Below are 190,737 nucleotides of genomic sequence, written 5' to 3' on the forward strand. Positions count from 1 at the left end.
AGCCACGGCAGCGCCAGCGTGCGGGCGTAGAACAGCGCGCCGAAGAACGCGCCGAAGAACATGATCTCCGAGAAGATGAACCACACCATCCCCATACGGAACGACACGTCGACCTGCTTGTTGTAGTAGCCCGAGACCGACTCGAGCACGACGTCGGCGAACCACTTGAACAGGATCAGCGCCAGGCCCGCGATGCCGACGAAGAACGTCGTACGCCCCCAGCTCGCGTCGTTGAACCAGCTGGCCAGGCCCAGCATCGTCACGAACAGCGCGACCGAGGCGAACAGCGGCCACTTGCTGTCGTGCGGCACGAAGTAGACGTTGGGATCCTGGTGTTCGGTCTTCACGTGGGCCATGGCGGTATCCGGGTGGCGGCGCGGTGTCGGGGGCGGAACGGGGAACGCTAGGGCGCGGCGGCCAGGCGCGCGTCGCGCACCGGGGCGACGCCGGCGACCAGCCGCGAGGTCAGTACATCGTTCTTGAAGAAGGTATACGACAGCGTGACCGTGTTGACGTCGCGCGGCAGCGACGGGTCGATGATGAAGCGCACCGGCATGTCGCGGGTCTCGCCGGCCTGCAGCGTCTGCGCGGTGAAGCAGAAGCACTCGGTCTTCTGGAAGAAGCCCGAGGCCCGCGCCGGCGCCACCGACGGCGTCGCGCTGCCGACGACCGGCCGCGCGCTGTCGTTGTGCGCGTAGTACGTGGTCTCGTACTGCTCGCCCACGCGCACGCGCATGCGGGTCTGGTTGGGACGGAACGACCAGGGCAGGTGCGAGTTGACGCTGGCGTCGAACTCCACCGTCACCCAGCGTTCCTCCCCACCCCCGGCCGCCTGCACCGGCGCCGCCGCGGCGCTGTTCTCCAGCCGGATGCCGAAGACCTTCTCGCAGGCGATGCGGTAGAGCGGCACCAGCGAGAACGTGAACGCGAACGCGGCGACCGAAACCGCCACCAGCTTGCCGATGCCCAGCGGACGCCGCGCGCTCATGCCAGCAGCACCCCGCGCAGGATGAAGCCGGCATAGATGCACAGCGCCACCACCGCGATCGTCAGCGCCGTGCGCCGCGCGCGGCGGCGGCGGGCGGTCAGGTCGTCGTTGGCGTCGGGGATCGGCATCGCGGGCTGCGGCTCCGTCGGCGTCAGTGGCTGATGTCGTCGTGCGCGAGGTCGCCGGGCTTGAGCACCGGCGGCTTGGCGAACGTGTGGTGCGGCGCCGGCGAGGGCACGGTCCACTCCAGGCCCTTGGCGCCTTCCCACGAACGCGCGGCCGCGGGCGCGCCGCGCAGCTTGGAATGCAGCAGGATCGCGAACATCAGGAACGGCGTGGCGAACATGCCGAACGCGCCGATCGAGCTGATCAGGTTCCAGTCGGCGAACACCACGTTGTAGTCGGGGATGCGGCGCGGCATGCCGGCCAGGCCGAGGAAGTGCTGCGGGAAGAACAGCAGGTTGACGAACACGATCGTCCACCAGAAGTGCACCTTCGCCCAGAACTCGCTGTACATCCGGCCCGTCCACTTCGGCCACCAGTAGTAGGTGGCCGCAATGATCGAGAACAGCGCGCCGGTCACCAGCACGTAGTGGAAGTGCGCGACCACGAAGTAGGTGTCGTGGTACTGGAAGTCGGCCGGCACGATCGCCAGCATCAGGCCCGAGAAACCGCCGATCGTGAACAGCACGACGAACGCGACCGCCCACAGCATCGGCGCCTCGAACGTCAGCGAGCCGCGCCACATCGTCGAGACCCAGTTGAACACCTTCACGCCGGTCGGGATCGAGATCAGCATCGTCGCGAACATGAAGTAGATCTCGCCGCCCAGCGGCATGCCCACGGTGAACATGTGGTGGGCCCAGACGATGAAGCTCAGGAACGCGATCGCCGCCGTGGCGTAGACCATCGCCTGGTAGCCGAACAGCGGCTTGCGGCTGAAGGTCGGGATGATCTCGCTGACGATGCCGAACGCCGGCAGGATCATGATGTAGACCTCGGGATGCCCGAAGAACCAGAAGATGTGCTGGTACATCACCGGGTCGCCGCCGCCGGCGGCGTTGAAGAACGAGGTCATGAAGAACTTGTCGGTCAGCAGCATCGTGACCGCACCGGCGAGCACCGGCATCACCGCGATCAGCAGGAACGCGGTGATCAGCCAGGCCCAGCAGAAGATCGGCATCTTCAGCAGGTCCACGCCCGGCGCACGCATGTTGAGGATCGTGGCGATCACGTTGATCGCGCCCATGATCGAGCTGATGCCCATCATGTGGATCGCGAAGATCGTCAGCGACACGTTGTTGCCGCCCTGCAGCGACAGCGGCGGGTAGAGCGTCCAGCCGCCGGCCGGACCGCCGCCGGGCAGGAACAGCGTCATCAGCAGCAGCGTGAACGCGAACGGCAGGATCCAGAACGACCAGTTGTTCATGCGCGGCAGCGCCATGTCCGGCGCGCCGATCTGCAGCGGGATCATCCAGTTCGCCAGGCCCACGAACGCGGGCATGACGCCGCCGAAGATCATCACCAGCGCATGCATGGTGGTCATCTGGTTGAAGAACATCGGGCTGACGTGCTGCAGGCCCGGCGAAGCGAGCTCGGTGCGGATGATCACGCTCATGCCCGCGCCGATGATGAACATCACGAAGGAGAACAGCAGGTACAGCGTGCCGATGTCCTTGTGGTTGGTGGAGAAGAACCAGCGCTGGACGAAGCCCTGACGGTGGGCGTGATCGTCGTGGTGCGCGTCGGCAGTGGCGGTGTGCGTCGTCGACATGGCGTTCAACCTCGGGCGATCAGCCGGCCGCGGGCGCGGCGGGGGCGGAAGGGGTCTGCGCGGCGGCCGCATCGACGGCCTCCGCATCGGCCTCGGCCGGCGCCGCCTCGGGCGCAGGCGCGGCCTCGGGGGCCGGCGGCGCGTTGCGCGCCTTCTCGGCGGCCAGCCAGCTGTCGAACTCGGCGCGCGGCACCGCGCGCACGACGATCGGCATGAAGCCGTGGTCCTTGCCGCACAGCTCCGCGCATTGGCCGCGGTAGAGGCCGGGCTCGAGGATCTCGGTCCAGGCCTCGTTGACGATGCCCGGGATCGCGTCCTGCTTCCAGCCCAGCGCCGGCACCCACCAGGAGTGGATCACGTCGTCGGCGGTGACCACGAAGCGGATCTTGGTGTCGGTCGGCAGCACGAGCGGGTTGTCGACGTCGAGCAGGTAGTGGCCGTGGGCGTCGAGCTCGGCGCGCGTGGTGCCGCGGTTCTGCCGCAGCCGGTCGCTGTCGCGGTCCAGGCGGCTGGTCAGGGCCACGTCCTCGCCCATGTACTCGTACTTCCACATCCACTGGATGCCGGTGACCTTGACGGTCATCTCGGCGTCGCGGGTGTCGTACATGGCGATGAGCTTGCGCGTGGCCGGCACCGCCATGATCACCAGCAGCACGATCGGCACGACCGTCCAGATGATCTCGGCGGTGGTGTTGTGGGTGAACTGCGCGGCGACCGCGCCGCGCGACTTGCGGAAGCGGAACATCGCCACGGCCATCGCGCCGAACACCAGCACGCCGATGCCCACGCAGATCCACAGCGCGAGCATATGGGCGTCGTAGGCGTGCTGGGACGAGGCGGTGACGCCGCGGCCCATGTTCAGCTGCCACGGCTTGGGATCGGCGGACTGCGCCCACGCACCCGCGGACAGCGCCGTCGCGGCGATCCCGCACATCCACTGCTTGAAACGACCGGCTTGCTTCACATCGAACCCCAATGCCTGAGCTGGCGTTGTCTGGCGGGAACGCGTCCGTCCTCGCCCGGCCTGGGGACCGGAGCGCATGCGCAGGAGCGGCGGCGTACTGCGGATAACCAATGAATGGTAGCTGTCCGCAATCTGCGGGGGCAACCCGCGGTTTTCCGCGACGCGACGCGGTTTGCGTTCCTGCGTGCCCGCGACCGGACCATGCGGCATTGCAGCATCGGCCGGCCATGACGCCTTGTGACGCAGCCGGAGCGCCCGGTCGGCATCTCCAGCCGCGCCTGGACCGGCGGATCCGAGCCCGCCGACCGGCATGATGAATGGGCGATCCGACATCGCACCGGCAGCGGATGATCCGGGGACGCCCGAGCATGGGCGGCACGGCCGCGCCCGGCCTCCGCGCCCGCGAGCCCGGCGCCGGACGCGTGTGCCGGACCCCGAGCTATCCGCCGGACGACGGCGCGCCCTAGAATTCCGCTTTCGTCCCTGCCGGTGCGCCTCTTGAACGCCAGTCCGTCCCCCGCCGTCGCGGCGGCTTCCCTTCCGTCGCTGCGCGCGGCGATCACCGACGCCTGGACGCGCGACGAAACGCTGCACGTGCGCGAACTGCTCGCGCAGGCCCGCCAGCCCGACGCCGACCGGGCCGCGATCCAGGCCACCGCCGCCGACCTGGTGCGCCGGGTGCGCCTGCGCGCCCAGGACCGCGGCGCGATCGAGGCCTTCATGCAGCAGTACGACCTGGGCAGCGAGGAAGGCGTGCTGCTGATGTGCGTGGCCGAGGCCCTGCTGCGCATCCCCGACCAGGACACCGCGGACAAGCTGATCCGCGACAAGCTCGGCGAGGCGGACTGGCGCAAGCACATGGGCCAGTCGGACTCGGTGCTGGTCAACGCCTCGACCTGGGGCCTGATGCTGACCGGCCAGCTGGTCGACCTGGCCGACGAGACCAAGCGCAACGTCCACGGCGCGTTCAAGCGGCTGGTCGGGCGCGTCGGCGAGCCGGTGATCCGGCTTGCGGTGCGCCAGGCGATGCGGATCATGGGCCACCAGTTCGTGATGGGCCGCACGATCGGCGAGGCGCTGGCACGCTCGCGCAAGGGCGCCAACGCCGCCTACCGCTACTCGTTCGACATGCTCGGCGAGGCCGCGCTGACCCAGCGCGACGCCGACCGCTACCTCAAGGCCTACCAGGACGCGATCGACGCGATCGGCACCTCGGGCCGGTTCGACGACGAGATCGCCGCCCCGTCGATCTCGGTCAAGCTCTCGGCGCTGCACCCGCGCTACGAGCACGCCAAGCACGAGCGCGTGCTCGCCGAACTGGCGCCGCGGCTGCGCGAGCTGGCCCAGCGCGCGAAGGGCCACCGCATCGGCCTGACCGTCGACGCCGAGGAGAGCGACCGCCTGGAGCTGTCGCTCGACGTGATCGAGGTCGCGCTGCGCGACGCCTCGCTCGCCGGCTGGGAAGGCTTCGGCATCGTCGTGCAGGCCTACCAGAAGCGCGCGCCGTTCGTCATCGACTGGATCGCCGCGCTCGCCCGCGAGCTGGGTCGACGCATCCCGGTGCGCCTGGTCAAGGGCGCGTACTGGGACAGCGAGGTCAAGCGCGCGCAGGTCGAGGGCCACCCGGGCTACCCGGTGTTCACGCGCAAGCCCAACACCGACGTCAGCTACCAGGCCAACGCGCGTCGGCTGCTGTCGGCGACCGATGCGATCTACCCGATGTTCGCCACCCACAACGCGCAGACGATCGCCGCCGTGCACCGCCTGGCGGGCACGCTGCTGGGACCGCACACCGCGGGCACGCCGCACCGCTTCGAATTCCAGAAGCTGCACGGCATGGGCGACGACCTCTACGCCGAGGTGATCCCGGCCGACCGCCTCGACGTGCCGTGCCGGGTCTACGCGCCGGTCGGCTCGCACGAGGACCTGCTGCCGTACCTGGTGCGCCGCCTGCTCGAGAACGGCGCCAATTCCAGCTTCGTGAACCGGATCAGCGACGAGGACGTCGCGATTGACGATCTGATCCGCGATCCGGTCGAGGTCGTCGCCGGCTTCGAATCCATCCCCCATCCCCGCATTCCGCTGCCGGTCGACCTCTACCGCAGCCAGTCCTACGACAGGAGCAACTCCATGGGCGTCAACCTCGCCAACGACGCGCAGCTCGCCACGCTCGCCGAGCAGATCCGCAGCGCGCCGACGACGTGGACGGCGACGCCGCTCGTGCCGGGCGCCACCCCGTCGGGCGCCAGGACCGAGGTCACCAACCCCGCCGACCGCCGCGTGCACGTGGGCGAGTGGACCGCGGCCGACACCGCCACCGTCGAGCGCGCGCTCGCCAACGCGGTCGCCGCCCAGCCGGGCTGGGACGCCACGCCGGTCGCCTCGCGCGCGGCGATCCTCGAACACGCCGCCGACCTGCTCGAGCAGCGCATGCCGCAGTTCGTCGCGCTGTGCACGCGCGAGGCCGGCAAGACGATCCCCGACGGCGTCGCCGAGGTCCGCGAGGCCGTCGACTTCCTGCGCTACTACGCCGGCCAGGCACGCGCGGCGTTCGTGCCCGAGGCGCTGCCCGGCCCGACCGGCGAGTCGAACGCGCTGCAACTCTCCGGCCGCGGCGTGTTCGTGTGCATCAGCCCGTGGAACTTCCCGCTGGCGATCTTCGCCGGCCAGATCGCCGCCGCGCTGGCGGCCGGCAACAGCGTGATCGCCAAGCCCGCCGAGCAGACCGCGCTGGTCGGCTTCGAGGCGGTGAAGCTGCTGCACGAGGCCGGCATCCCGCAGGACGTGCTGCAGTACCTGCCCGGCGACGGCGCGACCGTCGGCGCGGCGCTGACGTCGGACCCGCGCGTGGCCGGCGTCGCCTTCACCGGCTCGACCGACACTGCGCGCGCGATCAACCGCGCGCTGGCCGCGCGCGATGCCGCGATCGGCGTGCTGATCGCCGAGACCGGCGGCCAGAACGCGCTGATCGCCGATTCCTCGGCGCTGCCCGAGCAGCTGGTCAAGGACGCGCTGGCCTCGGCGTTCACCTCGGCCGGCCAGCGCTGCTCGGCCGCGCGCGTGCTGTACGTGCAGGACGACATCGCCGACAAGGTGATCGGCATGATCGCCGGCGCGATGAAGGAGCTGACCGTCGGCGACCCGGCGCTGCTGTCGACCGACGTCGGCCCGGTCATCGATCCCGACGCGAAAAGCCTGCTCGACGAGCATGCCGCGCGGATGCAGGGCGCGGCCAAGCCGATCGCCGAGGCCCGGCTGGGGCCGGACACCGAGCACGGCACGTTCTTCGCGCCGCGGGCGTGGGAACTGCAGTCGCTGTCCCAGCTCACACGCGAGAACTTCGGTCCGGCGCTGCACGTGATCCGCTGGAAGGGCGACCAGCTCGACGCGGTCGTCGACGCGATCAACGCGACCGGCTTCGGCCTGACGCTGGGCATCCACTCGCGCATCGACGAGACCGTCGAGCGCATCGTCCAGCGCGCGAAGGTCGGCAATCTCTACGTCAACCGCAACCAGATCGGCGCGGTCGTCGGCGTGCAGCCGTTCGGCGGCCAGGGCCAGTCGGGCACCGGCCCCAAGGCCGGCGGCCCGCACTACCTGCCGCGCTTCGCGACCGAGAAGACCATCACCATCAACACCACCGCCGCCGGCGGCAACGCCTCCCTGCTGACGTTGGGTGAGTGAGCGCGTTGACGAAGCATCGCTTCGTGCGCGAACGAACGCCCGCCATGCTTTGGCGGGCCGGAACGAGTAGCCGCGGCTTGCGCGGCATGCCGCGCGCGGCTGCGAACGCCCGCTGTGCTTCAGCGGGCCGGAACGAGTGAGCGCGTTGACGAAGCATCGCTTCGTGCGCGAAACGAACGCCCGCCATGCTTTGGCGGGCCGGAACGAGTAGCCGCGGCTTGCGCGGCATGCCGCGCGCGGCTGCGAACGCCCGCTGTGCTTCAGCGGGCCGGAACGAGTGAGCGCGTTGACGAAGCATCGCTTCGTGCGCGAACGAACGCCCGCCATGCTTTGGCGGGCCGGATGAGTCGCCACCGCTTGCCGCTGTCCGGCCCGGCCTGACCACCCCCGCGCGGACCGCCTCAGCGCGCTGGGTGGGGCACGGGCCGTACGCAAAGCACCCCCATCCCAACCTTCCACCCGTAAAGGGCGCAATGCCCCGTAAACGGGGGAAGGAGCGAAGCAGCACAGCGTGCACGTCACCTCCCCCGCCCGCGGGGGAGGTCGGCGCGCCCAGCGCGCCGGGTGGGGGCACGGGCTTGCTACGGATTCCCGCACATCACCCCGGCAGCACCGTCTCCAGCCCCCGGGCCCGCAGCCGGTCGAGCACGCCGGCCACCATCGCCACGCTGCGCCCGTGGCGGGCGCCCTCGTGCAGCAGCACGATCGCGCCGGGCGCGAGATCCGCATCGATGCGCGCGACGACCTTCGCCGTGTCGCTCTCCACCGCATCGAAGCCACGCGCGCTCCAGGCCACGCGCGCCAGCCCGGCGTCGCGCAGCGGGGCATGCACGAACGGATTGGTGTGCCCGACCACGGAGCGGAACCACACCGGTGCGCGCCCGGCGATCGCGGTCAACGTGCGCTGGCAGTCGGCGATCTCGCGGCGCATCCGCGCCGGCCCCAGTGCCCAGAACCGCGCCTGCGGGTGGCCCTGGGTGTGGTTGCCGATCCCGTGGCCGCGGGCCAGGATCTCGCGCACCAGGTCGGGCCGGGCGGCCGCGCGCTCGCCCACCAGAAAGAACGTCGCCTTCGCCGCGTGCGCGTCGAGCAGGTCGAGCAGCGGCCGGGTGTCGTCGGAGGGGCCGTCGTCGATCGTCAGCCAGACCCCCGCCTCCCCCGGCAGCCGCACGAGCACCGGCCCGTACAGCCGCGAGCCGGGCGCCAGCACGCCCCATAGGCACAGCCCGTGGCTGGCGAGCAGCAGCGGCAGCCCGGCCTGCCAGCCCAGCCGCCACCACGCCCACGCGACCAGCGCCTGCGAGACCAGCAGCAGCGGCAGCCACAGGTGCGGGCGACGGGGCGGACGGTGCGGCGGCATGGCGCGCATCATGCCATCGCGCCCGCCGCGCATCGCAGCATCCTGCCCACGCGACCACCGGTCGCGGGCTTGCCTTCGCAGCCCCGCGCTACCATGTCGGTCTTCCCCGCCTGCTTCAGGATGTTCCGCCATGTCCCTCGATCCCGCCCTCCGCACCCGCATCGAGACCCTGCTGCAGGGCAATCGGGCCGTGCTGTTCATGAAGGGCTCGCCGATGGCGCCGCAGTGCGGCTTCTCGGCCAAGGCCGTGTCCGCGCTCGACGCGGTCGGCGTCGACTACGCCCACGTCAACGTGCTCGAGGACGGCGAGATCCGCGAGGGCATCAAGGCCTACGGCGAATGGCCGACGATCCCCCAGCTCTACGTCGACGGCGAACTGGTCGGCGGCAGCGACATCATCGAGCAGATGGCCGGCAGCGGCGAACTGCACGGGCTGTTCGGCGTCGAGGCGCCCGATCGCACCCCGCCGACGATCGCGATCACGCTGGCCGCGCGCGAGATGATCGCCAAGGCGCTGGCCGATGCCGGCGGCGACTACGCGCTGCAGATCGACATCGACCGCAACTTCCGCGCCCGCCTGCAGCTGGCGCCGCGCAACCCGTCGGCGATCGTCAGCGACGTGGCGGGCCTGCTGGTGCAGTTCGACCTGGCCAGCGCGCGCCGCGCCGAGGGTCTGACGATCGATTTCGCCGACGACATCCGCGGCCGCGGCCTGGTCATCGACAACCCGAACGCGCCCAGGACGGTCCAGGAGATCGGCCCGGCCGAGGCCGACGACCGGATCGCCGCCGGCAAGCTCACGCTGGTCGACGTGCGGCCGCCCGAGGAGCGCGCCACCGCCTCGGTGTCGCGCCCGTTCGAGGTCCTCGACGGCGAGGGCATCCAGCGCCTGCAGGCGCTGCCCAAGGACACCCCGCTGGCATTCCTGTGCCACCGCGGCGGCCGCAGCCTGCAGGCCGCCGAGCACTTCCGCAACCAGGGCTTCACCCACGTCTACAACGTCACCGGCGGCATCGACGCCTGGAGCGACAGCGTCGACGGCGGCGTGCCGAAGTACTGAGTGCCCTGCTGCGCCTGCGCGCGCGATTCACCTCCCCCGCCTGCGGGGGAGGTCGGCGCGCACAGCGCGCCGGGCGGGGGCACGGGCCCTTGGCGGAAAAGCGCCCCCATCCCAACCTTCCACCCGTGAAGGGCGCAATGCCCCGCCATGCGGGGGAAGGAGCCAAGCGCAGCCCCCTGCGACTCACCTCCCCCGCCATGCGGGGACGGCGCCAAGCGCAGGACCCCATGCGATTCCTCTCCCCCGCGTGAGCACTCCACGCGGCACGTCCCCACCCGCGCGGCCCTCAAGTCCGCCGCCGGAAGGCCGATAACGATCGCGATCAGTCGCAGTCCGCCACGGCCCCGGCACGTGACGAGGTCGACTGTCCTTCGACGACGTGGCCTCCATGCGGAAACCGTCCAATCCGTCCGATCCTCCCGTACGCCCGAAGGTGGCGCGCGGGCGCGAGGGCGCGATCGGGTCCGAGGCGCTGGTCGCGCTGTTCGCGCAGGCCCACGAGCCGCAGGCGCTGCTGGCCGCCTTCGCCGACGGCGTCGCCGGGCTGCACGACGAGCTCGGCGGGCTCGGCCAGTACCTGCAGTCGGCCTGCGCCAGCGGCGACTGGCCCGCCTACGGCCGCGCGATGCGGCAGCTGATCGACAAGTACGTGCGCTTCGTCGATCTCGACGCGCCTGCGCCGGCCGCCGATGATGCCTCGGCCCGCCTGCGCGACCTGCTGCGGCAGACGCTGGGCGTCGCGCTGGCGGCGCTGCTGCGCAATGAGCAGGCGCTGTCGGACGAGGCGCTCGCGCTGGCCAGGGCGTTCCGCGACCACGCGCCGGGCGATGCGCTCGAGGCGCTGGCGCAGCGGCTGTCCGAGCTGTGCCGCCGCGTGGGCGTGCATGCCGAGGCGGCCGAGGAGCAGGTCGCGCTGCTGATCGGGCTGTTCGAGCTGCTGCTGCAGAACGTCGGCGAACTGCTCGACGAGAAGAGCTGGCTGCACGGTCAGATCTCGCAGATCCGCGGCCTGCTCGCCGGCCCGCTCGACCGGCGCTCGATCGAGGAGGCGCGCACCGAGCTGCGCGAGGTGATCTACCGGCAGGGCGTGCTCAAGCAGGGCATCGACGCGTCCAAGGTCGCGATGAAGTCGATGATGACCACCTTCGTCGAGCGCCTGGACGGCATGGCGGTGCACACCGGCGAGTACCAGGACCGGCTGGCCGGCCATGCGCAGCGGATCCGCGAGGCGCGCAGCATCGCCGGGCTCAACGGCGTGCTCGACGCGGTGCTCGACGACACCGGGCGGATCCAGGCCCAGGCGCTGCGCGCGCGCGACGACCTGATTGCCGCGCGGCTGGAGGTCGAGGAGAGCGAGAAGCGGATCCACCTGCTGGAACAGAAGCTGCGCGACGCCGCCTGGCTGGCGCGCGAGGACGAGCTGACCAGCTGCCTCAACCGGCGCGGCTTCGACGAGGCCTTCGAGCGCGAGGCCGCGCGCGCGCGCGAGGACCGGCCGCTGTGCATGGCGCTGGTGGACCTCGACGACTTCCGCCGGCTCAACGCCACCCACGGCCACCTCGGCGGCGACGCGGCGCTGCGGCACTTCGTCGACGTCGCCCGCCTGACGCTGCGCGAGAGCGACATCGTCGGCCGCTTCGGCGGCGAGGAGTTCGTGATTCTGATGCCGGCGACGACGCTCGCGCACGCGCTCGCCGCGCTCGCCCGCCTGCGCACCGTGCTCGCGCACCGGCCGGTGCTGCACGACGAGACCCGCATCGTCATCACCTTCAGCGCCGGCGTCGCGCTGCGACGGCCGCGCGAGACGCTCGAATCGCTGCTCAAGCGCGCCGACCTGGCGATGTACAGCGCCAAGCGCGCGGGCAAGGACCGGAGCATGGCCGCGCAGGCCTGAGCCGCGCCCGCCGCGGCGCGCCGGAACGCTACACTCGCGCGGTCGCGTCGAAGGATGTCGCATGCTTCCGGGCTGGATCCTGCTGCTGGTGTCGCTGGGCTACGCCGCGCTGCTGTTCGCGGTGGCGTGGTACGGCGACCGGCGGCCGCTCTACCCGCAGCGGCCCTGGCTGCGGCCGGTGGTCTACAGCCTGGCGCTGGCGGTGTACTGCTCGTCGTGGACGTTCTACGGCGCGGTCGGCACGGCCGCGCGCCAGGGCATCGGCTACCTGCCGATCTACCTCGGCCCGCTGCTCCTGCTGCTGTTCGGCTGGCGCATCCTCGAGCGGCTGGCGCTGATCGCCCAGTCTCAGAACACCGTCTCGATCGCCGACTTCATCGCCTCGCGCTACGGCCGCTCGCAGCGGCTGGCGGCGATGGTGGCCGGCATCGCGCTGGTCGCGGCGGTGCCGTACCTGGCGCTTCAGTACAAGGCGGTGGCGATCAGCCTGGGCGTGCTCGGCGGCCCGGACGATCCGGTCACGCCGTTCGGCGACCCGGCGTTCTACGTCGCGGCGCTGATGGCGCTGTTCGCGATCCTGTTCGGCACCCGCAAGGTCGACGCCACCGAGCACCGGCCGGGCCTGATGCTGGCCGTCGCGCTCGAATCGCTGATCAAGCTGCTGGCGCTGGTCGCCGTGGGCCTGTTCGCGACGCTGTGGCTGGGCGCGCGCGACCTGCACATGGTCGAGGCCACGCGCGCGCTCGTCGACAACACGCCGCCCACCGGCTTCGTCGCGCAGAGCCTGCTCGCGTTCGCGGCGCTGATCTGCCTGCCGCGGCAGTTCCACGTCGCGGTCGTGGAGTGCGGCGACGTGCGCGACATCCGACGCGCGCGCTGGCTGTTCGGCGGCTACCTGGCGATCGTCTGCCTGATGGTGCTGCCGATCGCCAGCGCCGGCGTCGCGCTGTTCGGCCGCGACGGCCCGGTCGCGCCCGACAGCTTCGTGCTGGCGCTGCCGATGGCCGAGAACGCGGACGTGATCGCGCTGTTCGCCTACATCGGCGGGTTCTCGGCCGCGACCGGTATGGTCATCGTCTCGTCGGTCGCACTGGCGACGATGCTCAGCAACGACCTGGTGATGCCGCTGCTGCTGCGCCGCGGCTACGCCGAGCGCCACGGCGGCAACGTCGGCTCGACGGTGCTGTGGATCCGCCGGGTGGCGATCGTCGCACTCGCCGCGCTGGCCTACGGCTACTACCGGGTCAGCGGCTCGGACACCACGCTGGCTGCGTTCGGGCTGATGTCGTTCGCCGCGGTCGCGCAGTTCGCGCCGGCGCTGATCGGCGGGCTGTACTGGCGCGGCGCGAGCCGGCGCGGCGTCGAGGCCGGCCTGCTGCTGGGCTTCGCGATCTGGAGCTATACGCTCATGCTGCCGGCGCTGACCGAATCGGGCTGGATCGAGCCGCAGTGGCTCGACACCGGCCCGTTCGGCATCGCCTGGCTGCAGCCGCGCGCGCTGTTCGGGCTCGCCGGCTGGGACCCGCTGACCCACGGCACGTTCTGGTCGCTGCTGGGCAACGTCGGCGCGCTGCTGCTGGTGTCGGCGCGCTGGCGGCCCTCGCTCGACGAGCGCCTGCGCGCGGCGCCGTTCCTCGATCCCTACGCCGAACGGCGCGCGCTGGCGTCCGAGGACTGGAGCGGCAACATCAGCGTCGGCGACCTGCTGACGCTGATCGGTCGCATCGTCGGCGACCACACCGCCCGGCGCGCGTTCGACGAGTACGCCCAGGCCCAGGCGCGCCCGCTCGTGCTCAATGCTTCGGCCGACCGCACCTGGCTGCAGTTCACCGAGCGTCAGCTCGCCGCCGCGGTTGGCGCCTCGTCGGCGCGCCTGCTGATGACCAGCGCGCTCAAGGGCTCTGGCATGGAGGTCGACGAGGTCGTCGCGATGCTCGACGAGGCCGGCCAGGAACTGCGCTTCAACCGCGAGGTGCTGTCCTCGACGCTGGAGAACATCGACCATGGCGTGAGTGTCGTCGACCGCACGATGCGGCTGGTGGCCTGGAACCGCAGCTACCAGCGGCTGTTCGGCTACCCCGACAACATGCTCTACGTCGGTCGCCCGGTCGCCGACCTGATCCGCTACAACGCCGAGCGCGGCGAGCTGGGCCCGCGCGACGCGATCGACATCAAGACCGAGGTCGACAAGCGCATCGCCTACATGCGCGCCGGCTCGCCGCACGTGTCCGAGCGCGTGCTCGGCAACGGCCAGGTCATCGAGCTGCGCGGCCAGCCGCTGCCCGGCGGCGGCTACGCGACCAGCTACAGCGACGTCACCGACTACAAGCGCGCCGAGCGCGCGCTGCGCGAGATCAACGAGACGCTCGAGCAGCGCGTGGCCGAGCGCACCCGCGAGGCCGAGGCCGCGCAGGAATCGCGCTCGCGCTTCCTGACCGCGGTCAGCCACGACGTGCTGCAGCCGCTCAACGCCGCGCGGCTGTTCACCTCCGCGCTGCGCGAGACGCCCGACCCGGGCGAGCAGCGCCACCTGGCCGAGCGCATCGATACCTCGCTGCGCGCGGCCGAGGAACTGCTCGACGGCCTGCTCGACGTCTCCCGGCTCGACGCCGGTGCGCTCAAGCCGGAGATCGTCGACTTCGACGTCGCCGAACTGCTGCGCCAGCTCGCCGGCCAGTACGCGCCGATGGCCAAGGCGCGCGGCCTGGACATCCGCCTGTACGCGCCGCCCACGCCGGTGCGCAGCGACCGCCGCCTGCTGCGCCGCGTGCTGCAGAACTTCCCCGCGAACGCGCTGCGCTACACCCGCAGCGGACGCATCGTGCTGTCCGCGCGCCGGCGCGGCGACGACGTCGCACTGCAGGTCTGGGACACCGGGCCGGGCATCCCCGAGCACCACATGAGCCAGATCTACGACGAGTTCCACCGCTACGAGCACACCTTCGACTGGGACGGTCGCGGCCTGGGCCTGGGCCTGTCGATCTGCCAGCGCATCTCGCGACTGCTCGGACACACGCTCGACGCGCGCGCGGTGGTCGGCCGCGGCAGCATGTTCTCGATCACCGTGCCGCGCAGCGCGCCGGCGGCGGTCGTCGCCACGCCGGCGCCCGCGCCGCTGCACGACGAATCGCTGCGCGGCCTGCGCGTGCTGTGCGTGGACAACGACGACGACATCCTCGCCGGCATGCGCGCGCTGCTGCGACGCTGGGACGCGGTACCGCTGTGCGCCAAGACCATCGACGAGGCCATCGCGGCGATGGACGAACGACCCGACGTGCTGCTGGTCGACTTCCACCTGCACGACCGCCTCGACGGCCTGGACACCCTGGACGCGCTGCGCGGCATGGCGCCCGAGACGCCCGGCGCGCTGCTGACCGCCGACGGCAGCGACACGCTCAAGCAGACCGCACGCATCCGCGGCTACCGGGTACTCACCAAGCCGGTCAAGCCGGCCTCGATGCGCGCGTTCCTCGCCGCCCAGCGCAGCGCGATGACCGCGCGCCGCGCCCGCGCCGAGACGCAGCTCCACTGACCTGCGTGCGACGCCCGCCGGCCGCGCGCCCGGTGACGCCGCGGCGCGCGCGAGCGCGCTCCTACAGCAGGCGTCCGACGTTTCATGGCGCTTGCGCGAACCACTTGTAGGCGCGCGCTCGCGCGCGAAGCCGCGTTCCGGGCAGGCGACCGACGTGCCTTGCTGCGACGGCTTCGCCAGGAGCTTCCGGATCGTCCACGGCTGCATTCCCGGCAATTCGCCCTCGTGGCCGGACCACTCGTCCGCCTGCCGCGCGCAGTCCGTGCTGTGCCTGCCCGCGTCCGCCGCGCTGCTGTCAGCCTGCGCGTCCACCATGCAGCGACCGGCCGGCGCGTCGGTCGGGCCGCGGTGCATGACGGATCCATAACGCGGCCGGTTGCTAGGCTGCGGCTTTCGCAACGCAGACGGCCGCCGCATGAGCACACGCTACCTGATCCGCATTCCCGACGCCGACAAGGCCCGCACGTCGGGAGCCTACGCCCTGCGCTCGCAGGGCCCGGAGGGCATCGCCGCCGAACTGCAGGACGCCCTGCGCGGCGACAGCCTGTTCGCCCGCTGGCGCGCCGACCAGCCCGATCCGGACGACGTCGATCCCGCGCTGGGCATCACCGACCCGGCCGCGCAGGTCGTCGGCCAGCAGCGCGACCTGGACATCGACCTGACGGTCGACACCGTGATCTCGAGCACGGTGCTCAAGCATCGCCTGCGCCTGCTCGCCGGCAGCGCCTGGGAACTGCGCGACGTCCGCGCCGCCTGAGCGCGGCGACGGCGGCAACCGGTGCGGTCGCCTGCGTCGTCGTCTTCGCATCCGGCGGGTCGCGGTTCCAGCGCATTGCGAAGGCCGGTGTCTGCGCCCGACCTCGATGGCCGGCGGCGCCTCGCCTGCCTTGCAGCAGGGCCGCGGCGAAGCGCGGTCGACCGGGACGGCCCATGCCCCCACCCGGCGCGCGACGCGCGCCGACCTCCCCCGCAGCGCGGGGGAGGTGACTTCCCCCTCGCCCCGTTCCTCGACGTCGACCTCACCCGCGCGTCAAACCAATCCCGCATGCGCCGGGACCATGCTCCGCTGCGTCCGCCCTGGGTGCGCGGCGACACGTCCCTCTCGACCGGCAGCCTTGAACCCACCCGCGCGTCAAGCCGACCCGCATGCGCCGGGACACCTTCCGCTCCCTTCCCTCATGCGTCAGGACACCTTGCGCTTCCTTCCCGCGCGCGCCAGGACACCTTCCGCCCCCTCCCCGCGTGCGCCAGGACACCTTCCGCCCCTCCCCGCGTGCGCCGGGACACCTTCCGCTCCCTCCCCCGCGCGCGGGGGAAGGTTGGGTGGGGGCCGCGGTTAGCGGTGATCCGTCCGGCTCTGACCCGCCAGCGCATCGGCGCACAGTGCCTGACGGACCCGCAGGCATACACCCTCCGGATTGCCGAGCACGTCGTGGTTCCAGAACCGAAGCAGCCGGTAGCCCCGCATTCGCAGGAAGGCGTCGCGCATCGCATCGGACGCCGAGCCTGCGTGTTGCCCGCCGTCGACCTCGATCACCAGCCGGCGGGCCAGGCAGACGAAATCGACGACGTAAGGGCCGACCGGATGCTGGCGGCGAAAACGTGCGCCCTCCACCTGCCGCATGCGCAGATGGCGCCACAGGGCACGCTCGGCCCTGGTCATGTCGCGCCGGAGACGACGTGCCGCATCGCGTTTCGCACCTGGCCGCACCGTCGGCTCCGACAAGGACGGGAACACGGAGCCTGACGGCGGTCGAGACATCGGCACAGCAGGAAACGGCGCGATAGCGCGTCGGTGTATTCCGCGGCGGGCCCCCACCCGACGCGCGACGCGCGCCGACCTCCCCCGCATGCGGGGGAGGTGCCCGTCACGACCCTCGGACGTCGACATCTCACCAAGCGACCCGCGCAGCGGGCAGGCCGGCAGATCTTCCTCAGCCTGCAAGCCGCGACAGCGGCGGCAGGGCGTAGTGTGCGGCGATGCCGGCGAAGACCGTCATGCCGACCCAGTGGTTGTGCAGGAACGCGCGGAAGCACGGGCCGCGCTCGCGGCCGCGGGCGATCGCGAACTCCCAGGCGACCAGGCCGATCGCGACGGCCAGCCCCAGCCAGTAGTACGCGCCGAGGCCGGCCTGGCGGCCGGCGAGCGCGAGGGCGGCGAAGGTCGCGGCGTAAAGCAGGGCCTGCGCCAGCAGGTCGTGGCGGCCGAACAGGATCGCGGTGGACTTGGCGCCGGCCTGGAGATCGTCCTCGCGGTCGACCATGGCGTACCAGGTGTCGTACGCGGTCGCCCAGAAGATGTTGGCCACGAACAGCACCCAGCCCACCGGCGGCACCGTGCCCTGCACGGCCGCGAACGCCATCGGGATCGCCCAGCCGAACGAGATGCCCAAGTACACCTGCGGCAGGTGGGTGTAGCGCTTGAGATACGGATAGCTGGCCGCGAGCAGCACGCCGACGACGCTCATCAGCACGGTCAGCCGGTTCATCGTCAGCACCAGCGCGAACGCGACCAGCATCAGCCCGGCGAACAGCAGCAGCGCCTCGCGCCCGCGCACCGCGCCGCTGGCCAGCGGGCGGTCCTTGGTGCGTTCGACATGGGGATCGAGCCAGCGATCGGCATAGTCGTTGATCACGCAGCCGGCCGAACGGGTCAGCCAGACGCCGGCGCTGAACACCGCCAGCGTCCACCACGGCGGCAGCCCGCCCGCGGCGATCCACAGCGCCCACCAGGTCGGCCACAGCAGCAGCAGCCAGCCGATCGGGCGGTCGCCGCGGACCAGTTTCCAGTACTGCGCGAGGCGGTCGCGCCAGGGCGCGGCGGGCCGCGGAGAAGAGGGGACGTCGTGCGGAATCATGCGGCGCAAAGGTTAACAGGGCCGGCCGCCGATACCGCCGCACTGCAGCAAATCGCGCACACGCCCAGTTCACACCGGCGGCTTCGCGGCAGGGCTAGACTCTGCTCCCCGCCGCCCGGTTCCGGAGCGCGAAGTGATCGTTGCCTGCATGCCATCGATCCGAAGGCCGCCCGCCCCCGGCGCGCGCGTCGCGCGTCCGCCGGCCGCGGGATGCCGGCACCATGCCGGCGGGCGGGGCTGACGCGGTGTTCGACCTGCACTGCCACCTGCTGCCCGGCATCGACGATGGCGCCGTCGACCTCGACATGGCGCTGGAGATGGCCCGGATGGCGGTGGCCGACGGCATCGAGGTGACCGCCTGCACCCCGCACATCTATCCCGGCCTGTACGAGAACACCGGGCCGCAGATCCGCGCCGCGATCGCCGCGCTGCAGGCGCAGCTCGACGCGGCGGGCATCGCGCTGCGGCTGGTCGAGGGCGCGGACGTGCACCTGACGCCGACGCTGGTCGACGGCATCCGCAGCGGGCGCATCCCGACCCTCGCCGGCTCACGCTACCTGCTGTTCGAACCGCCGCACCACGTCGCGCCGCCGCGGCTGGAGGAGGTGCTGTTCGAACTGATGACCGCCGGCTACGTGCCGGTCATCACCCACCCCGAGCGGCTGAGCTGGGTGGAGCAGCACTACGACCTGTTCGTGCGGGTCGCCGGGCGCGGCCCGCTGATCCAGATCACCGCCGGCGCGTTGACCGGCCGCTACGGCCGCCGGGTCAAGTACTGGGCCGACCGTTTCGTCGGCGAGGGCCACGCGCACGTCATCGCGACCGACGCGCACCACCCGAGGCGACGCCCGCCGCTGCTGGCCGAGGCCCGCGAGGCCGCGGCCGCCCTGGTCGGCGCGGTCGAGGCCGATCACCTGGTGCGCACGCGGCCACAGGCGATCGTGCGCGGCGACCCGCCGACCGCCCTGCCACCGCTGCCCGCGCCCGCGCCGCCCAGGCCCGAGGGCTTCTGGCACCGCCTGCTGCGCTCCGCCTGACTGCCGAGACGACCTGCCATGACCCAGCCCGTCCGCCTCCTGCTCCTCGCCCTGCTCGCCTGCCTGCTCGCGGCCTGCGCTTCGGGCGGCAAGCGGGCGCAGCACCTGCCGGCCGACCTGCCGCCGCCCGACACCACGTCGACGTCGGGCGCCTACGAGGGCGCGTCCGACTACCGGATCGGCGCGCAGGACCTGCTGGAGGTCAGCGTGTTCGGCGTGCAGGAGCTCAACCGCCAGGCGCGGGTCAACTCCAACGGCCAGATCACGCTGCCGCTGATCGGCGCGGTGATGGCCGGCGGGCGCACCATTCCGGAGCTGGAGACCGAACTCGCCCAGCGCTATGCCGACGGCTACCTGCAGAACCCGCAGGTCAGCATCTTCGTCAAGGAATACACCAGCCAGCGCGTCACGCTCGAAGGCGCGGTCAAGAAACCCGGCATCTACCCGCTGACCGGGCGGACCACGCTGCTGCAGGCGGTCGCGATGGCCGAGGGGCTCGACGAAATGGCCGACCTGCAGGGCGTGGTGCTGTTCCGCCACGTCAACGGCGAGCGCATGGCCGCCGCGTTCGACATGAGCGCCGTGCGGCGGGGCGAGATGGCCGACCCGCAGATCTACGGCGACGACATCATCGTCGTCGAACGATCGGGCAGCAAATCGGCGATGCGCGAGTTCCTGCGCACGATCCCGGCCTGGGCGCTGTTCATCGCGCTCTGACCCTGCGCTGCGAGACGCCCGCCACGGACTGCGGCACAAGGAGCCCGCCCGCATGCAAGACGATCACCTGCCCGCCGTGACCGGCGACGATGGACACGGCGAGCGCCGACTGCCGGCGCACGGCAGCGGCCAGCTGACCCCCGCCGGCGCCCGCGGCCTGAGCGTCGAGCTGCTCGAGGGCAAGCGCGGCACCGGCAACGAGATCGACCTGCTCACCTACTGGCGCATCCTCGTCAAGCGCCGCTGGCTGGTGCTCGGGGTGCTGGGGGCGGTGGTCGCGGTCACGCTGCTGGCCACGCTGCTGATGCCGCCGGTCTACCGGGCCACCGCGACGCTGCAGATCGACCGGGAAACCGTGCAGATCATGCAGGTCGAAGGCATGACCAACGCCGAGGGCACGTCCACACCCGACTTCCTGACAACCCAGTACGAGCTGTTGCGCAGCCGCGCGCTGGCCGAGCGCGTCGCCGACGAACTGCGGATCGACCGTGCGACCGTCGAACGCCTGCGCGCGACGTCGTGGTGGCAGCGCGCGAGCGCCGCGCTGCGCCCGTCCGCGGGTAACGACGCGACCGACACCGCCGACGAGAACGTGGCCGATGCCGTCGACGAGGCCGCACAGGACGACGGGCGCGCCGACCTGGCGCAGGGCACGGCGCTGGTCCGCGACGGGCCCACCATCGAGCCGGTGCGCAACTCGCGGCTGGTGCGGGTGCATTTCGACTCGACGCTGCCGGGGTTCTCCGCACGCGTGGCCAACGCGATCGCCGACGGCTTCATCGAGTCCGGCGTCGAGCGCAGGTTCGGCGCGTCCTCGCACGCAAGCCGCTATCTCGAGGCGCAGCTGGCGCTGGCCAAGGGCCGGCTCGAGGAATCGGAACGCGCCCTGGTGGCGTTCGCCACGCGCGAGAACATCGTCGGCAGCGGCGAGGGCGGGCTCTCGCTGGAAGGCCAGAACCTGAGCACGCTCAACACCGCGCTCGCCGCCGCCCAGGACCAGCGCATCCAGGCGCAGGCGTTGTGGCAGCAGGTCGGCGGCGGCGGCTCGCTGCCGGCCGCGGCGGTGGGCGCGTCGATCATCAACACGCTGCAGCAGCAGCGCGCGCAGCTCAATGCGCAGTACCAGCAGCAGTTGCAGACGTTCAAGTCCGACTACCCGGCGATGCGTGCGCTCAAGGAGCAGATCGACGAGGTCGGGCGCCAGTTGCAGGAGGAGCGCGCGTCGGTGCGGGCCTCGATCAAGGCCGAGTACGACGCCGCCCGCGCGCGCGAGAACATGCTGCTCTCGCAGCTGGCGCAGCTGCGCACGCAGGCGCTGGACGTCGACAACCGCTCGATCGACTACAACATCCTGCGCCGCGAGGTCGACACCAACCGCCAGCTCTACGACGGCCTGCTGCAGCGCTACAAGCAGATCGGCGTGGCCGGCGGTGGCGGCGCCAACAATATCTCCATCGTCGATCGCGCGATCGTGCCCGCCAGCCGCTTCAAGCCCAGCCTGCCGCGTAACCTCGCGCTGGGCCTGGCGATCGGCCTGGTGCTCGGCGCGCTGCTGGCGTTCCTGCTCGAGTTCCTCGACGACACGCTCAAGAGCCCGGACGATGTCGAGCAGGACCTGCGCCTGGCGGTACTCGGCGTGATCCCGCGCCTGAAGAAGCAGACCGTCGCCAACGCGCAGGCCGACCCGCGCTCGGCGTTCTCCGAGGCCTACCGCTCGGTGCGCACCGCGCTGCAGTTCTCCACCGACCGCGGCGTCCCGCGCACGCTGCTGATCACCAGCGCCAGCGCCGCCGAAGGCAAGTCGACCACCGCGCTGACGCTGGCACGCAACTTCGCGCAGCTCGGCAAGCGCGTCTTGCTGATCGACGCGGACCTGCGCAACCCCTCGCTGCACAAGACGCTCGAGGTGCGCTCGGAGACCGGGCTGTCGAGCCTGCTGGCCGGCGCGGCGGCGATGGGCAAGGCGGTCGTGGACACCGACGACGAGCGACTGAAGGTGATCCTCGCCGGCCCGCTGCCGCCCAACCCCGCCGAACTGCTGTCGGGCAACCGGCTGCTGTCGCTGCTCACCGTCGCGGCCGAGCACTACGACCAAGTCATCATCGACGGCCCGCCGGTGCTGGGCATCGCCGACGCGCCGCTGCTGTCCAACGTCGTGGGCGGCACGCTGCTGGTGGTGCAGGCCGGCAGCACGCGCAGGAAGACCGCGCAGACCGCGCTCAAGCGGCTGCTGGTCGCGCGTGCGCGGGTCATCGGCGCGCTGCTCACGCACTACGACGCCAAGGTTGCCGGGCAGGACGACGACTACGCGTCCTACTACGCCTACGGGACGTCGCCCAGGCTGACCGGCAATCCCTAGGCCGGTGGCATGACCGCCGGAGAGGAAGCCCTCGACATCGCCTTCGGCCTGCTGCGCGTGCCGGCTCGGCGCGAGGCGCTGCGCACGCGTCCGCTGCCCGACGGCGTCACCGAGGTCATCGAGATCGCATCCGGCGACGACGACGCGCTGCGGGCCGCGGTCGCGCGGACCGGCCACGCGCCGGCCGAGCTGCTCGAGGCCACGCGCTTCTACGTCCAGCAGGTGCTGCTGGCCGACGGCGCAGACGCCTACCGCGTGCTCGGCGCGCGGCCGGGCGCCGAGCACGCGCGGCTGCGCCGGCACCATCGCCTGCTGCTGCGCTGGCTGCACCCCGATCGCGGCCAGGACTGGGGCGACGCGTTCGCCTGGCGCATCAACGACGCCTGGCGCGCATTGCGCACGCCCGCTGCACGCGCGCGTTACGAGGCGCAGCGCCCCGCTGCCGCGATGGCGCCCCCTGCGGGCGCCCGCCCGCCCGCAGCGACGGCGGCCGGTCCGGCGCGGCCCCCGCTGCCGGTGCCCGGGCCGGACCGGCGCAGCGTCGCCGCACCGTGGATCGTCGGCCTGCTCGCGGCGACCTGCCTGCTGCTCGCCTGGCTTGCGATGCGCGCCGACTGGACGCCGCCACACGAGGACGATCCCGTGGTCGCCGTCCGGCCGCCACGTGCCGCGTCGCCATCGCCATCGCCTGGGTCCTTGCCGAGGCCGACGTCGGCCCCCCCCGTTCCCGCCTCGTCGCGTCGACCCCCTGCCCCCGACAACGCGTCCTCGCCGGCCCCCGCGGCGGCGATGCCGGCCGACGCCGCCGACGCATCGCTGGTCGAGGATCCTCCGCCTGCCGCCGTGGCCGACGCCGTCGCGCCCCGCGCGACCCCCGCCGCGCTTTCGGCACCGGAGGCGCCCCCGCGACGCCCGGCGCCCGTCCCCCCGCCGGCCGCGCCGCCCGTGCCACCGTCCGCGTCCGCCGGGCCGATGCCTGCCCCTTCGCCCGGCCTCCAGGCGGAGGCGGAGGAGGATCCGTCGCGCCTGATGCGCGAGGCCGAACGCATGGTGGCGGCCCTGGTCGACCAGCTCACCGCACGGTCGCCGGCCGCGCCGGTGCCCGAGCCCGTCGCGGACGCCCGGGACGCGCTGCACGCGCGCGTGGCGCCGGCGCTGCGCCGGCGCATGACGTTGCAGGACGCCGAGTGGACCCTCGGCGCGCGGGCCGCCTCGATGCAGGCGCCCTATCGACTGGGTGGATGGCGCGGAACAGGGGAGACCGGATGGCTGCGCGTGACGCTGGTGCGGGACCAGGCCCGATGGCGGCTGGACACACTGCGGCTGGAACCGGCGGTGCAGGAGGCGGCCACCCGATGAGCCCCGCGCGCCGCTTCGTGTTCGCGGGCGTTCTGGCCCTGCTGGCCTGGGCCGGCTGGCAACTCGTCGCCCATCGCCACGCCGAGCGCGACGCCTCGGCCGCGCTCGCCGAGGCCAACGCCCGCCTGCGGGCCGGCGATGCCGACGGTGCCGCCCGGATCGCGCGCGGGGCCCTGACCCAGGCGCCGGGCCAGGGGCGCGCGTTCGGCATCCTCGCGCGCGCGCTCGACGACGAAACCGACGACCCGGCCAGCCGCCAGCGCTACGCCATCGCCGCGCGCCGTGCGCCGCGCGATGCCGGTGTGCGCGTCGCCCTCGCCGCCGACGCCCTCGAAGGCGGCGACCACGCCGCCGCGCTGGTGCAGCTCGATGCACTGCTGACGATCGCGCCGTCGCGCCGGCAGGACCTGTTCGGCGCGATCGCGCAGTTGTGCGACGACCCCGACTTCGCCGATGCGCTGGCCGCGCATCTCGCCCACCGCCCGCGCTGGCGCGCCGGCGCGTTGCGCGCCATCGCCGACACTGCCCGCCCCGAAGCCAAGGACCGCCTGTACGGCGCGCTGCGGGCCGCCGGCGATCTCGGCCCCGACGAGGCGGCCCGCTGGATCGAGGGCATGTTGCGCGAGGGCCGCTGGGGCGATGCCTACGCCCGCTGGTTCGCCGGGATCGATCCGGCGCCGTCCCGGCTCCCGGTGCCGTGGAACGGGGACTTCGCTGCGCCGATCGGCGGCGCCGGCTTCGACTGGCGGCTGCGGCCCACCGCCGGTGTCGCGACGCAGCGGGTCCGCACGTCGTCCGGTCATGCGCTGCGCCTGCGCTTCATCGGCCGCCCGGTGGCCCGCACCGGCCTCGAGCAACCGCTGCTGCTGGCGCCGGGGCCGCACGTGCTGCACTGGCGGGCCCGTACCGACGATCTGCGCAGCGACCAGGGCCTCGCCTGGGAACTGGCCTGCGCCCGCGGACGTGCGATCGCGCGCGGCGCGGCCGTCCGCCAGGCCGAGGCCTGGACCGAACGTGCCCTGGCCTTCGAGGTCCCGGAGCGCGACTGCGACGGCCAGTGGCTGCGGCTGGTCAATCCCGCGCCGCGCGGCGTCGCGCAGATCGTGCGCGGCGAACTCCTGGTCTCGGACGTGAGAATCTCGGCGGGCGGCGAACAAAATCCCCATTCACCTTGAGCGCGGCACCTTGGCGCATCGAAACGACTTAATAAGGCCCTTTCAAAATCAATGACTTGGACGATCGAACGGCTAACACGAGACGCCTTCCGAGCGGCCGCGCATTTTCCAATCGCGCCCGGGGCTTTTTTCTGAATGGGTTATGGGCGTCAAATCCAGCTGAATGACCGGGAAAAACCTGTCAATACCGCTTGCGGCGCCTCCGCGGCAGGACTAGGCTGCGATCATGCGTCGTCGGGCGCCCGCCATTCCCGGCACATTCCGGCACACTTTCTGGATGGAAAAACTGCCATGAACATTCGCTTCGCGCTGATCGCGGCCCTGGCCATCACCGCCACGCCCGCCGCATTCGCACAGGATGGAAGTGCCACGCTGCGCGTCGATCGCGGCAGCGCGATGACCAGCACCGGCGGCGAATTCGCCGCGGCGCCGTCCGGCAGCCAGGTCGGACCCGGCACGCGCGTGATGCTCGCCGAGAACAGCCGCGCGACGCTGGTCTACCCCGATGGCTGCACCCAGCCGCTGAGTGCGGCCGGCGTCTACAGCGTGCCGGCGACCTGCGTCGCCGCGGCGGGCACCAGTGGCGCTACCGGCACGATGGCGGGCGGCGAGGCCGCCGCGACCGTCGGCATCGTCGCCGGCACGATGGCGCTGGTCGGCGTCGGCCTGCACAACATGGATGAGGAACCCGCACCGCCGATCAGCCGCTGAGTCCGGCCGCCGGCAGGGGATCGAACGGGACGGGAAGGCATTTCCCGTCCCGTTTTTCGTGGCGCGACGAATGGGAGACGGCGTGCGCAGGGCATTGGGGGACAAGAGCGAATCGTGGGCCGTGGCCGCCGCCTCGGCACTGCTGCTGGCGCTGCTGCTGGTCGGCGGCAGCACCCAGGAGGCCACCGGCACCGGCGACCTCGTCGTCCGCCTGCTGTCGCTCCCGATACTCGCGTGGGGCGCCTACCGCCTGTTGCACGCCCCGCTGGGCACGCTGCGCGCCACGTGGCTCGCGTTCGCAGGCACGCTGCTGCTGATTCCGCTGTTGCAACTCGCCCCGCTCGCCGGAGGCGGCGAAGGCCGCGCCGCACTCGCCGACGATCTCGCACGGTTCGGATTGCCGCCGCCGCGAACCTGGTCGCTGCTGCCCTCGGCCACGCGCGATGCCGCGTTCTCGCTGTTGCCGCCGCTGGCGGTCTTCGCGCTGGCCTCGACGCTGTCGCACGCGGGCCTTCGCCGGCTCGCAGCCGCGATCGTCGCGCTCGCGATGGCCAGCCTGTTGCTGGGCATCGCGCAGCTCGGCGCGCCGCAGGAAAGCTTGCTCAATCCCTATCCGCAATGGCGGCCGGCGCTGGGGGGATTCTTCGCCAACCCGAACCACCAGGCCGCGCTGCTGGTCGTCGCGGCGACGTTCGCCGGCGCCCACCTGGCGGGCCTGGCCGACGCGGCCGAGGACCGGGTGCGCCCGCAGCGCATGCTGCGCATCCTGGCGGCGGGCACGGCGCTGGCGCTGGCGCTCGTCGCGCTGCCGCTCACCGGCTCGCGCGCGGGCGTGGTACTCGCGATCGTGGCGGTCCCCGCGGCGGCCCTCGCCCGAAGACCGTCCGCGACCGGGCGCGGACGTGCGGGCCTGGCCGTCGGCCTGGGCGCCATGGTCTTCGGCGCGCTCGCCGCGCTGCGCTGGATGCGCACCGATGCGGTGGACGACCTGCGCGGTCCGCTGCGCGCGGCGTCGGAGACGATCGCCGCGCGCTTCGCGCCCACGGGCAGCGGCATCGGCAGCTACGTGCCGGTGTTCGAGCAAGAGGCGCCGCCGCAACTGCTGATGGGCAGCTACGTCAACCATGCCCACAACGAGTACCTGCAATGGTGGATGGAAGGCGGCGTGCCGGCGCTGCTCGCGATGGCGCTCGGCGCGGTCGTCCTCGACGCCACGCTCGTGCGGCTGCTGCGCCTGCCCGGGCGCGATCGCGCGCTGGGCCTCGCGGCCTGGATCGCGCTCGCCGCGATGCTCGCGCATTCGCTCGTCGACTACCCGCTGCGCACCCCCGCGCTGCTTGCGATCGCCGCGGCGTTGGCCGGCATCGCGTGCGCCGAAGCGACCCGCGCGCGCAAGCCCGCCTCCACGCATGTGCGGCATGGCAGCGGCCGGGTCCCCGGCCGTCACGATTCGACGGCGGCCCCGTCCCGCTGACGGGACCCGACAGGAACGGACACGGATGAGCAATGCGGTACAGACGGACGACGTACGCATCGCGGTGGTGGGCCTGGGCTACGTCGGGTTGCCGCTCGCAGTGGAATTCGGCAAGCGGTTCGCGACGATGGGGTTCGACATCGACCCGGCGCGCATCGCCGAGCTGCGCGCCAGCCGCGACAGCACCCGCGAGGTCGAGGCCGAGCAGCTGATCGAGGCCGACCGCCTGATCTTCACCAGCGACCTGGAAGACATCCGCAGCTGCAACGTCTACATCGTCACCGTGCCCACGCCGATCGACGCGGCCCGGCGCCCCGACCTCTCGCCGCTGGAGGGCGCGAGCGCGGCGCTGGGTGGGGTGCTCGCGCGCGGGGACACGGTGATCTACGAGAGCACCGTCTACCCGGGCTGCACCGAGGAGGTCTGCGTCCCGATCCTCGAACGCGCCTCGGGGCTGCGGTTCAACGTCGACTTCGCGGTCGGCTACAGCCCCGAACGCATCAACCCCGGCGACAAGGCGCACCGCCTGACCAGCATCCTGAAGATCACCTCGGGGTCGACGCCGGCGGCCGCCGCGTTCGTCGACGCGCTCTACCGCAGCATCATCCCGGCCGGCACCCACCGCGCGAGCAGCCTCAAGGTCGCCGAGGCGGCCAAGGTCATCGAGAACACGCAGCGCGACCTCAACATCGCGCTCGTCAACGACCTGTCCATGCTGTTCAACAAGCTCGGCATCGACACGCTCGAGGTGCTGGAGGCAGCCGGCACGAAGTGGAACTTCCTGCCGTTCCGTCCCGGCCTCGTCGGCGGCCACTGCATCAGCGTCGATCCCTACTACCTGACCCACAAGGCGCAGGAGGTGGGCCACCATCCCGACGTCATCCTCGCCGGGCGGCGCACCAACGACGGCATGGGCCCCTACATCGCCGGCGAGGTGATCCGGCTGATGGTCCGCAAGGGCATCAATCCGGTCGGCGCGTGCGTACTGGTGCTGGGACTGGCCTTCAAGGAGAACTGCCCGGACCTGCGCAACACCCGCGTGATCGACATCGTGCGCGCACTGCAGGCCTACCACGCGCGGGTCGACGTGGCCGATCCCTGGGTCGACGCCGCCAGGGCGCGCCACGAGTACGGCATCGCCATCGTCTCGCCCGGCCACGACGCCTACGACGCGGTGATCGTCGCGGTCGGCCACGAGGAATTCCGCGCACTCGGCGCCGATGGCGTGCGCGCCTACGGCAAGCAGGCCGCGGTGGTCTACGACGTGAAGTCGATCCTGCCGCGTGGCGCGGCCGACGGACGGCTCTAGCGATGGGCACGCTGCCGGGCACCACGGACGTCCCGCCCGCCTACCGGCAGTGCCGGGCGGCGCTGCGCGCGCGCCCGCACCGGTGGCTGGTCACCGGCGCGGCCGGCTTCATCGGATCCAATCTGCTCCAGGCCCTGCTCGAGCTCGACCAGCACGTCGTCGGCCTGGACAACTTCGCCACCGGCTACCGGCACAACCTCGAGGACGTGCGCGCGCATGTCGCGCCCGCCCAGTGGGCGCGCTTCGCCTTCGTCGAGGCCGACATCCGCGACCCCGACGCCTGCCGCCGCGCCTGCGACGGCATCGACCACGTCCTGCACCAGGCGGCGCTCGGCAGCGTGCCGCGCAGCATCGCCGACCCCCTCGCCACGAACGCCGCCAACATCACCGGCTTCCTCGACATGCTCGTCGCCGCGCGCGACGCCGGCGTGCGCAGCTTCACGTACGCCGCCAGCAGCAGCACTTACGGCGACCACCCGGCGCTGCCGAAGGTGGAGGCCACCATCGGCCGGCCGTTGAGTCCGTACGCGGTGACCAAGTACGTCAACGAACTCTACGCCGAGGTCTTCGCGCGCACGTACGGCTTCGCCAGCATCGGGCTGCGCTATTTCAACGTCTTCGGCCCGCGCCAGAATCCCAACGGCGCGTACGCGGCGGTGATCCCCACCTGGGCACGCGCCCTGATCGCCGGGGACGCGGTCCGGATCAACGGCGATGGCGAGAACAGCCGGGACTTCTGCTTCGTCGCCAACGCGGTCCAGGCCAACCTGCTCGCGGCCACCGCCACCGATGCGTCGGCGCTGAACCAGGTGTACAACGTCGCCGTCGGCGAGCGGACCACGCTCAACACGCTCTACCGCCTGCTGCGCGAGACCCTCGCCGCCCACGGTGTCGCCGGCGACAGGCCGCCCGAGTACCGCGAGGTCCGCCCCGGCGACGTCCGCCACAGCCTCGCCGACATCGGCAAGGCGCAGCGCCTGCTCGGCTACGTGCCCACGCACCGGCTCGCCGACGGCATCGCCGTGGCGGCGCCATGGTATGCGGGGCTGGCATGACATGATCGACAAGACGGTGATACGTCTGATCGCGGTAGTGGAAGCTCAGGAGTTCCGATGAACGCTGCAGACGAATCCTCCTTCATCCATCCGCTCGCGGATGTCCAGACATCGGACATCGGCGTCGGCACACGCGTCTGGCAGTTCGTCGTGATGCTGCCTTCCGCCCGGATCGGGGCGAACTGCAACATCTGCGCGCATTGCTTCGTCGAGAACGATGTGATCGTCGGTGACCGAGCGACCATCAAGAGTGGCGTGCAGCTGTGGGATGGGCTGCGGATCGGCGACGATGTCTTCGTCGGCCCGAACGTCACATTCACCAACGACATGCGGCCTCGGAGTAAACAGCGGCCGGCCGAATACCTGACCACGCAGATCGACGCGGGCGCTTCGATCGGCGGCGGCGCCACGATTCTCCCGGGGCTGCGGATCGGCCGGGGTGCCATGGTCGGTGCCGGGGCAGTCGTGACCCGATCGGTGCCGCCGAACGCCATCGTCGTCGGCAATCCCGCAAGGATCATCGGCTACGTGGACGCCAGCGGCGGCGCTCGCGCAAACGCCGCCCCGCCCGCCATCGCACAACCGGTCGATTCTGCTTTACAGGGCGCAAGGCTCCACGTGTTGCCCCGCGTCAGCGATATCCGCGGCAGCCTGTCCGTAGGCGAGTTCCAGCGCTCCGTGCCCTTCGAGGTCAAGCGCTACTTCCTGGTGTTCGACGTCCCGAGCGTCGAGACCAGGGGCGAGCACGCGCACCGGGAGTGCCACCAGTTCCTGGTCTGCGTTCGCGGCAGCGTGACCGTCGTTGCCGACGACGGTGCCCGACGCACCGAATTCGTGCTCGACCGACCCGAGCACGGGTTGCATCTCGAACCGATGATCTGGGGCATCCAATACAAGTATTCGTCCGATGCTGTCCTGCTGGTGTTCGCGTCCCATTATTACGATGCGGCGGACTACATCCGGAACTATGACGAGTTCCTCGCATTGACGGGCCAGAACGCATGATCCCGTTTCTCGACCTCCACGCGCCGCACGTCGAGCTTCGCGACGAGATCGACACCGCGATCGCTCGCGTGGTCTCGTCGGGCTGGTACATCCTCGGCCCGGAGGTCGAGGCGTTCGAAACCGAATACGCGGCCTACTGCGGCACCCCGCATTGCGTCGGTGTCGGCAACGGGCTCGATGCCTTGCATCTGACGCTTCGCGCCATGGACGTCGGCGTCGGCGACGAAGTCATCGTGCCGTCCAATACCTACATCGCCACCTGGCTGGCCGTCAGCCAGTGCGGTGCCCTACCGGTGCCGGTGGAACCGGACACGACCACCCACAACATCGATCCGGCACGGATCGAGGCAGCCATCACACCGCGTACCAAGGTGATCCTGCCCGTGCATCTGTACGGTCATCCGGCCGATCTGGACCCGATCCTCGCGATCGCCCGCCGGCGCGGCCTGCGCGTCCTGGAGGATGGCGCGCAGGCACATGGCGCCCGCTACCGTGGACAACGCCTCGGCGGCCACGGGGATGCCGTGGCCTGGAGTTTCTATCCCGGCAAGAATCTGGGCGCACTGGGCGACGGTGGAGCGGTCACGACCCGGGACGCCACATTGGCCGAGCGGCTCCGCATGCTGCGCAACTATGGGTCTCGGGAGAAGTACGTCAACGAGGTGCAGGGCTACAACAGCCGCCTCGACCCGATCCAGGCGGCGGTACTCCGGGTCAAGCTGGCGCACCTGGATTCGTGGAACGCCCGGCGCCGCGCCATCGCGGCGCGCTACCTGAGCGACCTGGCCGACACCCCGCTCATCCTGCCCCAGGTCCCCGACTGGGCCGAGCCGGCCTGGCACCTGTTCGTCGTCCGCCACGCGCGGCGCGACGAACTGCAGCGGGCACTGACAGTCGCGGGCGTCGGCTCGCTGATCCACTATCCGATTCCTCCTTTCAGACAGGCTGCCTATCGTCAGACCCGGCTGGCCTTCGACGCCTGCCCGATTGCCGACACGCTGGCCGGCGAGGTCCTCAGCCTGCCGATGGGACCGCACTTGAGTGCGGAGCAGGTGACCCAGGTCGCCGCGACCGTGCGGCAGTTCGCCTGAGCCTGCGATGTCGGACGCCAGCTCCTATCGCCAGATCCTGCGCTCTTCCTCGGTGATCGGAGGCGCCTCGGTCGTCAATATCGGCATCGGCCTGCTGCGCATGAAGGCCGTCGCATTGCTCTTGGGACCGAGCGGCGTGGGCCTGATCGGCCTGTTCACCAACCTGGTGGCGCTGGTCTCGACCGTGGCCGGGCTCGGCATCGGCAATGTCGGCACGCGACAGATCGCGGAAGCTGCGGGACGGAGCGACCCCCAGCGCATCGCCACGGCTCGTCGCGCCCTGTTCTGGGGAACGCTGATGTTGGCCGGGGGCGGCGCGCTGGTCATCTGGTCGCTGCGGGGCGTGTTCGCGGCGTACGTGCTGAACGACGCTACGCTCGCGCCGCAGATCGGCTGGCTGTCGCTGGCGGTCGCGCTCACCGTGGCGGCCGCCTCGCAGAATGCGTTGCTCAATGGACTGCGGCGCATTGGCGACATTGCCCGCGTACAGATCGCCAGCGCGGTTCTGTCGACCGTCCTCGGCCTGCTCGCCCTCTGGTGTTGGGGCGCGCCCGGCATCGTGGCGTTCGTGGTCGCCGCACCCCTGGCCACGTTCGTTTTGGGCCACGTGTTCGTCGCTCGACTGCCCAAGGTGCAGGCCCCGGCCAGCGACGTGCGCGAGCTATCGAACCAGTGGCGCGTACTGGTCCGACTGGGCACGGCTTTCATGGTGGCGGGCCTGGCGGCCGTCGCCGCGCAACTGGTGGTCCGCACTCTCGTCCAGCGCGATCTGGGCGCGGACGCCCTCGGCCATTTCCAGGCCGCCTGGGCCATCTCGATGACCTACATCGGCTTCGTCTTGCGCGCGATGGGGACGGACTTCTACCCGCGATTGACCGCGATCATTCAGGACCGCGACGCCGTCAACCGCCTGGTCAACCAGCAGACGGAAGTCGCACTCCTGCTCGCGACACCGGTGCTGCTTGCGATGCTGGCGCTGGCGCCCTGGGTCATCCGCCTGCTCTACACCGCGGAGTTCGCGGAGGCCGCCCTCGTACTGCGCTGGCAGGTGCTGGGCGACTTCCTCAAGATCGCGAGCTGGCCGCTGGGATTCATCCTGCTGGCATCGGGGGCCGGGCGCACCTACATGCTGACCGAATGGACAGCCATGGGCGTATTCGTCCTGCTCACCTGGATCGGGCTGCCCCTGCTCGGACTGGCAGCGAGCGGCATGGCCTTCGTTGGCCTGTACGTGGTCTACCTTCCGCTCGTGTACTGGCTGGCGGTGCGGCGGACGGCGTTCACCTATTCCCCGCGCATCGTCAAAGTCATGATCTCCTGCCTGGCTTGCGCAATCGTGTTAATGACCATCTCGACCCATTCCGAAATAGCCACAAGGGTGATAGGTCTGTGCATTGCCTCGATATTTGCGGCATTCAACTTTCGACAACTCCTGGCCGTCGTAAGCAACGGATCAGAAGCCGGAAAGTTACGAATTGCGAGGCGCGCGATGGATAGACTGCTGACCCGCAAAGAATGATCTCACCTCGGAAAAATGGAGCCACGGCGTGAAAGTGCTACTCCTCCATGAAATGAGCGGAGTCCACACAGAACTCAAAAAAGGGCTGCTAGACATAGGAATTGAAGCGCGGATTGCAACGCTCGGTGACGGATCGAAACGTTACGACACCGATATTTTTCTTGGGAATCCCGGCAACGGCATCCCCGCTGCGCTCAGCAGGATGCTGGCCCAGATCAGTGTCGCGAACAAGCTTCGTTCGTTCGACATCATCCAGACCATATCCCCAAATCCCTTCTTCAAACCACTCAGCAAAGCGCTTGCGAATCACGTATTCAATGATCCGGAAAAGTGCATCTACGTCGCTGCGGGATCTGACGCAATCTATCGCAAGCATGTGCGGACGCTCGCGTACCACCCCCCTCACGACTGGCATGAGGATGACCACAAATATAACGGACTGCGCGACCTGATAAGCGAATTCAAGGAAGTCGTCCCACTTTGCTGGGAGTACAAATACTCGCTCCAGCAAGCAGGGCTTACGCCACCAGAAGTCGTCCCCTTCCCGATTGAGATATCGAGACATCGCGTCCACCCCATCAAAAAGCGAGGTCGCCTTAAGATCTTCCACCCCCTGAATAGGATCAATCGCACCAACGACTTCAAGGGGACCAGCCTGATCTTGAAGGCATTCGATATCCTCAACACAAAATACGGCCGCTACGCCGAATTCATCACCTCAGGCGGAATGAATCATCGCGATTATGACTCCTTTACTAATGGCATGGACATCATTGTGGACCAAGCCTACAGCTACAGCTATGGCATGAGCGCCGCCTATGCTCTAGCGAAAGGAAAGATCGTCCTGTCCGGAATGGAAAGCGAGGCCAGAGCGAATGGCATCTACTGCGACTGCCCGGTGATCAATATCCGACCAAACGTGCAAGACATCGCGGATAAAATCGCCTCCGTAATAGAGTCTAGATCGAAGCTCGGCATATTGAGTGACGCATCACGTGATTTTGCAGAGCGCTTTCACGACCACAAGGAAGTGGCGAGACAATACGCCGAAATCTATCACCGCCCCAAGCAGTAACTGCATCCATCCTTAGGTATCGTCGTGTCCAGAAATCGCCGAGTAATGCACATAATCAGATCGCTGGACTTTGGCGGAGTCGAGTCCCGCATGATCTTGCTAGCTCAGCATGCGGAAGAATCTGATTTCGAACACACTTTTTGTGCGATCCATTCCGGCGGCGCAGCGTTCGCGAAAATGAAAAACTCCGGAGCGAACGTGACGGTACTCGGAGAACCCGCCTCCATACCGTCCATTCGCGCCCTGTCCAGCCTGACCCGCCATATTAGAAAATATTCCCCCGACATTGTGCATACGCATGGGGCCGAAGCGAACTTCCACGGACTTATAGCATCGAGGTTCGCGAAAGTACCTGTAACCCTCGGAGAGGAAATCGGCATCCCCCGGCATTCCCCCGCCGCACGCATAGCTTTCAGGATCGTATACGGGACAGCAGATGGGGTAGTCGCGATATCCAACTCTGTCAAGAACGCGATCGTCACCCTCCAGGAGGCAAACCGCGAAGATATCCACGTGGTGCTCAATCCAGCAAGAATGCTCGATACGGTTACTCGCCGCTCATCCCTGAAAAATGCCAACCAAAGCTTTCGCCTCGGCTTCGCGGGCCGGCTGGAAGAGGTCAAGAACGCATCTTCTCTGCTCGACGCAATAGCAATTGTCAGAGACTCCGGGGTGCAAGCCACGCTTGACATCGTCGGAAACGGCTCACAACGCGCACTGTTGGAGAAACAGGCCCTCGCACTTGGCCTCTCGAAATCTGTAGCATTCCACGGATTCATGGAGGACCCATTTTCCACCCTCGGATCATGCGACCTGTACATTCAACCGTCTCTCAGCGAGGGCTTTGGCATTGCGCTCGTAGAAGCGATGTCTGCGGGACTTGCCACACTCGCGACCCCTGTCGGTGGAGCTACTGAAATAATTGAGCATGGGATTAACGGCTTGCTGCTTGAAGATGTTGACGGACAAAGCATCGCCAATGGGGTGATAGCAGCTGCGGCTCTAGGCAGAGATGAGCTCGCTCGAATAGGCCAAACCGCACGAGCAAGCGTACTCTCAAGGTTTTCGCCGACCAACTATATTCATTCACTTGACCGATTGTACGACAGCACTCTCACCGAGAGACGCAATCGGACGGGGACAGCCGCATGAAAGTACTCTTCATAACGTGGGACGGGCCCCAAGTGAATTACCTGGAAGGGCTATTCCTCCCCATATTCGATGAGCTGTCAAGACTCGGCTTCGAGTTTCACATTCTGCATTTTACATGGGCCAGTGAAACCCATCTATCCAAAGTAAGAAGGGCTTGCGAGGAATCCGGCGCGTCTTATCAGTCGATACGGGCCTGGAGAACGTCGGCTATGGGATCTTTTCTATCGCTGGCAATCGGTGCGCTCGCCATCCGCCGGATCGTCTCGCGCCGATCGATAGACGTGATCATGCCGCGAAGCATCTTCCCAGCGCTTTCGCTTCTCCTTTCGCGCATGCACAAAAGTCACAGGATAGTATTCGATGCCGACGGGTTTGCTGCGGACGAAAAGGTCGAGTTCGGAAGAATCCAGAGACTCTCGGCATACTACCGCGTGATGCGATACGTCGAATTTCGCGCCATCCAGGTATCCAAAGCGGTTCTAGTTCGAACCGAAAAAGCCGCAAACGTTCTGGACGCACGAGGAGGAGCCGGCATCTCTCGAAGCATGTTTAATGTAGTCAGCAACGGGCGCGATCCATTATTGTTCAGTCCAATGGACCACGAAGCGCGCATGCATATGCGGCGCCGCCTTGGAGTGGATGCGAACTGCCCCGTGGTTGCCTACGCAGGATCGATGGGCCCCCAATACCTTCCCGAGCGAATAGCTGGGTTCTTCCGCGAAGTCTTGAAACTGAGGCCTGGCGCCAAGTTGCTTGTGCTCTCCAGCTCACCTGAGCCCGTCCGCATCCACGCCAAGGCTCTCGGGATAGCCGATACATCAATTATCTACGCTTCGTGCGAGCAAGATCTTGTCCCTCACTATCTAGCATGCGCCGACCTAGGCTTGGCTTTCCGCGCGACCAGCTGGTCCACACAAGGCATCTCCCCAATAAAGCTGGGAGAGTATCTTCTCTGTGGATTGCCGGTAATTGCGACGTCGGGCATCGGACGCACAGAAGTGATCGATCGGGACACGGGCCTTCTGGTTGAGGGCGAGATTCCATCCTTGCAGGAGGCCGCCCAATGGTTTCTCGACGAGGTTCTTCTGGATCGGGATGGATATAGAGCTCGCTGTCGCTCGCTAGGCGTGACGTACTTTTCCATCCGATCCTCGGTCAGATCTTATCTGCAGGCGCTGAGAAGCCTATGAATTTACCAATGGCTGATACCAGCATGCGGGGCCCGAATGGTGCTTAGATGCGTCACGGCCAACTTCATCGGCCATATGCCCTCACGCGGACGCAGTGAAGAAGCACGATCATGCGCATGCTGATGCTGCCCCGCTACGGCCGCCTCGGCGCTAGCAGTCGCCTGCGCAGCTACCAGTACCTGCCGGCGTTGCGCGCTGCCGGCTTCGAGGTCGACGTCTCGCCGCTGCTGGGCGACGACTACGTCGCCGGGCTCTATGCCGGTCGCGCGCCGCCGGGTGCCGTGCTGCGCGGATATCGCGATCGCCTGCGTGCGGTGCGCACGCGCGCCCGCTACGACCTGGTCTGGGTCGAGAAAGAAGCCTGGCCCTGGCTGCCGGACATCGTCGAGCGGACGCTGTCGGACGGCCGGCGCCGACTCGTCGTGGATTTCGACGATGCAGTGTTCCATCGCTACGACCGGCATCGCAATCCGCTCGTCCGCGCAGCGCTGGGACACAAGCTCGACCGATTGATGGCACGCGCAGATCTGGTCACCGCCGGCAATGCCTATCTGGCCGAGCGGGCCCGGGCCGCAGGTAGCCGGCAGGTGGCCTGGCTGCCGACGGTGATCGATCTCGACCGCTACCCGCCACCGGCGCCCAGACGCACGCGCGGCCCCGTGGTGATCGGCTGGATGGGGTCGCCATCCACCGCCGGCTATCTGCACACGGTGGCGGACGCGTTCTCGCCGCTGCGGGCCGCAGGCCGCATCCGCTGCGTGGCCGTGGGCGCCCGGCCGGACCAGGTGCAAGGCACGCCATTCGAGGCCGTGCCCTGGAGCGAAGCGAGCGAAGTGGCCGCGCTCCACGGCTTCGACATCGGGATCATGCCGCTGGCGCAGACGGCGTGGGAGCTCGGCAAATGCGGCTACAAGCTGATCCAGTACATGGCCTGCGGCCTGCCGGTCGTGGCGTCGCCAGTCGGCGCGAACGCGCAACTGGTACGCGACGGCGAGAACGGCCTGCTCGCGACGGGCCTCGACGATTGGGCCACCGCGCTACGCACGCTGGTCGATGACCCAGCGCTGCGCACGCGCATGGGCGCGAGCGGACGGCGCGACGTGGAAGCGCACTATTGCCTGCAGGTGCGGGCGCCGCGCCTGATCGCGCTGTTGCAGGCCCTGGTGTCTGGAGCGGACCTCCCATGATCGTGCCGACCGGCCCGGCCAGCACCCCCCGCATGCGCGTGCAGGCAGGAGGGCCGTTCGCCCGGTCGCAACGCCCAGGGGCGCTGCTGCCATGACGGGCTTCTGGCTGATGTTCCTGCTGCCGGTCTGGGCGCTGCTGGCGCCGCCGCTTCCCGACGAGGAACGCTGGGTGCCGTGGGCGGCGATCGGCGTGTTGTTCGCGCTGATGATTGGCCTGCGATACGAGGTCGGCGGCGACTGGGGCTCGTACCTGCAGCATTTCCACATGGCCGACGCGCTGCCATTCACACAGGCCGTCCGGCTCGGCGATCCCGGACATTTCCTCGTCAACTGGGTGGTCGGGCGCCTGGGCGGCGACATCTACTGGGTCAACCTGCTCTACGGCAGCCTGATGATGTGGGGCACGGTGGTGTTCTGCCGACGCCAGCCGTGGCCGTGGCTGGCACTGCTGGTCGCGGTGCCGTACATGCTGATCGTCGTGGGCATGGGCTACAGCCGGCAGGCGGTGGCGCTGGGCTTCGCGTTGCTGGGGCTGTCGGCGCTCGGCGACCAGCGCGTCCGCACGTTCGTCGTCTGCATCGCCATGGGCGCGCTGTTCCACAAGTCGGCGGTGCTGCTGCTGCCGGTCGCGGCGCTCGCGGCGAGCCGCAACCGCACATTGACGGTCGGGCTGGTCGGCCTGACCGGCGCGTTGCTGTATTACCTGCTGCTGGCCGACAGCACCGAGACGCTGTGGGAGAACTACGTCGAGGCGCAATACCACTCCGAGGGCGGCTTGATCCGCGTGGCGATGAACGTGGTGCCCGCGGTGCTGTTCCTGGTGTTCCGCGACCGCCTCGCCGGCGATGCCGAGCGCCGATTGTGGGTCTGCATCTCGCTGTTCGCGATCGCGTGCCTGCCGCTGGTGCCGTTGGCCTCGACCGCGGTCGACCGCGTCGCGCTGTATCTGATCCCGCTGCAGTTGTTCGTGTTCGCCCGGCTGCCGCTGCTGGCCGGCGGCGACGTGCGCGTGCGCACGCTGCTCGTCGCCGGCACGGTGGCCTACTACGCGGTCGTGCAGTACGTGTGGCTCCACTTCGCCACGCACGCGGAGTACTGGGTGCCCTATCGCTTCCTGCCGTTCGAATGACCGGGACGCCCGCCCGCACCGGCCGCTCGATCGTGCTGTTCGCGAACACGGACTGGTACCTCTACAACTTCCGGCGTTCGCTGGCGCTGGCGTTGCTGGAACGCGGCGACGATCCGTTGCTGCTGTCGCCGCCCGGGCCCTACGGCGAGCGGCTGCGCGCACTGGGGCTGCGCTGGGAGCCGGTGCCGATGCAACGTCGCAGCCTCGATCCGTTGCGCGAGGCGCGTCTGCTGCTCTGGCTCGCGCGGCGGCTGCGCCGCGAACGGCCGGCGCTCGTGCACGGTTTCACGATCAAGTGCGCGGTCTACGGCGCGCTGGCCGCGCGCTGGGCAGGCATCCCGGCGCGGGTCGGCGCCGTGGCGGGCTTGGGCTACGTGTTCACCAGCCGCTCGCCGCGTGCACGCCTTCTCCGTCCGCTGGTACGCGGGCTGATGCGCGCGGCACTCGGCGGGCGCGACGCGCGGCTGGTGCTGCAGAACCGCGACGACGTGGCGCTTTTCGCGCGCGCGCGGCTCGTCGACAGCGCGCACGTGCGGCTGATTCCCGGCTCTGGCGTCGACTGCGCGCGTTTCGATGCACGCCGTCGCGATCGCGCCACGGGACGGCCCCTGCGCGTGCTGCTGGCCACCCGGCTGTTGTGGGACAAGGGCCTGGCCGAGTACGTCGCCGCCGCGCGCCGGTTGCGTGGCGAGGGCCGGGACATCGCGTTCCTGCTCGCCGGCGACCCCGACCCGGGCAATCCGGCGGCCGTGCCCGTCGCGACGGTCGAGGCCTGGGTCGCCGACGGCACGCTGCAGTGGCTGGGCCACGTCGACGACATGGCCGCGCTGCTGGCCGACGTCGACGTGGCGGTGCTGCCCAGCTATCGCGAGGGCCTGCCCAAGAGCCTGATCGAGGCGGCCGCCTGCGCGCTGCCGCTGGTGACGACCGACGTGCCCGGATGCCGCGACGTCGTCGACGATGGCGTCGACGGCCTGCGGGTGCCCGCGCGCGACGCCGCCGCGCTGGCCGGGGCGATCGCGCGCCTGCACGACGACCCGGCACTCGCGCATCGGCTGGGCGCTGCGGCCCGCGTCCGTGCGCTCGCTCAGTTCGACGAGCGCATCGTCATCGCCCGCACGCTCGACGTGTACCGGGAATTGCTGCCGCCATGACGCCGATCGTGTTCGTCGCGGCCTGTTGCGCGTTGCTGACGCTGGTCCTGCTGCCCACGCGCACGCGACGCCTCGCCGCGACGGTCGCGCTGATCGTGTCGGCCACCGGCGTCGCGGCGTCGCTGGTGCTGCCGACGCCCCGGCTGGTGGCGCTGGCGGGACGGCCGCACGTGACCACGCTCGAGCAGCTCGCACGCAGGACGCCCTGGGAACTGCCGACGATCGTGCACTTCGTCGCGTTCGCCTGGCTTGCGTGGCTGCTCGCGGTGTTCTGTGCGCGCTGGCCGCGCCGGCACGTCGTCGCCGTGCTGGTCGCCATGGCGATCGCCGCCGAACTGCTGCAGGGACTGAGCCCCGGCCGCACCCCGCGGCTCACCGACGTGGGCGTGAACCTGATGGGCGCGGCAACCGGGTTGTCGATCGCATTGGCTGCGCAATGGGTGCGACGTGCGCTTGGACAGCAAGATGAAGACGTCGCAACGTGAGGTGACATAGGGTTGATGCGCCGGACGCACGCGGTGCGTCGGGGGCCAGGGATGCACGGCGATGATCGAGGTGCTGATCCATCTGGATTGGGCGAGCGCAGGATTGGCGCTGGTCGTGACGTGGGTCACGTTATGGTGCTGCGCGCCGCTGGCGCGCCGGATGAACCTCGTGGACCACCCGCACGGCCGCAAGGACCACGCATCGCCCACGCCGGTCACCGGCGGCATCGCGATGGGACTGGGCGTCATCGTCGCCGGGCTCGTCTTCGTGCCGGAGGTCGGCGACGGCTTCCCGGGATTCCTCGGTGCAACCGCCATCCTGCTGGCGATCGGCATCCTCGACGACCTCTACGACGTCCGCTGGTACTGGCGGATCCTGGCGCAGACGCTCGCCGCGCTGGTCATGATCTACGCGGGCGACGTGCGCGTGGAGCAGCTCGGGCCGGTGATCGGCCTGTCGTCGATGTCGCTGGGCGCGTTGTCGGTGCCGTTCACGGTGTTCGCCACGCTGGGCCTGATCAACGCGATCAACATGGTCGACGGCGTCGACGGCCTGGCCGGCAGTCTGGTCTGGTGTGCGCTGCTGATGCTCGCCGGCGCCGCGCTCTATGCCGGCAACGACCTCATCGCCGACCGCATGATGATCCTGATGGGCGCGGTCGCGGCATTCCTGGTGTTCAACCTGCGACTGCCCTGGCGGCAGCGCGCGTCGCTGTTCATGGGCAACGCCGGCAGCGCGTTCCTCGGCCTGGTGATCGCCTGGTTCTCGTTCCGCCTGACCCAGAACCCCGGGCATCCGGTCAACCCGGTGCTCGCATTGTGGCTGGTACCGATCCCGGTGATGGACACGCTGGTGGTGGTGACGCGCCGGCTGCTCGCCCGCCGCTCTCCGTTCCATGCCGACCGCAACCACATCCACCACCTGATGCTCGAGGCCGGCTTCGGCCATACGCAGCTCGTCGTGGTGCTGGTGGCGGCGAGCTTGCTGTGCGGCACGGCCGCGGGCCTGGCGATGCGGGCCGACGTCCCGCACCCGGTGTTGCTGCTCGCGTTCCTGGCAATGTGCCTCGGCTGGTACTGGCTCAGCGCCCGGCGCGAGCGCGTCCTGCCGCCGCTGCGCCACGTCGCGCGCCTGACGCGGTTCGGCAGACGCCCCCCGCCGACGCCGCGTGCGCCGGAGACGCTGGAGCACTAGCGAAAAGCGGCCCCCATCCCGACCTTCCACCCATGAAGGGCGCAATGCCCCGCGATGCGGGGGAAGGAGCCCAGAAGCGGAGCCGCGCGCGATTTCACCTCCCCCGCCTGCGGGGGAGGTCGATGCCGCAGGCATCGGGTGGGGGCACGGGCTTGACGCAAGAAAGCACCCCCATCCCAACCTTCCCCCGCATGCGGGGGAAGGAGCCGAAAAGCAGGACCTCCAGGAGATTCACCTCCCCCGCGTGCGGGGGAGGTCGATGCCGCAGGCATCGGGTGGGGGCACGGACTTGGCCCAGAAAGCACCCCCATCCCAACCTTCCACCCATGAAGGGCACAATGCCCGCAATGCGGTGGAAGGGGCAAAACCCCGCGATCAGGCCTTGTCGGCCTTGTACTCGTAGTAGCCGTAGCTGTAGTAGCCGGTGGCGCGCTTTTCGACGGCGTTGAAGATCACGCCCTTGACCTGCACGCCGTTCTGCTCGAAGCGCTTCTTCGTCAGCAGAATCTCCTTGGGCTGGTTCACGCCGAAACGCGTCACCAGCAGGCTCGACCCGGCGTGGCGGGCGATGACCGCCGCGTCGGTGACGGCCAGGATCGGCGGGGTGTCGACGATCACCAAGTCGTACTGCGCCGACAGCGTCTCCAGCAACTGGCCGAAGCGCGGGTGCATCAGCAATTCCGACGGGTTCGGCGGGATATCGCCACGCACCATGTAGTGCATGTTCTCCACGCCGTCCGCCGGGCGGATCGCCGCGGCGACGTCGAGCTTGCCGCCGAGCACGTCGGACAGGCCCTGGGCATGCGGAACGCCGAGCACCTTGTGCAGCGTGCCCTTGCGCATGTCGGCGTCGATCACCAGCACGCGCTGGCCGGCCTGGGCGATCACCGCGGCCAGGTTCGCCGAGACGAAGGTCTTGCCGACCGCCGGACGCGGGCCCGAGATCGCCAGGATGTTGTTCTTGGCCTCGAGCATCGCGAAGTGCAGGCTGGTACGCAGGCTGCGGATGGCCTCGATCGCCAGGTCCGCCGGCGCGTTGACCGCGAGCAGGTGCTGGCGCTTGTCGAAGCCCGGGTCGCGGCGCACACGGCCCTTGCGGTTTCGCAGCCGGTCCATGATCAGCAGGTCGCGCGCCTGGCTCAGCGGGATCGCCGCGTACACCGGCAGGCCCAGCTCCTCGATCTGCGCAGGATCCTCGATGCCAGGATTGAGCAGCTTCTGCAGGAACACCAGCGCCACCGACAGGAAGCCGCCGAGCAGCGTGCCGATCAGCACGATCAGCGACTTGCGCGGCTTCACCGGCCGCTGCGTGTCGACGACGGCCGGATCGACGATGCGCACGTTGCCGACGGTGCCGGCGCGCGCGACGTCGAGCTGCTGCGCCTGGTTGAGCAGGCCGGTGTAGAGCTCGTTGCTGACCTGCAGGTCGCGCGTCAGCGTCAGCAGTTCCTGCTGCGTGTCGGGCAACTGGCCGACCTGCTTCTGGAAGCCCGCCTTGCGCGCCTCAAGCTCGCCGATCTGCTTGAGCAGTGCACGGTAGGCGGGATGCTCGCGCGTGAAGCTGCGATCCATCTCGGCCTGCTGCAGGCGCAACTGCTGGATGCTCGTCTCGACCGCGACTTCCTGCTGCAGCAGCCCTTGCGTCTGCATCGTGATGTCGACCGAGTTCGCCCGGGTCTGGTATTCGTTCATCGCCTTCTGCGCTGCCTCCACCTGGAGGCGCACGGTCGGCAGCTGCTCGCGGACGAACTCCAACTGCGCACCGGCCTCGGCGGAATTGCGCTCGACGTTCTGGCGCACATACGCGGCGGCGACCGCCTGGAGGAATGCCTCGGCGAACTGCGGATCGGGATGCTCGAACGCCAACTGCAGGATGCCGGACTCGCGGCCCTGCTCGGACGCATTGACGTCCTGCTGGTAGCCCGCGACCACATCGAGCCGCCGCAACTTCGTCACCTCGAAGCGCGTGCCCGGGTTGGCGCGCAGCGCGGCGACCTGCAGCCTGACGCCGCCGCCCTCGGCGTCCGCGCCGACCGTGCCCTCGACCAGAAGTTCGTCATCCGGCCCGAGCAGGCTGAAACGCGAGGCGTCATCGCCCACGCGCAGCGTCAGCGGCTGACCCTCCAGTACGGACGGCACCTCGAGACCGACGATCTCGACGTGCTCGCCGCCCCAGCCGTAGCGCGACAGGCCGAACCACGGCGACGCCACCTGGTCGGGCGTCTCGGGCGAAAAGCGACGCGCCAGGAAGCCGCCAATCAACGGGAAGCGCGCCGGTTCGACGATCACGTCGGCACGCGTGGTGTCGACGGCACCGCCGATCACTGTCCGGGACGTGATCAACGCGACCTCGGTCGTGGCCGCCGTCGAGGTGACGCCCCCGCCCAGTGAGGAGAGGTCGGGCAGGCCGGGAATCGTCGGCGCCTTGGATTCCACCTGCACCATCGAGCGCGCCTGGTAGATCGGCGTCGCCAGCAACGCATAGGCCACGCTGGCCACGAAGAACACCGCGGTGATGCCGATGATCCACCACTTGCGATCGATCAGCGTGCCGAGGAGTTCGCGCAGGTCGATCTCGTCCTCGTCCTTGGGGGACGCTCCTGTTTCCTTGCTCATGCAGTGGCTCTGGCTTCTGTAATGGGAGGCGCGATGCGCGGAGTATCGGGATATGCGGTCAACGACCGTCTAACGGAGGTAGCGTTGCCAGGCGGCGACCGAGTCGTCGACCAGGCCCAGCACATGCTCGAACGCAGGACGCTGCTGGCGGTACGGATCGGGAATCTCGCGGTCGCCGATCCACTTGCCCAGCAGCATCACCTTGCCGCTGGCCTGCGGCACCTCGCGGGCGATGCGCGCCTGGTGAGCCCGCTCCATCACCAGCACCAGGTCGGCGTCGGCGAGCAGCGCGGGCGTCAACTGGCGGGCACGGTGGAGGTCGGTCTCCAGGCCACGCTCGTGCAGCAGGGTCGCGGCGGTCTGGTCGATCGGATGGTCGACCAGCGCCTGCAGGCCGGCCGACGAGACGGCGATCCCGGACGACCCCAGTGCCGATCTCAGGACGATCTCCGCGGTGGGACTGCGGCAGATGTTGCCGATGCAGACGAACAGGACCTTCCGAAACACCTGGACGCACTCCACTCCCGGACGCCGCCGGGGCGGACACAAGCGCGTAGTCTAGCAAAGCGAAAACCGCGCGCAGGGCCTTCACTAGGTTCAGCTTTGTGCAACGTCCCTGACCCGATTGGGCGCGCCACCGGAATTCCTTGACAGTAGCCGCGGTCCGCAATAGCCTCGCGGTCAGCCTGGACGCACCCCGTCCTCCAACAAGCTCGGAGCCCCCTCATGAACAAGACCCTTCGCCTGATCGGCACCATCGCCCTGGCCGGCATGTCCGGCATCGCCTTTGCCGCACCGCAGGCGCAGGGCTCCAACGACGACGCGGCTGCAGCCCCCGTCGAGAGCGGCATCCCCGGCGGTACCGGCGGTGCGGTCGGCACCGGCCTGACCACCGGACAGACCGTCGGCATCGTGGCTGGCGTGGTCGCGCTTGCCGCGGTCGCCATGGACAACAATGGCGACAGCGAAGGCGAGTTCACCGGCGGTGACGGTGGTGGCGATGGCGGCGGCGGCACCGGCGGTACCGGTGGCACCGGCGGCACGGGCGGCACCGGCACCGGCGGCTGATCGAGCTTCCGCACCTCGCGGTCAACCGATAGATCGACCCCGCCGGCTCGCGCCGGCGGGGTTTTTTATGCACGGCAACCCTTGGCCGCGCATCGAGTCCAGGAGAGTTCCGCCCATGCGCGTATCGCTGCGCCCGCTCATCGCCCTCGTCGCCGTTTCCGCCCTGTCGGGCTGCATCTGGAGTCCCGGCCAGCACCTGCGCCCCGGCGGCACCAACGACGAAGGCATCCGCACGGTCGGCAACGACCAGCTGGACCTGATCCCGATCACGCCGAAGCTGATCGCGATGGAACGGGCCACGCAACAGACGACCGGCGGGCTGCCGACCGCGCTCGTGGAATACCAGCCGCCCGCCTACACCATCGGCATCGGCGACGTGCTGTACATCACCGTCTGGGACCATCCGGAGCTCACCGTTCCCGCAGGCGCGCAACAGCAGCTCAATGCGGCCGGCCGTCATGTCCAGACGGATGGCACCCTGTTCTACCCCTATATCGGCAAGGTCCAGGCCGCGGGCCGGACGCCTGGTGAGTTGCGTGCGGACCTCGCCACCCGGCTTGCGCGCTACATCGAATCGCCGCAGGTCGATGTTTCGGTCATGACATATGCGAGCCAGCGCGCCTGGGTCACCGGTGCGACCGCCAACTCCACAGCCGTCCCGCTGACGATGGCACCGATGACGCTCAACGACGCGATCAGCCAGGCCGGTATCAACCCGACGGTCGCCGACCTGTCGGGCGTGCGCCTGACCCGCGACGGCATCAGCTACACCATCGACCTGGATCGCCAGGCGGGTGATGCGATCTACCTCAAGCCCGACGACCACCTGTACATCCCGTTCCTCGATGCGAAGGAAGTCTTCGTCGTCGGCGAGGTCACCTCGCCCGGCGCGCAGAGCTTCCGCACCGGCAACATCAGCCTCAGCCAGGCACTGGGCCGCGCCCGCGGCCTGCTCCAGACCACGTCCAACGGCAACGCGGTCTACGTGATCCGCGGTGCGCGCGGGCTCGAGGTCGATGCCCCGCCGTCCGTCGTCTATCAGCTTGAGGCCAAGTCCCCGGCGGCGTTCGCGGTGGCCAGCCAGTTCCAGCTCCAGCCCGGCGACGTGGTCTTCGTCGGCGCCGCCGGCATCACCCGCTGGAACCGCTTCATCGCCCAGCTGATTCCGTTCTCCGGGCTGATCCGCAACGCCGCTGGCACCAGCAACGACCTGGAGTGATTTCGTCGCGATGATGGCCCGTTCCTACGCCCCGTCCGCCGTGCGGGCGATGGCGACGCTTTGTCTCGCCCTGCTGCTCCCGGTCCTGGCCGGTTGCAGCGGCCTGAGCCGCGGCAGCCTCGATGCCGCCCGCCTCGCGGTGTTCGGCTCCAAGCTCGACATCACCGCGGAACAGGTGGCCGCCAATCCCTACGCCCAGATGCTGGTGCAGGGTGACGATTTCGAGGCCCTGATGGTGCTGGGCAACGACGACGCCGGCCGCAGCGCCTGGTACAGCCCCGACCGCCGGATCATCTTCCTGCAGGGCGGCCTGCTGAGCGGAACCGCCGGCCTGCCCCAGGACGCGAGCGACATCCGCCTGGTCGGCGACAACCCGTTCGCGCGGCTGGCGAGCCTCGAAGGCACGGTCGCCACGCTCCGACGCTACGACTGGATGCCCGGCTACCGCCACGGCGCGATGGTGCAAGGCGAACTGCGTCGAACCGGACCAGAGCAGGTGGAGATCCTCGGCACGACGCATACGCTTGTGCGGTTCGACGAGAGCCTGCGCGGCGCGGGCGTCGAGGCGACCAACACCTACTGGGCGGAGCCGCAGACCGGCTTCATCCGCAGGAGCCGGCAACTGGTGGCGCCCGGCCACAGCGTGGACCTCGTGCAGCTCAAGCCGTACCGGCCGGGAGGCGCCCGATGAAGCGCATGTCGCTGCTCCTGGCCCTGCTCGCCGCGACGACCGCCGCGCAGGCGCAGTCCGGGACGCTGCAGGTCCGCGTCGATGGCGCGGTGCAGCGCCCCTCCGTGTTCCAGGTGCCGACCGGCACCCGGCTGGCCGAGGTCCTGCTGGCGGCAATGCCGACCGAGGCTGCCTATCCGACCGGGGCCGCGCTGCTGCGCCCGTCCGCGCTCGAGGCGCAGACGCGCCTCAAGGCCGGCGTGCTGCACGACCTGCAAGCCCTGCAGTCGGCTGTCGACGTGCAGCCGGCCACGGCCGCCGCTGCGGCGCGCTTGGAAGCCGAGCTTGCGGCGATGCCCGTCACCGGCCGCGTCCGCAACGAACTCGCCGCGCGCGTGGTCGAGGTGCGCCCCGAGACCAACCTCGTGCTGCAACCCGGGGACCATGTCCTCTATCCGACGCGGCCCACCCAGGTGCGGGTGACCGGCGCGGTCGCTGCGCCCTGCACCTTGCCGCACGCGCCGCTGCGCGATGCCGTCGAGTACCTGCACGACTGCCCGGCCGCGGCTGCCGACGGCGACCTGCTGTTCGCGGTGCAGCCCGACGGCACGGTCCAGACGCTCGGCATCGCCGCCTGGAACCGCAGCCCGCACCAGGCGCTCGCCCCGGGGGCGACGCTCTACGTGCCGCTGCCCGAACGCGACCTGCGCCGGGCCGGCACGCCGGACCTCAACCGCGAACTCGCCGACTTCCTGGCGACCCAGCCGATCGCCCCTCTGCCCGCCCACGCGCCGGACACTTCGAACACGGACCCCGCACCATGACCGCCCGCCATCGCCGCCGCCCCGTCCACCTGGCGCCGGGGCTGCTGGCCCTGGCGATCGCCGGCAGCCTGCACGCGCAGGAATCGGCGCATGACCTCGTCACCCAGGGCGACTGGGGCGGCGCCGGCCTGCTGCAGACCCCGACCGCGCGCATGGAGGCCGAAGGCCAGCTCAGCCTGACCGGTAGTTACACCGCGCCATACGCGCGCTACAACCTGTCGATGCAGCCGTTCCCGTGGTTCGAGGGCACGTTCCGCTACATGAACGTCAACAATCGCCGCTATGGGCGTCCCAGCCTGAGCGGCGACCAGCACTTCAAGGACAAGTCGATCGACATCAAGGTGCGACTCTGGGAAGAGAGTCGCCATTGGCCGGAAATCGCCTTCGGCATGCGCGACGTCGGCGGCACCGGCCTGTTCTCGAGCGAGTACCTCGTGGCGAACAAGCGGTTCGGCAGTATCGATGCCAGCCTCGGATTCGCGACCGGCTACATCGGCAACCGCGGCGACATCGCCAATCCGCTGCGCCTGATCGACGACCGTTTCGAGACGCGGCCGATCCCCGATCCCGACATCACGCGCGCCGGCCAGGCCGGTCGTGACGTGTTCCGTGGCCCGATCGGCGTATTCGGTGGCATCACCTGGCAGACGCCGCTCGACCAGCTGCTGCTCAAGGTCGAGCTCGACGGCAACGACTACGAGCGCGAGCCCCAGGGCAACAATCAGCGCCAGGACTCGCCAATCAATGTCGGCTTGGTCTATCGCCCCAGCCCGAACCTGCAGCTGACCGCCGGCCTGGAGCGCGGCAACACCGCGGTGATCGGCCTGACGTTGACGACCAATCTCGCAACGGCGCGCAGCAATGCCCCGATCCTGGACCGGCCCGTCGTGCCGCTGCGGCGCCATGCCGATCCTGACGCCAGCGTCGGCGCGGCCACCGGGGCGCCGGTTCCGGCGTCGGACGATGGGGCCGGCACAGATCCCGACTGGGCCAGCATCGCCGCCGACCTCGGCCAGGAAGCAGGCATCCGCGTGTCGCGCATCACGCGCCGCGATCACGAGGTCATCGTCCACGGCAGCCACAACCGCTATTTCTACCCGGCGCAAGGCATCGGTCGCGGCGCCCGCGTGCTCGACAACGCGCTGGGCGACGATGTCGCGTGGTTCACGTTCGCGCACGAACGCGCCGGCACGCCGATCGCCGAGACCAGCGTGGAGCGGCAGGCCTTCGCCGACTACGTGGACAGGCGGATCGACCTGCCCGCGTTCGCGCGCAAGGTGGAGCTGGCGCCTCCGGCGCAGCAACGCCGCGAAGAGGTCTACGAGGCGCCGTTCCGACGCCTGCGCGGCAGCATCGCACCCGGCTACAAGCAGGTGCTGGGCGGACCCGACGGTTTCATCCTCTACCAGCTGTCGGCCGACTTCAGCGGTGCCTACTGGTTCGGGCGCAGCACCTGGCTGTCGGGCATGGTCAGCGTCGACATCGCCAACAACTTCGACAAGTTCCGCTACGACGCGCCCACGCGGCTGCCGCGCGTGCGCACCTGGCAGCGCCAGTACATGACCACGTCCGACGTGACCGTGCCCAACCTGCAGCTCACGACCGTGCACCAGCTCGGTCGCGACTGGTATGGCATGGCCTACGCCGGCTACCTGGAGGCGATGTACGGCGGCGTGGGCGGCGAGCTGCTGTACCGGCCGTTCGGCGAGCAGTGGGCGCTGGGCATGGACGTCAACCAAGTGCGGCAGCGCGACTTCGACCAGCACGCCGGCTTCCGCGACTACGAGATCACGACCGGCCACATCACCGGCTACTACACCTTCGGCCGCAAGCACCGGCTCCAGGCCAACGTCAGCGTGGGCAAGTACCTGGCCGGCGACATCGGCACCACGGTCAACCTGACCCGCCGGTTCGACAATGGCGTGACCATGGGCGCCTACGCGACCAAGACCAACATCTCCTCTCGCACGTTCGGCGAGGGCAGCTTCGACAAGGGCATCTATTTCTCGATCCCGATGGACTTCCTGCTGCCCCGTCCGAGCCGCGCCCGCGCCGAGATCATGTGGCAACCGCTGTTCCGTGACGGCGGCGCCAAGCTGTTCCGGACCTATGGCCTGTACCCGATGACCGGCGAGCGCAGCGGGGACCTGCTGTTGGACAACCTGGAATGGGTGGACCGGTAGCCATCGCGCGACATACCCGATGAATGACGCATTCAAGAACATGACTTGGCGCGCTGCGCGCACTTCGGCTCGATCTTGTGTGAATGCCGGCGGTCGGCCGTTCATCGAAACAGGCGCCATATGGCAGTTTCGGTCACTTGTTGACGCACTGCAGCAACTTTTCGTTGCCACCCTGCGCCGCGTGTGAGAAATTTCTCACCATTCGTGAATAGGCGTGAGGTTCGCGACAGCGGGCCGAACAGACAAAGCGGCGTCAGACCGCGACCATTGGTTTGTTGAGTACTGGACACAGGGTGAAGTCGGGGGCGTCCCACGGGAGGGGCCCGGGTCGGCTCTGTGCTCGATGAAGGAGTCGAGCATGTTTTTCGCACCCAGCCGGCCGCAGGCCGAAGGGGACTGGCGCATTGCCAGCAAGTTGACGGCCCTGCTGTCCTGGGGGCTGCGTGCCCTGGACGTGGTGGTGCTGCTGGTCGCCGGCCTCGTCGCCTACTGGCTGCGCTTCGACACCTTCGCGATGCCGCTCGACTACGTGCGCAACCTGGCACGTGTGCTCATCTTTGCGGTCCTGGTGCTCAACGGTTCCACCCTCTATCACAGCTGGCGCGGGAAGGGCCTGGTCCGCGAGGGCAGCCAGTTGCTGGCGCTGTGGACGCTCGTCTTCGCCGCCAGCATCCTCTACACGGTCGCGTTCAAGCTCAGCGAGGACTTTTCGCGGCTGTGGTGGGCGACCTGGTTCGGTCTCACCGTCGCCGGCACCAGCCTCCTGCGCGTCGGCGTGCGCAGCTTGGCCGACCAGCTGCGCGCGCGCGGTGTCGACCGGCGCACCGCGGTGATCGTCGGCGGTGGCCGCGACGCCAGACGCCTGGCCGAGCAGCTCGTGGCCCAGCCGTGGCTCGGCCTGCAGGTGCGCGGCTGGTTCGCGCCGGCGACCTCGCGCCAGCGGCTCGACGGCCTGCCCCTGCTCGGCAGCGTGGACGCGCTGGAGCAGTACGTGCGGCGGCTGCGCATCGACCAGGTGTGGATCGCGCTGCCGATGAGCGCCGAGGCCGAGATCCAGGACGTGCTGCACCGCCTGCGGCACTCCACCGCCGACATCAAGCTGGTGCCCGACCTGTTCGGCATGCAGATGCTGAACCACTCGGTGGAGCAGGTGGCCGGCGTACCGATCATCAACCTGCGCAGCAGCCCGCTGCGTGGGGACGCCTACGTGCTCAAGGCGGTCGAGGACCACGTGCTGGCATTCCTGATCCTGCTGCTGATCTCGCCGCTGATGCTGGGCATCGCCCTGGGCGTGAAACTGTCGTCGCCTGGCCCGGTGTTCTTCCGCCAGCGGCGCCACGGCCTCAACGGCCGCGAGATCAAGGTGCTGAAGTTCCGCAGCATGCGCGTCCACGCGGAGACGGCAGGCAAGGTCACCCAGGCCAGGAAGGGCGATCCGCGCGTGACCGCGTTCGGCGCCTTCCTGCGCCGTACCAGCCTCGACGAACTGCCGCAGTTCATCAACGTGCTCAAGGGCGACATGTCGATCGTCGGGCCGCGCCCGCACGCGATCGCCCACAACCACGAGTTCATGGACCAAGTGGACGACTACATGCAGCGCCACCGGGTCAAGCCCGGCATCACCGGCTGGGCGCAGGTCAACGGCCTGCGCGGCGAGACCGACACGCTTGATAAAATGGCCCGCCGCGTCGAGCACGACCTGTACTACCTGCAGAACTGGTCGCTGGCCTTCGACCTGCGGATCATCGTCATGACGGTCTTCAAGGGCTTCATCGGCCGCAACGCCTACTGACGGCAACGCGTCCTCGGTCTTCCCATCGCGCCCTTCCCCGCCCGCCGGAGAAGTCGCCACTCCCCCTTCCCCCGCCTGCGGGGGAAGTCGGCCCAAAGGGCCGGATGGGGGCGCCTTTTGCTGTTCGCTTCCTTAGCTCTCCGCTCCACCCTTCCAACCCACATCCCACAACCAGCCCACCGCCCATGAAAATCGCCATCGCCGGCACCGGCTACGTCGGTCTGTCCAACGCCCTCCTCCTCGCCCAGCACCACACCGTGGTCGCCCTGGACATCGACGCTGCCAAGATCGAGATGCTCAACCGCCGCGAATCGCCGCTGGACGATGCCGAGATCCGCGAGTACCTCGCCAAGCCGGAGCTGGATTTCACCGCGACGACCGATCCCCTGCAGGCCTACGCGGGTGCAGACTACGTCGTCATCGCGACCCCGACTGACTACGACACGACGTCGAACTACTTCAACACCCGTTCGGTCGAAAGCGTCATCGCGCAGGTGCGGGAGATCAACCCCGACGCGGTGATGGTGGTCAAATCCACCGTGCCGGTGGGCTTCACCGCCAAGGTCCGAGCACAGTTCGGCACCGACAATGTGCTGTTCTCGCCGGAGTTCCTGCGCGAAGGCCGGGCGCTGTACGACAACCTGCATCCCAGCCGGATCATCGTCGGCGAGCGCTCCGAACGCGCCGCCGTCTTCGCGGGCCTGTTGCAGGAAGGTGCGATCAAGCAGGACGTCCCGGTGCTGTTCACCGATGCGACCGAGGCCGAGGCGATCAAGCTGTTCGCCAACACCTACCTCGCGATGCGGGTGGCGTACTTCAACGAGCTGGACACCTACGCCTGCACCCATGGCCTGGATACCCGGCAGATCATCGAAGGCGTGAGCCTCGATCCGCGCATCGGCAGCCACTACAACAATCCTTCGTTCGGCTACGGCGGCTATTGCCTGCCCAAGGATACCAAGCAGTTGCTCGCCAACTACCGCGATGTCCCGCAGAACATGATCCACGCCATCGTGGAAGCGAATCGGACCCGGAAGGATTTCATTGCCGAGGACATCCTTCGCCGGAATCCGCGCGTTGTAGGCATGTTCCGACTCGTCATGAAGGCGGGGTCGGATAATTTCCGGGCTTCCGCAATACAGGGAGTCATGAAGCGAATCAAGGCCAAGGGTGTCGAGGTGATCGTGTATGAGCCGGCGCTTCAGCAGGATGATTTCTTCGGATCCAGGGTCGTCCGTGATATCGCCAAGTTCAAGGAGGCGGCAGATCTCATCGTGGCCAATCGGCTGACGGAGCAGTTACGTGACGTCGAAGCCAAGGTTTATAGCCGGGATCTGTTCGCGGCCGATTGACGCAGTGGAAATGCGAGCCAGTGTTGCCGCCCACCCATTAAGACTCAAAATATCGCGATCGATGTCGTATTCGGTGCTCCATGCAAGGTAAGGAATTAAAGCGAAAGAGTGTCCGCGGTGGCGTCGTCACAATGGCGGCGCAAGGTGGAAGCATCGCTGTACAGATTGCTTCTACCGTGGTGCTCTCGCGCCTTCTTCCTGCCGAAGATTTCGGCATTATCGCGATGATCGTCGCGGTCACTGCATTTGCGGGCCTGTTCCGTGACATGGGCTTGTCAACGGCGTCCATCCAGAAGGTGAATCTCACCTTCGCGCAGACCAATGCGCTGTTCTGGATCAATGTGGCAACCGGCGCATTCCTGACGCTTCTGGTAGCAGCATGTGCCCCGTTTGTAGCCAAGTTCTACGGGCGCGCTGAACTGCTGCCGGTCACAGTGCTCCTGAGCAGCACCTTCCTGCTTGCCAGTCTCGGCGCCCAGCATGCTGCTTTAATGCAGCGTGAGCTTCGATTCAAGCCAAAAGCATTCTCCGATATCTCCGGCGCCATCGTTTCGCTGTTCACATCAATTACATTGGCAGCTAATGGATATGGCTACTGGTCGCTCGCATGGGGCACAGTCGCGGGCGTATCCACGACGACGCTGCTTTATTTTTCCCTCTCCAGCTTCAGGCCTGGATTGCCCCGTCGCGCCGAGGGCGTCAAAGAACTCATAGGGTTCGGCGTCAATGTCACAGCGTTTGAATTCGTCAACTATTTCCATCGGAACCTGGATAATGTCCTCATCGGACGAGTCTGGGGCGCTGGAGCGCTGGGGTTGTACAGTCGCGCATATCAGTTGATGATGCTCCCGATCATCAGCATCCGCACGCCGATCAATGCCGTCGCTCTTCCTGTCTTGAGCCGGCTTCAGGCTGAGCCTGATCAGTTCCGTCGATATTACCGACAGATCACGGCAGTGCTCGGGATGCTATCGATCCCGCTGATGGCATTCCTCACGGTCAATGCTGAAGGCGTCATTCGCGTGGCGTTGGGCGATGGCTGGTCGGAGATGGTTCCGATCTTCGTGCTCCTGGGTTTGACCGGACTTATTCAGCCGGCCGCCAGCCTGCGGGGACTCGTCCTACTTAGTCTGGGAAAAACCAAGCGCTATCTGATATGGGGCGTACTGAACGCCGTTGCGGTGAGCGTGGGCTTCGCAATCGGTGTTCTTTGGGGAAGCGTTGGGGTTGCGGCTTCTTATGCGATCACTAACTATCTTATTCTCTATCCGTCGCTCATCTTTGCTTTCAACGAAACACCAGTACGCCCATCGGATTTCTTTGCAGCTTTGATGAGGCCGTCTCTTTCCGCGGCGATTGCTAGCGGTGTCAACATATCTGCTATTCCGTTCGTTTCGCCCTTCGGCGACTTTTTCTCGCTTGTTCTCGCATTTCTTGTCTTCTCGCTGGCATTTCTGGTCGTTTTTTGCCTGATTCCTGGCGGCGTCCGTGAGCTCAAGGCTTATGGGCGCCTCGCGCGGGAAATCAGGAGGAAATAAAGAGAATGGAAAATTAAGATGAGTGCTCTTTCTAAGATTAAACGACGTTTGAAGTCGTGTCTGTCATTGCTGGATCGATTCCTCTTGCGTATCGCCGCCTCAAGTCGATTTTCCGCGGGACTGTACTATCTCGTCGCAGGATATTTCGGGCGTGAGCATGTCGCCACGCTTGCCGGAAGAATTGCTTACAACCGTTCCCTGCGTGACCCGCAGGAGAGCTCAGCGTTGTTGCGTCGTAACGTGCATCGCCTCGAGAAGGGCTTGCTCATGCGGCCCAGGCGAGTCCCGTTTGCACTCAACTACATCGACGAAACGGTTTCGGCTTACGCGAGGGCTGCCGAAGGAGGCGTCCAGGGCCGCGAGTTGTGCTGGGCGCGTGACGTCCTCAATGAGTACATGGCGGTGACCCCTGCCCATCCGGCTGTGGATCCGCTCCGTGCCACCGTGCGTGATGCCGGCGCCAAAGTGGCGTCGGTGGATGCATGTGAGCAGATGATTCCCTATGTGCGCAGGATGGAGGATGCGCCCTCGATCACTTATGAGGATCTGCTGGGGCTCGCAAAGTTCCGCCGTTCGGTACGCTGGTTTCTTCCCAAGGCCGTCCCTCGCGAGATGGTGGAGAAAGCGGTGCTCGTTGCTGGCTACTCGCCGACGGCCTGCAATCGACAGCCATATGAGTTTCGGATCATTGATGACCCGGAGCTTGTGAAAGAAGCGATCAAGCTCCCGATGGGAACAGCCGGATTCGCGCATCAGGTTCCTGCGCTCGCTATCGTTGTTGGCAAGCAGCGCAATTACTTCAAGGAGCGGGATCGCCATTTGATCTATACGGATGGATCGCTTGCGATCATGTCTTTCGTGTACGGGCTCGAAGTACAGGGGCTTGGTTCCTGCTGCATCAACTGGCCGGATATCGAGGATAGAGAGGAGAAGATGGCGAGCTTCCTGGGTCTCGCGCCAGACGAGCGGCCCATCATGTTGGTCGCATTTGGCTTCCCTGACCCGGAAGGCATGGTGGCATACTCGGGTAAGAAGCCCGTTTCAGTGATTTGCAAATACAACTTCGAGGCAAAATGAAGCCGCTCACTATCGAGATCAATGGAACCGGAACCCATAACAGGGGAGCCGAGTTGATGGCAATCGCGATCGCCGACCGCATGCGGGCGACATTTCCGGGTGTGCGGCTCGTGGTGCCGTCGCAGTACGGCAGCCAAGCCGATCGCAAAAAACATGGATTTCTGACCACCTGGGAGTTCATGGGCAGGTTGGGGCCGATCAAGAGCGCCTGGGCAGCGATCGCCTGGCGCGGCCGCCCGGACGTGATCAGCCCCGCCGAGGTCGATATCGTGCTAGATGCGTCTGGTTTTGCATTCTCGGATCAATGGGGGGCAAGCCGCCCGAGAAAGCTTGTGCGTACGATGGTCAGGCCTTATCGGAGCAGGCAGCAGCTTGTGCTTTTGCCACAGGCGCTGGGTCCGTTCGAGCAGCCCGACGTTGCAGACTGGAGCAGGAGGATGTTCTCCCGGGCAAGCCTGGTCTGCGCCCGCGACAGCCAATCGTTTTCATGCGTCAAAGGGCTAGGAGTGAATCGGGCACTGAAGCAGTACCCGGACTTCACGGTCACTGTCTCTCCCCGCCTGCCCGCTGATGTCGTTCTACCGGAGCGGTTCTGCGCAATCGTTCCGAATATCCGCATGCTGGACAAGACTGGAACGGGCGATGCCTACCTCGCTTTCCTTCGCCACGCTGTCGATGCGATGCGGAAACAGGGGCTCAACCCGGCCTTCGTGCTCCATGATGCGGAAGAGGACCGTGCCGTGCTTGGGCTGATGGGCCCTAAGTACACTGATCTGCCAGTACTCACGCACGCTGACCCGCGCGTGCTCAAGGGCATGCTCGGTAAGGCCGACTTCGTGATTGGGTCCAGGTTCCATGCGCTTGTCAGTTCCTTGTCGCAAGGCGTCCCCTGTATCGGTGCAGGATGGTCGCACAAGTATCCGGAGCTCTTCCGCGACTTCGCGTGCCCGGACCTTCTGATCCCCGATTTGTCGAACCTTGATGCACTGGATGGCTTGATTGACAATCTGCAGAACGAAGTTTTTCGCGCCTCCGTTTCCACGGAGATATCCAGTGCCGCGTCCGTTCTCAAAGCGAAGACGGAGGAGATGTGGCGCGAAGTGGAGGAGAAGGTGAGGTCCGCCGGTCGCCCGTGAGCGGTGTTGGCTTTTGATGGTCCAATAAGGGGGCGAGCGGGGTTATCACCATGTCTGATTCATTTGATGTAAGCGTAATTATTCCGACCTACAATGAGGGCGAGAAAGTCGCGCAGTGCGTCGCTGCATTGCAGGCGCAGGAGTTCTCCGGCTCGTTCGAAGTGATTGTCGTCGATAATGGGTCGACGAAGAACCTTCCTGAGGTCCCTTCTGGTGACGCACGCTTCAGGATGATCCGTGAGCCGACGCCAGGGTCTTATGCCGCGCGCAATTCGGGGCTTCGTATCGCGCGCGGCCAAATCATTGCTTTTACGGATTCGGACTGCCTGCCGGACCCGCGGTGGCTTGAGGCCGCGGTCGCCCACCTGAGCCGCGAGGCGGATGCTGCGCTTCTCGCGGGAAGGATCGATGTTTTCTTCGCCGATCCCGAGAGCCCGACGCCGGTGGAACTTTTTGAACGGCGCTTCGCGTTCAAGCAGAAGGAAAGCGTGCGGCAGGGCTGGGCAGTCACTGCCAACCTGATCGTAAGGCGCGCAGTTTTCGACGGGGTGGGTGAATTCGATACGCGTACGTTCTCCGGGGGAGACTCGGAGTTCACGAAGCGCGCGGTGGCCGCTGGCTTTGCCCTTCGCTACGCGGATGAGGCGATCGTGCGTCATCCCGCGCGTAGCTCTCTGTCAGAGCTCAGCCAGATGCGCCGCCGCCACGTGGGAGGGTTCTACAGGCTGAGCAAAAGCCAGCCTGAATTCGCCGAGATGTTCTCGATGTCGGGTGTCCTCAAGGACTTCCTGTACCCCGCCAAGGGCGCTGTCCTGCTGGGCGCCGATCTGCTCCATGGACGGGTCGCGTTTGGCGAGGCCATCAAGGTCATGATGGTGCTGACACATACCCGTGTCTATCGCGGCTGGCTCAAGCTTCTTTACAGGTTCGGCCTCAAGCGCAGCTACGAGCGGGCATGACGAGCACCAGATGAAAGTTCTTGTCATTTCAAACATGTACCCGAGTGCCGAGCAGCCGGCGTTCGGCATCTTCGTCGAGCGCATTGCGGAGCAATTGGCCGAGAACGGGGCGTCTGTCGACAGGGTTGTCCGCTTCGATCGCGGGAACAAGGTCATCGGGTACCTTTCGTTCTATCTAAAGTCTTTCCTCGCTGTCCTTTTCTCTAGGCATGACCTGGTCTATCTACATTTTCCGAGTCATTCCTATCTTGGCGCAGCGCTGGCCCTGCTTGTCCGTGATCTACCGCTCGTCACGCATGTCCATGGCGCAGACGTTGCGCCCGACAAGGCGGGTCGCGCGAGAGAGAAGCTGATAAGGTGGGTGACTGGGCACTGCCTGCGCCGCTCGACGATGGTGATCGCTCCCTCCCGCTATTTTGCTGCGCTGGTGGCTTCGATTTTTCCGGATGTTCGCAAGAAGCTGCAGGTTTCCCCGTCGGGCGGAGTGGATGTTCGCCGTCTCCGGTACCAGGTGCCCACTACGGGGGCGAAGCTCCGTTTTCTGTTCCTTGGCCGGCTGATAAACGGGAAAGGTGTGCACTTGATGATCGAGGCGGCCGAGCTGCTTGAGCAAGATGATCCCGGACTGGAGTTCGAACTGGTGTTCGCGGGCGATGGCCCTGAGCGGGGTAATCTCGAGCGTGGCGCTGGGGGCCTCGCGCAGGCGAGCGCCCAGTTCCTGGGCGGCATTGACCCACATGCCGTCGCCGCGACGATTGCTGCGTGTGACGTGCTTGTGTTTCCGTCTCATCGAAAAGGCGAGAGCCTGGGCCTCGTGGCGCTTGAGGCGATGTCGTGCGGCCGCCCGGTGATAGCTGCGAGGAATGGCGCGATGGAAGAGATCATTAACGACCGGGAGCAGGGCTGGCTGTTTGCTGCAGGCGATGCGCAGCAGCTGGCCGCTGCCATGCGGCTTGCATTGCAGGCTGATCAGGAGCAGATACAGAGGATGTCGTTGGCGGCGCGTGCCCGCGCTGAGCTTTATTCGGGAGATGTCGTGGGGCGCGCCCTCGCGATGCTGTTTCGGAACGTGATTGGCGGGAGACGGGCTGATGCTGATGTCGATTGATCGGGCGGGGACCGGCTCCCGCGACGCGAGGCTACGCCGGCAACAGGGCCAGGGTCTGCTGGCGCTGTCGGCCGCGCTGCTTTTGCTGATGACACCGCTGTTGATCGTTGTGGACACCTTCAATGGCGCACTGCTGCGCGGGGCAGGCATATCGGGCCTGTCCCAGGCCGTCAAGATGGCCTATCTGGCGCTGCTGGCATGTTATGCGCTGCACACCCGCTCGGGCGTGCTGGTGCTGTGTGCCTGCATCGTCAGCAATGCGGTGTTCGTCCTTGTGCATTCCCTTGCAGATGTGAGTGTCGGCTCTGTCATGGACGATGCGCAGTGGTTGCTGCGTTTCAACATCCTGTGGTTGGGATACCACGCGTTCGCGCGGATGACGCGTGACGGGCTGGTTGATTCCCGCTGGTTGTTCAAGTGCTTCGGCTGGGTTTCTGCCGTGCTTTTCGCGAATCTCCTACTTGGTACGTTGGGGTATGGGTATTCGCAGTACGGAAAGAGCAGCGACTCGGAGCAGATCGGCGCGGTCGGCTTCATCTATGCTGGCAACGAAATGTCGTTCATGATTCTGCTGTGCCAAGTGATCCTGTGCGGCATGCTTTATCATCAAAAAGGCAGGATGGTTCCGTATCTGGTCGTGTGCGCGCTGTTTCTTTTGGCATCGGTGCTGAAGGCCACAAAGGTGGCGATCCTGGGGAGTGTGATCGTCGCATTGGCGTTTCCTGCCATCGAGATGTTCCGTGGAGCTCTCAGTTTCAAGATGTCTTCGATGCGCGGGCCGATCATCGGGTTCGTTGCGATTGTTTTGGTCCTGGCGGCTTCTCCCTTAATCATCCAGCTTGTGGAAAGCACGGGCCTTTTCAGGCGGATAGAGTATTTTTTCCACGAGTACGGGCTTGCGTTCGTGATCTTCAGCGGCCGCGAGGAATTTACGCGCGAGTTCCTTTCCGGTGTCTGGTCCCAGTACTCGGTGGTCGAGTATGTTTTCGGCCCGGGGCGTCACGAGATGCTGCTGCGTCTTGGTCATCCGGTCGAGATTGACGTATTCGATATCGTGGGGTCTTTCGGTCTTCTCGGCCTCCTCCTCTACTATGGCCCCTTCATCTGGGCTTGGTGCAAGGGTAGCAGGGCCCTGCTCCGCTCCTCGGATGCGCTGACGATTTCTCTTGTTCTGTCGTCCATTCTTCTGCTTGTCAGCGTCACTGCGGGCCATGTGATCTATAGCGGCCTGGCTGCTCCTTATCTGGCGGCTGCATTCGGATATCTCTTCAGTACTGCGAGCCCACCTAGCGTGGGACGGTCGGCGCGTAGCGAAAATGGTGGTGCGTCCCATGCAGGTTGATCGTCGCCGTGCGCCGCGTGTCCTTGCAGTCGCCTCTGGTGGCGGGCACTGGATTCAGCTACTTCGCCTGCGTCCGGCTCTCCAAGGGGCTTCGGTGCTGTTCCTCACGACCAGGGAGCCAAGTACGCGCGAAATGCAGGGAGCGGACTATCACCTCGTTCCCGATGGCAACATGGATAGCAAGGGGGCGTTGATCCTGTCCGCTCTCCATATTGGATACCGGATCGTCCGGTTCAGGCCGGATGTGGTCATATCTACGGGTGCAGCTCCCGGCTACATCGCTATCGTTTTCGGGAAGTTGCTGGGAGCCCGTACGATCTGGATCGACAGCATCGCAAACTCTGAAGAACTTTCCCTGGCCGGAAGAAAGGCTAGGCGCTGGGCGGATCACTGGTTGACGCAATGGCCAGAGCTTGCCAGGCCGGAGGGTCCGTTCTACGTAGGGGCAGTGTTGTGATCTTCGTGACGATAGGGACGCAGCTACCGTTCGACAGGCTAATAGAGGCGGTAGACCAGGCGATAGCCCGGACCGGCATCTCCGGCTTCGCGCAGATTGGCCCAGGTAGTTATATCCCGTCCAACGTTCGGCATGAGCGTTTTGTTGATGCCGACAGGTTCGAGGAGTTGGTTTCCCATGCCAGTTGCATCGTGTCCCATGCCGGCATGGGCAGCATAATTTCCGCCATGCGCTATGCCAAGCCAGCGATTCTTATGCCAAGAATGGCTGCTCTGGGTGAGCACCGTAACGACCACCAGCTTGCGACAGCGCGTCGCTTCCGGGACCACGCGTTGATCAGGATCGCGAATGACGCCGACGAGATCATTGCGGCGTATCGTGAGATCCAGGGCATGCGGATTGCTCCTGGTGCCGCTGTTTCCGCAGGTGCCACACCGGAGTTGGTATCGGCTATCCGTTCAATGGTCTTCGGCGTTGACTGACTGCTCGCTATGATCGCTTTCAGCGATTTGACATGCGCCAGAGGGCTTGTCGTGAGCATGGTGCTGGCGGCCTCCGTTCTTACGATCTCGCATTCCGGCTATGTGTATGCAACTGGGCTCCCGGCAACGGCAGCGTGGTTGAGGGAGGCGCCTTACCCTTATTCGGTGCGGGCTGAGCCGCGAGTGAGCGGAGAGCATATCCGGCCGGAGAGCGCCGAATATGTTTTCGAATGGCGGCGTGATGGGTGGGATGGGCGCCGTGCGACAAAAGGGGCCGAGATAAAGACCCGCCCTATGCCATGGATGACCGAACAATGGCTTAGTTTCGAATTTTTTGCCCCGCGTTCATCATTCGAGGGCGACTCGAAGTTTACGATCATCATGCAGTACCACAGCGTTCCTGATGTTGATCTTGGTGAGAAGTGGCGTAACCCTGTTTCTAGCTTGGTCGTTAGGAATGGTCTTCTTCAGTACGATTTCCGCTCCAGCGAGGAGCGGGTGACGCCTGAAGACTCCTCCGGGTTTCTGTATACGAGCAAGGGTACGCTGCGCCTCGGTAGTGTTCGATTCGATAGCTGGAACCGCGTTGTCATGTACCAGCGTTTCGACCCCCGGGCGGGGAAGATAAGGATCTGGATCAATGGGATTCTGCATGAGCGGGAAAATGCGGGAATCGGCTTCAATGATCGGCACGGGCGTTTCCTGAAGTTGGGCCTTTATGTGCCACAGGGTTCTGACTTGGAGCGGAAGGAAATACGGTTTAGAAACGTTCTGATATGCCCCGCCGCTCGTGGCGATGAGATTGACGCATGCGGGAGATGGTTTCGAGGAGGTCGTGCGCTCCGCCGCCAAGGCTATTCATGACTGCCTCCCCGGGTGGGGCCACATCAGGTGCCGTGCATGAAGACTCCCGCCGAGGCATACGCTTTAGCCACCTGAATTGTTCAGGAAGTGCTGGGTCGTCACCGCCATTTCAGTCGAGGTTGCGCCTCGCAGGGCCGGTGATCCGGCGATACTGGTCGGGGCCAGCTATCAGGCACGCACGCAGTTGGGCGGCAGACTTGGTGGGCTGACATGTAGCAGATCATCGAGAGCGCCTGCCGCTGGCATCGCAGCCCGGCGTTTTGAGCGGCGGGCCGCCCCCAGCGCTTCAATAGCTCAAACCGCCGACTCAGGCTGGCCGTTAAGGCTTGAAGACGAACGTAGGACGCGCGTGTGCGCGGAGCAGTTCGTAGATCGTGATCGTCTTCACATTGCCAATCTTGAGCGCCGCGTCGGGAATGGGGACTTCCTTCCGCTTGTCCGGCTGCGACAGCTCTTGCGTCACTACAACATGGCCGTGGGCGCGCGCATAGGCCAACAGGAATGCATCTGCGCGCTTGGCCTCAGCGAAGCGTGCCAGCGCAGCAGGCTGGTAGTGCTTGTCGGCTGCCGCCCAGCGCATGCAGTGGGCGTACTCATGCATCACGCCCGAATCGCCGACATCATCCAGGAAAAACCCGGCCGGCATGTCCTCGGCCCACTTGCGTGCTTCGTCGCCTTTTTTACCGGCAACCAGCTCTGCACGCACCTTACCGATGCTGTAGATCACGCCTTTATCGAAGCCTTCGTGCACCCAATCCCAGAATCCTTCGCAGAACGCGAAGTGGTAGTGGAAATTCTTCCCCTGTATGAAGACGTTGGAATCGATGATGTACTTGTCAGCCATTCTCGGCGCGTCCCTTTGCCAGCGTCACCACCGTGTCCGGCTTGACGTTCAATAGACTTGCAGCATCGCGCAGCAGCGTCTGACCGCTCATTGCACTCGCCACAATCGTTCGCGTGAACTTCTTGCTGTTCCGGATTGGAATCGTCACAAGCGCACTCGGTTTGCCCGTGGATTTGGCGCGCTGCGTATTGGCGGCGACTTCGTCGTAGAAGGCCTGGTCGACCAGCTTGCTGTCCAGCGCGCGCCGTGCAATGACAAGCTTGCTCACACGGAAGAACTTGGCAATCTTGTCCACGTCTTGCGGGCCATTCCATCGCGCCAGGAAAGCATCCATCGGAACGAGCACGTCCGCCGCGATCCGATTGCAGAGGCGCTCGACCGGACTTCCGAATTGTCCCGGCGCCACATCGGAAACGCCCGTCACCCCGAGCCAGATGTGGGCCAGCTCGTGCATGAGCGTGAAGACCGCGGCGACTTCGGCATCGCGACCATTGACGAAAACAAGCGGCACCAGCTTGTGCGCGATCGCAAAGCCACGAAATTCCTTTTCCGACAACGGACGACGCGTGTTGGATTTGACATAGCCCGTCTTGAACACCAGAACGCCTTTCGCCTCCGCCTTGGCGCTCAAGGCAGAGAAGTAGGAAGACGCGTCAGGACTTTTGCGGCGATCATCGTCCGTTATGCCAAGTTCGCGACGGATATCCGCCGCAATGTCGTCGGCGTTGCGTCTCTCTGCCGCTGCAAAGCGACCGACGAATGGAACCTCACCTGCACCCGCGTCAGACAGGTACTCGGCCAACCAATTCTGCTTCGCCAACACATCCTCAAGCGTCTCGTGAAACGCTTCGCTCAGCGGTTCGGCATCCTGTACTTGGCGAAGATCGGGAATGCTGGGTCGCGCCACGACAGGCGGCTTCTCGAGGAACAAATAACCAAACGGAATACGCGCCTTCTTCGCAAGCTTCTCGGCCTGCGGGACAGTCAAATGTCCTTTGACGATGCGTTCGCGATCCCCGTCGCGTTTTGCGATGCTTTCGGCGAACCCGTGCAGGGACTCGCCCGCCTTATCGGCAGCCCAGTCCAGCACTTCACGGGAGAATTCCAGCGCCGCCACGTTCTTTTCCGCCATCCAACTTTGAACGGTTCATTAGAGCATACGCGCGTCGCACGAACGAAGAACGCAAGCATTCAAACCCGCTGCTGACTGCACAAGATCAGGGTAGAACGCGAAAGGAGCCGCCTTGCGCGCATCATCGAGCGCGTGTGGCGCTCTCATCGGAACGCGGCGTTCCGATCGCAGTCGTCCAAGCCGTAGTGGCCTTGTTCCAACTTCGGAATTTCCCTACACAAGACCGCGGGCTTTCCTGACACAGTCGATCTTGACTCACAGCGCCATCCCATCGCAGACTCGGCGGCAAGGAGCGTAGAAACTCCTCAGGTAGCGGTCCCCACCTCCGTCAAACCGGTGGGTTTTTTGTGCCCGTGCACTTGCGGGCGCAGACCGACGCGATGCCTGCGTCGGGAGGGCGGCTAATACAACACCCCTCGGGGAAATACGCCCGCCGACTACCTGCGGTTTCTAACCTCCCGACTTCCCGTCCGCCGTCCCGCGGTGGGCGGGCCCTTCGATGGATTGAGGAGGTTGAGATGTCGAACCGAGAAGCGAACGATCGCGCCCTGCCGGGCTATGTGCTGAACGAGCCGGGGCAGTTGCGGCTCACGCAACTGCACGCCCATCTGGTGTTCCTGTCGCGGCTGGCACGGCCGCGCACGCTGGCGGAAGAACAGGACGATGTGCCCGAGGTGCGCATGGGCGAACTGGCGACCTGTCTTGGGTTGCTGGCGGAACAGGCGGCGTGGGTGCTTGAGGGGGTTTCGGGTGGCCTGGATGAGGAGCGCCCCCATCCCAACCTTCCCCCGCATGCGGGGGAAGGGGAAGGTCATGAGGGGGAGCGCGCCATCTCCGGGATGTCGCCGCAGGCGGGGCGGGGAGACGGCGACGAGGATGAGGCGCGCCCCCTCCCCAGCCCTCCCCCGCAGGCGGGGGAGGGAGCGGATCCCGGCGGCGGGAAGGGAGAGGGCCCCGGCGGCGGGGAGGGAGCGGATCCCGGTGCGGGGAAGGCAGCGGATCCCGGCACGGGGGAGGACGCCGGTGATGATGCGGGGGAGAACGCGCATCTCGCGCGCTTCGTCTACGGGGTGACGCTCGACCAGATGGATGCGCTGGATCGGTTGGTGCAGACGCTCACGGCGCATGGGGATGTGATCGCGTCGGGGAATGACGACCTGGCCGACGACACGCTGCCGGCGCTGGGGCAGGCGATCGTCGACGGCGCGGATGCGGTGCGGGCGATTCTCGAGCAGTTGGACGACCAGCGGCTCGCACAGGGTCGCAGGCCGCGCGGCGGTGTGCGGGAGGCGCGGCCGGCATATGGGGCCGTCTCGCAGCGCCCGTTGGGCGCCTCGCTGCACTGATCGGTGCGACTGGCCGGGCACGCGCGCGCGTGCCCGGCTCTTGCGATTGATGACGGTGCCCTTGGCGAGAAGTTCGTACCGGGGCCACCGAGGTGCCGCGATGCGCACGCTCGCGTCGTATGCATGCCCCACTGTCCGGCGGCACCGCGTCTGGTGCGCGGTGCGCCATGAAGGAGACTCTCCATGACCCTACGTCCGTTGGCTGCTGTCTGTTTCGCACACACGCGTCCGGAGGTTGCGCCATGAGCAACGAGCTGCCGCCGCGCTACGCGCCGTTCGTGCGCCGCCCCAAGCCCTTGCCGCCCGAAGCCGAGCACGCGTTGAAGCGCTGGCGCTGCCGGGAGGCGCCCGGTCCCCTGTCTCACGTCGCCGACGATGCGGCCCTGGACGAGGCCGAGACGATCAAGCCCCGCCGCGCGCGTCGGCCGCGGCGCTGTACGGTCGGGTCGGGCTCCTATCCCAGCCTTGATCGTTACCGGGGCGACGACGAGATTCCCACGTTGCGTCTGCGAGGGCTGTGGCTGGAGGCACTGGGCTTCACCGTCGGCAGCCGGGTGCGGATCACGACCGAGGCGGGTGTGGTGACGTTGTCGGTGGAGGGGGAGTCGGAGGGATAGGGAAAGCCCGTGCCCCCACCCGACACGCTGCGCGTGTCGACCATTCGTGCGTGCTCGCAGGGCAAAAGCGCCCGATCTTTCCCGCACGCGGGGGAGGTGATGTTCATGGCGCGACGGTTGTCGACAAGGCGCAGATGCGCGCGGCGCTTTCTCTCTGTTAAAGCGTCGCCGCATAGTCGAGCAATGCCTGTTCCTGCGCCTGCGTGGTGTCGTCAGCTGCGGCAACACAGCGCACCGCCGGCGCCAACAATGCAGCGGGCAATTGCATGACGATCGTCAGCGTACCGTTGCCGAGCAGACGCGCGCTCTCGACGCCGTCTGCGTCTTGAAGCCCGCGCAAATCGAGCCAGCTCTTCTTGCCCAGCCCACGGGCGGTGTCGAGCACGCCGAGATAGAAGCCCGGATAAGGTTCGCCGTGATCGCAAGGCGGTTGCTCACGACGCAGATTCGCATGGCGACTGGTCAACAGGCGTACGACATGATCGCCGCCGCGCACCGGTGCGAGCACCAGGAGGAACTTGGGCTTGTACTCTCCGGTCGCTCTGTCGAGATAGAAGCGCGAATGACGCAGAACAGTCCCCGGCAGCAACCGCGCAGGCGCCCCGGACACGCTTAGGCGCTCCGTGCCGCTTCGATGGCCTCGTAGTCGGCCGCCGCCTGCAAAACCGCTTCACGGTTCGGCGCATCGTCCGCGATTGCCAGCTCATACGGGATGGTGCGATCGCGCCCTTCACCCTCGGCCCACACCTTGGTCCACGCACCGTTCTCGGCGTGGGTGACGTCGATCATCTTCCCGGACAAGGTGCCGCGGTAACGGGCGGCCACCTGCTCCATCAAACGCAGCTCGCGCTTGCTGAAATGCGACGCGTCGAAGTCGATCCTCGGGACGACATTCTGTCGCTCGTAGTCGATGACCGGACGAGATTCGATGCGAATGGCAGCGGCCAGGTCGTCCTGCAACTCGTCCCATTCCTGCACGAGTTCGGAGGGCACCGGCCCCATTTTCCATGCCCGATACTCCAGGCCGGTCACACTACGGCCCGTCTGGCGGAAATGCTCGAAATCGAGCAGGTACAGCAGCTTGAACAGCTTGACCTTACCGAGCGCAACCGTGTTGTGGGCGAAATAGAGAATCGCCTGGATGAACTTTTCGCGGTTTCGGTTCTGCAACATACGGGGCTCCCCGATGTGCCGGATGCGATGACGGCCGACATGACGTGGCCGGTGGATTTCAATGACCGGTTATTGTCCTGCGGCAGGCGGATTCCGGTCAAATACCGCTGTTCAGCGAGTGCGAGCCGTCGGGGCAAGGGTGCATGGGGGAAGGCCCGTGCCCCCACCCGACACGCTGTGCGTGTCGACCTCCCCCGCGTGCGGGGGAGGTGGGTTTTGAACCCAGATGAGGCGCCAGCTCAATCCCGCCAATGCCTGCGCGACTGCGGCTTCTCCGCGCCCGACAACGCAACACCGGCCTTCGCGAACCAGCGTTCGGTGTTCGGCCTGGGAACGTCGCGCTCGGCGGCCAGCGCGACGAGGCCGGCCAGGCCGGCTGCGAGCGCGATGCCGCGGAAGTCGAGCGACAGGCCGCGCACCAGGCGCAGCGTGGCCAGGCAGGCGGCCAGGCCCAGCGCCACGCCGGCCATCACCTCGCTCGGCGGATGCGCGCCGGTCGGCACGCGCGACCAGGCCACGAGCGCCGCGAGTCCGGCGCCAGCGAGCGTGGCCGCGAGGCGCAGGACGCGGTAGCGCGGGGGCACGAGCAATGCGAACAGCGCTGGCCAGGCGAGCCAGGCCAGCACGGCATGACCGCTGAAGCAGGTGAGGTTCCAGCGGCGGATGCCGGTGCCCCAGCCGTAGAACGCGATCTTGCTGGCGGCGACGAGCGCGAGACTGCCGGCGACGAGGGCGGCCCAGTGCAGCAGGCCGGCACCCGACAGCCGCGGGGCCCCGGGCCGGACCCGCAGCCAGAGGGCGACGGCGACCAGCAGCGGCACGACGAGCACGGCGTCGCCGAGCAGGGTCAGGGCATTCCAGGGCATGGGGATCCGGGTGGGGGAACCGGGCGCCGATCACGGTCGGAGCGGATCGATTGTAGGGACGCGCGATGGCGGCGGGCTGAAGGGCGGTCGCCAGCGGCCAGGTGCATCGCGGGCGTCGCTTTGGGCTACAATCATCGGCCGCCCTCCCCGCCTCGCGGTGGTCGGCCGGACGACGCGCCTGTAGCTCAGCCGGATAGAGTAGTGGCTTCCGAAGCCATTGGTCGGGGGTTCGAATCCCTCCAGGCGCGCCAATTCGGTGACCTTCTGGTCGCACGATCAGCCCAAGTTGCGTGCGTCCGCTTTAGTCCACCAAGAGCTGCACGTAGCTCACATACAGGAAGCTTTGGTTGCGCGAGCGCCCTGTGGTCTCACGCAGCACATCGGCTGCCTGCAGGCCTTGGATGGCTTTCGCAGCGGTGGGGGGCGTGACTGACAGAAGCTGGGCCGCGCGATCGATCGTGATCCTCGGCATGGTGGGCAGCAGTTCGAACAGGCGGAGCGTGGCCAGCGTGCTGGTGCCGAGTTCCAGCACCCGTTTGCGATCATCGGCGATGCGTGCGGCGATGGCGACGATGCTTCCCTGGGCCTCATCGGCCGCCGCTTCCACGGCCTCCAGGAAGAAGGACACCCATCCCTCCCAGTCGCCATCAAGGCGAATGGCGGAAAGGCGGTCGTAGTACGCACGCTGGTGCTTCTTCAGATAACCGGACACGTATAGCAGCGGCTCGGGCACGAATTCCCACGCCTCCAGCAACATGGCGATGAGCAGGCGTCCAATACGACCGTTGCCGTCGAGGAATGGATGGATGGTCTCGAACTGGGCGTGCGCCAAGGCCACGCGCACCAGGGGCGGCAACGTGTGCTCGGTATGATGGATGTATCGTTCCAGGTCGCCGAGGGCCGGACCGACGGCATTGGCCGGCGGCGGGACGAAGCGCGCATTGCCTGGCCGACTACCGCCAATCCAGTTTTGCGTGCGCGGCAATGACACGATCCTTGGATTGCGGCTGTACTGGCAAAGCATTCTTTACCAACGCGCCACGTTATTAAAGCATCCTTTCTTAACGGAGGAGCTACCGTCGCTTCAAGTCGGCTTCGCGCAACGTCATTGGTGAATGTCTCACCGGCCCGCCCCCCGCCCCGTCAGGCATCGAAGCGATACCCCACACCGTCGACAGAACGGATCCAGTCCTCTCCGCCGACCTCGGCGAGCTTGCGGCGCAGGTTCTTGACGCGGCTGTCGACGGTGCGGCCGGTGACGATGCGGTGGTCCGCGTACAGCCGGTCCATCAGCTGGTCGCGCAACTGCACGCGGCCGGGAGATGCGGCCAGGCGATGCATTTACCGTCGGCCGAAGTAACAGCCGTGACCCGAAGGCATAAGCGGGCCTCCTCGCTTCATTGAGGGTTCGAATCAATGGGACGAGCGCATTCCAGGCAGGACGGGACAGTTCCCTCGATCCAGCATCGCCGCGGCGTTCGCCGGGACGTCCTTACCGTGGATCGGGCGAGAACGCAGGCGCGCGCGCGTAGTCGTCCGCGGTGAACGGCCGATCCTCGAACAGGTACCCGTAATAGAAGTGCCGCAGCTGCGCGTGGTAGGCACGGACGCGATCCTGGTAGGCCAGATGCGCGCGCATGTCGGTCCGTGCCCAGCGGGTCAGCAGGGCCTGGACGCCGACCGGCGGCAGCAGCCAGCCCAGGCGCTCGGCGGCGGCCGAGCGGCGCTCGATGCCGTCGCGATAGGCGGCCGCCATGTCGGCGACGCTGTCGTCGCCGTTCTGGTGGAAGGCCAGGTACCACTTGTAGTGGAAGGCCTCGCCCAGCGGCGCCGAATCGCGCCATTGCGGATAGCGCGCATAGAAGGCGGTCATGGTGTCCTGGCGCGGGATGTCCCAGGCACGGTTGACGGCCTCGCGCTGGGCGCGGGCGATCTCGGCGCCCTGGTCGACACGGATCGTGCGTTCGATCGCCACGTGCGCCAGCGCCGGCAGCACCAGCGCGATCGCGACCCAGAGCGTGGCCAGCGACGCGGCATTGGTCGCCGAGGATCCGCCGAGCGCCGCGACCAGCCTGGCCAGCACGATCCAGAACGTGAGGTAGCCGGCCGCGAGTGCGACGACGGCCGCGATCAGCGGGCCGGGCACGCGTTGGTGCAACGCGAAGCCGACGAACGGCACGGCGACGCACAGCAGCAGCGCGCCGCCGCGGACGATGCTGCGGCGCAGGTACAGCCGCCCCACGCCATCCGGCAGCGCGCGCAACATGCGCGCGCGCCCCGATTCGACGTCGGACGAGCGCAGGTCGTGGAACAGCACGATCACGAACAGCGGCAGCAGGAAGGTCAGCAGGAAGGCGTAGTCGAAGCGCCCGGCGAGCGCGAGCTCGGGATTGAAGGTGTCGCCGTCGTGGATCTGCGCCTCCAGCCCCAGCGCGCGGATGCGCAGCATGAACGGCGCGACGTCGCGCATGCCCACCGCGGCGAACGCGAGCGGCGACGGCGGATGCCAGGTCGGATGGAACGTGCCATAGGCCGCGGTGCCGGCATCGGTGGAGGCACCGTGGGCGGCGACCGCGGCCGCCAGCTCCTGCTGCTGCAGCGCGGCGATGCGCGCGATCGCCTCACGCTGGCTCTCCACACGCTGCAGGCCCGACGCCAGGCTGACGATGGCCAGCGCGACGAGCAGCAGCAGGCCGGCGGCGGCCATGCGCGAACGCAGCATCAGCGCGAGTTCGTAGCGCCACAGGGTCATCGCGAGGCCTCCATCCGGCGTGCGGCCAGCGCCAGCACCGCCAGCGCGACCAGCAGCCAGCCCAGCAGCACCAGCGTGCCCGGCAGCATCGCCGCCAGCAGCATGGATGCCGGCTGCGGGCGGAACGCGAAGGGTGGAATGGCCTGCCAGTGCGCGCGATCCACGCGCTTGCGGCGATCGGCGCCGGCATCGGTGGCGGTGTCGTCGGCGTAGCGCACGCCGTCGGCCTGGAGCTGGTTGAGCTGCTGGACCATGCGGTAGCGGTGCGCCTCGGCCTGCTGCAGGAAGTGCAGGTGCGCGGCCAGGTCGGTCTGCGCGGCGGCCATCGAGAGCTGGCGCAGCGCGATCGCGGGGCTCAGCGTGGCGAACGTCGCCACGAGCGCGTTCTGGCGCTGCTGGAGCCCGGCGCTGCGCGCTGCGTAGCGGTCGAACAGTTCGGAGGTGAGTCGCTCGCCCTCCACCGCCACCAGGCCCTTGTAGTTCACCGGCAGATCCTCGATCCGCTCGACGCCATAGCGTTCGAGCACGTCGCGCTTGAACGCCGAGAAGTACGGATCGTCGGCATCGTGGCTGTTGCCGATGCGGCGCAGGTCGGCGGCGATGGCGACGTCGGTCTGGAAGCGGTCGGGCAGCGGAAACGCGGCATGCGCGATGTCGGGCGCGATCCGCGGCACCAGCAGCGCGACGACCGCCCACAGGGCCACGAGCGCGAGCAGCGCGTCGCGGCGCCGGGGCACCAGGGCCGACACGGCCGCGACGAGCACGCACCACGTGACCAGGTACACCGCATAGGCCAGCATCAGCGCCAGGGCGACGGCGGACGAGGCCTCGGGCCTGGCCGCCAGGATCGCCAGGCCGACGAACGCCGGCAGCGCGAACGTACCGGCCACCAGGCACAGCGCGGCGAGCTTGCCGGCAACGATCGCGCAGGTCGAGGCGCCCTGCAGCATCAGCTGGCGCAGCGTGCCGCGCCCGCGCTCCTGCGCGAGCACGCCGTAGCCAAGGAACACCAGCACCAGCGGCGCCAGCACCTGCAGCACGAACGCCGGCGTCAGCTGACCGAAGCGCACGAGCACCGAGCTCTGCATCACGTCGCCGAAGTTGGCGGTGTTCTGGCGGTGGCCTTCCAGGAACATGCTGCTGCCGGTGAACGGATCGACGCCGGCGTCGAACGCCGCCAGCGCCGACGGCAGGCGGTAGACGAAGTGGCCGTAGTGCACGACGCGATGGGGATGGCGGTCGGGCTGGGCGTCGAATGCGGCCTGCGCCGCGGCCTGCTGCCGCGCGCGATGCTCCTCGGCGCTGCGCATGTGGTGGTGCGAGACGAGCGTGGAGACCAGGGTCAGCATCGCCAGCAGCACGATGCCGGCCAGCGCGGTGCGGTTGCGCAGCATGGCGCGCAGTTCGCTGCACATCACCAGGACGACGGCGCTCATGCGGCGCGGGACCTGCCGGAGAAGTGGGCGTGCAGCGCGGCCAGGTCGAACCCGGCGCGGTCGGCCTCGTACGCGATGCGGCCCTGCTCGAGGACACCGATGCGATCGGCGACCTCGACCGCACCCAGCAGGTCGTGGGTGACCATCAGCACCGAGGTGCCGCGGGCGCGCACCGATGCGAGCAGACCGTGGAAATCAGCGCTGGCGCCCGGGTCGAGACCGGAGGTCGGCTCGTCGAGCAGCAGCAACGGCACCTCGCGCGTGAGCGCCACGGCGATCGCGACCTTCTGGCGCATGCCCTTGGAAAAGCCGCCCAGGCGCTGCGTCCAGGCCGCCTCCTGCAGGCCGGCCGCACGAAACGCCTCGTGGATCGCCTCGCGGGGTGCGCGGCGCCCGGCCAGCGAGAGCAGGTAGTCGGCGTTCTCGAACGCGGACAGATGCTCGTAGAGCGCGACGTTCTCCGGCAGGTAGGCGAGACGGCGGCGCGCCTGCGCAGGCGCGCGGACCGGGTCGATGCCGGCCACCCGCACCTGGCCCGCATCGGGGCGCAGGAAGCCGAGCAGCACCGAGAGCGTGGTCGACTTGCCGGTGCCGTTGCCGCCGAGCAGGGCATAGACGCTGCCTTCGCCGACATGGAGGTCCAGTCCGGACAGCACCGGCCTGCCGCCGAACGCGACGCGCAGTTGCTGGACATCGACGATCGGGGCGTTCGGGGGTGCGGGCATCGACACGTGCCGGGCTGGATGGGCCGGGCACTTTATCATGTAATAACATTACGAATTCCGCGCCCCGGCGCGCACGGCAGGCTGCGGGCGGGGGCCTCAGCCGATACCGATGGTCGCGGTCCTGGTCGGCCAGGGGTCGTCGAACGCCTGGCCGGCCTGCCAGGCACGGATCTCCGCCTCGGTGCAGAAGCACGTGCGGAGCGCATCGACGAACACGTCGAGTTCGTCCTCCTGGCCGATCACCGTGAGCTCGCACCGGCGGTCGCCGAAAAGCGGTGGGTACGAAGCGAGCTTGTCGGCCATCGCCTGACGCTCTTCACGGGTCATCTTCAGCGCGCGGTCCTGCAGGGCGACGACGCGCCAGTAGCCCAGCGCCTCCAGACCGATGGCGCCGGCCGCCTGGTTCCAGAGCAGGACCAGTTCGTCGCGCGAGGGGAGCCAGAAGAACCCCTTGGAACGATGGATGCCGATGCCCAGAAACTGGTGGTAGACCTCCCACAGGCGCCGGGGGTGGAAGGGCCGGGGATCGGCAAGGACCCGGGTGCCGATGCGGTATGCGCTCGGTTCGGCGATCTGCGAAGACGCGGTGTCGCTGCGCGTCGCGGACAACGTCTTCGCCAGAGGCGCCACGCGGCGATGATCGTAGGGCGGCATCCGCAGGACATCGTCCAGGCGCAGCCCGCCCCAGCTGACGCCGACGATGTCGGCGTACGGGTTGAGCGGATGGATGGCATGGCCGATCTCCTGCAACGTGCCGTCAGCGAGACGGTCCTTCTTGGTCAGCAGGATCCGGTTGGCGAACATGATCTGCTCCGCCAGCAGGTTTTCGATCCCGCGCCGGCCGGCAGCGTGGTTGCGCCGGAGGCCGGCCGCGATGGCTTCGCCGCGTTCGTAATCGCGGTCCAGCATGGCGCCGTCGAGCAGTGCGATGAAGCCATGCAACTCGACGCCCGGCAGATCCCGCAGCGCTTCGATCAGCGGCCAGGGATGGGTGCTGCCGGACGTCTCCACCAGCAGATGGCTGGGCCGGTAGTCCGACAGCAGCGTCTCCACCGCACGCTTGAACACCGGCAGCAAACGCTTGCTGGAGATGCTACCGGTGGCGATCGAGATGAAATTGCCCTGGCGCTCACCGACCAGGTCGGTCCCGGCGATGACGTCCCGGTCGACGTCCAGATCGCTCATGTCATTGGCGATGACGGCCAGGCGCCAGGGCGCACCCGGTTGCGCGGCCTGACGCAGCAGGCCCTTGAGCAGCGTGGTCTTGCCGGCTCCGAGAAAACCGCTGAGCACGGTGACCGGCGTGACATCCTGCCGTCGTGCACGCGGCGGGGACGGCGTCCGCGCACGCGCGGTCATGCGCACGCCCGCATCGGCGCAGGCGGGGCAGCGGGGGAGCGCGCGGTGCGCGCCCGTGCAAGGGTGCGGATCAATCGGGGTTTCATGCGAATGCGCTCAGGAATGCAGCGTGGGAACGGGCCGGGCGGCCACAGGCGGGCCGGCCGACGCGGCGACGCAGGCCGCGCATCGCCCGTGGATCTCGATGACGGCCATGCGCAGCACGAACCCCCTTCGTCTTGGTCAGGCGCTCGAGATCATCGTCAGGGCGACTGTGTCCGCTGCAGATGCAGGCCCTCGACGGGGCGGCTCTCGAGCAGCGCCCTGACCACGAACGCCACGTCCGTGTTGTCGATGTAGCGGCCGTCGTTCCAGCCGACGTGCCGGGCGTAGCCATCGTCGCGTCCGCGCACGCGGCGTTCGAAGAGGTCCGCGCCCGCACCCTTGGCCCACAGCGGCACCAGGGCGTTGGAATGGTTGCCGGTGGGTCTGAAGCTGATGCCGGGCGTCGCGCCCCGGCCGCGATTGACCACGGGCTGGTACGCAACGGTCTGCGCGTCGGGGCCCATCGGCATGCTGTTGTCGTGGTCGGTGGTCACGATCAGCAGCGTCTCGTCCCAGTTGCTGTGGGCGTCCACCCAGGCGACCACGGCAGCGACCGCCCGGTTGAAGTCGACCGTCTCTTCGATCAGGCGGCCGTACTCGGGTTCGGAGGTGCAGGCGCCGTACTGCCATTGGGTGCCGCACTTGCTGGTATGCGCGGCCCAGTCGGTGGCACCGCCCTCGACCATCAGGAAGAAGCCCTCGTCGCTCCGCGCGGACAGATGCGCGATCGCGCCGCGCGTCATCGTCGCCAGCGTCGGGACGCTGGGCACCAGGCGGTCGCCGGAGGCCGTGGCGGCGTCGGCACCGAGGATCCGGCGTTCGCGCGCCTGCTGCAGCGTCCGGGCGATCCGCGGCACGCCGAGCACCGGGGCATCGGTGCGCAGCGTGCCTTCGGCCAGGGCGGCGAACTCTTCGTTACTGCGGATCACCTTCCAGGGCGCGCGGGCGCCGGCAGGCACGTAGCGGGCGGCCTGGAGCGCTTGCCAGTCTTCGGTCGCGAGGAACTCGTCGGGCTGCCTGCAGCCGGCCTGCGACTCGTCCGCCGCCAGCGCATCGCACGCGGTGCCGTTGACGTTGTAGCCCGGCGCGCCGGTGCCCATGATCAGATCGAGCCGGCCCTGGGTGAGCATCTGCCGCCCGATCTCGTGATAGCGGTTGCGCGAGGCGTTCTGCGCAGCGAAGGCGGCCGGGGTGGCATGCGTGAACGGCACGCTGGTCACCACGCCGGTCGCCTTGCCGGCTGCCTTGGCGACGAACGTGACCGGCTCGACCGGACGGCCGAAATTGTCGTGGTTGATCGCGTTGTTGTAGGTCTTGATGCCGGATGCCAGCGCGGTTCCGGCCGCGGCGCTGTCGGTGGCCGCGCGGGCCAGTTCGCGGTAGCCGACGAACGGCAGCGCCGGATCGTCGCTGGGTTCGGTGCTCCAGGCCAGCGCGGGGTCGTAATCCACGCGCGCGGTCGCGTCGTGTGTCGGGCTGCTGCTGGTATTGAGCGGCGAGGTGCGCATCGCGTAGCGGGCAGGGAAGTCCGCATACGGCGCGCCGCGCCGATGCCCGTACTGCCAGTATGCCGCGGCGTCCCAGGCGCCCCAGCCGGCGCCGTCGTTGATCATGACGATGACGTTGCGCACATGCGGTGGCGCTTCCGCGTCCTCGAGGCTGCGGCATCCCCCCAGGGCGGCGGGAAACAGCGCGCATACGACCAGGCGGACCCACAGGCGGGTGGGGAGCGGTCGGATCATCGTCATTGGAATCGTTGCCTTCGTTGCAGGGGAATCGAGGGTGAGTCCGCCATGGACCGGCGGTGGCCCGCACCCGCGCGGCCGGTCTGCACCGCCCCGGGGCCTCGCCGGGATGGCAGTCGGGCGTCGCACGCCGACGACCGTGGCGACATGCGCTTTGCGAGACGTACAGACATGACTTCTGGGAGGCGCGACCACACCGCAATGTTATATTGTAACTATTCGTTTTTGCCAGATGCCTGGAACCCCACCCATGGCCCATCGCCTCCCCTCCCCTCCTGCGCGCCCGCGTGCGGCGACCGGCCCCCTGCGGCCGCTTGCGCTCACGTTGGCCGCCATCCTGTTTCCCCATGCCGCGTCGGCCCAGGACGACCGCGCCGCGACCCGACTCGACGCGGTCGAAGTGCGCGTGAGCACCGCGACCCGGACCGAACGGCTGCTGGCCGACGTGCCGGTACGGACCGAGGTGCTGCGCCAGCAGGACATCGAATTGCGCGCGGCCACGAACTTCTCCCAGGCTGCCGAACTGATCAACGGCGTCCGCGTCGAGAGCAACTGCCAGAACTGCAATACGTCGGAAGTGCAGTTGCTGGGCCTGGGCGGCGCATACAACCAGTTGCTGTTCGACGGCATCCCGCTGCTGTCGACGCTGGGCGGCGTCTACGGCCTGGAGCAGGTGCCCGCGGCGTTCGTCAACCGGATCGAAGTGGTCAAGGGCGGCGGCTCGTCGCTGTACGGGCCGGGCGCGGTCGCCGGGGTGATCAATCTCGTCTCCGAACAGCCGCTTCGCAATGGCGGCTTCGTGCAGGCGAGCGTCGACGTGCAGAAGGGCGAGCCGGTCTGGTACGGCGACGGCCGTCTGGATGCGGTGAGCGAGGACGGCCGGTTCGGGGCGTCGTTCGTGGCACAGGCTGCGCAGAACGATGCCATCGACTACAACGGCGACGGCTACAGCGAGATCACCGAGAAGACACAGCGCGTCGGCGGCTTCCAGGCCTGGTTCGCGCCGACCGATCGCACGCGCCTGCGGGCGGACTACCAGTACACGTGGGAGGAGCGACGCGGCGGCAACCGGCTCGACCAGCCCGAATACCTGGCCAACATCGCCGAGGCGCTGAAGACGCGTTACCAGCGCGGCAGCCTGTCCTGGGAACAGATCGTCGACGACGACTTCGACTTCCGGGTCAGTTACGCCTTCGCCGACATCCGCCGCGACAGCTTCTACGGCGGACTGGGCGAGGTGGAGACCGATCCGGCCAGCCCCGACTACGATCCCGACGCGCTCGACCCAACCCTCCCGGGCAGCGCCGCCTCGACGTCGTTCAACCAGTACGGCTTCACGCACAATCCGTTGCATTACCTCGACACGCAGTTCAACTACCGCGCCGGCGCGCATGCGCTGGCGTTCGGGGTGCAGTACAAGCGCGAGCAGATCAAGGACGACAACCGCAACGCGAACGGCGTGGTCCTGCGGCGCGCCGAGAATGCGACCTTCTCCAACCTGGGCGTCTTCGTGCAGGACGAATGGGCGGTCGACGATGCGACCGATCTCGTGCTGGGCGCGCGGGTGGACAAGAGCTCGGAACTCGACAGCGCGGTGTTCTCGCCACGTATCGCGCTGGCCTTCCAGGCCACCGACCAGCTGAAGCTGCGCGCAGGCGTATCCACCGGGTTCCGGGCGCCCGAGGTGTTCAGCGAGGACCTGCACGTCGATACGCTCGGCGCCGAGCCGGTCTCGATCCGCAACATCGACGGGCTCACCGAAGAGAAGGCGCTCACCGGCATGCTCGGCTTCGACTGGCGGTCCGATGCGCTCGATCCGCGGGTGTCGGTCGATGTGACCGCCTCCTACACGCAGCTGCGCGACAGCTTCGTGCTCAGCGAGATCCAGAGCGACGTGTTCGACGGCGAGCTGTTCCAGGTGCGCAGCAACTCCTCGGGCTCGGGCGTGTCGGGCATCGAAGCCAATGTGGGGTGGCAGCCGCGCGATACGCTGCGTCTGACCGCGGGCGTGTCGTGGTACCGGTCGCGCTACGACGATGCGCAGGTGGTGTTCGACGACACGGGCGACGGTGGCGATACGGTGATCGCGACCCGCGACTATCTCAAGACGCCGCAGTGGAGCGGACTGTCGCAGCTGGTGTGGTCGCCGAACGATCGCTGGGACGCGTTCGTGGGTCTGCGTTACACCGGGCGCATGCATGTGCTCAACAACAACGCCGGCGAACTGCGCCACGTCGACGACTTCTGGGTCGTGGACACCGGCGCGACGCGTCACTTCCACCTCGGCGAGCGTGCGGTCGACGTCTCGTTCGGCGTCCGCAACCTGTTCGACGACCGCCAGAAGGACCTCGAAAGCGGCGCCGGGCGCGACAGCGACTACGTCTACGGGCCGCGGTTCGCCCGATCGGTCTACGCCAGCATCCGTCATGCGTTCTGAGGCAGCGACGTGGCTGCTCGCAGCCGCGCTGCTGTCCTGCCTCGCGCCGTCCTCGGTGCAGGCGGCGGAGCCCGAACGGGTGCCGCCGGATTTCCGCGCGCAGGTCGGCGACGCCCTGGTCCGGCCGGGCGAGGCACGGATGGCGCGATGGCAATGGCAGCGTCCGCCGGCGCTGCTGGTGCTGTACTTCGGCGCCGGCTGGTGCGGTCCCTGCCACGCCTTCGTGCCGACCCTGCGCGACGTCTACGCCGAACTGCGCGCCGCGGGCGTGGATACCGAAGTGGTGTTCGTGAGCCTCGACGAATCCGAGCGCGACATGCGCCGCTACATGCGCAGGCAGTCGATGCCCTGGCCGGCTATCGACCACCGTCGCCTGCAGGCGATGCCGGCCGTCCGGCGCCTGGGCGGCATCGCCCCGCCGAATCTGGTCGTGATCGCACCCGACGGCACGGTGCTCGCCAACGGCTGGGACGGCAACCGCTATGCCGGGCTCGCGCCCGTGCTCGAGACCTGGCTTGCGGCGGCGCGGTCGTCCACACGCGAGCCCATGCACCCGCCTCCTTCGGCCCGACCCGGACTCCATCCACGATGAGCTCTCCCGTTCCGCGCGACTTTTCCGAATGGCGCCGCTGCATCGAAATCGACTGCGGCCTGGCGCTGACGCCCGACTTCATCGACGCCCGGCTGCGGGCGCTGCGCGACCCCCGCGATTTCCACACCCAGCGCTTCGACGACGTCTGGGGTCGCGCGCATCGCGAGCAGGTCATCGCGTGGTTCGAACAGGCGCGGGCCGGCGCAACGGGCTGAGGGCATCGCCCTCTCTCCCCGTCAGCGCTTGACCAGCCGGAACATCACCTTCGAGCGCGTGTAGTACGCCAGCGCCTGGTAGAAGTCCGGACTCCAGCCGTCGGGCGCGTAGGGCACGAAACCGGGATACTCGAACAACCTGGCGGTGACCGCGAATCCAGCGCGCTCGAACGCCTGCGCATAATCGCTGACGGAGCGATCCTGGACGTCGGTGTGGGTGCGCTCGGCCACGATCTGCCGCCAGCGCGGCCATTGCGGATTGTCGGTGTGGCAGCCGGTGATCGCGTAGTACACGCCGCCGGGCCGCAGGACATCGAACAGCGTCCGGGCATGGGCCTGGATGTCTTCGATCAGATAGATCACCTCGTGGCTGAAGGCGAGGTCGAAATGGTCCGTCCACCCGGCCAGTCCGACATCGGTCGTGTGCTGGACCGGCAGTGCGCCCTTGAGCGCCTCGGCCCGTTGGACGGATTGTTCGGCGATGTCGACGCCCAGCGCCCTGCTGAACGGCCGCAAGGCGTGCAATTGGCGGAGGAAACCGCCCTGGTTGCATCCGAAGTCGAGCACGGTCCGGGTCGACAGGTCGCCTTCGGGCATCAGCGCGACGATGTGCCGCCAGATCGGGGCATGGCCTTCGGCCATGTGCTGCTCGTCGGCGGGATCGACGTACCACGTCGGGATCAGTTTCTGGCTTGTCGGAACGGGCTGCATCGTGTGGGCCTCCAAGAAGTGAATGTTCGGCGACGTCGATCGCGCTTGCGCGACGGCGGACGAGAAGCGTGGGCGGGGTCAATCCGTATAGGCCGTCAGCCTGGCATCCTTCATCGAGTAGGCGGTGCCGGCCAGCGCGTTCTGCGTCGCCTGGTCGGTCAGCTCGCCCTCGACCCAGTAGGCCTCGTAGATGTCGTCCACCCGCGTCGGCACGGCGAGTTGCACGTGCACGATCTGGTTGGGCGGCGGCGGCGGCACGTGGATGCACGCGCCGTAGTACGGCACCAGAAACAGCTCGGACACGCGTCCCTGGCCATCCGTTTCCAGCGGCACGACGTAGCCGGGCAACCGCATCGCGATCCCGAGAACGGCGGGCACGATCCGGTCGCTTCCGTATTGCGCCATCCTGTCGGTGCCGGTGTGACTGACCGGCCGGGGCGACGACAGGGCATCGAGCTCGTCGGCCGGCAACAGCTGCAGCCAGTCGAGTTCGAGCACGCCGTCGTCGCCCAGATAGCGCCAGTCGATCGGCTCGGCGCCCTCGGGACCCGGCGCCTGGGCGACCCGGTCGCGGGCGGTGGCAACGGTCTCGTCCGGGGCCGTCGCGCGCGACGGCGATGGCGGCTCCGAACATCCCGACGCCCCCAGCAGCGCCGCGAAGAACAGGGACAGGACGGGCCGCTTCACAGGCGAGGCGTCAGGCCGTCGGCCAGCGTTCTGCGGTAGGCCATCGCGGCCGGAACGAGGCCCGCGCCAAGACCGGCTGCGAGGACCCATGCCAGCAGCCGCAGGTCGTCGATGCCGGGCCAGGCGACCGGGACGACGACGCCATAGCGGCCGAGCAGCCAGCTGCGTCCGGCGACCGTCGCGACCTGCAGCAGCACGGCGCCGGCGACGGCACCGACCACGGTCAGCACCGTCGATTCGAGCACCAGCAGACCGGCGATCTGCGCCGGCCTGGCCCCCAGCGCGCGCAGGATCGCCATCTCGCGCCGTCGCTCCTCCAGCGTGGCGGTCAACGCCGTGGTCATGCCGATCAGCCCCACCGCCAGCACCGCCATGCTGACGACCGCCAGCACGCGCTCGAATCCGCCGACGAGCCGCCACAGCTGCTGCAGGGCCACGCCCGGCAGGATCGCCAGCAAAGGCTCGCCGGGGTCGTCGTTGATCGCACGCTGCAGTTGGAAGCTCGCGGCCCGGCGCTCGAGGCCGACCAGCACGGCGGTGATCGACCGGGGCTGGAGCGTCGCCTCGTCGCGAACCGTCGGCCGTGCCCCGGGGATGCGGGTGCCGGTCTGCCAGTCCGCATGGATCGCCTCGATGCTTTCCAGGCTGGTGAGCACGCTCGCGTCCACCGGCGTTCCGGTCGGCGCGAGGATGCCGACGACGGTGAACGGGGCGTCGTCATGCTGGTGGAGGTTGTGACGGGCGGTGCCATGGGCGAGGACGATGCGCTGGCCCACGGGGTAGCCGAGTACGCGCGCGACCTCGGCCCCGATCACCGCTTCGTGCACGCCGTCGAAGGCGACCCCTTCGGCCAGCGCAAGCGGTTGGCGCCCGGCGTACCGGTAGTGCCGCAGGAAATCCCGACTGGTGCCGACCACCCGGTAGCCGCGGTGCGAATCGCCGAGCGACAGCGGCACTGCCCACGCCACCCCGGGCATCGCGCGGATGCGCTGGTAGCTGTCCCAGGACACGTTGCTGGTGGGCTCACCGATATGGAAGACCGAGTACAGCAGCAGGCCCACCGGGCTGGTGCGTGCACCCACGATCAGGTCGGTGCCCGACACCGCGCTGGAAAAGCTCTCCCTGGCCTGCGCGCGCATCCGCTCCACGCCCAGCAACAGGCACGCGCCCAGCATGATGGTGGACAACGTCAGCACCGCCGCGACACGCCGGTCGAGCAGGCTCCGGATCGCGAGCGTCGTCCACCAGCGCGCGTTCATGCCGGGATTCCCGAAACGCGATTGATGCGCGCCAGGTCGATCTCGCGGTCGAAGTGTCGCGCCAGCCGGCGATCGTGGCTGGCCAGCAGCAGGGTCGCGCCACTGCGCCGGACTTCGGCCATCAGCAGGGCCATGAACGCCGCGGCGCTGTCGTCGTCGAGCGCCGAAGTCGGCTCGTCGGCCACCACCAGCGCCGGGCGCCCGATCAGCGCGCGCGCGGCGGCCACGCGCTGCTGCTGGCCCACGCTCAACGCACTGGCCGGTACCGGCCCCAGCGCGGCCGGGTCCAGCCCGAGCCGTTCGAGCAACCGGTCGGCCTCCTCGTCCAGGGGACGGTCGGCAGCGGCCCGCGCACGGCGCGCCGACGAAAGCCGGCACCCCATCAGCACGTTGTCGCGCACCGACAGGAACGGCATCAGGTTGAACATCTGGAAGACGATGCCGATCTGCGCCGCACGCAGCGCGTCGCGCCGCGACGACCGCATCGCCTCGAGCGCGTTGCCCAGGACCTGCACCCGGCCCGAGACCGGCGCGACGATGCCGGCCACGAGCGCCAGCAGCGTGCTCTTGCCGCTGCCGCTGCGGCCATGCAGGAAGATGCGCTCGCCCCGGGCGATCCGCAGGCGGTCGATGTCGAGGACGGCGCGGTCGGGCGTCCAGCCGAAAGCCACGTGCTCCAGGGCGATCGCGTCGGCGTCGCTCATGGCCGCAGCCGCGCGACGGGGGTCCGCGGGCTCAGCACCTGTTCGCCCTGCATGTCGTCGACGATGTATTCCACACGCACGCGCTCGAGTGCGGGAAAGCGCTGGAACAGGTCCAGACGCAACTCCGTCAGACGGGCCGGCCGGGCACAGACGAAGCGGTAGCTGGCCGCGAGATCCGCATGCCCGGGCGTGGCGTGCGAGCCGGATGCGAACGCACCGGCGTCGACGGTGCGGTCCTGCAGCCGACAGCCGGCCGCGGCGCTGGGCGTCAACCAGGCCGACGGCGCTTCGAAATGGGCCGCCACCTGCTCCACCTGCCGGGATTCCGCAGGGTCGCGCGCCCGCCGCTCGAAGCCCACCACGCTCGCGCCGGGCGCCTGCAGCGTCACCGTCAGCGTCCGGGACTCGAGCACGAGTTGGGCCTGCGCCTGGCCATGGACGTGCGGGCCGTGCCCGGGACCGTGCGCCTGCGCGAGGCCGACGGCCAGCAGCGCGAGCGCCGCGACAGGCAGGGATCGATGAAGGACGGGGAACATGGCGACTCCGGGCTTAATGTTATATAGTAACAATATGAGCCGATCGACGCACGCGCTCCGCGACCCGCCCTTCAGCGCGCGCTGGGCCGACCTGTTCGGCATGGCGTGGTCCGGGCTGTGCGCGGTCCATTGCCTGGCGATGCCGCTGGCGTTCGTCCTGGCGCCTTCGCTGCTGATCGCCCTGCATTCCCATCGCCATCCCGACCACGCGCTGGCATTGGTGTTGGTGACGATGACGCGCTGGGAGTGGCTGATCGCGTCGTCCGCGGTCGTGGTCGCGCTGGTGGCCAGCGTCTACGGGCTGCGGCGGCACCGGGCGTATGCGCCGCTGGCCGTGACGCTGGCCGGCGCGGGGTCGCTGGCGATCGCCCTGCTGGTGCCGTCCGTGACGCACCACGCGATCTGGCATTCGGTTCTGGGCGTCGCCGGAGGCGGCTGTCTGGTCGCCGCCCATGCCGTCAATCTGCGCGCGCATGCGGCGTCGCGCCGGGCGCAGCGCGGCTTCTCGTAGATGCGCGCGGCCCGACGTCTCCCCGCGCCGCCCACGGGGGACCGCTATCTGTTCGACGTGCGTCCGGAGATCCTGCTCCGGATCCGGGAACCACAGACGTCGCTGGCGGTCTGGCAGCGGCGGCCAGCGTCGGACGTGCTGGCGCAGGCGCGCATGGTGTCGCCGGCTGAAGGCACCGTGCGGCGATCCGTTGCGGTCGATACCGGATTCGCGCGCGATCTGGACCTCGCACTCGAGGCGGCGCTGGCGCCGGGTACCGGCGTCGACGAGGTCGCAGCGCTGCGTAGCGACCTTGCGCTGCTGTTGCACTGGGCCCGACGCATCGCGCCGGACTGCCGGGCGCTGCCGTTGCGTATCGCACGCGTGGAGGGCGACGGGTGCCGCCTGTTCCATTCCGACCAGGTCGCCCTGCGGATGATCTGCACCTATGCGGGGGCCGGAACCCAGTGGCTGCGCGAGAGCGCGGTCGATCGCGCGGCGTTGGGGCAAGGCAACAACGATGGCGTGCTGGACTGGGCGGCCGTGCGCCAGCTCGCGACCGGCGAGGTGGCGGTCATGAAGGGCGCACGGTTCGCCGGCCCTGGCCCGGGGGGCCTCATCCACCGCTCTCCGCCGAAGTCCGACACGTCGCGATGCACGGTCGTGATCGATATCGACGGATGACCGACGTCCGCCCGCCAGACACGGATTGCGCAAGCGCGGCGGCGCGCCACACGGCGCGACGGGGGCCCCATCGCGCGCCGCGCCGGTCCGCCCTGCGCCCGTCTCCCACCGACCTCTTCCAACGAAGGAGCACATCATGTCCCGACTCGTGGTTTGCCTGCTCGCACTGCTCGCCTGCACAGCGTCTGCGTTCGCCTCGTCCGGCCTCGAGCAACAGACGGCGCCGTTCTCGCTGCCGGCGCTGCCCTATGCCGACGACGCCCTTGCGCCCGCCATCGACGCCGAGACGATGCGACTGCACCATGGCCGGCACCACAAAGCCTATGTCGACAATCTCAACACCGCGCTCGAGGCCGCGTCCCGGCATGGCGGGGCCGATCTGGGGGCAGTGCTGGCCAAGGTATCGAGCTACGACGGCGCCGTGCGCAACAACGCGGGCGGGCACTACAACCACAGCCTGTTCTGGACGCTGATGGCGCCGGCCGGCCAGGGCGGCGCGCCGTCGGCACGGCTCGCGGCGCGTATCGCACAGGATTTCGGCAGTCACGAGGCGTTCGTCTCCCGGTTCGAGGCGGCGGCGCGCGGGGTCTTCGGATCGGGATGGGTGTGGCTGATCGCCCGACCCGACGGCTCGCTGGCGATCACCACCACCGCCAACCAGGACAATCCGTTGATGGACGTGGTTGCCGAACGCGGCACGCCGCTGCTGGCGCTCGACGTCTGGGAGCACGGGTACTACCTGCAGTACCGCAATCGGCGGGCCGACTACATCGCGGCCTGGTGGACGGTCGTCAACTGGGCGCAGGTCAACCGGCGCTACGCGGCACTGTGACGTTCCTGGCCGCGCCCGGCGTCACCAACGCAGGGCGTAGCGCAGTTCGGCATGCCGGGGGCTTCCGTAGAAGGCACGGATGTTGGGCGCGGCGACATAGGCGCGGTCGAACAGATTGGTGACGTGCAGCGCAAGCTCGCCCCTGCGCGCCAGCGGCATCGCCACACGCAGGTCGACGACGGTGTAACCGGGCTGGCGGGCCGTGAAGACGAAGGGCGCCGCGACCGCGAGCCGGCTCTCACTGAATGCGCGCAGCCCCAGCCCGGCCGACCAGCCCGGCAGCGGCCCGCCGGCGGCGAACGTGTAGGTGCTCCATAGCTTGAACGTGTGCCGCGGCGAGAAGGCGTTGAAGTCGCTGCCGTCCTCGGCGCCGTAGCCAGAGGCGAACCGGGTGCGCGTCTGGGTGTAGCCGACCGTCGCATGCCAGCGCTCGGCCAGTTCGCCCGACAGTTCGATCTCCGCCCCGCGGCTCTCGACCTCGCCGGCGGCGACCCAGGCCTCGGGGTCGGCCGGGTCCCGGATCGCGCGGTTGGTGTCGCGTGCGTCGAACAGCGCCAGGTTGAGCAGGAGGCGATCGTCGCCGAACCCGGCCTTGGCGCCCAGCTCGACCTGGCGGCCGACCAGCGGCGGCAGCAGCGCCCCGGTGCCGTCCTCGGTCCCCCAGCTCTGCGGACGGAAGATGTCGGCATAGCTGGCGTAGGCGTTCCAGCGCGGCGAGACCCGCCACACCAGCGCGCCGTACGGGGTGAAGACGCCGGCCTCGTCGTAGTTCGGCGTCGTGGTCCCGCCGCTCGTGCTGTGCGAGCGATAGCGGCTCAACCGGCTCCCCAGATGCAGCTGCAGCCGGTCGGCGATGGCGAAGCGGCCTTGCGCGTAGAGGCCCGCCTGGACGATGCGGGTGCTGCGCGGTTCCGGCCGGTCGAGCTCGACATAAGGCACGTCCGCATCGCCGAACGCCCAGAGTCCCACCGACGGCGCGTTGCGGGTCCAGTTCTGGAACTCGAACTGTTCGACATTGCCGCCGATGACGACCACATGCTCGCGGCCTGCCGCCTGGAAGCGGCCCAGCAGGTGCACGTCGCCGGTCCACTGGTCGCCCTCGAACCAGGTGGCGCGATTGATCAGCGCCGAACGGCCGGTCTGGGCGAAGTCCGGGTGGGGGTTGTGGAAGGCGAAGCGCTTGCGGTCGTCGTAGCGGCGGTAATCCACAGCGGCCTTGAGCGTCAGCGCGTCGCCGAAGCCGTGCGTCAGGTCCATGCCCGCGTCGGTGCGATGCAGATCGAAGCGGCTCCAGCGCGCGCCGCCGTACTGGCCGCGCGGCGTGTAGCGCGTCCCGTCGTAGAGCGCGCCGAAGTTGGGCTGGACGCTGCTCGACTGCGCCTGCGCGTGGAACGCCAGCGTGGTCGTCTGGCCAAGATCGGCTTCGACGATCGCATAGCCCTGGCGCTTGTTGCTGCCGACATGGGGCAGCCACGCGTTGCGCGTCTCGCCCGTCAGTACCGCGCGGCCACGCACCCGGCCATCGGCCCGCAACGGACGCGACAGGTCGATCGAGCCACGCAGCGCGTCCCACTGTCCCAGCGTGACCTGGGCCTCGTTCAGTGGCGTGGCCGTCGGGCGTTTGCGGACCAGGTTCACGGTCCCGCCGAGCTGGCCTTGCCCCTGCATCAGCCCGTCGGGGCCGCGCAGGATCTCCACGCGCTCGTACAGCGCCGTGTCGAGGCCGGCACCGTAGTACGCGGTGTCGAAGGGAATGCCGTTTTCCGAGACCGACATCGCGAAGCCCCGCGAATAGAACATCGGGCCGTCGTCCATGTCGCCCTGATCGCGCACGTAGACACCGGTGGCGCGCTCAACGGCCCGTGCGATGGACGTGACGTGTTCCTCATCGAGACGTGCGCGGTCGATCGTCGAGATCGACCGCGGCGTGTCCTTCGCGTCGATCGGCAGCTTGCCGCCGATCGTGACCGGACCGTCCACGGGGCGCTGGCCGACGACCAGACGGGCGACAGGCTGCTGGCGTCCCCCACAGGCGAACCCGAAGCGCGCGCGTCCTCGGGATGGACGTCGGCCGCGACCGGCAACGGCGCAGCAAGGATCAGCGACAGGCAGGCGGACGGTCGCAGGAACATCGGCATCGGAAGGACTCGAACAGGAAAGGGGAGCGCAAATGCAGACGGCGGCGCGCTCAGAACCGCGCCCGCAGCGTGGCCATGACATTGCGTGGCTCGCCGGGCATGTTGTAGCTGTTGAGCCCGCCCACGCGTGCCCAGTAGTGCCGGTCGAACAGGTTGTTGACCGCGACCGAGACGCGCAGCGCGGGCGAGATCGCATAGCCGGCATGCAGGCTGGCCACGGCGTGACCACCCTGCTCGCGCACGCCGGCAACGCCGGTGCCCAGGAGGCCGCTGGACACGTGCGCGCCGCCGCCAATCGACAGGCCGTCGAGCGCACCGCGGTCGATCCGGTAGTGCGCGAACAGCTTGAAGGCGTGGCGCGGCTCGAACAGGCTGAACGGTTCGCCTGCGTCGAAGCTCTGGTGCGCAACGTAGCGCGTGCGCAGCTGGGTGTAGCCGGCCGTCAGGTCGAGGTTGCGCAGCGGGCTGCCGCCGGCCTCGACCTCCCAGCCCTCGATCTCCACTTCGCCGGCCTGCAGGAAGAAGCCGGGATGGGCGGTGTCGGGATAGGCGCGGTTGACGTCGCGTGTCCGGAAGGCGGCCGCGCTCAGCTGCAGGCCGCCGCCGAACACGCGGGCCTTCGCGCCGATCTCCAACTGCTTGCCCACGCGCGGGTCGATCGCCTCACCGGTGACCCTGCGCTGCGTCTGCGGCAGGAAGGTATCGGCGTGGCTGGCATAGACGGTGACGTCGTCGGCGATGCGATGGACGAGGCCGACATAAGGCGTGAATTCATCGTCGGACTTCGCGCCATCCGTCCAGGGCGTGAGCGGCTGCGGCGCGACGGTCCGGCTCCTGACCGAGAAGTCGCTCCAGCGACCGCCCACCACGCCGGTGAGCCGCTCGCTCAGCGCCCAGCGCAGCTGGCCGTAGAGGCCGGCCTGCCAGGTGCGCGAGCGATAGCCGCTGGTGTGGGGAATCGGCACGTCCTCGACGACACGCGGATCGAGCACCGGCACGTCGCGGACCGGCGCGCCCTGCCCCCACAGCGTGGTGCTCTCGTAGTCCTCGAGGCTCATGCCCGCCAGCACCTGATGCTCCCGGCCAAGCAGGCGGAACGGGCCGGCGACGAATGCGTCGAGCGCGGTACGCGTCTCGGCGTTGTCGCTGCGCCGGCGCGCATAGCTGGCGACGGTGCCGGTGTCGCGGTCGACGCCACCGGTGGGATAGCTGTCGCGGTAGTCCCAGTCCAGCGTCTGGCGGCCCAGCCGGACCCGGCCGAGCCAGCCGCCGTCGAACGCGTGCTCGAGGTCCAGCGACAGCGCGGTCTTGTCCCACTTCTGGATCACCCAGTCGGGATAGACGTAGGTCGAGCGCGGCACGTCTAGGAATCCCTGGTCGGTGTAGGCCGGCAGGCCGGCGTACGGCATCACGGCGTCGCGCTGGCGCGTGGCCGACAGCGACACGGTGGTGCGCTCGCCCAGGTCGTAGTCCAGCGTGCCGTAGACCAAGTGCTTGCGCGACTCGGCGGTGTCGTAGAAATAGCCGCGGTCTTGGGTCGAGGCGACGAGCCGGCTGCGCAGCGCGCCGTCCGCGGTGAGCGGCCCGCCGACGTCGAGTTCGGCGCGTGCGTTGGACCAGGACCCGACCGAAAGCACGGCCGATCCGCCGAAGGTGTCGCGCCCGCGCTTGCGCACGAAGTTGGCGACGCCGCCCGGCTGGCTGGAGCCTTGGAACAGACCGCCGGGGCCGCGCAGCACCTCGATACGATCGTAGATCGCCAGGTCGAACTGCTGGAACGCCGACAGCGCGCCGTAGGCCGGGATGCCGTCGTAGGCCGCCTCCAGGTTGTAGCCGCGCGAACGGATCTGGCTGGTCGCGCCGTCCCACGGCGTCACGGTCACACCGGTGACCTCGCGCAAGGCGCTCTCCACATCGACCAGATCCTGATCCTCGATGCGCTGGCGCGTGACCACGCTGACCGAGTTGGGCACGTCCAGCACGTCGACGGCGACCTTGCCGCCGGGCGCGACCGAGGGCGCGGCATAGGACCCGCTGCCCTCGGTCGCCAGCCGGCGCGCGCGCACTTCGATGGGGGAGAACTCCCTGGCCTCGTCGCCCGTGGCCGTGCCTGCGGGCGTCTGGGCGGAGGCGCCGGCAGCCACGCCCAGTGCGCTGGCCAGCAGGACGCCTGCGAGGGCAGGCTTGGCACGGGAGGACGCGGCATCGGGCGCCAGCGGGACGGCACGGCAGGGCGCGCGGCGACGCACGCCGCACGAGAGAAGTGAGATGTCGATGGTCGTGACTCGGCAGGAGGACGCGCATGGGCGGGCCGGGCGCTGCGCACTGCTCCCGCCTCCGGAACCGGAGCCCGGCGTTATTGTAACGTTATTACATATCTAGTTGGCGCTGTCGCCTTGGCTTGGCACTTGGCGCGACATCTTCGACGCCTGCAGCGTGTCCGACCGGGACAGCGATGCAGTGGCCGGCGCCTTTCGGCGGGCATCCGACATCGGCCTGCGCGACGTGGAACGCGTGTAGGCGCCCTCCCGGACCGACACGTGCAGCAGGCGAGACAGCCCCGAGGCGGTCCCGCGGCCGACACGGAAGGTTGTCAGCGTTCGGCAGGCGCCGCGGCCGGGGTCTCGGGCGGCGGGACCGTCGGGGTCCAGGGCTTCTTGAGCTCGGCCAGCGCCGCGGCGATCGGCGCGTCGCCGGGCAAGGCCTCGCCGCCGGTACTGCCGTCCTCCTCGTCGCCGCGCAGATGGCCGGGCAGCGCGGCCTCGGTATAGGCGCTGGCCGCGCGCGGGGCGTCGGCATCGGGATTGGCGTCCTCGGGGCGCAGCACGAGGTCCGGATCGATGCCGCGGGCCTGGATCGAGCGGCCGCTGGGGGTGAAGTAGCGCGCGGTCGTCAGCTTGACCGAATCGCCGTTGTCGAGCGGCAGCACGGTCTGCACCGAGCCCTTGCCGAAGGTGCGGCTGCCGACCACGCGGGCGCGGCCGTTGTCGCGCAGCGCGCCGGCGAGCACCTCCGAGGCGCTGGCCGACCCGACGTCGACGAGCACGACGACCGGGGCGCCCTCGAGGATGTCGCCGGGCGTGGCGCTGAACTGCGCGTCGCTGATCGGGATGCGGCCGCGCGTACTGACGATGGGACCGCTCTCGAGCAGGTCGTCTGCGATCTGCACCGCCGAGGTCAGCAGGCCGCCGGGGTTGCTGCGCAGGTCGATGACCAGCCCGCGCAGGCGGCCGCCGCTCTGGCCGGCGAGTTCGCCGACGGTGCGGCTGAAGTCGGCGGCGGTGTCGACCTGGAACTGGCTCACGCGCACGTAGCCATAGCCCGGCTCGAGCATGCGGCCGCGCACGCTGACCACGCGGATGGTCTCGCGCTGTACGCGGATCTCCAGCGGCGCGCGCTCGCCGTCGCGCAGCACGCCCAGCACGACCGCCGTGCCCGACTCGCCCCGCAACGGACCGTGGCCTTCGTTGTCGGCGGGCGTGAGCGTGCGGCCGTCGACGCTGACGATGACGTCGCCGGCGCGGATGCCGGCCTTCTCGGCCGGGGTGCCGTCGATCGGCGCGATCACGCGCATGCTGCCGTCGGGCAGGTACATGACCTCGACGCCGATGCCTTCGTAGGCGCCGGTGGTGCCTTCGTCGAAGGCCTCGGCGTCGTCCTTCTCCATGTAGACGCTGTGCGGATCAAGGTCGAGCAGCAGGCCCCGGATCGCCGACGCCATCAACTTGCGGTCCTCGACCGGCTCGACGTAGGCCTGGCGAACCGCGTTGAACACGCCGACGTAGCGGCGGATCTCCTCGAGCGGGACGCGGTTGGAAGCGTGCTCGATCGCATCGGGATCGTCGCTGGCGGCGACCTCGCGGGCAGCCTGGGCTTCGTCGGGTGCGGCCTCGCGGTCCTGCGGCGCCGGGGCGTCGGCAGGCACGTCCTGGGGCTGGGCGGGCGCGTCGTCCGTCGGCGGCGGCGCGGCCTCCTGCGCGAACACCGCCGGCGACAGCAGCAGCGACAGGGCCAGCGTCAGGGAACGAACGCGCATGCAGGACTCCGGGCAACGAAAACGGACGAGACGACGCGCAGGCCTGCGCGCGCAACGATTATGCGGGCAGGCCATGTGAATGCGTTAAGCATCCGCGCGGCGATTCAGTTCCGTGCGCCGGGCCCGGCGCGTCCTGCGGTGCTATCGCGCCGGGTGCTCGGCGAACGGGCGATGCGTGCCGTCGGCCTCGACCAGTTCGACGGTGTAGGCCTGGCTCCGGCCGTCGGGCATCTCCATGCCGGGCGAGCCCATCGGCATGCCGGGCGCCGCGATGCCGCGTGCGGCCGGGCGCTCGGCCAGCAGCCGGCGCACGTCCTGCGCCGGGACGTGGCCTTCGACGAAGTAGCCGCCGATCTCGGCGGTGTGGCAGGAGGCCATCGCGTCGGGCACGCCGAGGCGGGTCTTGACCGCGGCGAGGTCGTCGACGTCCACGGTCTCGACCTCGAAGCCGTCCTGCCGCATGTGATCGACCCACTTGCCGCAGCAGCCGCAGGTCGCGGTCTTGTGCACGAGCATGCGCGGCAGCGCCTGGTCGACACCGGCCTGCGCGACCGGCGCGCCCCCCGCGTCGGCGGCGGGTAAGACGGCTGCGGTGTCGGCGGCCGCGGATGGCGCCGCGCCGGTACAGCCGGCGACGGGCAGCAGCAACGACAGCGCCAGGACGAGGGGATGGATACGCATGCGGCAACTCCGGGAAAAAGCGCGGGACGGCCCGATTATGCGCGCCGCGAAAGCGGGCCGCGCGCCCTCACCTCCCTGCCCGCGGGGGAGGTCGACGCGCACCGCGCGTCGGGTGGGGGCACGGGCCTTCGCAAGAGACCATTACCTGCCGCATCGTCACGCCTCCGTACGGACGCGCGCCTAAGGTGACGGCAACGCCGGAAAGGACGCTTCGCCGACCGCTCCCGGCCTCGACCACGACAGACCGCATGAACACACCCGCCCCGCCCCCGACTTCGACCGACACCGCCGACACCGCGCCCGCCGCCCACACGCGCTGGTCGCGGACGCGGCGACGGCTGGACCGGACGATCGAACGCGTCGAGGACAGCCTGCCGGCGACGCTGGTCAAGCGCTTCGTCGATGCGGACCTGCTGACCCAGGCCGCGTCGCTGTCGTTCTACATGCTGATCTCGCTGGCACCGCTGCTCGTGCTGGTGCTGTGGATCACCGCGTCGCTGTACCCGGCCGCGCAGGACGCGCTGCTCGAACAGATCGGCGAGCTCGCCGGCGATGGCGCGCAGACGGTCGCCGGCACGGTGATCCAGAATGCCAAGGAGCAGCCCGATATCGGCTCGTTCGCCGGCGTGTGGAGCACGCTGCTGCTGTTCGTCGGCGCGACGGTGGTGTTCGCGCAGTTGCAGGGCACGCTGAACCTGATCTTCAGGACCGACGGCGACCGGATCCCGGGCGGCCTGAAGGCGTTCCTGCGCAAGCGCGTGTTCTCGGCCGGCGTGGTGTTCGCGCTCGGCTTCCTCGTGCTGGCGTCGACGCTGCTCACGACGGCGGTGGAGGTGATCTTCGCCAATGTGCCGACGGTGCTGCCGCTGGTCGGCAACACGCTGATGCTGGTGATCTACTCACTGGCCTTCGCGCTGCTCTACCACTACCTGCCCGACCGCCGCGTGCGCTGGCGCCAGGCGCTGTTCGGCGGCGTGATCACGTCGGTGCTGTTCGTGGTCGGGCGCTGGGCGATCGGGCTCTATATCGCCCATGCCGCACCCGGCAGCGCGTACGGCTCGTTCGGCACGCTGGTGATCCTGCTGATCTGGATGTACTACGCGGCGACGATCTTCTTCGTCGGCGCGCTGATCACCGCGGTCGTCGACGAGCGCCTGCGCCGGGCGTCGGTCGACCGCGCGCTGCGCAAGCGCGCCGAGCGGCAGGCGGCTGGAACAGGCGCAAGCGCCGGCTGAAGGCCGCACGCCCGACAAGACGCGATCGGACTATACTTGGACCAAATTCAGTCCTTGGGGGACGATCGCCGTGACCGAATCCGTCATCAGCCTGAGCGACTTCAAGTCCGAGGCCAGCCAGTGGCTCAAGCAGTTGCAGGAGGACCGGCAGGCCGTGATCCTGACGCAGAACGGGCGCGGTGCCGCCGTGGTGCAGAGCTACGAGAGCTACCAGCGCCAGCAGCAGAGCCTGCTGATGATGAAGCTGGTCGCGCAGGGCGAGGCCGATGTCCGCACAGGGCGTACCCAGCCGCAGGACGAGGTCTTCGCCGAGCTACGCGCCCGGCTGGACGCCCGGCATGGCTGAACGTGTGGTCCACTGGACGCAGACCGCCAAACACGATCTGTCCGCCATCATCGACTACATCGCTGCCGAGAACCCGCATGCGGCGCTGGCGACGCTGGACACACTGCAGCAGCGTACCGCCACGCTGGAAAGCCACAGCGAGCGGGGTCGCATCGTGCCCGAACTCGGCGACGCCGGTCTCTCGCAATACCGGGAGCTGGTCGTCAAACCGTGGCGGATTCTTTATCTGTCGGGCACCGATGCGGTGCATGTCGTCGCGGTCTTGGACAGCCGCCGCGACCTGCAGACGCTGCTGCTCGAACGCTTGATGCGCTCCTGACATGGCCCGCATCCCCGACGCCTTCATCGACGACCTGCTCGCCCGGACGGACATCGTCGAGGTGATCAATGCGCGCGTGCCGCTCAAGCGGCAGGGCAAGGAGTACGCGGCGCGCTGTCCGTTCCACGACGAGCGCTCGGCCAGCTTCACCGTCTCGCCGACCAAGCAGTTCTACCACTGCTTCGGGTGCGGGGCGCACGGCACGGCGATCTCGTTCCTGATGAACTACGACCGCCTCGAGTTCCTCGATGCGGTGGACGAGCTGGCCAAGCGCGCCGGCATGGAGATCCCGCGCGAGACGGCGCAGCGCGAAGCGCGTCCCGACAGCGCGCCGATGTACGAGGCGCTCGAGGCCGCGACCCGGTTCTTCCGGCGTCAGCTGGCCGGCAGCGACAAGGCGCGCGACTACCTCGACCGCCGCGGCGTCGACGATGCGGTGCGCGAGCAGTTCGCGATCGGCTACGCGCCCGAGGGCTTCTCGGCGCTCAAGGACGCGCTGGGCAAGGACGACGCGCGCCGCATCGCGGTGCTGGAGAAGGTCGGGCTGCTGTCGAAGAACGAGCGCGGCCACAGCTACGACAAGTTTCGCGACCGGGTGATCTTCCCGATCCACGATCGCCGCGGCCGCCCGATCGCGTTCGGCGGCCGGGTGCTCGCGGCCGAGGATTCGCCCAAGTACCTCAACTCGCCCGAGACGCCCCTGTTCCACAAGGGCCGCGAGCTCTACGGCCTGTGGCAGGTGCGCCAGGCCAACCAGAAGATCGAGCGGCTGGTGGTCGTCGAGGGCTACATGGACGTCGTGGCGCTGTTCCAGCACGGCCTGCCGCAGGCGGTCGCAACCTTGGGCACGGCGACCACGCCCGACCACGCCGAGCTGCTGTTCCGCAACGCGGCCGACGTGTACTTCTGCTTCGACGGCGACGCTGCCGGCCGGCGCGCGGCCACGCGCGCGATGGAATCGGTGCTGCCGCGCATGCGCGACGGGCGCCAGGCGTTCTTCCTGTTCCTGCCCGACGGCGAGGATCCGGATACGATCGTGCGCCAGGAGGGCGTGCAGGGCTTCGAGGCGCGGCTGGCCGAGGCCACGCCGCTGTCGACGTTCTTCTTCGACACCGTCGGCGACGGCATCGCGCTGTCCACGCTCGACGGCAAGGCGCGGCTGGCCGAGCGCGCCAGGCCGATGCTGGCGCAGATCCCCGACGGCGCGTTCGCCGACCTGATGCGCCAGCGGCTGACCGAGCTGACCGGCCTGGGCCGGCCCACGGCATCCACGCCCGCGCCGCCGACGCGCATGCCCCGCGGCGGCCGCGCGGTACCGGCGCCGCGGCGCAGCCTGGTGCGCCACGCGATCGCGCTGCTGCTGCAGAAACCGGCGATGGCCGCGGCGCTGCCGCCGCCCTACCCGTTCGTCGCGCTGCAGCAGCCGGGCATCGACCTGCTGACCGAGCTGATCGCCGTCGCCAGCGTGCGTCCCGACATCAGCACCGGCTCCCTGCTCGCCCACTTCGACGGCCGCGACGAGGCGACGGCGCTGCAGAAGCTCGCCAGCCAGTCGCTGCCGGGCGACGAGGCGACGTGGGAGATCGAACTGCGCGACGTGGTCGCCCAGCTCGACCGGCAGGTGCTGCAGCAGCGCATCGACGACCTGCTGACCCGCCAGCGCGAAGGCGCGCTCGATGCCGCCGGCAAGCAGGCGCTGCGCGAACTGCTGAACCAGCGCGCGGGATAGGCCGCGACCAAGCCGGAAATGGAAGCGGTTACAGGCAGTTGCGCCAACGCTGCGTCGACGCGACCTTAACTTCGGCGCTGGTCTGATCCGGCGCGGGGGACCCTCGGCATGGCCATCGCAGGCGCACCGCGCGACCCGCGCCGGCCGACGACGCCTCGACGCCCAAGACCCGCACAGACGGGTCCGGCACGGTCCCTCCGCCTCCCCCTCCGCGACAGGATTCCGCTATGTGTTCGACCCCTGCACTCCTTTCCCGGCGCGGCTTGCGCCATGGCGCCAACGCGCTGCTCGTCGCCGGCCTGCTGGCCGTTGGCGCCTGCGCGAAGATCGAGTCGCCGCCTGCGCTGGTCAAGCCGCTGCACATCGACCTGTCGGCGCCGGTCGCCGAGCAGGTGGACCTGGCCTGGCCGCAGCGCGACGGCGTGCTCGCCGCCGAACACACGATCGCCCAGGCACGCCACGTCACGCTGCGCCTGCCCGACGGCCGGCTGCTGACCGTACCTGCCGAGCGGGTCGCGTTCCGCCAGCAGGACGGCCTGCTCGCCGGCGTCGACATCGAGCCCAGCGGCATCGGCGGCGAACACACCGTCGCGCTGGACCAGGTGCGCGGCCTGCTCGAGGACAACCGCCTGCTCGATCCGACGCTCGCGCTCGAGCTCGATGGCTGGGCGGTCGCCGGCGGGGCGCCGCAGACCGCGCGCGTGAAGATCCGCGACGTGGACGTGCAGGTCGGCCTGCGCCCGGACCGCAAGCCCGGCTGGCAGAGCACGCTCGAGTTCGCGCCGCGCGCCTGCAACATGCCGGCCGGCCTAGACGGCGATCCGGATGCCTGCCTGCACGCGGCGCCTGCGACCGAGGCCGCGCTCGCCGACGTGCAGGGCTGACGCCTTCGCATTCGTCGCTCAATCCGCGCCCATCGGCGGACGTGCTCCCGGCGCTTCCGCACGAGGCCATCGCACGCACCACGCGGTGACGGCGGGCACCCGGCCCGCCTGCGGAACGCGCCGGACTACGGCGCGGCGTCGACCTGCGCCATGGCGGGCGCGTCCTCGCCCAGCCGCACCCGGGGCTTGAGCCAGAAGAACAGCAGCAGCGCCGGCACCGCGACGACGGCGGTGATGACGAAGTAGACCGTGTAGCCCTCGGTGACCTCGACGATCCAGCCGGAGAAGAAGCCGAGCAGCTTGCCCGGCAGCATGATCAACGACGAGAACAGCGCGTACTGCGTGGCGGTATAGCGCTGGTTGACCAATGCGGACATGTACGCGACCGCGACCGTGCCGAGGAAACCCTGCGCCAGGTTTTCGCCCGAGATCACGATCGTGAGCCGGGTCAGGTCGCCGTCGGCACCGATCAGCGCCAGATACAGCAGGTTGCTCGCCGCGCCCAGCACGATCGCCGCGAACAGCGGCCACTGCACGCCCCAGCGCGCGACCGCGATGCCGCCCAGGAACGCGCCGGCGATGCCGATCCAGATGCCGTAGACCTTGGTGACCGCGGCGATCTCGGTCTTGCTGAAGCCCTGATCGAGATAGAACGGGCCGATGATGCCGCCGATCAGCGCCTGGTCGGAGATCTTCATCGCCAGGATGAAGAGCAGGATCGCCATCGCGACCTTGCCGCCGAAGCGGCGGAAGAAATCGGCGAACGGCTCGACCACGCCCTCGCGCAGGCCCTGCACCCAGTTCTGCGCGCGCGTACGCACGATGTCCGGTTCGCGTGCCAGCAGGCAGGCGACGATCGGCACCAGCATGCAGGCGGCCATGGCGCGGTAGACCATCGGCCAGGCAACGTGGTCGGCGAGCACCAGCGCCAGTGCGCCGGTCACGATCAACGCGATGCGATAGCCCAGCGAATAGGTCGCCACCAGCGCGCCCTGCGCGTTGGCCGGCGCGATCTCGACGCGGTAGGCGTCGACCGCGATATCGAGCGTGGCGCCGGAGAACGCGACCAGCAGCGTCAACGCGACGAACAGCGCCAGCGGCCCGGTGCCCACCGACGCCATGCCCAGCAGCCCGCCCATGACCGCGCCCATCGCCAGCAGCAGCCAGCCGCGGCGCTGGCCCAGCCGTCCGAGCAGCGGGAGGCGCCAGCGGTCGACCAGCGGCGCCCACAGGAACTTGAACGAGTAGGCCATGCCGGCGCTGGCGATCATCGTGATGTCGCGCAGTTCCATGCCGCCTTCGCGCAGCCAGTAGGCCAGCGTGCCGGCGACGAGCAGGAACGGCAGGCCGGACGCGAAGCCGAAGAAGAACATCGTCCACGCCGCGGGCTGGGTGAAGGCCCGCCAGATCGAAGGCTTGCCGGAGCTCGCCGGCGCGGCGGCACTCACGCGCGGTAGTCCACGACCAGCGGCGCGTGATCGGAGAAGCGCGGCTCGGCGTGGACGGCGGCGGCCTGCACGCGGTCGCGCAGCGAGGGCGTGACGAACTGGTAGTCGATGCGCCACCCCACGTTGTTGGCGCGTGCCGCGCCGCGATTGCTCCACCACGTGTACTCGGCGGCCTCGGGCCGCAGCACGCGCAGCGCGTCGAGCCAGCCGGTGTCGGGCGCGTCGCACAGGCCGTCGCCACAGGCATCGGCGATCAGGCCGTTGAGCCAGGCGCGCTCGGGCGGCGTGCAGCCGGAATTCTTCTGGTTGCTCGACCAGTTGCGGATGTCGTTGCGGCTGCGCACGATGTTCCAGTCGCCGCACAGCACGTAGTCGCGGCCGCTGGCGAGCCATGTATCGAGGATCGGGCGCAGCCAGGCCATGACCTCGAACTTGAAGCCCTGGCGCAGTTCGCCCGACGAGCCGGACGGGATGTAGAACGACACCACGCTCAGGTTGCCGAAACGCGCCTCGATGTAGCGGCCTTCCTCGTCGAACGGCGCCCAGCCCAGCGCGGTGCGGACCTCGTCGGGCTCGCGCCGGGCGTAGATCGCCACGCCGCTGTAGCCCTTCTTGGTCGTCGCATCGCGGAACCAGGCCTTGTAGCCAGCGGGCAGGAACTCGGGGCCGGCGAGCTGATGTTCCTGGGCCTTGGTCTCCTGCACGCACAGCACGTCGGCGTTTTGCGCCGCGAACCAGTCGAAGAAGCCCTTGCGGGCGGCCGAGCGCAGGCCGTTGGCGTTGAAGCTGATGATTCTCATGGCGCGAAGGGTAACCGACGCACGGCCGCCGGTCCGCACGATCGTCGCTTTGCGGGATCTATCTCCCCCGCGCACGGGAAGAGGTCGGTGAAGTTGAACCCTGCGGCGTAGTTCGGTGCCACCTCCCCCGCGCGCGGGGGAGGTCGACGCGCGCAGCGCGTCGGGTGGGGGCACGGGCCCTGCGCAGCCAACCTGCCCCCATCCCAGCCTTCCACCCGTGAAGGGCGCAATGCCCCGCACGCGGGGGAAGGAGCAAAACATCGCTATCCGCACGCGGACGAAGACGCAAAACGCGTCGCTGCGCCCTGCATGCGACGCGCGCCTACTCCGGCCGGGGCGTCGTCGCCGTGCTTGGGGGCAGCAGCGGATAGCCGACGTCGGGCTGGCGGCCGGTCAGCGTGCGCAGGAACGCCGCGATCGCGGCCGCCTCGGTCGCGTCGAGCTCGCGGCCGAGCTGGCTGTTGCCCATGATCGCGACCGCCTGCTCCAGATCCCAGACCTGGCCGCTGTGGAAGTACGGCGCGGTCAGTTCGACATTGCGCAGCGGCGCGGCACGGAACACGTACTCGTCGCTGGCGGTCTGGGTGACCGCGAAGCGGCCCTTGTCGGCCTCGGGCAGGATCTCCGAGCCCGGACGCGCGATGACACCGAACGGGAAGTACGCCTGGCCGCCGAAGTTGGCGCCGTTGTGGCAGGCCGCGCAGCCGCTGTCGACGAACAGCCGCAGGCCGCGGCGCTCGGTCGCATCGAGCGCGCCGTCGTCGCCCTCCAGCCAGCGGTCGAAGCGCGCGTGCGGGGTCACCAGCGTGGTCTCGAACGCCTCCAGCGCCAGCGCCATGTTGTCGAAGCTCACTGGCGCGGTGTCGCCGGGGAACGCGGCGGCGAACAGTTCGACGTAGCGCGGCAGGCTCAGCAACGTCTCGACCACGCGCTCGGGCGTGCTGTTCATCTCCACGCTCGCCTGCACCGGTCCCTTGGCCTGCTCGGCGAGGTCGGCGGCGCGCCCGTCCCAGAACTGCGCGGCGTTGAACACCGCGTTGAACACCGTCGGCGAGTTGCGCGGCCCGCGCTGCCAGCCGTGGCCGATCGAGACCGGCACGTTGTCCGCGCCGCCGGTGCCGATGTTGTGACAGGTGTTGCAGCTGATGATGTGGCTGCGCGAGAGCCGCGGCTCGAAGAACAGCATCCGGCCGAGCTCGACCCGCTCGGCGCTGACCGCGACGCCACGGATCTGCGACGGCGCGTCGCCGACCGCGCCGAACAGCGCCGTGGCGATCGCGCGCAGGCCGTCGTCGTCGCGCTGCGCGAGTGCCGCGCCGCCGGCGCCCAATGCGAGGGCGACCGCGGCCGCCAGTCCAAGTGTCCACGTCGTGCGCATCGCGCCGCTCCCCAGCAGTCCGAATGACGATCCGAGGATGCGCGACGCGACGACGGGCGGCATTGATCGAGCGCAATCGCACGCCGGCGCGGCCCGCCGGGCGCGTTGCCTTACCATTTCCGCTTTCCGTCTCCATCCCAGGCCGCCGATGTCCGACCACCGCACCCGCTTCCTGCAGCTCGCCCTCGACGTGCAGGCGCTGCGCTTCGGCGAATTCACGCTCAAGTCCGGCCGCGTCAGCCCGTACTTCTTCAACGCCGGGCGTTTCGATTCGGGTGCGGCGCTGGCGACGCTGGCGCGTTGCTACGCCGACGCGCTCGACGCGGCCGCACTGGACTTCGACCTGCTGTTCGGCCCGGCTTACAAGGGCATCCCGCTGGCGAGCGCGCTGGGCGTGGAGTACGCGCGGCGCGGCCGCGACCTGCCGGTCGCGTTCAATCGCAAGGAAGCCAAGACCCATGGCGAGGGCGGCACGCTGATCGGCGCGCCGCTCGACGGGCGCCGGGTGCTGATCGTCGACGACGTGATCACCGCCGGCACTGCGATCCGCGAGGCGCTCGGGCTGATCGACGCGGCCGGCGGCCGGGTGGCCGGCATCGCGATCGCGCTCGACCGCCAGGAGCGCGTGGCCGACGCCGACCCGCGCTCGGCCGCGCAGCGCGTGGCCGACGAACAGGGCGTGCCGGTCGTCGCGATCGCCGGGCTCTCGGACCTGCTTGCGTTCGCGGGCGGAAACGCGACACTGGATGCCGAACGCGATCGCCTGCTCGCCTACCGGGCCCGATACGGGAGCGGCCCGGCGCGCTGATCGCGCCAGAGCGACCGGGGGAGGGGGACACGATGACATCGCAGGCACGTCCGGTCGCCGTCGCGCTGCTGTTGGCCGCCACCGTGGCCGGCGCGCAGGCGCCCGCGCCCGAGCGCAAGGTGTACTGCTGGGACGAAGACGGCCGCCGGGTCTGCGGCGACGCCCTGCCCGCCTCGGCGGTCAATGCCGCCCGCACCGAGATCGACGCGCGCAGCGGGCTGCGCACTGCCGAGATCGCGCGCGCGCCCACGCCCGAGGAGCGCAGCGCGGCCGATGCCGCCGCGGCGCAGGCGCAGCGCGAGGCCGAGGCCCGGGGCGCGCTGCAGCGCCGGGAGCTGGCGATGGTCGAGTCCTACGCCACCGAGGCCGACCTGCGCCGCGCCTACGGCGAGCGCATCGTGCTGGTCGACGAGGCGATCAAGACCTCGCACCTGGGCATCGCCAATCTGCGCACCAGCCTGGTGTCGCTGCTGCGCCAGGCCGCCGAGCTCGAACTGCAGGACAAGCCGGTGGGCGCCACGCTCGTCGCGGGCATCCGCGCCCAGCGCGCCGACCTGCAACGGCAGGCCGCGGTGCTCGAGCAGCAGCTCGGCGAACAAGCCGCGCTCGGCGGCGACCTGCGCGCGGCGCTGGCGCGCTATCGCGAACTCAAGCAGCCTGCGGCGGCGGTGCGCGACTAGCAGCGCGGGCCGGCCCCCACCCGGCGCGCTGCGCGCGCCGACCTCCCTCGCGAGCGGGGGAGGCGAGCAAGTCCGCACTGCGCGGGTTTGGTCCCGTCGGGACCGGGCGCGTATGCTTGCCCGCCCCCACCGCTGCACCGCGAGCCCCTGTGTCCGACCCGATTTCCGCCCTGCTGCTCGGCATCATCGAGGGGCTCACCGAGTTCCTGCCCGTCTCCAGCACCGGCCACCTGCTGATCGCCCAGCACTGGCTCGGCGCCCGTTCCGACTTCTTCAACATCGTCATCCAGGCCGGCGCGATCGTCGCGATCACGCTGGTGTTCCGCCAGCGGATCTGGAGCCTGACGACCGGCCTGCGCGAGCGCGCCAACCGCGACTACGCGATGAAGCTGGCGCTCGCGTTCCTGGTCACCGCGCTGGTCGGCCTGCCGGTGCGCATGGCCGGCTGGGAACTGCCCGAGACGGTGACGCCGGTGGCCTGGGCGCTGGTGATCGGCGGCGTGTGGATGATCGTCGCCGAGCGCCTGGCCGAGCGCCGGCCCGACCGCACCGACGTGACCTGGACGGTCGCGGTGCTCGTAGGCCTGGCGCAGGTCGTGGCCGGCGTGTTCCCCGGCACCTCGCGCTCGGCGGCGGCGATCTTCATCGCGATGCTCGCAGGGCTGAGCCGGCGCTCGGCGGCGACCGAGTTCGTGTTCCTGGTCGGCATCCCGACGATGTTCGCGGCCAGCGCCTACGCGTTCCTGGAGCTGTGGCTCGACCAGGGCCTGGGCGAGGAGGCCTGGGGCGACGTCGCGATCGCGTTCGTCGCGGCGATGGTGACCGGCTTCGTCGTCGTCAAATGGCTGCTGGGGTACATCAAGGGCCACCGCTTCACCGGGTTCGCGGTCTACCGCATCGCGCTGGGCATCGGGCTGCTGCTGTTGATGCCGTCGGGGGGCTGAGGCGGCTATCGGGAGGGCCCGTGCCCCCACCCGGCGCCTGTCGGCGCCGACCTCCCCCGCGAGCGGGGGAGGTGTGAGATCTGTGCGGTGCACGCGAGGGGCGCGCGCCGCAGGCGTGGGAGGTGGTACGTGCGACCTGGCGTGGAGGACACCGCAGGCTGGGAAGTGATGCGCGAGCCTGTAGTGACGGACACCGCCGGCGCAGACCGGCGTCCACGGGCGCATGCGGGCGGGGCGGTTAAGCTCGCGGCATCCGTCCGATCCGATTGAGGAGCCCCCGATGCGCCGTGCGCTGCCCCTGCTGCTGCCGTTCGCCCTGATCGCCTGCTCGCCGACCACCACGCCGCCGGACGGGGCCTCGACGCCGGACGCGCAGAGCGCCGCGGCCGCGCTGCCCGACGCCGCGCCGGCCGACCACACCGCCACGCTCGGCGCCTACCACTGGCGATTGGTGGATGCGCGCTCGGGCACCGGCGCGGCGATCGACGGGCTGCTGGCCGAGGGCGGCGAGCCGCTGCAGCTCGATTTCCGCGACGGCGGCGTGCAGGTCCGCAATGCCTGCAACCGCATGAGCGCCAACGTCGCGCTCGACGACGACCGCATGACCGTCGACCAGGTGATCTCGACGCTGATGGCCTGCCCCGACGAGCGGCTGGCGACGCTCGAGCGCGAGATCGGCCAGCGCCTGCCGGGCACCCATCGCCTGGCGATCGCGGCGGGCGAGCCGCCGCGGCTGACGCTGCAGCTCGACGACGGCGACGTGCTGACGTTCGACGGCGCGCCGACGCCCGCCACGCGCTATGGCAGCGAGGGCGAGCAGGTGTTCCTGGAGATCGCGCCCGAGCGCGTAGCCTGCAGCCATCCGCTCATCCCCGACCAGCGCTGCCTGCAGACGCGCGAGGTGCGCTACGACGCCGACGGCGTGCGCGTGCCCGACGACGACGCGCCATGGACGCCCCTGTACCAGGAGATCGAGGGCTTCACCCACGAGGACGGCGTGCGCAACGTGGCGCGCGTGCAGCGCTTCGACCTGCGCGACCCGCCAGCCGACGCGCCGGCGCAGGCCTATGTGCTGGACATGGTGGTCGAGTCGGAGACCGTCGCGCGCTGACGGCGCGACCTCGATCCGGGTGCGCCGGCCGACGCGCCCGGCGCCCCGATCATCGATCAGACCCGACGCCGCGGTGCGCTGGCCTCAGGCCGGGGGCGCGCCCGGATGCAGCGCATAGCTGCCCCACACCGTCGCCTCGGCCAGCACGTGGCCCTGCATCGCGCGCTGCACGTCGGCGGCGGTGAAGCGGTCGGGCACGTCGAGGCGCGCGACGTCGAGCGCGAACAGGCGGAAGAAGTAGCGGTGCGTGCGCAGGTCGTTGGGCGGCGGATACGGACCGTCGTAGCCGAACCAGTCGCCGGCCATGTCCGGATCGCCGGCGAACCAGCCGGTGTAGTCGTTCAGGCCCTGGCGCGCGCCGTCCGGGCCGGGCGGCTGTCGCTTGCCGCCGCGGGTCACGCCGTCGCTGGCGCTGCCCTCGGCGATCGTGCGCAGCCCGGCCGGCAGGTCGACGACCGCCCAGTGCACGAAGCTGCCGCGCGGGTGCTCGACCGGGATCTCGACGTCGTCGCGGCCGGCCAGCGCGGGGTCGGTCGGTGCGTCGGGATCCAGGCACAGCAGCGCGAACGAGCGGGTGCCCTCGGGCACCTCGTCCCAGGCCAGGTGCGGGTTGCGGTTGCCGCCGAAGCCGTCGGGCGCGCCGGCGGCGAAGGCGGCCGGGATCGGCTGGCCGGGTGCGAAGCTGTCGCTGTGGATGCGCATGATGTCGTCTCCTGCGTGGCGGGAATCGGGGCGGTCAGGCCTGCGGGTAGCCCAGGCGCACCGCGACCGGGGTCAGCGCGGCGATCGGCCCGCCCAGTGCCTGCGCATACGCGCGCCAGCGCCCGGCGGGCAGACGGTCGGGGCCGAAGGCCTGCGGCGGCGGCACCGGGAAGCCCTCGACGCCCAATGCCTCGCCGAGCGCGGCGGCGAACGCCATCGGGTCGGCCGCCGGGGCGTCGATGCGCACGACGGTGACCGGCAGCAGTTGCTGCTCGAGCAGGTCGGCCAGCTGCGCCAGGTGGCGCGCCAGCCAGTCGGCGGCGGCCTGGGCATCGTCGACGCGCATCGTCAGCGCGGTGCCGAATGCCAGCCATTCGATCAGCATGTCGCGCGGATCGCGCAGCGCCAGCAGCAGCCGCGCCTGCGGCAGCTCGGGCCGCAGCGCCAGCAGCCAGGCGTTGTCCCACCACGGCAGCCAGTCGACGATCGCGCCGTCGCCGGCGTCGCGTGCCGGCAGCTGGGTGCGCCAGCTGTCGACGATCTGGCGGGCGGTGAACTCGCCGGCCGCGAGCCTGGCCGGCACGCCGGTGTCCTGGAACGCATCGGCGACCGGGCCGGCGAAGCGGTCGGCACGGAACTGGCGCACGACGTTGCGCAGGATGCCGGCGACGCGGTCGACCTGGGCGCCGGGCGGGCCGTAGAGGAACACCGCCGGCGGCTGCGGCGCCAGCGGCTCGGCGACCGGCGGCCACTGCGCGGGAGCGGCGGTCGGCTCGGGCGGCGCGCTCGCCGCGGCGCTGGCGTCGGCGCTGACTGCCGTCCAGGTCGCGACGGCGTCGGCGTGGCGGCCGGCGGCGTCCTGGGCCAGGCCGACCCAGCGGCGCAGCATCAGGCGCGCAGCGTCGTGCGCGGTCGCCTGCAGGCCTTGCGCGAACGTCACCGCCGCGGCCGGATCGCGCGCGAGCAGCTGGTTGAACAGGAATTCGTTGGCCGCGCCATGGCCCGGCTGCAGCGCGGTGACCGCGCGCGCCACCGCTTCGGCCGCCTCCATGTCGCCGGCGCCGGTCTCCAGCGACAGCCGCGCCTGCAGCGCCGGCAGGTGGTCGGGACGGCGCGCGTTCCAGCGCTCGACGATGCCGCGCGCGGCCTCGCCCGCGAACGGCTCGAACGCCAGCCGCGCCAGCCACAGGTGGTCGTGTTCGGGCGCGGCGGCAAGCGCGGCGTCGAGCGTGCCGCGGGCCTCGTCCGCCGCATCGGTCGCGCCCCACAGCTGGACCAGCGCGTTGGTCGCGCGTCGCGACTCGGGATGCGCGGCGAATGCGGCATGCAGCAGCGGCGCGGCGCGCTCGGGGCGCCCGGCCTGCAGCTCGAGTTCGCCACCGAGCGTCTGCCAGGCCGGCGTGACCTGCGCCGGATCGGCGAGGAGTTCGGCGATCACGTCGGCGGCATCGGCCGGACGGCCCTGCTGCAGCACGATCTGCGCCAGCAGCCCGCGCAGCGGCGCCTGGCCGGTCTTCTCGATCACGCGGCGGAACGCCTGCTCGGCGAACGCCAGGTGCCCGGCTGCGAGATAGCCGAAGGCGAGCGCATGCAGCACCTGCAGGTCCTCGGGCGCCTGGCCGGAGGCGTGCGACAGCAGGCCCAGCGCGCGGTCGTGGTCGCCGCGGCGCGAGGCGATCGCGCCGGCGAGCATCGTCGTCCACGGGTGTTCGGGCGCCACGCGCTCGGCCAGCTTCTGCTGCTGCTCGGCCTCGTCGAGATCGCCGCGGCCGATCGCCATCTGCGCGCGCATCACGTAGGCGCCGAACTGGTTGGGATCGAGCGAAACGGTCTGCGACAGCGCCGCCTGCGCGGCCTCGATGTCGCGCGCGTCGAGCAGCATGCCGGCGCGCAGGAAGTGCAGCTCGGCCTCGTCGGGCGCATCGGCGATCGCGGCATCGATCGCCGCCAACGCGCCGTCGCGGTCGCCGGCCGTGCGCAGCGCGAGCGCGGCAGCGCGCAGCAGGCCGGCGTCGCGGGGCGCATCGGCCAGCGCCTGGCGCGCGAGGGCCGCGGCTTCGTCGTGGGCGCCGCGGCGCAGGGCATCGAGGATCTGTTGCTGCATGCTGGTGCCGGCGCGAAGCCGTCCGTCTGGCTGGGCCGGGCATTGTAGCGGGCCGTCTGCCGACGGCCGGCGCCCGTGCCCCCACCTGTCGCGCTGCGCGCGCCGACCTCCCCCGCGATGCGGAGGAGGTGATCTTTACAGCGACGATGCGCGTCTCCTGCCCCGCTCCGCAGGGCATTGCGGCCTTCACAGGAAGGTGGGGATGGGGGGCGCTTGGTCGGGAAGGTCCATGCCCCCACCCGTCGCGCTGCGCGCGCCGACCTCCCCGCGACGCGGGGGAGGCGATCCGCGCGGCGACGCTCAGCCGGCGCCGGACGCCATGTCGGCGCCGATCGCGCTCGCCAGCCGCGTCCGCGTGCCGGCTTCGCGCGCGGCCGCGGCATGCGCCTCGAGGCGTGCGGCGACCCAGCGTTCGGCGAAGCCGTCGAGGCGGGCGTCGAGCAGAAAGCCGCAGTGCCCGCCCCAGCGGCTGAGCTCGATGCGCGCATGCGCCGGCAGCGCCAGCGTGTGGAACGCGTCGAGCGGGATCACCGGATCGTCGGCCGCCATCAAGATGTCGGTCGGCACCTGCAGGCCGGCCAGGCGGTCGCCGGCGACCGAGTAGCCGTCGAAGTAGTTGTCGAGCGTGCCGAAGTCGGTGTGTGTCTGCACCAGCCATTCGGTCAGCTCGCGCATGCCCAGCCGCAGCGTCGCATCGTCGAAGACGTGGCGCTCGGGGAACAGGTCGCGCTTGCGCCGCAAAGAGGCGCGCCACGTGCGCTCGAAATGGCGCAGGTACAGGCGATGCCCGCGCTCCATGTAGGCCATCGTGCGCGCCGGGTCGACCACCGGGCACACCGACGCCACGCCGGCCAGCTGCAGGCCGGCGGCCGGCGCGCGCAACGCCAGGCGCAGCACGAAGTTGCCGCCCAGCGAATAGCCGGCCGCGAGCATCGGCCGCGCCGGGAAGCGCCGCGCCACGTCGAGCGCGGCGTGCACGACCTCGTCGATGCGGTTGGAGTGGAAGATCGCCTCGTTGAGGTGGTGGCTGCCGCCGTGGTCGCGGAAATTCAGCCGGAACACCTCGTAGCCGCGCTCGAGCATCTTCGCGGCGGTCAGGCGCATATAGCTCGATTCGGTGCTGCCCTCCCAGCCGTGCAGCAGCAGCGCCAGGCCGCGCGGTTCGCGCCTGGGTACCACCGAGTGCAGACCGTGCAGGCGCACGCCGTCGCCGCCGTCGACCAGGTGCTCGGTGGTGACGGCGCCGGTCGCGGCCAGCAGCCGCGCGCCGTGGCGGCGGCGCCACGGACTGCTGCCGAGCACGGTCTGCAGGTGCGGACTGCGCAGCCAGGCCGGCGGCACGTAGTCGCTGCCGCGCAGGCGGCCGTCGGGGCCCGGCGGCCGGTCCGCATCCGCCGTCGACGACGGATGCGCCGCGGTCATCCCGCCGCCCCGAGCGCGGCGACGATGCGCTCGCGCGAGACCTCGGCGATCCGCCGTCTGCCCTCGCCTTCGCCAGGCAGGATCGGCTCGAGAAACATCACGTCGGCCTGCCGCGGCGGTTCGCCGAGCAACCGCAGGAAGTTGGCGAAGAACGACTCGCGCTCGCCGAACGCCACGACCGTCTGCGCCGAGCCGCCGGCGCCGTAGCGCAGCGCGACCGGCTGCACCGCCACGTTGGCCTCGACCGCGGCCAGGAAGATGCGCGCATGGAACGGCCCGACGTGCGTACCGCCGCGCGTGCGGCCTTCGGGGAACACCGCGACCGGGCGCCCGGCACGCAGCCGCGCGAGCATCTCCTGCAGCACGCCGCCCAGCGATTCCTGGCTGCCGCGCTGGTGGAAGATCGTCTCCCCGCGCGCGGCCAGCCAGCCCACGACCGGCCAGCCGGCGATCTCGCGCTTGGCGACGAAGCCCATCATCCGCTGGCTGTGCAGCGCGACGATGTCGACCCAGCTCACGTGGTTGGCGACGAACAGCGTGGCGCCGGGCAGCGGCGTGCCGATCCGGCGCATGCGGAAGCCGAATACCCGCATCAGCCCGCCCTGCCACCAGCGGATCATGCGGTGGTCGACCCGCTCGCCGTCGCGCAGCGTGCGCGCGCCGATCGGCGGCAGCATCGACAGCAGCACGAACGGCAGGTGCACGAAAACGTGCCACAGCAGCATCGGCACGCGATACGCGTAGCGCAGCGCGCGCGCGGACGTGCCGCCGGCACCGGCATGAACGGGGGAGGTCGTCATGCGCGCACCATACCCAAACGCGGCGCGCGCCCGCCACTGCCGGTCGGCCCCGCGCTCACGGCTTGGGGATCACCGCCAGCGTCAGCCGCGAGGCGCAGACCAGTCGGCCGTCGGCGTCCTCGATGCGGATGTCCCACACCTGGGTGCTGCGGCCCACGTGCAGCGCGCGCGCGGTGCCGGTGACCGTGCCGCTGCGCACGCCTCGCAGGTGGTTGGCATTGATCTCGATGCCGACGACGCCGCAGCCCTGCGGCGCGGCCAGGCCACCGGCGGTGCTGCCGATCGTCTCGGCCAGCAGCGCGGAGGCGCCGCCGTGCAGCAGCCCGTAGGGCTGGTGGGTCCGCGCATCGACAGGCATCGTCGCGCGCAGGAAATCGGGGCCGATCTCGGTGAAGACGATGCCGAGCGTGGCGATCGCGGTGTTGGCCGACAGCGCATTGAGCTGCTCGACCGTGGTGTCGCTGCGGAACATGCGGCGCGGAACTCCGGACGGGAACGCGCCAGCTTAGGCCGTTCCGCGGCGCGGCGCATGCACCGGAGCGTTGCGGCGCGCCGGGCTCGACGCAGGGCCGGATCGCGGCCTGCCGTGCGCGCCGCGGCCGTAGCAACTCAGGCGAAGCGGAAGCGCGTCGGCAGCGATCCGGCGTCGCGCCCGCGCAGGCCGGCGCCGGTGCGACGGGAGGCGCCCTCGGGGCGGGCATCGCCGCGGGGCAGCGCGGACATCGGGGCGAGACGGGCGGCGGCGGCGTGGACGATGGCGTGCATGCGGGTCATGGGGGGATCCTGTTCGACGGCAGGTGGAAGGTGGGCAGTCGGGCGATCGGGGGTCAGGCGACGCGGAAGCGGCTGGGCACCGAAGACGACTGGTTGTAGCTGCGCGGCGTGCCGTAACTGCTGCTGCGGCCGTAGCCGACGCCGAACGGACGGGCATAGGCGGCGGCGTCGGCGGTACGGGCGGGGGCGGTCTGGGTCTGCATGGCGTGCTCCGGTTCTGGTGTGATTTGGTGTGTTGGTAGACTACAACACCACCGTTCGATAACACCATGTGCCGGAGGTCATAGCGGGTCCACCGCCCTCGACTGTTCAGTATTTGTTCATTTTAAATTAGGCCGATGTGCCCTGCCCGGCCCGCACTTCGCGCAATCGCCGATGGCCGGATCGGATCTTGGGCCCGCAGAGTGAAAAAGGCCGACGCGGAGAACGCGCCAGATCCGACGCCGGACGCGACCAACCAACTCGCGCCAGTTCCCTCCCCCGACCCGCGGGGGAGGTCGGCGCGCACCGCGCACCGCGCGCCGGGTGGGGGCACGGGCTTCGCGCAGAAAAGCCGCCCCCATCCCAACCTTCCCCCGTTTCACGGGGGAAGGGGCCTAAGGCCATCACCGCACGCAGTCACCTCCCGCGTGCGCGGGGGGAAGGGGCCGAAAGCGCGCATCCCAACCTTCCACACGTAAAAGGCGCAATGCCCCGCAAGCGGGGAAGGGCTCACCAGCGACCCGCTACAGGATCGGCACCAGTCCCGCGCCGAAGGCGGTCGAGATCCGGGTCAGGATGCTGCGCCAGCCCAGGCTGACCTCGGGAAAGTCGCCGACCGGGGTGTAGCAGGCGCGAAAGCCCGGCGCGTCGGGCGGCAGAGGCGCCGGGCATCCGGGCCCGGGCTGGAACTCGTAGCTGGTCGCGTAGCGCGTGGGCCACAGGTCGAACACCGGCAGCCGCTCGGACACCTTGGCCATCGTGTAGTCGATGCCGGAGAAGAACGGCGGCTTGTCGCGCCGGGCGATGGTCCACGAGTTCGCCGGGGCGATGTCGCGCCGGATGCTCGCCGCCAGCCGCCGCGCGAACGCGGCGTCCTCGATGACGATCGCGCTCTCGGTGTTGAGGGTGTCGCCGCGCGGGTCGAAGTTGTGCGTGCCGACGACACCGACCCGGTCGTCGACGACCATCGACTTGGCGTGCAGCCCGACGCGCACGCCGGCGCGGTTGAGCGGCACGCGCCGGTTCACGCCGATGCCGGCGTAGCGCAGCGCCGAGTATTCGCGCGTCAGCGGCGGCGCGCTCTCGGGCCGCGTCGCCAGCGCCTCGGCGCGCGTCGTCGCCGCGCCCTCGGCGCCGCTCTCCTCGATGTTGACGCTGCCATCGGCATTCCATGAAATGCCGACCGCGCCGGTGGCCTCCAGGTCGATCGGCGCGTCCTCGGGGAACGGCTTGTACTCGTAGATGTGGAAACCGAAGTCGCGCAGGTGCCGGCGCTTGTACTTGTACGACAGCGCGTAGGTGATGAAGGAATCGGTCGCCGCCAGGCTGTTGGTGGAGACCGTGACCTGCGGCGGGTCGGGCCGCTCGCGCAAGGTCTCGAAGACCTGCTCGGCCGGTTTGGACAGCACCAGGTACGGGGTCTGCAGCAGCACGCTCTCCTCGGCCGATTCGATCAGCGCGCGCAGCCGCGGCGTCGCGGCGATCGCGGCCTGCGCGCGCTCGCGGTCGCGCCGGTGCTTGGTGGGCAGGTCGCCGATGAACTCGACCTCGCCCACCTCGAGCGCGGCAGCGGCCAGGCGCTGCTGCACGAGCACCGCGTCGGCGGCATCGGCCGACACCGAGGCGACCCGCTCGGGGCGCGCGTAGTCGAGGAACGAGACCTCCGGCACGCCGCCGCGCAGCAGCTGCCGGCCGACGTCGGTCAGCTGCTCGACCGGCATGCTCAGCGGCGCCTGCCAGAACGCCTCGAAGTTCTCGGCCATGTCGGCCACGACCGGGCCGGCGATGAGGATGTCGCGATCGCGGAAGTTGAAGCTGTCGTTCCAGTCGAAGTAGTCGTCCTGGTAGTTGCGCCCGCCGGTGATGCCGACCACGCCGTCGACCAGCAGCGCCTTGCTGTGCATGCGCTGGTTGAGGCGGCGCCAGCAGCAGGCCGCGGCCAGGGCGTAGCGCGGATAGCTGATGCGCGCGCGGCCGAGCACGGGGTTGTAGATACGCAGCTCGAAGCCGGCGTGCGCACCGGCCAGCGCCGAGAGCGTCTCGACCGTGCGCAGCGCCGAGAGCTGGTCGACGAGCAGGCGCACGCGCACGCCGCGGCGGGCGGCGGCGAGCAGTTCCTCGAGCACGAGATGGCCCGAGTCGTCCTCGTCGAAGATGTAGGTCTGCACGTCGAGCGTGCGCTGCGCGCCGCGGATCAGGTCCAGCCGCGCGATCAGCGCGTCCTGTCCGTACTCGAGCAGCAGCGCGGCGTGGCGCGGCGCCTCGGGCGCGCTGCGCGCGAACGCGCGCACGCCCAGTTCGCGCAGCGGCGACGGCGTCGCGCAGGCGTCCTCGCGCTCGCACACGATCGTGGTGTCGCGCGCCTCGACCGCGATCTGCGCCGCGCGCTCGCGCTGCGCGGGCGTGAGCGTCGCGCAGGCCGCGGTGGCCAGCGTCGCGGCCAGCAGCAGGGCACGTCCGGCCAGGCGCATCAGGGTCGATCCACCGCCCGGATCCGCAGCGTGAAGCGGACCTGGTCGGACAGCGCGTAGCCCCAGCGATCCATCGCGTAGCGGCTGCGGCGCACGTCGCCCTGCCCGACCACGTCGCAGTCGACGGCCGGACGCGCGCAGGCGGCCGGCGCGATCCGGAACGTCTCGCGCTGGGCGATGCCGCGGATGCTCAGCACGCCGGTCAGCTCGCCGCCGTCGCGCACGAGCTCGGGCGGATAGGGGTCGGACACGAAGCGGACCTCGGGATGGCGCTCGACATCGAAGAAGCCGGCGCCGCGGGTGATGCGGGTGTAGCTGCGGCTGCCGACGATCTCCACGCCGCCGGTGGGCAGCGTCAGCCGCACCTGGTGGCGGCCGTCGGGCAGCACCGCGATCTCGCCGCGCCAGTCGTCGAAACGACCGTCGAGCTGCTGGCCCCAGCGCGTGCGCAGGTGGAAGCCGATGTCCGACCGCGTCGTGTCGAGGACCAGCGCGCGATCGTCGTCGGCGAGCGCCGGCGCGGCCGCCAGCGCCGAGAGCCAGAACCCGGCGGGCGCGAGCATCCGCAACCACGGGCCGACCGGCGATGTCGCCCCGCCGCTGCGCGCCCCGCGTCCCCGTGCCGACGGCATCGCCCGCGACGCGGCGGCTACGGCCACCAGAACGCCGACAGGTCGGCGACGCCGGGCTCGACCGCGGCATCGTCGCGCAGGCTCAGCACCGCGATGCCGGCCGGCGGCATGCCGCGGTAGTCGCCCGACTGGCCGCTGTGCAGCAGCGCCGCGAGCCGTTCGAGGCCGGGGTTGTGGCCGACCAGCAGCAGCCGCCCGACCTCGCGGTGGTCGTCGACCAGGCCGGCCAGCGTGCCGGGCGTGGCCTCGTAGATCGCCGGCTCCAGGCGCTGGTCGACGTAGCCGACGACCCCCAGCACCGCCTCGAGCGTCTCGCGCGTGCGCCTGGCCGGCGAGCAAAGCACGCAATCGGGCACCAGCGCCTTGTCGCGCAGCCAGCGCCCGGCGGCCTCGGCCTCGGCCAGCCCCTCGGCCGACAGCGGGCGGTCGATGTCCGCCTGTCCCGGCAGCGCGGGGTCGGCGTGGGCGTGGCGGAGCAGGATCAGTTCGCGCATGGGCGTGGGCGGTCTCTTGGGTCGGGGTCGGCGATCGGCGCGCGGCTACTTCTTCAGCCACTTCAGCAGCGGCGCCCAGTCGGCCTGATGCTCGCGCACCTGCGCCGAATGGTAGTCGAACAGGCTGCGCCCCAGCCCCGCGAGCATCACGTAGGCCTGGCTGTCGCGCAGCTGCGCGACCACGGGGTAGGGCCACTGCGCGAGCAGCTCGACGGCCTGCTGCGACGCGTTGGTCCAGGGCCGCAGGCGGTTGGCGACCAGGCCCACACGCGTGCTGCCGCGGCGCACGCCCGGGTGCCGGGCCAGCGTGTTGAGGAAGCCCACCGTCGCGTCGATGTCGAGCGCAGACGGCAGCACCGGCACGACCACCGCGTCGGCGGCCTCCAGGTAGGCGTCGAGGTCGTCGGCCATCGCGCCGGCCGCGGCGTCGACGACCACCCGCGTCGTGCCCTCGGGGATCGCCGCCAGCACCTTGCGGTGCCGCGCGCTGCCGTCGATCGGCAGCACCGCGCTGTCGAGCCCGGCACGGCGCTCCGCCCAGCGCGTGGACGAGTGCTGCGGGTCGGCATCGATCAGCACGGTCGATTCGCCGGCCAGCGCGGCGTGCGCCGCCAGATGCGTGGCGATCGTGGTCTTGCCGACACCGCCCTTGGAACTGGCCACCAGCACGGTCTTCATCGACGTCTTCCGCAGGTCCGCTCGACGTCCAGCGTACACCGGGGCGCGGACACGCGTGCGGCAGGCACCACGACCGATGCCGAAGTCCGGCGCCGCCCCTGCCATCGGTCATGCTTGACGACAGCTGTCGTCACACCTAGCCTGGCGACATCTGTAGTCAAGCCGGGAGCGGACGATGGCCAGAGCGACGATCGGGGACCAGGAGCTCGCGCTGCTCCAGTCGATCGGGCAGCAGGGGGAGGCGACGGTCGGCGAGGTGGCCGCCGGCTTCGGCGAGGCGCGCGGCCTGGCGCGCTCGACGGTGCTCACGATGATGGAGCGGCTGCGCGCCAAGGGCTACCTGCGCCGGCACCGCGTCGACGGCGTGTACCGCTACGCGGCCACCCGCGGCGAGGACGACGTGGTGCAGGGCGCGGTCGCGTCCTTCGTGGAGAAGACCCTGCAGGGCTCGGTGAGTCCGTTCGTGGCCTTCATGTCCAGGCGCGGCAAGGTCAGCGACGACGAGCTGGCCGAGCTCGAGGCGCTGGTCGCGCAGCTGCAGTCCGGCCGCGGAGAGGACTGACCCATGGACGCGACGATCATGCTGCTGCTCGAACGCCTGGCCTCGACCGGCCTGCACACATTGCTGTTGGCCGGCCTGGTCTGGGCCCGGTGCCGGTGGCTGCCGCGGCTGTCGGCGGCGACCCAGTGCTGGCTGTGGTGGCTGGTCGGCCTGCAGGCCGTGCTCGGCCTGGCCGTGGGACCGCTGGCGCTGCCGTGGCTGCCGGCCGCGCCGGCGATGGGGCCGGCGATGACGGCCCCTGGCCTGCCCGCTGCCGGCGTGCTCGTCGTCGCACCGATGCCCGAAGCGACCGTGCCCACGTGGCCGGCAGCGGTCGCGGCGCTGTGGGCCGCCGGCGTGCTGGTCACGGCCCTGGGGACGCTGCGCGGCTGGCGCGACGTCCGCGCGACGGTGCGGGCATCGCAGGCCTGTACCGACGCGTCGCTGGCCCAGGCGCTGGCACTGGCCTGCGAGGCCCATGGCCTGCGCCGCGTCCCCGCGCTGCGGATCTCCACGCGCATCGATTCCCCGCAACTGGTCGGCGCGCTGCGCCCGGTTCTGCTGCTGCCCGCACCGGCGGCACTCGATGGCGACGAACTGGACATGGCGCTGACCCACGAGCTGGTGCACCTGCGCCGCGGCGACCTGTGGCTGGGCTGGATCCCGGCGCTGGCGCGCCACCTGCTGTTCTTCCATCCCCTGGTGCATCTGGCCGTGCGCGAGTACGGCATCGCCCGCGAGGCCGCATGCGACGCGGCGGTAGTCGCCGGCGACGGCCGCTGCCGGCACGGCTACGGCCGCCTGCTGGTGCGCCTGGGCGTCTCGCCCGGCCGGCCGGCGTGCCTGGCCAGCGCATCGCCGACCTTCCTGAGCCTCAAGCGGAGACTGACCATGCTGCAGAACACGTCCAGTTCCTCGCGCCTCGGCGCATCGCTGTTGTTGATCGCGGTCGCCGTCGCCGGCGTGCTGCCGCTGCGGCTGGTCGCGGCGCCGGCCGTGCCCGCGGCACCCGCGGTCCCGGTCCCCCCCGCCCTGCCGGCGCCGCCGGCCGCGCCGGGCCGTCCCGTCATCCCGACGACGCCTGCAGTACCGCCGGCGCCTGCGCATCCGGCGACGGCGGCGACGATCCCCGCGGCGCTCGATCCGGCGGAGATCGCCGACATCGCCGCGTCGGCGGCAGAAGCGGCGGAAGCGGCGCTCGCTTCGGTCGACATCGCCGAGATCACGGCCGCCGCCACGACCGAGGCACTGGCCGCCGCCGCGCCGGCGATCGCGTCTTCGATCGCCTCGGCGACCACGGTCACCACCGGCCGGATCCACCTCTCGGACCGGACGTCGCAGGCCTATGTGCGGACCCGCGGTGGCGCCGATTACGTCATGAGCGGTTCGACGGCCGATTTCGAGGAGGCCAAGGCCCGGACCGGCGGCGGCGACGCGCTGTGGCTGCGCCGCGGCGACGATCGCTACCTGATCCGCGACCCCGCGACGCTGCGCCGTTTCGACGCGCTGTTCGAGCCGGTGTCCCGCCTCGGCCGCGAGCAGGGGGAACTGGGCGCGCAGCAGGGACGCCTGGGCACCGAGCAGGGCCGCATCGGCGCCGAACAGGGCGCGCTGGGCCAGCGGCAGGCGCGGCTGGCCGTCGCCGCCGCGCAACGCGCCCGGGCCGGCCCGGACGCCGTGCCGGCGTCCGAGCGCCGCGAGCAGGACGAGATCGCCGCCCGCCAGCGCGCGCTCGGCGAACGCCAGCGGGCGCTGGGCCAGCAGCAGGCCGAACTGGGCCGCCGCCAAGGTGCGCTTGGGGAACGCCAGGCAGAAGCCAGCCGGCAGATCGAAGCGGCGCTGCCGCGTCTGGTCGACGACGCGCTCGCGGCCGGCAAGGCGCAGCGGCTGTAGCGGAGACGGCCCCGCCCCCGGCCGGCCGCGACGCCGTTCACTGCCGCGGAGGCTGCCAGCCCGCCGGCGGCGTCGGCGACACGCCGGCCTCCTGCAGCACGCGCTCGACCAGCGCGGCCTCGGTGCGGATCGACGGGTCGGCGAGCAGGCGCACGAACTGCGCGGCGCCGTCGCGCGGCTGCGACGCGGCGATGCGGCCCCACTCGAGCATCTGCCAGTCGAGCGTGCGCCGGCGCGACTGCGCCTCGGCGCCTTCGGCCGGCGTGGCGGCGGTGCGCGCGAGCAGGTCGAGGCCGACCATGCGGCCGAGCTGGGTGTCGGCGGTGTCGGCCATCAGCGCGCCGACATGGCGGCAGTCGCGCACGCGGGCGGCGTCGCCGCGCAGCGCGGCCGGGTCGCAGCCCTGCAGCAGCGGCGCCAGGCCCGGCGGCGCGACCGCGGCCCACAGCGACATCGCGATCGTCGCGGCGTGCTCGTCCGGCACGTAGTCGCCCGCGTCGGCCAGCGCGGCGCGTTCGGCCGCGGTCGGCGGGTGGCGCAGCAGCGCCGCCTGGATCCAGCGCACCTGGTCGAGCATGTGCAGGTCGAAGCGGCGGGCGCCACGCGCATCGGCCAGCAGCGCCGCGACGCCGCCGCCGCGGTAGAGCAGCGGCGCGAGGTTTTCCGGGTCGCCGCCGAGCCAGCGTTGCGCGGCACGCAGGCGAAGCTGGGTGTCGCCACCGGCCATCAGCAGCGCATTGGCGAGCGCGTCGTCGCCGGCCTTGTCCGCGGCGCTGCGGCGCCAGGCCTCGACCTGGGCGTCGGCCGGGACCGGCACCGACGGCGTGTCGCCGTCGAGCGGGGCGTCGACCGGTGTCGAGGCTGCCGAGCGCAACATGGCCGCCAGGGCGAGTTCGCGCGGTTGCCCGCGCTCGGCGAGTGCGGCGGCGCTGCGCTGCAGCCAGTCGGTCCAGGCACGCTGCTCGGCGGCCGACGTGCCATCGTCCTGCGGCGCCTCGTCGAACCGCGCGTACGGCGCCTGGGCCTGTGCCGCGGGGACGGCGAGGGTCGCGAGCAGAGCCGCGATCAGCAAGGGTCGCATCGGGGACTTCCGGGTTCCGGGCATCGGGGGAGGATACGCGGTGCGGTGCCCTGGGAAGGGCCGTGCCTTTGGGAGGCCTGTGGACTGGGAAGGCCCGCGCCCCCACCCGGCGCGCTGCGCGCGCCGACCTCCCCCGCGGTGCGGGGGAGGTAAGGGTCGCGCGGGGCGGGGGAGGTGGTGTCGCGCGTTGTGGGCGAGCGGGCGTAGTGCCGCTCGCCGACCTGCGGATGACGGTCCGAGGTCCGAGGTCCGAGGTCCGACGCCGGACGCCGGACGCCGGACGCCGTCAGTAGCCCGCGGCCTGGCCGTCCTTGCGCGATTCGCTGGCGCCGATCCAGCCACCGTGGGGGTTCTTCATGATCGCCTGGTAGCCGCCGTAGGGGCCGTGCGAGAAGCGCACCGAGTGGCCCTTCATCATCAGCGCGCGGACGGTCTCGTAGGAGAAGCCGCTTTCCAGGTCGAGTTCGCCGCCATCGGTCATCGCGGTGTTCTGGCCGGTCGGCTCGGTCGAGCCGTCGTGCTGGATGCGCGGCGCGTCGCCGGCCTCCTGCAGGTTCATGCCGAAGTCGAGCATGTTGATCAGGATCTGCACGTGGCCCTGCGGCTGCATCGCGCCGCCCATCACGCCGAAGCTCAGCCACGGTTCGCCGTCCTTCGTCGCGAACGCGGGGATGATGGTGTGGAACGGCCGCTTGCCCGGCGCATAGCCGTTGGGATGGTCGGCCTTGAGCACGAACTGCTCGCCGCGGTCCTGCAGGATGAAGCCCAGGCCCGGCGGCGCCATGCCACTGCCCATGCCGCGGTAGTTGGACTGGATCAGCGAGACCATCATGCCGTCGGCATCGGCGGTGGTCAGGTAGATCGTGTCGCCCTCGTCGAGCTGCCGGGGCGTGCCCGGCTGCACCTCGCGCAGCGCGCGGTCCATCGAGATCAGCTGCCCGCGCTCGCGCGCATAGTCCTTGGAGATCAGCCGCTCCACCGGCGCGGGGTGGAAAGCAGGGTCGGCGTACCAGCGCGCGCGGTCGGCGAAGGCCAGCTTCTTGGCCTCGGTGAACAGGTGCACGTGCTCGGGGCTGCCGAAGCCGTAGGACGCCAGGTCGTAGGGCTCGAGCAGGTTGAGGATCTGCAGCGCGGCGATGCCCTGCCCGCTGGGCGGCAGCTCCCAGACGTCGACACCGCGGTAGTTCGTCGAGACCGGCTCGACCCAGTTGCCGGTGTGGGCGGCGAGGTCCTCGTAGGACAGGAAGCCGTCGTTGGCGGCGAAGTAGTCGCCGATGGTCCGCGCGATCGCGCCCTTGTAGAACGCGTCCCGGCCGCCGTCGGCGATCGCCTGCAGCGTGTTCGCCAGGTTCGGGTTGCGCCAGGTCTCGCCCTTGCGCGGCGCGCGGCCGTCGATCGTGAACTGCTCGGTGAAGCCCGGCCACTGCGACAGCCGCGGCACCGAACGGTCCCAGTAGTACGCGATGACCTCGTGCACCGGATGGCCCTCGCGGGCATAGCGGATCGCCGGTGCGAGGTTGTCGGCCATCGTGCGCCGGCCGAAGCGGCCGTGCAGCGCGAACCAGCCGTCGACCGCACCCGGCACGGTGACCGGCAACGGACCGTGCGAGGGGATGTCGGTCAGGCCGCGGCGCTCGAACTCGGCGAGCGTCAGCGAACGCGGCGACCGGCCCGAGCCGTCGTAGCCGTACAGGCGTCGCGTCTTCGGGTCCCAGACGATCGCGAACAGGTCGCCGCCGATGCCGTTGCCGGTCGGCTCCATCAACCCGAGCGCGGCGTTGGCGGCGATCGCGGCATCGACCGCCGTGCCGCCGGCGCGCATCGTGTCGAGTGCGACCTGGGTCGCCAGCGGGTGGGAGGTCGCGGCCATCGCATGCGGCGCGAGGACCTCGCTGCGGGTCGCGAACGCCTTGCCGGTGATGCGGTCGGCGGCGGCGGTGGGCAGTGCGATGGCCAGGGCGGCGCAGGCGGCCAGGACGGGGCGCATGGCGGGATTCCTTCGGGTGGCTGGCGACAGTAACGCATCGCGCGCCTGCCGCGCAGCGACGCGCGGCTCAATCCTCGGCGTCGCCGTAGAACTGCACGCCGATGCGGATGCGCTCGCGGCCCTGGGCGCGGCGGTGGCGGTTGGTGTCGCGCAGCGAGTACACGCAGCCGCAGTATTCCTGCTGGTAGAAGCGCTCGCGCTTGCTGATGTCGATCATCCGCGACGACCCGCCGCCCTTGCGCCAGTTGTAGTCCCAGTAGGACAGGCCGTCGTAGGGCGCGGCCGCGCGGTGGCCGCAGTCGTTGATCTGCGCCATGTTCTTCCAGCGCGAGATGCCCAGCGAGCTGGTGATCAGCGGGAAGCCGTGCTCGTGGGCGTACAGCGCGGTGCGCTCGAAGCGCATGTCGAAGCACATCGTGCAGCGGATGCCGCGTTCGGGCTCGTTCTCCATGCCCTTGGCGCGGGCGAACCAGTTGTCGGTGTCGTAGTCGGCATCGACGAACGGCACGCCATGCGTCTGCGCGAAGCGGATGTTCTCCTCCTTGCGCAGCAGGTATTCCTTCACCGGATGGATGTTGGGGTTGTAGAAGAACACGGTGTAGTCGATGCCGGCCTCGACGAACGCCTCCATCAGCTCGCCCGAGCACGGCGCGCAGCACGAGTGCAGCAGCAGCCGGTCGGTCCTCGGGTCGAAGCCCTCGGGCGTCGGGAGCGGCGGGCGGGCGGGAGCGGACATGGCGGTCGGGCGAAGGTCGAAGGGGCCGTCCATGGTAGCCGGCCCCCCGCGCGCCGCCACCGCAGCGCGTCCGCGACGACGGTTCGCTCAGCCGCGCTGCAGCAGCTTGACCACGCTCGAGAAATCCAGCGCGCCATTGCCGGCCTGACTGTTCATCGCGTACAGGTTGCGCGCCAGTTCGCCCAGCGGCACCGCCGCGCCGGCGCCCATCGCGGCCTCGGCGGCCAGGCCCAGGTCCTTGAGCATCAGGTCGTTGCCGAAGCCCCCGGTGTAGCCGCGGCCGGCCGGAGCGTTCTCCAGCACGCCGGGCCACGGATTGCAGACCTCGGTGGCCCAGCTGCGGCTGGTGCTAACGGCCATCATCTGCGACAGCACCTTCGGGTCCAGGCCGTGCGCGACGCCGAGCGCGATCGCCTCGCCGGTCGCGGCCATGATCACGCCCAGCGCCATGTTGTTGCACAGCTTGGCGACCTGGCCCGCGCCGGTGTCGCCCATGTGGAAGATGTTTTTGCCCATCGCCTCGAGCACCGGACGGGCGCGGGCGAGCGCATCCGCGCTGCCGCCGACGATGAAGGTCAGCGTGCCGGCCTGCGCGCCGGCGGTGCCGCCGGAGACCGGCGCGTCGATCATCTGCAGGCCGCGCGCCTGCGCCGCGGCGGCGACCTTCTGCGCCGAGGCCGGTGCGATCGTGCTGCAGTCGATCACCAGCGCGCCGTCCGGGATCTTCGCCATCAGGCCCTCGTCGCCGAGGTACAGGCCCTCGACGTGGCGGCTGGCCGGCAGCATCGAGAGTACGACCTCGGCGTCGGCCAGCGTGTCGGCGGCATCGACCGCCGCGGTGACGCCGGCGCTCGACGCGGCGGCGAGCGCGTCGGCACTCAGGTCGAAGGCGCGCACGGCATGGCCTGCCTTCGCAAGGTTGGCGGCCATCGGCCCGCCCATGTTGCCCAGTCCGATGAAGGCGATGCGTGTCATGTGAGTCTCCGGGTCGCGATGCGCGTGCGCGCGATGGGGGGTGGGCGTGCCCGCCACTGCAGGCAACGCCGGTCTATCCGGCGCGCGAAGCGCCCAGGTCGGCCAGCGGGTGCGTACCGCCCGGCCACTGCGGCTCGGCGAAGAACGCCTGTGCCCAGGCCGGCGTGGTGGCCGCCAGGGTGGCGGGCTCCCACTTCGGCGTGCGGTCCTTGTCGATCAACAGCGCGCGGATGCCCTCGGCGAAATCGCCGTGCGCGGCGCAATGCAACGCGGTGATGTACTCGAGCCGGAACGTGTCGGCAAGCGACAGGTCCGCGGCGCGCGCCTGCAGCTCGAAGCCCAGCCGCGCCGAGCCCGGCGAGCCGGCCGCGAGGGTCTTCTGCGCCGCCGCCAGCCAGGCATCGTCGCCGGCCTCGAGCGAGGCGATCGCCTCGACGATGTCCTCCAGGCGCTCATGCGCGCAGAGCGCGGCCACGGTCTGCGCATGCAGCTGCAGCGGGCCGACCTCGACCGGCGCGACGAAGCGCTGCAGCAGCGCGCCCAGGCGCGCGTGGTTGTCGCGGTCGTCGCGCGTCCAGTCTTCCGCGGCCAGCGCGTCGAACACCGCCTCGCGATCGGCCTCCGCCAGGTGCACGTCGGCCAACTGCGCGTGGATCGCATCGCCCGGCCCCAGCAGCGCACCGGTCAGCGCGAGGAACAGGCCGGCGCGGTCGGGAACGCGGGCGAGCAGCCAGCTGCCGCCCACGTCCGGGAACAGGCCCACGGTGATTTCCGGGAACGCCAGCTTCGAGCGCTCGGTCACGACGCGATGGCTGCCGCCCGCCATCAACCCGATCCCGCCGCCCATGACGATGCCGTGGCCCCAGACCAGCACCGGCTTGGCGTAGGTGTGGATGCGGTGGTCGAGACGGTACTCGACCTCGAAGAACTCGGCGGCATAGCGGTTGTCGCACACGTCGTCCGCGCCCGCCGCGCGGTAGGCGACCATGCTTTCGTGCAGCGCATGCAGGTCGCCGCCGGCGCAGAACGCCTTCTCCCCGGCGCCCTGCAGCACGACCAGCGCAATCGTGTCGTCCTGCGCCCACGCGACCAACTGCGCGTCGAGCAGCCGCGCCATCTCCAGCGACAGGCCGTTGAGGGTCTTGGGCCGATTGAGCGTGGCGATGCCGACGCGACGGCCGCCGGCGGCGGCGCGCGTCTCGAACAGCACCGCGGCGGGGTCGGCCGCGCTCACGCGTTGGTCCACGCGGGGCTGCGCTTCTCCAGGAACGCGGCGACGCCTTCCTTCTGGTCGGCGGTGTCGAACAGGTCGACGAACAGTTCGCGCTCGGCGATCAGGCCGGCGCTCGCCGGCTGGCTGCGCGTGGTCTGCACCAGGCGCTTGCACGCCGCGACGCTGGTCGGCGACTGCTTCGCGGCCTTGGCCGCCCAGTCCAGCGCGCGCGCCCTGGCCTCGCCGCGGCCCACGACCTCCTCGACCACGCCGATGCGCAGCGCGGTCGCCGCGTCGATGCGCTCGCCGAGCAGGATCATGCGCTTGGCCCAGCCCTCGCCGGCCAGTCGCGTGAGGTTCTGGGTGCCGCCGCCGCACGGCAACAGGCCCACGGTCGCCTCGGGCAGCGCCATCTGCGCCTGGTCCTCGGCAATACGCAGGTCGCAGGCCAGCGCGCATTCGAGCCCGCCGCCCATCGCGTAGCCGTTGATCGCCGCGATCGACACGCCGCGGAACGCGCTCAGCGCCTCGAATGCCTCGCCGAAGCGCTCGGCGGCGGCGTGCGCATGGGCCTTGTCGCCCGACGCGAACTGCTTGAGATCGGCGCCGGCCGAGAAGAACTTCTCGCCCTCGCCGGTGACCACCAGCGCGTAGATGTCGCGATCGCCGTCGAGCGCGGCGACCAGGTCGCGCAGCGCGGACAGACTGTCCACGGTCCAGGTGTTGGCCGGCGGATTGCGCAGCGTGACGATCGCCGTGTGGCCGTCGATCTCCAGGCCCAGCCCGGTCCAGTCGCGCGTGCGGTAGTCGTGGGCGGCGTGGGTCATCGCAGGTCCTCCTCGGTGTTGAGCAGATGGCGCGCGACGATCACGCGCATGATCTCGTTGGTGCCTTCCAGGATCTGGTGCACGCGGCTGTCGCGCAACAGGCGCTCGATCGGGTACTCGCGGATGTAGCCGTAGCCGCCGTGCAGCTGCAGCGCATCGTTGCACACCGAGAAGCCGGCATCGGTCGCGAACCGCTTGGCCATCGCGCACCACACGGTCGCATCGGCGCTGCCGGCGTCGAGCTTGCGCGCCGCGGTATGCACCATCTGGCGCGCGGCGACGAGCTGCGTGGCCATGTCGGCGAGCTTGAACTGCAGCGCCTGGAACTCGCCGATCGCCTTGCCGAACTGCTTGCGCTCGCGCAGGTAGCCGCGGGCGGCGTCGAGCGCGCCCTGTGCCGCGCCCAGCGAGCACGCGGCGATGTTGATGCGGCCGCCGTCCAGGCCCTTCATCGCGATGCGGAAACCTTCGCCCTCCGCGCCGAGCAGGTGGTCGGCCGGCACGCGCACGCCGGTGAAGCTGATCGTGCGGGTGGGCTGGCTGTTCCAGCCCATCTTCTCTTCCTTCTTGCCGTACTCGATGCCCGGCAGGTCGGCCGGCACCGCGAACGCGCTGATCCCGCGCGCGCCCTCGCCGCCGGTGCGGGCCATGACGATCAGCATGTCGGTGGCGCCGGCGCCGGAGATGAAGGCCTTGCTGCCGTCGATGACGTAGTCGTCGCCATCGCGCACCGCGCGGGTCTTGAGCGAGGCGGCATCCGACCCCGCCCCCGGCTCGGTCAGGCAATAGGAGCCGAGCCTGTCGCCGCTGGCCATCGCCGCCGCCCATTCGCCGCGCACGCGCGGCCCGGCCCAGGTCGCGAGCATCCAGGTCGCCATGTTGTGGATGCTGATGTAGGCGGCGGTCGAGGGATCGGCCGCCGACAGTTCCTCGAAGATCAGCGCCGCATCCAGGCGCGAGAGCCCGATGCCGCCGGCGTCCTCGGGCGTGTAGATGCCGCAGAAGCCGAGCGCACCGGCGTCGGCGATCACCTCGCGCGGGAAGATGCCCTCCGCGTCCCAGTGCGCGGCCTGCGGCGCGAGCTGCGCGGCGGCGAAATCGCGCGCCGCCTCCCGGAACGCGGCCTGCTCCTCGGTCAGGCCGAAGTCGGCGCCGGCGGTCGTGGTGGCGTCCATCGTCACTTCAGGCTGATCGTGGTGTTGACGCCGTGGCCCAGCGTCTCGTCGTCGAACCAGCGCGCGGTCACGGTCTTGGTCTGCGTGTAGAACGTCACGACCTGCTTGCCGTACGGGCCGAGGTCGCCGAGCTTGGACGCGCGCGAGCCGGTGAACGAGAACAACGGCACCGGCACCGGGATCGGCACGTTGATGCCGACCTGGCCGACGTCGATCTCTTCTTGGAACCTGCGCGCGGCCGCGCCCGACTGGGTGAACACCGCGACGCCGTTGCCGTTCGGGTTCGCGTTGACGATCGCGATCGCCTCGTCCAGCGACTCGGCGGCCAGGATGACCAGCACCGGCCCGAAGATCTCCTCGTCGTAGATGCGCATGCCGGGCTTGACCCCGGAGAAGATCGTCGGGCCGACGAAGTTGCCCTTGGCGTAGTCGCCGCCCAGCTTGGGATTGCGACCGTCGAGTTCGAGCGTCGCGCCGTCCTCGACGCCCGAGGCGATCAGCGCCTCGATCCGCTCGCGCGCCGCGCAGGAGATCACAGGCCCGACGTCGGTGCCGGCCTCGGTGCCGCCGCCGACCTTGAGCGTCTTGGCCTTGGCGACGAGCTCGGGGATCCAGGCCTGCGCCTCGCCGACCAGCACCGCGGTGCTGGCGGCCATGCAGCGCTGGCCGGCCGCGCCGAACGCGGCGCCGGCCATCGCGTTGAGGGTCTGCTCCTTGTTGGCGTCGGGCAGCAGGATCGCGTGGTTCTTGGCGCCCATCATGCACTGCACGCGCTTGCCGGCGAGCGAGGCGCGGTTGTAGACGTGGGTGCCGACCTTGGTCGAACCGACGAACGAGACCGCCTTGATGTCGGCATGGTCGCAGATCGCGTTGACCACGTCCGGCCCGCCGTGCACGACGTTGAGCACGCCCTTGGGGATGCCGGCCTCGAGCGCGAGCTCGACCAGGCGCATCGTCACCAGCGGATCCTGCTCGGAGGGCTTGAGGACGAAGGTATTACCGGTGGCGATCGCCATCGGGAACATCCACAGCGGGATCATCGCCGGGAAGTTGAACGGGGTGATGCCGGCGCACACGCCCAGCGGCTGCAGCAGCGTGTAGGTGTCCACGCCGTTGGCGACGTTGTTGGCCAGCTCGCCCAGTTGCAGGTTGCCGATCGCCGCGGCGTGTTCGACGACCTCCAGGCCGCGGAAGACATCGCCCTCGGCATCGGGCAGGGTCTTGCCCTGCTCGCTGGTCAGGATCGCGGCCAGTTCGCTCATGTGTTCGCGGATCAGCTGCTGGTACTTGAGGAAGATCCGCGCGCGCGTGCCGATCGGGGTCCGGCGCCAGGTCTTGAACGCGTCCTGCGCCGCAGCGACGGCGGCATCGACCTCGGCCGCGGTCGCGAACGGCACGCGGGCCAGCACCTCTTGCGTCGCCGGGTTGACGACGTCGCGCCACTCGGTGGTCTTGGACTGGACGAACTCGCCGCCGATCAGCAGCGGGACGGCATGGGGAGCATTCGACATGGACGGACCTGCGGCGCGGGACGGAATTCGCATTATTCGCAGGATCGCGCCGTCCGGCGCCTGTTCATTCCGGCGTATCGTGCGAACATCGGCGACATTCCTGCGAAGATTGCGAACCTCATGGCCCGCCCCAAGCGCTTCGTCGGCGCCCGCCTGCGACGCCTGCGCCAGCAGCACGGCCTGGCCCAGGCCGCGCTGGCCCAGGCGCTGGCACTGTCGCCGAGCTACCTCAACCAGATCGAGCGCGACCAGCGCCCGCTGACCCCTGCGGTGCAGGCCCGGCTCGAGGCGCTGCTCGGTCCGCAGCCGACGCTGTTCGACGACGCCGGCCCGGCCGCGCTGGTCGGCGAGCTGCGCGAGGCACTGGCCGAGTTGGGCGAGCCCGCCGCCACGCCCGAGGAGCTCGAGACGCTGGCCGGCGACCTGCCCGGCATCGCGCGCGTGCTGCTGGATCTGCACCGCCGCCAGCGCGCGATCCGCGAGCGCGCCGACGTGCTGGCGGCGCAACTGGGCGAGGCAGAACTCGCCGGCCCCGACGGCGACCCGGTCCGCGACTACTTCAACCGCCGCCGCAACCACGTCGCCGAGCTCGACGACATCGCCGAGGCCGCGTTCGGCGCGCAAGGGCTGGTCGCCGGCCAGGTCGCTCCGCGGCTGCGCCAGCGCCTGCGCGACGCCCACGGCATCGCGGTGGCACTGGGCGACGGGCTCGACGACAAGCGCCGCTTCGATCCCGACACCCGCACGCTGTGGCTGCCCGACTGGCTGCAGCCGGGCCAGCAGGCGTTCCAGATGGCTGCCGAGCTGGCGCTGCGCGAACACGGCGCGCTGATCGACACGCTGGTCGCGCAGGCCGGCTTCGTCGATCCCGAGCGCGCCGCGCAGGCCCGCATCGGCCTGTCGAACTACTACGCCGGCGCGCTGGTGATGCCCTACGGCGCGTTCCTCGACGCCGCGCAGGCCGAGCACTACGACATCGACCGCCTCGCCCACCGCTTCGGCGTCGGCTTCGAGGCCGTCTGCCACCGCCTGAGCACCCTCGCCCGCCCCGGCCGCCCGGGCCTGCCGTTCTTCTTCGTACGCGTCGACCGCGCCGGCAACGTCTCCAAGCGCCACTCGGCGACCGACTTCCACTTCTCCCACGTCGGCGGCGCCTGCCCGCTGTGGATCGTCTACGAGGCTTTCAACCAGCCCGGCCGCATCCTCACCCAGGTCGCGCGCATGCCCGACGGCCGCCGCCACTTCTGGCTGGCCCGCCAGGTCGAGAGCGGTCCGGCGGGCTACGGCCGCCGGCGCAGGACCTTCGCCGTCAGCCTGGGCTGCGACCTGCGCCACGCCGACCGCCTGGTCTACTCGCGCGGCCTGGACCTCGACGACCTCGCCAACGCCACCCCGATCGGCCCGGGCTGCAAGGTCTGCGAACGCACCGACTGCGTGCAGCGCGCCTTCCCGCCGCTCCGGCTGCCGGGGTTCCACCGGACGGCCGGGGATGGGCCCGGCGCGTAAACGGCGCGGTGGCTGGCGCAACGCGGCAGCACGTGCATTGTTTCCAGCGGAAGCGGAAGGTCCATCGTCGCCGGGCGCACCGAGACGCCATTTCCGCACGAACGGGCGGACGCCATGCGCCCGCCCGTCGGAACAAGACTACTGCCGCCCGATCAGCGTCACCCCGCTGTAGCCACGCGTGCCACCGACCAGCTTGATGTAGTAGGTGCCGGCCTGCGGCGCGGTGAAGCGGACCGTGTGGGCGGTGCCGGCGCGCACCGAGCGGGCATCGTAGTCGTGCTCGGTCGGCACGCCGTCGCGCTTGACGTACAGGCGCACGTTGCCGGTGCCGGCCAGGGTCAGAAACGACAGCGTCGCGCCGGCCCGCGCCTCGAAGGCGTACAGCGCTTCGCGCGCATCGTCGTCGGCCAGGCCGGTGCGGGGAACACCGTTGGCCAGCGGCAGTGCCGTCGCCGTGCAGTCGTCGACCGCAGGGTCGCAGGGCTCTTCGAGCGCCCGCGCCAGCGCCAGGCTGGCATCGACGATGCCGGTACCGATCGGCCTGACGGCCGACGGCGGCACCGGGAACGGTCGCGAGGTCCGCTTCAGCAGGACTTCCATGTCGGCCGGACTCAGCACCGGCTTGCCGGCCGCGGCCAGCGCGCTCTGCACCAGCGCCGCCGTGGCCGCCACGTGCGGCGCCGCCATCGAGGTGCCGGCCTTGCCGGTGTTGACGTACTCGCCGCCGCTGGGGCCGGTCTCGCCGCTGTAGCCGGCCTGGACCACGAAGCCGTCCCAGCCCGCGTTGCCGGGGTCCTCCTGCTCGCCGCCGCCGGGGCCGGCGATGTCCACGGCCGCGCCGAAGTTGGAGTAGTAGGCGATGCCGCCGGTGATGCGCGTGGCGCCCACGGTGACGACGTTGGCGCAGTTGGCGGGGGTGAATCCGCTGGTGTTGGCCGCGCTGTTGCCGGCGGCGACCACGACCGTGCTGCCGTTGGCCACCGCGGTATCGATCGCGCCCTGCATGGTCGCGCTGCAGGTGCCGCTGCCGCCCAGGCTGAGGTTGATGACCTCGGCCGGATGGGCATTGTCCGGCACCCCGTCGACGCTGCCGCCGGAGGCCCAGACGATCGCGTCGGCAATGTCGGACATCTGCCCGCCGCAGTAGCCGAGCACGCGCACCGGCAGCACCTGTGCGTCGTAGGCGACGCCGGCACCGCCGAGCGCGTTGTGGGTGAGCTGGCCCACGGTGCCGGCGACGTGGGTGCCGTGCCAGGAACTGGGCGCAGCGGGCAGGTTGCATTCGTTGGTGGCCTCGCGCCAGTCGCCGTGGTCGAGCGCGCCGGGCACGCGCTCGTCGGTCGGGCGCCGCGAGTAGAACGCGCTGCTGATGAAGTCGTAGCCTTCCAGCACGTGGTCGCCGTCCTGCAGGTCCGGATGCCCGGGCAGGATGCCGGTGTCGATCACCGCGACCACGGTGCCGGCCCCGGTGGAGGATTCCCACGCGGCCGGTGCGCGGATGCCGCCGGCCTCGCCGTGCAGGTGCCACTGGTAGGTGGCGTAGAGCGGATCGTCCGGCACGACCTCGGCGGGTGCGGCCGCCGCTGAGGGGCGTGTCAGCATCCCGACCGGATGCAACACCTGGTCGGGTTCGGCGTACTCGACGGCCGGATCCTGGCGCAGTTCCGTCAGCAACCGGCCGAGTTCGGCCGCCTCGAGACGGCGCGAGAGCCGCACCACGTCGGCCCCGGTGGCGCTGCGTCGCAGCGCCTGCGCGGTCAGCGGTCGGTTGCCGGCGACGCCGGCCAGGCCGCGTTCGACCACGCCGGCGCGGTCGGCGGCGGTGGCCACCGACAGGGTGCGCGCGGCCGGTGTGCGGTACTTGACGATCAACTGCGTCGTCGCCTGCGGCGCGGCCGGCGCCTCGACCAGGCTGCGGCCGACCGGCGGCGCGGCCCACAACGACTGCGAGATGGCCATGGCCAGCGCAGCGCCGGCGGCGAGGCCCAGAGACTTGTTCGTGTGCATGCGTGTTACCCCGATTGGATGATGGTTCGAAACCCCGTGGGCACCGCTCACCAGCTGAAGCCGGCGCCGCCCATCACGCTCTTCTCGCCGCCCGAGAGGGCGCCGCCGAACGACACGCTGGCACGCTCGCCGATCGCACGCTGGTAGCCGACCGCGAGCGCCTCCTCGCCGCCCTGCGCGCCGACGCCGACACCGACGCGGTTGCGGCCCGACAGGCCGGCGGTGTTCATCGCCATGCCGGCATAGGCGCCGCTCATCGCCGCCATGCGGTCGAAACGCCGGTCCACGCGCTCGAAGCGCTCGTCGACTTCGCGGCGCAGGCCGTCGAAGCTGTCGTTGAGCGCACCGAAGCGTGCATCGGTATAGGCATTGGCGGTGGTCACCGCCTGCGTGGCCGTGGTGTCTGCGTAGGCCTTGGCGTCGGCCACGCCGGCATCGACCTGGGCCACATTCGCCGCGTCCGTGTCCGCCGTGCCCGCCGCCACGTTGGCGATCTGGCGCTCGTTGCCCGCGCTGCCCACCGACACCGTGTCCGCGCGGTCGGCCACCGAGCCCTGGCCCAGTGCCACCGCGTTTTCCGCCGTCACGCTCGCGCCCTGGCCCAGTGCGGTGCCCGAAGCCGCGCTCACGCTCGCCCCCTCGCCCACCGCGACCGCGTTCGTCGCCTCCGCCGCGATCGCGCTGTTCGCGCCCACCGCGGTGCTGCCGTCCGCCTCCACCCGCGCGTTGCCGCCCAGCGCCACGTCGTTCGGGCCGTGCGCGTAGGCACCGCCGCCCACCGCCACCCCGTTCTCGCCGTTGGCCTGCGCGCCCGAGCCCACCGCCACCGCGTTGGTGTCCTCGCCCACGCTGGACGCCGTGTCGCCGCCCACGCTCACCTTGTCGTCGCCGGCCCCGCCATGCGTGGCCAGCGCGTCGATCCGCCGATCCAGCAGCCCGATCTGCGCATCCAGCGCTCCCAGCGCCGAGCCCACGCTGTGGTAGGTGCCCTCGCCGATCGTGTAGGCCGGCGCCGACAGCGTGCCGAACGCGGTCACCGCCGCGCCGCCGCCCAGCAGGTCCGCCGCCGACTGCAGGCCCGCGTGCAACTGGCCGCCGTTGACCGCCTGCCGGCTGCCGGCCTCCACCGCGCCCGCTGCCACGTTGCCCAGCACCGTGCCCTCGGCCCCGGCCAGGGTCAGCGCCGCCTTGTCCTCGCCGTCGTAGATCACCGCGTTGGCGGCCAGTTCGCCCACCGAGCCGCTCACCGCCTTCAGCTGCGCCAGGTTCACCGCATCGGTGTCGGCGGTGCCGGCGGCCACGTTCGACACCACCGTGCCCTCGGCACCGGCCAGGGTCAGCCGCGACTTGTCCTCGCCGTCGTACAGTGCCGCCTGGCCGGCCAGCGCGTCCAACACGCCGCTCACCTCCTCCAGCTGCGATACGTTCACCGCGTCGGTGGACTCGGTGCCGGCGGCGACGTTGGCGATCTGCCGGGTCAGGCCGGTGCCGGCATTGCCGATGGAGACCACATCATCCCGGTCGGCAAGCGAGTCGGCACCGAGCGCAACGCTGTTGGCGCCGATGAAACTGCCGTTTTCCCACCAGTTCTCCGGCGGCAGATAGACGCCCACGCGCGCGTTGTGGCCGATCGCGGTGCCGCCGACGATGCCCTCGGCATACGTGTTCGCGCCGATCAGGGTCGACTGGTGGCCTTGGTAGTGGGTCTGCGCGTTGGCGCCGATCACCGTGGCACTCTCGGCGCTGGCCATCGCGTTCTGGCCGATGGCGATGTTGCCGTCCTTGCTGCCCTGGGCCATGTAGCCGATCGCCAGCGCGTACTGGCCGTGGGTGATCGCGTTGCGACCCGCGGCGATGGAGTCGTCGCCATAGGAATATGCCGTTGCCCCAAGCGAGACCGAGCGCAGGCCGTTGGCCTGGGCGCCGACGCCCAGCGCGGTCGAGCTCTGGCCGTTGGCCTCGGTCTTCACGTAGCTGCCGCCGGTCGCGTACATGCCGCCGACCGCGACGCCCTCCGCAGCGGTGGCGCGCGTCTCCACGCCGATCGCCAGTGAGGCGACCCCGGTCGCCTGCGCCTGCACGCCGTAGGCGGTGCTGAAGTCGGCCTCGGCCAGCGAGATCGCGCCCATCGCCGTGGCCTGCTCGCCCAGCGCGCGCGCGTACAGGCCGGCGGAAGTCGCCAGCACGCCGGTGGCCTGGGCGCTGGCGCCGATCGCGGTGGCGCCGGTGCCGCTGGCGACGGTGGCCTCACCGCCCAGGAACTCGATGGTCTCGCCGAAGAAGTCCACCCGGCGGAACAGCGGATCGCCATTCTCGTCGACGGCCTTGCCGCCGATCGCGAGCGTGCCGTCGGCGGTGGCGGCGGCGGCGTTGCCGAGCGCGATGGCGTTGCTGCCGAATGCGCTCGCGCCATAGCCCACGGCGGTGCCGTGGATCCCGAACACGGTGGCGCCGGCGCCGAAGGCCGAGGCACCGTAGCCGATCGCGTTGCTGGCCTCGCCGGCGGCGGTGGCGTACTCGCCCTCGGCCCAGGCGCCGACGTCGTCCTCGCCGTCCTCGCTGCCGGTGGCCTGGAACCAGTCCGCCGGCGCGACCGCGGCGGGCACGACGGATTCACCACCCTCCTCAACCGCCGTCGCAGCATCGGCAGGCGGCTCCGCCGCGGACGCACCGAACGCCAGCAACAGCGACGCGGCCAAGGCCGCCACCGCCGGGCGGTTTCGCCGTGCGCCGTTCCCCGCGCCGTGCCGGCGCGCCAGTTCGGAGGCCACGACGTACTGCCCCAACGCACGATTCCACACCTTGCAATAGATCCCGTTCACGTCATTCCCCGAGTTGATTGTCTGGCCGCCACAGACGGAAGAGGCCGGCATCCTGTCGGCGGGCGGCGAGGCGATGCGCGCGCGCCGCGAGGACCGATCATGGCCAAGGTTTCATCCTGATGTCACTCACGCAAATTGTTGAAGACAAAGAAATATTTCCGGAACTCACGACTGCCGTGAGTTTGCGGTAGGCTGTCCGACCGCTTCCCCCTCGCGGTCACATCCGTTGCGCACCGGCTCCACGCCCCGCTCCCTCCCGCGCTGGTCCGGTCGGGTCCCGATCGCCGATCCGGTCGACCGGCGCAACGCGCCTTTCCTGCAGCTGCTGTTCGCCGTCGTGGGCCTGATCACCTTCTCCAGCGTGGCGCTCTATGCACTGCGGCTGCGCGCGCCGCATCCGCCGGTCCCGCTCGATGCCTGGTTCGGCCTGGCCTGCACGCTGCTGGTCGGGGCGGTGTCGTGGACCAGCCTTTGGCTGGTCAGGCGCGGCCTGCTGCGGACGGGGGTGAAGTTCTTCGTCGTCGCGCTGCTGGCCAGTCTGGCGATCGCCTATTCGCGTCTGGGCGTGGGCGAATTGGCCACCGATCCGGTCCCGCTGCTGCCGCTGGCGATCGCCGGGCTGGTGCTGGGACGGCGCGCGCTGTGGGGCGTGTTCGCGGTGCTGGCGGCGATCTGCGCGGGCAGCGCGCTGGCCGAGCTGGCGCGGTCCCTGGGTACGCCCGCGCATTCCTCGCTGCGGCTGTCCGGGCTGGCGCTGGTGACGATCGGCGCCTACCTGCTGATCACCCTGCTGCTGGACCGCACCGTGGCCGCGCTGCGCGAAAGCCTGGCCGAGTCGGACCGGGGCCGCCACGAGCTCGAGCGCGTCAACGCGCAGCTGCGCCGGGAGATGGCCGAGCGCGAGCGCGCGCAGGAACAGCTGATCCACGCACAGAAGATGGAACTGGTCGGCCGGCTGGCCTCGGGCGTGACCCACGACTTCGACAACATCATCAACGTCATCGCCGGCTACGCGAAGCGCCGCGAGCAGCTCGCCGATCGCGGCACCGCGGCGCTGCTCGACGCGATGGGGGGGATCGAGATCGCCTCGCGCCGCGCGCTCGCGCTCAGCCGCAAGCTGCTCAACTTCAGCCGGCGGCCGAAGGGCCGGCCCGAGCGCTTCGACATCGGCGAGGCGCTGCGCGAGCTGCAGCCGATGGTGCGGCAGCTGTTCGGCGCGGAGGTGCAGGTCCGCCTGGATACGCCCGCAGAAGCACTGCCGGTGACGATGGACCGCGACCAGCTGGAACTGGTGGTGCTCAACATCGCCGCCAACGCCCGCGATGCGATGCACGAGCGCGGGCGCTTCGCCATCGAGTGCGCGACTACGGCCGCGGGCGATGCCGTGCGGCTGCAGCTGGCCGACGATGGCTGCGGCATACCCGAGGCCGTGCTGCCGCACATTTTCGAACCCTTCTACACCACCAAGCCGATCGGGCAGGGCACCGGGCTGGGGCTGTCGCTGGTACGCGAGATGGTCGAGGCGGCCGGCGGGCGCATCGAAGCGCACAGCCGGATCGGCGCGGGCAGCCGCTTCGACATCCGCCTGCCGCTGGCCGCGGCCGAGGCGCTGGCCGCGCCCGCACCTCACTCGGCGAGCAGGTAGCCCACCCCGCGCGTGGCCTTCAGCGGCAGCGCCTGGCCCTTGTCGGCAATGCCGGCCGCCTTGCGGCGCAGCCGGTGCATCAGCATCTCCAGGCGATGCGGATCGAACGCATCGACGTCCTCGACCAGGGCGGCGATCAGCGCTTCGCGCGCGACCGTGCGGCCACGCCGCGCATCGAGCGCGCGCATCACGCTGCGCTCGGAGGCGGTCAGTGGCGCGACCCGGCCGTCGGGCGCGGCCAGGCACCAGCCGTCGGACTGCAGCCGCCAGCGGCCGGCCGGCGGCGCTGCGGACTCGCGCGGGGCATCCTCGCCGGCGAGCCGCTGCGCCAGGTTGCGCAGGGTCAGCGCCAGCACCTCGATGTCGACCGGCTTGCGCAGGAAGGCGTCGGCGCCTTGGCTGAGCGCACGCACCTGATCGTCACGTCCGCGGTTGGCGGTGAGCATGACCACGCCCGTCCGCGGCGACACCTTGCGCAGGTGCGCGACCACGCTGAGCCCGCTCTCGTCCGGCAGGCCGATGTCGAGCACGGCCAGGTCGAAGCGGCGCTCGAGCATCGCCCGGTACAGGCCGCCGGCGCTGGCCGCGCCGGCGGCGTCGAAGCCGAAGTCTTGCAGGCCGGGCACGAGGATCTCGTCTCGCAACGCGTCGTTGTCCTCCAGGACGATCACGCCGATTCTTCGGAGTTCGACGGGCATGGGCGGGGGGCGAGCGGACACGGCTTGGCTGCAATGGCGATCTGTTCCCAGCATACCGCGTGGCAGGAACGGGGAATCGCATTGCAGGCCCAAAGCGCCACGGCCAGGCGCGTCACGGCCGCGCCGTACACGCGGCGGGCCGTGCCCCCAAGCGTCGCGGTGCACGGCCGCTCCTGGAACGGACACCGCATGCCGGCCGACCCGGCATGCGGCGTGGACTCAAGCGGCCCGGGTCGCCGGCAGTTCCGCACGCAGGCGCCGGGCCGCCTCGACCAGCGCTTCGAGCGCGGCCTGCGTCTCCGGCCAGCCGCGGGTCTTGAGGCCGCAGTCGGGGTTGACCCAGAGCTGCGCGACCGGGATCAGTTCGGCCGCCCGGTGCAGCAGCGCGGTCATCTCCTCGACGTCGGGCACGCGCGGGGAATGGATGTCGTAGACGCCCGGGCCGATGCCGTTGGGATACTCGAACCGCACGAACGCGTCGAGCAGTTCCATGCGCGAGCGCGAGGTCTCGATCGAGATCACGTCGGCGTCCATCGCCGCGACCGCCTCGATGATGTCGTTGAACTCCGAGTAGCACATGTGGGTGTGGATCTGGGTGGTGTCGGCCACGCCCGAGGCGCTGATGCGGAAGCTCTCGACCGCCCAGTCCAGATAGCCCGCCCAGTCGGCGCGGCGCAGCGGCAGGCCCTCGCGCAGCGCGGGCTCGTCGATCTGGATCACGCCGATGCCGGCCGCCTCCAGGTCGGTCACCTCGTCGCGCAGCGCCAGCGCGATCTGCCGGCAGGTGTCGGCGCGCGACTGGTCGTCGCGCACGAACGACCACTGCAGCACCGTCACCGGGCCGGTCAGCATGCCCTTCATCGGCCGGTCGGTCAGCGACTGCGCGAAACGAGACCAGCGCACGGTCATCGGCGCCGGGCGCGCGACGTCGCCGTAGATCACCGGCGGCTTCACGCAGCGCGAGCCGTAGCTCTGCACCCAGCCGCTCTTCGTGAACGCAAAGCCGTCGAGCTGCTCACCGAAATACTCGACCATGTCGTTGCGCTCGAACTCGCCGTGCACCAGCACGTCCAGGCCGATGGCTTCCTGCACGCGCACGCAGTGCTCGATCTGCGTGGCGACGAACGCATCGTAGTCGGCCTGCGCCAGCCTGCCCGACTTGTGCGCGGCGCGCGCCTCGCGCACCTCGAGCGTCTGCGGGAACGAGCCGATCGTGGTCGTGGGCAGCAGCGGCAGCGGACGCAGCGCGTCCTGCGCGGCGCGGCGCCGGGCGAACGGGGACGTGCGATGCGTGGCGGACGCGTCGAGCGCGGCGACGCGTGCGGCGACCTCGGATCGCTGCACGCGCGGCGAGGCGCGCCGCGCGGCGATCGCCTCGCGCGCCTGCGCCAGCGCCGGCTCGGCGGCGTTCGGATCGGCCAGCGCATCGGACAGCAGCCGCAGTTCGTCGAGCTTCTGCCGTGCGAACGCCAGCCAGCCGCGCAGTTCGGCGTCGAGCGCCTTCTCGTGGACCAGGTCCACCGGCACGTGCAGCAGCGAACACGACGGCGCCAGCCAGACCGCGTCGTCGCCGCGCGCCTCGATCGCGTAGCGCGCCAGCACCAGTGCCTCGTCCAGCCGCGTGCGCCAGATGTTGCGGCCGTCGACCAGGCCCAGCGACAGCGTGCGCCCGGCCGGCAGCGCACCGAGCACCGCGTCGAGCTGCTCGCGCCCGCGCACCAGGTCGACGTGCAGGCCGTCGACCGGCAGCGACGCGGCCAGCGGCAGGTTGTCGTCGAGCGCGCCGAAGTAGGTCGCCAGCAGCAGCTGCGGCCTCGGGCCCTGGGCGAGCGCGGCGTAGGCCCGGGTGTAGGCGGCGCGCGCGGTGGCGTCGAGATCGAGCACCAGCGCGGGCTCGTCGATCTGCACCCATTGCGCGCCGGCCGCGTGCAGCCGGGCGAGCAGCTCGGCGTAGGCGGGCAGCAGCGCGTCGAGCAGCGCGAAGCGATCGCTGCCGTCGACGGTCTTCGACAGCCACAGCAGCGTGACCGGGCCGATCAGCACCGGCCGGGTCTCGATACCCGCGGCCCTGGCCTCCAGGTACTCGCGCACCGGCTTGTCGTCGCGCAGCGCGAAGCGCTGGCCGGCCTGCAGCTCGGGCACCAGGTAGTGGTAGTTGGTGTCGAACCACTTGGTCATCTCCAGCGCGTGCAGGTCGATGCCGTCCTTCTGGTGACCGCGCGCGAGCGCGAAGTAGCCGGCCAGCGGGTCGGCGTCGGCGAGCGCGCGGTAGCGCTCGGGGATCGCGTCGAAACCGAACGCGGCATCGAGCACCTGGTCGTAGAGCGAGAAGTCGTTGCTCGGCGGCGTGTCGACGCCGGCCTCGCGCTGCAGGCGCCAGTGGCGCAGGCGCAGTTCGCGCGCGGTCGCCTGCAGTTGCGCGGCGTCGCTCTCGCCACGCCAGTGGCGCTCGACGGCCCGCTTGAGCTCGCGCTTGGCGCCGATGCGGGGGAATCCGAGATTGGTGATGCGTGTCATGTGGAAACGTCCTCAATGCGTGGGATTGAGGAACGAAGGGTCCGCACGGCCGCGCCGCGCCCGAGACGCGCCCGCCCGCCGCACGGCCGACCTTCGCCCCCTCGGGCGAACCGGAGCTGCGCGCAGACGTGCGGGACCGGCCGCGGCAATGCGCGGCGCGATGCCCGTCCGCCTCCCCGCGGAGGCCCCAGGTCGTACGTCCGCGCCTGTCGACGCGGACGGCCAGGGCAGGTCTTCGGGCTCATGGACGGGCCACCTTCAAAGGTGGCGGGCCTACTGTCCGTCGCTTCCCGGCCCGGACGGGCGCCAGTGCATTGACGGAGGTCGTTTCCAGTTACCGCTGCGGGGCAGCGCCGGAATTGCCGCATCGCGCGGCGCACCGGCTTCCCTTTTAATTCAATCGCTTCATTCGCATGAAGCGATAAAACCATGGCGGCGCCACGGTAGCGGCGCCCGGGCGGGCGGTCAAGCGGTGGCCGAGGCCGCGGCCGCCTCGCGTGCGTCGGCCTCCGTCGCCAGCCGGTCCACCAGCGCGTCCACCGCCGCTTCGGCGGCCGCGATCGACGCCGCCAGTCGGGCGTCGGCGAACTCGTCGTACTCGACCGCGACGCAGTCGAAGACCTCGATGCCGAGATAGCGCAACGGCGTCATGACGCCGCGTTCGACGTGGTTGTCGGCCGCGTGCCGCCCGCCCGCGTCGTAGCCGTGGTCGCCGCGCGCGCCCAGCAGCACCGCGCGCCGGCCCTGGCCGGCCAGCAGCGGCCAGTACGGCGCACCGTCGCGCGCGCGGTCGAAGCCGAAGGTGCGGCCCACGCGCACCACGTTGTCGATCCACGCCTTGACCTGCGCCGGCATGCCGAAGTTGTACATCGGCACGCCCGCGACGATCAGGTCGCTGGCGAGCAGTTCGTCGACGAGCGCGTCGCTCTCGGCCAGCCGCGCGGTCATCCACGGCGCCCGTTGCGCCGGCGGTGTGAACGCGGCATGGATCCAGCGGCCGTCGACCGGTGCCGGCGGGGCCTGGCCGACGTCGCGGTACGCGACGTGGTCGTCGGGGCGCCGCCGGCGCCAGCGCGCGACGAAGCGGGCGCCGAGCCGGCGGGTGTGCGAGCCGTGGGAATCCTCGCCGGAGCGGCCCGTGCGCGCACTGCCGTCGATGTGGAGCAAGCTGATCATGGTTCACCTGTCGAAGCCGGGGGAGAATGGCGCCGCGAAGCGCTGATCGATGATTCCCGCCCGGCCTCGGCGCCGACAAACGATGGTTCCTCAACCGATGGATGAATCCTCCTCATGCACGAAGCGCCCGGCCGCCTGCCCCCGCTGAGCGCACTGCGCGCGTTCGAGGCCGCCGCGCGGCGGCAGAGCTTCAAGGCCGCGGCCGGCGAGCTGTCGCTCACGCCCACCGCGGTCAGCCACCGCATCCGCCAGCTGGAGGACTGGCTGGGGCTGCGGCTGTTCGTGCGCGAAGTGCGCCGGGTCCGGCTGACCGAGACCGGGCAGCGGTTGTACCCGGCCGTCCACGACGGCTTCGCGGGCATCGCGGCCGCGGTTGCCGACCTGCACCGGCACGCGCGCCGGCCGGCGGTCGCGCTGAGCACCACGCGCGGGTTCGCCGCGCGCTGGCTGCTGCCGCGCCTGCCCGCGCTCGCCGCCGCGGCGCCGGACGTCGACCTGCACCTGCATGCGGCCGATGCGCCGGTCCGCCTGGGCGCGGGCACCGCGGACCTGGCGATCCGCTACGGCCCTGCGCCGGGCCGGCAGGTCGTCACCCACCCGCTGCTGCCGGGCCGCTTCGTCCCGGTGTGCGCGCCGGGTGTGGCGCCCGACGGGATCGAGGCGCTGGCGACGGTGCCGCGGCTGCGCTTCGCGTGGCGCCTGCAGGATGCCCACACGCCCGACTGGCCACGCTGGTACCGCGCCGCCGGCCTGCCGGACGCGCACGGCGGCGAACTCGGGTTCTCGGACGAGGCGCATGCGATCCAGGCCGCGATCGCCGGCCAGGGCATCGCGCTGGCGAGCGTCGCGCTGGTCGCCGACGCGCTCGAGGACGGCCTGCTGCGCGTGCCGTTCGGCCCGGTGCTCGACGGCCACGATTTCAGGCTGCTGGTCGCACCCGATGCCGTCGCGACGCCGGCCGTCGTCGCGGTCGGCGACTGGCTGCGCGCGGAGGCCGACGCGTTCCTGGCCCGGCACGCCGCGCGCTTCGACGGTGCGTGACCGCAACTTGAGGCCGCTGTCGGATTCCTCGCCGTGCCAGACCCGTTCCGAGCGCGCCGCCGTTGCTCTGTTCGCGCTGCAACCGCCGGCCTGAGCGCGTCAGCGTATCGGGCGGCGGACGCGCTCGCCGGCGCTCCGCGCACGACGGTGCGGCTGCGCGGCTGCGCGGGCCGGACGGCAAGGTCGCGCCGTGCCGGTTCGACGATCGCGCGCGTGCCGAACCGGAACGACGCCCGTCGCGTGCTCGGGGCGCGCAGCGGGCTGCGCGATACGGACGCCGCCGACCGGACGCTCTCGACGGGCGGACCGGAGACCGCACGCCGACGCACGCCTACCGCCAGCGGCCTGCGTTGGCGTCGAGGAACGCGCGGATCACCGGCACGATCTCCGCGCCGTGCGTCTCGAGCGCGAAGTGGCCGGTGTCGTAGAAGCGGATGTCGGCGTCGGGGATGTCGCGCGTCCAGGCCTGCGCACCGGCCGGCAGGAAGAACGGATCGTGCGCGCCCCAGGTCGCCAGCAGCGGCGGGCGGTGCGTGCGGAAGTAATCCTGGAACCGCGGATACAGCGCGACATTGGAGGCGTAGTCCAGCAACAGGTCGAGCTGGATCTCCGCGATGCCCGGGCGCTGCACCTGCAGGCCCTCGAGCGTGTAGCCGTCGGGCGCCACCAGGCTCGGATCCGGCACGCCCTCCAGGTACTGCCACTTGATCGAGGCCGGCGTCGGGAAGTCGCGCAGGGCCTCGCGGTTGCGCGGCGTCGGCGCGTCCCAGTAGGTCCGGATCGGTGCCCAGCCGGCGCCGAGGCCTTCCTCGTAGGCGTTGCCGTTCTGCGAGACGATGGCCGTCACCCGGTCCGGATGCGCAATCGCCAGGCGCCAGCCCACCGGGGCGCCGTAGTCGTGCACCACCAGCGCGTAGCGGTCCAGCGCGAGCTGGGTCGTGAACAGGTCGATCGTGCGCGCCAGGTTCTCGAACGTGTAGGCGTAGTCGCCGCGGGCGGGCGATTCGGTGTACCCGAAGGCCGGCAGGTCGGGGGCGACCACGCGATAGCGATCGGCCAGCGCGACGATCAGATCCCGGTACATGTAGGACGAGGCCGCGTAGCCGTGCAGCAGCAGCACCGCCGGGGCGTCGGAACGCCCGGCCTCGCGGTAGAAGAGCCGCACGTCGCCGACCTGCGCATAGCGGTGACGCACCGCGGGCGCATCGGCCCGACGTGCGGTGTTCGTGTCCGGTGCGGGTCCGGTCGTCGCCGGGCCGGGGGCGGCGCGCTGGGTGCCCGTCGTCATCGTCGTCTCCTCGTAGTAACCATCAAAATGTCGAATTGAAGGTTACGCAGACGCGCTGTAACCTGTCAAACACACCATTGACGGTTACGCCATGTCCGAGCATCCGGTCGACCCGCACTTCATCGCCAATCATCTCGGCCTGGACTTCATCAACACGGCGTTCGGCACGGGCGCCGAGCGGCGCGACTGCCTGGCCAGCGACCGCAGCGTGCTCGACTGGCTGGCGCAGGCCGGCGTCTTGCCCGACGGCGTCGACCGCGCACCGCGCGGCATCGCCGCGCAGGCGCGCGCCTTGCGCGAGGAAGCGCGGACGCTGGTCGCCGCCGCGCAAGCAGGCCATGCCGCCGACATGCGCACCCTCAACGGCGTGCTGGATGCCGGCCAGCCGGTCCGCCGCCTGGTCTGGGACGACGCGCGTGCGCGGCCGCTGCCGGCATCGCGCCCGCGCGGCCGCGATGCCGCGAGCCTGCTGTATCCGGTCGCCGACGCCATCGCGCAGTTGCTGGCGGAGTCGGACCTGCGCCATGTCCGCACCTGCGAGGCGCACGACTGCAGCCTGGTGTTCCTCGACACCACGAAGTCGCACCGGCGCCGCTGGTGCAGCATGGCCGTGTGCGGCAATCGCATGAAGGCCGCGGCGTTCCGCTTGCGCAGGAGCGCAGGCTGACGCCGGCCGCGCGCCGCGATGCGCGCCGGCACCGTCGGCGCGGACAGGCCGGCAGCATCGGGCGTGCGCGAAAGAGCGCGACGCCCGTGCTGCCGCACGGATCAGACGATGCCGCCGTTCGCGAACACGGTCTGGCCATTGATCCAGCCGCCGTCCGCGCCGCACAGCGCGGACACGACGTCGGCGATGTCCTCCGGCCGGGCCAAGCGCCCGTGCGGCGTGCGCTGCGCGAAGCCGGCGATCTGCTCGGGCGTCTTGCCGTCGGTGAACAGCGTCGTGTCGACCAGCCCCGGCGCCACTGCGTTGACCGAGATCATCCGCCCCGCGAGTTCCTTGGCCAGGATGTTGGCGAACAGCTCCTGCGCGGCCTTGGACGCCGCGTACGCCGCATAGGTCGGGCTGCGCAGCTGGGTGATGCTCGACGACAGCGCGACGATGCGCCCGCCGTCGCGCACGCGCCGGGCCGCCTCGCGCAGCACGTTGAAGCTCCCCTTCACGTTGACCGCCAGCATCCGGTCGAAGTCGTCGTCGGCGAGGTCGCGCAGCGGCGCCAGGCGCATGATGCCGGCGTTGCTGACGACCACGTCGACGCCGCCGAAGGCCTGTTCGCCGGCGTCGAACAGGCGCGCGACCGCCGCGGGGTCGGCGACGTCGGCCTGCACCGCGATCGCACGCCCGCCCTCGCCCTCGATCTGCCGGACCACGTCCGCTGCGAGCCCCGCATTGCGCAGGTAGTTGACGGTGACGTCGAAGCCGTCGCGCGCCAGGCGCCGGGCGGTGGCCGCGCCGATGCCGCGGGACGACCCGGTAACCAGGGCGACCTGGCCGCGGGCGGGACGCGTCTGCGGCGCCGCCGCGGTGGCGGTACCGGTCGCGCCCATCATCACTGCGGCGGGGCCCGCCACTGCGGCGGCGGCCAGCAGGCTGCGGCGGGTGCGGTCGGGCATGGCGGGATCGATGGGGGCGTACGTGGACATGGCGGGTTCCTCGAAGGTTGGGCGCGCATGCATCGCGCGCAGGGGAAGCGTCGTGGCGCGGGCGTCAGACCAGCCCGCCGTTGGCGCCGATCACCTGGCCGTTGATCCAGCCGCCGCGCGGGCCGGCCAGCAGCGCCACGACATCGGCGATGTCCGCCGGCGCGCCGAGACGCCCGTGCGGCGTCTGCCGGGCGAAGGCGGCGATCTGGTCGGGCGTCTTGCCGTCGGTGAACAGCGGCGTGCGGGTCGTCCCCGGCGAGACCGCGTTGACCGACACCTGCCGGCCCGCGAGTTCCTTGGCGAGGATGTTGACGAAGACCTCGATCGCGGCCTTGCTCGCCGCGTACGGGCCGTAGGTCGGCGGGCGCAGGCGCGTGGTGCCCGACGACAGCGCGACGATGCGGCCGCCGTCGACGATCCGCCGCGCCGCTTCGCGCAGGATGTGGAAGCAGCCGGTCATGTTGACCGCGATCAGCCGCGCGTAGTCCGCGTCGTCCATGCCGGCGAACGTGCCCAGCCGCTGGATGCCGGCGTTGGCGACGACGACGTCGAAGCGCCCGAATGCGCGCTGGTGCGCATCGAACAGCCGCCCCACCGCGGCGGCGTCGGCGACGTCGGCCTGGACGGCGATCGCCTGGCCGCCCGCCGTTTCGATCTCGCGCACGAGACCGGCGGCGAGCTCGCGGCTGCGCAGGTAGTTGACCGTCACACGGTAGCCATCGCGTGCCAGGCGCCGGGCGATCGCCGCGCCGATGCCGCGCGAGGCGCCGGTGATCAGCGCGGCCTTGCCGGCGCCGGGCGCAACGCCCGCGACGTCGTCCGCACGGGCGACGCCGGCCAGCAGCGCGCTAGGCGCCACGGCGGCTGCGGTCAGCAGGCCCCGCCGGGTCGGGTCCGGCGCATCGCCGGGGCGCGGGGCGGGGGCATGGGGGTCGGACTCGGGCACGGGCATCTCCAGATGGCAGGCCGCAGGTGGCGAGACCGCCGCCGTGCGAACGGACGGGGGCGGCGGTCAGCGCGGCTGCGCGGCCGCGGCGGCGTTGATGCGGTCGAACACCTCGTCGAACCGCCCCTCGCGCTCGGCCAGGCGCTGGACGCGCGCGCGCGCCACGACGATCTCGTCGGGCACCGGCGCCGCGAACAGCGTCATGACCTCGTCGATGTACGCATCCAGCGGCAGGTAGCCCTCGCGCGTGGACTGGCCGGGCGTGAGCTCGGTCTGGATCGCCGGCGGCACCAGTTCGATCACCCGCACGCGGCCCGCCAGCTGGTGCCGCAGGCCCTGCGTGTAGACGTGCACCGCGGCCTTGGTGGCGCTGTACACCGCCGCATCCGCGCGCGGCACGAAGGCCAGGCCCGAGGACACGTTGACGATCGCCGCATCCGGCCGCGCGCGCAGGTGCCCGACCAGCGCGTTGGTCAGCCGGATCGGCCCCAGCAGGTTGGTGACGACCTGCGCCTCCGCGTCATGCAGGTCGCCTCCGGACGCGAGATCGTCGTAGCGCATGATCCCGGCGTTGTTGACCAGCACGTTGAGGTCCGGGTGCGCGGCCAGCACCTGCGGCACGAATGCGGCGATCGCCGCCGGATCGTCGATGTCCAGCGCGAACGCGTGCATCCGCGCGCGGCCGTCGATCGTGTCGTGCAGCGGCTGCAGCCGCCGGCCGGTCACGACGACCGTGTTGCCCTGGTCGTGGAACCGCCGCGCCAGCGCGCGGCCGATGCCCGAGCCGGCGCCGGTGATCAGCATCGTGTTGCCTGTCGCTTGCATGGGACTCGTCCTTCTGTGGGTGAGGGAACGCGGCGTCGCCGCGGAGGGCGCATCGGGCCGGAGAGGGCCGCCACGCCGACGGACGGCTCGGGTGGGCCTGCGTCCGCGTGGAAAACAGCGTAGAGTCCACACTCCCTGCAAGGAAGTAGGCACCCGAAAGTTTCATACCCACCAAAAGGAGAGTGAACATGCCGATCGATGCCGCCAGGCACGCCGAGGTCCAGCGCACGCTGTCGGCGCAGGCCCCGCTCGACCCGCGCGTCGAGACGCTGGTCAACGACGTCATCGGGCGGGTCGCGGACAAGTGGACGATGATCGTGCTGGATGTGCTGGCCGAACACGGCGAGTTGCGCTTCACCCAGCTCGCCAGGCACGTGACCGGCATCAGCCAGAAGATGCTCACCCAGACCCTGCGCGAGATGGAGCGCGAGGGCCTGGTCGTCCGCACCGTGCATCCGGTCGTGCCGCCGAAGGTGGAGTACCGGCTGACCGACCTCGGCCTGGGCCTGGGCGCGGCGTTCTGCGGCGTCTGGATCTGGGCGCAGCAGAATCTCGAGACCATCGAGCAGGCCCGCGCCGCGTTCGACCAGCGGGCCAAGGCCGGCTGAGCCGCGCCGGCGGCCGGGTGCAACCGTCTAGTGAACCTGTCCCGCTGAAACGGACGCCAGGAAGCGATACTTTCATCGCACCTGGAGGTTCCCATGCAACGTGTTTCCCGTCGTCGCTACACCGACGACTTCAAGGCTCAGGCAATCACCCTGGCCGAATCCATCGGCCGAGCCAAGGCCGCCCGGCAGCTGGACATGTCGGTCAAGACCCTGGGCAACTGGCTGGACGCGTCGCGAGCCGGTCTGCCGCTCAATTCACCCAGCCGCAAACCGGTCGGTGATCTTGAGAGTGAAGTGGCCCGCCTGCGGGCCGAGAACGCGACGCTCAAGATGGAGCGCGAAATCCTAAAAAAAGCGACGGCGTTCTTCGCCAGGGAGTCCAAGTGAGGTACGCCTTCGTCGCTGAACAACGGACTCGTTATCCACTCAGGGCACTATGCCGGGTGCTCGCGGTCTCGGTCTCTGGCTTCCACGACTATCTGCACCGGCAAGGTCAACCGGATCCGGAGGCGGCCCTGCGCACTATCCACGCCGGCAGCCGTGGCACCTACGGTCGCCCCCGCATGGTGCGGGCGCTGCGGGCCTGTGCCCACGTGATGGGGCATAAGCGTGTGGCCCGGCTGATGCGCGAGGAGGGCTTGCGCGGCAAGGCCAAGGGCCGCTTCACGCCGCGTACCACCGATAGCCGGCATCACCGGCCGGTGGCCGAGAACCGGCTGGATCGTCAGTTCGCCGTGGACAGCCCGATGCCGGCCTGGGTCGGCGACATTACCTACCTGCCGACCCGCGAAGGTTGGCTGTACCTGGCCGCCGTGCTGGACCTGCGCACCCGCAGGTGCTCGGCTACCGCCTGTCCGAGCGCATGCCCGATGACCTGGTGCGGCAAGCCTTCCTCAACGCCTGGTCGGCCTCGCCGGTCGGCGCCGGCGTACTGTTCCACTCCGACCGCGGCAGCCAATACGCCAGTGGCGAGTTCGGCAAGACCCTGACCGCGCACGGCTTAGTGCCCAGCATGAGCCGCAAGGGCAACTGCTGGGACAACGCCGTGGCCGAGAGCTTCTTTGCCTCGCTCAAGAACGAAGAGGCCACGGCCGTGTACGAGACCAAAGCCGCCGCCCACGTCGCCATCGCCAGCTACATTCACGGCTTCTACAATCCCACTCGCCTGCACTCCGCGCTCGGCTACCTGTCACCCAACGACTATGCCAAGAAGCTGAAGCTGGCCGCGTGACCCCGTGCTTCTTAGCGTCCGCTCTCGGGGAGCAGGTTCACTGTAGCCCGATCCCCAAGCGGCGATAGGGTTCCAAGACGACGACTTCATAAATCAGACCGAAGGCGTGATTTGGGTACTCCTCAAAAATGAGCAATCCCACTTCAGCGCCCCTAGAGCACGCCAAGTACTCAGAGGTTCCAGGCCTTCGGCCCGCGATCAAGCGTGATTGCAGGAACGCTTCTTCGATACAACTGACTTTGCCGATGGAGATATTGTCTCCTTGCAGAGCGGTGGATGCATGAGCTAGCTCCACATGCGTTCTTGCGCTTTTCATCAGAGAAGCTAGCTCGCAACGCCCTTGGCCGATTGCGATCGATGAGCTCCCATGATCACCCCATTGATCGATTCGACAGAGACGCCCATCAACTCAAGCATGGTCTCGGGTGGAAGGACTTGCCCCTTGGCAATGCGTACATCTCTACCGCCGCTAAGCGTCTTGCCCGGAACACCGTTCGCACAGAAGTCGTTTGCGATCGCGACGACAGCCTCGAGGCGGGCGCTTGAGAGACCTGTCGATTCGAATGCGCCCATCCAATGGCGCATTGCTTTCTCAGCGCGCTGGACGGTCAAGTACTGCATTGCAGTGAGAACAGACCACTGACGGCCGATGTCCGCGCTCATGCGTCTGCCGATCTGCTTGTAAGCGGCTGCTTGGTCACCCTCTGGAAGGTCCTGCAATGACAACGTGAGCAGGTCGAGAATCGCACGAACTGCGACGGCGGTCTTCAGAAAGTCTTCGTAGGTGATCGCCGGTCCTCGGGGATCAGCCTCGTAGATCGTGGGATAGCGAGATTTCATTCCTGAAGTCCTTGTGGCTTCCGCGCGAACGCATGGGATGACATAGAGTGCGCGCGCTATGTCTGGAGCAGCAAGACGTCGGTCTCGGCGCGCAGGTGCTCTACATATGCGTCCATACCCTCGAAGAACTGCGCGTCCGAACAGCCGCCCGGTGCAACGACCGCGCGTACAGCCGAATCCATCTCACGATTGGTAAGGACACCTTGCACGACGATGGCGCACGATGTCCGCCGCGCGATCAGGATCAGCAGTTGCTCAATGCAGACCACCCGTCCGCGCAGCCTCGCCGCTATCTCGGGCGGGCAGCCGCCGACCAAAGCCCGCATTGCCCGCTTGTCGCCGGAGAGCAGGATTGCATTGGGATCTGCCAAGCAAGCTGCGATGAGTTCGACTTCGCCAGCGTCAAGATCGACTGTTCCCTGCAAGCAGGAGATGTCGGTTGCATCACCTGGTGGGATCTCGCCTGTCAGCGCGAGAAAGCCGCTGAGATGATCAGCCGCTTCCGGAGATCTGAAAATTTTGGCGTCGTGACGACGGGCCCTGAACTGAAGAGACGCGAGTGCCGAGACCTGGTGCCATTGAAGACCGAAGGACGCAGGCAGCTGATCGAGAAGTCCCCAATGAGCAAGCTTGATCAGAACGTCATTGTCGACCAAGAGCCTGGAAATCATCGGACTCAGCCCCGCGGGGCCACGCCGGTGATCTGCAGGACGTAATCGCTCAAATCATCGCCGATTCGTCGGGTATCGATCTCTTCGCGCAACCGGGCGACAAGACCTGCCTGAGCATCCATGTCGTCAGCGAGGAAATTCAGTGCTGATCGAGCATCGGGCCATCGACGCGTGCGGAAGCCGTAGCGAAGCACCAGGTGTCCTGGCGCAGTACGCAGCTCCGTACCGGCTGCCATTGCAGTGGTCGCAATCGACACGGGCGGCAGGTCGCGAGGCCAAGCTGCGACGATCGCTTCGGACCGGCCGCCACTCAGCAGCAGGTTTGCGAATTCATTCGCTTCGACCTCCTGCCTGTCCACGTTCGCATCGACATCGAACTCTGTGGAGTCATTGAGCGAGCCCTCCACCAAAGCGGAGTTGGTCGCCACGTGGCCGAGCGAAAGATGTCCGAGCTCATGGGCGAGCAGAAAGCTTAGCCACGCCTTGGAGTTGTTGCGCAACGCAATCAGGATCACTGGGCGCGCCCCGACCTTGATCGCGGCCGCGTCCATCTTTCTGACGCCATTGGGCAGGTTAGGAAGGGGGATGACGGGAATACCGTTGCCCCAGCAGAAGTCCAGGATTGAATCGAAGTCGACGCGCGACGCCTGCTCGAGCACCTGCTCGCGAACGACCTCGGCGCTTGATGCGAGGGAAACATTGCGCGAAGGCATCGCGCCGACGATCGCCTTGGCCAAAGACGAAGCGATCAGCGTAGCCGGCCGCAGCTGCTCCTCGCTAACGCGCACCGTGTGCTTGTAACGGGGCGCGGAGAGGTCTTTGGCATGCTCGATACGACCGTCAAGCAACGCAACCGCGTCGAGGCTGAGACGGCGCCCTAGCAACACGGCGGTTTCGCGCAAACCCGACGCAGTGCGGGCCATCTCGGGCTCCCACCACTCAGGCAGGATCGAGGCAACCTGGCCTCTCGTCAGGCCAACTGTTCGCAAGCTGCGATAGATGTCATTGAGCGCAGTCATCGGGCCCTCCTTTCCTTGGCACGCTGGTCCGGCATGCGTTGAAGCGCCGGGGCCAGAGCCTTCACCACAACAAACAGCGCCTGTGCGGCGGCGGCATTGTCACCGATCACCTCACGCAAAAGCTGCGACAGCTCAGAATTTGCGTCAGCACCCACGTTATGCGTTTCTGGATCAAAACCCGCATATGTGCATAGAGCGCTCAGGTGCGGCGTCAGTCGCTTCCCGCCGCCACGCAAGAAACGGCTGATTTGACTTTGCGGCATCCCAGTCAGCCTTGAGACGTCTATCTGCGTATGTCCGCGCACCCGCATCGCTTCACGCAACGCGACGCGAAGATCGAGCAGAAGCGGGTTGGTGGAGTGCGTCCTATTTTGCATATTCGCATAGCTTATGCGATAATCGACGCATGGCATACCGCCCCCATCCGCTGACCGAGCAGGAAATCCGCACGGCGGTCCTCGCGCAACTGCTGGGGTCCGGCAGTCATGACCACGTCTTGATTGAAGAGCTCGGGATCGGCTCAGCGCGAGTCGATGTTGCCGTGGCCTCCGACAGACTGAGCGGGTTTGAGATCAAGAGCGACTTCGACACACTCGATCGCTTGGCGCGTCAGATGCACGCCTACCATGAGGTGTTTGACGCGCTGACGATTGTGACCACTTCTGCCTATGTCGAGCAGGTCGAGGCCCTGCTTCCGGCCTGGTGGGGCGTTTGGATCGCCCAACGCACAGAAGAAGGCGTCATGGTTCAGGAGCGCCGGGCCGCCGTGAGCCACGGACGCCAAGACGCTGCGTCGCTCGCGGCCATGCTGTGGCGAGAAGATGCGTACGAATTCGTAATCGAGACGCTCGGACCCGTTGTGCGGGCCCGAGCGACCAGAGGAGATCTTCAGGCGATCATTGCCGAGCAGATCTCGATCGATGCTTTGCGCAAACGCGTTCTGCGCAGCCTCTCTACGAGAGAGGACTTGCAGGCCCGATCACATCGCCCCCGTGGCCAAAGCGCGAACCGTCAGAACGATGTGGTGGCTGGTGGCGTCGCGCCGCCACGTCATGTAGCTGCCTGAGGACGTGCCCGGCTGAGCGTGGAAGTTATAACGCTCATCGCCGTAACTGAACTCCTTACCTGAGTAGTCCGGTAGCGCAATCAGCAGACGGCACAGGTCGTTGTACTGGCCCATGCCACCCTTGCCCTTGCTTCGCACGCCTGATCCTCGAATGATTCGCCACTGCGTCGGCAATGCATACCGAATGGCGGCGGCAGGGTTCATCTTGGTCGGATCAATCTCCTCAAGGGGCTCAGGGTTCGTCACGCCGTAGTCCCCGAACACCACGCGCTCGCATCCAGCGTTGGTCTTGAGCGCCTGCCAGATGGCCACTTCCTGACGCACGATGAAGTTGTTGATGCCAGGCTTCAAACCACCCAGGCTCATCGGAAATGATCCCGCTGCGAATGCGACCTGCGTCAGTCCCGGCATGCTGCAGTAGTGGGCGACGACGCCTGCGATCGCGGCCGCTTCGGCGACAGGATCGCGCTCGCCGACTGCGTACAGATCCAGCACCAGATAGATCGCCGTCTGTCGACCACAGGCCTTTCGTGTCTCGGCGATCACGAAATCGAGCTCATTGATCTTGATGCCGGGCCTTGCGCGGATGATCAAGGCTTCAAAGCCCTTGAACACCATCAATCCGGCGAAATCTGCCAAGCCTGCGGTCGCGCGAATCGTAGGCCACGCCTTGATTCCTTCGCGGCGAAGACGCAGGCAGACGTCTACCAATGCTGCATGCGGCACGGGGCCACCGGTGTAGGCGTCGGTCAAATCGATGCCGATGGGGTGCTCTTCACCAGCCGATCTCGACATCTGCTGGATCAGCTTTGGCTGGGCGACGCCGCTTTCTAGGATCTGGACATCTGCGATCGGAAGCATGCGCTGGCGATCGCCTGCCACCACATGCTTCAAAGCGCCTTGCTCGCCTTGCTTCCATCTCAAGATGGGTACATAAAGAAAGTTCGCCACGGGACACTCCTCCTGAGTTCGTCCTTATGGCGCGTACGGTCCTCGACGCGATGTACCAACGTGCAAGGAAGTGCGCGCCCCCTGAAAATCACGCTCTTCTCCACTCGATGCGGGCTGTGGCGCGTACCTCCTGTCGCCACGGTGTTACCAAGCATCGGACTACAGTATCGACGATTTCGGGGGCTCAGAGTGCGAGCTGCAGCATCGGCCGATGGATGGACATGGCAATTATGGTGAATTATGGGCATTCCCATAATTGCGAATAATTCAGGCAGACAGGTTGCAAGGGCGCGAGCCAGAAGAGCACTCTTGTTCGCTCGTGATTTAATCTCTAGAGGGCTTCTGGTTGTTGCTCGATAGCGCCGGGACCTTCTCTCGCCGGTAGTCGGTGATCTGGTTCGACATGAAGGAGCGAGCACAGCGATCCAATGCGCCGGGCGCATGAGCTTCTTGGAACCGGAGGTGGCAGCAGGGCGACTGCAGTACGTCGCTCCTGGTTACGCTACTGCACCGATTCTAATCGAGGTCGTCTATCCGAGTCGCCGACATCTGCCGATGAAAACCAGATTCCTGATCGACTACCTCATCGAGAGGCTGAGCCGCGATCGTTGATGCGTGAGACGCTTCTAGACTCTGCGACCCGATAGGCGATTGGACTGCCGCCCTGATGGCTGATTGAAGATCGTCCGGTTCTGGCCGTACGCGATCTCGACTCACTCTTCCTCGCGCGCCAGCCCAATCACGAAGCTCAAGAAGGGTAGATGCGATCAGCATCAAGCTCAGTGGGATGGAGTAAGTGAATTCCATCTTCGAACCCTTCCGCCAGCGCGCGGAACTTCTGAGCCAAATCGCTCACTACATAGATTCGCGCGTTTGGCTTGGACTTACGCATTTCGTTAGCATGTTGCTGCAACGCGAAGATTCCCTTCCCTTCGTACATTGGATCGCAGGGCAAATCAGAGAGACCTACCAACTCTCGTATTTCATCCACGCAGACCTTGGTCACCTCGAGCGCGAATGAGAACGATGTAACTCGCAAGGCAAACGCTTCGCGACCTCGAAGATAACCGCGCAACTCCGGGGTAATATATTGTTTCATGCTCATCGATACATCCACATACCAGACTTCTTCGCGAAGCCCTCGCGATAACGGAGATCGGGCGATTCCTTGCTTTAGAGACTTCTCTCCCTCCGAGCTCGGCCGCACGTTACCAAGAAGTATCACACTGTCGTAATCGGTAGATATCAAAGAACCTAAATGGTCGTAGTTGACTACGATGACTCTGCCGACATCGGAGACTGCGGCGCTGTAATTCCTCGCCACTTCATTAACATGGTCCTTTGCCAAGTTAAATCGCTGCTTGGCTTCTACGATCAGCTCCACAGCATTGTGACTGACGTCATCACTCAAAGTCACCGCGACATCAGGCTTGACAGAATTGCCCGTACTATTCGTGTAGGTCGGCTGGTACACAACGGCGCCAGTTTTGTTTGGCCCGATGGCAACGATTGCTTTATGACCGAGCTCTAGAAGCGAGCGACTGTCGTCGCTCGGCTTAAGTTCGAAGCCAACTTGCTCAAGCTGTTTTAGAACGGTGCAAAGAATCCAGATTTCGTAGATCTGCCAGCGGAACTTCCACATCGGCAATTCAATGAATTGACTGGCTACTTCTATTAAAGATGACTCCCCGAAAGTCTTCTGCACCGAATCCAGGTGTTTTCTGTAATTCTCGTGCTCCGTGATCCGCAGGCACAGATCAGCAGGGGCCGGCCCATGCTCGGGCTGAATATAAAGATTGGTAAGCCCCTTGAAAATCCCCTTGAAATCCTCGGGAGCCCGCTCATGCGCATCTTTCAAGATTCGGAATAGCTTGATGGAATTCCAATCAAATGCATAATTGGCGAGGCCATTTGAAACCTCCTGGAATACTTCATGACTGAGCCAATTCATGACAGCATTCTTCGTTCCACACCATTTCTTAAGATCGGGTTTCACGAAGGATTCGATCTTATCGTAAATACGCAGGTTCTCTAATGAGAAGGGAACGCGCATGCCGTCGATCACGATGTCCCACTGGACATGAGTGCTTTCTGCAGTTTTCCGTGTTTCGGTCTTCTTGCAATAGTCAAGAATACCTCGATACATCATCGAGAAAGGGGCGGCAGCAGACATCAGTGCGGCGAGGTACGCGGCCGAACTTGTCTGCGCCTTGTCTAATGCCAGAAGGAACTCTCCCTCTGGCAGGCCCAGCGATAACTTTAGATGCTCATACAGACTCTCATCACGCTTGTCAGGTCCGAAGTTGAAGTTCTGCAGCTCATTGAGGTGTCTATGCAGTTCGCCTGCCGTGGTAATGCGTTTTGTCATTACGCGCGCCTTCCGTGGTGTAGGTAAAATCGGCCCCTTGAGAAGGGGAGTCATATGCTTGCTTAGCGTAGCGTGCCGAAACGTGTTCGGAGCACTTTCATCAATTCCTTCGCAGATGAGGGACAGTTCTTCGACTTGCAAATTGCCTTTGGAACTTGCCGAGCAAGCGTGTCGGCATCTGACCTGTAACGGCAGCCTCGACCTCTACTCGCTCCTCGCCCGTTTTCCAGCCCTGCCCGTGCGAGTTCCACACATACACTCTCTGAGTGAACTAAGGGGCGTCGGGTAATGGGCGGAGCGAAAAATCTGTGGATGGAAGAAATCGAGCGAGGTTGGAGCTCGGTGGATTCTCAGGTATGCGAAGCCTGCCTCAATGCCCCTGATCTATGGCGATTGGCTAAGGCCGACATCAGGAATGAGGACTGCGACTATTGCGAGAAGGAAGCGCTCCCGGTCCTTCCAGTACATGCGGTGCAAACGCTCCTATACCGAGCTATCGGCACCTACTACGCCGATCCGCAGCACGCCGGAACTCCTTGGATCGAAGGTGAATGGGCTGTTGGTCTCTACGAGATCGAAGAAGTGCTTGCTGATCTTGGCTTTCTACCCGTTGACGAACTCGCCGAGGACATCGCAGCTGCGGACTCGACACAGTTCTGGATCAAAGCGACCAATGGCCACTGGGCCAGTGTCCATGATGACGAGCTCATGGTGTATTCCTGGGCGACATTTGTGCGTACCGTCAAACATCAGACCCGATTTCACTTCCAGCGAGTCGTAGCTGATCGGTTTGAGCAGGAGATCCCGGTTTCAGAAATGCTCGAGGTTATCGGCGGAAATGTAGCTGACCTCATGACCACGGTTGCAGTCGGCACACGCATCTTCCGGGCTCGGCACCTTACTGAGGACGAGCTAGTGCGGGTTGATGCATCGATGATGGGGCCTCCCCCGAAGGAGCAGGCAAGCGCCGGCCGCATGAATCCGGCGGGAATTCCGTATCTGTATACGGCATTCGATGCCCAGACTGCCGTAGTGGAAATCGGAAGCCCAGGAGATCAGAACAAGGCTCCATCCGTGGCCGAGTTTCAAGTGGACCGGCTTCTCAAAGTGATCAATCTGAGCGAGCTGCCCGACCTGCCTCATCCCTTGGCAATTGACCGCAGGGACGAGCGAATTAAGGCCAAGTTCCTGCATAGCTTCGTAGCGTCCATTACCCAGGAGGTGCACAAAGACGGGCGTGAACATGTGGACTATGTGCCCTCACAAGTAGTGTGTGAGTTCTTGGCCCAGGCATACGTCATGCCAGATGGATCACCAATCGACGGGATCATCTATCCCAGTGCTGTGAGCCCGGATGGGATCAATCTACTCGTCTTTCCTAAAGGGCGATCTTTCGATCGGGACAGGTTCCAAGGCATCACATATGTCCGTCAGCTGTAATTCGAAGGCCACCAAGATCGAACGAAGACGCGCCACCTTTCGGTTGTGGATAATTGGTTAAGAGTGGAAAGTCTCTCGGCCAAATCCTCGGCTGGCCGCTTCGGCGGGCCATCGATACGCTCCGTTGTTCAGACATCCCTGCCGCCTAGCCGCGGGGTCAAGCTCGCATACCAGCACGACTTTAGGGAACAGCTCCACAAGTACGGATAACGACCAAAAAAAGGGGGCTCAAGTGAGCCCCAGTTAGTTTGGCTGAAAGTCCAAGCTTAAGGGCCATCAAGTCCAGACTTATGGGTGTCAAAGTCCAGACTTGTGGGTGTCAAAGTCCAGACTTGTGGGGTTCCGCACAGATGCCGCGCGCGCCACGCCGCGAGGCGGGCGCGGTAGTCGGCCATCGCGTCGGCGTGCAGGTCGTGAACGCAGATCGGGCAGCCGCTGTCGCAGCAGTCGCTGGGCAGCGGCGCCTCGGGCGGCTCGGGCCGCGGATCGGGGTCGGGAACGGGCATCTCGGTCATCGCAGCGCCATTGTCGCGCAGCCGGCTCGGCTCAGCGGTCGTCGGCGGTCGGCAGCGGCGAGACGCGCAACGCGGCGGTCTGCGCGTCGCAACCTTCGGGCCGGGCGCCGCGCGCGCGCTGGGCGGCGACCTCCTCGCGCGCCGCGGCCAGGTCGGCGAGAAACGCCGGCTCGGCCTGCAGCCGCGCGAACGTCGCCGCACCGACCAGTTGGCCCTGCACGACGTCGCTGTACCAGTGCACGTTGCAGACCAGCCGGCTCTCGCCGAAGCTGCGCCCGCGCTGCAGCAGCGGATCGGCGCGGTCGGGCGCGAGGGCGGTCAGCGCCAGCGCCCAGGTCCAGCCGATCGCGGTGTGGCCCGATGGATACGAACCGCTGTCGCGCAGGCGCGCGGCGTCGCCGGGCGTGCAGACCGGCGCGCCGTTGGCCAGGAACGGGCGGCGGCGCTGCCAGTGCTGCTTGGCGGCGCGTCCGTCGATCGCCGCGTCGGCCAGGCTGCGCCGCAGCAGCCGCACCAGGTGCGGGGTGTGCGCGGTGTCGATCGGCACGCCGAGCGCGCAGGCATAGAGGTCGGCGGCCTGCGGGAAGTCGAGGTCGGCGTCGATCACCGCCTGCCGCCAGCGCGGGGTCTCGCGCAGCGCCAGTGCGCGCCGGGCGATGGCTTCGTCGAGGGCCCGCGCGGCCGAATCGGGCGCCGGCGGCGCGGGCAGCAACGCGCGGCTGTCGAAGCCGGGCGCATCGACGTAGCCGACGCTGACGCCCGGGCGATGCTCGGGCACCACGACCGGCCCGACGGCCGTGGGCCGGGGCCCGCCGGCGCAACCGGCGGCGAGCAGCGCCGCCAGCACGCCCGCGGCGCGCCGGGCGCGCATCTCAGCCGGCCTGCAGGCGCTGGGCGATCGTCTGGCGCAGCGCGGCCAGGTCCTTGGCGAACGCGGCGATGCCGTCGCGCAACTTCTCGTCGGCCATCGCGTCGGCCGCGAGGTCGCGCGCGAAGCGCTCGGCGTCGACCGGCGGGTCGATGCGGCCATCGCCCTTGCCCGGCACCAGCGCACGCGCCAGCGGGCCGTGCTCGGCGTCCAGCGCCTCGAGCAGGTCGGGCGAGATCGTCAGCCGGTCGCAGCCGGCCAGCGCCTCGATCTGCGCGGTCGAGCGGAACGAGGCGCCCATGACCACAGTCGGCGAACCGCGGCGCTTGAACTCGGCGTAGACGTCGCGCACGAAGCGCACGCCCGGATCGTCGTCGATCGACGCCGGCACCTCGCCGCGGGCGACGTGCCAGTCGAGGATGCGGCCGACGAACGGCGAGATCAGGAACACGCCGGCCTCGGCGCAGGCGATCGCCTGGCTGCGGTTGAAGATCAGCGTGAGGTTGCAGTCGATGTCCTCGCGCTGCAGCTGCTGCGCGGCGCGGATGCCTTCCCAGGTCGCGGCGATCTTGATCAGCACGCGTTCGCGGCCGACGCCGGCGTCCTCGTACATGTCGATGAACTGGCGCGCCTTGGCGACCGTGGCCTCGGTGTCGTGCGACAGGTCGGCGTCGACCTCGGTCGACACCCGGCCCGGCACCAGGCCGGCGAGCTTGCGGCCGACGCCGATCGTCAGGCGGTCGACGACCTGGCGGACCACCGCGTCGGCATCGCCGTCGAGCTCGCGCGCGCGCTCGAGCTCGCGTTCGATCAGATCGGCGTAGACCGGCAGGTCCAGCGCCTTGCGCACCAGCGTCGGGTTGGTCGTGCAGTCGACCGGCTTGAGCCGGGCGATCGCGTCGGCATCGCCGGTGTCGGCGACGACGACGGACATCGTGCGCAGTTGTTCGAGCTTGGATGCGGCAGCGGACATGGACACCTCGGGTTCGGACATGGGCCGCCGCTCAGGCGGAACGGCCATTGTCGCGTCCGGCGGCGTCGAGGGCCACCCTGACCTGATCGGAATGCTGGCCCAGCGTCGGCGCGGCGAACGGCGCCGGCCCCGGGGTCCGGCCGAAGCGGATCGCCTGCGCGACGCCGCGGTAGCTGCCCAGGCCCGGATGCGGGATCGTCGCGACGATGCCCTCGGCCTCCACCTGGGGATGTTCGAACATCGCCTCGACCGCGCGCGCGGCCGCGCACGGCACCGCGTCGCCGAAGCGCGCCTCCCAGTCCAGCGCGTCGCGCGCGGCCAGCGCCGCGTGCAGCTGCGGCAGGATCTCGTCGGCGTGCTCGGCGCGCTTGCGCACGCTGTCGTAGCGCGGGTCGGCGGCCAGCGCGTCGAGCCCGGTCAGCGCGCACAGCGCCTGCCAGAACCGCGGCGTGTTGGCCGAGACATAGAGCCAGCCCTCGCGCGTGGGATGCAGGCCGGTCACGCCGCCCGAGCGCATGTCGCGGCCGATGTCGAGCGCCTCGCCCTCGGCCCAGACCATGCGCGCGGACTGCATCGCCAGCGCGCTGCGCAGCAGCGAGACGCCGACGAACTGCCCTTCCCCGCTGCGCTCGCGCTCGTACAGCGCCGACGACACCCCGGCGGCCAGCAGCGCGGCCGCGTAGTAGTCGACCACCGAGCCGTAGACGATCTCCGGCGCGCCGCCGCGCTTGCCCTGCAGCGTGCAGATGCCGGTCATCGTCTGCAGCACCTGGTCGTAGCCGGCCTTGTCCTTCAGCGGCCCGGTCTCGCCGTAGCCGGTGACCGCGCAGTAGACCAGCCGCGGGTTCATCGCCGACAGCGTGGAAAAGTCGATCGCCAGCCGCTCGGGCACGCCGGGCCGGAAGTTGTGCACCAGCACGTCGGCCTCGCGCACCAGGCGGTAGAGCACCGCGCGGTCGCCCTCGTCCTTGAGGTTCAGGGTCACGCCGCGCTTGCTGCGGTTCACGCCGAGGAACGCGCGGCTCTCGGCGGCGAGCGTGGAGGGATAGTTGCGCAGGTTGTCGCCGTCGGGCGGCTCGACCTTGATCACGTCCGCGCCCTGGTCGGCCAGCAGCGCGCAGCCGTAGGGACCGGCGATGTAGGCGCTCAGGTCGAGCACGCGAATGCCGCTCAGCGGGCCGGGCGCGCCGCCGCGGCCACTGTCGAAGGGGGAACCGGTCATCTCGTCCGTCATCCTGTCACGGCATCTGCGATGGGCGCGGGCAGTCTGCGCGACGCCCCGGCCGCGAGCCATCCGCGCGGCCTATGTTCTCGCGCCACAGAAACTTGCTTGCGCATCGACCGCACCTCAGACCGCCCCGCAGTCGTCGGCGTCGACGCCGTGTTCCGACGGCGCCAGGCCCAGCCAGGTCGTGCGCCAGACGCGGTCGCGCCGGCCGCCGATGCCGTAGTAGGGCGCAAAGTCGATCGGCGCGCGCTCGTCCAGGTGCAGGCGCAGCCCGACCGCCGCCTCGTCGCCGTCGCCCTCGGGCGGCCGTTCCTCGATCCGGATGCGCGCATCGTCGTCCGGCAGGCGCACGGTCTCGGCGGTGCGGTAGCCGTCGATCAGCCCGGTCGCGTAGACCAGCGGCCCGCGGCCGAACGCGATGTAGTCCTGGCGCAGCACCTGCTGGCGCACCGGCGAGCCATCGGGCGCACGCGATTCCTGCACGTTGCGGTAGACGCGGCGGTGCACCCGCGGGCGCAGCGGCAGCGACAGCGCGACGCCATCGCCGTCGGCCCAGCTGCGCGCGATGCGCACGTAGTCGCCCGCGACCGGCGCCTCGGGCCACGGCGCGCCGGCGACGGTCAGCGTCGCGCCGTGCGCCCACGCAGGAATGCGCACGCGCAGCGCGAAATGCGCCGGGCGCGCCAGGCGCAGTTGCAGGCCGATCTCGCCCTCGAACGGATAGCGCGTGTCCTGGATCACGGTCACCTCGCCGGCGCCGGGCAACACGAATGTCGCCTCGCCCGGCCCCAGCAGGTTGACCACGATCCCCTCGGCATCGGTCGCATAGGCGAGCGCCGGCAGCTCCTCGATCGCCATCGCGCCGCTGGACTTGCAGCAGCGCCAGTAGTTGGTGTGGACGCGGCGGCCGTTGGCGTAGGAGTAGTAGCACCAGCCCTCGCCGTCGGGCGCCTGCGCGCCGAGCAGGTCGTTGTAGGCGGTGCGCTCGATCTCCTCGGCGTAGCGCGCCTGCCCGGTGATCGCCAGCAGCTCGCGGTTGAGCTGCAGCCAGGCGAGGATCGAGCAGGTCTCCACGTACGCATGCGGGTCGAACACGAATGCGGGGTTGAACACCTCGCGCGAGCGGTGGCCGATGCCGCCGAACGGCCCGCCGCCCAGGCTGAGGTGGTGGTCGCGGATCGCCTGCCACTGCGCGTCGAGCGCCTGGCGGTGGCGCGCGTCGCCGCTCGCGCGCGCCAGCTTCGCCAGCCCGACGAGGTTCCAGCACAGCTGGTAGGCCTTGCCGGTCGCGATCTCCGATGGGTCGGCGCCGGCCAGCGCGCGCTCGAGCAGCGCCAGGCGGGGATTGGCATCGGCCTGGGCGAGGATGCGCCGGGCCAGTTCGAGGAAGCGCGCGTCGCCGGTCGCCGCGTGCAGGTCCATGACCGGATCGAGCAGCACCGTCGCCGACATGCCGTGGTGGTTGCCGACCGTGGTGATGTCCAGGCCTTCGATGCAGAACGTGCGCCAGCACAGCAGGCCGATCCGGCGCGCGGTCTCCAGCGCGCCGGCCTGCGGGAATCGCCGGTGCACCTCGAGCAGGCCCAGCAGCAGGTAGGCGTGGGTCCACACGTCCCAGGTGCGCAGCGCCGGCTCGCCGTTCCAGCTCTCCGGCTTCGGCGGCTGCGGCACCATGAAGCGCCGGTGCGGCGCGTAGGTGCCGAGGTACCCGTCGGCCTCCTGCACGTCGGCCAGGTACGCCGCGACCGCGCGCACGCTCGCCTCCAGCGCGGCGTCGCCGCTGCGCGCGGCGGCCTTGGCCGCGGCGGCCAGCCACTTGCCGGCGTGCTCGCCGTACCAGTCGCCCTCCTCGTTGCCGGCGCGGTGCGCCGGATCGAAGATCGCGATCGCCGGGCTGTCGGGCCCGGTGACGAAGTGCGACAGCCGCCCGCGACGATTGGCGTCCAGCGCCGCGCCCAGCAGCCCGCGCAGCCGCACCTGGTCGGGCGCGGCCGGCCGTTGCGCGTCGCCCGCGCCGATCTCCAGCGGCTCAGCCATCCGCGCGCTCCGCATCGACGACGCAGCGGAAGCCCACCGTGCCAGAGCGGTCCTTGCCCGGCGCCATCAGCAGGTACTTGCCGTGCTGATCGAGCCGGTAGGCCTGCGGGAAGTACCAGTGGGAGGTCTGCGGCCGGTAGCTGCTGCCGCCGCGCAGGATCGCCGCGCGCGTGTGCGTATCGGTGTATTCGTCGGTCCACTGCCACACGTGGCCGACCAGGTCCTCGACGCCGAACGGCGAGGCGCCCTGCGGATGCGTGCCGACGTCGGCCGGCGGCAGCAGGCGCCGGCCGCGGTTGGCCCGCGGCACGCAGGTGTCGTGCCAGTCGTTGCCCCAGGGATAGCGGCGGCCGTCGTGGCCTTGCGCGGCGACCTGCCATTCCCATTCGCGCGGCAGGCGCTTGCCGGCCCACTGCGCGTAGGCGCGCGCGTCCTCGAGCGACACCCAGGTCACCGGCTTGTGGTCCCAGCCCGCGCGCGGCGCGCCATCGACCCAGTGCCGCAGGAAGTTGTGCGCATCGCGCGGCGCGTAGCCGCTGTCGGCGAGGAACTGCGCGAACTGCGCGTTGGTCACCGGATGGCGGTCGATGTGGAACGCAGACAGCGTCATGCGCCGGCGGTGGTGCCGGCGCGGGCAGTCCTCCCACGGGTACTGCACGTCCAGGCCGGCCCAGTCGAAGCCCTCGATCTCGACGCCGCCGACGCGGAACAGGAACTCGCCGCCCGGGATCGTCACCATGCCCTCGGGCGCGGTCGCCTGCGGCGCGGTCGGCGCAACGTCGACGATGGCCTGCGGCAGCGGGTGCCACGCGGCCGAATGCGCACCGATCGGCGTGCGCGCCTGCGCGGCGAGCGTGGCCAGGGTCGCGTCGAGGCCGTCGGTGTCGGCGCCCGGCGCCAGCGCCAGCACCGCACCGAAGCCGCGCGCCTCGAGCGGCAGCTCGATCAGCGTCTCGCCGTCGATCGTGCGCGGCTGCAACGCGCGTCCGTGCCACAGGTCGTAGTAGCGCGTGCCCTCGACGTGCGGCAGCGCGAGTTGCTCGCCGTCGATCGGGTACTCGTGGCGGTTGATCAGCGTCCACAGCGTGCGGCCGGCGCCCGGGAAGCGGCTGGCGAACACGCCGCGCTGCAGGCAGGGCTGGTACGGCGCCCAGTCCAGGCTCACCACCAGCTCGGGGAACGCGCGGTAGATCGTCGCGATCCGGCGCAGCGCCTCGGCGTTGCGCGGAGTGAACGGGTTCCAGATGCCCCAGATGTTCTCCCAGGCGTTGTAGCCGATGCCGTTGAAGAAGCAGTACTGCAGGTCGTGCGTGCGGTCGCGGCCCCAGCGGTTCTCGTAGTTGACCATGTGCCGCGGCTCGAGCCACTTCCACTTCGACACCGGCGGCACCGGGCCGTCGGGCGCCTTCTTGCCCCAGCTCTGCACGTTCCAGATCAGCTGCTCCTCCGAACTGATCGTCGACTCGGGCTGCAGCACGACCGGCCGGCCGCGCCGCTCGCAGGCGTCGAGGAACGCGCGCGGCACGCCGTTGAAGGTGTCGCCGTTGATGCCGTCGGCGCCGACCGCCGCGACGATCTCCGCCAGGCCTTCCCAGTGGCTCGTGCCCGGGTCGCGCGTGCCGTGGTCCCAGGGCTTGGCCGGCAGGAACACCCGCACCCCACGCGCCTGGAACGCCTGCACCGCGCGACGCAGGCCGTCGAGCCCGCCGGGCAGGTCGTGCGCCAGGTCGAACTGGTTGCGGTCGTCGATGCCGATGTTGGGATAGACGTACCAGACCAGCACCGAATCGATGCCGCCAAAGCGCGCGATCAGGTCGTCGAGGTAGCGGTCGACCGTGTACTCCGCGCGCTCGACGTCGTAGAAGTAGCGGTCCTCGACCATCATCTGCGCGTGCACGAAATTGCGCTGCGCCCACTGCAGTTCGGGGCGCCGGTAGTTCGCATCGTCGTAGCCGATCCGCACCAGGTGCTCGCGGCGCCAGTCGCGCAGTTCGGCCAGCCAGTCGGCCGCGCTGTCGTTGGCGTCGATCATCCAGCCGCCGATATCGGCGAACGGCCAGCCCGGCGCCTTGCCCGGCGTGGGCAGGTAGCGGCCGGTGGTGACGTGCGAGAACTTGTACTCGCTGCGCAGCGGCGCCGGGCCGTGGTCGGCCGCGTCGGCGTCGTCGAGCGTCTCGTAGGGGGAGGCGGTCATCGGGCGTCTCGAACGGGGAGGGGGATCATGGCGCCAGGCCGCAGCGCGCGGCCAACGCCGCATGGCCGAAGCTGTCGGCATCGCCGGCCAGCAGCGCCTGGACCTGCGCGCGATCGGGCACGCTCGACTGCGCGCCGAGCGCGCCGCAGGCCAGCGCCGAGGCGGCGGCCGCGTCGCGCAGCGCGGCCGGCAGCGCATCGCCGCGGGCGAGAGCGGCGACGAGCGCACCGCAGAAGGTGTCGCCGGCGCCGGTGGTGTCCACCGCGTCGACCGGGAACGCCGGCTGCAGGTGCAAGGTGTCGCCCTCGCGCGCCAGGCAACCGGCCGCGCCCAGCGTGACCACCGCGCACGGCACCGGCAGGCGCGCGAGCGCATCGGCAAGGTCGCCGTCGCCGCCGGCCAGTGTCGCCAGCTCGCCCTCGTTGACGACCAGCACGTCGACCAGACGCAGCAGCGCGTCGGGCAGCGCCTGCGCCGGCGCGGCATTGAGCACGACGCGCACGCCGGCCGCCTGCGCGCGCGCGGCGTACGCCGCCACACTCTCGAGCGGCGTCTCGAGCTGCAGCAGCAGATAGCCGACCCCATCGAGCGCGGGCAGATCGTCCGGTGCGAGCGCGGCGTTCGCACCCGGCGCAACGGTGATCGCGTTCTCGGCGCCGTCGGCCAGGCAGATGAAGGCCACGCCGGTCGGCAGCGCCGCCTGCCGGCGGATCGCCAGCGACACGCCGGCTGCGCGCAACGAATCCTCCAGCGGCCGCGCGTGCGCGTCGTCGCCCAGCGCCAGCAGCATCCGGGTGTCGGCGCCGCCCGCGCGTGCGGCCGCGACCGCCTGGTTGGCGCCCTTGCCGCCGGGGAAGGTGCGGAAGTCGCGGCCGAGCACGGTCTCGCCGGGTGCGGGGATGTGCGCGGCGCGCACGACGAAATCGAGGTTCGCCGAACCGGCGACGAGGACCGCGGCGGAGGTCGGCGGCTCAGTCATGCGCAAGGCCCTGCTGGACGAGGTTGTAGAACGGCGTGGCCAGCCGCGGCAGGTCGCCTTCGACCTCGCGCGGCAGGTGCTGGGCGAGCAGGATCGCGATCGCGTGCTGCGCCGGGTCGATGACGAAATGCGTCGAGGCCGCGCCCGACCAGCCGACCTGGCCCGGTGCGCCGAGGCGCCCGCGCGCGGCCGGGTCGAGCTGCACCGCCAGGCCCAGGCCGAAGCCCTCGGCCGGGCTGAACTGCGTGTGCGGCTGCGCCAGGTGGCCGAGCTGGTTGCGCAGCATCGCCGCGACCGTCTCCTCGCGCAGGTAGCGGCGGCCGTCGAGCGCGCCGCCGCCGAGCAGCATGCGGCACAGCCGCAGGTAGTCGGCCGCGGTTGAGTACAGGCCGCCGGCGCCGCTGGTGTAGGGGTTGAGCGGCGCGCCCGGCGTCGTCGCGCTCGGCCCGTCGGCCAGGCGCAGGCGGCCGTCGTCGCCCATCGTGGTGATGTCGACCACGCGTCCGCGCGCGGCCGCCGGCACCGCGAAGCCGGTGTCGGGCATGCCCAGCGGCGCGAACAGCCGCGTGCGCAGGAACGCGTCCAGCGATTGCCCCGATGCCACTTCGACCAGGCGCGACAGCACCTCGGTCGCGGCGCCGTCGTAGGCGAACGTCGTGCCCGGATCGTGCTGCAGCGGCAGCGCCGCGAGTCGTCGCACGTAGCCGGCGAGATCGGGCGCGCCGTGCAGATCGGCGGCCTCGCGCAGCCGCAGCGCCGGGCCGTCGCCGATCGCGAGCCCCGAGGTGTGGGTCAGCAGGTGGCGGACGGTCAGCGCACGCGCCGGCGCACGGCGCGTGCCGTCGGCGTCGAGCACGCGCAGGCCGGCGAACTCGGGCAGGTGCCGGGCGATGTCGTCGTCCAGGCCGATCCGCCCGTCGTCGCACAGCATCAGCACCGCGACCGAGACCACCGGCTTGGTCATCGAGTAGACGCGGAAGATCGCGTCGGCGCGCATCGGCGCGCGCCCGGCCAGATCCCGCGTGCCGGCGACGTGCGTGTGCGGCGGCCGGCCGTCCTGCCACACCGTCGCCACGACGCCGACATAGCCCGCATCGGCGACCGCGTCGTCGAGGAAGCGGTCGAGCGGCTGCCAGCGCACGTCCGCCGCCCCCGCCTGCGCGTCATCCCCGCCGGCCCACGCCGGCACCAGCGCCGCCAGCAGCGCGAGCGCGGCCGCCCAGGCGATGCCGCGCCGCGCACGCGCTCTTCCGTCTTCCTGCACCCGCATCTCCGGCATGACCCGCCCGCACCCGCCGCGGATCAGAACGCGATCGTGTGGGTCAGCGAGATCATGCGCCCGCGACCGGCCCAGTAGTTCTGCCAGCCCGGCACCTGCGACCAGCTGAGGATGTACTGCTTGTCGAACAGGTTCTCGATGCCGAGCGTCATCTTGCCGTAGCGCCCGGTGTCGACGTTCACGCCCAGGTCGACCAGCGTGTAGCCCTTGGTGTCCTCCTCGTAGCTGAAGGTCTCGCCGTCGTAGGCGCGCACGTCGCTGCCCGACAGGTGGCGGTCGAACAGCTTGGTCGCGCCGAGCGTGAGGTCGGCGTCGGGCGCGAAGTTCCACGTCACCGAGACCGCGAGCTTGTCGGGGTTGGCGTCGAGCACGCCCAGCGGCTTGTTCAGCCCGCCCGCGCCATAGCGGCCGTCCGGCGCCTCGGCCCAGAACGCGGTCTTGCCGCGGATGCGCGAGTAGATGCCCGAGACCTTCCACTGCGGGTTGAAGCGGTACTCGCCGTTGGCCTCGATGCCGCGGATGCGCACCGGCGCGCGCATCATCGCGAAGTCGTTGGTGACCGGGTCGATCGCCAGCGACGAGCCGAACGGCGACTTGGAATCGTAGTACGACGCGCCGAACGCGGCCGCGTCGCCGCGCCAGTTGAAGCCCACTTCCTTGTTGGTGACGATGATCGGGTCGAGATCGGCGATGCGGTCGACCGACTGCCCCGGTACGTTGATGTTGCGCAGCGGGATGCCGATGTTGGCCAGGCCGAAGCCCTCGCCGTAGGACGCGAACGCCGACCACGCATCGCTGATGCGCCAGATCGCGCCGAGGTTCTTCATCGTCTCGGTGTACTCCAGCCCGCCGCCCTGCACGAACACGCTGTTGCGGTAGGCGGTCGTGGTGTAGCTGTCGACGTGCAGCTCGCCGTCCTCGCGGCGCAGGCCGCCGCTGAGCGTCACCGGCCCCACGTCCCAGGTCAGCTGCGCGTATGGCGCGACGCTGCTGTACTCCATCGGCGGCACCCACACGCGGTTGGTCAGCGCCAGCCGCTGCGCGGCCTCGTCCTCGACCACGTCGACGCCGGTGCGCAGCTGCAGCCCGGCGACGCCGAACAGCTCGCCGCGGGTCCAGCCGGTGCGCAGGCCGCGCTTCTTGGACACGATCTCCGACTGGTCGAAGATGCGCTGGCTTTCGTCGAAGCTGTCGTCGACCTTGACCAGCTGGCGGTCGTCGCCGTCCTCGGGCAGGTAGCGCATCGCCTGGTCGGCCCAGTAGACGTCGGCGGTGAACGTGCCGCCGAACAGGTCGCCGTGGCTGTAGTTGAGCGCGGCCTGCTGGAAGTCGTTGAACTCGACCAGCGACCCGGCGATCTGGCCGCGCTCGGAGGTGTTGGTACTCGGCACCGGGCAGTCGACCGGGTCGTAGCGGCAGCCCTCGACCTGCCGGTAGTTGCCCTTGCCCTCGATGCGGAAGTCGCTCAGGCTCAGCTGCAGCCGCTGCACGCCGCCCTCGCCGAAGTTCATGCCGAGCTTGGCGTAGACGTTGCGCGATTCCGAATCGGCCAGCGAGCCGCTGGTGTTCATGCCGATGCGGCGGCCGTTGCCGTCGTAGGAGATGCCGCGATCGATGTACGACGCGCTGAGCAGCGCATCGTAGTCGTCGCTCTTGTAGGCGTGGTTGACGCCGAGCTTCCAGCCGCCGCTGTCGCTGCCCGACTGGGTCGAGTAGCGCGAGGTCACCGTGGTCTCGTGGCCGTCGACCGTCGGCACCTTGGAGATGTAGTTGATGATGCCGCCGGCCGCGCCGATGCCTTCCGACGCCGACGGCCCGTTGATGACCTCGATGCGCCCGACCAGGCCCATGTCGGTGAACGTGCCGTTGCGGTTGCCCTCGCGCAGCGGCGAGCCCTGCGGGATGCCGTCGAACAGCCGCAGCGCGATGCGCCCGCGCAGCGTCTCGCCCGAGTTGCTCATCGCCTGCGAGGACTCGGCGTAGCCGGGCACCGTGCGCGCGAGCACCGCGGTCGCGTCCTCGGTCAGCGCCAGTGTGTGCGCGACCTGCTCCTGCGACACCAGGCTGATCGCGCCGGGGATCTTGTCGATCGACGTGGCCACGCGCGTGCCGGTCACGACCATGCGGTCCAGATTCACGGCATCGCGGTCGCGCGGGCGCTCGTCGGCGTCGTCGGCCTGCTGCGCCCAGGCGGCGGCGGGCAGCAGCAGGAGGCAGGCGATCGCGGCGGAAAGCGGCTTGATCATGGTCGGGTCTCTGGAAAGGGGTGACGTGGCGGGCGTGGCGTGCCGGCGGCCGGTGGACGCGGCGCGCCCGGTGCGCGCGTGCGTGACCTGGGCGGTGCCCGGCACCGCGCGGCGCGTCGTTGCGTGGCGAGGAGACTAGGCGGGGGCCCGACGCCGATGAATCGCCTGCGCCTATGTTCAAACCGAAGTTTTTATTGCTTACGAGGCAAGCAAATCTTTGTTGCGTCGCAACATTCCGGTCATTCCGACGTCGCGCCCTCGTCGGCCACCGGCGCGCGCGTCTGCAGCCGGCACTGCTCGCGCAGCGCGGCGACTAGCCGGCTGCGCACGCTGGCCTTCGACCACACGATGCCGATGCGCCGCGGCTCGGCCGGCTCGGGCAGCGGCAGCCGCGCCAGCCGCAGCCCGGCCGGCCACGGCTGCTGCCAGTCGGGCACCAGCGACACGCCCAGGCCGCGGTCGACCATGACCGCGATCGCGTTGAGCGCATTGAGCTCGAAGCGCTCGCGCGGCACGATCCCGACCCGGCGCAGGTAGTCGTCGGCCTGGCGGCCGCCCCACTGGTGGCGGTCATAGCGGATCAGCGGCTCGCCGGCGAGCAGCGCGTGCGGATCGCGGTGCGCCAGGTGCTGCGGCGCGAGCACGATCAGCGGCTCCTCGCGCAGCACCTCCCAGTCGCAGGTCTTGGGCAGCGCGAACGGCGCCTGCAGCACGATCGCCGCGTCCAGGTCGCCGTGCTCGACATCGGCGTAGAGCTCGGCCGAATAGCCCGGCTTGATGAAGACGTTGATCTGCGGCAGCACGTTGACCATGCGCGCCAGCACGTCGGGCAGCATGCCGGCCAGCGCTGTCGGACATGCGCCCAGCCGCAGCTCGCCCGACAGCGCGCGGTCGTTGGCCACGCTGCGCAGGTCGGCCACGTCGCGCAGCAGGTCGCGGGCGCGCTGCAGGATCCGCGCGCCCGGCTCGGTCACGCAGACCGTGCGCCCGGCCCGCGCGATCAGCGGCGCGCCGAGCTCGCGCTCGAGCGTGCGGATCTGCTGGGCGACCGCCGCCGGGGTGATGTTGAGGAAGCGCGCCGCGGCGGCCATCGAGCCGCGGTCGACGACGTGGACGAAGGTGTGGAGGAACTGGGTGTCCAAGGGGGCGGGTCCTGTGGCCGCCGGCGGCGACGCGCCAGCCTACCCGCGCCGCGGGCGCCTGCGCCCCTGCCGAATGGCCTGGGCGCCGGGCGCGGCCGGCCGGCTCACGCGTCGGCCTTGCGGGTGTGGATGGTCAGCCCCTCGAGCGAGCGCGAGGTCGGCGCGAAGAACAGGCTGGCCACGTACCCGATCACGATGCACAGCATGATCGAGATGCCGAGGTAGAAGTACGGGTGCACCAGGTCGAACGACCAGGCCACCAGGGTCAGCGCGATGCTGGCGCCGATGCCGATCGCGACCCCCGGCGAGTTCGCCCGCCGGGTGAACATCCCCAGCGTGTAGGCGCCGGCGAAACCGCCGCCGAGCAGCCCGGCCAGCTCGATCGACACGTCGAACAGCGAATGGATGTCGTAGCGCGAAAGCACCAGTGCCAGGCCGATCCCGACCAGGCCCACGACCACGGTCATCCACTCGGCGAAGCGCACGCTGCCCTTCTCGGTCGGCGCCTTCGCCAGCCGCGAGTAGAAGTCCACCGACAGCAGCGTCGCCACGCTGTTGATGATGCTCGACAGCGTCGACATCGCCGCGGCGAAGATGCCGGCGATGATCAGCCCGGTCACCCCGACCGGCAGTTCGGCGGCAATGAACAGCGGGAACGTGGCGTCGATCGGCAGCAGCGGATCGAGCCGCTCGGGGTTCTGCCGGTAGTACATCCACAGCGCCGTGCCGATGCCGTAGAACACGAAGCCACCCGGGATCATGATCGCCGCGAACACCCAGATCGAACGCCCGGCCTCCTTGTCGGACTTCGTCGCCAGCGTGCGCTGCATCAGCACCTGGTCCTTGGGGAACGTCAGCACCACGTCGAACACGACCAGGAAGATGAAGCCCCAGACCGTCGCCTTGGTCAGGTCGAAGCTGAAGTCCAGCAGCCTGGTCTTGTCCTCGATCGCGACCGCCTCGCGCACCGCGTCCAGGTCGCTGCCCAGCGAGATCAGGATGAAGACGATCGCGAACACCGCGCCGCCCATCTTCACGAACACCTGCACGAAATCCGTCCACACCACCGCGCGCATGCCGCCCATCGCGGTGTAGAGGATCGTGAACACCCCCATGATCAGGATGCTCCACACCACCGGGATGCCGGTGATCGTCGCGATCGCCAGCGCCGGCAGGAACAGGATCACGCTCAGCCGGCTGCCGACCTGCATCGCGATCGCCAGCGCGCTGGCCAGCATCCGGATCGCCGGATGGAACCGCGTCTCCAGGTACGAGAACACCGACATCAGGTCGAGCCGGCGCAGCAGCGGCACGATCCACACCGCCACGAACATCAGCCCCAGCACCGCGACCAGGTTGTTGGTCAGGTACTGCCAGTTGGTCTCGTAGGCCTTGGCCGGGATCGCGATGAAGCTGATCGAGCTGGTGTTGGTCGCGTACAGGCTCACGCCCGCCACCCAGAACGGGATGCTGCGCCCGCCCATGAAGAAGTCCGACTCCGACGCGGTCTGGTCCTTGAGATAGAAGTACCCGCCGATGCCGAGCATCGCCGCCAGGTAGACCACGATCACCACCCAGTCCAGCCAGTGCAGCAGGTGCTTGCCCGAACGCAGCTGCGCCGAGCGCAGGCCGCCGTCGGCACCGGCCCACAGCAGGCCGCTGCGCCAGCCGGTCGCCAGTCGCGCCTCGCCGTCGAGCGTCGCCGGCAGCCCGGCCCAGGACCCGGTGATGGTGTGGAACAGCCGCAGTTCGGGCTGCGCGGCGGGCGCCGGGCGCAGCAGGTACAGCACGTGCGCCTGGCCGATCGCCCGCGCCGAGGCCTCGAGCACCGCGCCGGGCAGCGCGCCACGGTCGTGCCAGCCCTCGGCCGGCGTCCACTGGCGCATGCGCCCGTCGACCGAGGTCAGGTACAGCGCGAACTTCTGCGCGGCCAGCGTCGACGGGGCGCTGCCGTGCGGCCACGGCGCCTGCGCGGTCCAGCCCGCGCCCGGCGTCGTGCGCGCCAGCGCGTAGAACCGCGGTTGCCCGTCGTCGCCCAGGCCCGCGGCGTAGAGCGTGCCGCCGAGCACCGCCAGCCGCGCGTGCGCGAGCGGTTCTGGCAGCGGCGGCAGCGGCTGCGCGACTAGGCGGTCGGCGACCTGCGACAGCGTCGCCGCCTCGCGCGCCGCGTCGCCCTCGCCCAGCAGCAGGTGGACGCCGGCGCCCTCGGCCGCGGACGCGCGCACGCGCAGCGCCGACACCCCGGCCGGCAGCGCCATCGCCTGCCAGCGGCCGTCCGCCCCCTCCCCGTCGAACCGCCAGCCGCGGTCGCCGGCGATCACCAGCGGCCGCTCACCCAGCGTCAGCAGCGCCTGCGCCCGCGCGCCATCCGGCAGGGCCGGCAGCGGCGCCGCGTCGACCGACGCCAGGCTCTCGGCCTGCACCGGCAGCGCGATGCAGGCCATCAGCAGCGCCAGCAGCGTCGCGACCAGGCCCATGCCGCGCGCGGCGGCGCCGCGGTCAGCGCGCCGCATCGCGTTCGGCCTGGGCCAGCACGCGCTCGGCGCGCCTGAGGTAGGGCGCGTCGATCATGCGCCCGTCGACCACGCACACGCCCAGCCCCTGTGCGCGCGCGGCCGCGGCCGCCTCGACGATCCGGCGCGCGTCCGCCTGCGCCTGCGCGTCCACCGAGAACACCGCGTGCGCCAGCGGCACCTGGCGCGGATGGATGCAGCTCTTGCCGACGAAGCCCAGCCGCTGCGCCAGCGTCGCCTCGTGCTCGAAGCCCGCGTCGTCGCCGAAGTCCGCGTACGCCCCGTCGCAGGCGAACACCCCCGCCTCACCCGCGGCCAGCGCCACTTGCAGCATCACCGCCTGCACGTGCGCGGCGACGTCGCGCCGGATCCCCGCCGGCTCGAACAGATCCCCCAGCCCCAGCTGCAGCCCGGCCACGCGCGGGTGCGCGCCGGCGATCGCCGCGGCATTGCGCAGCGCGCGCGGCGTCTCGATGTTGACCAGCAAGGCCGGCACGCGCCGCGGCGCATCGGACAGCGCGGCCTCGTGCGCCTCGATCCGCGCGACCGCCGCGCACAGCGCCTGCGCCGATTCGACCTTCGGCAGGTTGATCAGGTCGGGCGCGACCGGAAGCACCGCCGCGAGGTCCGCCTCGAAATCAGCGGTACCGGGCGCATTGACGCGCACGATCGCCAGCGGCCGACGACCCGGCTCGGTGCGATCGCGCAGCGCATGCCCGGCCAGGAACGCCACGACCGCGGCCCGGGCCTCGGCCTTGCGCGCCGGCGCGACCGCGTCCTCCAGGTCGAACGACACCGCATCGGCGGGACCGGACCAGGCCTTGTCGAACAGATCCGGACGCACGCCCGGCACGAACAGTTTGCTGCGCATCGGCCCTCCCGCAGATTGCGGGACGCAGTGTGCGCGATGCGGACATGCGCAAAAGTCGCGCCCACGATCTTCAGACGATAGTTTTCGTTCGGTCTCGCGCGCCGCGGCGTAGCGGGCAACGCGCCCGGAATTTCCCTAGCATCGATGGCCCCCCCGCTCCGGAAGCCCGCCATGCGTCGTCGTCTCGTCGCCACCCTGCTCGCCTGCGGCATCGCCGCCTCGCTGCCCGCCCTCGCGCAGGACGGCACCGACCCCGCGCAGGCCGCCGCCGCATTGCAGGGCCGGCTGGTCGAATGGCGCCGCGACCTCCACCAGCACCCCGAGCTCGGCAACCAGGAAACGCGCACCGCCCAGGTCGTCGCCGACCACCTGCGCCGCCTCGGCCTGGAACCGCGCACTGGCATCGGCCCGACCGGCGTGGTCGCCGTCCTGAAGGGCGCCCGGCCCGGCCCGCGCATCGCGCTGCGCGCCGACATGGACGCGCTGCCGGTGACCGAACAGACCGGCCTGCCGTTCGCCTCGACCGCGCGCGCCACCTACCGCGGCCAGGAGGTCAGCGTCATGCACGCCTGCGGCCACGACATGCACGTGGCGATCCTGATGGGCGTGGCGCAGGCGCTGGTCGACATGCGCGACCAGCTCGCCGGCGAGGTGGTGTTCGTGTTCCAGCCGGCCGAGGAAGGCCCGCCCGAGCCCGGCGAGACCTTCGGCGCCCAGCGCATGCTCGACGAGGGCGCGTTCTCCGGCGGCAAGCCCGACGCGATCCTCGGCCTGCACGTCTGGGCCGGCCTGCACACCGGCCAGATCGGCTTCCGCAGCGGCCCGTCGCTGGCCAGCGCCGACGAATGGGCGCTGACCATCACCGGCAAGCAGACCCACGGCTCGCGCCCCTGGGACGGCGTCGACCCGATCACCGTCGGCGCCCAGGTGCTGCTGGCCACGCAGAGCATGCTCGCCCGCCAGGTCAACACGGTGAACGCCCCGGTGGTGCTGACCGCCGGCCAGTTCCAGAGCGGCGTGCGCTTCAACATCATCCCCGACGACGCCCGCCTCGTCGGCACGCTGCGCACCTACGACGAGGCCGTGCGCGAGGACGTCATCGCCCGCTTCGACCGCATCGCCACCGACTACGCCCACGCCGCCGGCGCGACCGCCAAGCTCGACGTCGTCAACAACGCCCCGGCGACCGTCAACGATCCCGAGCTCGCGCGCCGCGTGCTGCCCGCGCTGCAGGCCGCCGTCGGCGAGGCCAACGTGGTCGAGATGCCGCTGGTCACCGTGGCCGAGGACTTCTCGCAGTTCGCCAACGTCGTGCCCGGTGCGTACTTCTTCGTCGGCACCACGCCGCAGGGCCAGGACCCCGCGACGATGCCGATCAACCACTCGCCGCACTACGCGCCCGACGAGGCCGCGCTGCAGGTCGGCGTGCGCGCACTGCTGCGCACGACGCTGGACCTGCTCGACGGCCCCGCCGGCGGCTGAGCGGCACGGCGGCCGGCGCGCGATCCGACCCGGCCTCGTCGTCCGCCACCGGTCGCCGGCTGCATCGTGGATGCCCGGCCCGGGGACCACACGCACGGACGCGCGCACGCAAGCACCGCGGCGGCACGCGACGGGCGCGGCGCGTGCCCGGATCGCCTAGGATCGGGGTTCCATCTCCCGGGGAACCTCCGATGACGCGTCTTGCCGCCGCGCTGCTGTGCGCCTGTACCGCCCTGCCCGTCGCCGCCCACGCGCAGGACGCGCAACGCCCCGAGGTCGCCCGGGCCGCGGCGACGCTCCAGGCCAGCGTCGTCGACTGGCGGCGCGACATCCACCGGCACCCCGAGCTCGGCAACCGCGAGACCCGCACCGCGGCCAAGGTCGCCGAGCACCTGCGCGGCCTCGGCCTCGAACCCACGACCGGCATCGCCCACACCGGCGTGACCGCCGTGCTCAAGGGCGGCCGCCCCGGCCCGCGCATCGCGCTGCGCGCCGACATGGACGCGCTGCCGGTGACCGAGCGAACCGGCCTGCCGTTCGCCTCCACCGCCACTGCCGAATACCGCGGCCAGACCACCGGCGTCATGCACGCCTGCGGCCACGACGCCCACACCGCGATCCTGATGGGCGTGGCCCAGGCGCTGGTGGCGATGCGCGACGAGCTGCCCGGCGAGGTGCTGTTCGTGTTCCAGCCGGCCGAGGAAGGCGCGCCGGAGGGCGAAGAAGGCGGCGCCTCGATGATGCTGGCCGAGGGCATCTTCCGCGACTTCCGCCCCGACGCGGTGTTCGGGCTGCACGTGTTCTCGACGCTGCAGGCCGGCCAGATCGGCGTGCGCGGCGGCCCGCTGATGGCCGCCTCCGACCGTTTTTCGATCGACGTGATCGGCCGCCAGACCCACGGCTCGCGGCCCTGGGGCGGCATCGACCCGATCGTCGCGGCCGCCGACCTCGTCGGCACCGCGCAGACCATCGTCAGCCGGCGCACCAACATCTCCACGCTGCCGGCGGTGGTCTCGTTCGGCGCGATCGACGGCGGCATCCGCTACAACATCATTCCCGACAAGGTCGAGCTGGTCGGCACCATCCGCACCTTCGACGAGGACGTGCGCAAGGCGATCTTCGCCGACCTGGAGAACGTCGCCACCCACGTCGCCGCCGCGCACGGCGCCACCGTCGAGACCCGCATCCCGGCCGAGGACGGCAACCCGGTCACCGCCAACGACCCCGCGCTCACCGCCCGCCTGCTGCCCAGCCTGCAGGCCGTGGCCGGCGCCGACAACGTCGTCGACCCGTCGCTGACGATGGGCGCCGAGGACTTCTCGTACTACGCCCGCGAAGTCCCCGGCCTGTTCTTCTTCGTCGGCGCCACGCCCAAGGGCCAGGACCCGATGCGCGCACCGAGCAACCACTCGCCCGAGTTCGACCTCGACGAATCCGCCCTCGACCTCGGCCTGCGCGCCTTGCTGCAGGTCAGCCTGGACTACCTCCACAGCGACGCCGGCTGACGCCGGACGAACACCTCCCCCGCACCGCGGGGGAGGGCGCCGAGCAACACCGCAGGCCCGGACCTCGTCCATTCACCTCCCCCGCCCGCGGGGGAGGTCGACGCGCGCAGCGCGTCGGGTGGGGGTACGGGCCCTCGCAGTGAACCGCCCGCGCGGACAGCCCGCCCCCACCCCAACCCTCCCCCGCGACGCGGGGGAGGGAGCCGAGCAACGCTGCAGGCCCGGATTACGTCCACTCACCTTCCCCGCATCGCGGGAGAGGGAGCCGAGCAACACTGCAGGCCCGGACTGCGACCACTCACCTCCCCCGCACCGCGGGGGAGGTCGACGCGCGCAGCGCGTCGGGTGGGGGCACGGGCCCTCGCAGTGAACCGCCCGCGCGGACAGCCCGCCCCCACCCCAACCCTCCCCCGCGACGCGGGGGAGGGAGCCGCAGCCCCCACACCAGACGGCGTAAAATCACCCCATGTCCGATGCCCCCGCCGCGGCCGCGCCGCCCATCCCGCTCGGCCGCGAGGTCGCCTATCCGCGCCACTACGATCCGGGCCTGCTGTTCCCGATCGCCCGCACGCTCGGCCGCCGCGAGATCGGCCTCGGCGACGCCCTCCCGTTCGCCGGCCACGACCGCTGGCACGCCTACGAACTGAGCTGGCTCGACGCCCGCGGCAAGCCGGTCGTCGCGACCGCGACCGTGTTCGTGCCGGCCGACTCGCCGCAACTGGTGGAATCCAAGTCGCTCAAGCTCTACCTCAACTCGCTCAACCACACCCGCTTCGACGCCCCCGAGGCCGTGCGCGCGCGCATCGCCGCCGACCTCTCGCAGGCCGCTGGCGCGCAGGTCACGGTCGCCTTCGGCCTGCCCCCGCTGGCCGACGAGGCCGCACAGGGCACCTCGATCGACGACCTGGACATCGACATCGCCCACTACGGCCCGCCCGACGCTGCGCTGCTGCACGCCGAGCCCGGCGACATCGTCGAAGAACGCCTGGTCTCCTCGCTGCTCAAGTCCAACTGCCCGGTCACCGGCCAGCCCGACTGGGCCAGCCTGCACATCGCCTACCGCGGCCCCCGCATCGCCCGCGACGCCCTGCTGCGCTACCTGGTCTCGTTCCGCGACCACGCCGAGTTCCACGAACAGTGCGTGGAGCGCATCTTCGTGGACCTGCTCGCCCGCTGCGCCCCGGTCGCGCTGTCGGTGGAGGCGCGCTACACCCGTCGCGGCGGCCTCGACATCAACCCCTGGCGCGCGACCCCCGGCGTCGCCCCGCCGGCCGTGCTGCGCGACGCCCGGCAGTAGCGTCCGCCGCGCCCCGCGCGCGATGGATTCTTAACGCGGCAGGTGGGAGGCTGGCGGCCTCCCTGTCCTTGGAGGCCGCCACCATGGCCCCGTCCCGGCCCCCCGGCCACGATGCCCCCGATTTCTCGCACGTCACCGGCGGCGTGCGCAGCGCAGCCGACGACGACGCCCAGGCGGGCACGCCCGCACCGGTGCGTACCCACGTCGTGCGCAAGGGCGATACGCTGTCGACGATCGCCGAGCAGGTCTACGGCCGCGCCAGCCGCTGGGAGGCCATCTACGCCGCCAACCGCGACGTGCTCGACGATCCCGACCGCATCCAGCCCGGCCAGGTGCTGCAGCTGCCCTCGGACTGAACGCCCGGCCCGCGCCCATCCATCCTTATGGAGTGTCCATGACCCGTCCCGTCGTTCCCGCCGCCCTGACCGCCGCGCTGCTGGGCACCGTGCTGCTTGCCGCCTGCAACCGCGACACGCCCGCCCCCGTCGCCCCCGCGCCCCAGCCGCCCGCACCCGAGGCACCGGCGGCGCCCGAGCCGCCGGCCCCGGCGCGCGTGACCAGCGTCGAGCTCGGCAACGCCGTCGACGGCGAGAACCGCGTCGCCACCCCCGCTTCGGAGTTTGCGACCACCGACACCATCTACGCCTCGGTCGGCGTGGACGGCGAGACCGCCGCCAAGCTCACCGCGCGCTGGACCTACGGCGAAGGCCAGCTGGTGCGCAACACCGACACCGACATCCCTGCCGGCCCCGATGTCGTCGCGTTCGACATCCAGCACCCCGACGGCTGGCCGACCGGCACCTACAAGCTCGAGGTGCTGCTGGACGACACCGTGGTGGAGACGCGCGAGTTCGCGGTGCGTTGAGGGGCGCACCGCCGCGAATCGAAGAACGAAGAGCCGGGCTTGCCCGGCTCTTCTCGTTTGGCGCCTGGCAACAAGGGCGTGCGACGTTATTGCCTTCCCCTCAGAGCAGGACAACCAAGGTCCGCATCTCAGAATCCTTGCGGACGTAAGGATTTCTGGTTCGACGCCTTAATCCTACCCATAATCCTCAAGATCATGAGGATTTTGCCGCAACTTCGCGCTACCCTACGTCGAATCCTCACGATCGTCAGGATACGCATGAAGATCACGCTCCAGCATGCCGACGAACTCGGGCCCCTGGTCCGCGCCACGCGCAAACACCAGGGCATGCGCCAGGACGACACCGCCGAGGGCATCGGCGTCAGCGAGAACTTCCTGGCGAAGGTCGAGCGCGGCGGCGGCACCGTGCAATGGGAGAAGCTGTTCCAGGTGCTCACCGAACTGGGGCTGCGCGTCGAGATCGACATTCCGGACGCGGCGCTGGCGCTGCTGCAGGCCCAGGAGAAAAAGCGCGGAGTGCGGCCATGACCCCGGCGTCCATCGAGCCTCCTCCGACCGAACCCGCGGGCGTCACGCTGGACGGCCAGACGTATCCGCAGCGCGCATTGATCGCCACGCTGGACGGGCAGCCGGTCGGCACCTTGCACGAGCATCGCAACGTCTGGCGATTCGCGTATGCGCCGGCGTGGATCGATCATCCCGCGAGCTTCGACCTGTCGCCTTGGCTGCCGCGCAGCCAGGGCACGATCCTCGATGGCAGCACCTCGCGTCCCGTGCAGTGGTACTTCGACAACTTGCTCCCGGAAGACCAGCAGCGCACACGCATGGCGCAGGATGCCGGTCTACGCGGCAGCGACGACTTCGCATTGCTGGCCCATTACGGCGCCGAGTCCGCAGGGGCGCTGACCTTGCTGCCCCCGCACATCGTGCTCTCACCCAGTGGTCGGACACCCCTGCCGGACGCGGACCTCTCGCAGCGCATCCGCAACCTGCCGCGTCATTCGCTGGCCGGCGGTGCGGAGAAGCGCATGTCGCTGGCCGGCGCACAGCACAAGCTGGCGGTCATCGAGGATCGAGGCGCGCTCTACCAGCCGATCGGCGCGGAAACCTCCACCCATGTCCTGAAACCGGACAGTACCGACCCCGACTACCCACACACCGTCATCAACGAATACTTCGTGATGCGCCTGGCCCACGCGATGGGCCTGATGGTGCCGCGGGTGCAGCGCCGCTACGTGCCGGAGCCGGTGTTTCTGGTGGAACGCTTCGACCGTGTCGTCGACCGCCTCGGCGTACGTCGCGTCCATGCCATCGACGCCTGCCAACTGTTGAACCTGCAGCGTGGCGACAAGTACGCCGCGGCCAACCTCCAGACGCTGGGCACCGCGATCATGCAATGCCGCAAGCGCCTCAACACGCGCACGCGGCTCTTCGACTGGCTGGTCTTCAACCTGCTGACCGGCAACGACGACGCCCACCTGAAGAACCTGAGTTTTCTCGTCGATGCGGACGGCATCGATCTGGCGCCGCACTACGACCTGCTCAGCACGGTCGCCGGACGCAGCCGTGCCTACAAACAGGACGATGCGAGCTGGCCGCACGCGTCCACGCTCGCCTCGGAGCTACCCGGTGCACGGCGCTTCGCGGAGGTCACGCCGGCCCTGCTCGTCGACGCCGCCGTGCAGTGGGGCCTGCCACCACGCATGGCACAGCGACGCCTTGCCGACATGGTCGCGAACATCGTCCCGTCGGCGGAGTCGGTCATGCGCGACATCGAAGTGGAGAACGTGCAATGGGCGCATCTCGCCGGCATGCGCCTCCAGGGCGAACTGCGCATGGTGCGCACGATCATCGAGGTGGTCATCAAGGACATGGCGCGGCAGCTGACCGCCTAGGGTGCGCCGGATCGACGCCGGCGCGTGCCGTCGGGACAGGCGATCCCGTTACGCATGCGTCCGGGACGGCGGCTCAACCTGGAGGCAACGCAGCCAGTGCATCAGTGTGGAAGCTGGCCCCGCCCATCGCCCCTGAAGTTACCCCCGAAGTCGCCCCCGAAGTCGGTCGTCTACTGGCAGTACTGCATGGCGAGATGAGCCGAGAGCAAATCATGACACTGCTTGGCCTGAAGGACGAAAATCACTTCCGCATCCGGTACCCAGCAGGCCGCAATCGCTGCTGCCCTGATCGAAGTGACGCTGCCCGACAAACCCCGCAGCAGCAAGCAACGCTACCGACTGACGACGATCGGACGGCAATGGCTGGACGTGCATTCTGAGAGTGATTCGGTCTGAACCATCCCCCCACCTTGGTGCACAGCGCCAGCCAGTTCACGACCAGAATCCTTCAATCAAGCGCCTGCGTGTCAGTTGGAAGGCATCCCTCGGTTCACAGCACTGCGTTTCCAGCACACTGCCAGCCCTGCGATCGGCGGAGGTGGTACTGGAGGCATGAAAAAAAACCGCCACGGGGGCGGTTTTTTTCGCCCCGAGCCGTTGAGCCAACCCAATGGCGCGGCAAGGGGGGAGTGGTGGATTGATTTTGCCTCATCCTCTCAAGGCGTCAACCACAGTCTCTACGTTCCCGTTGCGCCCGTCGACCGGCCCGGCAATGCTGTACTGGCAGACGACTACGGCTCGCCGGCCTCGCGCTTCCGCGCCCTCTCCTGCTCGTCCTTCTTCTCTTGCTCGTCCTTCTTCTCTTGCGCGTCCTTCTTCGCCTGATCGTGATGCCACTTGATGGCGAAGTACATGCCCGTGCCGAGCACGATGATCTTGAACGTGAAGAAGACGATGGGGAACCAGTCGTACATGCTGATGACTTCCAGGCGACTACTCGACACCATGATCGAGCGGCGAGCGACGGCCCAAGGTGGCTTCGAGAGCTTCCTGGTCTGAAGTCGTCGAATCGAACCGCAATCACGACGCTGGACGCGTTGCCAGGTGCCACTACGGATCACCCATTGTAGCGGCGTGACACGCACCGGCTGACCGCAAACGCCGCCGTGCGACAAAGAGTCGCAGCCGCTTCAGGCGCGCGCGTGTGGTGCGGTCGCTGGCAACGGATGCACATCCAGCAACGGCTTCCATCACGCCGGGCTTCGTCCACGCAGGAACGGGCGGAGCTCGCAAACGGCCCAGTTCAAGATGGCCCAGCACACCAGGCTGTAATGTTATTACATGGTAAATTGGTGGACTGCATTCCGGTGCTGGGCCCACAAGGCGCCGCGCCGTCCCGTCCCTCCCCCACCCGTCCATCCATGAACGTCCACCCCTTGAGCCTCGCCCTGCTCGCCATGTTGTCGAGCGGTGCCGCCCACGCGCAATCGTCCACCACCACGATGGGCACCGTGCATGTGCATCAATCCCACGGACAGCTGACCGCGCATGAAGTGCTGACCTCGGTCGACGTGCTCGGCGCCGAGCAGATCGAGGACCAGACCGTGGCGCAGAGCTGGGAACTGCTGGGCCAGATGCCCGGCATCCAGCTGACCGAGACGCGCCAGGGCGCCGAATCGGGCAAGGTCAGCTTCCGCGCGTTCAACGGCGAGGGCTATCTCAATGCGATCAAGACCCTGATCGACGGCATCCCCAGCAACGTCAACAGCGGCAACCAGCGCTTCATCGACATGCTGTTCCCGCTGGAGATCGACTACATCGAGGTCGTGCGCGGCACCAACGACCCGCGCTACGGCCTGCACAACATCGGCGGCAACATCAACTTCGGCACCCGCCAAGGCGGCGAGTACACCGATGCGCGGCTGACCTACGGCAGCTTCGACACCCGCCAGGCGCAAGTGGCGGTGGGTCGCGAGCAAGGCGGCTTCTCCCAGAACTACTTCTTTGGTGCGCAAGCCTCGGATGGCTACCGCGACCACGACACTTCGGAGAAGTATTCGCTGGGCGGCAAGTGGTTCTACGGCAGCCTCGAGGACGGCATGCGCATCGGCCTGACCGCGCGCGCCTATCGCCACCAGGCCGACGAACCCGGCTTCATGACCGCCGACGAACTGCAGGCCGGGCGCCGACGCTCGGATGTGCGCAATGCCAATGATGGCGACGACCGCACCATGCGCCAGTTCGGCCTGCACATGGATCTGGCGCTGACCGAACGGCTGGTGCTGGGGACCAAGCTCTATCACAACCGCTACCACGACGACCGCCGCGTGACATTCAGCGACCTGCCCACCGGCAACGCCCCGCGCCAGCGCCGCGTTTGGGACGAGACGCAATCGGGCATGCTGGCCACGCTCACCTGGGCCGCCCATCCCTCGCTCACCCTCGAGGGCGGCGCGAACTACGAGCAGCAAAAGAACGCCTACGTCAGAGAGCGCTTCAGCTACAGCGAACCAACCGACTTCGACGCATTGCCCGCGCGCGTCCAGAACGACGACCGCCATACCTTCGACAACACCGGCGCCTACGTGCAAGCGATCTGGCAGCCGACCGAGGCGCTCAAGATCGTGCCGGCCTATCGCATCGACCGCTTCGACGGCGCGACGCAACTGCCCGGCGGGGTGCGCGCGCCGCTACAGGATTACGGCACGATCGGCCAGCCCAAGCTCAGCCTGGTCTACGGGATCGGTGCCGACACCAATCTCTATGCGAACTGGGGACGCACCTTCCAGGTGCTCACCGGCAGTACCGAGCCGGCCTATCTCACGCCGGGGCAGGCGGCGATGCGCCCCTCGACCAACACCGGCATGGAGGCCGGCCTGCGCTTCCGCCCCTTCGCCGGCGCCCGAGGGCGCATCGCGGTATGGCAACAGGATGCGGAGAACGAAATCTCCAACATGCCCGCCACCGGCACGACCGTGGTGCTCGGCAAGACACGGCGCCGCGGGGTGGACCTCCAGCTCGACGCGCAGATCGGCGATAAGTGGACGCTGTGGGCATCGCATGCGTATCAGGAGGCGAAAATCGAGCGCGACGGCCGCGCCCCGGCCATGTCGATCGAAGGCAACGAAGTCGCCGCAACTCCGCGCACCATCAGCAACATCGGGCTCGACTACCGCGCGACCGATGCCCTGCAGTTCGGGCTGCAGGGCCGGGCGCAAGGCGACTACTACCTCGAAGAACAGAACATCACCGACAAGTACGGCGACTTCGCCGTCCTCGACCTGAGCGCGAAGTACCGCATCACCCCCCGCATGCACGTGGACGTGCAATTGCGGAACGTGACCGGGCGGGAGTACGTCTACGCCTGGTACGACAGCTTCTTCTGGGAGGACGCCCGGCCGATGTTCTCGCCGTCGTCGGGACGCACCGCCTTCGTTTCCCTGACCCTGAATCTGTAGCTCGCGCCGCGTGGCTGGCGTAAAACGTGCCTGCGCGCCCAACAGCTTCAGGTCGTCACCGTGCCCTGTACCAGACTTGCGTCCGCGCTGTATCCACGGTGCTTAAGTCTCCTAGGACTCACACTTCCGTTTCCTCTCCGGCTCGTCCTTCTTCGCCTGATCGAGATGCCACTCGATGGCGAAGTACATGCCCGTGCCGAGCACGATGATCTTGAACGTGAAGAGACGATGGGGAACCAGTCGTAGATGTCTAAGTTTCCAATGCGACTGCGCCCAACCCCGCCACCGTGAGGCGCACTCAACGCTCGCAAGCTGCTCGGCAGTTGTGCTGTGTTCTGGCCATCGCCGCATCCAGCTTCATCGCAACTTCTTGGACCGCTCTCCAAGCGCGACGCGCGTAATCCGGCAAGGGTATCTGCGCGATGCGCTCAACTGCTCTCTGGAAGCAGCCATGCGACAAAGAGTCCCCCCTCTCCGCATGATCTTGCTTTCGACTGCTGGAAGCCGAGTGGGATTCTGCACACTTGGAACCGCCAAGATTGCGTTGTGCCTTGAGAAGCCTACTCAAGTCTGAACTTCAAGCTGCTCCGTATACCAAAGCGCACCTCCACCTGATGCCGGATTTTTTTACTCAACAATGTTTGCGTGAAAGGCTCGCATGACCACTTTCGGCCAAGCGCAGTCCTTCATGATCTACCGACCAGATAGCTATTGGATGCTCGCAAGCTTGTCGATACCGGCCAACACTCCCGGAGAGATGCGCTCGAACTGCCAGCGAGGGATGTCGTCCCGCTCATACTGCTTGGCGACGTGCGCCTTCAGATCGTCAGCAGGTAGGCCACCCAGCAACTTGCTGACCTGCGCGTAGTAGGACGCCGAGCGAGATCTCGCGAACACCTCCATAGGACCGTAGGAGTGAGTTGCATAGACGAGGGTCTCGGGCCACCAGCGAACGTAGTAGTCATGGTTGAGTGTCGCTCGCAAGTACAGGACGAAGTCCGCTTGCATGAGCCCCTTGAAATCAAACCCAGATAATTCAGCTCGCTGCTTCAAGAGGTCAGCACGACTTGAGAGGCGTCCCAACTTGTTGTCTCGACCCTTGAAGGATTCCATGTAACTACGGAACTCGGCAAATGTTGTCGTTGCTTCCCGACCTCTACTGGCGCTCGTACTCACATAGTAGGGAGTTGCCAACAATCGATCGACGAGCGCGAAGCGCTCATAGCGAATCAGTATCGCGACAGTATGAAGGTAGAGCTCGTGTACAATGAACTTGAAGTTGTCAAATGCCCACGAATGGTGGGAGTTCATGTTCTCTGCGCGCTCAAGGTAGGGAAGGAGCTGTTCAAAAAACCGATGCAGCTTCTTCTGCATGTCGTCGCTCGCGGCGTACTGGGCAATTGCCAGCATCACTTGCACAAACTCATCCTTATAAGGAGTGAATTCCTCGATTGAGTCAGCGATCTGCTCGTCGGCGTCCTTGGATCCGTCAAGAGTAATTCTGAAACGCTCCAAGTTCTCGGCGAAGGTCGTCAGATACTCGTCCACCGCACCTTCAACGAATGGTCTCCCGTTCTTCAACGCGTCGAGGCATCTACGAGACGATACCGACGTGCCTAGAGACTTAGCGGGCTCCTCTTGCAAGAAGGCGGGCGCCTTTCCGATTTCCGGCTTCACATGCATGGGCTTGTCGAAGACCCACCTTACTAGGCGCTCAAACTCTGCCGCGTAGTTATCCGGGGCACTTAAGTCGATATAAATGCGACCTTTGTAGTAGGTGGGCAGGAAGGGCTTTCCTTCGTAGTCGCGCTCAGGAAGAACTGCTACGAACTTGTTTTGATCCTGCTTCTCGTAAACCTCGCGAGAAATGATCTGGGTCTCCGTTCCGACACCACTTACCCGACCGTCAGCCTTCTCCGCGTACTTCCTGTCGGAGATAACGGCAACCTTCTTAATAGTCGGGTCTGTGACCATCTTCTCCATGAAAGCGATCGAGTCGTGCCCCTCTTTCAGTTCCCACTTGTCTAGGATCACGTCGATCCCTGACTCCCTGAGCCTGGTCGCGAGGTCAATAACCCAAAGCTCGTGATCCTGAGATGACCAGCTATATGACATGAAAAGACGCGGCGGAGACATTAAGATCCTTCCATAGCCTAGAAATATATTGGGCTGATCAAAGCGCTTTCCAACTCGCTGCGACCAAGGGCTGGGCGACTTAGGAATCGGCCAAGCGTCTGCCTGAAAGATCCGCACCGGACTTCAATGGTCACTTGGTTAAGCGCTTAAATTATGGTCGATAAAGTGTAGCTCCGTCCATACAACCGCTGGTTCGAAACCGGCCAAGAAGTTCTCTAAGTCTATCAATCGCGAAGTCTCATAACAGATGTAGCCGGTACGTCCTCCTCAAGGTTCGAGCAATCAAAGAACCGCTTGACATCCGCGCAACCCCCTCGCACACTCGCCCACGGAGCCTAGAAACTCCTCACACAGCGGTACCCACCTCCGACAAACCGGTGGGTTTTTTGTGCCCGAATCTTTTCGAGCACAACCGACGCGTTGCCTGCGTCGGGAGGGCGGCTAATACAAGACCCTTCGGGGGAATACGCCCGCCGGCTGTGTGCGGTTTCTAGCCTCCCGACTTCCCGTCGCCGTTTCCGGCTGGCGGGTCACTTCGATGGACTGAAGGAGGCAATACGATGTCGAACCACGAAACGAACGACACCCAACGCGCCGGCTACTTCGTGCCGGAAGACGACCGGACACGGCTGGCGAAGCTGCGCGACCACATGGAGTTCCTGTCGCGTCTGGCGCAGCCGCGCACGCGGGACGAGGAGTTGGACGACCCGCCGGAAGTCAGCCACAACGAACTGGCGACGTGCCTGGCCATGCTGGCCGAGCAGGCCGAACTGGTGCTGGAGGCGATGGCATGGCGGCCACGGTCGCATTGGCTGGCCGAGGCGGACGCCTCCGCACCCGCAGCCGAAGTCGCCGAGACGCCCGCTGCACCGGACGCGCCGCCGTACGCGGCGCAGGCGGCGACAGCGAGCCCATCGGCGGGTTCGGCCGATGTGCCGGAGAGTTATGTCTTCGGCGTCACGATCGACCAGGCCGATGCGCTCGACCGGTTGGTGCAGACGCTGATGGCACATGGCGACGTGCTGGCGTCGGGCCATGAAGACGATCTGGCCGATGCCACGGTGCCGACGCTGGGGCTGGCGATCTCGGAAGGCGCGGATGCCGTGCGGGAAATCCTGGACCGGGTGCAGGACCAGCTGATCGAACGCGCTGGCAAGCCGCGTGGCGGCGTGCGAGAGGACACCCCGGTGTACGGCGCGGTGCCGCCGGCGCCCGCGCCGGTGCGGCCGGCTCTGCACTGATCGGCTGACGGGGTCGGGTTCGCCGCGGGTCCTGCTGCACAGCGGCGGGCCCGATCCCATTGTCGACCGCCGTTCGCGTTCGCGCGAACGCCCGTTCGTCACGGAGGATTGCCATGCATCGCCAACCCGAGACCGCCCACGCCGCCGAGCTCGGGGCCGAGTTCACTTCGTCCGCATCCAGTCCGCGCCCCAACGCGGACGTTCTCTCCCATCCTGATGACGACCGCGCCGCCCTGCCCCGCCGTCCGCGCCAGCCACGACGCTGTACCGTCGGCGTCGACCATTACCCCGGCCGAGACCGCTACCGGGGCGACGACGAAGTGCCTTACCTGCGCTTGCGTGGGCTCTGGCTCGAAGCGTTGGGCTTTACCGTCGGCACCCGCCTGCGGATCACCGCCGGCGCCGGCGTGCTGACGCTGACCGTCGACGGCACGGAGACCTGACATGCGCCGCGACCGTCCAGCCTACGGCATCAGCCTCGACCAGGTGGACCGCTTCGACAGCCTGATTCGCATCATCGTGGCCCAAGGCGACGTGCTGTCGTCGGTCGATCCGCGCCAACTGGAAGCCGACAGCGTGCCCGCGCTCGGCGATGCGATCTACGAAGCGGGCGTGGCCCTGCGCACTTTGATGGAGCAGGTGGGTGAGCAGGCGTTGCACAGCAATGAAGCCGCGGGCACGTTGGACAGCCAGGGCACCGCATACCGTTAGCGATCAGGCGCATGCGGATCGCTGCCCTGCAATGGCGCGTCCATGCATGACGCGCATGGACGTGCCCGCCCCACCCATCCTGTCCCGTATGTCCCCACGCGCAGCGCTCGCCTTTCGCGCCTTAGGCAAACACGCGACAATGCGGGGCGCTGCGTCGTTCGCGACGCGCGTGCCATGGCGTCGTCCCTTCGCGGATGCAGCGCCACGGGGCAGCCGCGGGCTGCGCCGGGCGGCCATGGTGCGTTTTCTCCCCGACTTCCGACGAGACACGCCCGACATGTCCGAGACACCGAAGATCCTCTACACGCTCACCGACGAAGCTCCGTTTCTCGCCACGCAGTCGCTGCTGCCGATCGTCGAGGCGTTCACGCGCACGGCGGGCATCGCGGTCGAGACGCGCGACATCTCGCTGGCCGGGCGCCTGCTGGCGCAGTTCCCCGAGCGGCTCAACGACGCGCAGAAGATCGGCGACCACCTGGCCGAGCTCGGCGCGCTGGCCACCACGCCCGAGGCCAACATCATCAAGTTGCCGAACATCAGCGCCTCGGTGCCACAGCTCAAGGCGGCGATCGCCGAGCTGCAGGCGCAGGGCTTCGACCTCCCGGCCTACCCCGATAGCCCCAAGGACGATGCCGAGCGCGACGCCAAGGCGCGCTACGACCGGGTCAAGGGCAGCGCGGTCAACCCGGTGCTGCGCGAGGGCAACTCCGACCGCCGGGCGCCGGCGTCGGTGAAGGCCTACGCGCGCAAGCATCCGCACCGCATGGGCAAGTGGTCGTCGGATTCGAAGACGCACGTGGCGCACATGGACGATGGCGATTTCTACGGCAGCGAGCGCTCGGCGACGATCGCCAAGGCCGGCGCGCTGAAGATCGAGTTGGTCGGCGCCGACGGCGCGACCACGGCGCTGCGCGATCCGGTGAAGGTGCAGGCGGGCGAGATCGTCGATGCGGCGGTGCTGTCGCGCAAGGCGCTGGCGTCGTTCGTCTCGGCGCAGATCGCCGATGCGAAGGCGCAGGACGTGCTGTTCTCGCTGCACCTCAAGGCGACGATGATGAAGGTCTCCGACCCGATCCTGTTCGGCGTGGTCGTGGGCGAGTTCTACCGCGACGTGCTGGCCAAGCATGCCGACGCGCTGGCGCAGGTGGGCTTCGACCCGAACAACGGCATCGGCGACCTGTACGCGCGCATCCAGTCGCTGCCGCAGGACCAGCAGGACGCGATCCGCGCCGACATCGACGCGCTGTACGCGCAGCGGCCGGCGCTGGCGATGGTCAACTCCGACAAGGGCATCACCAACCTGCACGTGCCCAGCGACGTGATCGTCGATGCGTCGATGCCGGCGATGATCCGCGACTCGGGCGGCATGTGGAACGCAGCTGGCAAGCTGCAGGACGCCAAGGCGGTGATCCCCGACCGTTGCTACGCGGGCGTCTACCAGGCGGTGATCGAGGACTGCCGCGCAAACGGCGCGTTCGATCCGGCGACGATGGGCTCGGTGCCCAACGTGGGCCTGATGGCGCAGAAGGCCGAGGAATACGGCTCGCACGACAAGACGTTCCAGATCCCGGCCGACGGCACGGTGCGGGTGACCGACGCCGACGGCAACGTGGTGTTCGAGCACGCGGTGGAGAGCGGCGACATCTGGCGCATGTGCCAGACCAAGGACGCGCCGATCCAGGACTGGGTGAAGCTGGCCGTGAACCGCGCGCGCCTGTCGGGCACGCCGGCGGTGTTCTGGCTCGACAGCGCGCGTGCGCACGATGCGCAGGTGATCGCGAAGGTCGAGACGTATCTCAAGGACCACGACACCGCTGGGCTGGACATCCGCATCCTGCCGCCGGTCGAGGCGACGGCGTTTTCGCTGGCGCGCATCCGCAAGGGCGAGGACACCATCTCGGTGACCGGCAACGTGCTGCGCGACTACCTGACCGACCTGTTCCCGATCATGGAGCTGGGTACGAGCGCGAAGATGCTGTCGATCGTGCCGCTGATGGCAGGCGGTGGACTGTTCGAGACCGGCGCCGGCGGTTCGGCGCCCAAGCACGTGCAGCAGTTCGTCGAGGAGAACTACCTGCGCTGGGATTCGCTGGGCGAGTTCCTCGCGCTGGCGGCCTCGCTCGAGCACCTGGGCCAGACCCGCGACAATCCGAAGGCCAAGGTGCTGGCCGCGGCGCTGGACGCGGCCAACGGCCGGATCCTCGACGAGAACCGCTCGCCGGCGCGCAAGGTGGGCGAGCTCGACAACCGCGGCAGCCACTTCTACTTGGCGCTGTACTGGGCCCAGGCGCTGGCGGCGCAGGACGACGACGCGGACCTGAAGGCGACGTTCGCACCGCTGGCGAAGACGCTGTCGGACAACGAAGCGAAGATCGTCGCCGAGCTCAACGGCGCGCAGGGCAAGCCGGTCGAGATCGGCGGCTACTACCACCCCGATCTGGCGAAGATCGGCGAGGCGATGCGCCCGAGCAAGACTTTCAACAACGCGCTGGTGGCGTTGCAGGGCTGATCGGTCGGTCGGCGGTCATCCCGCTTCTCGCTCCCTCCCCGCCTGCGGGGGAGGGTTGGGGTGGGGGCCCGCCGTTGATCGCATTAAAAACCCAGGACATCGCGTCCTGGGTTTTTGTTTCACGTTGACGCCGGCTCCGCATTTGTCCGGACGACGCGCGCCTGGTAGCGGCTCGGGATTCGGAAAAGCCGGTTCACGCAAACAGCCCGACCCAAGTCAGGCTTTCGCTGCTGCGTCGCCAGCGAGTGTTCCTGCCAGCAGGTCGAGCAGGAGCGTCATGCTGTCGGCCACGCTTTTGAGCCCTTTGCGCGGCGTCAATTGCCCATTGGCTTCCAGAGCCAACAGGCCGTGCATTGCAGCCAGCAATACGCCCGCGAGTGGCTCGCACTCGGATCCGGGCAGCACCTTGCTTGCCTGGCACTCCGCGACGATGCCGAAGAATTCGGAGATCGACTCTGCCCCCTTTTTCTCCAGCTCTGCGCTCTCGGCGGAGAGATGCGGGTTATGGAACAACAACCGATAACGTGCGGGACGCGCCTGCGCGTAGGCGATAAGCACGTCGAGCGCCGCCGTGAGCTTCTGTCTGGACGCTTTGTCGGAATGACGGATCTTGCTCAGGGCAACGGCAATTTCCGCGAAATCGGCGGCCGCGACGGCGGCGAGCAGCATATCGCGGCTTCTGAAATGCCGGTACGGCGCGTTGTGGGAGATGCCGACCGCCTGGCTGACGGCTCGCAGGGTGACTGCGCCTTCCCCGCCCGTGTCCAGCAGCTGGCCTGCCGCCTCGATCAGTCGACGTTCGGTCGTCATCTTGGTGCGTGGAACTCCTCACTCTCCTGAAGGCGCACCAAGACCCTGGAATCGTTCCACAGCGTTTCGGCGAGTACACGGTCATAGGATAGCGTCGAAGACCGCCTTTCGCGAAAGCCGCGCTCGTCTGCCTGGAAGTACTTGCCGGAGCCTGAGGCGAAGGCTTCATCGACTGCGAGGCGGGCAAGGGCCTCGCCCGCGACCGCAAGACTGCCGACGTTGACACCCGCGCGCTTCATCAGCCATTTGACGAGACGAGAGCGAATGATGGCCTGGACCGGCTTCGGCAATCCGCGGGCGAAGGCGCTCTCGGAGATACCGCCCGGATCGAATGCGATCGAGGCCATGGCCGAACCGGATCGACGGAACCTGCGATCCAGCTCGTAAGCGTAGAGAATCGTGCAGAGCTTGGACGTGGAATAGCGGCTTTGCGCCGCGATCACCGGCTTGCCGTCCTTGCCTTGACTGGCAAGGGCCTTCGCATCGGGGTGGACAGCCGAGCCGAACCGGCCGTCACCCGTCTCCGGATCGTGCGTTCCGCTGGCAGTGAACACGACCCTTCCGTTCTCCGCCAGGAGATCGATGAGGAGGTGAAGCAGGAGGAAATGCCCCAGGCAGTTGGTGGCAAACGTCAGTTCGTAGCCATCCACGCTGTGGCTGACGGGGCTGGTGCCCGAGATGCCCGCATTGCAGATGATCGCGGACAGTGTGCCCAGTTCGGCCGCATCGAACCATGCGCGGACCTGCGCTGCGGCTTGCCTGATAGACGCAAGCGACGAGGTGTCGGTCGTGACGGTGAACACGCGAACGCGATGTGCGGCGCGAAGTTCTTCGGCGACGACATCCATCCGCTCCGGAGAGCGCCCAGCCAAGACGATATCGAATCCGCGGGCGGCCAGTTGCCTTGAACATTCCAGCCCAATGCCGGTGTGGCCTCCGGTAATCAGAACACTCGACATGTGCGCCTCCAAAGTTGACAGTGTCAACGTACCGTATGGCGCAATGTTGACAATGTCAACATTGCTTGGCCCGCTGCCATGCGAGGGCAATGCCGGGCGGTCGAGATCGGCGGCTACTACCACCCCGATCTGGCGAAGATCGGCGAGGCGATGCGGCCCAGCGCGACCTTCAACAAAGCGCTGGCGGCGTTGCAGGGCTGATCCGACGGTCGGCGGTCATCCCGCTTTTCGCTCCCTCCCCCGCCTGCGGTGTACAGACCGGAGACAAGGTGGACACCTGTTCGGAGACATGGTGGACGGGTCATGCGAGGGCGCGCCCCGCGTTCACTTGCCCGGTGGCCAGGTCGATCCTGGCCACTCGACACGTGCTCCAGTACACCTCGTAGCGTCCGTCCTCCAGAGTTGGGCGGATCGCCACACGCTCGCCCACGAACGCCTTGCCCACCTTCCAGTTCTGCCCTCGCCAGGCGATGCGGCCATGTTCGTGCACGAGCCGCACCTCGTCCCTGTTGCCGTATTCAGGCGGTGCCGGATGCTCGACGTAGTCCCGTGCGCTAGGGCGATAGCGATCGACCGGCACGCCCATCCCCAGCGCCTCGTGTGGGCGCTGCTGGTT

At 69.3% G+C, this 190,737-nt stretch carries 162 protein-coding genes, 1 tRNA gene, 4 pseudogenes and 1 riboswitch; of the genes and pseudogenes, 82 read left to right on the plus strand and 85 right to left on the minus strand.

Annotation, left to right across the window (positions count from 1 at the left end; all coding sequences use genetic code 11):
• The 5 genes from WQ56_RS07905 to coxB form a co-directional block, all read right to left on the minus strand.
• On the minus strand, positions 1-356 hold a 356-nt coding region (locus tag WQ56_RS07905; protein ID WP_047136563.1), incomplete at its 3' end, for a cytochrome c oxidase subunit 3.
• 47 nt (positions 357-403) lie between these two features.
• Positions 404-988 (minus strand): cytochrome c oxidase assembly protein, encoded by a 585-nt coding sequence (locus WQ56_RS07910; RefSeq protein ID WP_047136564.1) that lies wholly within the window; start codon positions 986-988, stop codon positions 404-406.
• Positions 985-1,116, minus strand: a complete 132-nt coding sequence (locus WQ56_RS19420; RefSeq protein ID WP_255350608.1) for a hypothetical protein — start codon at positions 1,114-1,116, stop codon at positions 985-987. Before WQ56_RS19420 ends, WQ56_RS07910 begins: the two co-directional genes overlap by 4 nt.
• Before the next feature lie 23 nt (positions 1,117-1,139).
• On the minus strand, positions 1,140-2,762 hold the full coding sequence (gene ctaD / locus WQ56_RS07915) for a cytochrome c oxidase subunit I (protein ID WP_047136565.1): 1,623 nt from the start codon (positions 2,760-2,762) through the stop codon (positions 1,140-1,142).
• Between the two features lie 19 nt (positions 2,763-2,781).
• On the minus strand, positions 2,782-3,696 hold the full coding sequence (gene coxB / locus WQ56_RS07920; protein WP_047136566.1) for a cytochrome c oxidase subunit II: 915 nt from the start codon (positions 3,694-3,696) through the stop codon (positions 2,782-2,784).
• A gap of 528 nt (positions 3,697-4,224) precedes the next feature.
• On the opposite strand from coxB, the gene putA reads away from it, so the two are divergent.
• Entirely contained in the window at positions 4,225-7,410 is a 3,186-nt protein-coding gene (putA, locus tag WQ56_RS07925; RefSeq protein ID WP_231583377.1) for a bifunctional proline dehydrogenase/L-glutamate gamma-semialdehyde dehydrogenase PutA, read from the plus strand.
• A 598-nt stretch (positions 7,411-8,008) separates the two neighbouring features.
• On the opposite strand, the gene WQ56_RS07930 is transcribed toward putA, so the two are convergent.
• Complete coding sequence (locus tag WQ56_RS07930; protein ID WP_231583378.1) at positions 8,009-8,770, minus strand: polysaccharide deacetylase family protein; 762 nt, start codon at positions 8,768-8,770, stop codon at positions 8,009-8,011.
• Between the two features lie 130 nt (positions 8,771-8,900).
• Here WQ56_RS07930 and grxD point away from each other — a divergent pair, with 130 nt between their 5' ends.
• The 4 genes from grxD to WQ56_RS07950 all read left to right on the plus strand — a co-directional run bounded on the left by grxD (position 8,901) and on the right by WQ56_RS07950 (position 16,013).
• Positions 8,901-9,830, plus strand: a complete 930-nt coding sequence (gene grxD / locus WQ56_RS07935) for a Grx4 family monothiol glutaredoxin (RefSeq protein ID WP_047136568.1) — start codon at positions 8,901-8,903, stop codon at positions 9,828-9,830.
• Positions 9,831-10,218: 388 nt separating this feature from the next.
• Complete coding sequence (locus tag WQ56_RS07940) at positions 10,219-11,724, plus strand: GGDEF domain-containing protein (protein WP_082132267.1); 1,506 nt, start codon at positions 10,219-10,221, stop codon at positions 11,722-11,724.
• Between the two features lie 61 nt (positions 11,725-11,785).
• Positions 11,786-15,256, plus strand: coding sequence for a PAS domain-containing hybrid sensor histidine kinase/response regulator (locus WQ56_RS07945; RefSeq protein WP_047136569.1), 3,471 nt, complete (start codon positions 11,786-11,788; stop codon positions 15,254-15,256).
• Positions 15,257-15,671: 415 nt separating this feature from the next.
• On the plus strand, positions 15,672-16,013 hold the full coding sequence (locus WQ56_RS07950) for a hypothetical protein (RefSeq protein ID WP_047136570.1): 342 nt from the start codon (positions 15,672-15,674) through the stop codon (positions 16,011-16,013).
• A 579-nt stretch (positions 16,014-16,592) separates the two neighbouring features.
• Here WQ56_RS07950 and WQ56_RS07955 read toward each other — a convergent pair.
• Both WQ56_RS07955 and ubiA read right to left on the minus strand, forming a co-directional pair.
• Positions 16,593-16,994: an endonuclease domain-containing protein gene (locus WQ56_RS07955; protein ID WP_343123205.1), complete on the minus strand. Its 402-nt coding sequence runs from the start codon at positions 16,992-16,994 to the stop codon at positions 16,593-16,595.
• 196 nt (positions 16,995-17,190) lie between these two features.
• On the minus strand, positions 17,191-18,114 hold the full coding sequence (gene ubiA, locus WQ56_RS07960; RefSeq protein WP_047136572.1) for a 4-hydroxybenzoate octaprenyltransferase: 924 nt from the start codon (positions 18,112-18,114) through the stop codon (positions 17,191-17,193).
• A 221-nt stretch (positions 18,115-18,335) separates the two neighbouring features.
• On the opposite strand from ubiA, the gene WQ56_RS07965 reads away from it, so the two are divergent.
• The 20 genes from WQ56_RS07965 (at position 18,336) to WQ56_RS08050 (ending at position 41,492) form a co-directional block, all read left to right on the plus strand.
• Positions 18,336-19,151: a CpsB/CapC family capsule biosynthesis tyrosine phosphatase gene (locus tag WQ56_RS07965; RefSeq protein ID WP_197076454.1), complete on the plus strand. Its 816-nt coding sequence runs from the start codon at positions 18,336-18,338 to the stop codon at positions 19,149-19,151.
• Positions 19,152-19,169: 18 nt separating this feature from the next.
• Positions 19,170-19,868, plus strand: a complete 699-nt coding sequence (locus WQ56_RS07970) for a polysaccharide biosynthesis/export family protein (protein ID WP_047136574.1) — start codon at positions 19,170-19,172, stop codon at positions 19,866-19,868.
• 52 nt (positions 19,869-19,920) lie between these two features.
• Positions 19,921-22,227 (plus strand): polysaccharide biosynthesis tyrosine autokinase, encoded by a 2,307-nt coding sequence (locus WQ56_RS07975; protein ID WP_047136575.1) that lies wholly within the window; start codon positions 19,921-19,923, stop codon positions 22,225-22,227.
• A 9-nt stretch (positions 22,228-22,236) separates the two neighbouring features.
• Positions 22,237-23,586, plus strand: coding sequence for a hypothetical protein (locus tag WQ56_RS07980; RefSeq protein ID WP_047136576.1), 1,350 nt, complete (start codon positions 22,237-22,239; stop codon positions 23,584-23,586).
• Positions 23,583-24,761, plus strand: a complete 1,179-nt coding sequence (locus tag WQ56_RS07985) for a hypothetical protein (RefSeq protein WP_047136577.1) — start codon at positions 23,583-23,585, stop codon at positions 24,759-24,761. Before WQ56_RS07980 ends, WQ56_RS07985 begins: the two co-directional genes overlap by 4 nt.
• 291 nt (positions 24,762-25,052) lie before the next feature.
• The gene (locus WQ56_RS07990) at positions 25,053-25,472 is read left to right on the plus strand and encodes a hypothetical protein (RefSeq protein WP_047136578.1); all 420 of its coding nucleotides are present in this window, start codon (positions 25,053-25,055) and stop codon (positions 25,470-25,472) included.
• Positions 25,473-25,554: 82 nt separating this feature from the next.
• Positions 25,555-26,946: an O-antigen ligase family protein gene (locus tag WQ56_RS07995; RefSeq protein WP_156170429.1), complete on the plus strand. Its 1,392-nt coding sequence runs from the start codon at positions 25,555-25,557 to the stop codon at positions 26,944-26,946.
• Positions 26,947-26,971: 25 nt separating this feature from the next.
• Positions 26,972-28,255 carry a Vi polysaccharide biosynthesis UDP-N-acetylglucosamine C-6 dehydrogenase TviB gene (gene tviB, locus WQ56_RS08000; RefSeq protein ID WP_047136580.1) on the plus strand — a complete coding sequence of 428 codons (1,284 nt, stop codon included), beginning with the start codon at positions 26,972-26,974 and terminating at the stop codon, positions 28,253-28,255.
• 2 nt (positions 28,256-28,257) lie between these two features.
• The gene (locus WQ56_RS08005) at positions 28,258-29,310 is read left to right on the plus strand and encodes an NAD-dependent epimerase/dehydratase family protein (RefSeq protein WP_047136581.1); all 1,053 of its coding nucleotides are present in this window, start codon (positions 28,258-28,260) and stop codon (positions 29,308-29,310) included.
• A gap of 57 nt (positions 29,311-29,367) precedes the next feature.
• A complete protein-coding gene (locus tag WQ56_RS08010) occupies positions 29,368-30,315 on the plus strand; it encodes a WxcM-like domain-containing protein (RefSeq protein WP_047136582.1) in 948 nt (315 codons plus the stop codon).
• Positions 30,312-31,406 carry a DegT/DnrJ/EryC1/StrS family aminotransferase gene (locus WQ56_RS08015; RefSeq protein ID WP_047136583.1) on the plus strand — a complete coding sequence of 365 codons (1,095 nt, stop codon included), beginning with the start codon at positions 30,312-30,314 and terminating at the stop codon, positions 31,404-31,406. Before WQ56_RS08010 ends, WQ56_RS08015 begins: the two co-directional genes overlap by 4 nt.
• 7 nt (positions 31,407-31,413) lie before the next feature.
• A complete protein-coding gene (locus WQ56_RS08020; protein ID WP_052772903.1) occupies positions 31,414-32,925 on the plus strand; it encodes an O-antigen translocase in 1,512 nt (503 codons plus the stop codon).
• A 28-nt stretch (positions 32,926-32,953) separates the two neighbouring features.
• Positions 32,954-34,000: a hypothetical protein gene (locus WQ56_RS18605; RefSeq protein ID WP_156170431.1), complete on the plus strand. Its 1,047-nt coding sequence runs from the start codon at positions 32,954-32,956 to the stop codon at positions 33,998-34,000.
• A gap of 45 nt (positions 34,001-34,045) precedes the next feature.
• The gene (locus WQ56_RS18045) at positions 34,046-35,152 is read left to right on the plus strand and encodes a glycosyltransferase (protein ID WP_082132268.1); all 1,107 of its coding nucleotides are present in this window, start codon (positions 34,046-34,048) and stop codon (positions 35,150-35,152) included.
• On the plus strand, positions 35,149-36,342 hold the full coding sequence (locus WQ56_RS18050) for a glycosyltransferase (protein WP_082132269.1): 1,194 nt from the start codon (positions 35,149-35,151) through the stop codon (positions 36,340-36,342). Before WQ56_RS18045 ends, WQ56_RS18050 begins: the two co-directional genes overlap by 4 nt.
• Positions 36,343-36,530: 188 nt before the next feature.
• Positions 36,531-37,529, plus strand: a complete 999-nt coding sequence (locus WQ56_RS08030; RefSeq protein WP_197076455.1) for a glycosyltransferase family 4 protein — start codon at positions 36,531-36,533, stop codon at positions 37,527-37,529.
• A 91-nt stretch (positions 37,530-37,620) separates the two neighbouring features.
• Complete coding sequence (locus WQ56_RS08035) at positions 37,621-38,658, plus strand: EpsG family protein (RefSeq protein WP_047136586.1); 1,038 nt, start codon at positions 37,621-37,623, stop codon at positions 38,656-38,658.
• Entirely contained in the window at positions 38,655-39,812 is a 1,158-nt protein-coding gene (locus tag WQ56_RS08040) for a glycosyltransferase family 4 protein (RefSeq protein ID WP_047136587.1), read from the plus strand. Before WQ56_RS08035 ends, WQ56_RS08040 begins: the two co-directional genes overlap by 4 nt.
• A complete protein-coding gene (locus tag WQ56_RS08045; RefSeq protein WP_047136588.1) occupies positions 39,809-40,297 on the plus strand; it encodes a VanZ family protein in 489 nt (162 codons plus the stop codon). Before WQ56_RS08040 ends, WQ56_RS08045 begins: the two co-directional genes overlap by 4 nt.
• Positions 40,298-40,358: 61 nt before the next feature.
• Positions 40,359-41,492 (plus strand): MraY family glycosyltransferase, encoded by a 1,134-nt coding sequence (locus tag WQ56_RS08050; RefSeq protein ID WP_047136589.1) that lies wholly within the window; start codon positions 40,359-40,361, stop codon positions 41,490-41,492.
• 375 nt (positions 41,493-41,867) lie between these two features.
• On the opposite strand, the gene WQ56_RS08055 is transcribed toward WQ56_RS08050, so the two are convergent.
• Entirely contained in the window at positions 41,868-44,108 is a 2,241-nt protein-coding gene (locus WQ56_RS08055; protein ID WP_047136590.1) for a polysaccharide biosynthesis tyrosine autokinase, read from the minus strand.
• Between the two features lie 69 nt (positions 44,109-44,177).
• Positions 44,178-44,615, minus strand: a complete 438-nt coding sequence (locus WQ56_RS08060; protein WP_047136591.1) for a low molecular weight protein-tyrosine-phosphatase — start codon at positions 44,613-44,615, stop codon at positions 44,178-44,180.
• 219 nt (positions 44,616-44,834) lie between these two features.
• Between WQ56_RS08060 and WQ56_RS19050 the strand changes: the two genes are divergently transcribed.
• The 15 genes from WQ56_RS19050 (at position 44,835) to WQ56_RS18060 (ending at position 62,179) form a co-directional block, all read left to right on the plus strand.
• Positions 44,835-45,176 carry a hypothetical protein gene (locus WQ56_RS19050; protein ID WP_052772904.1) on the plus strand — a complete coding sequence of 114 codons (342 nt, stop codon included), beginning with the start codon at positions 44,835-44,837 and terminating at the stop codon, positions 45,174-45,176.
• A 115-nt stretch (positions 45,177-45,291) separates the two neighbouring features.
• Positions 45,292-46,395: a polysaccharide biosynthesis/export family protein gene (locus tag WQ56_RS08070; RefSeq protein ID WP_047136593.1), complete on the plus strand. Its 1,104-nt coding sequence runs from the start codon at positions 45,292-45,294 to the stop codon at positions 46,393-46,395.
• 10 nt (positions 46,396-46,405) lie between these two features.
• A complete protein-coding gene (locus WQ56_RS08075) occupies positions 46,406-47,086 on the plus strand; it encodes a YjbF family lipoprotein (RefSeq protein WP_231583380.1) in 681 nt (226 codons plus the stop codon).
• A gap of 5 nt (positions 47,087-47,091) precedes the next feature.
• A complete protein-coding gene (locus tag WQ56_RS08080; RefSeq protein WP_197076456.1) occupies positions 47,092-47,889 on the plus strand; it encodes a capsule biosynthesis GfcC family protein in 798 nt (265 codons plus the stop codon).
• Entirely contained in the window at positions 47,886-50,072 is a 2,187-nt protein-coding gene (locus WQ56_RS08085) for a YjbH domain-containing protein (RefSeq protein ID WP_047136596.1), read from the plus strand. The genes WQ56_RS08080 and WQ56_RS08085 overlap by 4 nt, the downstream gene beginning before the upstream one ends.
• Before the next feature lie 358 nt (positions 50,073-50,430).
• Positions 50,431-51,864 carry an undecaprenyl-phosphate glucose phosphotransferase gene (locus WQ56_RS08090; RefSeq protein ID WP_047136689.1) on the plus strand — a complete coding sequence of 478 codons (1,434 nt, stop codon included), beginning with the start codon at positions 50,431-50,433 and terminating at the stop codon, positions 51,862-51,864.
• 185 nt (positions 51,865-52,049) lie between these two features.
• A complete protein-coding gene (locus WQ56_RS08095; protein ID WP_047136597.1) occupies positions 52,050-53,216 on the plus strand; it encodes a nucleotide sugar dehydrogenase in 1,167 nt (388 codons plus the stop codon).
• A gap of 80 nt (positions 53,217-53,296) precedes the next feature.
• A complete protein-coding gene (locus WQ56_RS08100; protein ID WP_082132270.1) occupies positions 53,297-54,754 on the plus strand; it encodes a lipopolysaccharide biosynthesis protein in 1,458 nt (485 codons plus the stop codon).
• Positions 54,755-54,772: 18 nt separating this feature from the next.
• Positions 54,773-55,831: a nitroreductase family protein gene (locus tag WQ56_RS08105; RefSeq protein WP_047136599.1), complete on the plus strand. Its 1,059-nt coding sequence runs from the start codon at positions 54,773-54,775 to the stop codon at positions 55,829-55,831.
• Positions 55,828-56,967, plus strand: coding sequence for a polysaccharide pyruvyl transferase family protein (locus WQ56_RS08110; RefSeq protein ID WP_047136600.1), 1,140 nt, complete (start codon positions 55,828-55,830; stop codon positions 56,965-56,967). The genes WQ56_RS08105 and WQ56_RS08110 overlap by 4 nt, the downstream gene beginning before the upstream one ends.
• Positions 56,968-57,017: 50 nt before the next feature.
• The gene (locus WQ56_RS08115; protein WP_082132271.1) at positions 57,018-57,926 is read left to right on the plus strand and encodes a glycosyltransferase; all 909 of its coding nucleotides are present in this window, start codon (positions 57,018-57,020) and stop codon (positions 57,924-57,926) included.
• Between the two features lie 10 nt (positions 57,927-57,936).
• On the plus strand, positions 57,937-59,034 hold the full coding sequence (locus WQ56_RS08120; RefSeq protein WP_082132272.1) for a glycosyltransferase: 1,098 nt from the start codon (positions 57,937-57,939) through the stop codon (positions 59,032-59,034).
• The gene (locus WQ56_RS08125) at positions 59,018-60,376 is read left to right on the plus strand and encodes an O-antigen ligase family protein (RefSeq protein WP_047136602.1); all 1,359 of its coding nucleotides are present in this window, start codon (positions 59,018-59,020) and stop codon (positions 60,374-60,376) included. Before WQ56_RS08120 ends, WQ56_RS08125 begins: the two co-directional genes overlap by 17 nt.
• 453 nt (positions 60,377-60,829) lie before the next feature.
• Positions 60,830-61,315, plus strand: a complete 486-nt coding sequence (locus WQ56_RS08130) for a glycosyltransferase (protein WP_047136603.1) — start codon at positions 60,830-60,832, stop codon at positions 61,313-61,315.
• 57 nt (positions 61,316-61,372) lie between these two features.
• Positions 61,373-62,179, plus strand: coding sequence for a heparin lyase I family protein (locus tag WQ56_RS18060; RefSeq protein ID WP_231583386.1), 807 nt, complete (start codon positions 61,373-61,375; stop codon positions 62,177-62,179).
• Positions 62,180-62,498: 319 nt separating this feature from the next.
• Here the strand turns inward: WQ56_RS18060 and WQ56_RS08135 are convergent, their stop codons facing one another.
• Entirely contained in the window at positions 62,499-63,023 is a 525-nt protein-coding gene (locus WQ56_RS08135; protein ID WP_047136604.1) for a DUF4411 family protein, read from the minus strand.
• Positions 63,016-64,155, minus strand: coding sequence for an ImmA/IrrE family metallo-endopeptidase (locus WQ56_RS08140; RefSeq protein ID WP_047136605.1), 1,140 nt, complete (start codon positions 64,153-64,155; stop codon positions 63,016-63,018). The genes WQ56_RS08135 and WQ56_RS08140 overlap by 8 nt, the downstream gene beginning before the upstream one ends.
• Before the next feature lie 518 nt (positions 64,156-64,673).
• Between WQ56_RS08140 and WQ56_RS08145 the strand changes: the two genes are divergently transcribed.
• Together WQ56_RS08145 and WQ56_RS18065 are read left to right on the plus strand one after the other, a co-directional pair.
• Positions 64,674-65,501 (plus strand): hypothetical protein, encoded by an 828-nt coding sequence (locus WQ56_RS08145; protein WP_156170433.1) that lies wholly within the window; start codon positions 64,674-64,676, stop codon positions 65,499-65,501.
• Between the two features lie 242 nt (positions 65,502-65,743).
• Positions 65,744-66,118, plus strand: coding sequence for a SymE family type I addiction module toxin (locus WQ56_RS18065; protein WP_156170435.1), 375 nt, complete (start codon positions 65,744-65,746; stop codon positions 66,116-66,118).
• Positions 66,119-66,275: 157 nt separating this feature from the next.
• Here WQ56_RS18065 and WQ56_RS18615 read toward each other — a convergent pair whose 3' ends face one another.
• From WQ56_RS18615 to WQ56_RS08165, 3 genes are all read right to left on the minus strand, one after another.
• Positions 66,276-66,728 carry a hypothetical protein gene (locus tag WQ56_RS18615; RefSeq protein ID WP_156170437.1) on the minus strand — a complete coding sequence of 151 codons (453 nt, stop codon included), beginning with the start codon at positions 66,726-66,728 and terminating at the stop codon, positions 66,276-66,278.
• Positions 66,729-66,730: 2 nt separating this feature from the next.
• Positions 66,731-67,291, minus strand: coding sequence for a Panacea domain-containing protein (locus tag WQ56_RS08160; protein ID WP_047136608.1), 561 nt, complete (start codon positions 67,289-67,291; stop codon positions 66,731-66,733).
• Between the two features lie 239 nt (positions 67,292-67,530).
• Positions 67,531-68,157 carry a phosphatase PAP2 family protein gene (locus WQ56_RS08165; RefSeq protein WP_047136609.1) on the minus strand — a complete coding sequence of 209 codons (627 nt, stop codon included), beginning with the start codon at positions 68,155-68,157 and terminating at the stop codon, positions 67,531-67,533.
• 174 nt (positions 68,158-68,331) lie between these two features.
• On the opposite strand from WQ56_RS08165, the gene WQ56_RS08170 reads away from it, so the two are divergent.
• Positions 68,332-68,408, plus strand: a tRNA-Arg gene (locus WQ56_RS08170).
• Between the two features lie 50 nt (positions 68,409-68,458).
• Here the strand turns inward: WQ56_RS08170 and WQ56_RS08175 are convergent.
• The 7 genes and pseudogenes from WQ56_RS08175 to WQ56_RS08205 all read right to left on the minus strand — a co-directional run bounded on the left by WQ56_RS08175 (position 68,459) and on the right by WQ56_RS08205 (position 76,255).
• Positions 68,459-69,142: a Fic family protein gene (locus WQ56_RS08175; RefSeq protein WP_231583381.1), complete on the minus strand. Its 684-nt coding sequence runs from the start codon at positions 69,140-69,142 to the stop codon at positions 68,459-68,461.
• A gap of 158 nt (positions 69,143-69,300) precedes the next feature.
• A pseudogene (locus WQ56_RS08180) lies at positions 69,301-69,489 on the minus strand (winged helix-turn-helix domain-containing protein); the annotation flags it as partial.
• A gap of 160 nt (positions 69,490-69,649) precedes the next feature.
• Positions 69,650-70,909, minus strand: coding sequence for a DUF3526 domain-containing protein (locus WQ56_RS08185; protein ID WP_047136611.1), 1,260 nt, complete (start codon positions 70,907-70,909; stop codon positions 69,650-69,652).
• Entirely contained in the window at positions 70,906-72,345 is a 1,440-nt protein-coding gene (locus tag WQ56_RS08190) for a DUF3526 domain-containing protein (protein ID WP_047136612.1), read from the minus strand. Before WQ56_RS08190 ends, WQ56_RS08185 begins: the two co-directional genes overlap by 4 nt.
• Positions 72,342-73,070, minus strand: coding sequence for an ABC transporter ATP-binding protein (locus WQ56_RS08195; protein ID WP_047136613.1), 729 nt, complete (start codon positions 73,068-73,070; stop codon positions 72,342-72,344). The genes WQ56_RS08190 and WQ56_RS08195 overlap by 4 nt, the downstream gene beginning before the upstream one ends.
• Positions 73,071-73,166: 96 nt before the next feature.
• Positions 73,167-74,429: a GTP-binding protein gene (locus WQ56_RS08200; protein WP_047136614.1), complete on the minus strand. Its 1,263-nt coding sequence runs from the start codon at positions 74,427-74,429 to the stop codon at positions 73,167-73,169.
• Positions 74,430-74,671: 242 nt separating this feature from the next.
• Positions 74,672-76,255: an alkaline phosphatase gene (locus tag WQ56_RS08205; RefSeq protein WP_047136692.1), complete on the minus strand. Its 1,584-nt coding sequence runs from the start codon at positions 76,253-76,255 to the stop codon at positions 74,672-74,674.
• A gap of 235 nt (positions 76,256-76,490) precedes the next feature.
• Here WQ56_RS08205 and WQ56_RS08210 point away from each other — a divergent pair, with 235 nt between their 5' ends.
• Genes WQ56_RS08210 through WQ56_RS08220 form a run of 3 tightly spaced genes read left to right on the plus strand, consistent with a single transcriptional unit; the run spans position 76,491 to position 79,502 of the window.
• On the plus strand, positions 76,491-78,695 hold the full coding sequence (locus WQ56_RS08210) for a TonB-dependent receptor (protein WP_082132279.1): 2,205 nt from the start codon (positions 76,491-76,493) through the stop codon (positions 78,693-78,695).
• Positions 78,685-79,287 (plus strand): thioredoxin-like domain-containing protein, encoded by a 603-nt coding sequence (locus WQ56_RS08215; protein ID WP_047136616.1) that lies wholly within the window; start codon positions 78,685-78,687, stop codon positions 79,285-79,287. The genes WQ56_RS08210 and WQ56_RS08215 overlap by 11 nt, the downstream gene beginning before the upstream one ends.
• A complete protein-coding gene (locus tag WQ56_RS08220; RefSeq protein WP_047136617.1) occupies positions 79,284-79,502 on the plus strand; it encodes a hypothetical protein in 219 nt (72 codons plus the stop codon). Before WQ56_RS08215 ends, WQ56_RS08220 begins: the two co-directional genes overlap by 4 nt.
• A 21-nt stretch (positions 79,503-79,523) precedes the next feature.
• Here the strand turns inward: WQ56_RS08220 and WQ56_RS08225 are convergent, their stop codons facing one another.
• The 5 genes from WQ56_RS08225 to WQ56_RS18070 form a co-directional block, all read right to left on the minus strand.
• The gene (locus tag WQ56_RS08225; protein ID WP_047136618.1) at positions 79,524-80,213 is read right to left on the minus strand and encodes a class I SAM-dependent methyltransferase; all 690 of its coding nucleotides are present in this window, start codon (positions 80,211-80,213) and stop codon (positions 79,524-79,526) included.
• Between the two features lie 78 nt (positions 80,214-80,291).
• A complete protein-coding gene (locus tag WQ56_RS08230) occupies positions 80,292-80,900 on the minus strand; it encodes a DUF3299 domain-containing protein (protein ID WP_052772909.1) in 609 nt (202 codons plus the stop codon).
• On the minus strand, positions 80,897-82,159 hold the full coding sequence (locus tag WQ56_RS08235; protein ID WP_047136619.1) for an ABC transporter permease: 1,263 nt from the start codon (positions 82,157-82,159) through the stop codon (positions 80,897-80,899). Before WQ56_RS08235 ends, WQ56_RS08230 begins: the two co-directional genes overlap by 4 nt.
• Positions 82,156-82,863 (minus strand): ATP-binding cassette domain-containing protein, encoded by a 708-nt coding sequence (locus WQ56_RS08240; protein WP_047136620.1) that lies wholly within the window; start codon positions 82,861-82,863, stop codon positions 82,156-82,158. The genes WQ56_RS08235 and WQ56_RS08240 overlap by 4 nt, the downstream gene beginning before the upstream one ends.
• On the minus strand, positions 82,860-83,399 hold the full coding sequence (locus WQ56_RS18070) for a DUF2796 domain-containing protein (protein ID WP_047136621.1): 540 nt from the start codon (positions 83,397-83,399) through the stop codon (positions 82,860-82,862). The genes WQ56_RS08240 and WQ56_RS18070 overlap by 4 nt, the downstream gene beginning before the upstream one ends.
• A gap of 34 nt (positions 83,400-83,433) precedes the next feature.
• Here WQ56_RS18070 and WQ56_RS08250 point away from each other — a divergent pair, with 34 nt between their 5' ends.
• The 3 genes from WQ56_RS08250 to WQ56_RS08260 all read left to right on the plus strand — a co-directional run bounded on the left by WQ56_RS08250 (position 83,434) and on the right by WQ56_RS08260 (position 85,405).
• Entirely contained in the window at positions 83,434-83,910 is a 477-nt protein-coding gene (locus WQ56_RS08250; protein ID WP_047136622.1) for a MerC domain-containing protein, read from the plus strand.
• Positions 83,911-84,573 (plus strand): DUF1826 domain-containing protein, encoded by a 663-nt coding sequence (locus WQ56_RS17705; protein ID WP_052772910.1) that lies wholly within the window; start codon positions 83,911-83,913, stop codon positions 84,571-84,573. It begins immediately after the preceding gene.
• Positions 84,574-84,709: 136 nt separating this feature from the next.
• Positions 84,710-85,405, plus strand: coding sequence for a superoxide dismutase (locus WQ56_RS08260; protein WP_047136623.1), 696 nt, complete (start codon positions 84,710-84,712; stop codon positions 85,403-85,405).
• Between the two features lie 21 nt (positions 85,406-85,426).
• On the opposite strand, the gene WQ56_RS08265 is transcribed toward WQ56_RS08260, so the two are convergent.
• The 4 genes from WQ56_RS08265 to WQ56_RS08280 all read right to left on the minus strand — a co-directional run bounded on the left by WQ56_RS08265 (position 85,427) and on the right by WQ56_RS08280 (position 92,260).
• Positions 85,427-87,385: a TonB-dependent siderophore receptor gene (locus WQ56_RS08265; protein ID WP_047136624.1), complete on the minus strand. Its 1,959-nt coding sequence runs from the start codon at positions 87,383-87,385 to the stop codon at positions 85,427-85,429.
• A gap of 208 nt (positions 87,386-87,593) precedes the next feature.
• Entirely contained in the window at positions 87,594-89,792 is a 2,199-nt protein-coding gene (locus tag WQ56_RS08270; RefSeq protein ID WP_052772911.1) for a TonB-dependent siderophore receptor, read from the minus strand.
• A 344-nt stretch (positions 89,793-90,136) separates the two neighbouring features.
• Complete coding sequence (locus WQ56_RS08275; RefSeq protein WP_082132283.1) at positions 90,137-91,579, minus strand: S41 family peptidase; 1,443 nt, start codon at positions 91,577-91,579, stop codon at positions 90,137-90,139.
• A 141-nt stretch (positions 91,580-91,720) separates the two neighbouring features.
• On the minus strand, positions 91,721-92,260 hold the full coding sequence (locus WQ56_RS08280) for a DUF411 domain-containing protein (RefSeq protein WP_231583382.1): 540 nt from the start codon (positions 92,258-92,260) through the stop codon (positions 91,721-91,723).
• Between the two features lie 248 nt (positions 92,261-92,508).
• Here WQ56_RS08280 and WQ56_RS08285 point away from each other — a divergent pair, with 248 nt between their 5' ends.
• The 5 genes from WQ56_RS08285 (at position 92,509) to WQ56_RS08305 (ending at position 96,773) form a co-directional block, all read left to right on the plus strand.
• Positions 92,509-93,495, plus strand: coding sequence for a YihY/virulence factor BrkB family protein (locus WQ56_RS08285; RefSeq protein WP_082132284.1), 987 nt, complete (start codon positions 92,509-92,511; stop codon positions 93,493-93,495).
• A 70-nt stretch (positions 93,496-93,565) separates the two neighbouring features.
• The gene (locus WQ56_RS08290) at positions 93,566-93,841 is read left to right on the plus strand and encodes a type II toxin-antitoxin system Phd/YefM family antitoxin (protein ID WP_052772912.1); all 276 of its coding nucleotides are present in this window, start codon (positions 93,566-93,568) and stop codon (positions 93,839-93,841) included.
• On the plus strand, positions 93,834-94,160 hold the full coding sequence (locus tag WQ56_RS08295) for a type II toxin-antitoxin system RelE/ParE family toxin (RefSeq protein ID WP_047136626.1): 327 nt from the start codon (positions 93,834-93,836) through the stop codon (positions 94,158-94,160). The genes WQ56_RS08290 and WQ56_RS08295 overlap by 8 nt, the downstream gene beginning before the upstream one ends.
• A 1-nt stretch (position 94,161) precedes the next feature.
• The gene (dnaG, locus tag WQ56_RS08300; protein WP_047136627.1) at positions 94,162-95,889 is read left to right on the plus strand and encodes a DNA primase; all 1,728 of its coding nucleotides are present in this window, start codon (positions 94,162-94,164) and stop codon (positions 95,887-95,889) included.
• A 227-nt stretch (positions 95,890-96,116) separates the two neighbouring features.
• Entirely contained in the window at positions 96,117-96,773 is a 657-nt protein-coding gene (locus tag WQ56_RS08305) for a hypothetical protein (RefSeq protein ID WP_156170443.1), read from the plus strand.
• A 125-nt stretch (positions 96,774-96,898) separates the two neighbouring features.
• Here WQ56_RS08305 and WQ56_RS08310 read toward each other — a convergent pair whose 3' ends face one another.
• The 3 genes from WQ56_RS08310 to WQ56_RS08320 all read right to left on the minus strand — a co-directional run bounded on the left by WQ56_RS08310 (position 96,899) and on the right by WQ56_RS08320 (position 100,399).
• A complete protein-coding gene (locus tag WQ56_RS08310) occupies positions 96,899-98,146 on the minus strand; it encodes an MFS transporter (protein ID WP_047136699.1) in 1,248 nt (415 codons plus the stop codon).
• 71 nt (positions 98,147-98,217) lie between these two features.
• Positions 98,218-99,021, minus strand: a complete 804-nt coding sequence (locus WQ56_RS08315; RefSeq protein WP_047136629.1) for an exodeoxyribonuclease III — start codon at positions 99,019-99,021, stop codon at positions 98,218-98,220.
• A gap of 322 nt (positions 99,022-99,343) precedes the next feature.
• The gene (locus WQ56_RS08320; RefSeq protein WP_047136700.1) at positions 99,344-100,399 is read right to left on the minus strand and encodes a cytochrome-c peroxidase; all 1,056 of its coding nucleotides are present in this window, start codon (positions 100,397-100,399) and stop codon (positions 99,344-99,346) included.
• 148 nt (positions 100,400-100,547) lie between these two features.
• On the opposite strand from WQ56_RS08320, the gene pyrE reads away from it, so the two are divergent.
• The 4 genes from pyrE (at position 100,548) to WQ56_RS08340 (ending at position 103,942) form a co-directional block, all read left to right on the plus strand.
• Positions 100,548-101,207: an orotate phosphoribosyltransferase gene (gene pyrE, locus WQ56_RS08325; RefSeq protein WP_047136630.1), complete on the plus strand. Its 660-nt coding sequence runs from the start codon at positions 100,548-100,550 to the stop codon at positions 101,205-101,207.
• A 32-nt stretch (positions 101,208-101,239) separates the two neighbouring features.
• Complete coding sequence (locus WQ56_RS08330) at positions 101,240-101,887, plus strand: hypothetical protein (protein ID WP_047136631.1); 648 nt, start codon at positions 101,240-101,242, stop codon at positions 101,885-101,887.
• Between the two features lie 149 nt (positions 101,888-102,036).
• On the plus strand, positions 102,037-102,831 hold the full coding sequence (locus tag WQ56_RS08335; protein WP_047136632.1) for an undecaprenyl-diphosphate phosphatase: 795 nt from the start codon (positions 102,037-102,039) through the stop codon (positions 102,829-102,831).
• A 280-nt stretch (positions 102,832-103,111) separates the two neighbouring features.
• On the plus strand, positions 103,112-103,942 hold the full coding sequence (locus tag WQ56_RS08340) for an META and DUF4377 domain-containing protein (RefSeq protein WP_047136633.1): 831 nt from the start codon (positions 103,112-103,114) through the stop codon (positions 103,940-103,942).
• An 84-nt stretch (positions 103,943-104,026) separates the two neighbouring features.
• On the opposite strand, the gene WQ56_RS08345 is transcribed toward WQ56_RS08340, so the two are convergent.
• From WQ56_RS08345 to WQ56_RS08385, 11 genes and pseudogenes are all read right to left on the minus strand, one after another.
• The gene (locus tag WQ56_RS08345) at positions 104,027-104,644 is read right to left on the minus strand and encodes a YbhB/YbcL family Raf kinase inhibitor-like protein (RefSeq protein WP_047136634.1); all 618 of its coding nucleotides are present in this window, start codon (positions 104,642-104,644) and stop codon (positions 104,027-104,029) included.
• Between the two features lie 34 nt (positions 104,645-104,678).
• Complete coding sequence (locus WQ56_RS08350) at positions 104,679-106,748, minus strand: tetratricopeptide repeat protein (RefSeq protein WP_047136635.1); 2,070 nt, start codon at positions 106,746-106,748, stop codon at positions 104,679-104,681.
• 366 nt (positions 106,749-107,114) lie between these two features.
• Positions 107,115-108,107, minus strand: a pseudogene (locus tag WQ56_RS08355) (alpha/beta fold hydrolase); the annotation flags it as partial.
• A gap of 59 nt (positions 108,108-108,166) precedes the next feature.
• Positions 108,167-108,970, minus strand: coding sequence for a lysophospholipid acyltransferase family protein (locus tag WQ56_RS08360; RefSeq protein ID WP_047136636.1), 804 nt, complete (start codon positions 108,968-108,970; stop codon positions 108,167-108,169).
• Positions 108,971-109,025: 55 nt separating this feature from the next.
• Entirely contained in the window at positions 109,026-109,442 is a 417-nt protein-coding gene (locus tag WQ56_RS08365) for a hotdog fold thioesterase (RefSeq protein WP_047136637.1), read from the minus strand.
• A gap of 137 nt (positions 109,443-109,579) precedes the next feature.
• Positions 109,580-109,744 carry a hypothetical protein gene (locus WQ56_RS18620; RefSeq protein ID WP_156170445.1) on the minus strand — a complete coding sequence of 55 codons (165 nt, stop codon included), beginning with the start codon at positions 109,742-109,744 and terminating at the stop codon, positions 109,580-109,582.
• A 53-nt stretch (positions 109,745-109,797) separates the two neighbouring features.
• Positions 109,798-109,947, minus strand: a complete 150-nt coding sequence (locus tag WQ56_RS18625) for a hypothetical protein (protein WP_156170447.1) — start codon at positions 109,945-109,947, stop codon at positions 109,798-109,800.
• A gap of 522 nt (positions 109,948-110,469) precedes the next feature.
• On the minus strand, positions 110,470-112,416 hold the full coding sequence (locus WQ56_RS08370; RefSeq protein ID WP_047136638.1) for a phospholipase D family protein: 1,947 nt from the start codon (positions 112,414-112,416) through the stop codon (positions 110,470-110,472).
• Positions 112,416-112,979 (minus strand): YceI family protein, encoded by a 564-nt coding sequence (locus WQ56_RS08375; RefSeq protein ID WP_047136639.1) that lies wholly within the window; start codon positions 112,977-112,979, stop codon positions 112,416-112,418. Before WQ56_RS08375 ends, WQ56_RS08370 begins: the two co-directional genes overlap by 1 nt.
• An 86-nt stretch (positions 112,980-113,065) precedes the next feature.
• Positions 113,066-113,542, minus strand: coding sequence for a histidine phosphatase family protein (locus WQ56_RS08380; RefSeq protein ID WP_047136640.1), 477 nt, complete (start codon positions 113,540-113,542; stop codon positions 113,066-113,068).
• Between the two features lie 45 nt (positions 113,543-113,587).
• Complete coding sequence (locus WQ56_RS08385; RefSeq protein ID WP_047136641.1) at positions 113,588-114,220, minus strand: ParA family protein; 633 nt, start codon at positions 114,218-114,220, stop codon at positions 113,588-113,590.
• Positions 114,221-114,395: 175 nt separating this feature from the next.
• Here WQ56_RS08385 and WQ56_RS08390 point away from each other — a divergent pair, with 175 nt between their 5' ends.
• On the plus strand, positions 114,396-114,782 hold the full coding sequence (locus WQ56_RS08390) for a BlaI/MecI/CopY family transcriptional regulator (RefSeq protein ID WP_047136642.1): 387 nt from the start codon (positions 114,396-114,398) through the stop codon (positions 114,780-114,782).
• A gap of 3 nt (positions 114,783-114,785) precedes the next feature.
• A complete protein-coding gene (locus WQ56_RS08395) occupies positions 114,786-116,654 on the plus strand; it encodes a M56 family metallopeptidase (RefSeq protein WP_047136643.1) in 1,869 nt (622 codons plus the stop codon).
• A 37-nt stretch (positions 116,655-116,691) separates the two neighbouring features.
• On the opposite strand, the gene WQ56_RS08400 is transcribed toward WQ56_RS08395, so the two are convergent.
• The 8 genes from WQ56_RS08400 to WQ56_RS08435 form a co-directional block, all read right to left on the minus strand.
• The gene (locus tag WQ56_RS08400) at positions 116,692-117,735 is read right to left on the minus strand and encodes a hypothetical protein (protein ID WP_156170449.1); all 1,044 of its coding nucleotides are present in this window, start codon (positions 117,733-117,735) and stop codon (positions 116,692-116,694) included.
• Positions 117,736-118,021: 286 nt separating this feature from the next.
• Positions 118,022-119,722 carry a gamma-glutamyltransferase gene (ggt, locus tag WQ56_RS08405; RefSeq protein ID WP_047136644.1) on the minus strand — a complete coding sequence of 567 codons (1,701 nt, stop codon included), beginning with the start codon at positions 119,720-119,722 and terminating at the stop codon, positions 118,022-118,024.
• A 67-nt stretch (positions 119,723-119,789) separates the two neighbouring features.
• Positions 119,790-120,458 carry an epoxyqueuosine reductase QueH gene (locus WQ56_RS08410; protein WP_047136703.1) on the minus strand — a complete coding sequence of 223 codons (669 nt, stop codon included), beginning with the start codon at positions 120,456-120,458 and terminating at the stop codon, positions 119,790-119,792.
• A gap of 87 nt (positions 120,459-120,545) precedes the next feature.
• Positions 120,546-121,490 (minus strand): 3-hydroxyisobutyrate dehydrogenase, encoded by a 945-nt coding sequence (gene mmsB, locus WQ56_RS08415; RefSeq protein WP_255350609.1) that lies wholly within the window; start codon positions 121,488-121,490, stop codon positions 120,546-120,548.
• A 16-nt stretch (positions 121,491-121,506) separates the two neighbouring features.
• A complete protein-coding gene (locus WQ56_RS08420) occupies positions 121,507-122,667 on the minus strand; it encodes an enoyl-CoA hydratase/isomerase family protein (protein WP_231583383.1) in 1,161 nt (386 codons plus the stop codon).
• Positions 122,664-123,473 (minus strand): enoyl-CoA hydratase, encoded by an 810-nt coding sequence (locus WQ56_RS08425; protein WP_047136647.1) that lies wholly within the window; start codon positions 123,471-123,473, stop codon positions 122,664-122,666. The genes WQ56_RS08420 and WQ56_RS08425 overlap by 4 nt, the downstream gene beginning before the upstream one ends.
• On the minus strand, positions 123,470-124,648 hold the full coding sequence (locus WQ56_RS08430) for an acyl-CoA dehydrogenase family protein (RefSeq protein WP_047136648.1): 1,179 nt from the start codon (positions 124,646-124,648) through the stop codon (positions 123,470-123,472). Before WQ56_RS08430 ends, WQ56_RS08425 begins: the two co-directional genes overlap by 4 nt.
• A 2-nt stretch (positions 124,649-124,650) precedes the next feature.
• Positions 124,651-126,159: a CoA-acylating methylmalonate-semialdehyde dehydrogenase gene (locus WQ56_RS08435; protein WP_047136649.1), complete on the minus strand. Its 1,509-nt coding sequence runs from the start codon at positions 126,157-126,159 to the stop codon at positions 124,651-124,653.
• A 120-nt stretch (positions 126,160-126,279) separates the two neighbouring features.
• Here WQ56_RS08435 and WQ56_RS08440 point away from each other — a divergent pair, with 120 nt between their 5' ends.
• A complete protein-coding gene (locus WQ56_RS08440; protein ID WP_047136650.1) occupies positions 126,280-127,665 on the plus strand; it encodes a short-chain fatty acyl-CoA regulator family protein in 1,386 nt (461 codons plus the stop codon).
• A 138-nt stretch (positions 127,666-127,803) separates the two neighbouring features.
• Here the strand turns inward: WQ56_RS08440 and WQ56_RS08445 are convergent, their stop codons facing one another.
• The gene (locus tag WQ56_RS08445) at positions 127,804-129,672 is read right to left on the minus strand and encodes a S8 family serine peptidase (protein ID WP_047136651.1); all 1,869 of its coding nucleotides are present in this window, start codon (positions 129,670-129,672) and stop codon (positions 127,804-127,806) included.
• Between the two features lie 47 nt (positions 129,673-129,719).
• Positions 129,720-132,494 carry an ESPR-type extended signal peptide-containing protein gene (locus WQ56_RS08450; RefSeq protein ID WP_197076458.1) on the minus strand — a complete coding sequence of 925 codons (2,775 nt, stop codon included), beginning with the start codon at positions 132,492-132,494 and terminating at the stop codon, positions 129,720-129,722.
• Between the two features lie 226 nt (positions 132,495-132,720).
• Between WQ56_RS08450 and WQ56_RS19440 the strand changes: the two genes are divergently transcribed.
• Positions 132,721-134,139 carry an ATP-binding protein gene (locus WQ56_RS19440; protein ID WP_052772915.1) on the plus strand — a complete coding sequence of 473 codons (1,419 nt, stop codon included), beginning with the start codon at positions 132,721-132,723 and terminating at the stop codon, positions 134,137-134,139.
• Here WQ56_RS19440 and WQ56_RS08460 read toward each other — a convergent pair.
• From WQ56_RS08460 to WQ56_RS08470, 3 genes are all read right to left on the minus strand, one after another.
• Positions 134,121-134,837: a response regulator transcription factor gene (locus tag WQ56_RS08460; protein ID WP_047136652.1), complete on the minus strand. Its 717-nt coding sequence runs from the start codon at positions 134,835-134,837 to the stop codon at positions 134,121-134,123. The genes WQ56_RS19440 and WQ56_RS08460 overlap by 19 nt on opposite strands.
• A gap of 219 nt (positions 134,838-135,056) precedes the next feature.
• Complete coding sequence (gene metE / locus WQ56_RS08465; RefSeq protein ID WP_047136653.1) at positions 135,057-137,354, minus strand: 5-methyltetrahydropteroyltriglutamate--homocysteine S-methyltransferase; 2,298 nt, start codon at positions 137,352-137,354, stop codon at positions 135,057-135,059.
• 208 nt (positions 137,355-137,562) lie between these two features.
• Positions 137,563-137,801, minus strand: a riboswitch (cobalamin riboswitch).
• Positions 137,802-137,819: 18 nt separating this feature from the next.
• Positions 137,820-138,530 (minus strand): NAD(P)H-dependent oxidoreductase, encoded by a 711-nt coding sequence (locus WQ56_RS08470; RefSeq protein ID WP_047136654.1) that lies wholly within the window; start codon positions 138,528-138,530, stop codon positions 137,820-137,822.
• Positions 138,531-138,644: 114 nt separating this feature from the next.
• Here WQ56_RS08470 and WQ56_RS08475 point away from each other — a divergent pair, with 114 nt between their 5' ends.
• Entirely contained in the window at positions 138,645-139,571 is a 927-nt protein-coding gene (locus tag WQ56_RS08475; RefSeq protein WP_047136655.1) for a LysR substrate-binding domain-containing protein, read from the plus strand.
• A 331-nt stretch (positions 139,572-139,902) separates the two neighbouring features.
• Here the strand turns inward: WQ56_RS08475 and WQ56_RS08480 are convergent, their stop codons facing one another.
• A complete protein-coding gene (locus WQ56_RS08480; RefSeq protein ID WP_082132288.1) occupies positions 139,903-140,859 on the minus strand; it encodes an alpha/beta hydrolase in 957 nt (318 codons plus the stop codon).
• 91 nt (positions 140,860-140,950) lie between these two features.
• On the opposite strand from WQ56_RS08480, the gene WQ56_RS08485 reads away from it, so the two are divergent.
• Positions 140,951-141,526 (plus strand): ABATE domain-containing protein, encoded by a 576-nt coding sequence (locus WQ56_RS08485; protein ID WP_047136656.1) that lies wholly within the window; start codon positions 140,951-140,953, stop codon positions 141,524-141,526.
• A gap of 101 nt (positions 141,527-141,627) precedes the next feature.
• Here the strand turns inward: WQ56_RS08485 and WQ56_RS08490 are convergent, their stop codons facing one another.
• The 3 genes from WQ56_RS08490 to WQ56_RS08500 form a co-directional block, all read right to left on the minus strand.
• Positions 141,628-142,407 carry an SDR family oxidoreductase gene (locus WQ56_RS08490; protein WP_197076461.1) on the minus strand — a complete coding sequence of 260 codons (780 nt, stop codon included), beginning with the start codon at positions 142,405-142,407 and terminating at the stop codon, positions 141,628-141,630.
• Between the two features lie 160 nt (positions 142,408-142,567).
• Entirely contained in the window at positions 142,568-143,344 is a 777-nt protein-coding gene (locus WQ56_RS08495; protein WP_231583388.1) for an SDR family oxidoreductase, read from the minus strand.
• Positions 143,345-143,515: 171 nt separating this feature from the next.
• A complete protein-coding gene (locus WQ56_RS08500) occupies positions 143,516-144,274 on the minus strand; it encodes an SDR family oxidoreductase (protein ID WP_047136658.1) in 759 nt (252 codons plus the stop codon).
• Positions 144,275-144,462: 188 nt separating this feature from the next.
• Between WQ56_RS08500 and WQ56_RS08505 the strand changes: the two genes are divergently transcribed.
• The 3 genes from WQ56_RS08505 to WQ56_RS19290 all read left to right on the plus strand — a co-directional run bounded on the left by WQ56_RS08505 (position 144,463) and on the right by WQ56_RS19290 (position 146,113).
• Positions 144,463-144,882 (plus strand): helix-turn-helix domain-containing protein, encoded by a 420-nt coding sequence (locus tag WQ56_RS08505; RefSeq protein ID WP_082132289.1) that lies wholly within the window; start codon positions 144,463-144,465, stop codon positions 144,880-144,882.
• Between the two features lie 93 nt (positions 144,883-144,975).
• Positions 144,976-145,269 (plus strand): transposase, encoded by a 294-nt coding sequence (locus WQ56_RS08510; protein WP_047136659.1) that lies wholly within the window; start codon positions 144,976-144,978, stop codon positions 145,267-145,269.
• 448 nt (positions 145,270-145,717) lie between these two features.
• Entirely contained in the window at positions 145,718-146,113 is a 396-nt protein-coding gene (locus WQ56_RS19290) for an integrase core domain-containing protein (protein WP_343123204.1), read from the plus strand.
• Between the two features lie 324 nt (positions 146,114-146,437).
• Here the strand turns inward: WQ56_RS19290 and WQ56_RS08520 are convergent, their stop codons facing one another.
• The 4 genes from WQ56_RS08520 to WQ56_RS18640 are packed head-to-tail and all read right to left on the minus strand — an operon-like array spanning position 146,438 to position 149,056.
• Entirely contained in the window at positions 146,438-146,953 is a 516-nt protein-coding gene (locus WQ56_RS08520) for a hypothetical protein (RefSeq protein ID WP_047136660.1), read from the minus strand.
• Between the two features lie 56 nt (positions 146,954-147,009).
• A complete protein-coding gene (locus WQ56_RS18635; protein ID WP_156170455.1) occupies positions 147,010-147,624 on the minus strand; it encodes a hypothetical protein in 615 nt (204 codons plus the stop codon).
• Positions 147,625-147,629: 5 nt separating this feature from the next.
• A complete protein-coding gene (locus tag WQ56_RS08530; RefSeq protein WP_047136662.1) occupies positions 147,630-148,643 on the minus strand; it encodes a hypothetical protein in 1,014 nt (337 codons plus the stop codon).
• Positions 148,640-149,056 carry a helix-turn-helix domain-containing protein gene (locus WQ56_RS18640; RefSeq protein ID WP_156170457.1) on the minus strand — a complete coding sequence of 139 codons (417 nt, stop codon included), beginning with the start codon at positions 149,054-149,056 and terminating at the stop codon, positions 148,640-148,642. The genes WQ56_RS08530 and WQ56_RS18640 overlap by 4 nt, the downstream gene beginning before the upstream one ends.
• Between WQ56_RS18640 and WQ56_RS18075 the strand changes: the two genes are divergently transcribed.
• Entirely contained in the window at positions 149,050-149,709 is a 660-nt protein-coding gene (locus WQ56_RS18075; RefSeq protein ID WP_082132290.1) for a sce7726 family protein, read from the plus strand. The genes WQ56_RS18640 and WQ56_RS18075 overlap by 7 nt on opposite strands.
• Here the strand turns inward: WQ56_RS18075 and WQ56_RS08535 are convergent.
• Positions 149,623-150,660 carry a beta family protein gene (locus tag WQ56_RS08535; protein WP_082132291.1) on the minus strand — a complete coding sequence of 346 codons (1,038 nt, stop codon included), beginning with the start codon at positions 150,658-150,660 and terminating at the stop codon, positions 149,623-149,625. The two genes, WQ56_RS18075 and WQ56_RS08535, sit on opposite strands and share 87 nt — an antisense overlap.
• A gap of 748 nt (positions 150,661-151,408) precedes the next feature.
• Positions 151,409-153,028, minus strand: a complete 1,620-nt coding sequence (locus tag WQ56_RS18645; protein WP_156170459.1) for a hypothetical protein — start codon at positions 153,026-153,028, stop codon at positions 151,409-151,411.
• Between the two features lie 312 nt (positions 153,029-153,340).
• On the opposite strand from WQ56_RS18645, the gene WQ56_RS08540 reads away from it, so the two are divergent.
• Entirely contained in the window at positions 153,341-154,468 is a 1,128-nt protein-coding gene (locus WQ56_RS08540) for a HEPN-associated N-terminal domain-containing protein (protein ID WP_197076459.1), read from the plus strand.
• 353 nt (positions 154,469-154,821) lie between these two features.
• On the opposite strand, the pseudogene WQ56_RS19295 reads toward WQ56_RS08540, so the two are convergent.
• From WQ56_RS19295 to WQ56_RS08595, 12 genes and pseudogenes are all read right to left on the minus strand, one after another.
• Positions 154,822-154,983, minus strand: a pseudogene (locus WQ56_RS19295) (oxidoreductase-like domain-containing protein); the annotation flags it as partial.
• A 31-nt stretch (positions 154,984-155,014) separates the two neighbouring features.
• On the minus strand, positions 155,015-155,854 hold the full coding sequence (locus WQ56_RS08545; RefSeq protein WP_047136665.1) for a phosphatase PAP2 family protein: 840 nt from the start codon (positions 155,852-155,854) through the stop codon (positions 155,015-155,017).
• Position 155,855: 1 nt separating this feature from the next.
• Positions 155,856-156,824 (minus strand): transaldolase, encoded by a 969-nt coding sequence (locus WQ56_RS08550; protein WP_047136709.1) that lies wholly within the window; start codon positions 156,822-156,824, stop codon positions 155,856-155,858.
• A gap of 31 nt (positions 156,825-156,855) precedes the next feature.
• The gene (locus tag WQ56_RS08555) at positions 156,856-158,046 is read right to left on the minus strand and encodes a CoA transferase (protein WP_047136710.1); all 1,191 of its coding nucleotides are present in this window, start codon (positions 158,044-158,046) and stop codon (positions 156,856-156,858) included.
• A 126-nt stretch (positions 158,047-158,172) separates the two neighbouring features.
• Positions 158,173-160,089 (minus strand): beta-L-arabinofuranosidase domain-containing protein, encoded by a 1,917-nt coding sequence (locus WQ56_RS08560; protein WP_231583384.1) that lies wholly within the window; start codon positions 160,087-160,089, stop codon positions 158,173-158,175.
• Positions 160,082-162,283 (minus strand): SUMF1/EgtB/PvdO family nonheme iron enzyme, encoded by a 2,202-nt coding sequence (locus WQ56_RS08565; RefSeq protein ID WP_047136666.1) that lies wholly within the window; start codon positions 162,281-162,283, stop codon positions 160,082-160,084. The genes WQ56_RS08560 and WQ56_RS08565 overlap by 8 nt, the downstream gene beginning before the upstream one ends.
• A gap of 25 nt (positions 162,284-162,308) precedes the next feature.
• On the minus strand, positions 162,309-163,262 hold the full coding sequence (locus tag WQ56_RS08570) for a PfkB family carbohydrate kinase (RefSeq protein WP_047136667.1): 954 nt from the start codon (positions 163,260-163,262) through the stop codon (positions 162,309-162,311).
• Positions 163,255-164,526, minus strand: a complete 1,272-nt coding sequence (locus WQ56_RS08575) for a serine hydrolase domain-containing protein (RefSeq protein ID WP_197076460.1) — start codon at positions 164,524-164,526, stop codon at positions 163,255-163,257. Before WQ56_RS08575 ends, WQ56_RS08570 begins: the two co-directional genes overlap by 8 nt.
• 38 nt (positions 164,527-164,564) lie before the next feature.
• Positions 164,565-166,787, minus strand: a complete 2,223-nt coding sequence (locus WQ56_RS08580; RefSeq protein ID WP_047136668.1) for a TonB-dependent receptor — start codon at positions 166,785-166,787, stop codon at positions 164,565-164,567.
• Between the two features lie 239 nt (positions 166,788-167,026).
• On the minus strand, positions 167,027-167,929 hold the full coding sequence (locus tag WQ56_RS08585; RefSeq protein ID WP_047136669.1) for a LysR family transcriptional regulator: 903 nt from the start codon (positions 167,927-167,929) through the stop codon (positions 167,027-167,029).
• A gap of 104 nt (positions 167,930-168,033) precedes the next feature.
• Entirely contained in the window at positions 168,034-170,442 is a 2,409-nt protein-coding gene (locus tag WQ56_RS08590; protein ID WP_047136670.1) for a sodium:solute symporter, read from the minus strand.
• A complete protein-coding gene (locus WQ56_RS08595) occupies positions 170,429-171,313 on the minus strand; it encodes a CoA ester lyase (protein ID WP_047136671.1) in 885 nt (294 codons plus the stop codon). The genes WQ56_RS08590 and WQ56_RS08595 overlap by 14 nt, the downstream gene beginning before the upstream one ends.
• A gap of 171 nt (positions 171,314-171,484) precedes the next feature.
• On the opposite strand from WQ56_RS08595, the gene WQ56_RS08600 reads away from it, so the two are divergent.
• The 7 genes from WQ56_RS08600 to WQ56_RS08630 all read left to right on the plus strand — a co-directional run bounded on the left by WQ56_RS08600 (position 171,485) and on the right by WQ56_RS08630 (position 178,357).
• Positions 171,485-172,795, plus strand: coding sequence for an amidohydrolase (locus WQ56_RS08600; RefSeq protein ID WP_047136672.1), 1,311 nt, complete (start codon positions 171,485-171,487; stop codon positions 172,793-172,795).
• Between the two features lie 191 nt (positions 172,796-172,986).
• On the plus strand, positions 172,987-174,300 hold the full coding sequence (locus tag WQ56_RS08605; RefSeq protein WP_047136673.1) for an amidohydrolase: 1,314 nt from the start codon (positions 172,987-172,989) through the stop codon (positions 174,298-174,300).
• 466 nt (positions 174,301-174,766) lie between these two features.
• A complete protein-coding gene (gene queF, locus WQ56_RS08610; protein WP_047136674.1) occupies positions 174,767-175,597 on the plus strand; it encodes an NADPH-dependent 7-cyano-7-deazaguanine reductase QueF in 831 nt (276 codons plus the stop codon).
• An 83-nt stretch (positions 175,598-175,680) separates the two neighbouring features.
• Positions 175,681-175,953, plus strand: a complete 273-nt coding sequence (locus tag WQ56_RS08615; protein WP_047136675.1) for a LysM peptidoglycan-binding domain-containing protein — start codon at positions 175,681-175,683, stop codon at positions 175,951-175,953.
• 38 nt (positions 175,954-175,991) lie between these two features.
• The gene (locus WQ56_RS08620) at positions 175,992-176,462 is read left to right on the plus strand and encodes a hypothetical protein (protein WP_052772917.1); all 471 of its coding nucleotides are present in this window, start codon (positions 175,992-175,994) and stop codon (positions 176,460-176,462) included.
• A 258-nt stretch (positions 176,463-176,720) separates the two neighbouring features.
• A complete protein-coding gene (locus WQ56_RS08625; protein ID WP_047136677.1) occupies positions 176,721-176,990 on the plus strand; it encodes a helix-turn-helix domain-containing protein in 270 nt (89 codons plus the stop codon).
• A gap of 77 nt (positions 176,991-177,067) precedes the next feature.
• Complete coding sequence (locus tag WQ56_RS08630) at positions 177,068-178,357, plus strand: HipA domain-containing protein (protein ID WP_231583385.1); 1,290 nt, start codon at positions 177,068-177,070, stop codon at positions 178,355-178,357.
• A gap of 731 nt (positions 178,358-179,088) precedes the next feature.
• Here WQ56_RS08630 and WQ56_RS08635 read toward each other — a convergent pair.
• Positions 179,089-179,271 carry a hypothetical protein gene (locus WQ56_RS08635; RefSeq protein WP_047136678.1) on the minus strand — a complete coding sequence of 61 codons (183 nt, stop codon included), beginning with the start codon at positions 179,269-179,271 and terminating at the stop codon, positions 179,089-179,091.
• A gap of 447 nt (positions 179,272-179,718) precedes the next feature.
• On the opposite strand from WQ56_RS08635, the gene WQ56_RS08640 reads away from it, so the two are divergent.
• Complete coding sequence (locus WQ56_RS08640; RefSeq protein WP_047136679.1) at positions 179,719-181,755, plus strand: TonB-dependent receptor; 2,037 nt, start codon at positions 179,719-179,721, stop codon at positions 181,753-181,755.
• Positions 181,756-182,463: 708 nt separating this feature from the next.
• Here WQ56_RS08640 and WQ56_RS08645 read toward each other — a convergent pair.
• A complete protein-coding gene (locus WQ56_RS08645; protein ID WP_047136680.1) occupies positions 182,464-183,891 on the minus strand; it encodes a TIR domain-containing protein in 1,428 nt (475 codons plus the stop codon).
• Positions 183,892-184,451: 560 nt separating this feature from the next.
• Here WQ56_RS08645 and WQ56_RS18650 point away from each other — a divergent pair.
• From WQ56_RS18650 to WQ56_RS08665, 4 genes are all read left to right on the plus strand, one after another.
• On the plus strand, positions 184,452-185,132 hold the full coding sequence (locus tag WQ56_RS18650) for a hypothetical protein (protein WP_047136681.1): 681 nt from the start codon (positions 184,452-184,454) through the stop codon (positions 185,130-185,132).
• Positions 185,133-185,245: 113 nt separating this feature from the next.
• Positions 185,246-185,575 carry a SymE family type I addiction module toxin gene (locus WQ56_RS18100; protein ID WP_082132297.1) on the plus strand — a complete coding sequence of 110 codons (330 nt, stop codon included), beginning with the start codon at positions 185,246-185,248 and terminating at the stop codon, positions 185,573-185,575.
• A gap of 1 nt (position 185,576) precedes the next feature.
• Positions 185,577-185,843: a hypothetical protein gene (locus WQ56_RS08660; protein WP_047136682.1), complete on the plus strand. Its 267-nt coding sequence runs from the start codon at positions 185,577-185,579 to the stop codon at positions 185,841-185,843.
• A gap of 277 nt (positions 185,844-186,120) precedes the next feature.
• Positions 186,121-188,352, plus strand: coding sequence for an NADP-dependent isocitrate dehydrogenase (locus tag WQ56_RS08665; protein ID WP_047136683.1), 2,232 nt, complete (start codon positions 186,121-186,123; stop codon positions 188,350-188,352).
• 216 nt (positions 188,353-188,568) lie between these two features.
• On the opposite strand, the gene WQ56_RS08670 is transcribed toward WQ56_RS08665, so the two are convergent.
• Together WQ56_RS08670 and WQ56_RS08675 are read right to left on the minus strand one after the other, a co-directional pair.
• A complete protein-coding gene (locus tag WQ56_RS08670; protein ID WP_047136684.1) occupies positions 188,569-189,162 on the minus strand; it encodes a TetR/AcrR family transcriptional regulator in 594 nt (197 codons plus the stop codon).
• The gene (locus tag WQ56_RS08675; RefSeq protein WP_156170461.1) at positions 189,159-190,121 is read right to left on the minus strand and encodes an SDR family NAD(P)-dependent oxidoreductase; all 963 of its coding nucleotides are present in this window, start codon (positions 190,119-190,121) and stop codon (positions 189,159-189,161) included. The genes WQ56_RS08670 and WQ56_RS08675 overlap by 4 nt, the downstream gene beginning before the upstream one ends.
• A gap of 78 nt (positions 190,122-190,199) precedes the next feature.
• Here WQ56_RS08675 and WQ56_RS18655 point away from each other — a divergent pair, with 78 nt between their 5' ends.
• Positions 190,200-190,322 (plus strand): NADP-dependent isocitrate dehydrogenase, encoded by a 123-nt coding sequence (locus WQ56_RS18655; RefSeq protein ID WP_156170463.1) that lies wholly within the window; start codon positions 190,200-190,202, stop codon positions 190,320-190,322.
• Positions 190,323-190,422: 100 nt separating this feature from the next.
• Here WQ56_RS18655 and WQ56_RS19055 read toward each other — a convergent pair.
• Positions 190,423-190,737, minus strand: a pseudogene (locus WQ56_RS19055) (IS481 family transposase); the annotation flags it as partial.

The organism is Luteimonas sp. FCS-9 (assembly GCF_001014645.1).
GTDB lineage: Bacteria > Pseudomonadota > Gammaproteobacteria > Xanthomonadales > Xanthomonadaceae > Luteimonas.

Coding starts and splice junctions, on each gene's coding strand:
- WQ56_RS07910 (WP_047136564.1), bottom strand. CDS start 988: ATGAGCGCGCGGCGTCCGCTGGGCATCGGCAAGCTGGTGGCGGTTTCG.
- WQ56_RS19420 (WP_255350608.1), bottom strand. CDS start 1,116: ATGCCGATCCCCGACGCCAACGACGACCTGACCGCCCGCCGCCGCCGC.
- ctaD (WP_047136565.1), bottom strand. CDS start 2,762: ATGTCGACGACGCACACCGCCACTGCCGACGCGCACCACGACGATCAC.
- coxB (WP_047136566.1), bottom strand. CDS start 3,696: ATGTGCGGGATCGCCGCGACGGCGCTGTCCGCGGGTGCGTGGGCGCAG.
- WQ56_RS07930 (WP_231583378.1), bottom strand. CDS start 8,770: ATGCCGCCGCACCGTCCGCCCCGTCGCCCGCACCTGTGGCTGCCGCTG.
- grxD (WP_047136568.1), top strand. CDS start 8,901: ATGTCCCTCGATCCCGCCCTCCGCACCCGCATCGAGACCCTGCTGCAG.
- WQ56_RS07940 (WP_082132267.1), top strand. CDS start 10,219: ATGCGGAAACCGTCCAATCCGTCCGATCCTCCCGTACGCCCGAAGGTG.
- WQ56_RS07945 (WP_047136569.1), top strand. CDS start 11,786: ATGCTTCCGGGCTGGATCCTGCTGCTGGTGTCGCTGGGCTACGCCGCG.
- WQ56_RS07950 (WP_047136570.1), top strand. CDS start 15,672: ATGAGCACACGCTACCTGATCCGCATTCCCGACGCCGACAAGGCCCGC.
- ubiA (WP_047136572.1), bottom strand. CDS start 18,114: ATGATTCCGCACGACGTCCCCTCTTCTCCGCGGCCCGCCGCGCCCTGG.
- WQ56_RS07965 (WP_197076454.1), top strand. CDS start 18,336: ATGCCGGCGGGCGGGGCTGACGCGGTGTTCGACCTGCACTGCCACCTG.
- WQ56_RS07970 (WP_047136574.1), top strand. CDS start 19,170: ATGACCCAGCCCGTCCGCCTCCTGCTCCTCGCCCTGCTCGCCTGCCTG.
- WQ56_RS07975 (WP_047136575.1), top strand. CDS start 19,921: ATGCAAGACGATCACCTGCCCGCCGTGACCGGCGACGATGGACACGGC.
- WQ56_RS07980 (WP_047136576.1), top strand. CDS start 22,237: ATGACCGCCGGAGAGGAAGCCCTCGACATCGCCTTCGGCCTGCTGCGC.
- WQ56_RS07985 (WP_047136577.1), top strand. CDS start 23,583: ATGAGCCCCGCGCGCCGCTTCGTGTTCGCGGGCGTTCTGGCCCTGCTG.
- WQ56_RS07990 (WP_047136578.1), top strand. CDS start 25,053: ATGAACATTCGCTTCGCGCTGATCGCGGCCCTGGCCATCACCGCCACG.
- tviB (WP_047136580.1), top strand. CDS start 26,972: ATGAGCAATGCGGTACAGACGGACGACGTACGCATCGCGGTGGTGGGC.
- WQ56_RS08005 (WP_047136581.1), top strand. CDS start 28,258: ATGGGCACGCTGCCGGGCACCACGGACGTCCCGCCCGCCTACCGGCAG.
- WQ56_RS08010 (WP_047136582.1), top strand. CDS start 29,368: ATGAACGCTGCAGACGAATCCTCCTTCATCCATCCGCTCGCGGATGTC.
- WQ56_RS08015 (WP_047136583.1), top strand. CDS start 30,312: ATGATCCCGTTTCTCGACCTCCACGCGCCGCACGTCGAGCTTCGCGAC.
- WQ56_RS08020 (WP_052772903.1), top strand. CDS start 31,414: ATGTCGGACGCCAGCTCCTATCGCCAGATCCTGCGCTCTTCCTCGGTG.
- WQ56_RS18045 (WP_082132268.1), top strand. CDS start 34,046: ATGCACATAATCAGATCGCTGGACTTTGGCGGAGTCGAGTCCCGCATG.
- WQ56_RS18050 (WP_082132269.1), top strand. CDS start 35,149: ATGAAAGTACTCTTCATAACGTGGGACGGGCCCCAAGTGAATTACCTG.
- WQ56_RS08035 (WP_047136586.1), top strand. CDS start 37,621: ATGACGGGCTTCTGGCTGATGTTCCTGCTGCCGGTCTGGGCGCTGCTG.
- WQ56_RS08040 (WP_047136587.1), top strand. CDS start 38,655: ATGACCGGGACGCCCGCCCGCACCGGCCGCTCGATCGTGCTGTTCGCG.
- WQ56_RS08045 (WP_047136588.1), top strand. CDS start 39,809: ATGACGCCGATCGTGTTCGTCGCGGCCTGTTGCGCGTTGCTGACGCTG.
- WQ56_RS08050 (WP_047136589.1), top strand. CDS start 40,359: ATGATCGAGGTGCTGATCCATCTGGATTGGGCGAGCGCAGGATTGGCG.
- WQ56_RS08055 (WP_047136590.1), bottom strand. CDS start 44,108: ATGAGCAAGGAAACAGGAGCGTCCCCCAAGGACGAGGACGAGATCGAC.
- WQ56_RS19050 (WP_052772904.1), top strand. CDS start 44,835: ATGAACAAGACCCTTCGCCTGATCGGCACCATCGCCCTGGCCGGCATG.
- WQ56_RS08070 (WP_047136593.1), top strand. CDS start 45,292: ATGCGCGTATCGCTGCGCCCGCTCATCGCCCTCGTCGCCGTTTCCGCC.
- WQ56_RS08075 (WP_231583380.1), top strand. CDS start 46,406: ATGATGGCCCGTTCCTACGCCCCGTCCGCCGTGCGGGCGATGGCGACG.
- WQ56_RS08080 (WP_197076456.1), top strand. CDS start 47,092: ATGTCGCTGCTCCTGGCCCTGCTCGCCGCGACGACCGCCGCGCAGGCG.
- WQ56_RS08085 (WP_047136596.1), top strand. CDS start 47,886: ATGACCGCCCGCCATCGCCGCCGCCCCGTCCACCTGGCGCCGGGGCTG.
- WQ56_RS08090 (WP_047136689.1), top strand. CDS start 50,431: ATGTTTTTCGCACCCAGCCGGCCGCAGGCCGAAGGGGACTGGCGCATT.
- WQ56_RS08095 (WP_047136597.1), top strand. CDS start 52,050: ATGAAAATCGCCATCGCCGGCACCGGCTACGTCGGTCTGTCCAACGCC.
- WQ56_RS08100 (WP_082132270.1), top strand. CDS start 53,297: ATGCAAGGTAAGGAATTAAAGCGAAAGAGTGTCCGCGGTGGCGTCGTC.
- WQ56_RS08105 (WP_047136599.1), top strand. CDS start 54,773: ATGAGTGCTCTTTCTAAGATTAAACGACGTTTGAAGTCGTGTCTGTCA.
- WQ56_RS08110 (WP_047136600.1), top strand. CDS start 55,828: ATGAAGCCGCTCACTATCGAGATCAATGGAACCGGAACCCATAACAGG.
- WQ56_RS08115 (WP_082132271.1), top strand. CDS start 57,018: ATGTCTGATTCATTTGATGTAAGCGTAATTATTCCGACCTACAATGAG.
- WQ56_RS08120 (WP_082132272.1), top strand. CDS start 57,937: ATGAAAGTTCTTGTCATTTCAAACATGTACCCGAGTGCCGAGCAGCCG.
- WQ56_RS08125 (WP_047136602.1), top strand. CDS start 59,018: ATGCTGATGTCGATTGATCGGGCGGGGACCGGCTCCCGCGACGCGAGG.
- WQ56_RS18060 (WP_231583386.1), top strand. CDS start 61,373: ATGGTGCTGGCGGCCTCCGTTCTTACGATCTCGCATTCCGGCTATGTG.
- WQ56_RS08135 (WP_047136604.1), bottom strand. CDS start 63,023: ATGGCTGACAAGTACATCATCGATTCCAACGTCTTCATACAGGGGAAG.
- WQ56_RS08140 (WP_047136605.1), bottom strand. CDS start 64,155: ATGGCGGAAAAGAACGTGGCGGCGCTGGAATTCTCCCGTGAAGTGCTG.
- WQ56_RS08145 (WP_156170433.1), top strand. CDS start 64,674: ATGTCGAACCGAGAAGCGAACGATCGCGCCCTGCCGGGCTATGTGCTG.
- WQ56_RS18065 (WP_156170435.1), top strand. CDS start 65,744: ATGAGCAACGAGCTGCCGCCGCGCTACGCGCCGTTCGTGCGCCGCCCC.
- WQ56_RS08160 (WP_047136608.1), bottom strand. CDS start 67,291: ATGTTGCAGAACCGAAACCGCGAAAAGTTCATCCAGGCGATTCTCTAT.
- WQ56_RS08165 (WP_047136609.1), bottom strand. CDS start 68,157: ATGCCCTGGAATGCCCTGACCCTGCTCGGCGACGCCGTGCTCGTCGTG.
- WQ56_RS08185 (WP_047136611.1), bottom strand. CDS start 70,909: ATGACCCTGTGGCGCTACGAACTCGCGCTGATGCTGCGTTCGCGCATG.
- WQ56_RS08190 (WP_047136612.1), bottom strand. CDS start 72,345: ATGAGCGCCGTCGTCCTGGTGATGTGCAGCGAACTGCGCGCCATGCTG.
- WQ56_RS08195 (WP_047136613.1), bottom strand. CDS start 73,070: ATGCCCGCACCCCCGAACGCCCCGATCGTCGATGTCCAGCAACTGCGC.
- WQ56_RS08200 (WP_047136614.1), bottom strand. CDS start 74,429: ATGACCGCGCGTGCGCGGACGCCGTCCCCGCCGCGTGCACGACGGCAG.
- WQ56_RS08205 (WP_047136692.1), bottom strand. CDS start 76,255: ATGATCCGACCGCTCCCCACCCGCCTGTGGGTCCGCCTGGTCGTATGC.
- WQ56_RS08210 (WP_082132279.1), top strand. CDS start 76,491: ATGCCTGGAACCCCACCCATGGCCCATCGCCTCCCCTCCCCTCCTGCG.
- WQ56_RS08215 (WP_047136616.1), top strand. CDS start 78,685: ATGCGTTCTGAGGCAGCGACGTGGCTGCTCGCAGCCGCGCTGCTGTCC.
- WQ56_RS08220 (WP_047136617.1), top strand. CDS start 79,284: ATGAGCTCTCCCGTTCCGCGCGACTTTTCCGAATGGCGCCGCTGCATC.
- WQ56_RS08225 (WP_047136618.1), bottom strand. CDS start 80,213: ATGCAGCCCGTTCCGACAAGCCAGAAACTGATCCCGACGTGGTACGTC.
- WQ56_RS08235 (WP_047136619.1), bottom strand. CDS start 82,159: ATGAACGCGCGCTGGTGGACGACGCTCGCGATCCGGAGCCTGCTCGAC.
- WQ56_RS08240 (WP_047136620.1), bottom strand. CDS start 82,863: ATGAGCGACGCCGACGCGATCGCCCTGGAGCACGTGGCTTTCGGCTGG.
- WQ56_RS18070 (WP_047136621.1), bottom strand. CDS start 83,399: ATGTTCCCCGTCCTTCATCGATCCCTGCCTGTCGCGGCGCTCGCGCTG.
- WQ56_RS08250 (WP_047136622.1), top strand. CDS start 83,434: ATGAGCCGATCGACGCACGCGCTCCGCGACCCGCCCTTCAGCGCGCGC.
- WQ56_RS17705 (WP_052772910.1), top strand. CDS start 83,911: ATGCGCGCGGCCCGACGTCTCCCCGCGCCGCCCACGGGGGACCGCTAT.
- WQ56_RS08260 (WP_047136623.1), top strand. CDS start 84,710: ATGTCCCGACTCGTGGTTTGCCTGCTCGCACTGCTCGCCTGCACAGCG.
- WQ56_RS08275 (WP_082132283.1), bottom strand. CDS start 91,579: ATGCGCGTTCGTTCCCTGACGCTGGCCCTGTCGCTGCTGCTGTCGCCG.
- WQ56_RS08280 (WP_231583382.1), bottom strand. CDS start 92,260: ATGCGTATCCATCCCCTCGTCCTGGCGCTGTCGTTGCTGCTGCCCGTC.
- WQ56_RS08285 (WP_082132284.1), top strand. CDS start 92,509: ATGAACACACCCGCCCCGCCCCCGACTTCGACCGACACCGCCGACACC.
- WQ56_RS08295 (WP_047136626.1), top strand. CDS start 93,834: ATGGCTGAACGTGTGGTCCACTGGACGCAGACCGCCAAACACGATCTG.
- dnaG (WP_047136627.1), top strand. CDS start 94,162: ATGGCCCGCATCCCCGACGCCTTCATCGACGACCTGCTCGCCCGGACG.
- WQ56_RS08305 (WP_156170443.1), top strand. CDS start 96,117: ATGTGTTCGACCCCTGCACTCCTTTCCCGGCGCGGCTTGCGCCATGGC.
- WQ56_RS08310 (WP_047136699.1), bottom strand. CDS start 98,146: ATGTTCTTCTTCGGCTTCGCGTCCGGCCTGCCGTTCCTGCTCGTCGCC.
- WQ56_RS08315 (WP_047136629.1), bottom strand. CDS start 99,021: ATGAGAATCATCAGCTTCAACGCCAACGGCCTGCGCTCGGCCGCCCGC.
- WQ56_RS08320 (WP_047136700.1), bottom strand. CDS start 100,399: ATGCGCACGACGTGGACACTTGGACTGGCGGCCGCGGTCGCCCTCGCA.
- pyrE (WP_047136630.1), top strand. CDS start 100,548: ATGTCCGACCACCGCACCCGCTTCCTGCAGCTCGCCCTCGACGTGCAG.
- WQ56_RS08330 (WP_047136631.1), top strand. CDS start 101,240: ATGACATCGCAGGCACGTCCGGTCGCCGTCGCGCTGCTGTTGGCCGCC.
- WQ56_RS08340 (WP_047136633.1), top strand. CDS start 103,112: ATGCGCCGTGCGCTGCCCCTGCTGCTGCCGTTCGCCCTGATCGCCTGC.
- WQ56_RS08345 (WP_047136634.1), bottom strand. CDS start 104,644: ATGCGCATCCACAGCGACAGCTTCGCACCCGGCCAGCCGATCCCGGCC.
- WQ56_RS08350 (WP_047136635.1), bottom strand. CDS start 106,748: ATGCAGCAACAGATCCTCGATGCCCTGCGCCGCGGCGCCCACGACGAA.
- WQ56_RS08360 (WP_047136636.1), bottom strand. CDS start 108,970: ATGACGACCTCCCCCGTTCATGCCGGTGCCGGCGGCACGTCCGCGCGC.
- WQ56_RS08365 (WP_047136637.1), bottom strand. CDS start 109,442: ATGTTCCGCAGCGACACCACGGTCGAGCAGCTCAATGCGCTGTCGGCC.
- WQ56_RS18620 (WP_156170445.1), bottom strand. CDS start 109,744: ATGACCCGCATGCACGCCATCGTCCACGCCGCCGCCGCCCGTCTCGCC.
- WQ56_RS18625 (WP_156170447.1), bottom strand. CDS start 109,947: ATGCAGACCCAGACCGCCCCCGCCCGTACCGCCGACGCCGCCGCCTAT.
- WQ56_RS08370 (WP_047136638.1), bottom strand. CDS start 112,416: ATGCGCCTGGCCGGACGTGCCCTGCTGCTGGCCGCGACGCTGGCCACC.
- WQ56_RS08375 (WP_047136639.1), bottom strand. CDS start 112,979: ATGCTCGCGCCCGCCGGGTTCTGGCTCTCGGCGCTGGCGGCCGCGCCG.
- WQ56_RS08380 (WP_047136640.1), bottom strand. CDS start 113,542: ATGCGCGAACTGATCCTGCTCCGCCACGCCCACGCCGACCCCGCGCTG.
- WQ56_RS08385 (WP_047136641.1), bottom strand. CDS start 114,220: ATGAAGACCGTGCTGGTGGCCAGTTCCAAGGGCGGTGTCGGCAAGACC.
- WQ56_RS08390 (WP_047136642.1), top strand. CDS start 114,396: ATGGCCAGAGCGACGATCGGGGACCAGGAGCTCGCGCTGCTCCAGTCG.
- WQ56_RS08395 (WP_047136643.1), top strand. CDS start 114,786: ATGGACGCGACGATCATGCTGCTGCTCGAACGCCTGGCCTCGACCGGC.
- WQ56_RS08400 (WP_156170449.1), bottom strand. CDS start 117,735: ATGCGACCCTTGCTGATCGCGGCTCTGCTCGCGACCCTCGCCGTCCCC.
- ggt (WP_047136644.1), bottom strand. CDS start 119,722: ATGCGCCCCGTCCTGGCCGCCTGCGCCGCCCTGGCCATCGCACTGCCC.
- WQ56_RS08410 (WP_047136703.1), bottom strand. CDS start 120,458: ATGTCCGCTCCCGCCCGCCCGCCGCTCCCGACGCCCGAGGGCTTCGAC.
- WQ56_RS08425 (WP_047136647.1), bottom strand. CDS start 123,473: ATGACCCACGCCGCCCACGACTACCGCACGCGCGACTGGACCGGGCTG.
- WQ56_RS08430 (WP_047136648.1), bottom strand. CDS start 124,648: ATGGACGCCACCACGACCGCCGGCGCCGACTTCGGCCTGACCGAGGAG.
- WQ56_RS08435 (WP_047136649.1), bottom strand. CDS start 126,159: ATGTCGAATGCTCCCCATGCCGTCCCGCTGCTGATCGGCGGCGAGTTC.
- WQ56_RS08440 (WP_047136650.1), top strand. CDS start 126,280: ATGGCCCGCCCCAAGCGCTTCGTCGGCGCCCGCCTGCGACGCCTGCGC.
- WQ56_RS08445 (WP_047136651.1), bottom strand. CDS start 129,672: ATGCACACGAACAAGTCTCTGGGCCTCGCCGCCGGCGCTGCGCTGGCC.
- WQ56_RS08460 (WP_047136652.1), bottom strand. CDS start 134,837: ATGCCCGTCGAACTCCGAAGAATCGGCGTGATCGTCCTGGAGGACAAC.
- metE (WP_047136653.1), bottom strand. CDS start 137,354: ATGACACGCATCACCAATCTCGGATTCCCCCGCATCGGCGCCAAGCGC.
- WQ56_RS08470 (WP_047136654.1), bottom strand. CDS start 138,530: ATGATCAGCTTGCTCCACATCGACGGCAGTGCGCGCACGGGCCGCTCC.
- WQ56_RS08475 (WP_047136655.1), top strand. CDS start 138,645: ATGCACGAAGCGCCCGGCCGCCTGCCCCCGCTGAGCGCACTGCGCGCG.
- WQ56_RS08480 (WP_082132288.1), bottom strand. CDS start 140,859: ATGACGACGGGCACCCAGCGCGCCGCCCCCGGCCCGGCGACGACCGGA.
- WQ56_RS08485 (WP_047136656.1), top strand. CDS start 140,951: ATGTCCGAGCATCCGGTCGACCCGCACTTCATCGCCAATCATCTCGGC.
- WQ56_RS08490 (WP_197076461.1), bottom strand. CDS start 142,407: ATGGGCGCGACCGGTACCGCCACCGCGGCGGCGCCGCAGACGCGTCCC.
- WQ56_RS08500 (WP_047136658.1), bottom strand. CDS start 144,274: ATGCAAGCGACAGGCAACACGATGCTGATCACCGGCGCCGGCTCGGGC.
- WQ56_RS08505 (WP_082132289.1), top strand. CDS start 144,463: ATGCCGATCGATGCCGCCAGGCACGCCGAGGTCCAGCGCACGCTGTCG.
- WQ56_RS08510 (WP_047136659.1), top strand. CDS start 144,976: ATGCAACGTGTTTCCCGTCGTCGCTACACCGACGACTTCAAGGCTCAG.
- WQ56_RS08520 (WP_047136660.1), bottom strand. CDS start 146,953: ATGAAATCTCGCTATCCCACGATCTACGAGGCTGATCCCCGAGGACCG.
- WQ56_RS18635 (WP_156170455.1), bottom strand. CDS start 147,624: ATGATTTCCAGGCTCTTGGTCGACAATGACGTTCTGATCAAGCTTGCT.
- WQ56_RS08530 (WP_047136662.1), bottom strand. CDS start 148,643: ATGACTGCGCTCAATGACATCTATCGCAGCTTGCGAACAGTTGGCCTG.
- WQ56_RS18075 (WP_082132290.1), top strand. CDS start 149,050: ATGGCATACCGCCCCCATCCGCTGACCGAGCAGGAAATCCGCACGGCG.
- WQ56_RS18640 (WP_156170457.1), bottom strand. CDS start 149,056: ATGCCATGCGTCGATTATCGCATAAGCTATGCGAATATGCAAAATAGG.
- WQ56_RS18645 (WP_156170459.1), bottom strand. CDS start 153,028: ATGACAAAACGCATTACCACGGCAGGCGAACTGCATAGACACCTCAAT.
- WQ56_RS08540 (WP_197076459.1), top strand. CDS start 153,341: ATGGAAGAAATCGAGCGAGGTTGGAGCTCGGTGGATTCTCAGGTATGC.
- WQ56_RS08545 (WP_047136665.1), bottom strand. CDS start 155,854: ATGCGCGCCCGGCGCGCCGCGGGCGTGCTGGCGGCGCTGCTCGCCGCC.
- WQ56_RS08550 (WP_047136709.1), bottom strand. CDS start 156,824: ATGTCCGCTGCCGCATCCAAGCTCGAACAACTGCGCACGATGTCCGTC.
- WQ56_RS08555 (WP_047136710.1), bottom strand. CDS start 158,046: ATGACCGGTTCCCCCTTCGACAGTGGCCGCGGCGGCGCGCCCGGCCCG.
- WQ56_RS08560 (WP_231583384.1), bottom strand. CDS start 160,089: ATGGCTGAGCCGCTGGAGATCGGCGCGGGCGACGCGCAACGGCCGGCC.
- WQ56_RS08565 (WP_047136666.1), bottom strand. CDS start 162,283: ATGACCGCCTCCCCCTACGAGACGCTCGACGACGCCGACGCGGCCGAC.
- WQ56_RS08570 (WP_047136667.1), bottom strand. CDS start 163,262: ATGACTGAGCCGCCGACCTCCGCCGCGGTCCTCGTCGCCGGTTCGGCG.
- WQ56_RS08580 (WP_047136668.1), bottom strand. CDS start 166,787: ATGATCAAGCCGCTTTCCGCCGCGATCGCCTGCCTCCTGCTGCTGCCC.
- WQ56_RS08590 (WP_047136670.1), bottom strand. CDS start 170,442: ATGCGGCGCGCTGACCGCGGCGCCGCCGCGCGCGGCATGGGCCTGGTC.
- WQ56_RS08595 (WP_047136671.1), bottom strand. CDS start 171,313: ATGCGCAGCAAACTGTTCGTGCCGGGCGTGCGTCCGGATCTGTTCGAC.
- WQ56_RS08600 (WP_047136672.1), top strand. CDS start 171,485: ATGCGTCGTCGTCTCGTCGCCACCCTGCTCGCCTGCGGCATCGCCGCC.
- WQ56_RS08605 (WP_047136673.1), top strand. CDS start 172,987: ATGACGCGTCTTGCCGCCGCGCTGCTGTGCGCCTGTACCGCCCTGCCC.
- queF (WP_047136674.1), top strand. CDS start 174,767: ATGTCCGATGCCCCCGCCGCGGCCGCGCCGCCCATCCCGCTCGGCCGC.
- WQ56_RS08615 (WP_047136675.1), top strand. CDS start 175,681: ATGGCCCCGTCCCGGCCCCCCGGCCACGATGCCCCCGATTTCTCGCAC.
- WQ56_RS08620 (WP_052772917.1), top strand. CDS start 175,992: ATGACCCGTCCCGTCGTTCCCGCCGCCCTGACCGCCGCGCTGCTGGGC.
- WQ56_RS08625 (WP_047136677.1), top strand. CDS start 176,721: ATGAAGATCACGCTCCAGCATGCCGACGAACTCGGGCCCCTGGTCCGC.
- WQ56_RS08635 (WP_047136678.1), bottom strand. CDS start 179,271: ATGTACGACTGGTTCCCCATCGTCTTCTTCACGTTCAAGATCATCGTG.
- WQ56_RS08640 (WP_047136679.1), top strand. CDS start 179,719: ATGAACGTCCACCCCTTGAGCCTCGCCCTGCTCGCCATGTTGTCGAGC.
- WQ56_RS08645 (WP_047136680.1), bottom strand. CDS start 183,891: ATGTCTCCGCCGCGTCTTTTCATGTCATATAGCTGGTCATCTCAGGAT.
- WQ56_RS18650 (WP_047136681.1), top strand. CDS start 184,452: ATGTCGAACCACGAAACGAACGACACCCAACGCGCCGGCTACTTCGTG.
- WQ56_RS18100 (WP_082132297.1), top strand. CDS start 185,246: ATGCATCGCCAACCCGAGACCGCCCACGCCGCCGAGCTCGGGGCCGAG.
- WQ56_RS08660 (WP_047136682.1), top strand. CDS start 185,577: ATGCGCCGCGACCGTCCAGCCTACGGCATCAGCCTCGACCAGGTGGAC.
- WQ56_RS08665 (WP_047136683.1), top strand. CDS start 186,121: ATGTCCGAGACACCGAAGATCCTCTACACGCTCACCGACGAAGCTCCG.
- WQ56_RS08670 (WP_047136684.1), bottom strand. CDS start 189,162: ATGACGACCGAACGTCGACTGATCGAGGCGGCAGGCCAGCTGCTGGAC.
- WQ56_RS08675 (WP_156170461.1), bottom strand. CDS start 190,121: ATGTCGAGTGTTCTGATTACCGGAGGCCACACCGGCATTGGGCTGGAA.
- WQ56_RS18655 (WP_156170463.1), top strand. CDS start 190,200: ATGCGAGGGCAATGCCGGGCGGTCGAGATCGGCGGCTACTACCACCCC.